Source organism: Desulfobulbus oralis (assembly GCF_002952055.1).
Taxonomy (GTDB): Bacteria; Desulfobacterota; Desulfobulbia; order Desulfobulbales; family Desulfobulbaceae; genus Desulfobulbus; species Desulfobulbus oralis.
The window spans coordinates 1,872,018-2,102,703 of the sequence record NZ_CP021255.1; the positions used below are offsets into that span (position 1 = coordinate 1,872,018).

The 230,686-nt window shown below is 59.7% G+C and carries 198 protein-coding genes, 3 tRNA genes, 6 pseudogenes, 1 CRISPR repeat array and 1 riboswitch (2 of these 209 only partly in view); of the genes and pseudogenes, 86 read left to right on the top strand and 121 right to left on the bottom strand.

The genetic code is table 11. The features are described 5' to 3' along the window. Both CAY53_RS08295 and sppA read right to left on the bottom strand, forming a co-directional pair. A protein-coding gene (locus CAY53_RS08295) for an IMP cyclohydrolase (RefSeq protein ID WP_104936713.1) crosses the window boundary here: on the bottom strand, positions 1–52 show its 5' portion. Its footprint begins 1,211 nt before the window's first position; the window shows 52 of its 1,263 coding nt (coding positions 1–52); it begins with the start codon at positions 50–52; the stop codon falls past the left edge of the window. A gap of 28 nt (positions 53–80) precedes the next feature. After that, positions 81–1,940, bottom strand: a complete 1,860-nt coding sequence (gene sppA, locus CAY53_RS08300; protein ID WP_181040233.1) for a signal peptide peptidase SppA — start codon at positions 1,938–1,940, stop codon at positions 81–83. Positions 1,941–2,143: 203 nt separating this feature from the next. On the opposite strand from sppA, the gene CAY53_RS08305 reads away from it, so the two are divergent. The 8 genes from CAY53_RS08305 to CAY53_RS08340 all read left to right on the top strand — a co-directional run bounded on the left by CAY53_RS08305 (position 2,144) and on the right by CAY53_RS08340 (position 9,205). Beyond that, positions 2,144–2,491 carry a hypothetical protein gene (locus tag CAY53_RS08305; protein WP_104936715.1) on the top strand — a complete coding sequence of 116 codons (348 nt, stop codon included), beginning with the start codon at positions 2,144–2,146 and terminating at the stop codon, positions 2,489–2,491. Positions 2,492–2,493: 2 nt separating this feature from the next. Beyond that, the gene (locus tag CAY53_RS08310; RefSeq protein ID WP_104936716.1) at positions 2,494–2,862 is read left to right on the top strand and encodes a hypothetical protein; all 369 of its coding nucleotides are present in this window, start codon (positions 2,494–2,496) and stop codon (positions 2,860–2,862) included. Positions 2,863–2,865: 3 nt separating this feature from the next. After that, positions 2,866–3,963: an S-methyl-5-thioribose-1-phosphate isomerase gene (gene mtnA / locus CAY53_RS08315; RefSeq protein WP_104936717.1), complete on the top strand. Its 1,098-nt coding sequence runs from the start codon at positions 2,866–2,868 to the stop codon at positions 3,961–3,963. A gap of 112 nt (positions 3,964–4,075) precedes the next feature. Continuing rightward, positions 4,076–4,921, top strand: a complete 846-nt coding sequence (locus CAY53_RS08320) for an MBL fold metallo-hydrolase (protein WP_104936718.1) — start codon at positions 4,076–4,078, stop codon at positions 4,919–4,921. A gap of 6 nt (positions 4,922–4,927) precedes the next feature. After that, positions 4,928–5,584 carry a class II aldolase/adducin family protein gene (locus tag CAY53_RS08325; protein WP_017865617.1) on the top strand — a complete coding sequence of 219 codons (657 nt, stop codon included), beginning with the start codon at positions 4,928–4,930 and terminating at the stop codon, positions 5,582–5,584. Positions 5,585–5,664: 80 nt separating this feature from the next. After that, complete coding sequence (locus CAY53_RS08330; RefSeq protein ID WP_104936719.1) at positions 5,665–7,119, top strand: NAD-dependent succinate-semialdehyde dehydrogenase; 1,455 nt, start codon at positions 5,665–5,667, stop codon at positions 7,117–7,119. A 217-nt stretch (positions 7,120–7,336) separates the two neighbouring features. Beyond that, on the top strand, positions 7,337–8,245 hold the full coding sequence (locus tag CAY53_RS08335; protein WP_104936720.1) for a sulfite exporter TauE/SafE family protein: 909 nt from the start codon (positions 7,337–7,339) through the stop codon (positions 8,243–8,245). Positions 8,246–8,305: 60 nt separating this feature from the next. Then, positions 8,306–9,205: a sulfite exporter TauE/SafE family protein gene (locus tag CAY53_RS08340; protein WP_104936721.1), complete on the top strand. Its 900-nt coding sequence runs from the start codon at positions 8,306–8,308 to the stop codon at positions 9,203–9,205. A 262-nt stretch (positions 9,206–9,467) separates the two neighbouring features. Here the strand turns inward: CAY53_RS08340 and CAY53_RS08345 are convergent. From CAY53_RS08345 to selA, 4 genes are all read right to left on the bottom strand, one after another. Continuing rightward, positions 9,468–9,543, bottom strand: a tRNA-Arg gene (locus CAY53_RS08345). 6 nt (positions 9,544–9,549) lie between these two features. After that, positions 9,550–10,632: a type IV pilus twitching motility protein PilT gene (locus tag CAY53_RS08350; protein WP_104936722.1), complete on the bottom strand. Its 1,083-nt coding sequence runs from the start codon at positions 10,630–10,632 to the stop codon at positions 9,550–9,552. A 21-nt stretch (positions 10,633–10,653) separates the two neighbouring features. Beyond that, positions 10,654–12,807 carry a tetratricopeptide repeat protein gene (locus CAY53_RS08355; RefSeq protein ID WP_104936723.1) on the bottom strand — a complete coding sequence of 718 codons (2,154 nt, stop codon included), beginning with the start codon at positions 12,805–12,807 and terminating at the stop codon, positions 10,654–10,656. After that, positions 12,804–14,222: an L-seryl-tRNA(Sec) selenium transferase gene (gene selA, locus CAY53_RS08360; protein WP_104936724.1), complete on the bottom strand. Its 1,419-nt coding sequence runs from the start codon at positions 14,220–14,222 to the stop codon at positions 12,804–12,806. The genes CAY53_RS08355 and selA overlap by 4 nt, the downstream gene beginning before the upstream one ends. 200 nt (positions 14,223–14,422) lie before the next feature. Here selA and CAY53_RS08365 point away from each other — a divergent pair, with 200 nt between their 5' ends. From CAY53_RS08365 to CAY53_RS08450, 19 genes are all read left to right on the top strand, one after another. After that, a complete protein-coding gene (locus tag CAY53_RS08365) occupies positions 14,423–15,160 on the top strand; it encodes a lysozyme inhibitor LprI family protein (RefSeq protein ID WP_104936725.1) in 738 nt (245 codons plus the stop codon). Between the two features lie 271 nt (positions 15,161–15,431). After that, positions 15,432–16,820 (top strand): tetratricopeptide repeat protein, encoded by a 1,389-nt coding sequence (locus CAY53_RS08370; RefSeq protein ID WP_181040234.1) that lies wholly within the window; start codon positions 15,432–15,434, stop codon positions 16,818–16,820. Positions 16,821–17,106: 286 nt separating this feature from the next. Continuing rightward, complete coding sequence (grpE, locus tag CAY53_RS08375) at positions 17,107–17,733, top strand: nucleotide exchange factor GrpE (RefSeq protein WP_104937502.1); 627 nt, start codon at positions 17,107–17,109, stop codon at positions 17,731–17,733. 58 nt (positions 17,734–17,791) lie between these two features. After that, entirely contained in the window at positions 17,792–19,717 is a 1,926-nt protein-coding gene (gene dnaK / locus CAY53_RS08380; protein ID WP_104936727.1) for a molecular chaperone DnaK, read from the top strand. A 77-nt stretch (positions 19,718–19,794) separates the two neighbouring features. Further along, positions 19,795–20,763 (top strand): tryptophan--tRNA ligase, encoded by a 969-nt coding sequence (trpS, locus tag CAY53_RS08385; RefSeq protein WP_104936728.1) that lies wholly within the window; start codon positions 19,795–19,797, stop codon positions 20,761–20,763. A gap of 164 nt (positions 20,764–20,927) precedes the next feature. Continuing rightward, positions 20,928–21,326 carry a hypothetical protein gene (locus CAY53_RS08390; RefSeq protein WP_104937503.1) on the top strand — a complete coding sequence of 133 codons (399 nt, stop codon included), beginning with the start codon at positions 20,928–20,930 and terminating at the stop codon, positions 21,324–21,326. A 204-nt stretch (positions 21,327–21,530) separates the two neighbouring features. Beyond that, positions 21,531–22,334 (top strand): enoyl-ACP reductase FabI, encoded by an 804-nt coding sequence (locus CAY53_RS08395; RefSeq protein WP_104936729.1) that lies wholly within the window; start codon positions 21,531–21,533, stop codon positions 22,332–22,334. 73 nt (positions 22,335–22,407) lie between these two features. Further along, positions 22,408–22,716 (top strand): YkvA family protein, encoded by a 309-nt coding sequence (locus CAY53_RS08400; RefSeq protein WP_219842646.1) that lies wholly within the window; start codon positions 22,408–22,410, stop codon positions 22,714–22,716. Continuing rightward, entirely contained in the window at positions 22,716–23,747 is a 1,032-nt protein-coding gene (locus tag CAY53_RS08405; protein ID WP_104936730.1) for a 3-oxoacyl-ACP synthase III, read from the top strand. The genes CAY53_RS08400 and CAY53_RS08405 overlap by 1 nt, the downstream gene beginning before the upstream one ends. Beyond that, positions 23,741–24,640, top strand: coding sequence for an alpha/beta fold hydrolase (locus tag CAY53_RS08410; protein WP_181040235.1), 900 nt, complete (start codon positions 23,741–23,743; stop codon positions 24,638–24,640). Before CAY53_RS08405 ends, CAY53_RS08410 begins: the two co-directional genes overlap by 7 nt. Then, positions 24,637–26,343 carry a fatty acid CoA ligase family protein gene (locus CAY53_RS08415; protein WP_104936731.1) on the top strand — a complete coding sequence of 569 codons (1,707 nt, stop codon included), beginning with the start codon at positions 24,637–24,639 and terminating at the stop codon, positions 26,341–26,343. Before CAY53_RS08410 ends, CAY53_RS08415 begins: the two co-directional genes overlap by 4 nt. Then, on the top strand, positions 26,306–27,427 hold the full coding sequence (locus CAY53_RS08420) for an NAD-dependent epimerase/dehydratase family protein (protein ID WP_245874786.1): 1,122 nt from the start codon (positions 26,306–26,308) through the stop codon (positions 27,425–27,427). The genes CAY53_RS08415 and CAY53_RS08420 overlap by 38 nt, the downstream gene beginning before the upstream one ends. A gap of 14 nt (positions 27,428–27,441) precedes the next feature. Next, entirely contained in the window at positions 27,442–28,515 is a 1,074-nt protein-coding gene (mnmA, locus tag CAY53_RS08425; RefSeq protein ID WP_104936732.1) for a tRNA 2-thiouridine(34) synthase MnmA, read from the top strand. A gap of 197 nt (positions 28,516–28,712) precedes the next feature. After that, a complete protein-coding gene (locus tag CAY53_RS08430; RefSeq protein ID WP_104936733.1) occupies positions 28,713–32,294 on the top strand; it encodes a DEAD/DEAH box helicase in 3,582 nt (1,193 codons plus the stop codon). 2 nt (positions 32,295–32,296) lie between these two features. Then, the gene (locus tag CAY53_RS08435) at positions 32,297–33,697 is read left to right on the top strand and encodes a sacsin N-terminal ATP-binding-like domain-containing protein (protein WP_104936734.1); all 1,401 of its coding nucleotides are present in this window, start codon (positions 32,297–32,299) and stop codon (positions 33,695–33,697) included. Between the two features lie 12 nt (positions 33,698–33,709). Beyond that, positions 33,710–34,870, top strand: coding sequence for a hypothetical protein (locus CAY53_RS12695; RefSeq protein WP_146106462.1), 1,161 nt, complete (start codon positions 33,710–33,712; stop codon positions 34,868–34,870). Continuing rightward, a complete protein-coding gene (locus tag CAY53_RS08440) occupies positions 34,858–35,457 on the top strand; it encodes a hypothetical protein (protein ID WP_181040236.1) in 600 nt (199 codons plus the stop codon). Before CAY53_RS12695 ends, CAY53_RS08440 begins: the two co-directional genes overlap by 13 nt. 712 nt (positions 35,458–36,169) lie before the next feature. After that, on the top strand, positions 36,170–36,511 hold the full coding sequence (locus CAY53_RS08445) for a helix-turn-helix domain-containing protein (protein WP_104935551.1): 342 nt from the start codon (positions 36,170–36,172) through the stop codon (positions 36,509–36,511). 14 nt (positions 36,512–36,525) lie between these two features. Then, a complete protein-coding gene (locus tag CAY53_RS08450; protein WP_104935552.1) occupies positions 36,526–37,113 on the top strand; it encodes an IS630 family transposase in 588 nt (195 codons plus the stop codon). Positions 37,114–37,296: 183 nt separating this feature from the next. Here the strand turns inward: CAY53_RS08450 and CAY53_RS08455 are convergent, their stop codons facing one another. From CAY53_RS08455 to CAY53_RS08500, 10 genes and pseudogenes are all read right to left on the bottom strand, one after another. Then, a complete protein-coding gene (locus CAY53_RS08455; protein WP_104936736.1) occupies positions 37,297–38,490 on the bottom strand; it encodes an oxygen-binding di-iron domain-containing protein in 1,194 nt (397 codons plus the stop codon). Between the two features lie 17 nt (positions 38,491–38,507). After that, positions 38,508–39,164, bottom strand: a complete 657-nt coding sequence (locus CAY53_RS08460; protein ID WP_104936737.1) for a cupin domain-containing protein — start codon at positions 39,162–39,164, stop codon at positions 38,508–38,510. 112 nt (positions 39,165–39,276) lie between these two features. Continuing rightward, positions 39,277–40,209, bottom strand: a complete 933-nt coding sequence (locus tag CAY53_RS08465; protein WP_104936738.1) for a glycosyltransferase family 2 protein — start codon at positions 40,207–40,209, stop codon at positions 39,277–39,279. Positions 40,210–40,230: 21 nt separating this feature from the next. Next, positions 40,231–41,058, bottom strand: coding sequence for a substrate-binding periplasmic protein (locus CAY53_RS08470; protein ID WP_104936739.1), 828 nt, complete (start codon positions 41,056–41,058; stop codon positions 40,231–40,233). A gap of 12 nt (positions 41,059–41,070) precedes the next feature. Beyond that, positions 41,071–41,706 (bottom strand): PqiC family protein, encoded by a 636-nt coding sequence (locus tag CAY53_RS08475; protein WP_104936740.1) that lies wholly within the window; start codon positions 41,704–41,706, stop codon positions 41,071–41,073. Next, positions 41,703–42,707, bottom strand: a complete 1,005-nt coding sequence (locus CAY53_RS08480) for an MlaD family protein (RefSeq protein WP_104936741.1) — start codon at positions 42,705–42,707, stop codon at positions 41,703–41,705. The genes CAY53_RS08475 and CAY53_RS08480 overlap by 4 nt, the downstream gene beginning before the upstream one ends. Further along, the gene (locus CAY53_RS08485; RefSeq protein ID WP_104936742.1) at positions 42,704–43,474 is read right to left on the bottom strand and encodes an ABC transporter ATP-binding protein; all 771 of its coding nucleotides are present in this window, start codon (positions 43,472–43,474) and stop codon (positions 42,704–42,706) included. Before CAY53_RS08485 ends, CAY53_RS08480 begins: the two co-directional genes overlap by 4 nt. A 3-nt stretch (positions 43,475–43,477) precedes the next feature. Further along, the gene (locus tag CAY53_RS08490; RefSeq protein ID WP_104936743.1) at positions 43,478–44,596 is read right to left on the bottom strand and encodes an MlaE family ABC transporter permease; all 1,119 of its coding nucleotides are present in this window, start codon (positions 44,594–44,596) and stop codon (positions 43,478–43,480) included. Between the two features lie 162 nt (positions 44,597–44,758). Continuing rightward, positions 44,759–44,939: pseudogene (locus CAY53_RS13950) on the bottom strand (ClbS/DfsB family four-helix bundle protein); the annotation flags it as partial. Positions 44,940–45,050: 111 nt separating this feature from the next. Then, positions 45,051–45,209, bottom strand: coding sequence for a rubredoxin (locus tag CAY53_RS08500; protein ID WP_104936744.1), 159 nt, complete (start codon positions 45,207–45,209; stop codon positions 45,051–45,053). A gap of 291 nt (positions 45,210–45,500) precedes the next feature. Here CAY53_RS08500 and rplU point away from each other — a divergent pair, with 291 nt between their 5' ends. From rplU to CAY53_RS08535, 7 genes are all read left to right on the top strand, one after another. After that, a complete protein-coding gene (gene rplU, locus CAY53_RS08505) occupies positions 45,501–45,812 on the top strand; it encodes a 50S ribosomal protein L21 (protein WP_104937507.1) in 312 nt (103 codons plus the stop codon). A gap of 26 nt (positions 45,813–45,838) precedes the next feature. Continuing rightward, a complete protein-coding gene (rpmA, locus tag CAY53_RS08510; protein WP_104936745.1) occupies positions 45,839–46,099 on the top strand; it encodes a 50S ribosomal protein L27 in 261 nt (86 codons plus the stop codon). Between the two features lie 127 nt (positions 46,100–46,226). Continuing rightward, entirely contained in the window at positions 46,227–47,255 is a 1,029-nt protein-coding gene (gene obgE, locus CAY53_RS08515) for a GTPase ObgE (protein WP_104936746.1), read from the top strand. Beyond that, complete coding sequence (gene proB / locus CAY53_RS08520; protein ID WP_104936747.1) at positions 47,255–48,433, top strand: glutamate 5-kinase; 1,179 nt, start codon at positions 47,255–47,257, stop codon at positions 48,431–48,433. The genes obgE and proB overlap by 1 nt, the downstream gene beginning before the upstream one ends. An 18-nt stretch (positions 48,434–48,451) precedes the next feature. After that, positions 48,452–49,711, top strand: coding sequence for a glutamate-5-semialdehyde dehydrogenase (locus CAY53_RS08525; RefSeq protein ID WP_104936748.1), 1,260 nt, complete (start codon positions 48,452–48,454; stop codon positions 49,709–49,711). 12 nt (positions 49,712–49,723) lie between these two features. Further along, entirely contained in the window at positions 49,724–50,368 is a 645-nt protein-coding gene (gene nadD, locus CAY53_RS08530; protein ID WP_104936749.1) for a nicotinate (nicotinamide) nucleotide adenylyltransferase, read from the top strand. Between the two features lies 1 nt (position 50,369). After that, positions 50,370–53,681, top strand: coding sequence for a UvrD-helicase domain-containing protein (locus CAY53_RS08535; protein ID WP_104936750.1), 3,312 nt, complete (start codon positions 50,370–50,372; stop codon positions 53,679–53,681). Between the two features lie 70 nt (positions 53,682–53,751). Here CAY53_RS08535 and CAY53_RS08540 read toward each other — a convergent pair whose 3' ends face one another. The 3 genes from CAY53_RS08540 to CAY53_RS08550 form a co-directional block, all read right to left on the bottom strand. Then, complete coding sequence (locus tag CAY53_RS08540; RefSeq protein ID WP_104936751.1) at positions 53,752–54,939, bottom strand: J domain-containing protein; 1,188 nt, start codon at positions 54,937–54,939, stop codon at positions 53,752–53,754. Positions 54,940–55,219: 280 nt separating this feature from the next. Continuing rightward, positions 55,220–56,461 carry a J domain-containing protein gene (locus CAY53_RS08545; protein ID WP_104936752.1) on the bottom strand — a complete coding sequence of 414 codons (1,242 nt, stop codon included), beginning with the start codon at positions 56,459–56,461 and terminating at the stop codon, positions 55,220–55,222. Positions 56,462–56,809: 348 nt separating this feature from the next. After that, a tRNA-Pro gene (locus CAY53_RS08550) sits at positions 56,810–56,887 on the bottom strand. Between the two features lie 113 nt (positions 56,888–57,000). Between CAY53_RS08550 and CAY53_RS08555 the strand changes: the two genes are divergently transcribed. From CAY53_RS08555 to CAY53_RS08565, 3 genes are read left to right on the top strand one after another with little or no spacing between them, the layout of a single operon-like run. Continuing rightward, positions 57,001–57,765, top strand: coding sequence for an RsmE family RNA methyltransferase (locus tag CAY53_RS08555; protein WP_104936753.1), 765 nt, complete (start codon positions 57,001–57,003; stop codon positions 57,763–57,765). Then, the gene (gene dtd / locus CAY53_RS08560) at positions 57,765–58,211 is read left to right on the top strand and encodes a D-aminoacyl-tRNA deacylase (protein WP_104936754.1); all 447 of its coding nucleotides are present in this window, start codon (positions 57,765–57,767) and stop codon (positions 58,209–58,211) included. The genes CAY53_RS08555 and dtd overlap by 1 nt, the downstream gene beginning before the upstream one ends. 4 nt (positions 58,212–58,215) lie before the next feature. Beyond that, positions 58,216–61,146: an insulinase family protein gene (locus tag CAY53_RS08565; protein ID WP_104936755.1), complete on the top strand. Its 2,931-nt coding sequence runs from the start codon at positions 58,216–58,218 to the stop codon at positions 61,144–61,146. A gap of 390 nt (positions 61,147–61,536) precedes the next feature. Here CAY53_RS08565 and CAY53_RS08575 read toward each other — a convergent pair whose 3' ends face one another. From CAY53_RS08575 to CAY53_RS08635, 13 genes are all read right to left on the bottom strand, one after another. After that, the gene (locus CAY53_RS08575) at positions 61,537–61,896 is read right to left on the bottom strand and encodes a PepSY domain-containing protein (protein ID WP_181040237.1); all 360 of its coding nucleotides are present in this window, start codon (positions 61,894–61,896) and stop codon (positions 61,537–61,539) included. A gap of 202 nt (positions 61,897–62,098) precedes the next feature. After that, the gene (creC, locus tag CAY53_RS08580) at positions 62,099–63,526 is read right to left on the bottom strand and encodes a two-component system sensor histidine kinase CreC (protein WP_104936758.1); all 1,428 of its coding nucleotides are present in this window, start codon (positions 63,524–63,526) and stop codon (positions 62,099–62,101) included. Then, positions 63,523–64,203 (bottom strand): two-component system response regulator CreB, encoded by a 681-nt coding sequence (gene creB, locus CAY53_RS08585; RefSeq protein ID WP_104936759.1) that lies wholly within the window; start codon positions 64,201–64,203, stop codon positions 63,523–63,525. The genes creC and creB overlap by 4 nt, the downstream gene beginning before the upstream one ends. 91 nt (positions 64,204–64,294) lie before the next feature. Further along, complete coding sequence (gene xrtK, locus CAY53_RS08590; protein WP_104936760.1) at positions 64,295–65,155, bottom strand: exosortase K; 861 nt, start codon at positions 65,153–65,155, stop codon at positions 64,295–64,297. Continuing rightward, positions 65,148–67,112, bottom strand: a complete 1,965-nt coding sequence (locus tag CAY53_RS08595; RefSeq protein ID WP_104936761.1) for a VIT and vWA domain-containing protein — start codon at positions 67,110–67,112, stop codon at positions 65,148–65,150. The genes xrtK and CAY53_RS08595 overlap by 8 nt, the downstream gene beginning before the upstream one ends. Before the next feature lie 270 nt (positions 67,113–67,382). After that, the gene (cbiR, locus tag CAY53_RS08600) at positions 67,383–68,225 is read right to left on the bottom strand and encodes a cobamide remodeling phosphodiesterase CbiR (RefSeq protein ID WP_104936762.1); all 843 of its coding nucleotides are present in this window, start codon (positions 68,223–68,225) and stop codon (positions 67,383–67,385) included. Between the two features lie 180 nt (positions 68,226–68,405). After that, complete coding sequence (locus CAY53_RS08605) at positions 68,406–68,849, bottom strand: (2Fe-2S) ferredoxin domain-containing protein (RefSeq protein WP_104936763.1); 444 nt, start codon at positions 68,847–68,849, stop codon at positions 68,406–68,408. Continuing rightward, complete coding sequence (gene cobF / locus CAY53_RS08610; protein WP_104937508.1) at positions 68,846–69,601, bottom strand: precorrin-6A synthase (deacetylating); 756 nt, start codon at positions 69,599–69,601, stop codon at positions 68,846–68,848. The genes CAY53_RS08605 and cobF overlap by 4 nt, the downstream gene beginning before the upstream one ends. Before the next feature lie 80 nt (positions 69,602–69,681). Continuing rightward, the gene (locus CAY53_RS08615; protein WP_104936764.1) at positions 69,682–70,350 is read right to left on the bottom strand and encodes an anaerobic ribonucleoside-triphosphate reductase activating protein; all 669 of its coding nucleotides are present in this window, start codon (positions 70,348–70,350) and stop codon (positions 69,682–69,684) included. 3 nt (positions 70,351–70,353) lie between these two features. Further along, entirely contained in the window at positions 70,354–70,530 is a 177-nt protein-coding gene (gene nrdD, locus CAY53_RS12705; protein WP_017865804.1) for an anaerobic ribonucleoside-triphosphate reductase, read from the bottom strand. Beyond that, entirely contained in the window at positions 70,527–72,575 is a 2,049-nt protein-coding gene (locus CAY53_RS08620) for a ribonucleoside triphosphate reductase (protein WP_104936765.1), read from the bottom strand. The genes nrdD and CAY53_RS08620 overlap by 4 nt, the downstream gene beginning before the upstream one ends. A 152-nt stretch (positions 72,576–72,727) precedes the next feature. After that, positions 72,728–72,922: riboswitch (cobalamin riboswitch) on the bottom strand. A 276-nt stretch (positions 72,923–73,198) separates the two neighbouring features. Then, positions 73,199–73,894 carry a CBS domain-containing protein gene (locus CAY53_RS08630; protein WP_104936767.1) on the bottom strand — a complete coding sequence of 232 codons (696 nt, stop codon included), beginning with the start codon at positions 73,892–73,894 and terminating at the stop codon, positions 73,199–73,201. A gap of 30 nt (positions 73,895–73,924) precedes the next feature. Continuing rightward, positions 73,925–75,265 carry an SLC13 family permease gene (locus CAY53_RS08635; protein WP_104937509.1) on the bottom strand — a complete coding sequence of 447 codons (1,341 nt, stop codon included), beginning with the start codon at positions 75,263–75,265 and terminating at the stop codon, positions 73,925–73,927. Positions 75,266–75,645: 380 nt separating this feature from the next. Between CAY53_RS08635 and CAY53_RS08640 the strand changes: the two genes are divergently transcribed. Then, positions 75,646–76,035, top strand: a complete 390-nt coding sequence (locus CAY53_RS08640; RefSeq protein ID WP_104936768.1) for a NifB/NifX family molybdenum-iron cluster-binding protein — start codon at positions 75,646–75,648, stop codon at positions 76,033–76,035. A 145-nt stretch (positions 76,036–76,180) separates the two neighbouring features. Then, on the top strand, positions 76,181–78,751 hold the full coding sequence (locus CAY53_RS08645; protein WP_104936769.1) for a heavy metal translocating P-type ATPase: 2,571 nt from the start codon (positions 76,181–76,183) through the stop codon (positions 78,749–78,751). 266 nt (positions 78,752–79,017) lie between these two features. Here CAY53_RS08645 and CAY53_RS08650 read toward each other — a convergent pair whose 3' ends face one another. The 16 genes from CAY53_RS08650 to cas6 form a co-directional block, all read right to left on the bottom strand. Further along, positions 79,018–79,329 carry a hypothetical protein gene (locus CAY53_RS08650; protein WP_104936770.1) on the bottom strand — a complete coding sequence of 104 codons (312 nt, stop codon included), beginning with the start codon at positions 79,327–79,329 and terminating at the stop codon, positions 79,018–79,020. 357 nt (positions 79,330–79,686) lie between these two features. Beyond that, positions 79,687–91,746: a CRISPR direct-repeat array (repeat unit 35 nt; unit sequence GTCGTAATCCCTTATCAAGTCAGGTCATATCAAAC). 473 nt (positions 91,747–92,219) lie between these two features. Beyond that, complete coding sequence (locus CAY53_RS08655) at positions 92,220–93,362, bottom strand: Card1-like endonuclease domain-containing protein (RefSeq protein ID WP_104936771.1); 1,143 nt, start codon at positions 93,360–93,362, stop codon at positions 92,220–92,222. Beyond that, the gene (locus CAY53_RS08660) at positions 93,359–93,949 is read right to left on the bottom strand and encodes an NUDIX domain-containing protein (protein WP_017865499.1); all 591 of its coding nucleotides are present in this window, start codon (positions 93,947–93,949) and stop codon (positions 93,359–93,361) included. Before CAY53_RS08660 ends, CAY53_RS08655 begins: the two co-directional genes overlap by 4 nt. Next, a complete protein-coding gene (locus tag CAY53_RS08665) occupies positions 93,946–94,980 on the bottom strand; it encodes an adenosine deaminase family protein (protein ID WP_181040238.1) in 1,035 nt (344 codons plus the stop codon). Before CAY53_RS08665 ends, CAY53_RS08660 begins: the two co-directional genes overlap by 4 nt. Next, positions 94,959–96,011: a CRISPR-associated ring nuclease gene (locus CAY53_RS08670; protein ID WP_104936773.1), complete on the bottom strand. Its 1,053-nt coding sequence runs from the start codon at positions 96,009–96,011 to the stop codon at positions 94,959–94,961. The genes CAY53_RS08665 and CAY53_RS08670 overlap by 22 nt, the downstream gene beginning before the upstream one ends. Continuing rightward, positions 96,011–96,406 (bottom strand): CRISPR-associated protein Csx20, encoded by a 396-nt coding sequence (gene csx20 / locus CAY53_RS08675; protein WP_104936774.1) that lies wholly within the window; start codon positions 96,404–96,406, stop codon positions 96,011–96,013. Before csx20 ends, CAY53_RS08670 begins: the two co-directional genes overlap by 1 nt. A 31-nt stretch (positions 96,407–96,437) precedes the next feature. Continuing rightward, positions 96,438–97,157, bottom strand: a complete 720-nt coding sequence (locus CAY53_RS08680; protein WP_104936775.1) for a nucleotidyl transferase AbiEii/AbiGii toxin family protein — start codon at positions 97,155–97,157, stop codon at positions 96,438–96,440. Then, positions 97,154–97,477 carry a hypothetical protein gene (locus CAY53_RS08685; protein WP_245874788.1) on the bottom strand — a complete coding sequence of 108 codons (324 nt, stop codon included), beginning with the start codon at positions 97,475–97,477 and terminating at the stop codon, positions 97,154–97,156. The genes CAY53_RS08680 and CAY53_RS08685 overlap by 4 nt, the downstream gene beginning before the upstream one ends. 98 nt (positions 97,478–97,575) lie before the next feature. After that, positions 97,576–99,138 carry a type III-B CRISPR module RAMP protein Cmr6 gene (cmr6, locus tag CAY53_RS08690; RefSeq protein ID WP_104936776.1) on the bottom strand — a complete coding sequence of 521 codons (1,563 nt, stop codon included), beginning with the start codon at positions 99,136–99,138 and terminating at the stop codon, positions 97,576–97,578. Between the two features lie 3 nt (positions 99,139–99,141). After that, positions 99,142–99,576: a type III-B CRISPR module-associated protein Cmr5 gene (gene cmr5, locus CAY53_RS08695; RefSeq protein WP_181040239.1), complete on the bottom strand. Its 435-nt coding sequence runs from the start codon at positions 99,574–99,576 to the stop codon at positions 99,142–99,144. A gap of 11 nt (positions 99,577–99,587) precedes the next feature. Further along, the gene (gene cmr4, locus CAY53_RS08700; RefSeq protein ID WP_104936778.1) at positions 99,588–100,460 is read right to left on the bottom strand and encodes a type III-B CRISPR module RAMP protein Cmr4; all 873 of its coding nucleotides are present in this window, start codon (positions 100,458–100,460) and stop codon (positions 99,588–99,590) included. After that, the gene (locus tag CAY53_RS08705; RefSeq protein ID WP_104936779.1) at positions 100,450–101,469 is read right to left on the bottom strand and encodes a type III-B CRISPR module-associated Cmr3 family protein; all 1,020 of its coding nucleotides are present in this window, start codon (positions 101,467–101,469) and stop codon (positions 100,450–100,452) included. Before CAY53_RS08705 ends, cmr4 begins: the two co-directional genes overlap by 11 nt. Next, entirely contained in the window at positions 101,466–104,300 is a 2,835-nt protein-coding gene (cas10, locus tag CAY53_RS08710) for a type III-B CRISPR-associated protein Cas10/Cmr2 (protein ID WP_104936780.1), read from the bottom strand. The genes CAY53_RS08705 and cas10 overlap by 4 nt, the downstream gene beginning before the upstream one ends. Further along, the gene (gene cmr1, locus CAY53_RS08715) at positions 104,297–105,334 is read right to left on the bottom strand and encodes a type III-B CRISPR module RAMP protein Cmr1 (RefSeq protein ID WP_104936781.1); all 1,038 of its coding nucleotides are present in this window, start codon (positions 105,332–105,334) and stop codon (positions 104,297–104,299) included. Before cmr1 ends, cas10 begins: the two co-directional genes overlap by 4 nt. 93 nt (positions 105,335–105,427) lie before the next feature. Further along, positions 105,428–106,549 carry a CRISPR-associated ring nuclease Csm6 gene (gene csm6, locus CAY53_RS08720; RefSeq protein ID WP_104936782.1) on the bottom strand — a complete coding sequence of 374 codons (1,122 nt, stop codon included), beginning with the start codon at positions 106,547–106,549 and terminating at the stop codon, positions 105,428–105,430. Further along, positions 106,546–107,484 carry a CRISPR system precrRNA processing endoribonuclease RAMP protein Cas6 gene (gene cas6 / locus CAY53_RS08725; protein ID WP_104936783.1) on the bottom strand — a complete coding sequence of 313 codons (939 nt, stop codon included), beginning with the start codon at positions 107,482–107,484 and terminating at the stop codon, positions 106,546–106,548. The genes csm6 and cas6 overlap by 4 nt, the downstream gene beginning before the upstream one ends. 379 nt (positions 107,485–107,863) lie before the next feature. Here cas6 and CAY53_RS08730 point away from each other — a divergent pair, with 379 nt between their 5' ends. Further along, positions 107,864–108,865 (top strand): sirohydrochlorin cobaltochelatase, encoded by a 1,002-nt coding sequence (locus CAY53_RS08730; RefSeq protein ID WP_104936784.1) that lies wholly within the window; start codon positions 107,864–107,866, stop codon positions 108,863–108,865. A gap of 211 nt (positions 108,866–109,076) precedes the next feature. Here CAY53_RS08730 and CAY53_RS12940 read toward each other — a convergent pair whose 3' ends face one another. Then, complete coding sequence (locus tag CAY53_RS12940; RefSeq protein WP_181040240.1) at positions 109,077–109,247, bottom strand: hypothetical protein; 171 nt, start codon at positions 109,245–109,247, stop codon at positions 109,077–109,079. Positions 109,248–109,413: 166 nt separating this feature from the next. Here CAY53_RS12940 and CAY53_RS08735 point away from each other — a divergent pair, with 166 nt between their 5' ends. After that, complete coding sequence (locus CAY53_RS08735) at positions 109,414–110,265, top strand: class I SAM-dependent methyltransferase (RefSeq protein ID WP_181040241.1); 852 nt, start codon at positions 109,414–109,416, stop codon at positions 110,263–110,265. 197 nt (positions 110,266–110,462) lie between these two features. Here CAY53_RS08735 and CAY53_RS08740 read toward each other — a convergent pair. The 14 genes and pseudogenes from CAY53_RS08740 to thiM all read right to left on the bottom strand — a co-directional run. Beyond that, a pseudogene (locus tag CAY53_RS08740) lies at positions 110,463–110,742 on the bottom strand (acyltransferase); the annotation flags it as partial. A 120-nt stretch (positions 110,743–110,862) separates the two neighbouring features. After that, positions 110,863–110,970: pseudogene (locus tag CAY53_RS12710) on the bottom strand (alpha/beta hydrolase); the annotation flags it as partial. 115 nt (positions 110,971–111,085) lie between these two features. Then, positions 111,086–111,541: a cyclophilin-like fold protein gene (locus CAY53_RS08745; RefSeq protein WP_219842650.1), complete on the bottom strand. Its 456-nt coding sequence runs from the start codon at positions 111,539–111,541 to the stop codon at positions 111,086–111,088. A 45-nt stretch (positions 111,542–111,586) separates the two neighbouring features. After that, on the bottom strand, positions 111,587–112,666 hold the full coding sequence (locus CAY53_RS08750; RefSeq protein WP_425430780.1) for an alpha/beta hydrolase: 1,080 nt from the start codon (positions 112,664–112,666) through the stop codon (positions 111,587–111,589). A gap of 128 nt (positions 112,667–112,794) precedes the next feature. Further along, entirely contained in the window at positions 112,795–113,280 is a 486-nt protein-coding gene (locus tag CAY53_RS08755) for a flavodoxin (protein WP_219842651.1), read from the bottom strand. A 270-nt stretch (positions 113,281–113,550) separates the two neighbouring features. Then, positions 113,551–113,985, bottom strand: coding sequence for a type II toxin-antitoxin system HicB family antitoxin (locus CAY53_RS08760; protein WP_104936787.1), 435 nt, complete (start codon positions 113,983–113,985; stop codon positions 113,551–113,553). Between the two features lie 34 nt (positions 113,986–114,019). After that, positions 114,020–114,202: a type II toxin-antitoxin system HicA family toxin gene (locus tag CAY53_RS08765; protein WP_104936788.1), complete on the bottom strand. Its 183-nt coding sequence runs from the start codon at positions 114,200–114,202 to the stop codon at positions 114,020–114,022. A gap of 192 nt (positions 114,203–114,394) precedes the next feature. Continuing rightward, positions 114,395–114,481 (bottom strand) — tRNA-Leu (locus tag CAY53_RS08770). A 99-nt stretch (positions 114,482–114,580) separates the two neighbouring features. Continuing rightward, positions 114,581–116,299 (bottom strand): glutamine--tRNA ligase/YqeY domain fusion protein, encoded by a 1,719-nt coding sequence (locus CAY53_RS08775; protein WP_104936789.1) that lies wholly within the window; start codon positions 116,297–116,299, stop codon positions 114,581–114,583. A gap of 6 nt (positions 116,300–116,305) precedes the next feature. Then, a complete protein-coding gene (gene gltX / locus CAY53_RS08780; protein ID WP_104936790.1) occupies positions 116,306–117,793 on the bottom strand; it encodes a glutamate--tRNA ligase in 1,488 nt (495 codons plus the stop codon). Positions 117,794–118,333: 540 nt separating this feature from the next. Beyond that, entirely contained in the window at positions 118,334–118,837 is a 504-nt protein-coding gene (locus tag CAY53_RS08790) for a metal-dependent transcriptional regulator (RefSeq protein ID WP_104936792.1), read from the bottom strand. Between the two features lie 87 nt (positions 118,838–118,924). Next, entirely contained in the window at positions 118,925–119,656 is a 732-nt protein-coding gene (locus CAY53_RS08795) for a metallophosphoesterase family protein (protein WP_104936793.1), read from the bottom strand. Positions 119,657–119,850: 194 nt separating this feature from the next. Next, entirely contained in the window at positions 119,851–120,159 is a 309-nt protein-coding gene (locus CAY53_RS08800) for a thiamine-binding protein (RefSeq protein ID WP_104936794.1), read from the bottom strand. A 10-nt stretch (positions 120,160–120,169) separates the two neighbouring features. Beyond that, positions 120,170–121,003, bottom strand: a complete 834-nt coding sequence (gene thiM, locus CAY53_RS08805; protein ID WP_104936795.1) for a hydroxyethylthiazole kinase — start codon at positions 121,001–121,003, stop codon at positions 120,170–120,172. Between the two features lie 528 nt (positions 121,004–121,531). Here thiM and CAY53_RS13770 point away from each other — a divergent pair. The 8 genes from CAY53_RS13770 to CAY53_RS08845 all read left to right on the top strand — a co-directional run bounded on the left by CAY53_RS13770 (position 121,532) and on the right by CAY53_RS08845 (position 128,480). After that, positions 121,532–122,230 carry a MotA/TolQ/ExbB proton channel family protein gene (locus CAY53_RS13770; protein WP_017865692.1) on the top strand — a complete coding sequence of 233 codons (699 nt, stop codon included), beginning with the start codon at positions 121,532–121,534 and terminating at the stop codon, positions 122,228–122,230. Next, positions 122,227–122,667: a protein TolR gene (gene tolR, locus CAY53_RS08815; protein WP_017865691.1), complete on the top strand. Its 441-nt coding sequence runs from the start codon at positions 122,227–122,229 to the stop codon at positions 122,665–122,667. The genes CAY53_RS13770 and tolR overlap by 4 nt, the downstream gene beginning before the upstream one ends. A gap of 370 nt (positions 122,668–123,037) precedes the next feature. After that, positions 123,038–123,427, top strand: a complete 390-nt coding sequence (locus tag CAY53_RS12715) for an energy transducer TonB (RefSeq protein WP_146106467.1) — start codon at positions 123,038–123,040, stop codon at positions 123,425–123,427. Positions 123,428–123,495: 68 nt separating this feature from the next. Next, a complete protein-coding gene (locus CAY53_RS08825) occupies positions 123,496–125,139 on the top strand; it encodes a (2,3-dihydroxybenzoyl)adenylate synthase (protein WP_245874790.1) in 1,644 nt (547 codons plus the stop codon). Between the two features lie 8 nt (positions 125,140–125,147). Further along, complete coding sequence (locus tag CAY53_RS08830; RefSeq protein ID WP_245874917.1) at positions 125,148–125,771, top strand: NAD(P)-dependent oxidoreductase; 624 nt, start codon at positions 125,148–125,150, stop codon at positions 125,769–125,771. Between the two features lie 615 nt (positions 125,772–126,386). Continuing rightward, entirely contained in the window at positions 126,387–127,016 is a 630-nt protein-coding gene (locus CAY53_RS08835; RefSeq protein ID WP_181040243.1) for a 4'-phosphopantetheinyl transferase family protein, read from the top strand. 213 nt (positions 127,017–127,229) lie between these two features. Continuing rightward, positions 127,230–127,682: a dUTP diphosphatase gene (gene dut, locus CAY53_RS08840; protein WP_181040244.1), complete on the top strand. Its 453-nt coding sequence runs from the start codon at positions 127,230–127,232 to the stop codon at positions 127,680–127,682. Positions 127,683–127,694: 12 nt separating this feature from the next. Beyond that, positions 127,695–128,480, top strand: a complete 786-nt coding sequence (locus CAY53_RS08845; RefSeq protein ID WP_104936800.1) for an MBL fold metallo-hydrolase — start codon at positions 127,695–127,697, stop codon at positions 128,478–128,480. On the opposite strand, the gene xerD is transcribed toward CAY53_RS08845, so the two are convergent. The 10 genes from xerD to CAY53_RS08895 form a co-directional block, all read right to left on the bottom strand. Then, a complete protein-coding gene (gene xerD / locus CAY53_RS08850; protein ID WP_104936801.1) occupies positions 128,477–129,361 on the bottom strand; it encodes a site-specific tyrosine recombinase XerD in 885 nt (294 codons plus the stop codon). The genes CAY53_RS08845 and xerD overlap by 4 nt on opposite strands. A gap of 58 nt (positions 129,362–129,419) precedes the next feature. Further along, complete coding sequence (rpsU, locus tag CAY53_RS08855; RefSeq protein ID WP_342752470.1) at positions 129,420–129,611, bottom strand: 30S ribosomal protein S21; 192 nt, start codon at positions 129,609–129,611, stop codon at positions 129,420–129,422. Positions 129,612–129,743: 132 nt separating this feature from the next. Next, the gene (locus CAY53_RS08860; protein WP_146106468.1) at positions 129,744–130,205 is read right to left on the bottom strand and encodes a hypothetical protein; all 462 of its coding nucleotides are present in this window, start codon (positions 130,203–130,205) and stop codon (positions 129,744–129,746) included. Continuing rightward, positions 130,195–130,974: a tRNA 2-thiocytidine biosynthesis TtcA family protein gene (locus CAY53_RS08865; RefSeq protein WP_245874791.1), complete on the bottom strand. Its 780-nt coding sequence runs from the start codon at positions 130,972–130,974 to the stop codon at positions 130,195–130,197. Before CAY53_RS08865 ends, CAY53_RS08860 begins: the two co-directional genes overlap by 11 nt. 11 nt (positions 130,975–130,985) lie before the next feature. Beyond that, entirely contained in the window at positions 130,986–131,618 is a 633-nt protein-coding gene (locus CAY53_RS08870) for a hypothetical protein (RefSeq protein ID WP_104936804.1), read from the bottom strand. Positions 131,619–131,669: 51 nt separating this feature from the next. Beyond that, positions 131,670–132,269 (bottom strand): imidazoleglycerol-phosphate dehydratase HisB, encoded by a 600-nt coding sequence (gene hisB, locus CAY53_RS08875; RefSeq protein ID WP_104936805.1) that lies wholly within the window; start codon positions 132,267–132,269, stop codon positions 131,670–131,672. 19 nt (positions 132,270–132,288) lie between these two features. Beyond that, a complete protein-coding gene (gene pgsA, locus CAY53_RS08880; protein ID WP_104936806.1) occupies positions 132,289–132,858 on the bottom strand; it encodes a CDP-diacylglycerol--glycerol-3-phosphate 3-phosphatidyltransferase in 570 nt (189 codons plus the stop codon). Beyond that, on the bottom strand, positions 132,855–133,832 hold the full coding sequence (locus CAY53_RS08885; RefSeq protein WP_017865676.1) for a transglycosylase SLT domain-containing protein: 978 nt from the start codon (positions 133,830–133,832) through the stop codon (positions 132,855–132,857). The genes pgsA and CAY53_RS08885 overlap by 4 nt, the downstream gene beginning before the upstream one ends. A gap of 11 nt (positions 133,833–133,843) precedes the next feature. Further along, complete coding sequence (fsa, locus tag CAY53_RS08890; RefSeq protein ID WP_104936807.1) at positions 133,844–134,488, bottom strand: fructose-6-phosphate aldolase; 645 nt, start codon at positions 134,486–134,488, stop codon at positions 133,844–133,846. Next, entirely contained in the window at positions 134,485–134,877 is a 393-nt protein-coding gene (locus tag CAY53_RS08895; protein WP_146106469.1) for a hypothetical protein, read from the bottom strand. Before CAY53_RS08895 ends, fsa begins: the two co-directional genes overlap by 4 nt. A gap of 389 nt (positions 134,878–135,266) precedes the next feature. Here CAY53_RS08895 and CAY53_RS08900 point away from each other — a divergent pair, with 389 nt between their 5' ends. The 8 genes from CAY53_RS08900 to CAY53_RS08935 all read left to right on the top strand — a co-directional run bounded on the left by CAY53_RS08900 (position 135,267) and on the right by CAY53_RS08935 (position 143,894). Next, positions 135,267–135,848, top strand: coding sequence for a 4Fe-4S dicluster domain-containing protein (locus tag CAY53_RS08900; RefSeq protein ID WP_104936808.1), 582 nt, complete (start codon positions 135,267–135,269; stop codon positions 135,846–135,848). Beyond that, on the top strand, positions 135,845–136,759 hold the full coding sequence (locus tag CAY53_RS08905) for a CoB--CoM heterodisulfide reductase iron-sulfur subunit B family protein (RefSeq protein WP_104936809.1): 915 nt from the start codon (positions 135,845–135,847) through the stop codon (positions 136,757–136,759). The genes CAY53_RS08900 and CAY53_RS08905 overlap by 4 nt, the downstream gene beginning before the upstream one ends. Beyond that, positions 136,756–138,717 carry a CoB--CoM heterodisulfide reductase iron-sulfur subunit A family protein gene (locus tag CAY53_RS08910; protein WP_104936810.1) on the top strand — a complete coding sequence of 654 codons (1,962 nt, stop codon included), beginning with the start codon at positions 136,756–136,758 and terminating at the stop codon, positions 138,715–138,717. Before CAY53_RS08905 ends, CAY53_RS08910 begins: the two co-directional genes overlap by 4 nt. After that, positions 138,705–140,153: a hydrogenase iron-sulfur subunit gene (locus CAY53_RS13955; RefSeq protein WP_104936811.1), complete on the top strand. Its 1,449-nt coding sequence runs from the start codon at positions 138,705–138,707 to the stop codon at positions 140,151–140,153. Before CAY53_RS08910 ends, CAY53_RS13955 begins: the two co-directional genes overlap by 13 nt. After that, the gene (locus CAY53_RS08920; RefSeq protein ID WP_104936812.1) at positions 140,150–141,223 is read left to right on the top strand and encodes a 4Fe-4S dicluster domain-containing protein; all 1,074 of its coding nucleotides are present in this window, start codon (positions 140,150–140,152) and stop codon (positions 141,221–141,223) included. Before CAY53_RS13955 ends, CAY53_RS08920 begins: the two co-directional genes overlap by 4 nt. 39 nt (positions 141,224–141,262) lie before the next feature. Beyond that, positions 141,263–142,123, top strand: coding sequence for an FAD/NAD(P)-binding protein (locus tag CAY53_RS08925; protein ID WP_104937515.1), 861 nt, complete (start codon positions 141,263–141,265; stop codon positions 142,121–142,123). 407 nt (positions 142,124–142,530) lie between these two features. Beyond that, a complete protein-coding gene (locus CAY53_RS08930) occupies positions 142,531–142,911 on the top strand; it encodes a DUF423 domain-containing protein (protein ID WP_181040245.1) in 381 nt (126 codons plus the stop codon). 50 nt (positions 142,912–142,961) lie between these two features. Beyond that, on the top strand, positions 142,962–143,894 hold the full coding sequence (locus CAY53_RS08935; RefSeq protein ID WP_104936814.1) for an HpcH/HpaI aldolase/citrate lyase family protein: 933 nt from the start codon (positions 142,962–142,964) through the stop codon (positions 143,892–143,894). Between the two features lie 332 nt (positions 143,895–144,226). Here CAY53_RS08935 and CAY53_RS08940 read toward each other — a convergent pair whose 3' ends face one another. From CAY53_RS08940 to lnt, 4 genes are all read right to left on the bottom strand, one after another. Continuing rightward, positions 144,227–146,905 carry a valine--tRNA ligase gene (locus tag CAY53_RS08940; protein WP_104936815.1) on the bottom strand — a complete coding sequence of 893 codons (2,679 nt, stop codon included), beginning with the start codon at positions 146,903–146,905 and terminating at the stop codon, positions 144,227–144,229. A gap of 51 nt (positions 146,906–146,956) precedes the next feature. Beyond that, positions 146,957–148,033: a deoxyguanosinetriphosphate triphosphohydrolase gene (locus CAY53_RS08945; protein ID WP_104936816.1), complete on the bottom strand. Its 1,077-nt coding sequence runs from the start codon at positions 148,031–148,033 to the stop codon at positions 146,957–146,959. 9 nt (positions 148,034–148,042) lie between these two features. Continuing rightward, positions 148,043–149,153 (bottom strand): peptide chain release factor 2 gene (gene prfB, locus CAY53_RS08950; RefSeq protein WP_104936817.1). Its coding sequence is split into 2 segments (ribosomal slippage): positions 148,043–149,071 and positions 149,073–149,153, totalling 1,110 coding nucleotides; the frame shifts between segments, so codons are not numbered across the junction. Positions 149,154–149,244: 91 nt separating this feature from the next. After that, a complete protein-coding gene (gene lnt / locus CAY53_RS08955; RefSeq protein WP_181040246.1) occupies positions 149,245–150,942 on the bottom strand; it encodes an apolipoprotein N-acyltransferase in 1,698 nt (565 codons plus the stop codon). 328 nt (positions 150,943–151,270) lie between these two features. On the opposite strand from lnt, the gene CAY53_RS08965 reads away from it, so the two are divergent. The 5 genes from CAY53_RS08965 to CAY53_RS08985 all read left to right on the top strand — a co-directional run bounded on the left by CAY53_RS08965 (position 151,271) and on the right by CAY53_RS08985 (position 153,641). Next, entirely contained in the window at positions 151,271–151,558 is a 288-nt protein-coding gene (locus CAY53_RS08965; RefSeq protein ID WP_104936820.1) for a hypothetical protein, read from the top strand. 34 nt (positions 151,559–151,592) lie between these two features. After that, positions 151,593–152,408, top strand: a complete 816-nt coding sequence (locus CAY53_RS08970) for a ZIP family metal transporter (RefSeq protein ID WP_104936821.1) — start codon at positions 151,593–151,595, stop codon at positions 152,406–152,408. Between the two features lie 357 nt (positions 152,409–152,765). After that, a complete protein-coding gene (locus tag CAY53_RS08975; protein ID WP_104936822.1) occupies positions 152,766–153,059 on the top strand; it encodes an ElaB/YgaM/YqjD family protein in 294 nt (97 codons plus the stop codon). Between the two features lies 1 nt (position 153,060). Then, positions 153,061–153,450, top strand: a complete 390-nt coding sequence (locus CAY53_RS08980; protein ID WP_181040247.1) for a phage holin family protein — start codon at positions 153,061–153,063, stop codon at positions 153,448–153,450. Further along, complete coding sequence (locus CAY53_RS08985; protein ID WP_104936824.1) at positions 153,429–153,641, top strand: hypothetical protein; 213 nt, start codon at positions 153,429–153,431, stop codon at positions 153,639–153,641. The genes CAY53_RS08980 and CAY53_RS08985 overlap by 22 nt, the downstream gene beginning before the upstream one ends. 156 nt (positions 153,642–153,797) lie before the next feature. On the opposite strand, the gene CAY53_RS08990 is transcribed toward CAY53_RS08985, so the two are convergent. From CAY53_RS08990 to rlmN, 6 genes are all read right to left on the bottom strand, one after another. Beyond that, positions 153,798–154,703, bottom strand: a complete 906-nt coding sequence (locus tag CAY53_RS08990; RefSeq protein WP_104936825.1) for a hemolysin family protein — start codon at positions 154,701–154,703, stop codon at positions 153,798–153,800. A 322-nt stretch (positions 154,704–155,025) separates the two neighbouring features. Next, complete coding sequence (locus tag CAY53_RS08995; protein WP_104936826.1) at positions 155,026–155,349, bottom strand: TfoX/Sxy family protein; 324 nt, start codon at positions 155,347–155,349, stop codon at positions 155,026–155,028. Between the two features lie 65 nt (positions 155,350–155,414). After that, complete coding sequence (locus CAY53_RS09000; RefSeq protein ID WP_104936827.1) at positions 155,415–156,791, bottom strand: class I SAM-dependent RNA methyltransferase; 1,377 nt, start codon at positions 156,789–156,791, stop codon at positions 155,415–155,417. A gap of 2 nt (positions 156,792–156,793) precedes the next feature. Next, complete coding sequence (locus CAY53_RS12945; protein WP_181040248.1) at positions 156,794–156,955, bottom strand: hypothetical protein; 162 nt, start codon at positions 156,953–156,955, stop codon at positions 156,794–156,796. Next, positions 156,952–157,341 carry a cobalamin-dependent protein gene (locus tag CAY53_RS09005; protein ID WP_181040249.1) on the bottom strand — a complete coding sequence of 130 codons (390 nt, stop codon included), beginning with the start codon at positions 157,339–157,341 and terminating at the stop codon, positions 156,952–156,954. Before CAY53_RS09005 ends, CAY53_RS12945 begins: the two co-directional genes overlap by 4 nt. After that, positions 157,338–158,387 (bottom strand): dual-specificity RNA methyltransferase RlmN, encoded by a 1,050-nt coding sequence (gene rlmN, locus CAY53_RS09010; protein ID WP_104936829.1) that lies wholly within the window; start codon positions 158,385–158,387, stop codon positions 157,338–157,340. Before rlmN ends, CAY53_RS09005 begins: the two co-directional genes overlap by 4 nt. 104 nt (positions 158,388–158,491) lie before the next feature. Here rlmN and trmFO point away from each other — a divergent pair, with 104 nt between their 5' ends. After that, positions 158,492–159,829 (top strand): methylenetetrahydrofolate--tRNA-(uracil(54)-C(5))-methyltransferase (FADH(2)-oxidizing) TrmFO, encoded by a 1,338-nt coding sequence (trmFO, locus tag CAY53_RS09015; protein WP_181040250.1) that lies wholly within the window; start codon positions 158,492–158,494, stop codon positions 159,827–159,829. A 147-nt stretch (positions 159,830–159,976) separates the two neighbouring features. Here trmFO and CAY53_RS12720 read toward each other — a convergent pair whose 3' ends face one another. From CAY53_RS12720 to CAY53_RS09065, 9 genes and pseudogenes are all read right to left on the bottom strand, one after another. Then, positions 159,977–160,846: a hypothetical protein gene (locus CAY53_RS12720; RefSeq protein WP_146106471.1), complete on the bottom strand. Its 870-nt coding sequence runs from the start codon at positions 160,844–160,846 to the stop codon at positions 159,977–159,979. A gap of 60 nt (positions 160,847–160,906) precedes the next feature. Beyond that, a pseudogene (locus tag CAY53_RS09020) lies at positions 160,907–161,892 on the bottom strand (IS30 family transposase). A 450-nt stretch (positions 161,893–162,342) separates the two neighbouring features. After that, positions 162,343–162,855, bottom strand: a complete 513-nt coding sequence (locus CAY53_RS12725) for a hypothetical protein (protein ID WP_146106472.1) — start codon at positions 162,853–162,855, stop codon at positions 162,343–162,345. A gap of 214 nt (positions 162,856–163,069) precedes the next feature. Continuing rightward, positions 163,070–164,209 carry a substrate-binding domain-containing protein gene (locus tag CAY53_RS09040; RefSeq protein WP_181040251.1) on the bottom strand — a complete coding sequence of 380 codons (1,140 nt, stop codon included), beginning with the start codon at positions 164,207–164,209 and terminating at the stop codon, positions 163,070–163,072. A gap of 20 nt (positions 164,210–164,229) precedes the next feature. Further along, positions 164,230–165,210: an ABC transporter permease gene (locus CAY53_RS09045; protein WP_219842656.1), complete on the bottom strand. Its 981-nt coding sequence runs from the start codon at positions 165,208–165,210 to the stop codon at positions 164,230–164,232. Continuing rightward, positions 165,207–166,715, bottom strand: coding sequence for a sugar ABC transporter ATP-binding protein (locus CAY53_RS09050; RefSeq protein WP_104937518.1), 1,509 nt, complete (start codon positions 166,713–166,715; stop codon positions 165,207–165,209). Before CAY53_RS09050 ends, CAY53_RS09045 begins: the two co-directional genes overlap by 4 nt. Positions 166,716–166,802: 87 nt before the next feature. Beyond that, positions 166,803–167,711, bottom strand: a complete 909-nt coding sequence (locus CAY53_RS09055) for a carbohydrate kinase family protein (RefSeq protein WP_104936835.1) — start codon at positions 167,709–167,711, stop codon at positions 166,803–166,805. A 156-nt stretch (positions 167,712–167,867) separates the two neighbouring features. Further along, a pseudogene (locus tag CAY53_RS09060) lies at positions 167,868–168,168 on the bottom strand (transposase); the annotation flags it as partial. A gap of 545 nt (positions 168,169–168,713) precedes the next feature. Next, on the bottom strand, positions 168,714–169,685 hold the full coding sequence (locus CAY53_RS09065) for a hypothetical protein (RefSeq protein ID WP_104936836.1): 972 nt from the start codon (positions 169,683–169,685) through the stop codon (positions 168,714–168,716). 473 nt (positions 169,686–170,158) lie between these two features. Here CAY53_RS09065 and CAY53_RS09070 point away from each other — a divergent pair, with 473 nt between their 5' ends. From CAY53_RS09070 to CAY53_RS09090, 5 genes are all read left to right on the top strand, one after another. Next, positions 170,159–171,979 carry a M48 family metallopeptidase gene (locus CAY53_RS09070; RefSeq protein ID WP_104936837.1) on the top strand — a complete coding sequence of 607 codons (1,821 nt, stop codon included), beginning with the start codon at positions 170,159–170,161 and terminating at the stop codon, positions 171,977–171,979. Between the two features lie 18 nt (positions 171,980–171,997). Beyond that, entirely contained in the window at positions 171,998–172,750 is a 753-nt protein-coding gene (surE, locus tag CAY53_RS09075) for a 5'/3'-nucleotidase SurE (RefSeq protein ID WP_104936838.1), read from the top strand. Next, positions 172,751–174,127, top strand: a complete 1,377-nt coding sequence (gene rsmB, locus CAY53_RS09080; protein ID WP_104936839.1) for a 16S rRNA (cytosine(967)-C(5))-methyltransferase RsmB — start codon at positions 172,751–172,753, stop codon at positions 174,125–174,127. A gap of 61 nt (positions 174,128–174,188) precedes the next feature. Next, positions 174,189–174,788 (top strand): DUF6657 family protein, encoded by a 600-nt coding sequence (locus CAY53_RS09085; protein ID WP_104936840.1) that lies wholly within the window; start codon positions 174,189–174,191, stop codon positions 174,786–174,788. A gap of 1 nt (position 174,789) precedes the next feature. Then, on the top strand, positions 174,790–175,908 hold the full coding sequence (locus tag CAY53_RS09090; protein WP_104936841.1) for a M24 family metallopeptidase: 1,119 nt from the start codon (positions 174,790–174,792) through the stop codon (positions 175,906–175,908). Here CAY53_RS09090 and CAY53_RS09095 read toward each other — a convergent pair whose 3' ends face one another. Continuing rightward, the gene (locus tag CAY53_RS09095) at positions 175,909–176,415 is read right to left on the bottom strand and encodes a shikimate kinase (RefSeq protein ID WP_017866069.1); all 507 of its coding nucleotides are present in this window, start codon (positions 176,413–176,415) and stop codon (positions 175,909–175,911) included. It abuts the gene before it with no gap. Between the two features lie 38 nt (positions 176,416–176,453). After that, positions 176,454–176,639: a hypothetical protein gene (locus CAY53_RS09100; protein ID WP_104936842.1), complete on the bottom strand. Its 186-nt coding sequence runs from the start codon at positions 176,637–176,639 to the stop codon at positions 176,454–176,456. 196 nt (positions 176,640–176,835) lie between these two features. Here CAY53_RS09100 and CAY53_RS09105 point away from each other — a divergent pair, with 196 nt between their 5' ends. The 7 genes from CAY53_RS09105 to CAY53_RS09135 all read left to right on the top strand — a co-directional run bounded on the left by CAY53_RS09105 (position 176,836) and on the right by CAY53_RS09135 (position 184,675). Beyond that, a complete protein-coding gene (locus CAY53_RS09105; RefSeq protein ID WP_017866067.1) occupies positions 176,836–177,387 on the top strand; it encodes a YqgE/AlgH family protein in 552 nt (183 codons plus the stop codon). Positions 177,388–177,415: 28 nt separating this feature from the next. After that, a complete protein-coding gene (locus CAY53_RS09110) occupies positions 177,416–177,847 on the top strand; it encodes a YkgJ family cysteine cluster protein (protein ID WP_104936843.1) in 432 nt (143 codons plus the stop codon). Between the two features lie 14 nt (positions 177,848–177,861). After that, complete coding sequence (locus CAY53_RS09115) at positions 177,862–178,329, top strand: 23S rRNA (pseudouridine(1915)-N(3))-methyltransferase RlmH (RefSeq protein WP_104936844.1); 468 nt, start codon at positions 177,862–177,864, stop codon at positions 178,327–178,329. 239 nt (positions 178,330–178,568) lie between these two features. Then, the gene (locus CAY53_RS09120; protein WP_181040252.1) at positions 178,569–179,864 is read left to right on the top strand and encodes an AI-2E family transporter; all 1,296 of its coding nucleotides are present in this window, start codon (positions 178,569–178,571) and stop codon (positions 179,862–179,864) included. Positions 179,865–179,894: 30 nt separating this feature from the next. Next, a complete protein-coding gene (locus CAY53_RS09125; protein ID WP_104936846.1) occupies positions 179,895–181,727 on the top strand; it encodes a DNA topoisomerase IV subunit B in 1,833 nt (610 codons plus the stop codon). 127 nt (positions 181,728–181,854) lie between these two features. After that, a complete protein-coding gene (locus CAY53_RS09130) occupies positions 181,855–183,906 on the top strand; it encodes a DNA topoisomerase IV subunit A (protein WP_104936847.1) in 2,052 nt (683 codons plus the stop codon). A 115-nt stretch (positions 183,907–184,021) separates the two neighbouring features. Then, positions 184,022–184,675 carry a response regulator gene (locus CAY53_RS09135; protein WP_146106474.1) on the top strand — a complete coding sequence of 218 codons (654 nt, stop codon included), beginning with the start codon at positions 184,022–184,024 and terminating at the stop codon, positions 184,673–184,675. Positions 184,676–184,687: 12 nt separating this feature from the next. Here CAY53_RS09135 and CAY53_RS09140 read toward each other — a convergent pair whose 3' ends face one another. The 5 genes from CAY53_RS09140 to CAY53_RS09160 all read right to left on the bottom strand — a co-directional run bounded on the left by CAY53_RS09140 (position 184,688) and on the right by CAY53_RS09160 (position 192,300). Next, a complete protein-coding gene (locus CAY53_RS09140) occupies positions 184,688–185,905 on the bottom strand; it encodes a cyclic di-GMP phosphodiesterase (protein ID WP_181040253.1) in 1,218 nt (405 codons plus the stop codon). A 180-nt stretch (positions 185,906–186,085) separates the two neighbouring features. Continuing rightward, positions 186,086–187,486, bottom strand: a complete 1,401-nt coding sequence (locus tag CAY53_RS09145; RefSeq protein WP_104936850.1) for an NADH-quinone oxidoreductase subunit N — start codon at positions 187,484–187,486, stop codon at positions 186,086–186,088. Positions 187,487–187,500: 14 nt separating this feature from the next. Beyond that, positions 187,501–189,009 (bottom strand): complex I subunit 4 family protein, encoded by a 1,509-nt coding sequence (locus CAY53_RS09150; RefSeq protein ID WP_104936851.1) that lies wholly within the window; start codon positions 189,007–189,009, stop codon positions 187,501–187,503. Between the two features lie 2 nt (positions 189,010–189,011). Next, on the bottom strand, positions 189,012–190,784 hold the full coding sequence (locus CAY53_RS09155; protein ID WP_104936852.1) for a proton-conducting transporter transmembrane domain-containing protein: 1,773 nt from the start codon (positions 190,782–190,784) through the stop codon (positions 189,012–189,014). Between the two features lie 25 nt (positions 190,785–190,809). Beyond that, a complete protein-coding gene (locus CAY53_RS09160; protein WP_104936853.1) occupies positions 190,810–192,300 on the bottom strand; it encodes a proton-conducting transporter transmembrane domain-containing protein in 1,491 nt (496 codons plus the stop codon). A gap of 485 nt (positions 192,301–192,785) precedes the next feature. Here CAY53_RS09160 and CAY53_RS09165 point away from each other — a divergent pair, with 485 nt between their 5' ends. Then, positions 192,786–193,598, top strand: coding sequence for a hypothetical protein (locus CAY53_RS09165; protein ID WP_104936854.1), 813 nt, complete (start codon positions 192,786–192,788; stop codon positions 193,596–193,598). Between the two features lie 157 nt (positions 193,599–193,755). On the opposite strand, the gene glmS is transcribed toward CAY53_RS09165, so the two are convergent. Further along, complete coding sequence (gene glmS / locus CAY53_RS09170) at positions 193,756–195,591, bottom strand: glutamine--fructose-6-phosphate transaminase (isomerizing) (RefSeq protein ID WP_104936855.1); 1,836 nt, start codon at positions 195,589–195,591, stop codon at positions 193,756–193,758. Between the two features lie 325 nt (positions 195,592–195,916). Between glmS and pyrE the strand changes: the two genes are divergently transcribed. The 3 genes from pyrE to CAY53_RS09180 are packed head-to-tail and all read left to right on the top strand — an operon-like array spanning position 195,917 to position 197,128. Continuing rightward, positions 195,917–196,480, top strand: coding sequence for an orotate phosphoribosyltransferase (pyrE, locus tag CAY53_RS09175; RefSeq protein WP_104936856.1), 564 nt, complete (start codon positions 195,917–195,919; stop codon positions 196,478–196,480). After that, positions 196,477–196,647 (top strand): dual CXXC motif small (seleno)protein, encoded by a 171-nt coding sequence (locus tag CAY53_RS12955; protein WP_181040254.1) that lies wholly within the window; start codon positions 196,477–196,479, stop codon positions 196,645–196,647. The genes pyrE and CAY53_RS12955 overlap by 4 nt, the downstream gene beginning before the upstream one ends. Next, on the top strand, positions 196,640–197,128 hold the full coding sequence (locus CAY53_RS09180; RefSeq protein ID WP_104936857.1) for a PilZ domain-containing protein: 489 nt from the start codon (positions 196,640–196,642) through the stop codon (positions 197,126–197,128). Before CAY53_RS12955 ends, CAY53_RS09180 begins: the two co-directional genes overlap by 8 nt. On the opposite strand, the gene hflX is transcribed toward CAY53_RS09180, so the two are convergent. The 7 genes from hflX to CAY53_RS09215 form a co-directional block, all read right to left on the bottom strand. Beyond that, on the bottom strand, positions 197,113–198,780 hold the full coding sequence (gene hflX, locus CAY53_RS09185; protein ID WP_104936858.1) for a GTPase HflX: 1,668 nt from the start codon (positions 198,778–198,780) through the stop codon (positions 197,113–197,115). The genes CAY53_RS09180 and hflX overlap by 16 nt on opposite strands. 73 nt (positions 198,781–198,853) lie before the next feature. After that, entirely contained in the window at positions 198,854–200,236 is a 1,383-nt protein-coding gene (gene asnS / locus CAY53_RS09190; RefSeq protein WP_104936859.1) for an asparagine--tRNA ligase, read from the bottom strand. A gap of 135 nt (positions 200,237–200,371) precedes the next feature. Beyond that, positions 200,372–201,232, bottom strand: a complete 861-nt coding sequence (locus tag CAY53_RS09195; RefSeq protein ID WP_104936860.1) for an LpxI family protein — start codon at positions 201,230–201,232, stop codon at positions 200,372–200,374. Continuing rightward, positions 201,225–202,022, bottom strand: coding sequence for an acyl-ACP--UDP-N-acetylglucosamine O-acyltransferase (lpxA, locus tag CAY53_RS09200; protein WP_104936861.1), 798 nt, complete (start codon positions 202,020–202,022; stop codon positions 201,225–201,227). Before lpxA ends, CAY53_RS09195 begins: the two co-directional genes overlap by 8 nt. A gap of 9 nt (positions 202,023–202,031) precedes the next feature. Beyond that, entirely contained in the window at positions 202,032–202,499 is a 468-nt protein-coding gene (gene fabZ / locus CAY53_RS09205) for a 3-hydroxyacyl-ACP dehydratase FabZ (RefSeq protein WP_245874792.1), read from the bottom strand. Between the two features lie 14 nt (positions 202,500–202,513). Then, positions 202,514–203,569, bottom strand: a complete 1,056-nt coding sequence (gene lpxD / locus CAY53_RS09210) for a UDP-3-O-(3-hydroxymyristoyl)glucosamine N-acyltransferase (RefSeq protein ID WP_104936862.1) — start codon at positions 203,567–203,569, stop codon at positions 202,514–202,516. Between the two features lie 102 nt (positions 203,570–203,671). After that, on the bottom strand, positions 203,672–204,841 hold the full coding sequence (locus CAY53_RS09215) for an exo-beta-N-acetylmuramidase NamZ family protein (protein WP_104936863.1): 1,170 nt from the start codon (positions 204,839–204,841) through the stop codon (positions 203,672–203,674). A 328-nt stretch (positions 204,842–205,169) separates the two neighbouring features. Here CAY53_RS09215 and CAY53_RS09220 point away from each other — a divergent pair, with 328 nt between their 5' ends. Further along, entirely contained in the window at positions 205,170–205,928 is a 759-nt protein-coding gene (locus CAY53_RS09220) for an outer membrane protein (protein ID WP_104936864.1), read from the top strand. Between the two features lie 314 nt (positions 205,929–206,242). On the opposite strand, the gene miaB is transcribed toward CAY53_RS09220, so the two are convergent. The 9 genes from miaB to leuA form a co-directional block, all read right to left on the bottom strand. Next, entirely contained in the window at positions 206,243–207,604 is a 1,362-nt protein-coding gene (miaB, locus tag CAY53_RS09225) for a tRNA (N6-isopentenyl adenosine(37)-C2)-methylthiotransferase MiaB (RefSeq protein ID WP_104936865.1), read from the bottom strand. A gap of 105 nt (positions 207,605–207,709) precedes the next feature. Next, positions 207,710–209,158, bottom strand: coding sequence for an adenylosuccinate lyase (gene purB, locus CAY53_RS09230; protein WP_104936866.1), 1,449 nt, complete (start codon positions 209,156–209,158; stop codon positions 207,710–207,712). Between the two features lie 57 nt (positions 209,159–209,215). After that, complete coding sequence (recJ, locus tag CAY53_RS09235) at positions 209,216–210,994, bottom strand: single-stranded-DNA-specific exonuclease RecJ (RefSeq protein ID WP_104936867.1); 1,779 nt, start codon at positions 210,992–210,994, stop codon at positions 209,216–209,218. A gap of 4 nt (positions 210,995–210,998) precedes the next feature. Then, a complete protein-coding gene (gene miaA / locus CAY53_RS09240) occupies positions 210,999–211,934 on the bottom strand; it encodes a tRNA (adenosine(37)-N6)-dimethylallyltransferase MiaA (protein ID WP_104936868.1) in 936 nt (311 codons plus the stop codon). After that, complete coding sequence (locus tag CAY53_RS09245) at positions 211,931–212,356, bottom strand: ComEA family DNA-binding protein (RefSeq protein WP_104936869.1); 426 nt, start codon at positions 212,354–212,356, stop codon at positions 211,931–211,933. The genes miaA and CAY53_RS09245 overlap by 4 nt, the downstream gene beginning before the upstream one ends. Further along, positions 212,319–213,935, bottom strand: coding sequence for a citramalate synthase (gene cimA / locus CAY53_RS09250; RefSeq protein ID WP_104936870.1), 1,617 nt, complete (start codon positions 213,933–213,935; stop codon positions 212,319–212,321). The genes CAY53_RS09245 and cimA overlap by 38 nt, the downstream gene beginning before the upstream one ends. 3 nt (positions 213,936–213,938) lie before the next feature. Further along, positions 213,939–215,180: an aspartate kinase gene (locus tag CAY53_RS09255; RefSeq protein ID WP_104936871.1), complete on the bottom strand. Its 1,242-nt coding sequence runs from the start codon at positions 215,178–215,180 to the stop codon at positions 213,939–213,941. 485 nt (positions 215,181–215,665) lie between these two features. Beyond that, positions 215,666–216,142, bottom strand: coding sequence for a CreA family protein (locus CAY53_RS09260; RefSeq protein ID WP_104937520.1), 477 nt, complete (start codon positions 216,140–216,142; stop codon positions 215,666–215,668). 9 nt (positions 216,143–216,151) lie between these two features. Next, entirely contained in the window at positions 216,152–217,861 is a 1,710-nt protein-coding gene (gene leuA, locus CAY53_RS09265; protein ID WP_104937521.1) for a 2-isopropylmalate synthase, read from the bottom strand. 423 nt (positions 217,862–218,284) lie between these two features. On the opposite strand from leuA, the gene CAY53_RS09270 reads away from it, so the two are divergent. Genes CAY53_RS09270 through CAY53_RS09280 form a run of 3 tightly spaced genes read left to right on the top strand, consistent with a single transcriptional unit; the run spans position 218,285 to position 221,978 of the window. Continuing rightward, on the top strand, positions 218,285–220,033 hold the full coding sequence (locus CAY53_RS09270) for a hydantoinase/oxoprolinase family protein (RefSeq protein ID WP_245874794.1): 1,749 nt from the start codon (positions 218,285–218,287) through the stop codon (positions 220,031–220,033). After that, a complete protein-coding gene (locus CAY53_RS09275) occupies positions 220,030–221,337 on the top strand; it encodes a histone deacetylase family protein (protein WP_104936872.1) in 1,308 nt (435 codons plus the stop codon). Before CAY53_RS09270 ends, CAY53_RS09275 begins: the two co-directional genes overlap by 4 nt. A gap of 11 nt (positions 221,338–221,348) precedes the next feature. Next, complete coding sequence (locus CAY53_RS09280) at positions 221,349–221,978, top strand: arylesterase (protein ID WP_219842658.1); 630 nt, start codon at positions 221,349–221,351, stop codon at positions 221,976–221,978. Between the two features lie 12 nt (positions 221,979–221,990). On the opposite strand, the pseudogene CAY53_RS13960 reads toward CAY53_RS09280, so the two are convergent. Beyond that, positions 221,991–222,101: pseudogene (locus CAY53_RS13960) on the bottom strand (hypothetical protein); the annotation flags it as partial. A 233-nt stretch (positions 222,102–222,334) separates the two neighbouring features. Next, positions 222,335–223,198 (bottom strand): YitT family protein, encoded by an 864-nt coding sequence (locus CAY53_RS09290; protein ID WP_104936873.1) that lies wholly within the window; start codon positions 223,196–223,198, stop codon positions 222,335–222,337. Between the two features lie 385 nt (positions 223,199–223,583). Between CAY53_RS09290 and CAY53_RS09295 the strand changes: the two genes are divergently transcribed. Both CAY53_RS09295 and CAY53_RS09305 read left to right on the top strand, forming a co-directional pair. Beyond that, positions 223,584–223,994 carry a VOC family protein gene (locus CAY53_RS09295; protein ID WP_104936874.1) on the top strand — a complete coding sequence of 137 codons (411 nt, stop codon included), beginning with the start codon at positions 223,584–223,586 and terminating at the stop codon, positions 223,992–223,994. A 524-nt stretch (positions 223,995–224,518) separates the two neighbouring features. Continuing rightward, positions 224,519–226,243, top strand: a complete 1,725-nt coding sequence (locus CAY53_RS09305) for a catalase (RefSeq protein WP_104936876.1) — start codon at positions 224,519–224,521, stop codon at positions 226,241–226,243. 638 nt (positions 226,244–226,881) lie between these two features. Here CAY53_RS09305 and CAY53_RS09310 read toward each other — a convergent pair. The 3 genes from CAY53_RS09310 to CAY53_RS13785 form a co-directional block, all read right to left on the bottom strand. Beyond that, positions 226,882–227,631 (bottom strand): hypothetical protein, encoded by a 750-nt coding sequence (locus CAY53_RS09310; protein WP_104936877.1) that lies wholly within the window; start codon positions 227,629–227,631, stop codon positions 226,882–226,884. Further along, complete coding sequence (locus CAY53_RS09315) at positions 227,631–228,908, bottom strand: sulfite exporter TauE/SafE family protein (RefSeq protein ID WP_104937524.1); 1,278 nt, start codon at positions 228,906–228,908, stop codon at positions 227,631–227,633. The genes CAY53_RS09310 and CAY53_RS09315 overlap by 1 nt, the downstream gene beginning before the upstream one ends. A gap of 156 nt (positions 228,909–229,064) precedes the next feature. After that, the gene (locus tag CAY53_RS13785) at positions 229,065–229,199 is read right to left on the bottom strand and encodes a hypothetical protein (RefSeq protein WP_281261024.1); all 135 of its coding nucleotides are present in this window, start codon (positions 229,197–229,199) and stop codon (positions 229,065–229,067) included. Between the two features lie 257 nt (positions 229,200–229,456). On the opposite strand from CAY53_RS13785, the gene CAY53_RS09320 reads away from it, so the two are divergent. Then, on the top strand, positions 229,457–230,686 hold the 5' portion of the coding sequence (locus CAY53_RS09320) for a sensor histidine kinase (RefSeq protein ID WP_104936878.1). The gene runs 21 nt beyond the window's last position; the window shows 1,230 of its 1,251 coding nt (coding positions 1–1,230); it begins with the start codon at positions 229,457–229,459; the stop codon falls past the right edge of the window.

A 230,686-nucleotide genomic window follows, 5' to 3' on the forward strand; every position in this document is an offset into this window, starting at 1 on the left:
GTGGAAAGGCATCGCCCAAAAGGGCGGCATACATTTTTTTCAGATCGCTCATGGCGTTTTCCTGAGGAAAAAGGGCAGATTCAGCGCAAAAGACTGGTGGTTTCGCCCACAAGGCTGTGGGCATACACGTGGTTGACATCGTGGGTCTGCAGCAGAAAGCCGTAGCGCGTCTGCAATTCGGAGAGCGCCTGTTCCGCGGCCGGCAGTTGCCGGGGCCGGAAACGGGCCTGCACGCCGGCTCCGATCTGGGCCAGCTCTTCCAGGAAGGGCATGCCTGCCGGCTTCAGCCAGACCGCGCTTTCCTTCGGCACCTTGGCGAGTTCGGCCGCCCTGGCCACGGCTGCGTCGAGATTGCCCAGGCTGTCCACCAGCCCCAGTTCCCTGGCGGTGGCGCCGTCCCAGACCCGACCCTCGGCGATGCGCGCCACCTCGTCCACCGGCTTTTTGCGGCCTTCGGCCACAATGGCCAGGAAGCGGCGATAGCCATAGTCCACGCTGGACTGTATGGCCGCCGCATCGGCCGCGGATATGCCGGTTACGATGTTTGCAGGCAGGCCCGGACTGCCGACCGCCACGCCGTCCCCGTGCACGCCCAGCCGGGCCAGACTGCTTTCCAGGGTGGGTATTGCGCCGAAGATGCCGATGGAACCGGTCAGCGTCGAGGGTGCGGCCACAATGCAATCCGCATTGGCCGAGAGCCAGTACCCGCCGGAGGCGGCCACTTCCCCCATGGAAACCACCACGATTTTGCCGGACTTCTTCAACTCCAGCACGCCCTGCCGGATGAGTTCCGAAGCGCCTGCACTGCCGCCGCCGCTGGAGAGACGCAGCACCACCGCCTTGAGATTCTGGTTCTTTCGGGCCTTGTCGAACTGGGCCAGCAGCGTGTCTGCCCCGATCTGGCCAACCCCGCCCTTGCCGTCCGTGATGTTGCCTCTGGCCGTAATGATGCCGATGCGCGCAGGCTGCTCCGTGGCGCTGTAAGACCGCTCCACGGTTTCCAGATAGCGGTCGAAGGAGAGCGCGTTGAAGTCCTGCTTGCCGCTTTGGGCCGGACCAACCAGTTGTCGCAGGGCCAGTCGCATTTCGGGCCGGGTCTTGAGCGCGTCCACGAGCCGCATGTTCAGTGCAGCCCGGGCCTGGTCGCCGCCGCTGGCGGCCAGGATGGCGTGCCGGTCCAGAATCTGCGCGCGCAGGGCATCGGCGTCCAGGCCACGGGCCTTGGCGATGTCGTTGCTGTACAGCAGCCAGAGCCGCTGCATCCAGGCCGTTCTGGCCTCCCGGTCCTCGGCCGACATGTCGTTGCGCACAAGGGGTTCGATCGCACTTTTGTACGTGCCCACCCGGAAGACATGCATCCTGACGCCCAATTTATCCAGGGCGTCCTTGAAGTAGAGGCCAAGGGAGGCGAAGCCGTGCACATCTGCCGTGCCGACCGGGTTGAGCCAGATCTCGTTGGCCCGGCTGGCCAGATAGTATTGAAACTGGTTGAAGCCGTTGCCCGCGGCAATGATCTTCTTGCCCGCCTTTTTCGCCCGATCCAGGGCACCTGCCACGGCCGAAAGCTGATCCAGGCTGGCCGCGCCGAGTTTGTCCAGGTTCAGAACCAGATACCTGATACGGCCATCCTTTGCCGCTGCATCGATGCCGTCGATGAGGTCCTGCAGAAAGACCTCCTCTTCCAGCGAGACGCCGGCCAATTTGCCGAAGTGGCGGGAGATGGGGCTGATGACCGAGCGCTCTTCCACCACATCGCCTTCGGGCGCGATGACGAGGGCGCAGCCGTCCGGGACCTTCACTTCGGGCCTGTAGAACAGACCGATCAGAAAGCACCCGAGGAAGAGCAGGAAAACCAGATTGGTCAGGACGGTGAGACCGGTTTTCAGAAAGCGCCAGAACAGGCGGAAGGGCCAAAAGAGCAGGGTGAAAAGGCGTTTCATAGGGGCATTGCAATCAGGGAAAGAGGGGTTGTGGACAAACAAGGCGGTCAGGATACCACAGCAGGCCGGCTGGGGAAAGTCCGGAAATGCGGCGGCCTGCGGCCCCGGGCTACAAATTGTCTTGCCGCTGCCGGGCCGCATGGGTACATTTCGCAGGCTTGATTCGTGCACCCTGTGCACCGTTTTTGCCCTTGGAGGACATCATGGCTTTTGTTTCAGGCCGTCCCGCCGCCCTGCTGTTGCCGGCACTTGCGGCCTTGCTGCTGACTGCGGGCTGCTCCCCGAAAAAATACGGCGCCGTGCAGTTCCACTCCGAACCGGAAGAGGCCGAAGTGCTGAATCTGCGGGATGACGCGCTGTTGGGGCTGACGCCGGTTCTGGTCGTCTGGGAGAGCGACAACGGCGAGCCCCAGTACGTTACCGTGCAGATGAGAAAGGCTGGCTATCTGGAGGAAATTGCGTCCTTCTGGTTGAACACCCGCTATGAAAGCCGGGAGTCGGCCCAGGAGGATCCCCAGCCCGTTACCATCATTTTAAAGGCCAGGAAATAACGATGTCGAAATATCTTGTGCTGTTGCTGAGCTGTGGCGCCTTCCTGCTGGGGGCCTGCAGCAGCGTCACGCCCATCAGGTTCAAGGTGCATTCCGAGCCCGAGGGCGCATATGTGCTGTACCAGGTGACTGGTTCAGCCCTGCCCTGCGCCGACAGGTGGATTTACCTCGGCAACACGCCGCTGCAGGGCATCTACCAGTTCGACACGGAAAAACTCCGCGCCAGCGACCGCATTGCGCTGCGTGTGATGCAGCAGGGCTACATGGACCAGAGCAGGGAGTGGACCGGCCGGGCCTTTTACGACGAGGCCAGGAGCAAGGGGCTCATCTTCTGGGTGCCGGAGATGGTGCCCGCAGGAACGGGCAGGTAGGCCATGCTGGTGGACGGCAAGGCCTGGCGCAGCATCTGGCCGCTTGCAGACGGCACGGCGGTTGCCGTTATTGACCAGACGAAACTGCCCTTTGCCTTCGTGGTGGCCCGGTTGGAGACCCTGGCCGATGCGGCGCGGGCCATTGCGGAGATGCTCGTGCGGGGTGCGCCCCTTATCGGAGCCACCGCGGCCTACGGCTTCTGGCTGGGTATGCGGGAGGCTGCGGACGACATGCACCTGGCAAGGGTTGCGGACACGCTCGTCGCCTGCCGGCCCACGGCCGTGAATCTGCGCTGGGCCGTGGAGCGGATGCAGGCCCGCCTTGCCCCCCTGGCTCCGGCGGAACGGCCGGCCGCAGCCTTTGCCGAGGTGGGCCGGATCTGTGAGGAAGATGTGGCCGCCAACGCGGCCATCGGCCGCCACGGCCTGGCGCTGATCAAGGCCATCTGGCAGAAAAAGGGCCGGAAAGCGCCGGTCAACATCCTCACCCACTGCAATGCGGGCTGGCTGGCCACGGTGGACTGGGGCACGGCCCTGGCGCCCGTCTATGCCGCCGCAGAGGCCGGCATTCCCCTGCACGTGTGGGTGGACGAGACCCGGCCCCGCAATCAGGGCGCCTCGCTCACCGCCTGGGAGCTGGCCAAGGCGGGCATTGCCCACCATCTGCTGGCGGACAACGCAGGCGGTCATCTCATGCAGCACGGTCAGGTCGATCTCTGCATTGTGGGCAGTGATCGGACCACGGCGAGCGGCGACGTGTGCAATAAAATCGGCACCTACCTGAAGGCCCTGGCCGCCCGGGCCAACGGCGTGCCTTTCTACGCGGCCCTGCCCGGTTCCACGGTGGACTGGAGGTTGAGCGACGGGATCAGGGAGATTCCCATTGAAGAGCGGGCAGGGGCGGAGCTCCTGAGCGTGCAGGGCAGGACGGAGGACGGCCGGGTGCTCAGGGTACGGATTGCCCCGGACGAAACGCCGGCCTGCAATCCTGCCTTTGATGTGACCCCGGCAGGCCTCGTGACCGGCCTTATTACCGAGCGCGGCCTCTGCCCGGCCAGCAGGGCCGGACTGGCAGCGCTGTTCCCTGAAAGGGCAGGATAGGGAAGGCAACAAATCACTTGGAACGGCAGATTCACGTGCCAAGGCATTCAGGAGAAAACACTCCATCAACTTGCAGCTTGATTCACAGGGTAAACCTTTTTCAGGAGGCCATATGGGAGAGGGATCCAACGCGTGGAGTTTTCCGGAAAACAATAACCGCATGACAGCTTTTCAGCGAAGCGGCGGCGATTCGAGCAAAGAAGGTCAGGTCTCTCTTGAGTATTTCGCCCACTCTTCTTTCCGCATTACCAGTCCTGGTGGCATGACTATCGTCATCGATCCTTGGCGGAATGACCCCTCCGGGGCGTGGGGACAGTGGTTTCCGGAAGAATATCCAGAGATATACGCGGACATTGTCCTTTCCACCCACGCCCATTTCGACCATGACGCCGTGCACCGCGTCCACGCAGCCGTCACCCTGGAGCGTCCCGTTGGGATCTTCAGCGTAGGCGACGTGAAGATCGAGGGCCTCGGAGACAAACATATGTTCCATGCCAAGGGATCGTACCGCTGGACGGATGTTTTTGCCGAGTCCGGCATACCCACGCCTCCCGGAAATCCGATGCATCTGGACAACAGCATCATCGTGGTCGAAACAGGCGGGATGCGCATCGCGCACTGGGGCGACAACCGTCCAGAACCCGATGAGTACGTCATGGGCCGCCTCAGAGGTATCGATGTCCTGATCCTGCCCATTGACGGCTCGGAGCACATTCTCACGGCGGAAGATATCGCAGGGCTCATAGACAGGCTGGAGCCGAAAGTGGTCATCCCCATGCATTACCGCATACAGGGCGCGGTGACGGTACTCAGCACGCTGCAAACTCCGGATGCTTGGCTGGACATGATGCCGGCCGTCATCCGGCATACCGAAGCCAGATGGACGTTTCACAGAGCGGACATAGCGCGGTATCGCAGACAGGCATTCTCTTTCGGCAACCAGTACGTCAGAAAATAGAAAAGTATGAATGCCGCCGAAAGCCGTGGGGCGCTGTTGGAGACGGCCCGGGCCATGAACGCGGGCGGCCTGAATCAGGGGTCTTCCGGCAATGTCAGCCTGCGGCTGCAGGATGCCATGCTGATCACGCCCTCGGCCCTGCCGTATCATCGCTGTACGCCGGAAGATATGGTCGAACTCGCCTGGGACGGCAACTGTTCGGGCCCGCGCCGCCCCTCTTCCGAATGGCGGATGCACCGGGACATCTATCTGGCCTATCCGCAGGCGCAATGCATTCTCCATGCCCATGCGCCCTGGTGCAGCACCCTGGCCTGCCTGGAGCGGGGCATTCCGGCCCAGCACTACATGGTGGCCCTGGCCGGCGGTCCGATTCGCTGCACGCCGTATCAGCCCTTTGGCACGCAGGCGCTTTCGGATGCGGCCGTGGCCGGGCTTGCAGGTCGGAGCGCCGTGCTGTTGGGGCATCACGGCCTCGTCTGCTATGCGGACACGCTGGACCAGACGCTGGCTTTGGCCTGCGAGGTGGAGTTTCTGGCCCGCGTCTATGGCCAGAGCCTGCAGATCACGGCTGAGCCGCCGCTGCTGCCGGAGGCGAGCGTGACAGCGCTGCTGGCGCGTTTTGCAGACTACAAACGGCTGGGCCGGTCCGGGCGGGAAGGCTGAGCGGGGCGCGGCCCCGGCAGGACAGCGGCCGGAGCGGCGTGAAAGCGCGTTCCCGATTTTTTTACACAGGAAGGTTCGCCATGAATCTGCAGTTTCCCGAATTGATGAGAACCCAGCCCTATGTTGACGGACGCTGGGTGCAGTGCGGCAGGAGCTTTGCCGTGAACAATCCGGCGGATGGCGGCAAGGTGGCTGATGTGGGCGATGCCGATGTGCCCCTGGCCGAATCCGCCCTGGAAGCGGCTGCAGCCGCCTTTCCGGCCTGGCGCGACCGCACGGCTGCCGAACGCTGCCGCCTGCTGCACCGCTGGTGCGAGCTGATCGTCGAGCACCAGGAGGATCTGGCCCTGATCATTACCACGGAACAGGGCAAGCCTCTGGCCGAGGCCAGGGCGGAGCTGGCCAATGCCTGGGCCTTTGTCGAGTGGTTTGCCGAAGAGGGCAAGCGGGTGTACGGCGAGACCATTCCCGCACCCGGCACAGACAGGCGCATCGTGGTCATCAGGCAGCCGGTGGGCGTGGTGGCGGCCCTGACCCCGTGGAATTTCCCGAGTTCCATGATTACGAGAAAGGCCGCGCCCGCTCTGGCCGTGGGTTGCACCTTTGTGCTGCGGCCGGCTTCGGCCACGCCGCTTTCCGCGCTGGCGCTCGCCAAACTGGCCGACATGGCCGGCATTCCGGCAGGGGTCTTCAACGTGGTGCCCAGCAGCGCCTCCCAGGCCATTGGCCGGCTCTTCACCGAGAGCCCCAGGGTCGCCAAGTTTTCCTTCACCGGCTCCACCGCAGTGGGCAGGGAACTCATGGCCCGGTGCGCCTCCACGGTCAAGCGTGTCTCGCTGGAGCTGGGCGGCAACGCGCCCTTTCTGGTCTTTGACGACGCCGATCTGGATGCCGCGGTGGCTGGCGCCATGGCAAGCAAATACCGCAATGCCGGCCAGACCTGCATCTGCGCCAACCGTTTTTTTGTGCAGCGGAGCGTGCAGGACGCCTTTGCGGACAGGCTCGCGGCAGCCGTCAAGGCGCTGAAAGTCGGCCCCGGCACGGCGGCGGGCGTGGACATCGGGCCGCTGATCAGCACAGAGGCGCTGCAGGATGTGGATGCTCTGGTGCGGCAGTCGGTGGCCGCCGGCGCCACACTGGTGTGCGGCGGCAGGCCCCATGCCCTGGGCGGCACCTTCTACGAACCGACCATCCTGAAGGGGGTGAGCAATGACATGCCGATTGCGGTCAACGAAATTTTCGGCCCGGTTTCACCGCTCATCGTGTTCGATACCGAAGCCGAGGCTGTCCAACTGGCGAACGACACGCCCTATGGCCTGGCCTCGTACTGCTATGCCCGCGACATTGGCCGGATCTGGCGGGTGGCCGAAGGGCTGGAATACGGCATGGTGGGCATCAACGAGGCCGTGCTGACCAATGCCTCCGCCCCCTTTGGCGGGGTGAAGCAGTCCGGTCTGGGCCGGGAAGGCTCCCGTTACGGCCTGGACGAGTATCTGGAAATCAAATATCTGTGCCTGGGCGGCATGCAGCAATAGGCAGACTCAGGCGGCAGCCGGCGCATTCCTGTTGCATGAGCGCCGCTGACGGCCTGTTGAACGCTTCAGCGCTCATCTGACCCCGGCAGTTGCCCGGGGCAGGGGGCGCCTGCCAGGCTTCTGGGCGGCAGCGGACGTGGCGGCCGGCTCTCTCTTTTCCTGGCCCCGGCGCGGCGGCACAGCCAGCCCCCGGCCCGCCACCAACCGGAACAGCACTATGTATTTTCCCACCGCAGGCATTGCATGCAACCCGCTTGTGCCCTTTCTCGTCTCTTTGGGCATTTCCTTTTTTACCAGCATGGGCGGCATCACGGGCGCGCTGCTGCTTCTGCCCTTTCAGATGAGTGTGCTGGGCTATGTCAACCCCAGTGTGAGCGCCACCAACCAGTTTTTCAATGTCCTGGCCTGTCCTTCCGGGGTCTGGACCTACTGGCGCGAGGGCCGGATGGTCTGGCCGCTTGCGGCGGCGATTGTGGCGGGCACTCTGCCCGGCGTGTTTCTGGGGGCGGTGGTGCGGGTCTGGCTTTTGCCCGATCCCGGCCATTTCAGGGTATTTGTCGCTCTGGTCCTGCTCTCTATGGGCGGCAGGCTGGCCAGGGACGCATGGCGAAGCCGGCCGGCCCTGCCCAGCCGGACAGCAGGCCAGCGGCAGCGCCCTGGGTCCGGCTCCCCCTTTGTCTGCCAGGTGCTGCGCCGGAGCAGCCGGGAAATCGTCCTCTCGTTTCAGCATCGGACCTACACCGTCACCGCGCGCAGGTTGTGGCTGCTGAGCCTGAGCGTAGGCCTCGTTGGCGGCGTTTACGGCATTGGGGGCGGCGGCATCATTGCCACCTTTCTCATCTCCTTGTTTGGCCTGCCCATTTACGTGGCGGCCGGCGCGACGCTCTTTGCCACAGCCCTCACTTCGCTGGCCGCGGTGGGTTTTTATGCCCTGCTGGCGCCCCTCTCCCCAGACCTGGCCGTGACGCCGGACTGGAAGCTGGGCCTGTTGATGGGCCTGGGCGGCATGTGCGGCATGTACTTCGGGTCGCGCTGCCAGAAATTCGTCCCCCAGGCGGCGCTCAAGACCATGCTGGCCCTGATCATGCTCCTGACCGCCCTGCGCTATCTGGCCCGGGCGCTGTAAAAAAACGGGTCATTGTGCGACGGTTTCTTTCCAGAGCGAAATGCATATACAGGTGAGCCCATGTACTTTCCCACCGCAGGCATTGCATGCCACCCGCTTGTGCCCTTTGCCGTGGCCGCAGGCCTTTCCTTCTTCACCAGCATGGGCGGCATCAGCGGCGCCTTTTTGCTGCTGCCCTTCCAGATGAGTGTGCTGGGCTACGTCAACCCCAGCGTGAGCGCCACCAACCAGTTCTACAACCTTATCGCCACGCCGTCCGGCATCTGGCGCTACCGGCGGGAGGGCCGGCTGGTCTGGCCGCTCGCGGGCACGATCGCAGCCGGCACCCTGCCCGGCGTTCTGGTCGGCGCCTTCGTGCGCATCTATCTCCTGCCCGATCCCGGACATTTCAAAATCTTTGCCGGACTGGTGCTGCTCTACATCGGTCTGCGCCTGGCCGTGAGCGTCTGGCAGGAGCGCGCTGCGCTGGGGCGGCGGAGCGGCAGAAGAACCGCAGACACTTGGGTGGGCGGCTGCCAGACCCTTGTCTGGAACGGCCGGGAAATCCGGCTGCGCTTTCAGGAGCGGGATTTTGCCCTCTCCACACGCAGCCTTTTGCTGCTCAGCCTGATTGTAGGCCTGGTGGGCGGCATTTACGGGATTGGCGGCGGGGCCATCATGTCGCCCTTTCTGGTGTCGCTGTTCGGGCTGCCGGTATACGTGGTGGCCGGCGCCACCCTGTGCGCCACCGCCCTGACCTCCTTTGCCGGCGTGGCCTGCTACTGGATGCTCGCCCCCTTCCATGCGGGCATCGCCGTGGCCCCCGACTGGCGGCTGGGGCTCCTGATCGGCCTGGGCGGCATGTGCGGCATGTACGCGGGCGCGCGCTGCCAGAAATTCGTGCCGGCCGCTGTCATCAAGGTCATGCTGGTCCTGGTGCTCTGCTTTACGGCCCTGCGCTATCTGCTGCAGGCGCTGTAAACCCGGCACGGCGCAGGGCACCGCACCTGAGGTCTCCCGAAGGGTCACGGGCCGCCTCGTTGCGGCCAGGCCCAGGGGCGCTGCCTGATCCGCTCTCTATCGCCTCAGATCCCTGAAAAAAACATCCCCCGATTTCCGGCACATGCCCGGGGCCAGGGTATTGCTCTTGCTGGCAATGGGGTGGACGGGGTGGCCATGGGGCCAGGTGAGCAGCATCCGAAAAAAAGGGGGGCAGACCCTGTGGTCTGCCCCCTGTCTTGCATGGCGCGCCCGGAGGGAATCGAACCCCCAATAGCCGGATTCGAAGTCCGGTGCCTTATCCGTTGGGCAACGGGCGCAAGGGTTCAGATTTCCGTGAAATCGGCCGGCTGGCGGCGCAGGTACTTCAGGAAGCGCGGTTTGTCGTTGCAGTTCGTGTACGCGTCCTCGGCGCTGATCTGATGTCTGCTTAACAGTTCCTCGATGGCGTCGTCCAGAGTCTGCATGCCGTACTTTTTACCGGTCTGCATGGCGGAGAGAATCTGGTAGGTTTTGGATTCGCGGATCAGGTTGCGCACGGCCGGGGTGCAGATGAGGATTTCCAGCGCCGCCACGCGACCCTTGACATCGACCCGCTTGAAGAGTGTTTGCGAGACCACGGCCTTGAGCGCGTCGGAAAGGGTGGAGCGCACCTGCCCCTGCTGGTCGGCCGGAAAGATTTCGATGACGCGGTCAACCGTCTTCATGGCGTTCATGGTGTGCAGGGTGCTGAACACCAGATGACCGGTCATGCTGGCCTCCATGGCCAGTGAAATGGTCTCCAGGTCACGCATTTCGCCGACCAGAATGATGTCCGGGTCTTCACGGAGGGCGCCGCGCAGGGCGGCGGTGAAACTTTTGGTGTGGGTGCCGAGTTCGCGGTGATTGATGATGCAGCTCTGACTCTTGTGCACAAACTCGATGGGGTCTTCAATCGTGATGATATGGTGTTTGCGCGTGCGGTTGCACTCGTCGATAATGGCGGCCAGGGTCGTTGATTTGCCCGAACCCGTTGGTCCGGTGACCAGGACCAGACCTTTCGGCAGTTGGGCCAGCCGGGCGATGACCTTGGGCAGGCCCAGTTGTTCGCAGTTGAGAATGGTACTGGGAATTTCGCGGAATACGGCGCCGATACCGTTTTTCTGCTGAAAGAAGTTGCAACGGTAGCGGGCCAGACCTGGGATTTCATAACCAAAGTCCATGTCCCCGGATTCTTCGAAGATTTTGATTTTGTCTTCAGGGCAGACTTCGTACAGCAAATTCTTGAGGCCGTCGTTGTCCAGCACACGGAATTTGACACGCTCCATTTCGCCACGGATGCGCAGCACAGGCTGTTGCCCGGCCATCATGTGCAAGTCGGAAGCGCCCTCATCGTTCATGAGTTTGAAAAAAGCGTCAATCTGAGCCATACCTTGTCTTCTCCTGAAGATCTATTGTCCCGTTTTCCTGGAGCCTGCCCTTTTGGCCGGCGCGGATTTCCTGCCGGACTTCGTGCTGGGCAGACCGGCCAGCGCGCGGGCAATGCTTTCCCTGAATTCCCAGGTGATTGTATGCAATTTTCTAATCCGGTTCAACCAGTAGCGTGCCTGGCTGGGATTCTTTTTTTGCACGTTGATCTGCGCGGCCAGCCACATGCCCCGGGCATTGGCCGGATCGAGCCGCAGACACTGCCTCGCGGCGCGGGTGGCGGCATCCAGGCTGCCACAGTCCAGATAGCAGTCGCCCAGAATATGCCAGAGCTCGGCATCGTCCCATTTGAGACGCACCGCCTGCTGGCAGAAGTGCAGACCCAGCTCCGGGCCTTCGCCGTGCAGGCGATAGAGTGCGCCCAGATGGGCCAGGGCAATGGCATCCTGCGGCGCCAGTTTCATGGCCTGCTCAAAGGCCCTGATGGCCTTGCCGTTTTGCCCCGCGCCCTTGAGGGCCAGCCCGAGCTGGCGGTGGTACAGGGCATCGTCATCGCCGCTGTCCGCCCTTAGCTTGTCCCAGTCCTCCAGCACTTCCAGGGCCAGATCCTCACGTTGCCGCTCCAGATACAGTTGCACCAGCGACTTGAGGAGTTCCCGGGGCAGGGGCTCGCTGGCCGGGAAGACGGTCCGGGCCAGTTCCAGCTTGGCCAGCGCCTCGGCGTTTTTCCCCTTACGCAGGAGAATATAACCCAGATTCGCCAGGGCCATGTGGTTGTTGGCGTCCAGTGCCAGCAGCCGGCGAAAGCACTCCGCTGCCTGCGTTTCCTGCCCATAGGCCCCAAGCGTCACCCCCAGGCTGTTCAGGAGGTTGACATCGTCCGCTTTCAGCCTGAGGCCCCGCCGGTACTCCTGAATGGCCTGATGGTAGTCGCCTTCCTCGAAAAAGGAATCGCCGCTGACATTCAGGGTCAGATGGTCGAAAAGGACGAGCTGACCCGGCCCCAGCAGAGAGGCGTGCAGCAGGGCCTTGAAACAGTTGGCCGGGGTCGCCCTTTTGGGGTAGTCGAGGCAGGGATAGCCCGCGATGCCGACGGCAATGGGGACATCGGGGAGTTCTTCGTGCAGGGCGGTCCGGATCTGCTCCGCCCTGTCCGCCACCTCCGCCGGCGCCATGCCCGGGAAGAAGCAGACCAGGGTCCGCTCGTCGTCCATCCAGAGCACCGGAATATTCTTTTTGAGTTCCACCTGCGAAACCCAGACGTAGCTTGGCCCCTCCGGTGCGATGGCCAGACGGAAGATGGCAATGGCAAAGCTGCGCTGCCCCTGCCACTTGCGCTGCAGGTGGTGGAACACTTCATTGTCAGCCAGACGAAAACGGCGGGTGCGGCGCTCGATCGGGCCGGAACCGCAGATCAGGCCAAAGGGCCCCTGCCTGTCCGCACTCGTGAGGCACTCCTGAAAACCGCCCAGGCCGCTTTCCGCGATAATGCTCCTGGCCCGTGCCGCATCCAGGTACACGATCTGCACACGACGAAGCCCCTCCTGCCTGAGCCGCCGCTGCAGCAGACGCGCGCCCCGGCGGGCGGAACCCGGGCCGCTTTCGTTCTCCTCCCCTTTTTTCAGCACCCCGAACAGGCCGTAGCCGCAGGAGAAAAGCGCCCCGTCCGCATGCTGCCGCAGCAGGCGGGCGCATTCCTCACAGCTCTGCAGGCTCTCACTGAGATTCCTGCGCATGCCGCCCATTTGCACGAGAAAGAACATGGCACCGTTTGCCAAAGTGCAGTTCAGGGCATGCAGATTATAGAGCCCGGTCTGGGCATCAACAAAGGCCGGCCTGAGGTGCGTGAGGATGTGCACCACGGAGGCGGCCTGTGCCAGCAGCCAGTCGTCCTTGAGCATCTTCACCAGCTTTTTATCCGCTGTCTGCAGCCGGAGCGTGGCGAGCGGCTCCTCCCTGCCCTCCGCTTGCAGGGGCAGGAGCAGACAGAAATGACTGTCATCCGCCTCCTGCGGCGGGGCGTCTGCGGGCAGGAAATCGAGTTCGAGGCTGGGCGGGAACAGAAAGGCAATGGCCTTGAGAAAGGGACGGGCCAGAAGCTGGAAATCTTCGGGCCGTAAAAGCTCCGGAATGTCCGGATCGGGCAGGACGGCGACCTTGTTCGTGTGGGTGATCATGGCAGTGCCAGGGCGTGTTGCAGACTGTGTGCAAGCAGAGGTTCTTCTTCCTGCGCAATGGTGCGCATATCCAGATAAAGGGCATCATGCTCCATGCGGCCGATAACAGGCACCGGCGTCCGGCGCAGACGCAGTTCCAGCTCCTGGGCGCTCATGCTTTTGGGGCGAAGCGCAAGGCCCCAACTGGGCAGATGCTGTGCAGGCAGGGAGCCGCCCCCGGCCTGCGCCTGCATGGCGCAAAGTTCCAGTTGACAGGCCGCGCTCAGGGCCGCTGGCGCGGCGTCCAGAAAATGCTGCGCCCGCTTTCTGACCGAAGCCTCCGGCTCGGCCAGCATCCTGAGCGTCGGGATTTCGGCCAGGGCGCTTTGTTCATCCAGGTAGAGCCGGAGCACGGCTTCCAGCGCGGCCAGGGTCAGTTTGTCGATGCGAAGCGCCCTGGTGAGCGGATTCCGGCGGATCTGTTCAATGAGGGCGACCCGGCCCACAAGGATGCCGGCCTGCGGCCCCCCCAAAAGCTTGTCGCCGCTGAAACAGGCCAGGTCAAGGCCGGCGGCCAGCGCCTCCTGCACGCTTGGTTCGGGTTGCAGGCCGAGACGGCTTAAATCCACCAGACAGCCCGAACCCAGGTCCTCCAGCACCGGAATGCCGTGTTTGTGACCCAGAGCCACCAGATCGGGCAGCGGCACTTCGCTCGTGAAGCCCAGGATGCGGTAATTGCTGGTATGCACCTTGAGCAGCAGCGCGGTATCCGGGCCGATGGCCGCTTCGTAGTCGGCGGCATGGGTTCGGTTGGTGGTGCCCACTTCCACCAGCCGGGCGCCGCTTTTGGCCATGACATCCGGAATGCGGAAGGACCCGCCGATTTCCACCAGTTGTCCGCGGGACACCACGACTTCCCGGTTTCTGGCCAGCGTGTCCAGGGCCAGCAGCACGGCCGCCGCATTGTTGTTGACCACCAGGGCCGCTTCGGCGCCGGTGATTTCTTGCAGAATGCCGGCCACATGGCTGTAGCGCAGGCCGCGCCTGCCGGTCTCCAGATCCAGCTCCAGATTGGCATAGCCGGCCGCCAGCCGGGCCAGCTCCTCCGCAATGGCCGGCGCAAGCGGCGAGCGGCCCATATTGGTGTGGATGATGACCCCCGTGCCGTTGATCACCCGCCTGAGGCTCGGCCGGTGATAGGTCCGCACAAAAACCTGCAGCTCGGAGAGTACCTGTTCCCGGCTGAGAATATCCGTTCTGCCGGCCTGCACCTGTTCCCGGAGCCCATCCAGAAAAAGCCGGCTGGCATGCGCGAGCCGGGCTGGCGGGATCGCGCCGGTATCGGGGCTGCCTGCCAGAAATTGCAGGCAGAGCCGGACACTGGGCAGAAGGCGCAGGAGCCCCTGCTCCCCTGCCTTTGTTTCCGTATGATTCAAAGCAATCCTGCCATGATGTTTTCAAAAGAAGTTCATGATTGGTATGCCGTAAAAAAACAAGAAATGCAAGTCGTGGCCCAATGGTCTGTGCTCCAAAGCACAAAATTTTCCCCCTCAAGCCGGCGCAATCTGGTAAAAGAAACGGGTTGACGCATACAAGGGGGTCCAGAACCCCTGAAATCGAATGACCGGAGGCCACCATGCAGCAGATTTTCCACCTTACATGCCCTGTTCTGACGGCACTGGCGCTTCTTTTGCCCGCCGCCTCGGCCCTCGCCCTGTCGGACAGTGATGCCCAGACCTTTTACAGCAGTTCTTCGGAATACCGGAAGGCGTATGATGCCATGAATGCGGCCTGGGATGCGGTGAAGCAGAAAGGCACGCCCGCCCAGATGGCCGCCCTGCGCGATTCGCAGCGCTACTGGCTGGGCAAGGTGCGGGACAGCGCGGTTGGCAACATCATGGCGCAGCATCTCGACCCGGCGCAGAAGTATGCCCTGGTGACCAAGGTGCGGGTGTTCAAGATGGAGGCCTTCGCGCAGCAGGCGGCGAACGGGAGCAAGCCGGTCGCCGTTTCCGGCACGGTCTCCCGCATGAACGACCTCGACGGTGACGGCTGGGGCATCTGCAGCCCGGTCAGCGTGAAGGGCGCCAGCCAGTCGAGCTGTCTCTACGTGGCCCACCTTTCCGATTTGTCTGCAGACTCGCCCCTGCGCGCGACTCTGGAAAGTGCGGCGAATGATGGCCGGAAAATCGAGATAAGGGGCCGGTTGCTCTCCCCTGACGGCTTTGATCCGGCAAGCGTCAGCATCCCGGACCAGCCGGCCAAGGCGGATGCAGCCGGACAGAGCGAAGGAGCCGGCGATGGCGTGCAGAGCGGAGACGCCGCGCCAACTCGGGCAGTTCCCGGCAAAACAGCCCGGGAAGCGGGCAAATGAGCATCAGCAGAAAGAAAAGGCGGGTGTCGTGAGGGGCTGCCTTTTTGCGGCAGTGCAGGCTGTGCGGCCCGGGATCACCGAACCTTTACCGTGCCCTGAATCCAGGGCGGCTTACCCTTGGGCCACCAATTGGGAGCCGTTCCGGCCGCTTTGAGGGCCGCCCCGGCAAAAACCGGGAAGATCCGCGGCCAGCGCCAAAAGCCCTGCCGTGCACTGCTGTTCAAAGCGCTCATTCTCCAAAGTTTCGACTCAGCCTTTAAGGAGCATGGTCATGCATAGGCGCCTGTTCATAGATGGCTGGCGGCATGCTGTAGCGCTGCCCATAGTGCGCGGGATAAAGGCGGGCGCCATTGCGCTGACCCTGTTTTTTGCTTTGTCGGTATCAGCCTCTGCGGCCGCTGATGTGGCTGCCCTGCGGCAGAAGGCGGAACAGGGGGATGCGACGGCGCAGTATGGCCTATGCATGGCATATTTCAAAGGCAAGGGCCTTGCCCAGGATGACAGGCAGGCCTTTGAATGGTGCCACAAGGCGGCGAAACAGGGCCACGCCAGGGCACAGGCCGCACTGGGTATGTATTACGAAGACGGCATTGGAATCGCCCAAGACAAGGCTAAGGCGGCGCACTGGTATCAGAAGGCGGCAGAGCAGGGTTCTCGCTTTGCACAGCACTGTTTGGGAGTGCTTTATTACAATGGCGAGGGGATTGAACAGGACAAGCAAAAGGCCGTGTACTGGTTTCAAAAGGCGGCGGAGCAGGGACATGCTGCCGCGCAGGGTGCGCTAGGCGTGTGTTACGAACAAGGCATTGGAATCGCCCAGGACGAGGCCAGGGCGGCGTACTGGTATCGGAAGGCGGCAGAGCAGGGTTTTGCCACAGCGCAGCTCTGTCTGGGGCAGCTCTATTACTACGGCGAAGACCTTGAACAGGACAAGCAAAAGGCCGTGTACTGGTTCCAGAAGGCAGCGGAACAGGGCCATGCCAAGGCTCAGTACAATATTGGATTTATGTACCACAATGGCGAGGCTGTCCCCAAGGATGATGTCCGCGCGCTGGAGTGGTTTCAAAAGGCAGCCGGGCAAGGACTGGCCGAAGCCCAGTACACACTGGGCGGCATGTATTACTATGGTCTGGGTGTGGCTCGAGATTATGCTCAGGCAGCACAGTGGGCAGGCAAGGCTGCAGCGCAGGATTTTGTGGAGGCCCAACAGGTAATGGGGATGATGTACTGTTACGGCCGGGGTGTAGACAAGGACTATGCCCAGGCGGCGCAGTGGTGGCGCAAGGCGGCGGAGCAGGGAGATGTAACTGCCCAGCGTGGCTTGGGAGCCCTGTATGCTCTTGGTCAGGGCGTTGAGCGCGATTACGGGCAGGCTGCCAGTTGGTGGGGCAAGGCAGCGGGGCAGGGCGAGGCCAAAGCCCAGTATGCTTTGGGCATGCTGTACGCGCTGGGCAAGGGGGTAGCGCAAGACAGCCGGCTTGCGGCAGAATGGCTTGGCAAGTCGGCGGCCCAGGGAGATGAAGATGCCGCAAAGGCCCTGCAGCTTCTGCAACAAGAGGGCATCGAGGCGCTTGTCGAAAAGTACAACACGGTAACAGTCACCCTGTTTGAAGGGGATATCATATTTGACAAGGGGATCAGGATTATAACGCCCAAATAGCCCTCGTGCGATTTGCTGTTGTCTTTCCCCGGCAATGAAAGATTTTCCGTATATGAGAAAGAAATGGTTGTGAGCGGGGCAGCGGGAAGCTGGCCCCGCGGCCGTTTTTGTTTCCTGTCAAGGATTCTCAGCGCCTGCAGTCCTGTTTTTTCCGGCCCGTCCGGAAGCCGTGTTTTCCCCGGCCGGCCTGTTGACACCGCAAAACGGCGTCCTTATCATTGCCGCAGATTTGAGCGATCTGCGGGGTTTTGCAAACGGCCGCAGGCATTTTTTTGCAGGTCATCCCATGACGAGAAGACACAGAAGCAAGAGGGTGAAGGTGGAGAATGAAAAACAGCGGCAGAGTGCGGCTCCCGATACCGCTCCGGTAGAGGAGGAGCGGGTGGCAGGCGCTGCAACGGAGGACGCCGCCCAGCCGGAAGACAGTCTGGAAACCGGGGCCGAAGCGCCAGCCAGCCAGGAAGAGGCGCTCGCAGAGGAACTGGCCACGGTAAAGGAACAGCTCATGCGCCTGGCTGCCGAATTCGACAACTACAAGAAGCGTATGAAAAACGAGCAGGACAAGCTTGTCAAATATGCGGGCGAGAACATCCTGCGCGACATGCTGCCCACTGTGGACAATCTGGAACGGGCGCTGGAGCAGGGCAAAAAGGAAGATCAGCTCAGGGGCCTGATGGAAGGTGTGGAGTTGACCCACAAGAGTCTTTTGGCAGCCCTCAAACGCTATGGCGTGGAGCCGGTCGAGTGCCTGGGCCAGCCCTTCAACCCGGAAGAGCAGGATGCCCTGAGCATGACCGCCGACAGTGAGGTCCCGGCCAACCATGTGCTGACCGAGTACGCGAAGGGTTACCGCTTCAAGGATCGTATGCTGCGCCATGCGCAGGTGGTGGTTTCGAGCGGCCCGGCGGCCTGAACGGAACAACGTTTTGTAACGATACATTCATATTACTGACAACAAGGAGAGAACGAGCATGGGCAAGATTATTGGCATTGATTTGGGAACCACCAACTCCTGCGTGGCCATTATGGAGGGCGGCGAGCCCAAGGTGATCGAGAACAGTGAAGGCAACCGCACCACCCCTTCGATCGTGGCCTTTACCGACAGCGGCGAGCGGCTGGTTGGCCAGGTGGCCAAACGTCAGGCCGTGACCAACCCGTCCCGCACCCTGTTTGCCATCAAACGTCTGATCGGCCGCAAGTTCACCGACCCGGAGGTGCGCAAGTCCGTTGAAGTCAGCCCCTTTGAGATTGTGGAAGGGCCGAACGGCGATGCGGTGGTCCGGGTGGAGGGCAAGACCTATTCGGCGGCCGAAATCTCGGCCATGATTCTGGGCAAGATGAAGCAGACCGCCGAGGAGTATCTGGGCGACACGGTCACCGAGGCGGTTGTCACCGTGCCGGCCTACTTCAACGACGCCCAGCGTCAGGCCACCAAGGATGCCGGCAAGATCGCCGGTTTGAACGTGCAGCGCATCATCAACGAGCCGACCGCCGCTTCCCTGGCCTATGGTCTGGACAAGAAGGGCGAGGAGAAAATCGCGGTCTTTGACCTGGGCGGCGGCACCTTTGATATTTCCATTCTGGAGATCGGCGACGGCGTGTTCGAGGTCAAGTCCACGAACGGCGATACCTTCCTGGGCGGCGAAGACTTCGACATGCGTATCGTCAACTGGCTGGCCGACGAGTTCAAGCGCGAGAACGGCATTGACCTCCGAAACGACAAGATGGCCCTGCAGCGTCTGAAGGAAGAGGCGGAAAAGGCCAAGAAGGAACTGTCCACGGCCAAGGAGACGGACATCAATCTGCCCTTCATCACCGCCGACGCGAGCGGCCCCAAGCACCTGAACCTGAAGCTGAACCGCGCCAAGCTGGAAGATCTGGTCGATGACCTGATCGACCGCTGCGAAGGCCCCTGCCGTACCGCGCTGCAGGACGCCGGCCTGTCCGCTGCCGATATCAACGAGGTCATTCTGGTGGGCGGCATGACCCGCATGCCCAAGGTGCAGGACAAGGTCAAGGCCATTTTCGGCAAGGAGCCGCATCGCGGCGTCAACCCGGACGAGGTCGTGGCCATGGGTGCGGCCATTCAGGGCGGCGTGCTGAAGGGCGATGTGAAGGACGTGCTGCTGCTGGATGTGACCCCGCTGTCTCTGGGCATTGAGACCCTGGGCGGGGTCATGACCAGGCTGATAGACAAGAACACCACGGTGCCGACCAAGAAGAGTCAGGTCTTTTCCACCGCGGCCGACAATCAGCCGGCTGTCTCCATCCATGTGCTCCAGGGCGAGCGGGAGATGGCAGGGGACAACAAGAGCATCGGCCGTTTCGATCTGGCCGACATTCCGCCGGCCCCCCGCGGCGTGCCGCAGATCGAGGTGACCTTTGATCTGGATGCGAACGGCATCCTGTCGGTCTCGGCCAAGGATCTGGGTACGGGCAAGGAGCAGTCCATCAGGATTACCGCTTCCTCTGGCTTGTCGGAAGCCGAGATCGAGCGCATGAAGAAGGACGCCGAGCTGCACGCCGACGAGGACCGGAAGAAGAAGGAGCTGATCGACGCCAGGAACAACGCCGACTCCATGATTCATATGACCACAAAGAGCCTGCAGGAGCTGGGCGACAAGGTCGATGCCGCCACCAAGGCCAATGTGGAGGGCGAGATCGAGAAGCTGAAGAAGGCCATGGCGGGCGAGGACACCGCGGCCATCAAGAGCGCGACCGAGGCCCTGACCCAGGCTTCCCACAAGCTGGCCGAGATGATGTATGCCCAGGCCTCGCAACAGCAGCAGGGCGGGGCTGGCGGCGCGGGCGCTTCGCAGCGGCAGGATGGCGCCGCTGCCAAGAAGGGCAAGGATGACGACGATGTCGTTGACGCCGACTTTGAAGAAGTGAAGTAAGCCGTTGGGATGATATGTGCTCGGGGAGTGTGGAGCAATCCACGCTCCCCTTTTTGTCTTTTCAAAAGGGGACTTGCATGCAACGTATTCTTTCCGGCATCCAGCCGTCGGGTCAGCTCCATATTGGCAATTATTTCGGGATGATGGAGCCGATGCTGAGGCACATGGCTTCGTCCGAACTCTACGTTTTCATCGCCAACCTGCACGCCATGACCTCGGTGCAGGACAAGGAGCGGCTCGCCCAGGGCACGCTGGAGGCTGCGGCCAATTTTCTCGCTTTGGGGCTTGATCCCGAACGCTGCATCTTTTGGGTGCAATCGGATGTGCCCGAAGTCTGCGAACTGGCCTGGTTGCTCTCCGTGGTCACACCGATGGGGCTGCTGGAGCGCTGCCACTCCTACAAGGACAAGGTGGCCAAAAAAATCCCGGCCAGCCACGGCCTTTTTGCCTACCCGGTTTTGATGGCAGCGGACATTTTGCTGTATCAACCCCATTTGGTGCCAGTGGGCAGGGATCAGAAACAGCACATCGAGGTGGCCCGTGACATCGCCGGATCCTTTAACAGCACCTTTGGCGAAACCTTCATGCTGCCGGATGGCGAAATCAACGCAAGCACGGCCATTGTGCCTGGCCTGGACGGCCAGAAGATGTCCAAGTCCTATGACAACACCATCCCGATTTTCGCGGATGAAAAGACGCTCCGGAAACGGGTGATGCTCATCCAGACCGACGCTACTCCGGTGGCAGAACCCAAGAATCCGGACACCTGCAATCTGTACGCGCTCCTGAAACTCTTTGCCGCGCCGGAACGCCTGCAGGAGATTCACGACCTGTATATGCATGGCGGCGCGGCCTATGGTTATCTGAAACAGGAACTCTTCGAGCTGATCAACGCCCGCTTTGCCCCGGCGCGAGAGCGGAAAAAGGAGCTGTTGGCCAACCCGGAGCATATCCGGGACCTGCTGCGGCAGGGTGCGGAAAAGGCGCGGGAAAAAGGGGCCCGGACGCTGGCCCTGGCCCGCGAGCGCGTGGGCCAGGGGTATTGAAGGCGATATCCGCCCGTTCGGGAACGGTTGGAGAAAACACTTCGGATCAAAGCCGTTGTTTGCATCCTGGCCCCGCAAAGACGCATGCGCTGCACAGATGCCGGATGAAAAAACGGGAGCGGGCCGCCCGCTCTCAACATCAACCCATGCAGGAGGAGCACATCATGAAGGAATTGGACGATTTTCTGGCTTCCTGGGAGGCTACGGCCGAAGGCAACCGGGCCGCCTTTCTGGCTCTGAAGGAACATCTGGAAGGCCTGGGCGCGGTCCTGAATTTTGTGCCCCGGCCTGGGATCACCTATTCGCTCAGGGCCAGCAACCCAGCCCAGAAAAAGCGCGAGCTTTTTGTGATGGTGGACGTGATTGAAGATACGCCTCGCTGGCTTTCCGTCTGTTTCTATCAGGATCTGGTGAGCGATCCGGATGGCCGGGGCGACAGTGTGCCCGGGGGGCTCCTGGGGGAAGACGCCATATGCTTTGATATGGAGCAGGCTGATGATGGGCAGCTTCTCTATCTCAAGCGGCGTTTGGATGAGGCCTGGATGCAGGCGCAGAAAGCCTGAAATCCGGAAAAGGGCAGGGCGGGATGCTGGGAGTTGGCAGCGTCAGGCGCCAACAATCCAGCAGGAGCCCGCCATGTCCCTGGAGCCCAATTTTCTGCACTTCGGATCCGGGGCACGCCTGCGGCAACCGGCAGTGCCGCGCAGCAGGGACAACCCGTGGCCTGGGGGCCGCCCGTCCATTCAGCGAACCCACAAACAACGATTATGGATTTTCTCGAACTTTCCGGCAAATATGTGGTGGTCTTCGGCCTGGCCAACAAAAAATCCGTGGCCTGCGCCATTGCCCAGGTACTGACTCTGGCCGGAGCACGGCTGATTCAGGTGGTGCGCAGCGAAGAGCGGGCGGCAACAGCCCGCAGGCTCTTCCCCGAAAGCCTGGTCTTCTGCTGCGATGTGGCGGAGGAGGCCAACATCCTGCGCGTGCGGGACGAAATTGCGGCGGTCCTGAACGGCAGCCGCATTGACGGCCTGGCGCATGCCATCGCCTTTGCCAACTACGCGGGCGGCATCAGGCCCTTTCACGCCACGGCCAAGGCCGACTTTCTGCAGGCCATGGATATTTCCTGCTTCTCGTTCATCTCTATTGCCAACCACTTCAGGGACCTGCTGGCGCCGACGGCTTCCGTGCTCACCATCTCCATTTCCACCACCCGCATGGCTGCGGAGAACTACGGCTACATGGCCCCCATCAAGGCCGCCCTGGAATCCTCGCTCTGCTTTCTGGCCAAGAGCTTTTCCGGCTTTTCGGAGGTCCGCTTCAACGCGGTCTGCCCGGGGCTCCTCAAAACCTCGGCCTCTGCCGGCATTCCCGGCTATATCGACAGCTATCTCTTTGCCGAAAAGGCCACCCTGCGCAAGCGGGCCCTCAGTACCATGGAGGCGGCCAATGCAGCGGCCTTTCTCCTCTCCCCCCGCTCCTCCGGCATCACCGGCCAGTGTTTGGTGGTGGACGCCGGCATGGGAATGAATTACTTTGACCGGGAAATCGTAAACGGCGCGAACCGCTGAAGGCCGGGTGACAAACCAGCGTCAGCTCTCCGGCATGCGGTTGTGTGTGCCCCCTTGTGCGCGAGGAACAATCATGAAGGCGACAAAACCGGCCGACTTTCTGCTCCGTTTCTGGGCGATGCTCAGGCACAGCAAACGGATTTTTCTGGCCAGAAGCACACCGCTCCCGGTCAAGCTGGTACTGGCCCTGGGGCTTTTATACTGCATCTCGCCCTGGGATCTCCTTCCTGAATGGCTGCCGGTCCTCGGCGTGATGGATGATCTGGCCCTGGCGGCGCTCCTGATCGGCTGGGCCAATACCTTCAGCCTGCCTGACGACGATGGGGAAGAGCCCAAGGCCAGCGCCCAGGGCCGTCCGGACACCGACAGGCGGTCTTGCTGATGCACTACCAGAAGGTCTGTCTGCACAGCTTTGGTCTGGCCCTGCCGCCCAGGGTGCTGAGTTCGGAGGAGATCGAAGCCGAACTGGCGCCGCTCTACAGCCGCCTGAAACTCCCGGCCGGCCGGCTGGAGCTGATGACCGGCATCAGGACCCGGCGCTTCTGGCCGGAGGGCACGCGGCCCAGCGAGGCGGCCTCTCTGGCGGGCGAAGAGGCGCTGGTTCGCTCCGGCCTTGACCGCGCGGCTATCGGCGCTCTGATCTTCAGCTCAGTCAGCCGCGACATGATGGAGCCGGCCACGGCCTCCTTTGTGCACCGCCGCCTGGGCCTGCCCGCTGCCTGCCAGATTTTCGACCTCTCGAACGCCTGCCTGGGCTTCCTGAACGGCATGATGCTGGTGGCCAACATGCTGGAGCTGGGCCAGATACAGGCCGGGCTGGTGGTGGCGGGGGAGACCGCCGAAGATCTGCTGGCCTCCACCCTGCGCCGCATGCTTGGCGACCCGAGCCTCAGCCGCAGGAGCATCAAGCCGCTCTTCGCCTCGCTCACCATCGGTTCCGGGGCCGTGGCGCTGGTCATGACGCGAAAGGATTTTGCCGACAGCGGCCACCGACTCTGCGGCGGCGCCTACCGGGCCAACAGCGGTTGGAACCACCTCTGCCAGGGCGGCAGTTCGGAACAGGGCACCCTCATGTCCACGGATTCCGAGGAGCTGCTGGTGCACGGCATAGAAACCGCAGCCGCCTGCTGGCGGCAGTTTTCCGCGGAGCTGGGCTGGACAGCGGACAGCATCCAGCGCTTTTTCTGCCATCAGGTGGGCCGGGCCCATGCGGCGCGGCTCTTTGCCGCCCTGCAGCTTGACCCGGCCAGAAATTTCGAGACCCTGCCCATCCTGGGCAATGTCGGCTCGGTGTCCGCACCGCTCACCATGGCCTGCGGCATCGAGGCCGGCCAACTGCTGCCCGGCCAGCGGGCCGCCCTGTTGGGCATCGGCTCGGGCATCAACTCGCTCATGCTGGGAGTGGAATGGTGAATCCCGATCCACAGCTTGCCGAATTTCCCTACCAGCCCCATTTCGCCGACATCGGCGCGCATCGCCTCGCCTATCTGGATGAAGGACCGGAGGAGGATAGGGCGGCGCCGGTTCTGGTCATGCTCCACGGCAACCCGAGCTGGTCCTACCTGTTCCGGAATCTGGTCGCGCGCCTGCGCGGGCGCTTTCGTTGCATCGTGCCGGATCATCTGGGCTGCGGGTTTTCCGACAAACCGCAGGCAGCCTCCTACCGGCTCGCCATGCACATCGACAATCTGGAGGCACTGCTGGCTGCTCTGGGCATCGGGCGCTGCGGCCTCGTCGTCCACGACTGGGGCGGGGCCATCGGCATGGGCTGGGCGGTGCGGCATCCCGGGCGGGTGGCCGCGATGGTGGTCTGCAACACCGCGGCCTTCCGCTCCGGGCAGATACCGCGCCGTATTGCCCTCTGCCGCCTGCCACTCCTGGGTCCCCTGGCCGTGCGCGGCCTGAATGCCTTTGTTCAGGCGGCCACCCTCATGGCGGTGCGCCGGCGGATGCGGCCGGAAATTGCCGCCGGCTTTGCCGCGCCCTACGATTCCTGGGCCAGGCGGGTGGCGATTCTGCGCTTTGTGCAGGATATTCCCATGCAGCCCGCCCATCCCAGCTGGGCCACCCTTGTGGCCATCGAAGCGGCGCTGCCCACGCTTGCCGACAAGCCGCTCCTGCTCGCCTGGGGCGGCCGCGATTTCTGCTTTGGCCGGGATTTCTACGAGGAGTGGCGCCGCCGCTTTCCCCATGCCGAGGCCCACTGGTTTCCAGAAGCCGGGCACTATCTCTTTGAAGACGCGGGGGCGGAGATTTTTCCGCTCATCGACGATTTTTGTTCCCGCAACTTGAGGAAACAGGCATGAAGAGCGCAGGGTGCAATATTGCAGAGGTTCTGGTCCAGGCGGCCCAGGCGAAACCCGAGGCCGTGGCGCTGGTCGCCCGAGAGGGCCGCTTTGGCCGCAGGTGGCGGCGCTGCACCTTCGCCCGATTGGCGGCCCGCAGCCAGGACTTCGCGGGGCGGCTGGACGCCTGCGGTATCCGCCGGGGCCAGCGGGTCATGCTCATGCTCATGCCCTCCATCGACTTCGTGGCCCTGACCTTTGCCCTCTTCCGCCTGGGCGCGATCATCATTCTGATCGATCCCGGCATGGGCTGGCGGAATCTCCTGCGCTGCATCAAAAGCGTCGAGCCCGAGGCGCTCGTGGGCATCCGCCGCGCCATCTGCTTCAGCCGCCTCTTTCCCCGAACCTTTGCCGCGCTCAGGCTCCGCATCACGGTTTCCGGCCGGGTGCCGGGCAGCCACAGCCTGGAGAGCGCAGACGAACATGCAAAAGCCGCCGCGCCGCCGGTCTTTGCCGCCAAAGCGGATGATCTGGCGGCCATCATCTTCACCACCGGATCGACCGGGCCGCCCAAGGGCGTGCACTACACCCACGGCATCTTCCACACTCAGCTTCAGCTCATCCACGACTATTTCGGCATTGGCGCCAGCGATACCGACCAGCCGGGCTTCACCCTCTTCGGCCTGTTCTCGACCGCGCTGGGCGCCCGGGCGGTGCTGCCCGACATGGACCCGACCCGGCCCGCACAGGTCAATCCCAAAAAATTCACGGCCAGCATTCTTGCCGAACAGGTGAACTATTCCTTTGGCTCGCCGGCCATCTGGCGGGTGGTCAGCCGCTACTGCCTGCGGCAGGGTATCAAACTGCCGCTGCACACCGTGCTCATGGCCGGGGCCCCGGTTTCCGGCGAACTGCTGGCCGACATGCAGCGGATTCTGCCGGAGGATGCCCGCATCTTCACCCCCTACGGCGCGACCGAGACCCTGCCCACGGCCTGCATCGAGGCCCGGGAAGTGGTGAACGAAACCTGGGCCGAAACCCGGAAAGGCCGCGGCTACTGCGTGGGCCGGGCGGTGCCGGGCATGAGCCTGCGCATCATGCGGCCAGGCGACGGCGGGCTGGCCAGCCTTGCCGAGGCCGAACTCCTGCCGCCGGGTGAAATCGGTGAAATCGTGGTGCACGGCCCGGTGGTGACCCCGGCCTATGACCACAGGCCGGAAGAGACCCGGCTCGCCAAGATTGCAGATCCGGACGGCACCCTCTGGCACCGCATGGGCGACATGGGCTATCTGGACGAACAGGGCCGGCTCTGGTTCTGCGGCCGCAAGGCCCACCGGGTGCTCACGGCGCATGGCCCCATGTATTCGGTCTGCTGCGAGGCCATCTTCAACGAACATCCGGCGGTCCGGCGCTCGGCGCTCGTGGGCCTGGGGCGGCCCGGTGCGCAGGAACCGGTCATCATTGTGGAACTGCAGGACCAGGGCCATGTGCCGGTCGGGCTGTGCGAACAGCTCCTGCAACTGGCCCGGGCCAACCCGCTGACCAGGGAGATCCACCAGGTGCTGCTGCATCCCGGCTTTCCGGTGGACATCCGCCACAATGCCAAAATCTTCAGGGAAAAGCTGGCGCTCTGGGCTGCGCAGCGGGTTTCGGAGGCAGGTCTTTCCGGAAAGCGGAGTGATCCGCATGGACGGCAGAGCGGCCAGAACCGGGCAGGGCTTTGACCGCCAGGGGAGGGATCAGGTGCACAGGCAGGAGCAGGACATGGACTGGCAGACCAGCTTTCCGGCACTGGCCAGGGAGAACATTCTGGTGACCGGGGGCGGCGGTTTTATCGGCGCGGCCCTGGTGCGGGCCCTGCTGCGGATAGGGGCAAAGGTCACCGTGCTGGGCCGCCATGCCTATCCGGAGCTGGCAGCCCTGGGCGCGAGCTGCCTGCAGGCGGACATTCGGGACGCGGCAGCGCTGCAAAAGGCCGCGGGAGGCGTTGGCTGCGTCTTCCACGTGGCGGCCAGGGCCGGCATCTGGGGACCCAGGGCCGAATACATGGCCATCAACCTGCAGGGCAGCAAGAACGTGCTTGCCGCCTGCCGGCGGGAGGGCGTGCCGGTGCTGGTGCATACCTCGACCCCGTCTGTGGTCTTTGACCGGAAGGACCTTGCCGGAGCGGACGAAGAGCAAGCCTATGCCACCCAGCCGCTCTGCGCCTATGCGGCCAGCAAGATTCCCGCGGAACAGGCGGTACTTGCGGCCAACGGGGCAAGCCTGAAGACTGCGGCCATCCGGCCCCATCTGGTCTGGGGCCCGGGCGACCGCAACCTCATTCCGCGGCTGGCGGCGCGGGCCCGGGCCGGGAAGCTGGCCGTGGTCGGCAGGGGCAGCAATATGGTGGACATCACCTATATCGACAACGCGGTGTACGCGCATCTGCTGGCGGGCCAGAACCTGCTCACCAGCGCCACGGCAGCGGGCCAGGCCTTTTTCATCGGTCAGGAGAAGCCGGTCAATCTGTGGCAGTGGATCAACGCGCTCCTCCTTCGCCTGCGCATACCGCAGGTGACGCGCCGGGTGCCGCTGCCGCTGGCCTACGGCGTGGGCGCTGTGCTGGAGCTGGCGTACACGCTGGCCAAAAGCCCGCAGGAGCCCGGCATGACCCGCTTCCTGGCCCTGCAGTTGGCCAGGTCGCACTGGTTTTCCCACGCCCGGGCCGAGCGTTTGCTGGGCTATCGCCCCCTGGTCGACACCGCCACCGGGGTGGAGCGTCTGCTCGCCTGGATGAGCGGAGAAGGCCTCGTCCCGCCCCGCTGATTTTTCTGTTTTTTATGGCTGCAAACGCGCCGAAACAGGTGGCCCTGGCCTTGAGTGGCGGCATGGATTCCGCCATGGCGGCCCGGCTGCTTCTGGATGCAGGCTGCCGCGTTACAGCCTTCCACATGCTGCTGCCGCTCGTGAACGCCAAAAGCGCCGCGAGTCAGGCCATCCGCATGGCCGAATCCCTTGGCATTCCGCTCCGCCTGCTCGACCTGCGCCGGGACTTTCAGGCGCGCATCATACGCAGCTTCACCGCGGCCTACCGCTCGGGACTGACCCCCAATCCCTGCATGCTCTGCAACCGGGAAATCAAGTTTGGTCTTTTGGCCGCAGCCATGCGGGCCGCAGGCGCCGACTATATCGCCACTGGCCACTATGCCCGTGTCCGGCAAGGGGTGGGGGGGCCTGTGCTCAGCCGCGGTCTGGATGTACGGAAAGATCAGAGCTATTTTCTGGCGCGGCTTTCGGACCGACAACTGGCCCGGGCGCTCCTGCCGCTGGGCGACGGACTGAAGCACGAGTTGCGGGCCCGGGGCCAGGCGCTGGGCCTGCCGTTGCCGGCAGGCGAGAGCCAGGATGTGTGCTTTCTGCACGGGGGGCTTGGGGCCTTTCTGGCGGCGCAGGGTTTTCGGGAGCAGCCCGGCGACATGGTGGATGCCTCCGGCCGGATTCTGGGCCGGCATTCGGGCGTGTGGCGCTACACCGTGGGCCAGCGCCGGGGCCTGAATCTGCCGGACGCCACGCCCTGGTATGTGCAGGCGATCGATGCGGCGCACAACCGGCTGATTCTGGGCAAGGAGGAGGAGCTCCGGCAGGCGGACTGCACGGTGCGCGCTCTGCACTGGCTCTCCGGACAGGAGCCGGAAATGCCCTGGCGCGGGCTGGTGCAGATTCGTTCCCGGCATCAGGCTGCCCCGGCCGAACTGCGCCCTGCAGACCACAACAGGGCAAGCCTCCACTTCGAGCAGCCGCAACGGGCCGTCACACCGGGACAGTTCGCCGTGTTTTACGAGGAAGACCGGGTTTTGGGCAGCGCGATCATCTGTGCGCGCAGGGCGGGGAAGAGCCAGGATAGCAAAGAATAGCTGCCTGCCGGCCACGAAGGGGCGGTCCGAAAGCCCAGGAACGCTCGAGGAAAAAGCGCAGTCTGACAAGGGCCCATCGCCTTGATGAACGGGCCCAGCTTGTGGTGCTGCTGATGGAACATGGCATCGGCGTTTATTGATCTACGCCTGGTTTTTTTGAAATTGATGAGGAATTCGTGGCAGGAGGAGAATCAAAAATGCATGAAAAAACCTTGGTGCACGGTGCGGTTGCGAAGCATCTTGGCGACGTAGCCGGGCAGCTTGCCGTATTTCTAGAAAGAGTTTTACCGCCGCTGTTTGACGACTGGTGGAACAAAGCGGTCGTAAACACCCTGTCGTTTCAGCAAAAGAGACGGTTGGAGCAACGCAACATCACGTCATTGGGTGATCTTGATCTTGCTGGACTTCTTCGGGTGCTGGACCAGAATTGGTATCAGATTTCCAACAGCCTCGATCTGACATCCGAAGCCCGGCACTTTGTCAAGGAAATGCAGACGGTCCGTAACCGTTGGGCACATCCTGACGCGAAAGGCCTCCCCATCGATGATATTTACCGAGACATGGACACCCTCCAACGGTTCGCGGTTGTCATCGGTGCGGACGAAAAGCTGATTCAAGATTTGCGCGCAACCAAAGCGTCCCTTCTCGCGGAGGAGTCTCAGCCACAACCTGACCCAGGCGCAGAGACGCCCTCCGCGCCTCCGGAAAGAAAAAATGATGCGGCTGAATTCGAACCGGGACAAATCGTCTTCATCAAATCAAATCCATCAAGCTGTGGTGCTGTGGTTGCTGTGCTGCCCGGCAGGCCTGAGAACCGATTCAAGGTTTTCATAGACGGGACAACCCAAACATTTTACGCGTCGCAATTACAAGCCAAAGACCAGCGTGAGGAAAAGGAAAACACCTTATCCTGCGACCAATTCCATGCCTATCTCACCGCGCTTCAGATAAGGTATCCGGGGCTCTCCACCCTCTACTCACTCAATGCCGCCCGTATCGACTTCATCCCCTATCAATTCAGGCCGGTGTTGCGGTTTATTCGGTCGGATCGTCCGCGCTTGCTCATTGCCGACGGCGTTGGTGTAGGTAAGACCATTGAAGCTGGTCTCATTCTGCGCGAGCTTCAGGCGCGCCGTGAGATACGTTCCGTGCTCATTGTTTGCCCACGTCCGCTGGTTACCGAGAAAAAGTGGCAGAAAGAAATGAAACGCTTCGAGGAGCGTTTTACCCATCTTGATGGCCCTACCTTGCGATATTGCATTAACGAGATGGATCTGGATGGTGTCTGGCCGGATCAACACCAGAAAAGCATCGTACCGTATTCCCTATTCGATGAATCGCTTCTGTATGGCTCGGCTCCCAAGGGAAAGGGGAAGCGAAAAAAAGGCCTGTTAGACCTTGATCCACCACCCCGTTTTGATCTGGTTATTGTCGATGAGGCTCACCACATCCGAAACCAGGATACATTCAGCCACAAGGCCGTGAAGTTTTTCTGCGATCACGCGGAAGCCGTAGTTTTCTTGACGGCCACTCCGATTCAGCTCGGTAGCGACGATCTCTTTGTTCTTTTGAATACGCTCCGCCCTGATCTCGTCATTGACCAAGAGAGCTTCTCGCACATGGCTGAGCCGAACCCGTTCATCAATCGGGCGGTGTCGGCGATGCGGTCTCAAGTCCCGGAGTGGCAAAACCTTGCTGTTGGAGCTCTCGATCAAGCGGCATCTACGCCCTGGGGTCAGGCCATACTGAGGCACAATCCGGATTTTACTCGGATGCGCACCGAGCTTTTGGAGAAAGAGGTTACACACGAGGAACGCATACGAATGATCTCCGACACGGAAGGGATGCACACCTTCGCTGGAATCATCAACAGAACCCGCCGCCGCGACATTGGGAATTTTACGGTCAGGAAGCCCGAGACGGTTGCCGTGCCGTTCACTCCGGCTCAGCAGCATTTGCACGACGAACTTTTGAGGATTCAGGCTGAAATATTCAGCCGGATTCACAATGGGGTCAACGTGAAGTTCATGATGACTACCATCAGACGACAGGCGGCCAGTTGCCTCTTTGCTCTTGCTCCTTTTCTAGAGGAGATCCTCAGTCGCCATCTCGATGAGCTGTCCTGGGAAGAAGCGGATGACACCGGCGTCCCCGGGGACGAGGCCATCATTCCCATTCAAAGTCAAATCGAAAGTCTACTGAAAGCAGCTCGTACCCTGGAGGCGAGCGACCCCAAACTCGACGCGTTACGCAACATCATCCGCGGCAAGCAAAGCCTCCCAAACAACAAGGTCATGCTGTTCAGCAGCTTCAGGCATACCCTGGGCTACCTCTTTGACCATCTTGTCAAGGACGGTTTTCGCGTCGGGTTGATCCATGGCGGGACGCCGGACGAGGATCGTGTGTCCCTTCGCGCCCGTTTTAAGAAACCGAAGGAAGACGCGGACTGTCTCGACCTGTTGCTGTTTTCCGAAATCGGCTGCGAGGGTCTCGACTACCAGTTTTGCGACTGCATCGTGAATTACGATCTTCCCTGGAATCCCATGCGGGTGGAACAGCGTATCGGCCGTATCGACAGAAACGGGCAAAAGAGCGAGAGCGTCGCCATCGTCAACTTGATCACACCGGGGACCGTGGATGCGGATATCTACGAGCGGTGTCTGATACGCATCGGTGTCTTCAATAACACCCTTGGAGGGAGCGAGGACATACTCGGTGAAATCACTCGTGAGATCAGAAACATCGCGGAAAACTACGAGTTGAGTGAGGAGGAGCGTAAGGAAAAACTCCAGCAGTTGGCCGACAATAAAATCCGGTTTATCCAGGAGCAGGAGGAACTGGAACAAAAACAAGCGGAACTGTTTGGCATTCGTCTCCCGCAAGAGCAGATGAATCATGAACTTGCCGATGCGGCGAGCTTTTGGTTGTCACCGGCTTCACTCTGCAGGCTGGTGACTCTTTACCTGCAGCGCGTGTGCGGTAAAGACCAGGAGTTTATTCTGGGTGAAAAGCCGCTCAAGACCCTCCGGCTGGCCCAGGAATCCCGTGTTCACCTTTTAAGGGATTTTCAGCAGCTTCCCAGGCAGAACTCTTCCGTTTACCGCGAATGGGAGAATTGGCTCAAGGGTGGGAGCCAGCATTTGACGATCACCTTCGAGTCTGATTGCGCCATGCAACATCCCGAGGCCGCCTTCATCATGCCCCTCCATCCATTGGTCAAACAGGCAGCGCAGTCATTAGATGCCAAGCAACGGGTCATCACCAATCTGACAGTCGTGTCGAACGAGGTACCCATTGGGCGCTACGAATTCGCCATTTACCAGTGGCGCTTCCATGGCATCAGGGAGGACCTGGTGCTTAAGCCTGTCGCCTCGAACGCCATGGTGACCGAGCATCTTGCTCGTTTTTTGGAGAGCGCGGCGGATTCTCCTGACGCTTTGCCAGACAGTCTTGGCGCTTCAGTCTGGGATGACCTGGACGCCCAGCACTACAGCTTGTGGAACGACGCGAGAAACAGACACCGGCAAAAGGCCCAGGAACAGGCTGAATATCGGCGCGAGAGTCTATCCACCAGTCACCGGGCGCGAATCGCTCTTCTGAAAGAACAGCTCGGCCAGGCGAACAACGAGAAGATACAAAAGATGCGTCGATCACAAATCGAAGCCGCAGAGGCGGATTACGCAAGACGAATCCAGGAATTGGACATCGCGCTGGAGAGGGCGGACATCATTGCCGATCCTGTTGCGTATGGTGTGATTCATGTTTTCAGGAGGGCTTAATAATGCCGAACAGCATTGAGGAACTCGCACAGACACGTCAACGGTGGATTGATGCCAGTAAAGAGAATCACTTTGAAGAAGGGATAAAACGACTTCTCACAGAGCTATATCCGGATAACGCTCATTTTATTTATGAGCTTTTACAAAATGCCGAAGATACACATGCCAGTAAGGTACGTTTTACCCTGTCGAATGAAAAAATTGTGTTTGAGCATAATGGAAGACGCTTATTTGACTATAACGATGTAGAGTCGATCACCAATATTGGCGCAAACAATAAACGTGACGATTTGACAAACATTGGTAAATTCGGTGTTGGATTTAAGGCTGTCTTTGCCTATACAAACACACCGGAAATTCACTCGGGAGATTTTCATTTTCGCATTCGAGACCTCGTGGTTCCAGTAGTAAGTGGTGTGAGAAAAATACGATTAGACGAAAGGATAACACGTTTCATATTTCCATTTGACCATTCAGCAAAGCAACCTCGCCAGGCCGTAGAAGAGATTAAGCGCGGATTTGAGGCGTTAAATGACAACACACTGTTGTTCCTTAAGCACATTCACCTCATTGAGTACTTCCTTCCGGATGGTACTTTGGGGTATTTAAAAAGAATTTCCCATAGGAATGGGCGTATAGATATTACTCATGCCTCTCATCATAAGGGAAGAAAAACAGTTTCTCACTGGTTGCGATATCATAAAGACGTAGTAGTTGTTGATGATTTTGGAGATCCCCAGAAGTGTCGAATTGCCATCGCCTACAGTCTCCAGAAAGGAGACTGGAAGAAAAATAACGCTGAGTGGGAGATTGTTCCTCTGGATCGCGGTCAGGTATCGATCTATTTCCCGGCCGAAAAAGAAACTTCTGGCCTGAAGTTCCATATTCATGCACCATTCGCGTCGACTGTGGCTCGCGACAGCGTCCGGAATTGTGAAGCAAACTGTCAACTACGCAATTGCATTGCCGAACTTGTCGTAGATTCGCTTACCGATATCCGCGACAGCGGGATGCTGACCATGGACTTTCTGGCTGTATTGCCTAATCGGATTGATAATCTCTTACCGTTTTATGAGCCAATCCGAGAGGCGATCGTATGTGCATTCAAAGAGCGTGAGCTTACACCAACGCGAAGTGGAAAGCATGCTCCAGCGGATAGGCTTTACAGAGGTCCAGCAAAAATCGCCGAAGCCCTGAACGATGAGGATTTGTCGCTGTTAACGAATTTTGAGCCACCGCTGTGGGCGGCTAATCCGCCTCAGCAGAACCAACGAGAGGATCGATTTCTCGATAGCCTTGAAATCGACACATTTGGGTGGAACGAACTTATAGAGAAAATTTCCCCGCCTCATTCTATTCTTTATAATGACCAACAGAAACAGGAGAATAGAGCGCATCAGTAACTTATTGAAGAGTTGATCGAAGAAAAGAAAGATGCCTGGCTTATGCGTTTTTATGCTCTGATGGGTGAGGCGTGTGAAGTGGTCAACAAGTTTTACCCAGATAATCATGCAAAATACTTAACGCACCTTCGTATCGTCAGAGTCGAGAGTGAGCAATCGAATGAACATGTATTGCCGAAGAAGGCATTTTTCTCTCCTGAACAGGGAATTATCCCACCCCAGAATGTCTATTTTGTGAAGCCAACCGTCTATAGTGCCGGACGATCTGAATCACAAAAAGAATATGCCACTAAATTTCTTGAATATATTGGAGTGCGTCTATTCAACACAAGATCAATAATTGAGTTAAGATTGGTAGATTACGACAACATGAACGATTGTAATATCAAATCTCACTGTAGAGATATAGTAGAATTTATAAAATATTGGAAAGAAACTGCAGATGTTAAACTTTTCATGGATCACTGTTTTCTACTTGGAGAATCGATAAGTGGTGATCAGTCTTTGTATATGCCAAAAGGACTTTGCATGGATTTGCCATTTGAGAGTACAGGTCTTAAAGAGTTAATGAGTGTTCACCAAAAATATGCCATGTGGTCTGGTTACAAAGAAAAATTAAATAAATCAAAATTTACAGAATTTACCGAGTTTTTACGAAATATTGGGGTCATGTACAGATTAGAAGTTTCTCCATCATGCATATTATATAATAAATTATTTAATGATCTTGAGATACGTGACAGCAGAAGAACAAAGAATTGTATTTATGATGATTATTCAATTGAAAATCTGGAAAGTTATTTACAAATTCAATCAATATCAGTAAGTAAATTAATCTGGGAAGCATTGATTCGAGCAGGTAAACAAATGTCAAAAGCTCAGTACAGACCCAATATGAAATATCAAATAAGAGAGTTTGATTCGCAGTTAGTTTGTCTTCTGAAGGATTACGCCTGGATTCCTGATAAGTCCGGCGCATTTCATAAGGCGTATGATATGACAAAAGATGATTTGCATGCGGATTTTCCGTATGACGATCACAATGGATTATTAACCGCAATCGGTTTTGGAGAGCGAGCAAAAAAACTTAGTGAGGAATATGTATCAAAAAACCATGAAGCAAAAAAATGGGCTTTGAATCTGCTGATGAGGCACAAGAAATGGCCAAATTAGCGCAAGTTATACGAGAACGGGGGCTACCGCTAGATAGAGTGCTGGAACAGTTTCGACCGACTTCAGAGCAAAAACAACCATCATTTCCCTTGAGACCTGTCCCCAACCCGGAACGACGTAAAGAGCGTCTTGACGAGCAACTAACCGACGCGCCAGACAAGGAATACGAGAAACGCCAAAGAAGTGTTCGAACCACCAACGGTGCCATTGACCCGATTACATGGCTCCGAAACCAGTACACGAACGAGGCGGGCCAAATGGTCTGCCAGATATGCAAAGAGGAGATGCCTTTCCGGAAACGCGATGGAAACTACTACTTCGAGAAAAAGGAAGTCCTCTCCAAAAGGTATCTGCCGAAAGAGCATGAAGCTCAGTACCTCGCCCTGTGCCCCGTATGCGCCGCCAAGTATGATGAATTCGTAAAAACTGATGATGAGGCAATGGCTAAGCTGAGGGAAAAGATTACCAGTTCGGAGGATTGCGGGGTTCCGATATTGCTAGGGAACGAGCAAACCAGCATCCGTTTCGTAGAGACACATTATCACGATCTCAAAGCCATCATAGCGGCGTGTAAGCGGCACAGATAATCCAATTCTTATTTTGAAGGATGAATTCACAACTTGAAGTGCAGCAGTGAAGGCAAAGTTAAAAACTTCAGCGGGTTCTGGTAGTTAAACATTTGTGAGGCCGGTTATTCTCCCGTTCTGCTGCTTTTCTGAGCAGTTCTTGCGTGATTTTGTGCCAAGCTGATGCCCCTTGGGAAGTACTGTTGCAAAAGGCCATTACCGTTCTCGTTGGTGCCGCGCTGCATCCAGCGGTAGATGATATTCCACCGATGCGCAGCATGGTTTGATCCTCTGGATAGTCCACTCGCACATATCCCAGATATCCCGCAATCTATTCGGGCGACCAGTCGCGGCAGCGCTTCCCATCAATCCAGGCGGCCAGACCGGAGCGGCTCACGCAGCGGCCATGGTGCGGCGTCTTTTGTCTTTTTCGAGCCCGGCAGGCAGCAGTCCGGGCACAGTAACCGGATCTGGAGCTGCTGCGACGCAGCTTGCTGGAAATGGTGCTGTGATGGCGGGGCAGGGCAGGCAGCAATTTCCCGGCAACTCACGCCTATGGATACAAATACTTCGATGCCGATGGGCTCTGCCAGGGCCAGATGGCTGCGTGACATGGCGGGCTCCTGCTGGCTGCTTGGTGTTTGACGCTGCCAGGCCTCCCAGAATCCCGCCCTGTCCTTCTAGAGCATTTTAACAATGACTTTTACCATATTATTTCAACGGCACAGAGCTTATGAAAATAGCCGGTAAAGATTTTCGCCAGCGTGCGGTGGCAGTGTATCAGTCAGGGGAGTTCACGCGGGAAGAAGTGGCCAAAATGTTTGGCTACACCACGACCACCATTGGTAACTGGATGCGGACCTTCAAAAAGGAAGGCCGGATCACGTCGTTGCCGCGAGGCCACAGAGCGCCGGCGTTCACAGCCGGGGAGCAACAGCAGTTACGGGAGCTTGTGCGGAAACAGCCCGATATGACCCTTGAAGAAATCAGGACGCATTTTGGCAAAAACTGTTCTCTGCCCACGGTGTCCAATACGCTGGCCAGACTGGGGCTCACGTTTAAAAAAAGACGTTAAAGGCCAGTGAACAGGTGGAACGGGCAGACATTGTCCAGGCCCGTGAAGAGTGGCGCAGGGTGCAGGATGAAACGCCGTGCGAGCATCTGGTGTTTCTGGACGAAAGCGGCGCAAAAACGAATATGACGCGCCTGTACGGTCGTGCGCCTCTGGGCGAGCGGTGCTTCGACCATGCGCCGGATGGTCGCTGGAAAACGGTGACCATGCTGTCCTCCATTCGCCTTGATGGCACCACGGAATGTCTGGTGTTTGCTGGCGCGTTGGACAGGCGCACCTTTGAAGCATACGTAAAGGAGAGTCTTGCGCCTGCGCTGAAAGAGGGTGATGTGGTTGTGATGGACAATTTGCGTGCGCATAAATCTCCGACAGCGCAGCAGGCGATTGCAGCGCGCGGAGCACGAGTGCTTTTCCTGCCTGCGTACAGCCCGGATTTGAACCCGATAGAAAAGATGTGGAGCAAGGTGAAACAGCTTTTGCGAGGCTTCAAAGCATGGAACACAGACGAGCTTTTTACCGCCATTGGCCAGGCCCTGGACAAGGTCACCGCAAGCGATGCCAAAGGCTGGTTCGCTTCATGTGGGTATAGTAATTTTCAAAGTTAAAACGCTCTAACTCTTCATGCCCCTACCAAGTGGTGCGTTTGGAATGAGAATCTACCGGCCGCGTAAATGTTTACACTACCAGACTCCCGCTGAGCTTTTTAACCAGGCCCTCACCGGTGCATTTGCAATTTGAATTCACCGGCGCATGGGCAATGAGAAGCTACCGCCATTCGTGCGCAGCATTCATTTGCTGCCGATCAGGCTGGTAACAAGTGCAGGAATGCCGGCAAGATCCTGCTCCTCTGGCTTCCATATAGGATGAATATTTTCGTCGATGACCTCAAAGCCCGCATCCTTCAGCTTCCCCTGCAGAATTTTTACAGATTCTCCGCTCCATCCGTAGCAGCCAAAGGCTGCGGCCCTCTTATTCTTGAATTTCAACTGCTTGAGAAATTCCAGCCATCCTGCCACACTGGAAAGGATACTATTGCTCACTGTCGGAGAACCCACGGCTATCGCGCGGGATTTGAAGACCTCGGTCATGATTTCATTTTTATCGGCCTTGGCGATATTGAAGACCTTGACGACTGTCCCAGGGCTTTGCCTGTTGATTTCTTCCGCTATCTTATGCGCAATCTTTGTTGTGCCCTCCCACATGGTATCATAGGCAATCGTGACCTGATCTTCTTGATAAGCCTCTGCCCATTTCCCGTATTTTTCCACAATTTGCATCGGATTCTCGCGCCAGATAGCGCCATGGGACGGGGCAATCAGGTCAATTGGCAGATTAAATCCGGATATTTCTGTCAGCTTTTTGGTCAGAATCTGGGCAAATGGATTGAGAATGTTGGCAAAATACTTCATGGCCTCTTTTTCAAGCAGGCACTGGTCTGCCCTGTCATTGAACAGCTCTTCCACCGCGTAATGCTGGCCAAAAGCATCATTGGAAAATAAAATATTGTCTCCGGTCATATAGGTTGCCATGGAATCTGGCCAGTGCAACATTCGCATTTCCACAAAGACAAGCTTCTTGCCATTGCCAATCTCCACACTGTCTCCAGTCTTGACCACATGGAACTGCCATCCGCGCTTGCCATACTGCCCTTCTATGCTTTTGACGGCATTGGCGGTACAGTAGATCGGCTTCTCGGGAATCTCTGCCATCAGTGCGGTAAGGGAACCGGAGTGATCACATTCACCGTGATTGGCCACAACAAAGTCAATGCTTTGCAGGTCAATCTCCTTTTTCAGGTTCTCGACAAAATCGAAGCGGTGCGGCGTCCATACCGTATCTACCAGAACCTTCTTCTCTTCCTCGATCAGATAGGCATTCTGACTGGAACCATTCATGATGGAATAGTCATCGCCGTGGAAGCTTTCCAGCTCCCAGTCTATATATCCGACCCAGCTGACATTGCCCTTGACATGTTTTTTCATAATCTGTCCTTTCCTTTTTATTCCAGAGTCAGCAACAGGGCCATCTTAAAGCGCTTCTGCGCCTTCACAAAGTGGGCGCCACCCTTGGCAAAATGGAAATTCTCTCCGGCACGGATCGTATGCTCCGTGCCCTCATAACCAATAGTACCTTCTCCCTCCAATGCAAAGATCAATGCCTCACCGGGAGCGGCATGCTCTGCAAGCCCGGTTCCGGCATCGAAACTCATGATGACAAATTTCATCTTGCTGTTGCTGAGCACGTCCATGTTCACGATCTTGCCCTGCTGATAAGGAACAAGTTCCCGAAGCTGAAAGATTTCTCCTGCCTTCACTGCTTTGTTCATGGTTTCAGGTCTCCTGATGCTGATTTCTGCATAAACTGTGTCTTCTGCCGAACGCATGCCAACTGGCATTCCGGTTGGGGTAATGAGAGAGTCCATATGACCAAGCTGCCAGATCTTGCCATCAGCCGCATATACCTCCACGTTGCCGCTGGATATGAAAATCAGTTTATGATAGGGAAAAATCTCCGCGCTGATATCAGTCCCTGCAGCAAGGGAGAAATAGGAAATATAGCCATCGTCGGTCTGTGCAATCTCTTTCGAGACCGTGCATCCAGGAACAGGCGCATTCTCTTCTGCAATAGAAAACACAACTCCGGCTTTTTCCCGCATGCTACACCTCTTCGTTGTTTCGCTTGCTTATTTGACCGGCCCTATAGGCCGGAGTATGTGGACAATGCCTGCTCTGCACAAGGGATCGCTGCTGTTTCACAGATTTAGACTGTCAGGCTTTTTCCTTGATGATGTAGATCTGCCGCTTCTTGGTTTCAAGGTATATTTTGGATATGTATAAACCAATAATGCCAACGCAAAGTAAAACCGTACCGTTGAGGAAGACCATGATGCTGACCATGGAGGGCCAGCCGGCAACGGCATCGCCAAAAATAAGAGCACGAAAAATAATAAAGAGCAGGACAAAAAAACTCAGGAAGCACATGAGAATGCCCAGGCACGAAGTAATGTAGAGCGGCAGGGTCGAATAGGCGAGAATGCCCTCTACCGAATACTTGAACAGCTTGAAAAAGGACCACTTGGAAAGGCCCGCGCTTCTGGTGATATTGTCATAGGAAATCCATTTGGTCCTGAAGCCAACCCAACTGAAGATGCCCTTTGAAAATCTGTTGTATTCTCTGTCACCAATGATGGCATTGACGACCTTCCTATTCATGAGACGATAGTCACGCGCACCATCGACAAACTGGGTAGATGAGATACGATTGATGATTCTGTAGAATGCCCTGGAAAAAAAGGACCTGAGCAAGGGTTCTCCCTTGCGTGTACAGCGGCGGGTTGCAACACAATCGTATTCTCCTTCTGGATTTTTGCCGGTAATGATCTCTATCATCTCGGGCAGCAACGAAGGCGGATCCTGCAGGTCAACATCCATGGTGGCTACATAGTCGCCACTTGCCATTTCCAATCCTGCGAGCAGTGCGGCTTCCTTGCCGAAGTTACGGGAAAAGGAAATGTAGTGTACCCGGGCATCGCGCTGGTGCAGATCCTTCAGGATATCCAGCGTGGCATCCTGGGATCCATCATTGATAAAAATAAATTCGATCTCTGCGTTGATCTTATGTTCTATTTTTAATACTTCACTATAAAAGATGCCGACTGTGCATTCTTCATTATAGCATGGTACAATCAATGATATGATCATTGTATTCCGTCGGTGGAGATACTATTTCGCTTGCAGTAATTTCGTTTCATTGTAAAAAGGTAAAATTCTTGATATGAGTTTTGCGAGGCTGCCTCTATCTTCCTGTTCCTGCAAATAGGCATTCAGCAGCATGTGCAGATCCTTGTCTTCCGGACGAAGCGCCCAAACGATGGTGTCCCGGGTCAAAAATTCGCCGCCTGGCATCAGGCCCTCTTCTATATGCAGCGCGGCGTGGTAAAAGGCCGATGGCATATCCAACAGCAGTACATCGATACGTTTCTGGACCAGTGCCCCTATCCCTGCCTGGGTGCTGGCAAAAATCTGGTGTGTGCCCATGGGCCGGATGGATTTGGCGTATCTGGGGCCGCTGCCGCCCAGAACGGTGCCGATGTGTACCCCTTCGGCCCTGAGCCCTTCCTGACCGGACAGTTGCCGTTCCTGTCCCAGCCGGGCAAGCGCAATCAGGCCGGCCTGCAGATAGCCCCGGGTGGCGGCCAACTGCTGCTCCCTGACCTCGGCCGCTGTCAGCGCCGCCATTGCCACATCCACCTGATTGTCTCTGAGCGCTGCCAGGAGTTTGTTGCGCGGCAGGGTGACATAGCGCACATTCCGCCTGGCATAGCTCCTGATGCCGGCTGCCAGATGGGGATCCAGTCCGTGCATCCTGCCGTCTTCCCGCCAAGAAAGCGGTGGCGCATCGGTGGCCAGACCGATGCGGATGGGATCAGGCAGGGCCTCCTCATCAAGCTGCCCAAAAAAAGGCAGGTGGAAACGGGGCAGGCGCGTGCATCCGCTTGCAAGCGCCAGGACAAGGAGGGATAGCAGTATGAGCAGCAATCGTCTGGTCATGGCATGGTCTGACTAAAAATTCCGGGCAGCCGGCTGTTTGTCGGATGCGGCCGTTTTGGGCAAAGTGGTCAGCGTTGCCGCAAGCTTGCGGCTGAATGCGTCCAGAGCCTGCGAGGCCGCAGCCACATAGGCCCTGGCGCCCTGACCGTCCAGCCGTACGCTTTGGCTGAAGGTCTCGCGGCTGAGGATTCGCCGCTCATTGGGACTACTGATCGTGCTGACCGCCCGCAGGGTGAAGGTACTGTCATCGCCGCTGAAGCGGATGATTTCCGTTTCCACCTGGTAGAGCGGCCTGCTGTAGCGTGGCCCCGGGTACAGTGCCACGTTGGGTGAGTGCAGGAGCGTTTGCAGATCTGCAACCAGTTTGGCGCCCATCTGCTCGTCCAGCGGGCCGGCCCAGAGCCGACCCACCAGCATCTGCGGCCCGTCCGTCCCCTGTTCCATCACGATGCCCCGGCTCTGCAACTGTGGCGGCAGGCGCACCGGCATAATCATAATCATGCCTGAAAGTTCCGCCCCTGGGGCCGTGTCGGTTCCGGTCAGCGGCTCCAGGGCATACAGGGTGTCAGGGGCCGCTTTGCCGAGGCAGCCGGTCAGGGCCAGGGAGAGCAGGCAGGCAAAAAGGAAAGGCAAAGGCTGTCGCATCATTTGTCCTTGCCCTGGCCAAAGAGCAGGGCATTGGGGTTCCGACGCAGGTAGTCGCTCAGTTCGCGGACAGAGCCGGCCGCCTGTTCCACTTCATGCATGGTGCTATACAACTGGTACTGCAGGTCGGAGTCGCTGGCGGTCAGGCGTTCCAGGTTGCTCAGGGTGCGGTTCAGTTTGTCGGTGCTGGTCTGCATATTGGCCAGCATCTTTTGCAGGTCATTGCCGGCTGGTTTCAGTTGCCTGCGGGTGTCCGCAATGAGGCTGTTCGCCTCCTTCATGGTTGAGGAAAAATTCTCCGCGCCCTGGCCGACGTCCGCCAGAAGCTGCGGCAACTGCCGGTTCAGGGTGCTCAGGACGGCCTCGAGCTGATTGATCGAGTTCATCAGCCGCTGCATGGCACCGCCTGCCTTGCCGGAACTCACGACCTCGTTGATGGAGTCCAGCGACTTGGCCACCTTGCCCAGAATCTCTTCGAGCGGCAGCTTGTCCAGAGTTTCCGTGATTTTGTCCAGCCCGGAGGAGATGGTTGGAATTTCAAGGAATTCCTTGGGTGCGCCGCCGTGCAGGGATGGCTCCAGGGCTGGTTTCAGCGAGAGTTCCACGTACTGTTTGCCGGTGAGCAGGCTGCTTGGCTGCATCTGGGCCTTGAGGCCGCGCTCGATCAGCTTGACGAGGCTGTTGCGCATGCCCTCGGCGTCGAAGTCTTCGCCGGTCCGGGCTTTGATGTCCTGGCGCAGATCCATGTACACCGGGATCACCACGGCGTTGTTCTTTTCATCGTAGTCCAGCTGGATGCTGCTGACCCGGCCGATGGCCACGCCACGGAATGCCACGGGCGCGCCCACATCCAGCCCGTGCAGGGAACCGGAAAAGTAGGCGACGCAACGCACGCTGTCGTCCTTGAAGTTGAATCCGCCCAGGACCATGATGGCGGTCACGCTCACCGCCAGCCCGACGAGGACAAAGGCACCGATGAATGTGGGATTGGCTTTCTTGCTCAAATGCTTTGCAGCTCCCGGTTGCCGGTTCCTCTGGAGAGAAAGTTGACCACGGTTTCGTTGTCGCTTTCCCTGAGCAGACGTTTGGGGTCGCCTGTTGCGAGCATGGTTTTGCTCCCGGCGTCCAGAAAAACCGAATTGTTGGCAATGGCGTAAATGGAGGCCAGCTCGTGGGTGACCAGCACCACGGTCGCGCCCATGCTTTCCTTCAGTTCCAGGATCAGGTCGTCCAGATTGCGGGCACTGACCGGATCCAGCCCGGCCGAGGGCTCGTCGAAAAAGAGCAGCTCCGGGTCCAGGGCGATGGCCCGGGCCAGACCGGCACGTTTTTTCATGCCGCCCGAAATCTGCGATGGATAAAATGCCTCGAAACCGGCCAGCCCCACCAGAGACAGCTTGAAAGACGCCAGCTCGCCTATGGTTTTTTTGTCCAGCCTGGTGTAGGCCCTGAGGGGCACCGCCACGTTTTCCGCCAGCGTCATGGAGCTCCACAGCGCACCGGACTGGTACAGAATGCCGCATTTGCGGTTGATGCGGTCGCGCCCGCTGGCATCCATCTTCCAGAAATCCTGCGTCCCGTAGAGAACCTGGCCCCTGGCCGGGGCCTTCAAGCCGATCAGGTGGCGCAAAAGGGTGGACTTGCCGCAGCCGCTGCCCCCCATAATGACAAATATATCGCCTTTCTGCACCGTAAAATTCAGATCTCTTTGCAGCACGAAGGAGCCATAGGCCATGGTCAGATCGCGGATGGTGATAGCTGCGTCTGCCATGGCTTACAACACGTTGAAGATGATGGTGAGAATGGAGTCGGAGACAACGATGAAGACGATGGAGGTGACCACCGCCGAGGTGGTGGCTTCGCCCACGGCCATGGCGCTGCGACCGCATGCCATGCCGCGCAGGCAGCCGGCAAAACCGATCAGGATGCCAAAGACCGCGCTTTTGGCGAGACCCTGCATACAGTGGGAGAGTCTGACGGAGTGCATGGCCTGATGCATGAATTCACTGGGTGAGAGGCCCAGAACGGTCTGGCCGATGAACACGCCGCCCAGGATGCCCATGAGATCGGCATAGACGCAGAGCAGCGGCATCATCACGGCCAGGGCAAAGAGCCTGGGCAGCACCAGAAAGGCAATGGGCGAAATGCCCATGGTACGCAGGGCGTCGATCTCCTCGTTGGTCTGCATGGTGCCGAGCTGGGCGGCATAGGCCGCGCCGATGCGGCCGGCAATAATGATGCCGCTCATGAGGGCGCCCATCTCCATGACCATGCCCAAAGCGACCAGATTGGCGATATAGATTTCCGCGCCGAAGAGCTGGAGCTGCACCGCGCCGACAAAGGAAAGAATGACCCCAACCAGGACCGCGATCAGGCTCACGATGGGCAGCGATTCCACTCCGCAGACCTGAACGAAGTACAGAAAATCCTGCATCCTGAAGGCCGATTTGCCGGTGCAGAGCCGCGGCAGCTCCAGGACGATCTCGCCCGTGAAGGTCGCCAGATCGCGGGTGGCCTGCCAGACGCCAATCGCCTTTTCGCCAAGGAGGTAGAGCAGGGAAGCCCTGTCGCTCTGATGCCCTGCAGCTTTGCCCTGGCTCTGGGCGGCAAGCTCGAGGAGCCGGAGCGCGCCTGCCGGCAGCGCTTCGTTTTGCAGGCGAAGCGATCGTTTGTCTGCGGCTGCGGCCAGCTCCCGCAAAAAGAGCAGCAGGCGAGTGTCCCAGACCCCCAGGGCTGCGCCGTTTACGGTCACCCCTGCGGTGGCCGCAGCAATCATCCGAAGCGCCTGATCAGGCGCGGGCGCGGCGCTGGCCAGTGTCCAATCGCCCTTCAGATCGATACGGACACTGCCGGGTGTAGGCTGGCTGATGGTGTAGGCCGGAACCTGGAGCATGGGAGATTTCGGGACGGAAGCTGGGTGCTGGGCTTTTTATCGCCTGGTGGCCGCATATCAATACATTGCCACCAGCACAGATTCATTGCAATTATTTTTTACAGTTCTTTTTGTGTGCTTTCAATTTTTTCATGGTCCAAGCATCTTCTGGTGTTTTTTTCAGAAATCCACATTCATATCTCCATATGTTTCCCAGGTATAAGGTTTTAAAATAAATAATTTCTTGAACTCCCTTTAAATTTGAGCAGACCCAATTAAGCAGAAGCTGATGCCATTCATAGAGATGTATTAAAACGTCTCGAATATTTTTATACCGTATCCAATGGGCCTCTTGCTTCTTCTGTGAAATCAAAGGGTGTCGACTACTCATTCATTTCACGTTGTGCAGGGAGAAGTAAAAAAACTGCCTTTCGCCGCCTTGAGCGACAGCGAAAGGCACTGGTTTTACAAGAGGTCAGTCGGCCGGATAGAAGTACTCCTTTTCGGCTCCGCAACGCGGACAGACCCAGTCCTCCGGCAGATCGGAAAAGGGGGTTCCCGGCGGGATGTTGTGTTCGGGATCGCCTTCGGCAGGGTCATACACGTAACCGCAGGGGCATTCCATTTTCTGCATGGGCTATCTCCTTTGTTTAAGGTGGGTGAACAATACCCTGCCCTCTGGGGCAGGATGCCGTAAACGGCGGCGCCATAGCTGCCGACAACGCGTATGATATTCATTCCTAGTGACATGCACAAGAAAAAGCTGCAGTTCCGCCAAAAGGCCCCGGATTCACGAATCGGAAGGGTCGTGTACTGCTTTCCTGCAGAGTTTGCAGTAATTATCCCTTGACAGAGACCCTGTCAATAAGGTCTATTTACCCTTCGCATGTTTTCTCGCAGAACGCTTATGCACGAGGAGGTGCCCATGTATGCGATTATCCGCACCGGCGGCAAACAATATCAGGTGGCAGCCGGCGACCGGCTCAAGGTGGAAAAACTGGAAGGCGAGGTCGGCTCCACGGTTGAACTTCAGGATGTCCTTCTGGTGGTCAACGGCGACAATGTTTCTGTCGGCCGTCCTCTGGTCGAAGGCGCGAAGGTGAGCGCCACCATTGTGGAGCAGGGCCGGCAGAAAAAAATCATTGTCTTCAAGAAAAAGCGCCGTAAGGGCTATCAGGTGAAGCGCGGCCACCGGCAATTCTATACTGCGCTCAATATCGACACCATCACCGCATAGTCGGCGGTTGACAGGGAGGGAAGAAAATGGCACACAAGAAGGCAGGTGGCAGTTCGAGGAATGGCCGCGACAGCGCGGGCCAGCGACGCGGCGTCAAGCGCTTTGGCGGGCAGACAGTAAGCGCCGGTACCATCCTGGTACGGCAACTGGGCACCCGTATTCATCCTGGCGCCAATGTGGGCTGCGGTCGGGATTACACGCTTTTTGCCAAAATCGATGGTGTGGTGCAGTATGAAACTTTTGGTCAGGGGCGCAAGCGGGCGGCTGTGTATCCTGTCGCAGAGTAGCACGGCGACCTTGCCCCGGCCGGAAGCCGGCTGGCGGCAATTGGTTCGGCAATGAGATTGCTCTACCGGCACCGACAACAGGTGGTGCCGGTTTTTTGTATTCTATTAAAAAGCTCCCGGGGCAGGCATGGGCTTTGCGGATGAGGCCAAATTTTATGCGGGCGCGGGGCGGGGCGGCAATGGCTGCATCAGTTTCCGCCGCGAGAAGTTTGTGCCCAAAGGCGGCCCCAACGGCGGCGATGGCGGCAGGGGCGGCGATGTCTGGCTGGTGGCCGATCCCGGCCTGCAATCCCTGATCGAGTTCCGCAGCCGCATCCATTTCAAGGCAGAAAACGGCCAGAGCGGGCAGGGCAGCGACAGGAACGGCCGCGGCGGCAGGGACTGTCTGGTGCCGGTGCCCCTGGGTTCGGTGGTGCGGGACGCGGATACCGGCGAAGAACTCGTCGACCTGACACAGCCCGGCCAGCGCTTTCTGGCGGCCAGAGGCGGTGCCGGCGGTCTGGGCAACCGGCACTTTGCCACCGCCACCGACCGGGCACCCAGACGGGCCACTCCGGGCCAGGACGGCGAGGCCCGCTGGCTGAGCATCGAGCTGAAGATGCTGGCCGACGTGGGTCTGATCGGTCTGCCCAATGCCGGCAAGTCCACCTTGCTCTCCCGTCTCTCCGCCGCAAGGCCCAAAATCGCCGACTATCCCTTTACCACCCTGGAACCGCAGTTGGGCGTTCTGACCTTCCCGGAGGATCCGGACATCCGCCCCTGCATCCTGGCCGATATCCCCGGGCTGATCGAGGGCGCGCACGAGGGCGTTGGCCTGGGGCACCAGTTCCTGCGCCACATCGAACGCACGAGCATGCTGGTGCAGCTCGTTGACGCCAGCACCGAAGGCGAGCGGCCCTTTGAAGATTACCGGGTCGTCCTGGCCGAACTGGCCGCCTACAGCGCCGAACTGGCGGAGCGGCCCAGGCTGCTGGCGCTGAACAAGCTGGATCTGGTCGCGCCCGGGCGCCAGGCCGAACTGGCGGAGCGCTTTGCCGCTCTGCTTGGCCCGGAGGCCCCGGTTTTCCCCATTTCCGCCCGGGAAGGCGCGGGCCTGCAGGCGCTCCGTGATTGCCTTGGCCGTATGCTTGCCTGCAGGACGGAGGAAAGGCCGTGATGGACCAGCTCTCTCTGGAAGACGGGCTTTTTGAGCGTCAGACCCTCTACGATCAGGCCCGCCGGGTGGTGGTCAAAGTGGGCAGCGCGGTGGTGACCAACGATGAGGGCATCAACAGAACCATCATTGCCCAACTGGCGCAGCAGCTCAGCCTCCTGAAGGCGACCGGGCGGGAGATCATTCTGGTCTCTTCCGGCGCCATCGCCACGGGCCGCCGGCATTTGCACCAGGTCAGAATGCCGCATGAGCCGCTCAAGATGAAGCAGGCCTTCGCCGCCACCGGTCAGGGGCTCTTGATGCAGGCCTACGAACAGGCCTTTTCGGCGCACGGGCAGCCGGTTGCCCAGATCCTGCTCACCCATGCCGATCTTTCCAGCCGCGAGCGCTACCTCAACGCGCGCAACACCATCTTCACCCTCTTCGAGTTCGGGGTCATCCCGATTCTGAACGAAAACGACACGGTTTCCGTAGAGGAGCTGCGCTTTTCCGACAACGACACCCTGGCCGCGCTCATCACCAACATGATCGGTGCGGACATGCTCATCATTCTGAGCGACGTGAGCGGGCTCTACACAGGCAATCCCGCGACAGATCCGGAGGCGCGGCCCGTGTACACCGTGACGCGCATCGACCACAGAATCGAGGCCATGGCAGGCCAGACGACCAGCAGCGTGGGCACCGGCGGCATGGCGGCCAAGATCCGGGCGGCCAAGATGGTGGCGGCCTGCGGGGGTTCCTCCTTCATCGGGCCGGGCAGGCGGGCGGATATTCTGCAGGCCCTCTTTTCCGGCGAGCCGGTGGGCACCTTTTTTCTGCCGGACAACAGCCGGGCCATCAACAGCCGCAAACACTGGATCGCCTACGTGCTGAAGCCCCAGGGCGAGCTGGTGGTGGATGCGGGCGCGGTGCGGGCCCTGGTGGAAAAGGGCAGGAGCCTTCTGCCGTCGGGCATTGTGGCAGTGCGGGGTCACTTCGGGCCGGGCGCGCCGGTGCACTGTGTGGACAGGGAAGGGGCGCTCATCGCGGCCGGTCTGGCCAACTATTCGGCAGCGGACATTCTGAGTATCCGGGGTAGAAAGAGTGCGGAAATCGCTGCCATTCTGGGGCACAAGGATCACGACGAGGTCATTCACCGCGACAATCTGGTGCTCTTTGGCGGCAGCAGTGCGGACGATTAACAGCAACAGGAAAGGGCCATGACAGAGATTGCAGGCCGGATGAGGGCCATGGCGCGGCAGGCGAAGTCCGCGGCCACGGTTTTGCGCGCCCTGGAGAGCGGGACGAAAAACGCCGTTCTTCGGGAGCTGGCCGCGCTTTTGCGGGAAAAGCAGGCGCAGATTCAGCAGGAAAATGCGCTCGACCTGGAGGCCGGGGCCCGGAAGGGCCTGAGCCAGGCCATGCTGGCCCGGCTGGAGCTGAGCGACAGGGTCATGGCCGAGATGGTGCAGGGCCTGCACGAGGTGGCGGATATGGCCGATCCGCTTGGGGAGATCGGCGATATGCAGCGGCGGCCCTCCGGCATTCTGGTGGGCCGGATGCGCGTTCCCCTGGGCGTGATCCTGATGATTTACGAATCCAGGCCCAATGTCACCATCGACTCCGCGGCCCTTTGTCTGAAATCCGGCAACGCGGTGATTCTGCGCGGCGGTTCCGAGGCCCTGCGCTCCAATCTGGCTCTGGCCGCGGTGTCTCACGAGGCGCTTTCCCGGCACCAGCTCGATCCGGATCTGGTGCAGGTCGTGCCCACGACGGAGCGCAGTGCCATCGATGCGCTTCTGGAGCAGGAGGACTGCATTGATCTGGTCATCCCGCGGGGCGGCGAGGGCCTGCTCCGGGCGGTCACGGCCAAGTCCCGCATTCCGGTGCTGAAACACTACAGGGGGGTGTGTCACGCCTTTGTGGACGAAAGCGCGGACATCGACGCCGCACTGCGGGTCGTGGTGAGCGCCAAGGTGCAGCGGCCCAGCGCCTGCAACGCCCTGGAAGGCCTGCTGGTGCACCGGAATATTGCCCAGGAATTTTTGCCCGGAGCGGCGGAGGCCCTGCATCGGGAGCAGGTGCGGCTCCTGGGCTGCGAGCGGAGCCAGACGCTGTCCCCGCATATCGAGGCCGCGGCGGAGACGGACTGGGGCCGGGAATTTCTCGACCTCGCCATGACCGTGCGCGTGGTGCAGGATATGGACGAGGCCCTGGCCTGGATCGAGCGTTACGGCTCCAGGCACACGGAAAGCATCCTGACCGGGTCTTATGCGAATGCCAGGCGTTTCCTGCGGGAGGTCGATGCCTCGGCGGTCATGGTCAATGCCTCCACGCGCTTCAATGACGGCGGCCAGTTCGGCCTGGGCCTGGAGATCGGCATTTCCACCTCGAAGCTGCACGCCTACGGTCCCATGGGCCTGAACGAACTCACCACCCGGAAGTTCGTGGTTTTGGGCAACGGCGAAATCCGCGCCTGATGCGGCCCTGAAGTGGCGGGCATCGGTATCTACGGCGGCACCTTCGACCCGGTGCACCAGACGCACCTGGCTCTGGCCCGTCTGGTGCGCGACCGTTTTCGCCTGGGCGAAGTGCTGATTGTGCTGGCCCCCGAGCCGCCCCACAAGTGCGGCGCCTTTGCCCCCTTTGCCGAGCGCGCGGCCATGCTGGAGCTCGCGCTCGCCAGCGAGCCGGACTGCGCCCGCATCCGCTGCTCCCGGATCGAAGCAGATCTGCCCCGGCCTTCCTACACGATTCACACCGTGGAGGCGATCATGCGCCGCCACGCCGACGCGCATTGTTATCTGGTCATAGGCCTGGATTCTCTGGCCGCGCTGCCGGAGTGGCACCGGGCCGAAGAGCTGATGGCCCTGGTGGACATGATTGCCGTCAATCGGGGCGCCGCACTGCCTGGGGAAATCCAGGGCCTTGTTGCCCGCCTCCGGCCCGCCTGTCGGCCGCTTCGGGAAAACCTCTGGATCAACACGGCGGGCAGGGCGCTGCACCTCGTGCCGGATTTTCACATGCCCCATTCCTCCACCGCCATCCGGGCCGCCCTGGCGGCAGGAGCAGAACCGGACGGCCTGCCGCCTGCGGTGCTGGCCCATATCCGCAGGCGCCACCTCTATTCGAGCTGACATGCGCTGTATCGCCGATCTCCACATTCATTCCCTCTTTTCCCGCGCCACCAGCAAAAGCAGCCACCTGCGCGGCCTGGCGGCCTGGGCCGCGGTCAAGGGCATTGACCTGGTGGCGACAGGCGATTTCACCCACCCCGGCTGGTTCGCCCATCTCTACGAAGAGCTGATGCCCGCCGAACCCGGCCTGTTCCGTCTGAAGCCCGACCCGCTCTACGATTATGCCGCGCTGTTGCCCGAGGGGCTCTGCCCCGAGCGCCACCCGGAGGAAATCCGCTTCATGCTGGGCACCGAGATCAGTTGCATCTACAAGCGGGCAGGGCGGGTGCGCAAGGTGCACAACCTGATTTACGCGCCGGACATGCAGGCCGTGCGCCGCATCAATGCCAAGCTGGGCGATCTGGGCAACATCAGCTCCGACGGCCGGCCCATCCTGGGTCTGGATTCCCACGACCTGCTGGAAATCGTGCTGGAGCAGAGTGCGGACGCCTTTCTAATCCCTGCCCATATCTGGACACCCTGGTTTTCCCTCTTCGGCTCCCGGTCCGGTTTTGACCGCATTGAAGACTGCTTTGCCGACCTGACCCCGCACATCTTTGCCCTGGAAACCGGCCTGTCCTCCGACCCGGACATGAACCGGCTGCTTTCCGCGCTGGACCCCTACACCCTGGTTTCCAATTCCGACTGCCATTCGCCGGCCCGGCTGGGCCGGGAGGCCAATATCTTCGACATTGATCTGGACTATTTCGCCCTGCGCGAGGCCATCAGGACGCCCCGCGACGCAGAGGGCCGGCAGCGGATGGTTGCCACAGTGGAATTTTTTCCGGAAGAGGGCAAGTACCACGCCGATGGTCACAGGAAATGCGGCGTGTGCCTGGAGCCGCAGAAAACCAAAGAGCTGGGCGGGCTCTGTCCGGTCTGCGGCAGAGCCCTGACCGTGGGCGTGCTGCACCGGGTATTGGAGCTGGCCGATCGCAGCGTCCCCCGGTACCCGGAGGGCAGCCCGGCAGTGCGACGGCTGGTGCCTTTGCCGGAACTCGTGGCCGAGTTGCTGGGGCTGGGCCCGGCCAGCGCCAGGGTCTGCTCGGCCTGGGTCCGCCTGGTCAATACCTTTGGCTCCGAGTTCCGTCTGCTTCTGGACACGCCTCTGGGGGACATGAAAGACTTTGGCCTGCTGGCCGAGGCGGTGTCCCGGGTACGGAGGGATGCAGTGGAGCGTCAGCCCGGCTATGACGGCGAATTCGGCCGGATGCGCGTTTTTGCGGAGGGCGAGCGCGAGCGGCTGGGCGGTCAGCAGAGCCTCTTTCCGGCGGAATCGGCGCCGCGCAAGATACGGAAAAAGCGCTCTTTGCTGTTATCTGCGCCGGCAGCGGGCGCGCTGGCTCCGGCCGATGCCGGGCCCCAGCCACGCAGGCTGAACGAAGCCCAGCAGGCCGCAGTGATGAGCAGCGCGCCGGTGATTCTGGTGCAGGCTGGGCCGGGCACGGGCAAGACCCATACGCTCGCGAGCCGGGTGGCCCGGCTGCTGGAGGATGGTCATACCGTTTGCACGGTCATCACCTTTACCAACAAGGCGGCGGACGAACTGAAATGCCGCCTGCAGCCGGAGCGCCGGGATACCTGCCGCATCAGCACCTTTCACGGCTACTGCCTTGGGCTGCTGCGCCTGGAACGGCCCGGGCTGGCCGTGGCCGGGCCCGAGGAGCGGGGCGGCATGCTGGCCGGCCTGTTCCCCGAAATGAACGGCCGGGAGCGGGCACAGGCGGACGAGCGTATCGGTCGTTTCCTTTTGGCGGACGAAGCGTCGGCGCCCCCTGAAGTGCAGCGTTATCTGGAGGCGCTCGCGGCCCATAGGCTCGTCGATCTGGACGATGTCTGCCGGCAGGCGCTGGCGCTTTTCCGCAAGGGCGGCCGCTTCGCGGACAGGCTCCGTAAACTGACCGGCATGCTCTTTGTCGATGAGTTTCAGGACGTGAACGCAGTGCAGTACGCGCTGGTGGCCGAAGTGGCGAAGACCAACCCGGTCTTCTGCATCGGCGATCCGGATCAGTCCATTTACGGCTTTCGCGGGGCCAGCCCACGCTGGTTTTACCGGCTCATGGAGGATTTTGCGGCGGAACGCCATGTGCTGAGCCAGAATTACCGCAGCGGCGCCGCGATCGTCCAGGCCGCCGCGGCCGTGATTCGCCACAATCCGCATGAACTCTCCCTTGCCGCGCCGGAGTCTCTGGCGGAAAACGAGGCGAAGATCCATCTGCAGTCCTGCCAGGGCGCCCTGGACGAGGCCCGCTTCATTGCCGACCAGATCGAGGCCCAGACCGGCGGGCTGTCCCACCGGGGGGTGGAGCGCATGGAGGGCGAGGCGGCAGCGGGAGTCTCCCTTGGCGATATTGCCGTGCTGTACCGCAACCTGCGGCTGGCTTCGGCGGTGGAAAAGGTCTTTGCCGAGCGGGGCATTCCTTTTCGGCAGGTGGAACTCAGCGCCTGGTACATGCAGGGCGCGTGCCGGCTGCTCTCGAGCTGGCTGATGCTGGCAGCCTCCGGAGATGGGGTGGACCAGATGCTCTTTCTGCTGGGGCAGGAGGCGGGCCTGGGGGCCGTGCGGCTGGGGCAGGCGCAGGCGCTGCTGCGAGGCTCCCGGGAGGCAGGCCTGCCGGGTTTGCTTGATGCGCTTGCAGGCATGAGGACGGCACCGGCCGGCTTTCTGCATCTGGCACAGGAGGTGGCGGCACTGGCCGAAGGCGATCGGCCGCTTCCCGAGCTGGTGGATACGCTGATCGGGTTTTTGGCCGCGCATTACGGCAAGGCTTTTGCCCCGGAGGATGCCCGGGTTCTGCGCCTGCGGGAAAACGCGGTCAGCTTTCCGGATTTGCCCGCCTTTGCGGCGAACCTGGAGCGCTACCGGGATTCCGTGCTCTACGATCCAAAGGCCCAGGCCGTGACGCTTTCCACCCTGCATGCGGCCAAGGGGCTGGAGTTTGACGTGGTCTTTCTCTGCGCTTGCGAGCAGGGCATACTGCCGGGCGCGCCGCGGGAGACGCTGGACGAGGCAGGTCTGCAGGCGCATCTCGAGGAGGAGCGCCGCCTCTTCTATGTGGGCATGACCCGCGCCAGGCGGACACTCTACTGCACCTGGTGCGCGCTCCGTCACGGCTTTGGCCAGACTGGTCCGGAGCCTGGGCCCTCGCCCTTTCTCTTCGAGTTCAGCCCGGAGCTGCTCAGTCCGGCCCCGCTCATCCGGCCGGCGGCCCGAAAGAAACGGGCCAGGCTCAGGCAGCTGGCCCTCTTTGCCGACAGGAAGCCGGACGAGTGAGGATCTGAGGCGGAAAGATACCCGGGCGCTATCTGCCCGGCAGACAGGCAAGCCGCTTGGGCCAGCTTCGCTATGCACCGCGGACTTTGCGCAGCAGGGCATAGGCCACGTTGATTTCCTTTGTCTTTTCTTCGGCAATATGCCGGAACTCCGCGCCCAGGTGGGCGACCTTGTCCGGGTGGTACTGCAGTACCAGGCGGCGGTAGGCCTTTTTTATCGACGCCGCACTGGCTCCTGGTTCCAGGCCCAGAATCTCCAGAGCCTCCGCTTCTGCGGGCGGCAGTTCCGGCTTTTGGCTGTCCTGCCCCTGCCAGTCCGACCCGGGCTGACTGCTTTGGCTCCTCTGCTGGCTCCCGCTTTTTTGCCTTGGCTCCTCTCTGTCGTCGGGCGGAGGCCTCTGCCCCCGGTATTTGGCCCGGATGTTGCGCAGGTCGGCGGCAAAAACGCCCAGCCTTGCGGCAATGGCATGGGCCTGCTCCAGCTCGCCCTTCAAGGGCGGCGTTTTCGTATAGACCAGCGCATAGACCAGTTCCAAAAGAATCAGGTATGCGGTGTAGGAAAAGCCCTCGCCGAATTCCTCCACCAATTTTTCCAGATCGGCCGGGTAATCCATGGCCTGCTTGGCGAGCTGCTTCACGCGGACCATCCGGTTCTCGTCATAGCCCAGCTTGTGCCGGAAAAATTGCAGAATGACCGAAAATTCGGCTCTGGTGAAATGGCCGTCCACCATGGCTGCCTGCACGAGAATGCGGATCAGCAATTCCTGAAAACGCGCCGGATTTTCCGGGCATTCGTGCCGCCGGGGGCGGGCTGCCGAAGCCTGTTCCTGCCCATATGCGGCAGATCCTGCCCGCTGCCTGTCTGCCGGATCCTCCTGCATCGATCGTTCAAAGGCCGGCAGCGCAAGGCGCGTGGCCACGAAATAGGCAGCCAGACCTGCTGAGGCAAGGGCCAGCAGCAGGAGGAGCGCGATCGGCAGATGAAAAGGATGGGCTATGATTCCGTGCTCTATGCTGACATCCGATATGCTGCGCAGAGCGCTGCCCACGCCGCAGGCCAGAACCGAAAGGGCCAGTCTGCCCCCTGTGCCCAGCCTGGCGCTGTACTCCCCCGGGTATGGACACAGAAGAAAAACCGCTGTCGGGCACAGTCCCATCAGCACATAGGCCAGCGCGGGCGATGTGCGCTCCAGTTGGAGGAACAGAAAAAAGAGGGCAAGACCGACAATGCCGCTGAGCATGCAGAGAATATGTTTCATGACGTGCTTTGCTTTCCGGGGCTGCCCTGTTTCGGAGAACTGGGTGATGGGCGCAGGCCCAGGCCCTGGTATGGCCGGTGTGATGTATGCGCCCGGGCCGCCTGTCTGTGCCGGGTTTCGCGGCGGCGCCTACCGGAACACATAGCGTTCCGGGCGGGAAAAGGGCAACGTTTTGTTTCCCGGCAGGTTTTTTTGAGCCCGCGTGTGCGGGCCGATGGAACAAAGGCGGCTGCCGGGCCTCTTGCCCGGAGGCAGGGGACAGGCGGACAGGCCGGAAGGATCAGAATGGTTCCTCCCCGAATTCATTATATTTTTCAGTAAAATAGGCGTAGGCCGCATTGATGGCCTTTGTCTTCTGCTCAGCCAGGGCGACAAACTCCGGCCCCAGATAGGCCAGACGGTCCGGATGATACTCCATGACCCGCTCGTGCCAGGCCCGCCTGATCACGGCGAGATTGGCTCCGGGCCTGACCCGGAGGAGGTCGCAGCAGGCCGCCTCTTCGAGCGGGACCTGGGGCGGCGCGGCATTTTTCCGCCGGGTACTGCCCCAGGCTTCGCGCTGTTCCCCGGCGCCTGCGCGGTGCGGGCCCCTGGCCTGATTGCGGGCCTTTTCTTCCCGTGTTTGCGCCTCCTGCCGGGCCTGGGCCGCTTGTTGCCGCTGCGCATCGGCAAGCTGTCGGTACTTTTCCTCCAGGCGCTTCAGATCTTCCGAAAAGATGCGGAGCTGGCCGGCAAGATCGCGCGAGGCCTGCAGTTCCCTGGCCAGCGGGCGTCCGCCCAGGCTGATGAGCTGGAACACGCGCTCCAGCAGCATGTGGCGGGTCGCATAGTTAAAATCCTGGTGGAATGCCCTGGCCAGCACGTTCAGGCTCCTTTCCGGCTGCCCGCTGCGCTCCCAGGCATCCTTGGCCATCTGGCGGAGCTGCTGTATCCGCTCCTTGCTGCAGAGCATGTTGGCCAGAAAAAATTCCAGAATGGTCCGCAGTTTTGTTCTGGTGAAATGGCCGTCCAACAGCCCGATCTGCACCATGATATTGACATAGAGCCAGGCAAAGCGGTCCTGCCCGGCCCCAGCCGCAGGTCTGTTGCTGGCCGGAGTGCTTTGGGCGGCAAGGCCCCATTGGGCCTCGATGCCGCCCAGATCGGCGGGAAGGATGCCGAGCTGGCCGGCAAGCCTCCGGGCCCGGGCCACTTCGGCAGGCCCGGGCTGGCCGCCGCTGTGGATGAGGCGATAGACCGTTTTGGTGAGCAGCAGGCAGGAGCTGTAGGCCAGGCGAGTGCATGGCGGCTGCTCCAGCCGGCTGCGGAATTCGGCGGCCAGCGCGAAGAGTTCGGCCTCGCGGATGAGGGACTGCACCGCGGCCAGTTGTTTCGCCTCGCAGCGCATGTGGCGCTGAAAAAGGGCGAGGATGCCCTGCCGCCGCGATTCGGGGAGGCAGCCGCCAGTCTGGGCGGCCTTGACCATGATGCCGATCAGCAGTTCTTCCACGCGGCTGGCCTGAAGCTGGTTCGGAATGTTCATGCTGCCGGAATATCCTGTTGCGCGGTGCAACATGGCGGGCCGCCGCCTCGATCGATCCCAGGCGCTGTCAGCGCTGCCCGGTTATTTCGCGGCATGATGCAGCATGCGGTGCCCCCCGGGGCAGGACGTTTCAGAACTTGATACAGGATTCAGCGTGATACTGTCGGCGGAACGGCAGCTTGCCGGGGCTGGGCGGGAAGGCGGGTTGCCGGCCTGGAAAGAGGTCTTGAAGTATCGGTGTGAGGGGCCTGCCAAGGCCCGGGCTTGCCCGAAGGCCACTTTTTTGCATACCGCCCGTTTTCGCTGCTTTGAAGAAGGGGAACATCTCGAATGCAGTTCCCAAGGTCCTGGTCGGGGCGAGAGGATTCGAACCTCCGACCTCCTGCTCCCAAGGCAGGCGCGCTAACCAGGCTGCGCTACGCCCCGACGACTGTCTCTTGACGGACGCTTGCCTGCATGGCAAGCTGGGCCGCTGTTTATCCTGTCCTTTCGTTTTCGTCAACATATTCCGGCTGGCCTGAAGCGGCCAAAGGAGCTGTATGCGGCGTTTTTATTTTCCTGCCCTTGCCGCGCCCGATGCGGGCCCTTCCGACCAGAGTCCCCTGGTGCTGACTGGCCCGGAGGCCCGGCATCTGGCCCTGGTGCTGCGGCTGAAAGCCGGCGATACGGTTGAGTTTTTCGATGGCCTGGGTCAGGTTGTGCAGGCCCGCCTGCAGAGCGTGACCCCGCAGCAGGTGCGGGCGGTGCCTGTGGCCGCACATGCCGGGCGCGCGGATTCCTGTCCAGACCTCGTGCTGGCGCAGGCGCTTCTGAAGGGCAGGAAAATGGATCTGGTGGTGCAGAAGGCCAACGAACTGGGGGTGCAGCGGCTGCTGCCGCTGGTGACGCAGTTCTGCGAAAAACGGGAGGGCGGGGCGGCGGCATTCGCACGCTGGCAGCGCATCGTGATAGAATCCTGCAAGCAGTGCAGGCGGGCCCTGCCCATGCAGATCGGGGCGCCGGCGCCTTTGGCCGGAGCCGATTTTTCCTGGGCCAAAACGCGGCTCGTGGCCTGGGAAGGCGAGCACGAGGCGGGTCTGCCCTTTGCGCCTTTGGAACCGGCCGCCGGGCCGCTCTGTCTGCTTGTCGGGCCGGAAGGCGGCCTGCACCAGGACGAAGTGGCCCATCTGCAGAGCCAGGGTTTTCGGGCTTTTTCCCTGGGGGCTTTGGTGCTGCGGGCCGAAACCGCGGCCATCTCTGGCCTGAGCGTGCTGCGCTGGCTCTCCGGCGGACTGGGCAACTTTGCCGATGGGCGGTGGCCGTAATGCGGGCGGTGGTGCAGAGGGTGAGCCATGCGGCTGTCCGTGTCGCGGGCCGGGAGACCGGGGCCATTGGGTCCGGACTGCTGGTGTTTTTGGGCGTGCAGCAGAGCGACAGCGCAGCGGATGCGGCCTGGCTGCTGGACAAAATCCTCAACTTGCGTATTTTTGAGGATCCTGCCGGTCTGATGAACCGTTCCTTGCTGGATACGGCCGGTGCTCTTTTGGTGGTGTCGCAGTTCACGGTGCTGAGCGATTGCCGCAGGGGCCGCAGACCCTCCTGGCATGAGGCCGCGCCGCCGGAGCAGGCAAGGGCGCTTTACGAACATTTTCTTGTGCTGGCCCGCAGCCGTGTGCCCACCGAATGCGGCCAGTTTCAAAGCACGATGCAGGTGAGTCTGGTCAATGATGGCCCGGTCACCATCCTGTTGGATTCCCATAAACTTTTCTGATGCCATGAGTGATGTTGATTGGCGCGAAGGCGCTCTTTGCAGCGGCTTCCGGCTGGAACGCCGGGAGCGGCTGGATGAAATTGATTCCGAAGTTTTTCTTTTGACCCACGAGGTTCTGGGCTGCAGGGCCCTGGCCATCAAAAACGAGGACCCGAACAAGACCTTCTGTATTTCCTTCCGTACCGTGCCGCAGGATTCCACCGGCGTGGCCCACATTATCGAGCATTCGGTGCTCATGGGCTCGAAAAAATATCCGGTGCGCGATGTGTTCGGCGAAATCCACAAGGGCGGCCTGCTGACCTTTCTGAATGCCATGACCGGCGCGGACAGCACCTACTACCCCTTTGCCACCCGCAACCTGCACGAGTATTTCAGCATCATGGACGTGTACTGCGACGTGGTGCTGCATCCGCTGCTGGCGCGCAGCACCTTTGCCCAGGAGGGCTGGCACCTGCATCTGGAGGATGAGGCCGGGGCGCTCCAGTTTCGCGGCGTGGTCTTCAATGAAATGAAGGGCGCTTTTGCCGATCCGCTCCGGGCGCTGGTGCACGACGTGTTCAAGGGCCTTTTGCCCGGCTCCACCTATGCCCACGAGTCCGGCGGCGATCCGGCCCGCATTCCGGACCTGAGCTACGAGGCCTTTTGCCGCTTCCACGCGGCACACTATCACCCCTCCAACTGCACGCTCTTTTTTTACGGCAACGCCGCCCTGGAGCGCGAGCTGGCCTGTGTGCAGGAGCACTATCTGGCAGCCTATGACCGGGCGGGTCAAAGGGCCCTGTGCCTCGAGGGCGAGCCGCCGAAAGCGCCTCTTGTCATGCGCGACACCTATCCGCTGGGCACGGACGACACGAAGGGCAAAACCTTTCTCGCCACAGCCTCGGTCGTGGGTCGGGCCGGCGAGCGGGAGGAGAATCTGGCCTTCGAGATTCTGGCCAACATTCTCTTCAATTCGGATGCCTCGCCACTCAAGAACGCGATTGTGGGCAGCGGGCTGGGCAAGGATTTCGGCGGCCTGTACATGGCCGACGCGGGCCAGTCCACCCTGATGCTGGCCTATCTGATCGGCTCGGACGCGGACAGGGCGGAGGCCTTTTTCGCCCGCTATCACGAGGCGCTGGCGGGCATTGCGGACAGGGGCCTGGGGCACGATCTGGTGCTCTCCGAACTCAACTCCTTCGAGTTCCGGATCCGGGAGGAGATGAACAAGCCGCAGCGCGGGCTGCATCTCATTTTGCGGGCTCAGGAGGCCATGAAACAGGGGCTCTCGCCTTTCGACGTGCTGGGGGTGAATACGCTTCTGGCGGCCGTGCGGGAAAAGGCGCTTTCGGGCCGTTTTCTGGAAGAACTGCTGCGTACGCGTCTTCTGGACAATCCGGCCACCATGCATCTGGTGCTCGCCCCGGACCCGGAGGGCATGGCCGCTGCCGGCAGGGCCGAGCAGGCGCGACTGGACAGGATCGGCGCTTCCCTTGATCAGAGGGGCCGGCAGGCTCTGGTGCAGGAGACCAGGGCGCTGGCGCGGCTGCAGGCCACCGTGCCGACAGCCGCGGAACTGGCCCATCTGCCCAGGCTCACGCTTGCCGATTTGGAACGGCGGCCCGCACTGCACGTGGTGCGGGAAGCGGAACTGCTGGGCCGACCGCTTCTGGTGAGTGAGCTGGACAGCAGCGGCGTCGTGTATTTCGATCTGGGCTTTGACTGCCGGGGGCTTCATTTCGAGGACCTGCTCTACCTGGATCTCTTTGGCGTCATCGTGACCGAGCTGGGCACCGGCAGCAAGGACTACCGCCAGTTCGCAACCGAGCGGAATCTCTATACCGGCGGCTTTGACCACTCCTTTCAGGCCTATGTCCAGGCCGGCCGGCCGAACGAGGTGCGCCCCATCCTGTGGCTGCACGTGAAGGCCCTGGCCGCTTTCCTGCCTAGGGCCGTGGGGCTTTTGGCGGAAGTGCTTGCCGGGGTGGATTTTTCCGACCACCGCCGCATAGAAGAGATCGTGCACCGGGAATTTGCCTGGGCCGAGCAGAACGCCCAGAGCGAGGGCTATGGTCTGGCCGCGCAGCGGGCCTTTGCCCAACTGGGCCGCTCCGGCCGGTATGGCGACGCGGTGCAGGGCATGAGCGCATACCTGCAGTTGAAGAGGCTGGCGGCAGACTACGCGACTCTGGAAGGCGAATTTCTGGCCGCGCTGGCGCGCATCAAGGCAGCGCTCTTCCGGCGGCCCGGTCTGATCTGCAGCATCACCGCCCAGGCTGCCGATATCGCCCGCTTTGTCGCACAGGGGCCGGAGATGCTGGCTTCGCTGGCTCTGGAGGCGGCGCCCGCCGTGCTGCCGGAATTTCCGCAGTTTCCGGCTGCCGAGGCTTTCTGCGTGTCATCGGAGATCGTCTTCAACATTCAGGCATGCCGGCTCTTTCCGGATCCGCTCAGGTACGAGGGCTCGTTCGAGGTGCTGAAGACCTGGCTCTCCCGGGACTATCTGTGGAACACGGTGCGCCAGGAGGGTGGGGCCTATGGCTGCTTCGTGCAGTTCAGTCATGTGAGCGGCAACTGCGGCCTGGTGAGTTACCGCGATCCGCAGGTCGCCAAAACCTATCGGGTCTACGCGGAGTTGCCCAAAGTCATCGAGGGCCTGACACTGTCCCGGCCGGCGTTGGAACAGTTGATTATCGGCGCCTACGCGAGCGTCAACCCGCATCAGGGTCCGGCAGGGCAGGGCGCTGCGGCCCGAAACCGCTATCTTTCCGGCGTGACCGCGGAATTTCTGGGCGCGCGCATCGACAGCATTCTGGGGACTGATCTGGCCGGACTCAGGGCCTATGCCACCCTCTTTGCAGAGGCTTTGCAGGGCGGGGCTTTCCGGGTCAGCATCGGCAATGCGGATAAAATCAGGCAGGCGGGCGAGCTGTTTGCCCGCACCACCGCCCTGTAAAAGGGCAGCTCATGCCAATTGCATATCACATGGGTCATCTGCCCATCCTACAGGAGATGGGCAGATGGCAGGCAAGCACGGGGACAAGTGGCGGCTTTTTCAGCGGGCTGACAGCCATCCGGCCCTGCCAGAACGCACCCGCATCGAAGTATTGGCAGCCATGGGCCGAGTTGCCGGAAAACTGCAGCCTGTCCCGGCCGGCAACTCAGCGCTGGAAAAGGAGATGGGCGACAAAACAGATCGTTTGCCGCGTCGTACGGCAGCCCCTCTGAGCTGCAACAATCATCTGCAGGACTCGGGGCGCTCCGCCCTTCGTAGGAGCGCCCCGCAGGGTCCACGATTTATGGGACAGTGCCCATGCCCACGCGGCACGGACAGCGATCACCCGGGCTAGCGCTCCGCCCGTTCACGCTTCGTGGCCAGTATCCGGCCGTCTCCGGCGTCCACCGTCACCTTGGTGGTGATCGTTTTGTCAGCGCCAACTATCTTGACTTCGTAGACCAGAAACCTGTCTTCATCATCGAGTTCCACACTCAGCACCGTGCCCGGCGCGCTGTTCAGGGCCGCGGCCATGGCCTGCTCGATGGAAATCTTGGCCATGGCCGGATATTCCGTTTCGAGCTGCCTGTCGACGCGGATGCTGCCGTTGATGGGCTGGTGTCGCCCGGAATCGGCCAGAGCAGGCCCGACGCCGGCCAGAGTCAGCACCAGGGTGCTGGCGGCAAGGCCTGCGATCAATGTTTTTTTCATGCTGGTACCTCCATGTGTTTGCCAGCGGTTGGGGCAGAGGCTTCGCCAGGAGCAGGCGTCCCTGTCTCTACCGGTTGAGCGCAGTATAAGCATCGGCCGCATAAAGAAAAGGCGAGTGCAGACGAATTATCCCGCATGCTTTGCAAGCGTGGCCGGGAGCGCCAGCCCGCGCCGCTTTTGGCCCGGGCCTGTCTGCCTCTTCTCAGGCCAGCGGCAGAACGAGGCTGGCCCGCAGGCCCGGCGCCGTATTTTCCAGGCGCACCGAGCCCCCGTGCAGTTGCGCCACCTCGCGCACGAAGTTGAGCCCGAGGCCCGTGCTTTTCTTGCCCGTGTCGGGCCGCCGCAGGGAAAAGAATTTGTCGAAGACCTTGTCCGCATAGGCTGCCTCGATGCCCGGGCCTTCATCCGCCACATCCAGGATCAGCCACGTGTCCCCGCGCCGGGCCCTGATGCAGAGAGAGCCGCGGTCTGGGCTGAAGTCGATGGCGTTCTGCACCAGATTGGCCAGGGCCTGATGGAGGAGAAAGGGATCGCCCGGCACGCCGCCCGCACCATCGAAATCGGCACGCACCGTCAGGTTCCGGCGGAGAAGCAGCGGGGCCTTGGCCTCCAGCACGCCGCGCAGCAGGGTCTCAACGGGCACGGTCTCGCGGGTCCCCAGCTCCCGCCGGTTTTCCAGGGCGGCCAGCTCCAGCATCCGCTCCACCAGTTCCTGAATGCGGGCGGCTTCGGTGCGGATATTGGCCAGAAAGGCGGCACGGCGTTCGGCGGGCATGTCCTCGTTCAGCAGCTCGGCCGCGCCCAGTATGGCCGACAGCGGGCTTTTGATCTCGTGGGTCAGGGTTTGCACGTAGTGCTCCGCATACTTCTTGCCCTCCAGGGCCTCGCGCATGCTCTCCAGGGCAAGGCCCATGTCGCGCAGCTCGGTGCCCCCCAGGGATGGCAGCACGGCCCGGCCGCCGGCGCGCACCTCTTCGGCGTAGCGGGTCAGGCGTGCCACGGGCCGGGTCAGCCACTGCGCCACCAGGAAGGACAGCCCCAGGGCCACGGCCGCGGCAGAGAACCAGATGCGCAGCATGGCCGGACGTTCCTGCTCCAGAAGAGCGTTCACGTTGGTGGTGGGCTTGACCACGGTGAGCACGCCGGCCAGCCGGCCATGGACCATAACCGGCGCGGCCACGTGCAGTATGGAGGTTTCGGGTCGCTGCGGATCGGGATGGGTGGTGCGTGCCCCATAGCCGCCCTTCAGGGTTTGGGCCACATCCCGCCAGCGGGAATAGTCCGCCCCGGCCCTGTCGGGCCGTGCCGAATCGAAGACGATGCGCCCGGCCGCGTCGGTCAGATACACCTGCATGTCCACACTGGTCTTGGTGAAGTCGTAGATGCGGGCGGAAAAGGTGCGCTCGTGCACTGCGGTGAAGGCGGCGGCCAGTTCCCCGGTCTGGAAGCGGCCGGTCTCCATGGAGCCGCCGACGAGCGCGGCCAGGATATGGGCCTGATCCACCAGCACTTCCTCCACGTTCTCCACGAACAGCGTACGCAGCTCGCCGAAGAAACGGCTGAGCGGGTAGCTGAAGCAGAGGGCGGTCAGCAGCACGTAGGCCAGGAAGATGCGCGCGCCGAGTTTCACGGCTCCTCCCGCAGGGCATAACCGCTGCCCCGATGGGTGACGATGGCCTCCCGTTCCGGCGCGATCCGGCGCAGCTTGGCACGGATGTTTTTGATATGGGCGTCCACGGTGCGCTCCAGGCTGGTGTCCGGCGAATCCCAGATCAGCTCCATGAGCTGTTCCCTGGAAAAGACCCGGCCCGGTCGGCGCAGCAGGGTTTTCAGAATCTCGTACTCATAACGGGAAAGCTCCAGGGCCTGACCGCAGTAGCTGATTCGCCGGCGTTCCTCGTCCACGGCCCAGGTGCCGGAGACCGCGGTTTTCACCGGCAGGGACCTGCCCGCCCGGCGCAGCACGGCCCTGACCCGGGCCGAGACCTCGCGCGGGCTGAAGGGCTTGACGATGTAGTCGTCCCCGCCGAGTTCAAGCCCCACCACCCGGTCGATCTCATGGCCCCGGGCGGTGAGGAAGATGACCGGCACATCGCTTGCCCGCCGGATGGCCGAACAGACCTCGAAACCGCTCATGTCCGGCAGACCCACATCCAGAAGGATCAGGTCCGGCCTGCGCTCCATGTCCGCCAGCACGGAGCGGCCGTCGGGGTAGCGGGAGGTGGCGAAGCCTTCGGTTTCCAGGGCGTACTGGATGGCGTCGGCAATGGCCGGTTCGTCATCCACAATGAAGATATGAGCGGACATGGCAGCCTCCTGAGGCGGCAAGGGAGAGCACAGTGTATCCGATTTGACAGGGCTTGGACAGCATGACCACGAACAGCGGACCAGGCCCGGATCAAGATCTGTGCCTGTGCATCCGGCAGCGGCGGATCCGGATGCCTTTTCCCGCCCATACAGCCTTCCGCCCCTGACGCACAGCCAGCGCCAGGGCGGCCAGCGCCAGCAGGCCGGCGCTCACCAGGGCGGCATGGAGCAAAAAACGCGAACCGTAGCGGAGGGCCGCACCGTTGCACAGGGGCAAAAGCACGGTCATGCCCAGGTAGGAGCCGCAGGCAATGGTCAAAACGGGAACCCCCTGGCCTGGCCGGGCCAGCAGGCCCTTCGCCGCGGCGCAGAGTGCCATCAGGGCGCCCAGATACAGGCAGATGCCGAAGAGTTCATGGGCCAGGGCCGGGGTGAAGCGGTCGGAGTAGATGGCAGCCTCATACAAAAACACGGAGCCGGCCACGCGCAGGGCGTTGACCAGAAGCGCCGTGGTGCAGGCCAGGGGCGCAAGGGCCGCCCAGACGAGCACCGTCCGCCATCCGGGTGCAAGCAGGCGGCCCGCGCCCGTGAACACCAGATGCAGCGCCACAAAGCACAGAATCAGAAAATTCACGCCCGCACAGGCCGGAGCGATGCAGATGCCCCGGGCCTGATGCACGAAGCCCGCTCCAGGCGCCCAGGTGAATTCCAGGCCGCAGAGCAGACCGGCCAGCCGGGCCAGGGGCGCGAGGATCCAGAACAGCTCATCGGCTCCGGCCCGGCTGTAGTACAGTTTCAGGGCCCAGGCCAGACCCAGGGCGGTCAGGTGCAGGGCGGCGGCAAAGAGCGGCGCGCCCGGCGCCTGCCTGCCTGGCCCGGGAACCGAAGGGCGGTCCCCGGCTCCCGGGTGGCAGGATGAAGTGGCAGCTGCCGAACAGCGGGGTTCAGCCATTGCGCCTCCTGCGGACAAGGCGCGCGGCCAGCAGACCCGGCAGCAGGCCGGCCAGCAGCGCCGTCAGGCCCGGCTCCGGCACGGAGCGGTAGCCGCCGCCCACCGCCAGGTTGGAAACGCCCTGGGGCAGCGGCAGGGGTTGGTCCACATCCCTGGCTTCGCCCCGGTTTCTGACCTCCTCCAGCACCGCAACAAAGGAGGTATAGGGCGTGAGCAGCCCGTAACGCAGGCCAAGCTGGGTGATCGGCGCCTTGTCCTCCGGCGTGTCCCGGTCCAGCAAGCGGGCCACCCGGCCGCCGGCCCAGAGACGGGCCAGGGACTCGTGCCTGGCCTGGGGCCGGAAGTCCCCCACCTCCAGCACCTTTTCATAGGGCCCGGCCACTGCCTTGCCGCTCACGTGGATGCGGCCTTCGGGCCTGCCCCGCCACTTGCCGCTCACCACCAGGGGCCGGCCGGCAAAGAGATCGGCCACGGCCTGGGGCTCCAGGTCGTACATGTCGAAGCCCTCGGCCGTGATCCGCACGCCGGAGAGGAGCGGGGCCTGCACGTACTGCCGGAAGCGGGCGGCCGCATCCGCAGCCTCATCCGCCCTGGTCACCACAAAGGGTTCGCCCTGTCCGGCCCGGGCCAGACTCTCCACGAGATGCCGGTTCACGCTGGAGCCAATGCCGAAGGTGAACACGTTGCTCTGCCCCAACTGTGCCGTCACCACCTCGCAGGCCTCCTTTTCCGCGCCAATGAAGCCGTCCGTGACAAGGACAAGCGTACGGGCCCTGTCCTGATCGCGGGGCAGGGCCAGGGCGCTGCGCAGGGCCTCGGGCAGTTCCGTGCCGCCACCCCCTCTTTCGGCGTCCAGAAAAGCCAGGGCTTGCTCCGTATTGGCGCCGGTGGCAGGCAGGGAGGCCGGAGCCAGAACCCGCGCGGCGCCGGAGAAAAGCACCAGATTGAAGCAGTCCGTTTCCCGCAGGCCGCCTATCAGGTCGTGCATCAGGGTTTTGGCCGTGTCCAGGGGAAAGCCGTACATGGAGCCGGACACGTCCACCACGAAAATATACTCCCGCGGCAGGATCTCCGTCATGGCCGGCCGGGTCGGGGGCTCGGTCATGAGCAGAAAGAAATTCTCCTCCGGGCCCTCGTAGAGCAACAGACCGCTTTCCACCTGTTTTCCGGCCAGGCGGTAGTGGAAGATGAAATCCCGGTTGCCGCCAAAGTCTTCCGGCCTGGCCAGGGCCGCGGTCAGGAGCGTCTGATCCTGCCATTTGATATCCAGCTCATGGGTGGCGCTGCCCGCCTCCTGTACGGGCATGCCGGCCGACAGCTCCACCTTGACGGCAAACGAACCGGGATACGGCGTCTTTTCGGGGAGATAGGGGCTGGTGATCCAGGTGGCCTGTGCAGCGCCCCCGCCTTGGCCGGCGTATCTGGGGCCGACCACCGTGGGATAGACGAAGCTGTAGGTGCCCTCTTCCGGCACCAGAATCTCCGAATAGACCAGCTCGATGCGCACCGTATCCCCGGGCATGACGTTGGCCAGATTCATGGTGAACACGTTGGGCCGCTCCTCCTCCAAAAGGGAGGCGCTTTTGCCCTGGGCCCTGGCCTGGTCGAACTCCTGACGGGCCTCCTCCCGTTTTTGGATGCGGGCCGCCACCACCCGTTCGCCCACGGTCATGGTCATGCTCTGCACCGCGGCCCTGGTGGAGGCGGGAAACACGTAGCGCAGGTTCAGCGGCGTCTGGCCCGTGTTGGCATACTCCTGGGTCACGCTCACGGTCGCAAGCACGCCGTTTATCACCGCAGCAACGCGCGTATCCCTGAGCGGCAGGGCGCCCGGAGCCGCGTCCTGGTTCAGCACCACGAAATAGGGGGATTGGGAGCCGCCCGTCTGTTCGGCCAGAGCCGGGGCAGAGGGCAGGACAAGAACCCACAACACCAAGAGCACATAGAAAGAGTACATCGTTTTCCTCCTTTGGTTGATGAGACAGTGATGGGGCCTGACGGTTCCCAATCTAGACCAGGGAGGTGAAGAATCGATGAACGCCGCAAGAATTTGTCGTGAAAAAAGGCGGAAACAGCAAGAAACGGTGGCTCGGGGGTAGATGAGCGGCGCTGGAAAAAAGGCTGGCCCTGCCTTCCTGCCGTTCCCGGCGCAGGCACTTGCGGGCTTGGAAGCCCCGCTTGCCACGGCCCTGGACTCAGGCAGCCCGGGGCGATCTCCGGGGCGCTTTCACCGGCGCGCCACGCTACCTGTTGCCGTATAGCGTTCCCAGGAACGCACAAGCGCCGTATGGGAGTGGATGAAGTTGTCCAGGCCGAAGAGTTCGAGGGTCAGGACGCCGGCAAAGCCGGCCTGCCAGAGCGGGTGCATCAGGGCGTCCAGGCGGGCAGGCGGCACAAAGGCCAGGGAGCTGTGATCGCGGCGGCCGGGCGCCACGCCGTGCAGGTGGATGACACGGAGGCGGGGCAGCCAGTCTGCCAGCAGGGCCGCCGGATCGCCGCCATCCTTCCAGACGTGGCCTGCGTCGAGGCAGCGGGAGCAGGCGCTGGCTGCCACCCATTCGTCCCAGAAGCTGGGCGGAAAGCTCTCCAGATTTTCGACAGCCACCTGCTCTGGCCGCGACGCCAGAGCCAGGATCCGGGCCAGGGCCTCACTCGTCCAGAGGCGCTTTTCTTCGCTGAGCATGCCGACACAGGCCCTGCCCAGGCGCAGCGTGCCGCGCAGGCTCGGAAAATCGAGATGCAGGACAAAGCTGTGCGGCCGCAGGACAGCGGCCCGCTCCATGGCCATGGCCGCCTTGTTCACCATGGCGGCAGCCGCCTTTCGGGTATCGCAGTCGGCGTCGGTGGGCAGATGCAGGTGCAGGCTGGTCCCCTCCCCACGGGCGATCCTGCCGATTTCCGCGATTTCCCGGGCGCTGGGCAGCAGCTCGCCGCAGCGCCCCGTCTCCATCAAGAGCAGGGCCACGTCGTCGCAATGGGCCGCCGCCCAGCGCAGGCCCGTCACATAGTCTGCCGGCAGGACAAAGGAGGTGGCGCCAAGCCGAAGACCTGGAAGGGCATATTTTGTCATCGACCGGGTCCCGTTCGCAGGGCAGCCTGCCGGCAGGGGCCCCGGCCGGGCAGGCGGCTCGCCAGGGCATGAGACAAAAGTTCCTGGGCCGCCTCCGGCCAGACCCTGGCCGTGTCCCTCTTTTCGGAGCCCATCCTCAGCCTGCCCCGGGCACGGCTCCGCGCCAGAGCGGCCGTGCCGCTAGGCACCGTAGACCTGTTCGGCCACGCGGCAGCTCATCAGGCTCTCCGGCAGACGGCCTGCACGCAGGGCGGCGAGCAGCGCACGCCACTCTTCGTCGCTCCATTTGTGCACCCCCTTCCAGGCGGAAAAACTGGCCTCCTGGTTGTAGTGCCTTGCCCGGCCGTTCTGGTACACGCTGGCAAAGCCCCGAAAGCGGCAGGCACCCTGACAGTGGGTTCTGGTGACTTTAATCCTCTCGGGCCCCTGGTGGCAGCCCTCTTCTTTGATCAGGGCCCGCAGTCTCTCGGCCGGATCCTCTTTATGGCAGCCGTGACAGCGCTCGCCGTCGCAGATGAAGATCTGGGCGGCGGCAAACATGATCGGCCTGTCAGGATCAGGGACTTCCGGCTTGCAGGCCGTTCCCGGAACCACCGTCGAACCCATGGCGTTTGTCCTGCTCATCTGTTTCCTCCAGTGTTGCCGGCACCGTTACGCCGCAGCAGATAGGTGTCCATGATCCATCCCTTTTCGGCCCTTTTCGCGCTGCGGATACGCTCGATATCGGCCCGAACCTCATGCAGCTTACCGGAAACGAGCACCTCGTCTTCGGTGCCCAGGTAGGCACCCCAGTATATATAAACATCGCCGGATATGGCGCGCAAATCCATCTTGGTGTCGAGCAGGACGACCACGCTGTCGGCGCCTTCTGGAAAGCCACCCGCTATCTGGCGACCGGTGGTGATCTGAATGGTTTCGCCAATCCGGTTCAGCGCGATCCGGTGCCGCGCCGCCAGTGCCTGCATGCTGCTGATACCGGGAACGGCCTCGTAATCGAAGGCAAGCGTGCCCTCGGCAAGAAGGCCCGCCAGGATGGCGAGCGTGCCGTCGTACAGCGCGGGGTCTCCCCAGACAAGAAAAGCTCCGCATTCGCCGTCCTGCAGGCTGTCGGCGATCAAGGAGCGGTACAGCAGAGCGCGTTTTTCCCGCCAGGAGCGGATATCCGGCGTATAGGCCGGGTCGGAGAGCACCCGCGCCGGATCAGCAAACTCTACCCAGCGGTATGTCGAACTCTCAATGAAGCGTTCGCAGATTTCCCTGCGAATACGGAGCAGATCGCCCTTCTCCGTCCCCTTGTTGACAAGGAAAAAAACATCGACCCGGTTGAGGGCATTGATGGCCTGCACGGTGAGGTAGTCGGGATGACCGGCGCCCATGCCGATAACAAGAACTTTCTTTTTGGGACAGGATGCAGCAGCCAAGGTTCCTCCCGGGTACGGTGTTTATCCCGCGTGACTCACAGGGGCGGGGCTTCCCGGAATTTTTGCCTGCCATCTGTTTCTGCAAGCCGCGTTTCCACGAAGGCCTTTGCTCCGCTTGCCGGCCCAGGCCGGGACTGCGGCTGCAGCACCAAAGTCCCGCCCCAGCCTGCCACCAGCTTCTGCATGGCCTCGATCCGCCCCCCCTCCTGCAGAAAGGGATCGAGGGTGGTGCGGAACTGGTGGGCCACCTTGCTCCGCCGCAGCAGGGCGGCGCTCTCCTCGGCCGCAGCCCCGCTCCCGGCGATGCCGGTGATCCTTTCGTACTCGGCAAAGGGGGCCTTCAGATCCATGCCCACCCAGTCGAGCAGGGGTAGGCATTCCCTAAGGCGCTCCGGATAGGGCCCAGCCGTGTGCAGGCCGACCTTGAAGCCCATGGCCCGCACGCGCCGCATGGCTTCGGGAAGCGCTGCCTGCAGGGTCGCTTCGCCGCCGCTGAACACCAGGGCGTCGAGCAGCCCCTGACGGCGTTCCAGAAGGGCAAGCACATCCTGCCAGGGAAGGGCTGACCCGCCCTTTTGCGGCAGCAGGTGCCGGTTGTGGCAGTAGTGGCAGCGCCAGGGGCAGCCCTGACAGAAGAGCACCGCCGCCAGACAGCCGGGGTAGTCGATGGTGGTAAAGGGCAAAAGCCCCCCGATCAACAGCATCGCTCAGTCGATTTTTTCCGGTTCGCGGAAAAATTTCCGCTCCGCGTGCTCGGCCTTCTTGCCGGTATTGAATGAGCCGACCGGCCGGTGGTAGCCCATCACCCGGGTCCAGACCTCGCAGGGCTGGCGTTTTTCCTGGGGGATTTCGATTGCCGTTGCCGTATCCTGCTGCGTGTTCATGCCATGCTCCTTTCTTGTGCGAGTTGCTGCGCCAGTTCCTGGTCACATTTGGGGCAGAAGGGATGTTCGCCGCTCAGGTAACCGTGCCTGGGGCAGATGGAAAAGGTTGGGGTGACGGTGAGGTAGGGTAGCCGGAAGCGCTCCAGGGAGCGGCGCACCAGGGTCCTGCAGGCGCAGGCCGAGGAGACCTGCTCGCCCAGGTAGAGGTGCAGCACCGTGCCGCCGGTATATTTGCTCTGCAGTTGTTCCTGACGGCTTAGCGCCTCGAAGGGGTCGTCGGTAAAGCCGACCGGCAACTGCGAGGAGTTGGTGTAGTAGGGGGCCTCGGGCGTGCCGGCCTGGAGTATCCCGGGGTAGCGCTTTTTGTCCTCACGCGCGAAACGGTAGGTGGTGCCTTCGGCGGGGGTGGCCTCCAGGTTGTACATGTGCCCGGTCTCTTCCTGGAAGCCCAGCATCCTCTCACGCAGGTGATCGAGCAGTTGCAGCGCCAGCGCGTGGCCTGCCGGCGTGCTGATGTCCTCCTGGTCGCCGGTGAAGTTGCGGATCATTTCATTGACGCCGTTGATGCCAATGGTCGAGAAATGGTTGCGCAGGGTGCCGAGATAGCGCCTGGTGTAGGGAAAAAGACCGTTGTCCATACGGCGCTGGATCACCTTGCGCTTGATTTCCAGGCTGTTCCTGCCCAGTTCCAGCAAGTGGTCGAGGCGCTGGTACAGCCCGGCCCCGTCCCCCTGGTGTTCATAGCCCAGCCGGGCGCAGTTGATGGTCACCACGCCTATGGACCCGGTCTGTTCGGCCGAACCGAAGAGGCCATTGCCCCGCTTGAGCAGTTCCCTAAGGTCGAGCTGCAGACGGCAGCACATGGAGCGCACCATGTTGGGACTGAGTTCCGAGTTGATGAAGTTCTGGAAATAGGGCAGGCCGTATTTTGCGGTCATGGCGAAGAGGCGCTCGGCATTTTCGCTTTCCCAGGGGAAGTCGGGGGTGATGTTATAGGTCGGGATCGGGAAGGTGAAGACCCGTCCCCTGGCATCGCCCGTGGTCATGACCTCGATATAGGCCCGGTTGATCAGGTCCATTTCCTCCTGCAGCTCGCCGTAGCTGAAGGGCATCTCCCTGCCGCCGATCACCGGGATCTGGGGCTTCAGGTCATCCGGGCAGGTCCAGTCGAAGGTCAGATTGGTGAAGGGGGTTTGCGTGCCCCAGCGCGAGGGCACGTTCAGGTTGAAGATCAGCTCCTGGATGTTCTGCCGGACCTCCTCGAAAGAGAGCCTGTCCTTGCGCACGAAGGGCGCCATATAGGTGTCGAAGGAGCTGAAGGCCTGAGCCCCGGCCCACTCGTTCTGCAGGGTGCCGAGAAAGTTGACGATCTGCCCGACCGCGCTCGACATGTGTTTGGGTGGAGAGGCCTCGATCTTGCCGGGCACGCCGTTGAAGCCTTCGCTCAGGAGCATGCGCAGAGACCAGCCGGCGCAGTAGCCGGAAAGCATATCCAGATCGTGGAGATGCAGACTGCCGTCGCGGTGGGCTGCGCCGATTTCCGGGGGATAGACGTGGTTGAGCCAGTAGTTGGCCGTCACCTTGCCGGAGACGTTGAGAATCAGGCCGCCCAGGGAGTAGCCCTGATTGGCATTGGCATTGACCCGCCAGTCGGACTGGTCGAGGTACTCGTTGATCGAGGCGGAGACATCCACCACGGTTTTCCTGTCCTGCCGCAGCTTGCTGCGCTGCTCACGGTAGACCGCGTAGGCGCGCATCGTGGCGAAATGGTTGGCGGCAATCAGGGTCTGCTCGACAATGTCCTGGATCTGCTCGACATGCGGGCTGGCGCCGGTGAAGCGGTGCCGCAGCACCTTGAGCACCTGCCAGGTCAGGAGCCAGGCCTCCTCGGCATCGAATTCACCGGTGGCACGGCCGGCCCTGAGCAGGGCCTTCTGGATCTTGCCTTCGTCAAAAGGGACGACCGCACCGGTCCGGCGGATGACCTGGTCGGGAACGGGCGGCTGCGTGTCCCCCGCGGAAAAGACGGCTGAAAATGGCTGCATGGCAGGGCTCCTTTTGTAGGGATGCGGGCAAAAGGAGCGAGGTGGCAGCACAGAGTGCGGATGCAGAAAAAAAGCAGGCGCCAGCAGGGCAGGCGAATGTTTTTTGCACTCTGTTTGCTGAGTCCCACACCCCCAGTTCCCGAGGGGTTGGTCTGCGACGTCAGGCAGCGGCAGGTCTTCTGGCTCGCGAATCGTCCTCCGGGCAGTCTTCCCGATCGCATGATCAGTGACGTGGCAGCCCTTTGTCCTCGCTCACAGCGGCGGGTCCGCGGGGGCATAGCCTGATGGCCGGCCTCACCCCTCTTCCCTTTCAGGCCCTTGCGGGCACCGTGCCTAGATGCGGTAGATCTCCATATATAGTGGAGACTAGATACCACGGTACTATATATCGCGTCAATGCCTTTTTATCTGGCAGGAAACACCCCTGACCGGATGATGAACAAGGGGCCATGCGCGCCAAAGGTGCAGAAAAACTGAGGCTCTCCGCGTGCGTGCAGCTCTCCGCTGCCGGCAGAGGTCATGGCGAAAAGCGGAAAGCAAAAAGCCCCGGCCAGATCTTCCAGCCAGGGCATAATAAAGACGGCATGGCCGGTTGACATCGCTCCGGCCATGCCAGCGCTTCGCTATTTGGCGAAGTCAGGCTGGTCGCGCAGATAGACCTCGCCCCCGCGGTTCCAATAGCGCACGCAGGGCAGCTCTCGCAGGCTTTCCAGGGCCCTGCTTTCCTCCGCCTCGTCGTCCGACCAGAAGCAGATCAGGACTTCGCGCGTTTTGTCGTCCTCCGACAGGGTCGATTGCACGGTGGCAATGCGCACGCCGGTATCCCGAATCTGGCCGATGATCTCCCGCAGGCTGCCCCGCCGGTTTTCGATCTCGCACACCATTTCCACACCCCGCGGCATGCCGCCGCCCGAAATGGTGGCCAGCGCCTGAAACACATCCCATTGGGTCAAAAGACCGACCATTTTTCTGTCTTCGTTCACCACAGGCAGAAAATGCACGTGTTTGTCCACCATCACCCGGGCGGCACGGGGCACAGTGCCGTGATACCTGATGGTAACCGGATCTTTGCGCATGAGTTCCGCCGCCTGGATCTTTTCCAGAGCGTCCAGGGCATCCACAATGTCCCGGCTGATGCTGCCCCTGGGCAGGCGGGCCTGCACATCCTTGTTGGTCACAATGCCCACCACATGGCCTTCGCCGTCAAGCACGGGCATGGTGGTAATCGTGTGGTCCCTGAACAGCCGGCGACAGTGCAACAGCGAAGTCTCCGGAGTGACCGAAATAACATCCCTGATCATCCAGTCAAGTATGAGCATGAAAATCTCCTTGTTTGTTCGGAATCGGCATCATGGATGGAAGGGCCAGATCAGCGGGATGAGCAGCCAGCACATCAACAGGCTGATGATTTGCAGTGGCCAGCCGGCCTTGGCGTAGTCCGTGAAACTGTACCTGCCCGGCCCGAAGACGATGGTGTTGGACGGCGTCGCGATCGGGGTCAGGAAGCAGGTGGAGGCGCAGGCGCAGATGCCCATGGCAATGGGCAGGGGCGAAACGCCGGTGGCCGTGGCGATCGGGATGGCCAGAGGCGCCATCAGGGCCGCGGTGGCGGTATTGGACATGAAGTTGGTGATGATGGCGGTGAGGCCGCAGCAGGCGAGCTGCAGCATCCAAGGATTGTCTACATGGCTCACGACCGTATGGGCCACCATGGCCGCCGCCCCGGACTTGGACATGGCGCTGGACATGGAAAGCATGCCGGCGAACAGAAAGATGGTGTTCCAGTCAACCGCCCGGTACGCCTCCTTCATGGTGAGGCAGCCGGTGCAGACCACCAGGGCAGCGCCCAGCATGGCGGCAGTGTTCAGGGGCATCAATTCGCTGGCCATCATGACCACGACAAAGGCGAAAATCAAAATGGCGATCCACATCTTGTTGGTGCGGCGTGCCACGTCATCGGCCTCCGACGCATCCTCAATCTCCCTGTTTTTGGGCAAAAGCTTGTAGCCAATAAGCGGAAACCAGATCCAGCCCGCGATCAGCAGGGGAATGCCGATCCGGCCATATTCAAAAAAACCGAACTGGCGCAGGAGCAGATCCGGGTTGGTCTTTATGGCCTCGCCCAGCATGGCGTTGATGATGCCGTTCGGCGGAGTGCCCACGAGCGTGACCGTACCGCCCAGGGAGGAGGCAAAGGCCACGGGCATGAGAATCCGGGCCGGAGCCACCCTGGCCTTGACGCACATGGCCATGATCATGGGCATGGCCACGACCGTGGTGCCGGTATCGGAAAGGACGGTGGACAGGGAGCCGACCGCCACCATGGAAAAGAGCAGCAGCAAGCGTGGCTTGCCCTTGGAAAGCCGCATGGCCAGTGCCCCGATCTTGTCGGCAAAGCCGGTGACAAAGGTGGCCTCGCCCACGATAAACATGGCCATGAAGAGAATGACCGTTGGGTTGCCCCAGTGACTGAAGGCGGTTTTGTTGTCCAGAACGCCGCAGAGCGAGAGGGCGACGGGCACCAGAATGGCCGTGCAGGCCAGGGGCACGACCTCGGTAAAAAACATGATGGCCGCCACCACCAGAATGCCCAGGGTTATATAGGCGTTGCTGGGGTCTTCCGGCAGCTGGATGGTCTTGGCCACCTCGGCACTGGCCCAGGCGTCCTGTGCAAGAAAAAGCGCCAGCATCGCCAGAAGCACTGCGGTCAGACTGCGTCGCGGTTTTTTCACTTCGTCCTCCTTGATGTATGGTGAAGGGGAACCGGGACATGGCCCCGGCCCTGTGGAGTCTGGGACGAAAAGCAGGCCCAACGGAAATGGCGCAAAACAGCACAGAGGCGCGGGCAGCGGCTGTTAGCGCCTGCAAAACAGCGTGCTGACTGTAACAGCGCGGCCCGGCGTCCGCAAGCGGCAAATACCGGCCCCAATTCCATGCCACGCACTTTCCTCAAAGGCAATTTTTTTTGACACCCGTGTCTCCCGGCCTTATGGTGGTGGACAAAACAGCGATCCGCCCCGGGTGTGCAGCTCCGGGCGGCAAGATTCACCTTCATCGAGAGGATTTTGGTATGGCAACGGTACGGCTGGCGGTTCCATCGGAAGGCAATGGCGGCCTGGACGGCGTGCGCTCCGGGCATTTCGGCCATTGCGCGGTGTTCACCTGCGTAGACATCGAAGACGGCAAAATTGGCTCCGTACGCATTGTGCAGAACGGCGAGCATGCGGAAGGCGGCTGCATGGTGCCTGTGCAGAAGCTGGCCCAGGAAGGGGTGAATGCCATTGTGGTAGGCGGCATCGGCATGCGCCCCCTCATGGGCTTCCAGCAGGCGGGCATTGCTGTGTACTACGATGCCGATCAGCCACAGGTGAGGCCCGTGGTGGAGGCCTTCGCGGCAGGCAGTCTGCCCCTCATCTCCGAGCAGCAGACCTGCAAGGGCAGCGGCCATTGCCACCACTGAAAAGGGCTGCATCCGACAGGGCCCGGCGGGACGCTCGTCTCGCCGGGCTTTTTTTTGATGCCGCTTGCGCGAGCGGCATCCGTGCTTACCTGTATGGGCATTCTTCGTTCAATCTAAATTTTGTTGCGCAACCCAGGAAATTCCCATGCAAAAGCTACGCTTTGACATCACCGGCATGAGCTGCGCGGCCTGCTCGGCACGGGTGGAAAAAGCGGTCTCCGGACTGAAGGGCGTGAGCGAGGCCAGTGTCAATCTGCTCAAGAACAGCATGATCGCCACCTTTGACGAGACGCTACTCTCTGCGGACGACATCATCAGCGCCGTGGACAGGGCCGGCTACGGTGCGAACCTGCACCTGCAGCATGAGGCCGCCGCCCCAAATGCCGCCACAGTGCCCGACCCGACTGCCAGAGAGCTGGCCCAGATGCAGACCCGGCTTTTTGTCTCCATCCTCTTTGCCCTGCCCCTTTTCGTGCTGGCCATGGGGCCGATGCTGCAGCTCTTTCAGGTGCCCCCGCGGTATGTGGCGGTCCATGCCCTGACCCAGCTCATGCTGGCTCTGCCGGTCATTTTCGTCAACTTCAGGTTCTACCGAAACGGCATCAGGGCCCTGTGCTCACTGGCGCCCAACATGGACTCTCTGATTGCCGTGGGTTCCGGGGCGGCTGCGCTCTTCAGCCTCGCCATGCTCTACCGCATCGCCCTGGCCCTGGGCATGGGCGATCTGACAGCGGCCAGTGAGGCTGCCGGCTCCCTTTACTTCGACTCGGCAGCCATGATTCTGACCCTGATTACCCTGGGCAAATTCTTTGAGGCCAGGGCCAAGGGCCGCACCTCGGAGGCCATTGCCAGGCTGATCGGCCTGGCCCCGGAAACCGCCACCCTGAGCCAGGACGGCAGGGAGAAGGTCGTTCCCCTCTCCGAGGTGCGGGTGGGCGATGTGCTCGTGGTGCGGGCCGGAGAGCGGATTCCGGTGGATGGGGAGATCCTGAGCGGCAGCGCCGCCATAGACCAGAGCGCGCTCACGGGCGAGAGCATGCCGGTGGAAAAGCAGGCGGGCGACCGGGTGACCGGCGCCACCATCAACACCTCGGGCCACCTCGTCATACGCGCGCTGCGCGTGGGCGATGACACCACCCTGGCCCAGATTGTCCGGCTGGTGGACGAGGCTACGGCCACCAAGGCGCCCATTGGCCGACTGGCGGACAAGATCAGCGGCATCTTCGTGCCCGTGGTCATCGGCATCGCCATCCTGGCAACCGCGATCTGGCTGGCTCTGGGCTTTGGCCCGGCCTTTGCCCTGGCCATCGGCATCGCGGTGCTGGTCATTTCCTGCCCCTGCGCGCTGGGACTGGCCACGCCCACCGCCATCATGGCCGGCACGGGCCGGGGCGCGGCGAGCGGCATTCTGTTCAAGTCCGCAGAAGCCATTGAAACCGCGCATCTGGTGGACACCGTGGTCCTGGACAAAACCGGTACGGTCACCAGCGGCCGGCCGGCCCTGACCGACCTGATACCTGCCGCAGGTCTTGACAAGACGGAACTGCTCAGACTTGCGGCCTCTTTGGAAAAGCTCTCCAGCCATCCCCTGGGCAGGGCTATTGTCACCGCGGCGGAAGAACGCGGACTTGCGCTTTCTAAGGTAGAGCAATTCAGGCAGGAGCCGGGGGCGGGCATTGCCGGCCTTTGCGAGGGCCGGGAACTCTTTGCCGGCAATGCCAATGCTCTGAAGAAACAGGGCGTGGCGCTGGATGCCGCCCTGCAGGCACAGGCCGAAGCCATGGCGCAAAAGGGCAAGACCGTGCTGTACCTTGTGCAGGACAGGGCAGTGCTGGGCCTCCTGGCTGTGGCGGACCTCATCCGGGAGAGCAGCCGGGAAGCGGTGGCCGAGCTGCAGGCCATGGGGCTCAGGGTCATCATGCTGACCGGTGACCATGCGGCAAGCGCCAGGGCGGTGCAGATGGCGGCCGGCATCCCGGAGCTGCGGGCCGAGCTTTTGCCGCAGGACAAGGAAAGGGAGATCCGCGCGCTTAAGGCCCAGGGCCACAGGGTGGCCATGGTGGGCGACGGCATCAACGACGCGCCGGCCCTGGCCCGGGCAGACCTGGGCATTGCCATTGGCGCCGGCACGGATGTTGCCATCGAATCCGCCGACGTGGTGCTGATGAAAAGCGACCTCATGGACGTGGCCGCAGCCATTCAGCTTGGCCGGGCCGTGATCCGCACCATCCGGCAGAACCTGTTCTGGGCCTTCTTTTACAACAGTCTGGGCATTCCGGTGGCGGCCGGCGTCTTTTACAGCCTCTGGCACCTCACGCTGAGCCCCATGATTGCGGCAGCCGCCATGAGCCTGAGTTCACTGGGGGTGGTCACGAATGCCCTGAGACTCCGCTATTTCGCGCCGAAACGGCACGCTGTCGCAAGCGCCGCTTCGGCGTCTCTTGCTGTGGACACCGCTGCCAGCGAGGCGGCCGGCGTTCCCCCATCAAATCAAAGGAGTGAGATTATGACCAAATGTATGCGAATTGACGGCATGAGCTGTGGCCATTGCAGCGCCAGGGTGGAGAAGGCCCTGCGCGAGCTTGCAGGCGTCAAAGACGTAAAAGTGGATCTGGAGGCCAAGACCGCCACGATCCAGGCAGACGAGGGCATAGCCGAAGAGGCGCTCAGCAGGGCCGTGACCGAGAGCGGCTACACCGTGCTGGGCATCGACTGAACAGGCCTCTAGTCACAGGTTCGTGCCCGGTTTCGTCCACCACAGAAGATCTGTGTGGGTGCGCAGTTGATCTGGTAAGCCGGACACCGGCCTGTCAAGCCGGAGGTCGCGACTTCGAGCCTCGTCGGCCCCGCCGGCTACCAGTGCAAAGCCCCCTTGGAACGGCAGTTCCGAGGGGGCTTTGCCATGTTGTCGCCTTTGCTCGTACAGGGAGGCGTGATTGCGCGCAGTGTCACTGGGGCAAGGCCCGGATTTTCAACGGGCTGTCAGCAAGCCCCGTCCAAATAGTCATCTGTTTGTTCGTTCGCTTCCCATTCGGCGTTCAGAGCGCTGTTATCGCCATGAGGGCTTTCATCGAAAGTGCTGTTCTTTCCTGCATCATCAGATGAAGCAATCGCCATACCGCAAAAGAAGGCAGCGGAAAGCTCTTCCTTCTTGCTTTGTTTCATATCGATATTTTTTTCAGACTCTTGGTGTTTCTGCATAAATTTAACTATATTGTTCAGAAATGATACTGTACTATAGAAAAAAATAACAATTAGCAAAAGTATACCTGTAATAATGAAAAAGGCAATCATAAGGACCTCCTGAATTATGATTTACACATCCTTGAAAAAGCAGGGCTGTATAGTACAGCTTAACACGCAGGCAAGTATATGACAATGATTTATTTATGAGATACAAACTGCTTGTATTATTCAGGAAAATTTACCTCTTCTACAAAGTAGAATTACTCGTCCCTGCAGCCTGAGCTAATCATTGCTCTCAAATAAAGCTTTTATATCATTCACTTCAGAAGAAATATTCTGATTTTGCACAATGTGAGTTTTAACACAGCTTCATTCAGCGCATAAAACTCTTTGCACCGCTGAATTTATAATTATTGCACAAAGATATTTTTCTATCTTACTTTTGCTTAATCAGTCCAGCGTATAATCCTAATCCCTTATCAAGTCAGGTCATATCAAACCAATAATTGATGGTCACAAGGTAGTATTTGAGGATAATCAGGTCGTAATCCCTTATCAAGTCAGGTCATATCAAACCCACCGTCAACAAGGTCCAAGCCGTCACGCCTACGGGCATGTCGTAATCCCTTATCAAGTCAGGTCATATCAAACGACGGCCGGTTTTTGAAACAGTTATTGTTATACCGTCGTAATCCCTTATCAAGTCAGGTCATATCAAACTGCCCACCCAGCCAGCGGGTAGCTGGCGCTCCAGGTCGTCGTAATCCCTTATCAAGTCAGGTCATATCAAACAGAATGCTGACGATAAAATTTAAAACTTGTTTTGGTCGGTCGTAATCCCTTATCAAGTCAGGTCATATCAAACAAGAGTAAAGAGCAACAATGACCGCCCCAACAACGCTCGTCGTAATCCCTTATCAAGTCAGGTCATATCAAACCCTGGCAAGGCGGAATATATCCGCTCGTCCATTCGTCGTGTCGTAATCCCTTATCAAGTCAGGTCATATCAAACCGGTGTGGTTCTTGCGACATGGAGGAAGTATATATCCCTGGGTCGTAATCCCTTATCAAGTCAGGTCATATCAAACTGATCGCATCAAAGCTAACCAAGCAGAGACTCACACAATGGTCGTAATCCCTTATCAAGGCAGGTCATATCAAACACCCTTCCCACAGGAGATTTTATCGTGTACCAGTTAAAAATGGTCGTAATCCCTTATCAAGTCAGGTCATATCAAACTAAAGATAATACTGAAGGTTAGGAATAAGACATGAGCGTCGTAATCCCTTATCAAGTCAGGTCATATCAAACGCGAACGAGCCCAAGACGGATGGTTCCGGGAAGTCCCGGTCGTAATCCCTTATCAAGTCAGGTCATATCAAACCCCTCCAGACCGGAAAAGTCCGCCCCGGCATTTTGGTCGTAATCCCTTATCAAGTCAGGTCATATCAAACATTATGTCTCGTTATTTCAATTCCAGCGACCTGAACAGTCGTAATCCCTTATCAAGTCAGGTCATATCAAACCACGGACGTTTTTGTTTCCTTGGGCTTATTGCCCAAGGGTCGTAATCCCTTATCAAGTCAGGTCATATCAAACAAGGATGCTCCGGTAATAGTACTGGAACATTCGGGGGTCGTAATCCCTTATCAAGTCAGGTCATATCAAACGCATAACAAAATTGAAACATGGTTGATGCTCGACTGGAGTCGTAATCCCTTATCAAGTCAGGTCATATCAAACTAGTTGACACCAGTAACCAGACCATGGAGGGTAACATGGGTCGTAATCCCTTATCAAGTCAGGTCATATCAAACTTACGAGGAGCTGCAGGCCGGGCGGCGGATTATTGCCGCCCGTCGTAATCCCTTATCAAGTCAGGTCATATCAAACTCCGGCTGTTGAGCTGGGACAACGAGGATGGCGCACGTCGTAATCCCTTATCAAGTCAGGTCATATCAAACGTGGATAGCGACGCGGCGCTCCTGCACGCGGTGTTCGTCGTAATCCCTTATCAAGTCAGGTCATATCAAACCCATACATCGTGACCAAAAGCGGCTACGTCGGGGGAACGTCGTAATCCCTTATCAAGTCAGGTCATATCAAACATGCCCTGTTCTGCCTGAAGAACAGGCTGAGCAACGAGTTGAGTCGTAATCCCTTATCAAGTCAGGTCATATCAAACGCTTGATGCCTTCTTGACCGATGCCAAGCGACCCTACCCCGTCGTAATCCCTTATCAAGTCAGGTCATATCAAACTATCCGCCAGAGCTCCTGGGATCCCCCCTCCGTCTGGTCGTAATCCCTTATCAAGTCAGGTCATATCAAACGCCAGTTTGGGCTGGAAAATTTAACAGCGGCCTGTGGGTCGTAATCCCTTATCAAGTCAGGTCATATCAAACTTGAGCGGCGGGACGGCTTTGGGCATCCGGTGTGGGATCGTCGTAATCCCTTATCAAGTCAGGTCATATCAAACCCAGCCCCCGGGTTTTGCAGGTGCGTCCCTTGATGGGTCGTAATCCCTTATCAAGTCAGGTCATATCAAACGACACCGGCAAATTCCGGCTGCAGATTGCGGCCGGGATTGGTCGTAATCCCTTATCAAGTCAGGTCATATCAAACCCGGGGAATTCCCACAAAGAACAGGAGATGCTATGGATACGTCGTAATCCCTTATCAAGTCAGGTCATATCAAACCTGGCTGACCTTTCCCTTATTGGGCAAGTCGCCGATAAGGGTCGTAATCCCTTATCAAGTCAGGTCATATCAAACAAGCTGCTAGAATTTTTTCACTAAACAGCTAGCAGCTTGGTCGTAATCCCTTATCAAGTCAGGTCATATCAAACGTTCTACGATCCTGCAAGGGACAAATGTCTGTTCTTCGAGGTCGTAATCCCTTATCAAGTCAGGTCATATCAAACGCGTAGCCAGGCCGCGGCTCGATCGAGCCCTTTCCTTCCTCGTCGTAATCCCTTATCAAGTCAGGTCATATCAAACGTCAGGAATTTTTGAAGAGTATCGAAGCAGTTAAGGTGTCGTAATCCCTTATCAAGTCAGGTCATATCAAACGGTCTCCGATGCCACGGACAATCGTTTCCCGGCATGGGGTCGTAATCCCTTATCAAGTCAGGTCATATCAAACGGACAAAAAGACTCACGAGAAGTCGATGCAGCTTAAGAGTCGTAATCCCTTATCAAGTCAGGTCATATCAAACCTGACATATACGATGGCTTATATGGTTGGGTGTAACTTTGGTCGTAATCCCTTATCAAGTCAGGTCATATCAAACGGAAGACCCAAATTCCTCCCTCCGTTTCGAAAAATGGGTCGTAATCCCTTATCAAGTCAGGTCATATCAAACAAGGCCCCAATCCTTGGGGCAAGGGGGAATTATGTTTGCGTCGTAATCCCTTATCAAGTCAGGTCATATCAAACGAAGGGACTGACGCTGGATTACAGCGTCAGTCTTTTCTGGTCGTAATCCCTTATCAAGTCAGGTCATATCAAACCCGACGAGCACCTTCCGCCAGCAAACCGCCGGCGTCGTAATCCCTTATCAAGTCAGGTCATATCAAACTGAGCTCGGAGGAGATCGATCGCAACATGCGCCGGTTTAAGGTCGTAATCCCTTATCAAGTCAGGTCATATCAAACCGGACTGACCCAGCGTGTAACCGCACGTGCCGGCGTCACCGTCGTAATCCCTTATCAAGTCAGGTCATATCAAACATTCCGACGTATTACAGTAGGGGCTGTTCCCCCCGAGGCGTCGTAATCCCTTATCAAGTCAGGTCATATCAAACGGCGAAGGCCAACGCCTACGGGCGTTGTGCGACCTGTCGTAATCCCTTATCAAGTCAGGTCATATCAAACTTCTGATAACGCCCGGGAATTCCCGGGCGAAGGCCAACGTCGTAATCCCTTATCAAGTCAGGTCATATCAAACCCTGGAATCTGCACTCCAAACTGGCAAGGTGCACCCTGGGTCGTAATCCCTTATCAAGTCAGGTCATATCAAACAAGTCTTGTGCTGGCATGAAATGACTTTAGATTATTCTGTCGTAATCCCTTATCAAGTCAGGTCATATCAAACCCACTTGTGCGGAGGCGTCATGGTTTCACTACAGCAAGCGTCGTAATCCCTTATCAAGTCAGGTCATATCAAACTTTGAGGAAAAGTTCCCCATTGTGGGAACTGTTCAGGGTCGTAATCCCTTATCAAGTCAGGTCATATCAAACCACAATCGGAGCGATGGCCCATGAGGGCCATCGCTTGTCCAAGTCGTAATCCCTTATCAAGTCAGGTCATATCAAACTCTGGTGAGCGGGAATTCCTCCGTAAACTTTCCGACCTGTGTCGTAATCCCTTATCAAGTCAGGTCATATCAAACGCCCCATGAGATAAAGGATTGCGACGGCCGTAACTCACGGGTCGTAATCCCTTATCAAGTCAGGTCATATCAAACCAGAAAAAGCCATTTTTGACATACCAGCAAAGCCAGGAACGTCGTAATCCCTTATCAAGTCAGGTCATATCAAACTTCTATAATTTTTCTGGGAATTCCCGTTGTGGGAATTCCCGGTCGTAATCCCTTATCAAGTCAGGTCATATCAAACTTGCGGGACAAGTCGCGGGAGCGAAGTTTTTCGAACTGTCGTAATCCCTTATCAAGTCAGGTCATATCAAACAAAGTGGAATTTGAAAAAGCAGTAGCCCACTTGAAGGGGTCGTAATCCTTTATCAAGTCAGGTCATATCAAACGCCGGCTAGGTGTAGCACGGGTACAGGATTACGGTCGTAATCCCTTATCAAGTCAGGTCATATCAAACATACCAGCAAAGAGAAGTACTTTGCTGGCATGAAATGACGTCGTAATCCCTTATCAAGTCAGGTCATATCAAACAAGGAATTACGACATGAAAACTGCACAAAAAATTCTGGGTCGTAATCCCTTATCAAGTCAGGTCATATCAAACATGAAAACTGCACAAAAAATTCTGGCCAAGCGCAATGCGGTCGTAATCCCTTATCAAGTCAGGTCATATCAAACGAATAAACCTGAAAAGCAAGTTAGGGAACCATGTTTCGGTTCGTCGTAATCCCTTATCAAGTCAGGTCATATCAAACTGGTATAATGCTGGTTGAAATGCTGGATTAATGCTATGTCGTAATCCCTTATCAAGTCAGGTCATATCAAACATAAGGGTGCTTCGGAAATAGTACTGAACACCCGGGAGTCGTAATCCCTTATCAAGTCAGGTCATATCAAACAGTATATATTCCTGTCGCAAGGGAACGTGAGTCTGAGTCGTAATCCCTTATCAAGTCAGGTCATATCAAACATAGTTCGAGGGCGAACTAAATGCAACATGTCGTGTAAGTCGTAATCCCTTATCAAGTCAGGTCATATCAAACGCCGCGAAAAAGAACGAGGGCTCCGGGAATTCCCCGGAGCGTCGTAATCCCTTATCAAGTCAGGTCATATCAAACTTTTCGAAGCTTTTCCTCACACCGTCGGTTGCCCCGGTCGTAATCCCTTATCAAGTCAGGTCATATCAAACAATAATACTATTGCGCTCACAGTCACTTCCCGCTCCGTCGTGTCGTAATCCCTTATCAAGTCAGGTCATATCAAACCAAAATTGCGAAAAGAACAAGAGAAGGAACAAGGGCTTGTGTCGTAATCCCTTATCAAGTCAGGTCATATCAAACCAGTATCCTACCTAAAAGGATTACTGCCAAATTTGGAAACTCGTCGTAATCCCTTATCAAGTCAGGTCATATCAAACCCCGCTGGCAGGAGGTCTGATATGTCGGATAAGGGACTTATGTCGTAATCCCTTATCAAGTCAGGTCATATCAAACATTTAGAATTATTGACAAAAACAGCTACTAGCGAAAAGTAAGTCGTAATCCCTTATCAAGTCAGGTCATATCAAACTGCCGCTTGCTCGAGCAAGCAGCATATCGCGTAATTGGGTCGTAATCCCTTATCAAGTCAGGTCATATCAAACCATTTTATAATTGGCTGCGAAACATTACATTGTACCATCTTGTCGTAATCCCTTATCAAGTCAGGTCATATCAAACCGAGCAAGCGTGCCGCTTGCTCGAGCAAGCAGCATAGTCGTAATCCCTTATCAAGTCAGGTCATATCAAACAATCCAAACTGCCAGATACAAATTGCTAGGATAATTTGTCGTAATCCCTTATCAAGTCAGGTCATATCAAACCCAGCTACTAGGATTAACTAGTAGCTGGATACTTGCACGTCGTAATCCCTTATCAAGTCAGGTCATATCAAACTTTTTTGAGCTTTTTCCGGATGCGATTGCGCATCCGGAGTCGTAATCCCTTATCAAGTCAGGTCATATCAAACCCTGCCAGAGTCTTGACCAAGCGCGCATACTTATGCATGCGTCGTAATCCCTTATCAAGTCAGGTCATATCAAACCTTTACGCAAATTTGCGCTCAAAAGGAAAAATTTGGGAGTTCGTCGTAATCCCTTATCAAGTCAGGTCATATCAAACGCTCCTGTTCCTTTTGATTTTTCCGGGAATTCCCGTCGTCGTAATCCCTTATCAAGTCAGGTCATATCAAACAGTACTCTCTGAGCAATCTCAGTAGAAGTAGCGCGTCGTAATCCCTTATCAAGTCAGGTCATATCAAACACTCCAGCAATGCATGTTAATGGACGAGCTTGTCCTATTTGTCGTAATCCCTTATCAAGTCAGGTCATATCAAACTAATTGATTTAATTAAAAATTTAGCTGAAAGTTTAAGTCGTAATCCCTTATCAAGTCAGGTCATATCAAACCGGCCAGTGGTCTGCTGGAAAGGGCTCACACTAGACTATAGCGTCGTAATCCCTTATCAAGTCAGGTCATATCAAACCCCGAAAGGCCGCAAAAAAGAACGAGCCCAAAACCGACGATGTCGTAATCCCTTATCAAGTCAGGTCATATCAAACCAAACCCGGGAAGTCCCGGAATCCGTCGAAACGGGAGCGCGGTCGTAATCCCTTATCAAGTCAGGTCATATCAAACACGGTAGCTGGCGCTCCACAGCCAGCTACCGCTGGCAGGGGTCGTAATCCCTTATCAAGTCAGGTCATATCAAACTTTTTTGATGCCTTTCCTGACTGCGTCGGGGCACCCGACGCGTCGTAATCCCTTATCAAGTCAGGTCATATCAAACCAGCATAGGCGCTGCCCACCCGGCCAGCGGGTAGCTGTCGTAATCCCTTATCAAGTCAGGTCATATCAAACGGACTTACCACTGGCCGTGAGACGGCCAGTGGTCTGCTGGAAGTCGTAATCCCTTATCAAGTCAGGTCATATCAAACCCAGCAGTTTACCGATAAAATGTCGCGTAAGTACTTGATTTTGTCGTAATCCCTTATCAAGTCAGGTCATATCAAACCGACGGAAAGAGCAGCAAACCGCTCTTTCCTGCCCGCGTCGTAATCCCTTATCAAGTCAGGTCATATCAAACGCTGATCGACAAGCAGCTCAAACGCCGGATGCTGGCGTCGTAATCCCTTATCAAGTCAGGTCATATCAAACTGCGAGCTGGGCGGCGATTTGGCTGCGTGGATCGACGTCGTAATCCCTTATCAAGTCAGGTCATATCAAACGCGGCACTCCTGTTGCCAGGATCGCTCCGGACACCGTGTCGTAATCCCTTATCAAGTCAGGTCATATCAAACACTCTCCTCACAGGTTGGCAGCCTGTGGGGAGAGATCGTGTCGTAATCCCTTATCAAGTCAGGTCATATCAAACAAAAAATCTTTGCAAGCCGGAATGCCCAGCTTGCCACCAGAAAGTCGTAATCCCTTATCAAGTCAGGTCATATCAAACATTATCCTTTTTCTGGTTACTGGTACCAAATATCAGTAAGTCGTAATCCCTTATCAAGTCAGGTCATATCAAACCGCAGCCAGAGTATGCCTTTGCCTACTCTGGAAGAAGGTCGTAATCCCTTATCAAGTCAGGTCATATCAAACTCCCAAGGGAAATCAGGGATCGCGACGGGAAAAACTCCAAGTCGTAATCCCTTATCAAGTCAGGTCATATCAAACTATGCGGGATGTTGGATATCCCATGTGACCACTCTGGGAGTCGTAATCCCTTATCAAGTCAGGTCATATCAAACGAGGCCCTTTTAAGGGCCGATGCGGCCGAGGCCAGGCTTCGTCGTAATCCCTTATCAAGTCAGGTCATATCAAACCAGCGTGACGGATACCTTTGTTTCCCTTGGGTTACTCCCGTCGTAATCCCTTATCAAGTCAGGTCATATCAAACTGATGAACGGGAATTTTTGAGGCGCCTTTCTGACTTGGTCGTAATCCCTTATCAAGTCAGGTCATATCAAACCCCGCACGAAAGGCGGCGGAAAAGGCGAACCCAAAAGAGTCGTAATCCCTTATCAAGTCAGGTCATATCAAACGCGTTTTGCCGGGCGAGCAAGACCTTGCACCAGAACTCCGGGTCGTAATCCCTTATCAAGTCAGGTCATATCAAACCGAGCTTCGCGCTCAAGCAGCGGAGGCCCGCTTGGGTCGTAATCCCTTATCAAGTCAGGTCATATCAAACTTCTGGGAATTCCCGCTCTAACGAGCGGGAATTCCTCCGTCGTAATCCCTTATCAAGTCAGGTCATATCAAACTTTGAGTGACCTTAACTTGGCCGGCCAAATTGCCGGCACAAGTCGTAATCCCTTATCAAGTCAGGTCATATCAAACGGGAATTCCTCCGGCGTTTGAGTGACCTTAACTTGGGTCGTAATCCCTTATCAAGTCAGGTCATATCAAACGGTCTTTCAATGCCGCACGAAAGGCGGCGGAAAAGGCGGTCGTAATCCCTTATCAAGTCAGGTCATATCAAACCGCGCTGGCCACGGGCAAGGTACGGCCCGGCGTTTTGCCGGGTCGTAATCCCTTATCAAGTCAGGTCATATCAAACGTTGTACTTATACAGGAGAATCCAGTGAACTTGTTGTAGTCGTAATCCCTTATCAAGTCAGGTCATATCAAACTTCTGGGAATTCCCGCTCTAACGAGCGGGAATTCCTCCGGTCGTAATCCCTTATCAAGTCAGGTCATATCAAACCAACTGGTTGCGGAAATCATCAAATTGAGGTCTCAAGCGTCGTAATCCCTTATCAAGTCAGGTCATATCAAACCAGACCAAACGCGAGCGCGAAGCCGAGCTTCGCGCTCAGTCGTAATCCCTTATCAAGTCAGGTCATATCAAACCCCGGCGTTTTGCCGGGCGAGCAAGACCTTGCACCAGAACTGTCGTAATCCCTTATCAAGTCAGGTCATATCAAACAAAAAGTGACTCAAATTTTCATTCAGGAAGGTCTACTTCCGTCGTAATCCCTTATCAAGTCAGGTCATATCAAACAGGCCCATCAGCCTACCTCCAACGCGGCTCGTACTGCGTCGTAATCCCTTATCAAGTCAGGTCATATCAAACCAGATTGGTTCTGCCCAAACTGTAGAGTCCAGAGAAAATCTGCGTCGTAATCCCTTATCAAGTCAGGTCATATCAAACAAAAGAGCCGAAACTGCAGAACGTAATCTCGATACCCGTCGTAATCCCTTATCAAGTCAGGTCATATCAAACGTTTTCAATATGTCCGTACTGCCAGATACAAATTGTCGTAATCCCTTATCAAGTCAGGTCATATCAAACAGCGTTCCGCTTCCGCAATCAGCTTGTCGCAACTATAATGTCGTAATCCCTTATCAAGTCAGGTCATATCAAACCTGTTTCTTGTGACTCTCAAAATTCCCGCAATTTCTCCGACGTCGTAATCCCTTATCAAGTCAGGTCATATCAAACATTTCCGCTACTTCAGGAAAAATGCTTCATTCTCCAAGGGGTCGTAATCCCTTATCAAGTCAGGTCATATCAAACACAAATTCCCCAATTTCTTCCTTTAAAAATCAAGAAATTTCGTCGTAATCCCTTATCAAGTCAGGTCATATCAAACTTTGAGCGCGCAAGCTACCCAGGCTGGATACTTGGTCGTAATCCCTTATCAAGTCAGGTCATATCAAACTTCTTTTCCTCCAAGCCCAAGGCGCGGGCTTGGAGGAAGTGTCGTAATCCCTTATCAAGTCAGGTCATATCAAACCGGCTTCCAGTTACGGAATCTGCTGGCTGCGGCAGTTAGTCGTAATCCCTTATCAAGTCAGGTCATATCAAACCGCTTCGCGCACAAGAGGAAGCGTTCATATTTCGCAACCGTCGTAATCCCTTATCAAGTCAGGTCATATCAAACCTTAATCTTGTACCTACTGTAGTACTGGCAGTACGGAGTCGTAATCCCTTATCAAGTCAGGTCATATCAAACGTACGATAGCCCATGATGGCTATCGTACATCTGATCTTTTCCTGTCGTAATCCCTTATCAAGTCAGGTCATATCAAACCCGGAAAGCCACCTCCCAGCTTTGGGAGCTTGCCTGTTAGGGTCGTAATCCCTTATCAAGTCAGGTCATATCAAACCCCAGAAGCTCGAGCAAGCGTTCGGCTTGCTCGAGCAAGCGGGTCGTAATCCCTTATCAAGTCAGGTCATATCAAACCTGGCGCTCCACAGCCAGCTACCCGCTGGCAGGAGGTATGTCGTAATCCCTTATCAAGTCAGGTCATATCAAACGAGCTTGCCTGTTAGGCAAGCTCCCAGCTTCCAGCGTCGTAATCCCTTATCAAGTCAGGTCATATCAAACCGGCAGGCCTGCAGGAAGTTTGCGCCTTCTTCCTGGGCCTGTCGTAATCCCTTATCAAGTCAGGTCATATCAAACAAGTTGAGCAAGAGCGTTCTGCACAATACACCCAAGAGGTGTCGTAATCCCTTATCAAGTCAGGTCATATCAAACAATCCTATCCGAACTGCATTGGTAATACTGATGCAGTCAGTCGTAATCCCTTATCAAGTCAGGTCATATCAAACGGCAGGCGTTGGATGTAAACAGGTACGTCGCACCGGACGTCGTAATCCCTTATCAAGTCAGGTCATATCAAACACGAAACCCGTCGGAAGCATATGAGAAACATTTCTACGTCGTAATCCCTTATCAAGTCAGGTCATATCAAACCTGAACAAGCAGACCAAAGATGCCGAGAACAAGGTCTTCGGTCGTAATCCCTTATCAAGTCAGGTCATATCAAACCATGCGAAAGGTTGACCCCAACGTGCAGCGGGTCTCCGATGCGTCGTAATCCCTTATCAAGTCAGGTCATATCAAACTAGTTTACGTACTGTAATAAACGGGCAACTGATGGTCGTAATCCCTTATCAAGTCAGGTCATATCAAACGCAACCAATCAAGGATCCGTATAAGGCAACGCCCAATATCGTCGTAATCCCTTATCAAGTCAGGTCATATCAAACCTGATCGAGCGCAGGCACTATTCACCTCTGGAGTTCGGAAGGTCGTAATCCCTTATCAAGTCAGGTCATATCAAACCCGACGACTTTATCAGAGCAAACGATGTAACAGCCATCGAGGGTCGTAATCCCTTATCAAGTCAGGTCATATCAAACCAGGCTTACAACGAGGGATTATGGTTTCATCAACAACACCAGTCGTAATCCCTTATCAAGTCAGGTCATATCAAACCACAGCCTATGTACCCAATGGGCGAAGACTGATTCTTGGTCGTAATCCCTTATCAAGTCAGGTCATATCAAACAGTTCAGAAGCATCTACTGTCAGGCTTTTCCCATCCCGTCGTAATCCCTTATCAAGTCAGGTCATATCAAACACGGAGAAAGAAAGAACAAATCGAAAGCGCCTTGCACGAGTCGTAATCCCTTATCAAGTCAGGTCATATCAAACATACCAAGCCGGACAAACCATTGACGGCTTACGAAACAGTCGTAATCCCTTATCAAGTCAGGTCATATCAAACGTACCTTTCATCTGAATAATTGGACAGGGATCAAACTTTGGTCGTAATCCCTTATCAAGTCAGGTCATATCAAACTACCATGAACGAGACTCTGATTGACCTGACCGAAATTGGTCGGTCGTAATCCCTTATCAAGTCAGGTCATATCAAACTCTGCCAGGTGACCAGGACATTGCCCCTGCGCTCCAGGTCGTAATCCCTTATCAAGTCAGGTCATATCAAACCAAACGATGGCAAGGCTGGAAAGCCTTGCCACTCCCCACGTGTCGTAATCCCTTATCAAGTCAGGTCATATCAAACAATTCCCGTGATTTTCAGGACGCCGCGTATTTGCGGCGTCGTCGTAATCCCTTATCAAGTCAGGTCATATCAAACTGCGCTCTCAAGCGATGGCTTTGCCATCGCTTGAGAAAGAGTCGTAATCCCTTATCAAGTCAGGTCATATCAAACGCCATCGCTTGAGAAAGAGTTTGGGGATACCATGAAAGAGCGTCGTAATCCCTTATCAAGTCAGGTCATATCAAACACATGAGCAACAATCTGAAACGCAAGGCACAGCGCCGTCGTAATCCCTTATCAAGTCAGGTCATATCAAACTGTCACCTCCAAATGTTCTGTGTTTTCAGGGTGTTGGGTGATGGTTTCCGGGAAGCTCCGACGCAGAAAACCTGGCAGAAGGGCAGATGGAGGGACTGAACAGAGGCCTCTACCCAAACAGCCTGATTTTACTGGATTTTTTTGCACGCGGGAAGCTCCAGCGCTCAAAAAAGTAAAATCACGAAAAATCAGCATGTTATTCACTCCAAAGACAGGAGCCATGAGCTTCCCGGCCAATTCATTCGGCTGACGCGGTCTCGAGGTCAGTGCTCCCCGTACTGCCCATGCCATTGCTCCAGCACGCAAGGCTGCCATGCAGCCTGCAGCGAGACTGCGCTTTGCCCTGCCGACATTGTATCCAGGTCGTGTCCGGCATTCCAGAAAGAAAGGACAACGTTCCTCGCCTCTTCCCCTTTTCGCCAGGGTAGCCTGGGTAGGGCGGCCAGACAATGCCAGCAAGGTTGTCGGAATCTTTACCTGCCAATGCCCCATTCCTGTTGCAGGCGCTCCTGCAGATGCAAAATGTTGTTCCCGCTGACCACAGGAATTTTCAGGTTTTGCGCCCGCCGGAAATCAGCATCTTTCAGCGGATGTACTGACACGAGCAGAGGGCGGGCAAAGAGGCCGCCTACATTTGCCTTCATGGAATCCAGTTCATGCAGCGCATCTTTGCCCGCATTTTTCAGGATATCCAGGCTACTGGTTTTGCAGGAAATGATGTGCAGTCGATTATTGCAGGAGAAGACAACATCCAGTTCATTCTCTGTCTTTTTCTTTTTCGAAGCAGCCCTTTGTATCTGCCACTCAAAATTGACGTTCAGGAGACAGTCCAGACCGTTGATGCTCAAGCCTTTTATCAGATTGAACACGTACTCTTCCAACCAGCCACCGTTCAGGTAGAAGCGGGCGGCTTCGCTCTGCAGACACAGCGTGTCTGCGCCTGAAGGCACGGCAATGCCCTCCTGCACCAGCAGATCAAAGAGCTCTGTGCCGGGGCCGGGCAGGTTGTTTACGTACAGAAAAACAGGAGGCTCCTTTTTATCGTACTCGTTCAGTTGTCTGTTGCATGCGCGCAGCATATCTGGATTGTTAAGAAAAAGGCGACAAAGTTTTTCGGTTGCCGCCTTGCGCCTGCGGGCCGTATCTATCTTGCTGCGTGTACCTGCTTCATTAAAACGTTTGCCGTAGCAGGCCAGACAGAGTTTTACATCCAGCAGATTCTGCCTGACTGGCATGGCGGTCGGCTGGTCACCCAATTCCAGCAATTGCTCATGCTCGGTGTCCATGTAGATGACGCGTTTGCCACTAAAATAGAACTGCTGGTAGGCAGCCAGGGCGGTAATCTTGGTGCCGCCGGTGACGTTCAAGGTGAGCTCGTCTGCCTGGGATTGCTGCACCACGGCATCGCAGGCGGCGAGCGCGCCTGCAAAATCATAAGCCGGGATTTCGTAGACGCTGATTTGGATGGCCCGGGCTCGAAAGATATTTTTCAGTCGCTCCGCCTGCTCCTGCATTTCAGGTGTCACGAGCAGTGCCACCTTTTCGGGTCTCTCCAACAGTACGGGCAGGACATTGGGGACCGGCTGGCCTGATACCAGGCAAACATGCATTTTCATACAGAGCCTCCTTGTTTGGCCAGGTGTATGGCCAGTTCTGACCAGAGTTCAAAGTGTTCCAGAGGCAGTTGCTCCATACGCTGCCACTCTGGGTTTGCAATTTCCCTGGAAAAAGACAATTTCTGGCACACATCCAGGTGGACTTTGAAGACAATACCGAGATGGCAGCGGCCCACCGCGCTTTCATCCTCATTGATCATGCCCAGAACCGTGATTTGCGATGGCCTGAACGAAAGACCAATTTCTTCCCGCATCTCGCGCCGCAGGCCGGACAGCAGCCGGTCATACAGGGTGGGGCCCTGATCCCTGTCGTTGACATGCCCGCCAATCCCTGCCGATAATTTGCCGATGAGCCGCAGTTCCGAACCGTGGCGCTGATAGGTACAAATCCGGCCATTCTGATCAAAAATCAGGGCATAGGGAATAAGCTGCTTGCAACTGAAATCCGCTTCCGCCTGGCTGCGGTCCACATAGGTATAGCTCAGCCGGTTCAATACCGCCACGTCAATGGGCCAGTATTGCCGGGACAGGTCAAAGGATTGCCGCAACCGGGTCAGTTCTACGGACAGGACTTTTTCGTTCTTCACAGCTTCTCTTCCCTGATCAGCTTGCCCAGCCGCTCTTCAACCCGTCGTATGAGTGCCTTCTTTTGCTTATACGGGTAAAAGGCCGTACGAAAAGCGTTGCAGAGCAGTTGCAGAATCTCCCATTTGGACAGGCCGCCTTTGGTGAGGCGTGCGGCCTTGTGCAGCTCATTGGTGGCACTGGTGCGGGAAATGCCGGGATCGTCGGTGTTGACACTGACCAGCAGCTCTGCATCGAGGTATTTCTTGAGCGGATATTCCTGCAGGCCGGTATCCGGGAGATAGTTGTCCTGAAAGCCCACAATCTGGGCATTGCTGGAGGGACACATTTCAATGCCAATGCCTCGTTCCAGAAACTTGTTCATTAAGTCGGGCCGATCCCGCAGGGTCAGGCCATGACCTATACGTTCGGCGTTGAGGTGATAGACTGCCTGCCAGATACTCTCGCAGGGCATGATCTCACCCGCATGAATGGTGATGTTGTAGCAGTCTTGCATGATTTCCAGAAATTCCCGGCGCATGTCTTCTGAGGAAGCGGCATCTTCGTCGCCTGCCAGATCAAAGCCGCGAAAATACTTCTGGAAGCGTGCGTCCTGTTGGCATGCCTGCACCAGGGAGACGCTTTCCCGGATTTTTCTGAACATCTCCTCTTTGCCGCCATGCCGCGTGGCAATGAGCAAGAGCGAAGTTTCAAGCTCCGAACACCCTTCCAGCTCCGCCAGAATGTTTGCCAGAACCTGCTGGGCCGGAAAGGCGTGATTTGCATAATTGAGGGGCGAGCAGCGCAGTTCAAGATAGAGTACGTTTTCCTGCTTGCAGCGGCGCAGAAAGCAGTGCAGGGTTTTGCGCAAGGCCTTTTCTTGGCAGAGCAGGGCCGAGCCCTGCAAGTCGCCCAGGCCTTCATAAGCGGAAAGGCCGATTTTTCTGAATCGGTGCTCGTCCTGATAATCACCAAAAACACTGGCGGACAGCGCGTCCGCGTTGGGATAGGTCAGCAAAAGGGCCGGGGCAATCAGACTTGCTGGGACGTGCAACTCGTCCGCCTGGTGCTTGCGCCACCCTTCCAGCCTCCGGACGGCGGAACCTGGAATGGGGACAGGGTGGCGCGCCAACGGGCAAAGTCCGGGTTGGTGCGCGCGGCCTGCTCCAGATCCTCTGCATAGCATTCGGCGACGGCAATCATGTCTTCCGGGTCCAGCACCCCGCCAAGATGACAGTGCAAATCCGCCTTGGGCAGATGCTTGAGCCATTCGAGTTCTTCATCCTGCCGCTTCGGGTCGATGCCGATTTTTTCATCCCTGAGCGCCTTTATTTTGTCTAGCGGCAGGGTATACAGGATGTGGAAATTGGCGCGGCTTTCCTCCTCTTTTAAATAGTAGGTGGTGAAGAAGTGCTGGGATTGTTTTTTCTGCTCCTGAATCTGGTCCAGGAAGCTGGTTTGTGGCGGACATGGGAGGAATGCGGCGCTGTCAAATTCCGGAACCTGATCCCGCAGGTTCTGCAGGGCGGGATTTGCAGCGACCGCGCCCAGCAAGACCGGCAGGGCTTCCGCCTTGCTGTCTCCCAGAATGTGGAGCAGCATGTCGCAACCAAAGCACCAGGCCGCGTCCTGCATGTCCGCGCTCATGGTCTTGCGGCCACAGGCCAGGGACAGGTACAGTTTGCCGCCATTGGCGCGCCGTTTCGCCGCGGCCACGACCCGCAGCGCCAGGTCGTGGAAGGCCCTGGCATCGTCATTGCTTTTGATGTCCGGCACGTCCTGCAGAAGAAACAATCGGCACTGCACGCCATAAGCACCGCACTGTTGTTTGATGCAGGCAAAATTTTCTTCTGTGGAATTGATGATTCTGGTGTGACCGTCAGCCATTGATATTTCCTGATGAGGCTGATCCGTGGCCACGAGCCACAGTTCATCGACGCGGCTCAGGCCCTGCCGTGCTGCCGTGATTTGCGGCAGCGACCTGCTTGCCGCATAGAAATCCGCTGTTGGTGCATAGTTGAAAACGCCCACGGTCTCCGTGATGATGTCGGGCTGGGCGCCCAATGCGGAGACAAGAATATGCATCACAGGGCCTCATACAGCCGGAAGCGGACATGACGGAACTGGTGGGTGAGCTGCACCTTGTCGCCGTTGCGCGTTTCCACAGCCTCGCGGCGGGTGGTGGAGTAGACAGGCCTCATGCCAAGGGCCAGAGCCTTTTGCACCGTCAGGTGGGTCGCACCAAAATCCCCCTGGACCAGCACATAGTCGCCCTGAGATCCGGCCTCGCGCAGCCAGTCAAAAAGCGGGGCAAGCAGTGGCGCAAGCCTTTCCGCATCTGGCGGCAACTGCCCCCAGATCGCAAGCAGGTGTGCTGGCGGTGCAATGAAATCGTTCACGCCGAAGGCAGCTTTCGCGTCTTCCCGCTGCGCGGCTGTCAGACTGTGATTGAAGATGACGAGCATCTGGGGCCGGATCAAGAGCGTACCCCCCTTATGTGGTGCAGGATAGTCATGCTTTTTGCCCCTCCGGGCCCTTCGGTTCAGGCAAAGGCTCTTCCTCATCGGCAAACGAAGCCGCGGCAAGCCGTACCGGTGGCAATGCCTGTACGGCCACCGCCGCGCGTTGCAGTTGTCGCTTTTCCGCATCGGTCAGGCTGGGCAGGTCGCCATCCTCAAAAAAAGTCAGGGCGCGCAGACTTTCAGCCGGCTGAAAGCCGGGTGCAAACAGCAGTTCCGCTGCCGCCAGAGCGGCAGCAAGATCGCCACCCGCGTTCAGCATGGCGCAGATATCCCTGTAGTCTTTTGCCTCGGCACGCTGGAGAATGACCTTGACCTTGTTTGCCAGTAAATCCTGCAGGGAGGCGACCAGCAGCACGCCGTCATCCGTATAGTCAGGCCCGCCGACGCGGCCAAAAGAGATATTGCCGAAGAAGGAAAATTTGACATTCTCGTCCGCATCATCACGCACAAGCACTGTCCAGGTGTCCCGGTCTTCCTGGATGGTTTCACCCTGCCTGACAAGGGGCAGTCGACGCGACAATGCCTCTCTGCGCAGTGGTTTTGCCGAAAAAAAGTCAAAATCAACCGACTGCCTGTGTCCCAGTCTCAGAGCGATGGCCGTTCCTCCGTACAGAATGAAGCCCAGATCAGGCAGCGGGCGCAGAGCGGGCCACAGCCGACGCTGCGCGACAGGCAATATTTCCAGATGCGGCGTAAACGTGGCGTTCATAAAAAACTTCTCTTTGGCATGGGCGGAATGGAACGCCCGGGATACAGGCGGCAATGCCAGTAGCTCCACGCCCGGGGCGTAAACCATCCGGCTTCCGCGTGGAGGAGAACGTCGCGCAGAAGGTCATCGCCAAGGTTTGCAGCCATGTTCTGCATGTCGCGAAAGGAACCCAGGCTCATCACCTGGGCCGCGACGCGGTGGGGCGATTGCAAGGCTTCTTCGGGGCTCTGCCACCAGATATATTTTCGCGCGTACTGTGCCAGTACGGCCTGAACCGCTGCGGATCGATACCCTGGATGACAGTTCTCCGAGCTCTCCATGAAGCGAATCTCCTGCTTCCCCCAGAATCAGCGGTATTGGCGCGCTGGAGCAGGGAGAAGGCTGTGATTGCAGATGACGAGCAGGTTGCCCGGTCTGTTCATGTGCCTTGTTCCTTTAATTCCCTGAGCCGCTTTTGCAGGGCCTGCCAGTGCTTCGGTTTGTCTCCCTTGGCTTTTTTGTCATGGCAGCCCCATTTTTTGAACTGTTCCTGCAAGGCCTGGGCTTCGGACAGGGTCAGGGCGGCAATATCCAGTTTGGCGCTGATATATTCACCAAAATTTTTGAGGTACCGGATGCGCTTTTCCAGTTCGGGTGCCGGCGGTACCGGGTCTATTTCATCGGGGCCGCCCGGATTTGACCATAGGATGCCTGTAGGCTTAAGCCACTCGCGGCAACGGTCATCGCGCTCTTTTGTCCATTTTTTCGGGAAGTTACTGCGCACTCGCTCGAAAACCGCTTTGACCGCTTCGGCAACACCTTCTTCCTGCCGCCAGTCTTCTGCTTCTTTGCTGTCCAGAATGCGCTGGCAGATCTTGCCCCAGTCGTCGATTGCGTCCAAGGTGTGCAGCCAATTCTCGCAGAGCCGTTTGCGGGCGGCTTGTAGTGCCCCAGTGATACCGGGTTTGTTTTTCCAGCCAGCGGCTTCTTGTTCGTTCTGTAACAAATTGAGGGTCGCCCAGTCCTGCGCGTGCTCCAGTTTGCGCAACCACGGCCCCCATTCGGTGAAATCTGCGGTCGTTTTCATTGCCGTTGCCGTCAAGTGGCCATAGCCCACACTGGTCTTGCCGCCGAAGCCAAGTCGCGTGCAGGCAATTTCAAACAAAGCCTGAACCTTCTTTTCATCCTGCTCATCAAATGGCGAAAATACGCCGGCATCCGGCTCGTCTGCCGCCCGTTCCGGCAGGGGCAGGGCCAGGCAGCGGAAGACGAACTGCACGCCCGAATTCACCGCCAGAAACTTGACAGGAATCGGGCTTTCGGTTTCCAGCGGCCCCTGTTCCTGTTCACCCGCATAGTACTTGCCGAAGTGCGGGTTCATGATGTCGGTCTTGAACAGCCTGCCGTCCTGGGGCAGGGCGGCGGGGAAGGCGTCCAGAAAGGCAATCTGCCCCCGCACGCTGTCTTTTTTGCCGGTATCGGTGTCGCCGAAGTAGCGCCGGAAGAGCGGATGAGTATCGGGGATCTCCCATTGCCCGGTTGATTGACCGTTTTTGTCCCGTTGTTCCTTTACGCTATCGGGCTCGGTTTGCTCGATATGCAGGCCGCAGGCCAGCCGCAGCACACCCTTGATAGCGCTGGCCGGAATGCAGGGCAGGCCGGTATTGCGGTCCAGGATGAAGCCGGTCTCCGTGGGATGGCCGGAACCCAGGCCGGAGACAAAGGGGCTACTCAGGGTGGCGGTCAACTCCCAGACCATGCCGCCCTGAAGCGCGGTGGTTTTGAGAATGTCAGTCTGGCGTTCGTGGATGCGGTTCAGCACATCAGCATTTGATGCCAAACGTTTATTGATTGCTACGCCCAGAATCTCAATGGTATTGTCCGATTTTTTCACCGATTGCCCAATTTCATTCCACGCGGTCATGCGAGAAAAATAGAGCGACGCATTGCCTCTGCCGCCGTGCTCAAAGAGCGTTTTCTGTGTGTCGGGAATGGGAAACATAGACTACTCCTCAGGGGTTTCAGATTTTTCCTCTTTGACAAACGCACGCACGTAGCGCTTCAACCACTGCAGCATGGCCAAGGACTCCTTCTGGGCGCGCAGGTAGGTCGTCTGGTCAATTATGGACAGTTTGCGCAGAAAGGAAAAGCGGTCCGTTTCCGTTAGACCCATGGCCTTCTGCTGGTTGAGCCAGCGTTGAATGATGTCAAAGGCATCTCTGTATTTGAGCTTATCCTTTTTTTTCTCCTCCGAATCTCTCGCATCCGGCTCCTTGTGTTTGGAAAGCAGAAAAGCCAGAGTTTGTCCCAGGCCGTTTGTCAGAATCATGGTCGGCACGCCCACAACAAAATTGGCCACCTTTTCATCAACCGGTATTTGAAAAACTTCTTTCACCTGATTCAGGGCAAATTCCGAACGCTGTTGTTCTTTGGTCTGCATGGCCGCCTCCCTTAGAGCCATTCCAGCGCGAAAATGCCGCGCCCCAGGGTTTCATCGCCGCCGATCTGGAGATGGCCTGTCACGACTTCCTTTTCAATATAGCCGCGAATGGCCTCCTGTTTCAGGCTGGACTTCTCGTCTCTGGAATCACCCCAGAAAATGACCGTATACATCAGGGTGTCGGCGGGCAGTTCCTCCTGATAACGCAGGGAACCGTCCTGTGTGGTTCCGCTTTTCTGGTCGATTTTTATCTGCGCCATGACCTGGGTGCAGTTGTTGACGCCGTAATCAAACACCATATCCGAGACCACGAGCAGGCGTTCCGCCCGGGCAAAGAGCTGCGCGCCCTTGCCTGCGCCTAGAGAAAAGCTTCCCTTTGCCTGCACCTCCATGTCTTCCAGCAGCACAGAGGCATCAGCATTTTGCCCTGTTATCCATCTGGCCGCTGCATCGCCCAGATTGGCCAGCGGCTGCAGGTCGATTTCCTGCTCGCCGATCAGTGCCAGATCCCGGTTCAGCCGCTTGAGCAGCGCCGGGCAGGTGATCCAGACAAAGGGCGCAATGTTTGAGCGCATGGGAAAGGCCAGAATTTTCGCGTCGCCAATGGACAGGGAGCCGGCATGGTCACCATTCTGGGTGTCCGCACCAAAGACCAGCTCGGTGATTTGCCCGAATGTTTCTTCCTGTGGCTTCTCTTTGATGCTGCCCTTGAAGTGGTCGAAATGGGCGCGGAGCGCGCCTTTCACGCCGGAGGCCTGAATGAGCGGCCACCTGGTGTGGCGTTCGCGCTGGATGGGCAGGTCAACCACGCCGGTTGAGGAACCGCTGCCCGCATGGCAGGGCGTGACCGCGTACAGGGCAAGGATGGAGGCGTTATCTTTCATGGTGTTCTCCTTGAGGTAAAGGAATGCAGCAGGGATTGATCCTTTTGGTGAATACGGAGCCGGCGGGCAGCCAGGCCGTGGTGGCTTTGTGAAAACCCCTAGCCAGATCCCAACCGGCCAGGGTGACCGGTTTGGACGCGGCAAAGACATGGGGCAGAATTTCCACTGTCAGTTCCAGCGGAGCGAGCGCCAGATACAGCGCTGCTTCGCCCTGGGGCAATGCGGGAGCGGCAGCGGTGGCATAGCCGCAGATACGTTGTTCGCCACCCAGAAAAAACCGGCCTTTTTTCTGCAGTCCGGGATCGCTGTCCAATCCGATGAGCAGCGTCACTTCCGGCCGCAGGCGAATGTGTGCAGCCGTATAAATCTTCCCTTCCTGCACCTTGCGTTTGCTGTCAATGGCAATGCCGGTGCGTGATTCGGTGTCGTACAGTTCGCTTTTGGCGAGCAGATCGCCTGCCGCGAATGTGACAGGCGATCTGCGCAGACAGTCCAGCCGAATCCAGTAAGGGGTCAGCGGTTTGGCGTCTTTGGCGCGCACCATGGGCAAGGCCGTGCCTGCCGACGAATGCGGCAGCAGGGACGAAGCCTTCTTGGGCGGCAAGGCGGCCTGGAGCAGGGTGCGGCCCAGCGGGGAAAAGGGCCTGGCCGCGCAGGGCGTGTTCCTGTTGGCGTGCCCATCCATGTTTTCCGCCTTGTCCACAAACCAACTGGCAGGGCAGGGCGCGTAGAGTGTGCCTTCGCGCCGCATGAGAACGGCGGTGATGTGGAAGGGCGCGGGCTGGCTGCAATGGCCAATGCGCTCCAGAATTTCCTGTGGACACCGTCCTGCCTTGTAGTCGGCAAAGGCAATGCCCCTTTGCCGAAGTACGGCGGTACGCACGGCTCCCTGAAGCACGGAGACCGGCGGCGGAAACAGCGCTTCCCCGCTGGGCTGTCCGGCTTCCAAAGGCTCCGCGCCGCGCAGGAATAACGTGTCGGTCGGGGTGAGTTCATAACAGATTTTCATGCCGCCCTCCTTGCTGCGAGAAAATGGGCGATGATCGCGGCTTCCGGGTTGTACCAGTTTTCCTCTGTGGAAACGCCCTGCACCATCAGTCCGGCCAGGCGCCGGGCCACAAGCTGCGTTTTGTCTTTGGCAAGCAGCTTGCCGGAGTGCCCCACCTCGTAGGCAATCAGGCGGACAATCAGGTCCTGGTTTGCCGCCAGCACGGCTGCATTGGCGGCCAGCGGCGCGATCGCCTGCCGCAGCTCATCCAGGCGGTACAAAAGGCTGCTGCCCAGTAAAGCGCCGCCCACATCATCCATCACCGCCCGCAGCGATTGCAGCAGGGTTTCGCTCTCGCCATACGGGTTGGCTGCGTCCCACTGCATCCACAAATCGCGGTCGCCGCCGGAGCGCTTTTTCAGGCGGATGGCCAGGGCATTACGGTCGGCCCGATCTTTGGCAATGCCTTCCAGCACCTGGTGGGCGTCGCGCAGCACCTCCCGCAGAGGCTCCTTGTGATGGGCAATGACAATGGCCGCGGAAATGGAGATTTTTTCCGCCCGGCCCAGATGCAGGCCCACTTTGCCACTTGTCGGCACTGTGCCGGAAATTTCCTCCGCCCCGTTTTCCGTGTAGCAGACAAAGGCCATGTTGTAGGCCTGGCGGATAGCGTCCGCCGCAGCAAGCGCTCCCTCAAGCGGCATGATGGCGCAGACGTCGTCGCCGCCCGCATAGATGAGCTTGCCCCCCTTGTCCTGAATCACCGGGGCCACGCCATAGCGGGCGAAGCTGTTGAGGCCGTCTGAGATGGCCGCATGCAGGGCCGGATTGAGCAGGCGCAGTTTTGTCAACAGCGGCTTGCCGTCCACCGTGGCGCGAAGCGGCGAATTAGGCTGAAAGCCGGGCCGCCCAAAGCGTTCCCGCAAGTCGGGATGCAGCACGTCGTTCCAGGTGGCGGAAAGCGTCTGGCCGTTGATGAGATCGCCCATCCTGTCGCCGTCCATGAGCAGGAGAGCGTAGTATTTATCGCGGTCGGTAAATTTGACGCCTCTGTTCTCGCCTTCATCAATAATGACACGCATGGCCTGTGACTGTTCGTCATCGGCGTTTTCGACTTCGGTTTGGTGCAGTGCGTCCACCAGACGCGGATATTCGTTTCGCGTGATGGTGATTTTGCCAGTCAGCTCCTGCAGGTAGTGGTGGGCAGCCATTTCGGTGGTTGACGGGAAGCTGTCCGCGCTGCGGAACACCGTAGCCAGAATCTCCTCCTGGTTGCCGCTCCAGTTCATTACTCTGGGCAGAAATCGCTTGATGGCGCAGAGCGCGCAGAGCCGCTCGTTTTTGCCTACCTGGGCAAAACTGTTTTCACCATTTTCCGTTTCGCGCACACGACCCCAAAATTGCTTGACCGCCTTGCTGTATTCGCTGGCGCTGCTTTCGCCTGCCTGCGCAAAGTCGTGCAGCACTTCATGTTCGCCGCAGAGCGGGCATTTTTCCCCCTGTTGCGGTGCGCGGAGACGGGTCGGCTTCAGCTTGGCGGCGGCCAGCAGGCTTTGCACCAGCGTATGCGTTGCCCCGTACAGACGGGCGGTTGCCTCGCCGCTTTGGCTGTAGACACCGGCAAAGGAAGCAATGGTCTTGCGTTCCTCCTGCCATTTTTGCGGGTCAAGCAGTACCGCAAGAGCCTCCTTGTCCGCATCGGCCAGACCGGCCAGGCGGCAGGCTGCGTGGCTGAACTGCCAGTAGTCGGCAATCTGATGCTCGAACAGCGCCTGCAGGGTTTTGCCCGCGCCATGCCGTTTGACCAGAAAATCCCTGACCAGCCGGGCCACGCGCAGCCATTCCCCCTGCACGCTTTCCGCAATTTCCTGGCAGATTGCGCCTGCCTTTTCCGCCGGAGCCAGAAAAACAAATTTGTTCGGAAACGAGGCGATGGACGCGCCCTCATTCTGTTGTTTTGTCAGCGCGGGGTCTGCTTCCTCAAGAAAGCGCGCCAGATGAAATTCCCTGCCAATCCATGTTTCCACCAGCGACTGGTCATGCAAAGACGGATAGACAATGTGGTCGGGGCCAAGGGTCTCCGCCACGTGACGGATGCCGGTGAAGGCCAGGTAGGAAAGCAGAACCGAGCCCACCCAGTGATCGCGCAGCTTGCGTGCCCTGCCGATAAAGGTCTGTACCGGCGTGATGGCAAAAACCGCGAGTGCCACATTGTGCCCGGCATCTTCCGCCATGCAGGAGCCGATGGCCGAGGTCAGGCCCAGATGGTGCCATAGACAATGGTCAGGCATGCGGGAATCGGCTGGAAGCACATCCCAGGCAGCGCCCAGAGCGCCGACATTTTTCTGGCGCAGCCGTTTTTTCAGGGCAAAGAACAGATAGAAATACAGGGCGCGAGCCCATTCCTCCGGAGTGTTCCTTTTGTCAAAAAATCCGCTTAAAGGCCGCTGGTCTTCGGGTAAAGCCTGCAGTTCCTCTATGGTTTTGCCAAGCCCCAGGTCTGCGGTCAAAAGCTGGCAAAGCCCCTGATGCACGGCGTCAATGCCCGGCATCGTGTCCCAAGCAAAGGCCAGCTTGCCGTCTTTCACCAGGGGATGGGTGAGAATCGGCTTTTCCCGAAAATTGACTGCCCCGTTCTGTTCGTCCGCACTGTACTTGGGCAAGGCCGCTCTGGTCAGACCGGCGGCAATCATGTCGGCATTCTGGTAACTGTCCTTATCCGGGACGGAAACATCCAAAAGTCGTGCAATCTCCGCCGCCCGCGCTTCATGGCCGCGAATATCCAGCATCTTGTGCGCCGGGTCGTGCAGCCACAGGGAAAGTTTGTGCTGCCAGTAGTTGCTTGCAGTCATCTCGTGCCTCCACAGCGCCGCAAATCCGTATTCTTGTCAAGCCGTTGGTGAATTGCCTGCCAGACCTCTGTTTCCTGCCCCAAGCGCTGCGGCTCCCATTGTTTGGGCAGTCTGTGCGGCAGGTGGAGAATGCGGCCCACCAGATGGTTCTCTTCGTTACGCTTGACCATCAGCCGGAGCTGGGAGGGCATCCGGCCTGTGCCGCCGCCCCAGTTGGGGATATTGTGGTGTGTCACTGGATAGCCCAGAATATGGCGTTTCTGCAGACCGTTTGGTGCGATATTGATGCTGGTGCGCAGGTTCATGTAGATTGTTGCCAATTCCTGCATGGCGGTCTTCCAAGTCTTGGGTGCCGGATTCACTTCCCAGCAGAGCAGACCTCTTTGATCTCTCCCCAGATGAGCCGGATATGCCCGTGCCTGTCCACCGTTCACCAGCGGTTGCCAGTCCTGTGCGGGCAGGGTCGCCGCTGCCTGTCGCCGGAAATTCTGGCCGGACAGCACGATAGAACCCCAGCCATTACGACAGCGCGAACCCAAAGTGCCAAAGGCGTCGATATAGGCCAGTACCAGCAACAGTTCCGGAACGCAATTTTTCGGCAGACACAGCGTGAGTTCAGCCTTGCTGCCTGACGCGATGTAGGTTTTGACGCCGTGGGTGGAAACTGGCCCATAGCCCAGATAAAGAGCATTGGAGACCGGATTTGTTACTTCCGGATGTTTGGTTTTTCCCAGGCTGTCCAGCTTTTCGCTGACGATGTTGATACCGGTGTCCTGCAAATCCAGCCGCACCCTGCTGGCGCTGGCTTTGCTTTCGTCCAGCACCGAACCGAACAAATCTCCTTCGGCCTTCAGCATTTCTTTATGATTTGGGTACTGGCTGCCCACCGCCACCCGCCACCACTGGCGGAGCAGATTCTTGAAGGGCGCGGCCCTGAGTTCGGCGTTCTGGTCGGCGCCGCCCAGAAAGGTTGGGGTCAGAAATTCGACGCTCACCTGCAGGGTCTCTGTGTCGTGAAATCTGGTGATGAGCACGTGTTCACCTCCGGCTTGTATTGGTCATGTTTATTCCTGATGCGGATTGTACGGAATGCGGGGCCTTTTATCCAGCCCGGCAAGCTTGCCGTTTCATTTTTTCTTAAACTGCACTTGCCTCTTTTCGATCCTGAGGCCATAGCGCGTGTTGGGCCTTCTGCCCCAGGGCTGGATGGCCAGTAGCTCGCCGGCCGGGCCAAAGGCCGTGCGCAGGGCCTGGTTGACGCGGGACCTGTAGGAATGGAAATTGTCTGCGTTCAAACTGCTGATGCCGGTGGTGCTCATGCCGTCCTTCCTTCCGCCCGCTATGTGTTCGTAGAGTTTGGCGATGCGGTTTTGACGGTTCAGGATTTCCCCGGTTTCCAGAAACCAGGGCGGGCACTCCCCGGAGTCGGTCGGCACGGGCGCGGCGCCCTGCAGGCGGATTTCCGCGAAAAAAGCCAGGAGCGCTAGCCAGACCGGCTTCAGATCCACCTGCAATGAGCCATAGGCCACGGTTTTCGCGGCCAGCGAAATGGTGAAACCCCGATCTTCCTCCCGCACCAGCGAAGCCATGAGCGCGCCCGGCGTATCCGGCCCGGCGAGCAGATGGCCGGGCAGATGCCTGCGCAGGGAAAGAAAGGGCAGGGAGACGAGCTGCACCCTGGCGTCATCCGTGTTCATCCAGAAACTGCGGCCCTGCCGGTCGCGCAGCTCCAGACGCCGCGCCTCCCTGGGCGGAAACCAGAAATCCCGGTGGCCTTCGAATTCCGGCGAAACCAGCACGTGGTAGATGCGATCCTGCGGCCGGCCGTACATCTGCGCGGCAAAGGAGAGACAGGAGCTCATGGTCTTGCGGCCGCCGGCCACCAGAAAGTACACCGCCGTGTCGCCCTGGGTCAGTTCACGGGCCAGCCGCAGGCAGAGCACGAGCAGGGCCTCGTTGTCATCCTGATCCACAATATCGGGCAGTTCCCGGCCCCGGGCATCGAGCGGAATGTGCATGTTGTCTCGCGAAAAGTCCACCTGCCTGGCATCCAGGCCGTATTCCTTGCAGAAGCGGTAAAACTGGCCCCGGCCGCTGTCCAGCAGTCCGGCCTGGAGCAGATCCTTGCCGTCCCGGGTGGTGACGACATGGATGGCGTCCACGTCGCGGCCGTCGCAGTGCAGGCAGTAGAGGGCTTCGGTGATGATCTGTGGACTCATGCCGGAAACGGCCAGCAAAATGCGTTTCATGCCGGCTCCACAATCCGGATTCTGCCCAGGCCGAAGACGGTCTGTTTGCCCAGGTTGACGGCCTCGGCATAGCGGAGCAGGGGCAGAAAGACCGAGATGTGCCCCCGAAAGCGCAGTCTGCCCACCATGCCGCCCAGCAGCATTTCCCGCTTCTGCCGGTTGGAGTAGCGTTTGATTTCCTGCCAGCGGGTGTCGGCCTGTACGCTTTCGACAGCGCCAGCCTGCACGACCAGGGCGTGGTAGTCCAGGGCCGGTCTGCCGCTGCCGTAGTGCTCTTCCAGGGCCGAAACCCGCCGCAGGGCGGCCCGGACGAGCAGGGAGAAGGGCAGGGCGCTTTGCAGGCTGTTTTGGTCTTTCAGCCGGAGCGGGGTCAAAAGCCCAAGGCCCAGCTCCCCTGCCGGGCCGGGGGCGCCTGCTGCCAGGTGCAGGCAGGGCGGATTGTCCGGCGGCCGCAGCATCCTGTCTTCCTCCGTGTAGAGCACCTGGGCGGGCTGTTCCCCCATGGTCACCCGGCGCAGGGCAAAACGGCCGGCCCCCTCCGTTGTGCCGCTGCCGATGCCCTTTTGGCCCATGGCCTCGACCGCACAGACGACATGGGGCAGAAACTGCGTGGCCGGGCCGAGGAGGACGAGGTTGAAGCTCAGGCTGTCGCCTTCCCGGTACTGCAGTTGATCCGTGGCCGGCGGGTTGAGCACATAGGGGTGGGGTCGGGCGGAGAGGCGCGAAGCGTCCAGCTTTTCCGTCGCGAAGATCAGGCTGTAGGCACAGTTGCCGGCCAGCAGGCAGGAGGCGCAGTCCTGCCTTTTCAGGGCGCAGGCCACGCTTTTCAAGGCATGGCCGAAAGCGCCGCGCAGGGTCGAACCCTTAAAGGCGGGCAGGCGGGCAGGGCTGATAAAACGGCAGTCGAAGTCGAGGGCGAGCAGCGGGAGCGTCATGGCGGATTTTGGTCGCGAAGGGGGAACGGGCAGTGAAACGCAGACTGGCCGCCAGTGGCGGTCTCGCAGTCCTTCTCTGTCTTGATTATAGCGAAGCCCGGACCCTTGTCCAGGCCGGCAAGCTTGCCGGCAACCATGCTTCCTGTGGCGCCCTGTTCGTTTGCGGACTCCTGCTATGAACCAGCCAGGTGCTGTCGGCGGATTATTCGCACATCGACCGCATTGCCTCTGGGTGGGTAACAGCCTGACCGAAAAGTAGAGAACAGGGCAGGGAAGATTTGATGTTTATAAAGTCAACATTGTTGGCTAGTATGGCTGTTGCTGGATACTCCAGTATTTTGCGGGATAACCGCGTAACTTTTCCTGTAAGGAGGTCTGTATGAACAACTGGAAGCAATTCGTTACCACCTCTCTGGCCTGCGGTGCGCTGCTGTCCTTTGGAGCGGGGCATGCACTGGCCGACTACAGCCTGAATCCGGAAGTCAAAACCGCCACGCCCGCGCTCAAGATGGCAGCGCAGATAGGCATTTTGAAGAGTGAAAACCCGGAGCTCCAGAAGCTGGCGAACAAGGACGCCATTGTGGTCATGAGTTTCGGCACCACCTTCAAGGAGAGCCGCGAGAAGAACATAGAGGCCACGGTCAAGGCCATTCAGGCCGCCCACCCGGGCGTCAAGGTCGTGACCGCGTTTACCTCCCATATCATCATTGACCGCATCCAGAAGAACGAGGGCATGAAAGTGCCCACGCCCGAGGAAGCCCTGGCTGACCTGAAAAAGGAGGGCTACACCCGTATCGCGCTCTGTTCCCTGGATGTCATTCCAGGCATGGAGTACGCCTACGACCTGGGCGTGTTCCAGTTGCACAGGAACGATTTTAAAAAGATGACCCTGGGCACCCCGCTCATGTACTGGCAGGGCCAGGAGGATCAAGCGGACGACGTGACCGAAGTGATGAAGGCCTTTGCGATCCAGTTCCCGAAACCGAAGATGCAAAAGAACGAGGGCGTCTTCCTGATGGCGCACGGCACGCCGCATCCGGCCAATGCCTACTATGCGGTCATGCAGGACCGGCTTGAGGAGCTGGGCTGGCACAATGTTTTCATCTACAGTGTGGAAGGCTGGCCTTCTCTGGAAGACGTGATCAAAAAAGCCAGGGCCAGGGGGATCAAGACGGTGACCCTCATGCCCTTCATGATGGTGGCTGGTGATCATGCGACCAACGATATGGCAGGGGACGAGGATGATTCGCATAAAAACATCCTTAAGAAGAATGGGTTCACTGTCCATACCTACATGCATGGCCTCGGTGAAAACAAGGCGGTCCGTGAGCTTTTCGTCAAACGCGCGAACGATGCCTGGGATGCCCTGGAAGCCGAGTAGTAGGGACGGGGCCCAGACTGGTCCTGTCGGCCTGAAGCCGGGGGCGAACACAGCTTTGCCCCCGGCGGGATAGCTTTCGTGTTCGCGGTGCCCGTTGCCGTAAGCCCTGGGGCAGAGCGACCAGTCTGCCCTTTTCCCTCCTGCCGCATGCTGGTTCGGACTTCGTTCAGATCGGGGCCGGCGCAAGCCGGCCTTGCAGAACGGGCCTTGTCTAACCCAGGCGCATGGTCGCGCCGCATCGCACGCAGTCTCTCCGCTCCCTGCCCTGCAGGGCGACTCTTCTCTGGCCACGCTGGCCCATTCGCCGGCATTCGGCCGGAAAACGGTTTTTCATGGGCGCTGCCGCTTCTGTTCCCTTGACGGCCAGTCTGAGGTGGCCCATGCCTCTGTGGTAAGCTGGATCATTTTGTGGCTGGAAATGACAGCGACAGGCCCGGGCAAAGGCTATGTTGCGGCGTTTTCGGGGGAGGGAGAAAGGGGCTTAAAATTGCCGATTATTTGCCATGCATTTCCTCCCCTCAAAGCCACTACCCATGCGGGGGAGAAAGATGCTGAAAATTGCCGATTACCTGTCAGAGGGTACTGCCCGGACGCTGCTGATGCCACTCTGCTGCTGCGGCACGGCCAGCCGCCTGAACCCGGAGGGGGGAATCTACGATGCCCGCGCGGCTGAAGTGCTGCGTCAGGTTGACTATGATTTCACGAGGCTGAGACGGGCGGGCATAGAGTACACCATGCTTTGCTGTCTGCTGCGGGAATGGCATCTGGACAAGCTGGTCAGGGCCTTTGTGGCCGGGCACCCGGAGGGCACGATTGTCAACCTGGGCTGCGGCCTCAGCACCGCGGCCTTTCGCCAGCAGCTCGGGGCTTGCCGCTGGTATGACCTGGATGTGCCGGAAGTCATTCGCGTCAGGCAAATGCTGCTGCCGCCGGAGGGGGGACAGCAACTTGTGGCCTGTTCGCTGCTGGATCCGGCCTGGATGGAGGCAGTGACATTTGTGCCGGAGGCTGGCGCGCTTTTTCTGGCAGCCGGGGTTTTTTATTATTTTTCCGAGGCCCAGTTGCGGCCCCTGGTGCTGGGCATGGCCCGGCATTTTCCTGGCGGCCGGCTCTGGTTCGATGCCGTTTCCCGGCGGGGTCTCAAAATAGCGAACCTCTTTGTCCGGCTGGCCGGTTTCCGGCAGGCAAGCATGCGTTTCGCTGTTGACGATCCGGCTGAACTGGCCCGCTGGTCGCCGCTGCTGCGGGTACAGGGCAGTTCCTACTATGTCGATGCGCCGCGGCAGCGTCTGGGCCTTGTGACCCGCCTGCACGTGGATATTGGCGAACGTCTGGGCATGGTGAAAAACATGACCGTCGATTTTGCCGGCAGGCAGGGCATCTCCGCCCCGGCGGCGTAGGCGCTGCTGCCGGCCGTAACGGGCACTTGCGCCTACAGGCCGTGCGTACTGATGTTGCCTGCCAGGGTAACGGGATGCGAACCCGGGCCTGTGGGTTTGGGGTGAATCGCAGGCTTTCCGGAGTCTGGGCCGCCGCCTGCACACCGCAGCGGAGCAGGCCCAACAGTATTGCCGCTATCTTTTCCAGAGCCGCCACCTCAGCGTGTTTTCAGGATCCTGGCCGGGATGCCGCCGACAAGGGTTTCAGGCGGCATGTCTTCGCGCACCGCCGCGCCGGCCGCCACAACGGTGTTTTCCCCCCACGCTCACGCCGAGCAGAATGGTCGCCCCGCGCCGCTCTGCCGGATCGAGCGGGTGATTGACGCTGATGATGGTGGCGTGCGGACCGATCAACACCCGCTCCTCCAGACTGATGCCGCCAAGGTTGGTGAACATCGCCCCGCTGTTGATGAACACCTGCGTGCCGATGGGCAGGTTCATGAATAGCTCCGGCGGCTGACTGCCGAGGTGCTTTGCAAGGGCGTCATGAAAAAGAGCCGGCATGCACAGGGGTGGAAATACCATTGATGCAGGCCGCCCGAAAGCGGCCTGAAGTCCTTATTGCAGATTGGCCCTGAAGAACTGTTCGAATTTGTCAAAGGGAATCTTGCCTGCGGTGTTGTCGTACAAGTCGGTGTGGTTCGCGCCTTTGACGATAAACAGTTGCACAGTTGAGCCGGTAGCTGGCGCATGGGCGGGCTTCATCCCACTATCGGCATTTATGTGGCGGGTTAAAACTCGCCCTGCGGCAGATGATTTTTGCTTTTGGTGTCAGGCGTTCTCAGCGCTCAAGTTTGACCGACACATTCCCCGTGCCAACGGTGGCTTTCAAGTTTGCCGCGTTATCGATTTTGCCAAGGTGGGTGTAGCGGTAAGGCGTAGCGAAACTTTCGTAGAAGATGACCAGGCTGTTGCCCCGCCAGAGCAGGATGTCGCCCGTTTCGATGCGCCCGACGGCTTCGTCGTTGGCAGGCAGAGCCTGCGGCAGCGGGCCGACTTTTTCGTTGCGGTTGTAGTCGCGCAATTCAACAGTCAGCGGCAGTTGTTGTTGCAAGGCTTCGGCCGCCGGGGTATCGGCAAGAGTGGTTGCGAAGAGTCGTCCGTTTATCGTGATCTTCATCTTGGCTCCTTGGGTTTGCTGGGGGAGCGAAGCGGCAGGTGGTGGGCTTGCCTGACTGGTTTCGGGGATACCGCCGAGGCAGGCCAGCAGGGCAGCGGCGAGTAGCAAGGTTTTCATGGCGGCTCTCTGTTAAAAAGCCGCCCAAGCGGGCGGCCTTTGTTTTTATTTCAGATGCTTCTTGAAGAACTGCTCGAATTTGTCGAAGGGAATCTTGCCCGTGGTGTTGTCGTACAAGTCGGTGTGGTTCGCACCTGGTACGATGTACAGCTCTTTATCCTGGCTGCCTAACGATTGATAGGCGTCCTCGCTGAAATAGCGTGAGTGTGCTTTTTCACCGTGTACGACTAAAGCGGGAGCACGCAATTCGCTTGCACGTTGCAGTATCGGCATATTGATGAATGCCAGCGGCACAGTGGTTGCCCATGAACCTTGCGGACTGGAATTGACCGCGCGGGGATGGAAGCCGCGTTTGGTGCGGTAGAAATTGGCATATTCGGCGATGAATTTCGGCGTGTCGGCGGTGATGTCTTTTGCCGGGTCAAGGTTGTTGGCGGGCGAAAGAGTGGCGTAGCCGTTTTGCGCGGCTTCCCAGCGGCCGTTGTTCAATTGCACTTTCGTTTGGTAGCGCGCGGCAGCGTCCGTTTGTGGCTGGGCGCGGTCGTAGCCGCCCTGGGCGTTCTGCTTCATGTTGATTTCGTAGCCGTTGGCCATCACGCGGGTCATGTCGTACATCGTGCTGGTGGCGACGGCCTTGATGCGCGTGTCGGATACCGCCGCGTTCAGTGCCATGCCGCCCAAGCCGCAGATGCCCAAAATGCCTATTTGTTCGCGGTTCACGAAATTTTGCAGACCAAGATAGTCCACAGCAGCGCTGTAATCTTCGGTATTGATTTCGGGCGAGGCCATATTGCGTGGCTCGCCGCCAGATTCGCCAACGTAGGATGGGTCAAAGGCCAGGGTAACGAAGCCACGTTCTGCCAGCGTTTGCGCATACAGTCCACTGGACTGTTCCTTTACTGCACCAAAAGCACCAGCGACGGCAATCGCGGGCAGCTTCGCGCCGTCTTTGATGCTCTTCGGCACATAGAGATCACCGGCAAGGGTGATGCCGTAGCGGTTTTTGAACGTCACCTTGTGGTGCTCGACCTTGCTGGACTGCGGGAAGATCTTGTCCCATTTGCTTTCCAGTTGCAGGGCTTGCGCGCCTTTCATGGGGGTGATGGTTACGGCGGCGTGGGTCATGGTGTGTGCTCCTAATAAGGTTGTGCCAAGAACAATGGCGGCGGTTAGGGTTCCGAACGTGCGGGACAGCATGGCTTGTTTCATGGCAGGTTTTCTCCTTTATGCATGGTTTGCGTCGAGAACATTTCTCACCTCCTGTTCAGGTCGTTTGCGCTCAGCCAGGCGTCGATTCTTCGCCCCGCATCAGCCGCGTCTCTTCCATAGACCTCGAGACTGCTCAGCACCGTGGCTCCGGTTCCCAGCTTCCGCACATCCCCCGTGATACGACCGAGCCCGCCACCGCCATGGGTACAGAAGGCGGCGATCGTTTTTCCGGAAAAGTCGTTGGAGGCCAAGAAGGCGGCGACCGGAGGAGCCAGCGTGTTGAACCAGTTCGGCGTGCCGAGCAGAATGGTGTCGTACGAGGCAATGTCCTTGCAATGTTCCGCGAGTTCCGGCCAGCGCCCTTCGCGAACCTCCTTTTTGGCCCGCGCCACGCAGCTCTCATAGTCGCTGGGGTAGGCTTCAGCGGCCTTGATTTCAAACAGGGTGCCGCCGGTGGCCTTTTGGAGCTGTTCGGCCACCTGGCGGGTATGTCCCTGATAGGAAAAGTAGACGATCAGTGTGCGGTTCATGGGCGTATCCTCCTGTGACGCTTTCGTTTCCGATGCAGGGAATCCTCATTGCCGTGTCCATGGCGTCAATTTTTGTGCCAGGAAAAAATAGCGGCCCAGGTGCGGGCCGTGGCAGATGCCCGTATGCAGGCGACCAACTAAAATACAGGAGGCGTTTATGGCGTTCCTGATTCAACACCCGCCAAAGGGCCGTTTGTTTCATGATGAGGATGACTCGGAGGATTGACAAAACCGCGTCCGGAGAACCGGACGCGGTTTTTTATTGGCAGGTTATTCCGCAGGTACGGCAGATGGATATTTCTCCGCCAGATAATAGTCCACCGCACGGGTGATAAATTTGGAACGGTCGAGGCCCTTGACCCCCTTGACCAGCAAGTCAATGGCATCAACTTTGTCTCCTGGCATCATAATATCGATGCGTTTTTTGGGGCGATACGCGGCCATTGCCTTTTCCGTGGGCATGATGGGGAAGACGCGTTCCCCTTCTTTTGCTTGGGCAAACACTTCATCATAGGTGGATGGTTCGCCATAGTCCTTGCCTTTGCGCCCACATACAAGAATAGCCGAGAGTGCGTCCGCAGCCATGTCTAAAGCCTCGTCCAAACTATGCCCCTGTGTCAACGCACCAGGGACATCGGGAAAACTCACCCACCAGGGAATATCCTTGGTCTGCCCACGATGAAAAATTGCGTAATACCTCTGCATATTTCTAATCGGGGCCTTGCGGCCCTCCGCCTCCTTACTGTGCAGCCAATTTGGCTTGTTTGATCAGCGCCCTAGCCAGGTCTTCGTCAATCTCCTTGTGTCGGGGGATGACGAGCATCTGGCCTTTTTTGTCCCGCCAGATGTCGTGGTTGCCACCGTGGCGACCCTCTTCTGCTCCCAAGGCCTCTAGCCGTTCGATGAGGTCTTTTTTCTTCATGCCGCCTCCTTTGTCAGCGTTAACCTCATGGCTACATAATATCCGTAATGTGTAAAAAAAATGCAAATTATTTTTACGGATTACACAAAAAATAAAAATGACAAATTATAATTTACATTGGATCACAGCCGTACATGCAACATGGTAACCAAAAAGGGGTTACGGTCTATGACCGTAACCCCTTGAATTTACTGGTGCCGGAGGTCGGAATCGAACCGACATGGGGTCGCCCCCGCTGGATTTTGAGTCCAGTGCGTCTACCAGTTTCACCACTCCGGCGCAGGGCTGAACATATAGCAGAGGGCAGGACGCTGCGCAACGCTTTTTTCCCGGCCAGGGCTGGACGCCAGGCGATATGAGGTCGCTTGCCTGGTCCCGTTATTTTTGCGAAGGGGAGGGCGCCGCATTGATCTTTTGCCAACTGTCCTTGAGGGACACGATACGGTTGAAGACCAGTCTGTCCGGCCGGCTGTCCGGGTCCAGACAGAAGTAACCCTGCCGTTCGAACTGGAAGCGGTCTGCCGGCTGTGCCTTTGCCAGGCCCGGCTCCAGCATACAGCGGGACAGCAGGGTCAACGACTCCGGGTTCAGAAAGTCCGTGAAGGGGCGTTCCCTGTCGCCATCCGGTTCTGCCTTGATGAAGAGCCGGTCGTAGAGCCGAAGCTCCGCCGGCACCGCCTGCGCCGCCGCCACCCAGTGGATGGTGCCCTTGACCTTGCGGCCGTCCGGCGCATTGCCGCCCCTGCTTGCCGGATCATAGGTGCAGCGCAACTCCACAATCCTGCCGTTTTCATCTTTAACCGCCTCGGTGCAGGTTATCAGATAGGCGTAGCGCAGCCGTACCTCATGGCCAATGCTGAGCCGGAAGAATTTTTTGGGTGCATGCTCCATGAAATCGTCCCGCTCTATGTACAGCTCACGGCCAAAGGGCAGGGGGCGGGCGCCCAGATCCGGGTTCTGTGGGTGATTCTGGGCCAGCACCTCCTCCAGTTGTCCCTCCGGATAGTTGGTGATGACCACCTTCAGGGGATCGAGCACGCCGAATACCCTGAGGGCACGCTGGTTCAGGTCCTCCCGCACGGCGTTTTCCAGGACGCCCATGTCGATCTGCGAGTCCCGCTTGCCGATACCGATAAAGGCGCAGAAATTCCGGATGGCTTCCGGTGTGTAACCCCGGCGGCGCAGACCGGAAAGGGTCGGCATTCGGGGATCGTCCCAGCCGGAAACCCGGCCTTCGTTCACCATCTGCAGGAGTTTGCGTTTGCTTGTGATGGTGTAGCCCAGATCGAGTCGCGCGAATTCGTACTGCCGCGGATGATGCGGCGTTTGCAGGGTGTCCAGCACCCAGTCGTAGAGGACACGGTTGTTTTCGAATTCCAGGGTGCAGAGCGAATGGGTGACGCCTTCCAGCATGTCGGAGAGGCAGTGGGCAAAATCGTACATCGGATAGATGTGCCAGGCGTCGCCCGCGCGATGGTGCGACTTGTGCAGAATGCGATAGATGACCGGATCGCGCAGCACGATGTAGGGCGAGGCCATGTCGATTTTCGCCCGCAGGACGCAGGAACCCTCGGGAAATTCGCCCTGCTTCATCCGCTCGAAGAGCGACAGATTTTCCGCCACGCTGCGGTCGCGGTACGGGCTGTTCCGGCCCGGCTCGGTGAGCGTGCCGCGATACTCGCGGATCTGTTCGCCGTTCAGGTCGCACACATAGGCCCTGCCCATTCTGATGAGCTGGACCGCATATTCGTAAATGGCCAGAAAGTAGTCGGAAGCAAAGCGCACCGCGCCGTCCCAGTGGAAGCCCAGCCACTCCACGTCCCGCTTGATGGCTTCCACGTATTCGCTGGATTCCCTGCCCGGGTTGGTGTCGTCCAGGCGCAGGCGGCATTTGCCGTGAAACTCCTGGGCCACGCCGAAATTCAGGCAGATGGACTTGGCATGGCCAATGTGCAGGTAGCCGTTGGGCTCCGGCGGAAAACGGGTGACGATCGACGGATGTTTGCCGCTCTCCAGGTCGTCTCTGATGATCTGGCGGATGAAATCAAGGGGTTTGGCTTCGGTTTCGGGTTGACCCGGCTGCTCAGCTCTTGTCATGGCGCTTCAGTCAAAAAATTGGTCCACATGGGCCAGACGGCGGCAGATGCGGCTCTGACCCAGCGTGTGCAGCAGATCCGGCATGGCGGGCCCGGCTGCCTGGCCGGTGAGCAGGGTGCGCATCGCGTTCATGATCGTGCCCGGCTTTACGCCCTGTTCCTCCTCCATCGCCCGACACAGCTGCTCCGCAGCCTCGCCGCTGAACCTGGCCAGGGCGGCCAGGCGGCCGGACAGCTCGGGCAGCCAATTTTTCAGTCGCGGCTCCTTGAGCACGCGCTTTTGCAGAGTCTTTTCGTCAATGGCAAAGTCATCGGCAAAATAGGCGCGTCCCAGGCTGGCAAAGTCGTTTAAGGTGTGGAAACGGTCACGAGTCAAAACCAGGGTGTCCAGATACCACTGCCGCCTTGCGCCGCCTGCCGCGAAATCCTCCTGCCAGATGCCGGCCTTTTCCAGCACCGGCTGCACCAGCCTGGCCAGCTCTTCCGGGTCCAGCGTGCGCAGGTAGTGCTCGTTCATGGCAATGAGCTTGGGATCGGTGAAGAACTTGGCGTCGCCCGGCTGGTAGTTGAAGACCGCGTTGGCCCGGTTGATGCGGTCCAGAGAGAAAGCGGCAAGCATCTCCTCCCGGGTGAAATACTCCTGACCTGTGCCCGGATTCCAGCCCAGAAGGGCCAGGAAATTGCAGAGCGCCCAGGGCAGAAAGCCGCGTTCCTCATAGAACTGCACGGCCACGATTTCGCCGTGCTTGCGCTTGGAGATTTTCTGTTTCTGCACGTCCAGGGTCAGGGGAATATGGGCAAAGACCGGCAGCGGCGCGCCCAGGGCCTCGTACAGCAAAACCTGGCGCGTGGTGTTGGTCATATGATCCTGGCCGCGGATGATGTGGGTGATGCGGTCGCGGATGTCGTCCACCACGTTGCAGAGCAGGTAGAGCGGCTGACCGTTGGAGCGCACGATGACAAAATCCTCGATGTCTGCGTAGGCGCGCTCGATGCGGCCCAGTACCTGGTCGTCGTAAAACAGGTTGCCGCTGCGTTCCGGCACCCGGAAGCGGATGACACAGGGCCGGCCATCGGCTTCCAGGCGGGCGATCTCTTCGGGCGACAGATGACGGCAATGGCCGTCATAGCCGGGGTTGCGTTTTTCGGCAAGCGCCCGCTGGCGCTTGGCCTCCAGCTCCTCTTTCGTGCAGAAGCATTTGTAGGCCAGACCCCGCTCCAGCAGGCGCCGGGCAGCGGCCATGTGTTCCCTGGTGAAGTCGGTCTGGAAATAGGGTCCTTCGTCCCAGTCCAGATTCAGCCACCGCAGGCCGCTGATGATGCCGTCGATGGCAGCTTGGGTGCTGCGTTCTTCATCGGTGTCTTCGATGCGCAGCACCAGCTTGCCGCCATGCTGGCGGGCAAAGAGCCAGTTGTAGAGGGCGGTGCGGGCGCCGCCGATGTGCAGATATCCGGTGGGACTGGGGGGAAAGCGAACGCGGACTTCTTCGGCCATGACGACTCCCTGGCGCTGATTGTTGGGGCAAGCACAAGTTGTCCTTTATACCTGTTTGCCGGGGCTTCTTCAAGAGAGGGGCAGAGCAAGCGTACCATTTTTTGCAGATGCTCCATGCGGCCGGGACAGGCGGGGCCAAGTCCGCCCTGTGGCTCCAGCGCAGCGGCTCGTGCGGCCGGAGTGAGGAAAAGCCCATGAAGCGCCATGTCCCGGCTGGCGAGCCTTACCCGCGGCATGCCAGCTTTCTACAGGGCGGATGGCCGTGCCAGGCAAAGGTCATGAACGCATGGGACAGATGGGGCGCAGAACAGGGACAGCGGGAACGGGCAGGCGCATGGCCGGTGGGCAGGGCCGGGTGCGGAGAGAGCGAAAAAATGCCCGGACATGCCGAATTCGGGCTTCGGAGAGGGCAGGGCCAAAGAGAGGACTGTCAGGCAATGCGCTCTGGTGTTGCAGGGCAAGCAGTAGCAATTCAGAAAAGCCAGGCTCGAATCGTTCTTGTTCCGGGCTGAGACCGCCTGCCAGAGCCTGTTCCGGGTTTTATTCCTTTTTGTCGGCAGAGGCCAACAGCGAGCAGTACGGACAATCTTTGGTTTTGTTGCTGCAGTTCTGAGCTACAAACTGGGAGAAATCCGTCCCTGCCGCGGCCGTGCCCCCGGGACAGCGTTCCACATAGTCCGCGTATTTGCGGAAACGTTCCATCACGGTCTTGGAAACTGTGTGCTCCATCTTGCAGGCAGTACGGTCCGCCTCTTCGGCATCCACGCCCAGCACCTTTTCCAGGAAAGAGCGGAGCGCCGTGTGGCGGCCGAAAATTTCCTTGGCCATGGCGGTGCCGGTCTCGGTCAGCGTGATGAGGTCATAGGGCGTGTAGTTGACCAGACCCAGGGCCGAAAGATTACGCAGCGCGCTGGTGACGGAAGAAGCCCGCACACCCAGGGCCATGGCAATATCCTTGGCGCGCGCAGCATGCTTTTTCCGTTCAATCAGGTAGATCCGCTCCAGATAATCTTCCAGGGCGGCACTGAGCTCTATGTCGGCCATGTCGTGCTCTCGGTTGAAATGGCCTGCGGGCAGCAGGGTAGCGCAGATAAAATTTTTGAATCATTATAGGCTGTTTCCGTTTTTCTGTCAATTCAGCTTCCGGCCTAGGCGGTACATCTCGCTGTAAATGGGCGGCAGACCCTGTCTGGCCAGCTCCCTGACAACAGCTTCCACATCGTAGGCCACGCGGTGATGCTCCACCGCGATCCGGCCATCTTCCAGGCTCAGCACCGCATAGGCGGCGCGGGGGTCGCCGTCAAACATGCGGCCGGCAGAGCCGGGGTTGATGAAGTGCACATTGCCCAGATATTTGTGGTAGGGCGTATGGGAGTGGCCGGTGATCACGATGTCCTGGCCGCAGCCCTGGGCGATTTCCAGAAAGCGGCTCTCCGGCGTGTCGGCAAAAAGGAATTCTTCGTGATCTTCCGGGCTGCCATGATAGAGACCGATACGCCAACCCGCCACAACGAGCCGGGCTGTCGGCTCCAGGGCCAGCAGCGTTTGCCTGGCTTCCGGGGCAAGTTGGACAAAGGTGCTTTCGTACATGCGGCGTTTGTCCGGATTTTTCGGGCTCTTCAGCTCCTGCCCCCGAAGCAGCCGAATCACTCCGTCATCCGTGTTGCCGCGGACGGAGATGCTGTGCTGCGCCTCGAGCCAGGCCAGACATTCGTTCGGGAAGGGTGCATAGACCGTAGAGTCGCCGCAGTTGCAGATCTGGTCAAATTGGTCGAGGGGCCGGCCTTTTTGCCGGAGCTGTTCCGTGATGGCCTCAAGCGCCGGGAAATTGCCGTGGATGTCGGCAAGCAGCAGAATTTTCATGGGCAACGGAACCGGTCTGCACCGAAATGCAGCGCCCTCTCTCTGTTAGGGAGGGCCCAAAGGTCTGCGCAGCGGCGGATCATGAAGCGCCGGCCGGCGCAGGGTCATCACAAAAGCGGTATATCCAGGACTGCACGACCCCCGGGGTGCAAGGCGTCTGTCCAGGAACCTACCCCCTTGGGATTGCGAGCGAATCAGGCGCTCTTTTTTTCCAGAATGCGCTCCACAATGGCTACCTTTTTGTCCATCATGCCCTCGTGGCCGGGGCGGATATCCGCCTTGAAGACGACCTCGGTGCGGACGCCTCGTGCAGCCAGGGAGAAGGTGGCCTCCCGGACGACTTTCATGACTTCGTCCCAGTCGCCCTCGATTTCCGTGAACATCGAGTTGGTCCGGTTCGGCAGGCCCGAGGCGCGGATGATCCGCACGCACTCGGCAACCTCTTTGGAAAGTTCTTCGCCAGTCCCGTAGGGGCTGATCGCCACAGCAACCAGAGTGTTCATGTTCGGGGCCTCATGTATCCAGTTTGAAAGGCCAGCCGGCAATTTCTTCCGGAGTGGCCAGGTAAAGTTCGTCGATGAACTGCTGCCTGAAGCTGCCCGGTCCTGGCGCGTCTTTTTCTGCCCTTTCACCGGCCAGATTGTAAAGGGCCACAGATGCCGCTGCCGCGATGAAGGGCTCGGCGCAGCAGGCATAGACGGCCATAACGCCGCCCAGCGAGCAGCCGGCGCCGGTGATCTTGGTCATGAAGGGGGAGCCGCCGGCTGACAGGAACACGGTCTCGCCGTCCGTCACCAGATCCTCCTTTCCGGAAACAGCCACCGCCCCGCCGGTCCAGCGGGCCAGAGACATGGCTGCCTGCCGCGCCTCCGCAACGCTCTGGGTGGTGTCCACACCGCATACCGCAGTCTCCGCCGTGCCGGCATCCAGCTCCCAGAGCCGGGCGAGCGCGATCAGCTCCGAGGCATTGCCGCGGATGATGCCGGGCTTCTCCTGCCGGAAACTGCGGAGCAGTTTTTCCCTGAGCCCGCCGACGCCGATGCCCACCGGATCCAGCACCCAGCTCTTGTGCTGCCCGGCCAGACATCGCACGGTGCGCGGCATGGAGGCCTCGTAGAGCGGCAGGATGGTGCCCATGTTGAGGTACATGGCCCCAGCAGCCTCAGCCATGGCTTCGCCTTCATCCGCCAGATACACCATGGCCGCCGAGCCCCCGATAGCCAGTTGTGCATTGGCCACAAACTCCATGGTGACCGCATTCGTGATGGACGGCGCCAGGGGATGCTCCTGCCGGACGCGCTCAGCCGCCTGTTTTATCCGCTCCCTTGTTTCCGCTGCATTTCGCATGGGCTGTTCTCCCCTGTTGAGTCATACCTTGAAATGCCACCGCTTTTGCTGCAATGGACGATCCCTTATACCACGGCTCCAAAGTCATGACCATTGCCGGATGCGCAGCATTGCGCTTTTTGCTCTGCCCGCAGGCGGCAGGGCACGAGTGGCGTGGCGCAGGATGGCAGCTATGCCCGGCTGCTTACCGGGCAGGAGGAACCCATGCGTAATACATGCGTGATGGCATCTCCGGGAGCAGGAACAGGTTTTGACGTTCTGGAAAGATAAAAAAAAATGCCTCAAATAACAGAAACAGGCCAAAAAAGCAGTTAGAAGACTACGAAAACTGCATGTTGCGATGCGCCAAGCGACTTGTGTCATCCCAGGACGGCGAGAAAAGAATGCAGGCAAAAGCGACGGTGCTTTTGCTGCGGCCTGGACCTTGACGACACTGCCCCCGAATCCGGGCTCCGGCAGGCTCTTGGCTGTGTACAGTGCGTGCCATACCCTTTGGCACAATTTACAGGTTTTGGACGGAATGCGAACATGGATGCCATGATTAATGCCATTGCCGAGGCCACCCTTGTTTCAAAGTGTGTGCTGTGTCTGCTGCTCATGATGTCGGTATTGAGCTGGGCCTTTATGGCCGGCAAGTGGCTGGCTCTGCGTGCAGCCCGGAAGCGCGCCGGTGATGGTCTGGCCGCCTTTGACGAAGCTCGCTCGCTTCGAATCGCCCTGGACAAGCTGGAAGACGATATGCGCTCGCCGCTTTTTGGCGTCACCCGCCGGGCGGTGCGGGAATTCAACCGCATCAATGGTACAGGTGATGCGGAAAGACTTCTGAACGACAACGTCCGGCGAGCTCTGCATTTTGGTATTGCCGAAGAGATGGGGCGACTGCGTTCTTCCTTGGCCCTGCTGGCGACCACGGCCAATACCGCTCCCTTTATTGGCCTTTTTGGCACGGTCTGGGGCATCATGCATTCCTTTCAGGCCATTGCCCAGATGAAAAACGTGTCTTTGGCTACCGTGGCGCCGGGCATCGCCGAGGCGCTCATCGCCACGGCCGTGGGCCTGCTCGTCGCCATTCCGGCAACCTTTGGCTACAACATTTTTTGCGCGAAACTGGCTGCGATTGAAGGCCAGTGCATCAATTTTGCGGGTCAGCTCCTCAATCGGATGCAGCACGAGAGCAGTACACACGCCCGGGATGGGCTGACCTTTGCCGGGGAGGCGCAGGCGTGAACGGCAAGGGTGGCAACTCGGATTTTGTATCAGAAATCAACGTGACGCCGCTGGTGGACGTCATGCTGGTGCTGCTGGTGATTTTCATGGTCACCGCGCCTATGATGGTTCAGGGTCTGGAGGTGCAGCTCCCCAAGGTCGAGGAGAGTGAGACACTGCCCACGGATAACGATCCGGTGGTGCTGAGCATCAAGGAAAACGGCGCCTTCTTTCTGGACACCCACGAGATTGCAGCGGACAGCCTGCGATCTGTACTGACCAGCACGGTGCGGCAGCCTGGGAAGCAGTTGCTGGTACGTGCCGACGCCGGGGTCAACTACGGGAAGGTCATGCAGGCGATGGGTCTGATTCGTGCGGCCGGTATCACGGATGTAGGCCTGGTGACCCTGTCCGCAGACAGTTCCGCTACTGCTGCTCCGGCCATGCCCTTGCCCTGAGTCCGCAAAGCTGCACAGGTGCAACGTGACCTCCCTGCTTCGCTCCCAGTTTCTGTTGCTGTTTTCCCTAACCATACATGGTGCCGCTGCAGGAGCGGTCCTCTGGTTTTCCGATCAGAAGTCGGTGCCGCCGCCAGAGGAAATTTATCATGTGCAGCTGGCGGAACTGGCGCCGCCGCCAGTCCCGAAGCCCCCTCCGCCCGTGCCGCAGCCTCGGCCGGAAACGGTGGAACCGCCAAAGTCGCCACCACAGCATGTGGAACAGCCCAGAGTCCAAAAGAGTGAAGCCAAGAAGATAAATACCAAAAAGCAGAAAAAGCCGGAGCCCAAAGCGCCGCCGCCACGACCGCAGGAAAGGCCAGCTGCTGAAATGGCAGAGCCGGCCCTGCCTGCCCCCGGTCCGACGAGTCAGCATTATGCGGCTTCGCCGCCCGCGCCGGCCCAGGATGCCAGCGTTTTGGGCAACACGGTCTATCAGGTGGACAAGGTGGATCAGCGGCCTGCCATCGCGCGCCGGATTGCGCCCCAGTATCCGGCAAGGGCACGGCGTATGGCGGTGGAAGGCAAGGTGGTGGTACAACTGGTGGTAGACAGGGAAGGACAGCCGGGCAACATTGCGATTTTCTCCGCCGAGCCGCCGGGTTATTTCGAAGAGGCGGCCTTGAGCGCGGCCAGGCAGATGCGTTTTGTTCCGGGCAAGATCAAGGGGCAGCCGGTCAGGACCCAGGTTATGCTGCCCTTCAATTTTCGTTTGCAGTAGAGAATGTTGCATGTGTGTTTTTTATTCTACTCGACATTAACCCAAACATTCAATAAGTGAGATTTGTAATGGAACAGCAATGCCTGAATCAACAAGTGGAGAACACTGCTTTGCAGTATCGGAAAAATGACTACTGGCTGCCACTAAATCTGGGGCAGCGTCTAGGTGGATGGGCTGAGTGTTTTGGTGAACGCACCGCTCTGATCTGTGGCACCGATCGTCTTTCTTATAGAGAGTTAAATCAGAGGGTAGATGCTATGGCCGTAGGTCTGTATAAACTGGGGCTGCGCCGCAGTGACCGCGTGCTCGTGCAGCTGCCGAACAGCACAGGCTTTGTAGTTACTATCTTTGCCCTGTTCCGACTGGGTGTGATTCCCGTGATGATGCTGATGGCGAATCGGGACCATGATATTGATGCCTTTTGTAGCCTGGCTGAGCCCAAGGCCTTTTTTACTACCGAGACCTTCTTGGGATTTTCGTACCGTAAGCAGGCAGAGCAGGCGCAAATACGTCATGCCTGTCTGAAACACGTGGTAGTGGATGGCACTGTAGCGGATGCTCAAGGCAATTTTGTGGCTGTGGCGGATAATACCTTGTCCTTGTTGGAGCTGAAACATGAAGAACCCGAGCCTAAGGATACAGCGGTGCTCCTGCTATCGGGTGGCACGACTGGTACCTCGAAATTGATTCCTCGCACCCATGCAGATTACGCCTACAATGCCATCGCTTCCGCAGACCTATGTGGCTTTAGCCAAGAGACCGTCTATTTGGTGGCGCTGGCAGCGGCCCATAATTTTCCCTTGGCGTGCCCGGGTATCATTGGTACGTTGTCCACTGGTGGTCAAGTAGTGCTGGCGCACAGTCCGGCCCCGGAGGAATGCCTGCCACTGATAGAAAAGGAACGGGTGACTCATACTGCGCTGGTGCCGCCCATGGTCAACCTCTGGTTGAGTGCCTGCACTTGGGAGAAGCATGACCTCTCATCACTTCGTCTGCTTCAGGTGGGAGGATCTGCGCTGGATGCCGAACTGGCTGCCCGCATTCGTCCTATATTGGGATGCCAGTTACAGCAGGTCTTTGGTACGGCGGAAGGGCTTTTGTGTTATACTCGTTTGGATGATCCTGAAGAGGTTATTTTGCACACTCAGGGGCGCCCACTTTCGCCGGACGACGATGTGCGGCTGGTAGATGAAGAAGGCCGGGATGTGCCTACAGGGGCGATCGGAGAGCTTTGGGTTCGAGGACCGTACACGATTCACGGATATTATCGGGCAGAGGAGCAGAATAAACGAGCCTTTACTGCCGAAGGCTATTATCGCTCGGGGGATCTTGTCCGGCGCAGAGCGGATGGCAATTTTGTGGTTGCCGGCCGGATGAAAGACGTCATCAACCGGGCGGGTGAAAAAATAGCGGCTCCTGAAATTGAAGCCGTGTTAAAAACACACGCCAATATTGAAGACGCGGTGCTGGTACCGGTTCCGGATGAGTACCTGGGTGAACGCAGTTGTGCTTTTGTCATCAAGGGCGCTGCTCCACTAGATTTACCGATGCTGCGAGTCTTTCTCGCGGAAAAGGGGCTTGCACGCCATAAGATGCCAGACCAGCTGGAATTGGTGGAGGCTTGGCCCCTGACAGGCGCAGGCAAAATCAATAAACGGCTTTTGTCTGCTTTGGCCGCTCAGTCAGAAACCGCAATGGAGCGCGTACCTTGAATTTGCTTGTGATTGGAGCCAGCCGGGGCATAGGCGCTCAGGTTGTTTCCCAGGCATTGTCTGCCGGACATCAGTTGACAGCCATGGCCCGACACACAGAGGGTATGTCGGCGACGGCGTGTCTGCGTTTGGTGCAGGCCGATGTGCGGGATGGGACTGCGGTCTTGGCTGCCATGGACGGGCAGGACGCCGTTGTCATGACCGTAGCCTGCAGGTCGAGCTTGAGACCGGTTTCGCTTTTTTCCGAAGGTACCCGCCAGGTGCTACGCGCCATGCAGGCACACGGTGTTAGACAGCTGGTCTGCGTGACCGGTATTGGCGCGGGGGACAGCTATCACCACGGCGGCTTTGTCTACGACCGGCTCGTTTTGCCTCTGCTGCTCAGGACCATGTATGCAGACAAAAATCGCCAGGAGGCACTGCTTCGTGCTGCGGATTGCGACTGGGTCATTGTCAGGCCGGGTTTTTTGACCAATGGGCCCTTAACCTGCCGCTATGCCGTTCATACCGATCTTACCGGCGTGCAGGCTGGCCGTATTTCCCGGGCCGATGTGGCCCATTTTATTCTGACTCAGCTTGAAACCATGCGCTACCGTCATATGACGCCTTTGATCACAGGCTGCAAGGGCTGATCCAGGCTCGGGCCTCATGAATCGGGAGAGCATATGACGAAAGCCGCGAGGCACAGAGCTGAAAAGAAAGTATGTGCCCAGCGGTCATAACGCATGGCTATGCTCCGCCAGTCTTCCGGTGGCCGTACCAAGAAAAAGGAAGACCTTCGCCATGCCAGTTCCGGTTCAGTACCGTGACGCTCTTGCCGGCAGCAGAGGGCGCGATGACTGAAAGGAGGACTCCATGGATTTTTCCGCATCCGGACATCCGATCTTGAGTCCTTGGTCGAGCAACTTTATGACGCACTCGCTCCCCTGCTGGAAACCCCCTTTGCCCTGTTTGGCGGTGAGGATGATCCGGAAACCGGGTCAGAGGATCTGGACGCTTGGCAACAGCATTGCAAGGGCACCTTTTGTTGCCACAGTTTCCTGGTGGCCATTTCTTCATCAGAAGCGCCCAGAAGCAGCTTTTGTCACGATTGATCCAGGAGTTGGCTGGCAGTGTATGAGCCGGGCCCTCTTTGGCCGAAAACCCAGAGCGACCACTGCCGCCTATATGTGCATACGCTCTCCGGGCCGCAGGAGCTTGGGCGGATACCGCCCTGCCTGCGTGCTCATGAGTGCCGGGTTTTCATCGTGCCGCTTGCTGCAATGGCAGCCAGCCTTCTGGAGCTGCGGGCAGTGCTTTCTTCCGAAGAACGCAGGCGAGCGGATGACTTCCATTTTGCCCGGGACGCTGCCATGTTTGCGGTGATCCACGGTGTGCTCCGTCACCTTTTGGCCCGCTTGCTGGCCACTGCGCCGGAGGCAGTGGGCTTCACGGTGCAGCCCGGGGGGAAACCGGCACTGGCGCCAGGTTTTTCCGATTCCCTGCGTTTCAATATCTCCCATTCCCGCTCATACGCTGCGGTGGCGCTTGCCCGCAATTTTGAGCTTGGGGTGGATATTGAAGATGTCCGGCCCATGGATGATATGCAGGAGCTGGCGAGGGACTGCCTGCACCCGTGGGAGGCGCGGTGCATCGAGGCGGCAGTGGGGCCGGACGCTGCCCTGCGGCAGTTCTACGCCATCTGGACGCAGAAGGAGGCGGTTTTGAAGGCCCTGGGCGAGGGTCTGCGCATTCCTCTGCACAGCTTCAGGGTGCCAGGAGAAGCCGAAGGCTGGGCAAAAGTTCCCGACTCTGTCCACCTGAACGGCCCCCTGTATGTGTCGACCCTGCAAAACAGGGACTGGATGGGGGCTGTGGCCCTGGCCCGGCCGGTATAAGAGTCCTTGTAAAAATAACGCTGCCCCGCCTTTTGCTCCAGGGACAGCTCCGCCCGCTCCCTCTTGCCGGCCGCCTGGGCTGCAGCAGGACCTCGTGCAGAACCATGCCTCATTTTCCCGGTCATTTTCAGCGAAGTCTTTTCTCCGGTTGCCTTTCTGTGCAGCTTGTATCAAAGTCCTGGAGGCAAGGCGTTTTTTATTCCTGGAGAGCATATGCAGGACTGTGAACTGGAGTTTTTGTGGCTGAACGGGACACCCAAAGATTTGCCGCTCCCGGCCTACGCAAGCGCAGCCGCGGCGGGCATGGATGTGGCTGCGGCGCTGGATGCCCCCCTGACCCTTGCGCCTGGCGCGATTGCCCTGGTGCCCACCGGCTTTGCCGTGGCCATTCCGGAGGGCTGCGAGCTGCAGGTGCGGCCCCGCTCCGGGCTTGCTGTCAGGCATGGGGTGACGGTGGTGAACGCGCCAGGCACCATTGATGCCGATTATCGTGGTGAAGTCAGGGTCGGACTGATCAACCTGGGGCCGGCGGCCTACACCATCCGGCGCGGCGATCGCATCGCCCAACTGGTCTTGGCGCCAGTGCTGCGGGCGACGGTGAAGGTAGTGACCCAGCTTGCGGGGACGGTCCGGGGCAGCGGCGGCTTTGGCCATACCGGCAGATAACGGGAAAACGGCGTGCGTTGCATCGTTTTGGGCAGCGGCAGCAGGGGCAATGCAACCCTGATAGAGGCCGGATCCACCCGGGTGCTGGTGGATAACGGCTTTTCGGCAAAGGAACTCCTTGCCCGGCTGCAACGGGTGGCCATCGAGCCGGAGAGTATTACCGCGCTGCTGCTGACCCATGAGCACAACGATCACGTGGCTGGTGCGGGCGCACTGGCGAGAAGACTCAGGCTGCCGGTTTATGGCAATGTGCCCACCCTGCGCGCCGCGGAGGCCAAGCTGGGCAAGGTCCCGGAGCTGCACGAATTCAACACCGGAGACAGCTTTGCCGTGGAGGGCGTCGAAATTCACGCCTTCAGCGTCTCCCATGACACGGCCGATCCCGTGGGCTTTACGGTGAGCGATGGCCGGCAGTGCATTGGTTACTGCACTGATACCGGCACGGTGACGCGGCTCCTGCGCCACACGCTCTCCGCCTGTCAGGGCCTGGTGCTGGAGGCCAACCACGATGTGGACATGCTGCGGGACGGGCCCTATCCGCTGGCCCTGCAGCAGCGGGTGCTCTCCAGTCAGGGGCATCTCTCCAACGAGCGCGCGCTCCAGCTTGTCGCCGAGCTGGCCCAGGAGGGACTGCGCAAGCTCGTTTTGGCGCATTTGAGTGAAATCAACAACGCGCCGGAGCTTGTGCAGCGGGAAATAGCGCGCTGGAGCGCCGTGCTGGCCGGGCTCGAGATCCGGCTCGCCAGCCAGCATCGGCCCGCGCCGGTTCTGGATTTGGATGCCGGGGAAGGCGGCTAGCCGCGCGGATGGTATTTTTTGTGCACTTCCTTGAGCCGGCTGGTGTCGATATGGGTGTAGATCTGCGTGGTGCTGATGTCGCTGTGACCCAGCATCATCTGCACCGAGCGCAGGTCGGCCCCGCCGCCGAGCAGGTGGGTGGCAAAGGAATGGCGCAGGGTATGCGGGCTGATCTGTTTGCGGATGCCGGCGCTGAGAGCCGCTTTCTGGATAATTTGCCAGAAGCGGATGCGGGTCATGGCTTTACCACGGCTGGTGACAAAAAGGTCCGGGGAGGGACGGCCCTGCAGCAGGAGCGGTCGGCTTTTCCGGAGATATTCCTGGATGACACAGGCCGTTTGTTCTGCAAAGGGAATGACCCGTTCCTTGTTGCCTTTGCCCAGAACACGCAGGTGACCATTTGCAAGGCTGCAGGCTGCGAGCGGCAGCCCCACCAGTTCGGAGACCCGAAGACCGGTGGCATAGAGCAGGTGCAGCATGGCGTGGTTGCGCAGGCCAATGGGGCTGTCCGTGCGAAAACAGTGCAAAAGCGTCTCCACTTCCGCCACAGTGAGCGCTTTGGGGAGCTGGAGACCTGTCTTGGGCGCATCCACCAGATTGAGGGGGTTTATCGGCAAATCGCCCCTGATCACCAGAAAATTGCCGTAGGCGCGCAGCGCCGCCAGACGGCGGGCCAGGGAGCGCGCCGTGATGCCGCGTTGTCTGCAGGCTTCCAGATAGTCGTGGATTTGCGCCTGGACGCACTCGGGCCTGTCTGCAAGCTGTCCGGTGCCGAGACTGGTAAAAACGTCCTGCAAATCCGAACGATAGGCTGCCACGGTGTTGGCCGAAAGTCTGCGCACGGTGGTGAGGTAATCCAGAAAAGGCTGTAAACTGGACATGCTCTGGCAGCGGGAAAACGTCAATAAAAAAACCGGCGGGAGACCGCCGGTTTTGTGTTCAAACGCGATTTTTGATCCGGTTGAACTTGCGAAGTTTTCGAAGCGCCTCGGCTGCTTTACGGCGCTTTCTGATGCTGGGTTTTTCGTAAAACTCGCGCCGTTTCAGCTCACGCTTGATACCGTCAATCTGCAACTTTTTTTTCAACTGACGGATTGCGTATTCGAGGTCACCTCGCACTTCCACTTCAATCATGAAATCACATCCTTTCCGGTTGAATGCACAAAATGAAAAACCATTAACTGCGCCACTATACCATGTTGCTTCTTTCTGTCAATTCCAAAGCGCGGCAACAGCCTGCGGCCTTTTTTTGAAAAAACCGCCTCAGGACTGAAGCAGGACCTGCCCCATCCAGGTCAGTGTGAGGCTCATGAGCAGGTAAAACGCGCAGGCGGCCAGGGTGAGGGGCAGAATCCTTTTCCACGATCTGTGGCCATATCCCTGGGGAAAATGCCTGCGCACATAGCGTATCTGCGTGCCTGCGGACAGGAACAGCCAGCCGGTCATGTACAGGAGCATGAGCGTCGCGGTGCAGGAGTCCAGCACCCGGGTATCGGTCTGTATCAGGGCAAGGCCCGGATTGAGCAGCAGAATCACGCAACCCGCCATACACCACCAGAAGGACGACCTGGCGTGCCCCACCTCGTGGAGTGCCCGCCAGTTCAGCATCTGCACTGCTGCGCCGAAGACCGGAGTGAAAAGGAAGCTCAGCGCCACGGTCGCAAGCGGGCTCCACAGAAGGGGGAGGGGACTGGCGGGCTGCTGCCGGGTTTGTTTAATCTGCAAGGCGGACATCTGTGACGACGGGTCTGGCCCCCAGGAGATAGTCGGCCCGGACATTGCCCAGGGCGGCGAAGATCTGGCCTTTGGCGCCGGGAACACGGCGGTAGATTTCAAGCGCCAGATTGTGCATGGTCTCACGCCGGGTACGACCGGCAAGCGGGCAGGATGAAGCCACCGGCTGCAGCCGGTTCATGGCGGCCAGGGCGGCAATGTCCGCCTTCTCCACATAGGCGAGGGGGCGGATCAGGGTGAGCTGTCCCCGAAAGAGCCGCTGTTTGGGCCCCATGGTACTGATATTGCCCGCGCAGGTGAGATTCAGGAGAAAGGTTTCGATGACATCATCCTGGTGGTGCCCCAGGGCCACCTTGTTGCAACCCAGGTGACGCGCCGCGCGGAACAGGCTGTTGCGTCGGTTCCTGGCACAGGCAAAGCAAGTGCCCGCTGCATGCTCCCGGCTCCCGTTCGCGGCAGAATCCGGCCCCGGCCGCAAAGCTGCCAGCAGCTCGAGGCCCAGGCCGTTTTTGGCCAGCTCTTCTGTAATCGCCAGGGCGGATGGGCCCGGGTTTTCGGGTGTGCCGTCCATGCATACATGCGCCGGCAGCAGTTCGTAGCGGATCGGAGCCTTTTTCTGCCAAACGTGGAGCAGCAGCGCCAGCACCAGGGAGTCCACGCCCCCGGAAACGGCGACCAGGATCCGGTCGCCGTCTGCCAGCATGGCATAGTCATGCATGGCCTGCCCCACCAGTCGGTTGATCCGGGGCGGAACCTGCATGAGCGCTCTGCTCATTTGCCCAGATAGCGGCACTCTGTGAGAATGCTTTGCAGCCCTTCGCGGGTCAGTTCCTCGGCTGTGCGCCAGGTGATGCCGCGTTTGCCGGCCTTGCCGATGGCAAACAGGTTTTCCATGAGCGATTCCTGCTGTTCGTCAAAGCGGCCATGGCACAGTACGGCGCCGGAATTGACGTCGTAGAGCCGGTAGTCCACGGTCACCGCGGCTGGCTGCTGCACGCCGTAGGGCCCGCCGTCCCGTTCCACGTAGCGGCTGAGCGAGGTTTCCAAAAGCGCCGTGCAGCCCACGCTCCGCGCCGCTTCCCGCGAGGCGTCCAACTTCACGATTTCCCCCGGCAACTGGATACCCTGCACCTGTTCGCTGGCGATAAAGCGGATTTTTCCGCCCTGGCCCAGGATGTCGCGCAGAATGCCATCGGTCACCGCGATGCCCGTGTCGAGACGCCTGTCCCTCGCCCCGCTCATGACCGCTGCCTGTACCGGCAGCACGCCGATGCAGGTCGGCGCGGGCGCAGGGGATTTTTTGGCATCGGCCGTGCCCTGATGCCCGCCTGTGGCGGAACAGGCGGAACTCAGAGCCAGGGCAGCCAGCAGCGCAGTGGAGATGAGTATGTTTTTTGTGGTCACAGAAAGCCCCCTATCATGAGTGAATGAAGTAGCGTAAGCCGCGCCGCAACATTACAGCACGCCCTTTGAGGAAAGCTGACCCTTGAGCCCGGCAAGCGGCGTGACCGCGGCTCTCAGCGCCCGGCCCAGCGCCTTGAAAACGGCTTCCACGATGTGGTGGCTGTTTTCGCCGTGGAGCAGCTCCACGTGCAGGGTGCAACCTGCATGTAGGGCAAAGGCACGCAGAAATTCCTTGATCAGGCATGCGTCAAAGTCGCCGATTTTTTCCTGCGGCAGCTCCACATCGTAGTGCAGAAAGGGCCGGTTGGAGAGATCCAGGCAAACGCGCGCCAGCGTTTCGTCCATGGGCACATAGGCATGGCCATAGCGGGCTATACCGGCCTTGTCGCCCAGAGCCTGGGCAAAGGCCTGTCCCAGGCAGATCCCCATATCTTCCACCGTGTGATGGCCGTCAACCTGGAGATCGCCCTGCGCCTGCAGACTGAGGTCGAAAAAACCATGCACTGCCAGCAGGCTGAGCATGTGCTCCATGAAGCCCAGCCCGCAGGCCACGTCGGCCCGCCCACTGCCGTCAAGGAGCAGGTCGAGATGGATTCTGGTTTCCAGGGTGTGCCGCTCGATGCTGGCCTTTCGTCCCTTTGATTGCGCCATGGATAAGGTCCGGGGAAGTTCAGCGTTCTTCCACAAAGATGCTGCGGAGTTTGTAAAAATAATCCAGGCCGGACCAGACAGTCAGCACGAGGGCGACATACATGATGCAGCGGCCGATGGAGTAGATGGGCAGGAACGAGAGCAGGTGTTCGGGAAAGATGAGGAAGCCCAGGCCAATGTACTGCGAGGTGGACTTCAGCTTGCCCAGAAAACTGGCTGCCACCACCGTGCCCGTGGATGCGGCCACGCCACGCAGGCCCGTGATGACAAATTCGCGCACAATGATCACCAGCACCAGCCAGGCCGGAATACGGCCCAGGGGGATGAGCATCAGCATTGCCGTGGCAACCAGCACCTTGTCGGCCAGGGGATCCATCAGTTTGCCCAGAATCGTGACGCTTTCCCAGCGCCGTGCCAGGTAACCGTCCACCCAGTCGGAGCATGCGGCCAGAATGAAAACCAGAAGGGCCAGCAGGGCCGTGCCGGTGGTCTGCGGCCTCATCAGGAGAAACATCAGCACCGCGGTGAGCAGAAAGCGGCCGCCAGTGATGAGGTTGGGGATGGTCAAAACTTTCCTATGCGTTTTCACTGTACGGTCACCAGTTGTTTTACCTTGATGGAACTCGTCTTGTCGGGTGTGGCGCTTTTCTGCGCATTCTGGGCCATGACCGCGGCGGCGGCCGGCGGCCGGGCGTCTGCGGCCGTGCCCTCGGCGCCGCTGCGGTAGGCTCGGTAGTGCCGCAGCACCTTGGCCACATAACCCCGGGTTTCCGGGATATTGGGCACGGCCCAGATGGGCGCGACCCGGTTGGGGCCCGCATTGTAGGCCGCAAGGCACAGCTCCAGATTCCCGCCGAACTGGTTCAGCATCTGGCGCAGATAGCGGGCGCCGCCAAAGATGTTCTGCCGGGCGTCGAAGGGATTGCGCACGTTGAGATCCCGTGCCGTGTCCGGCATGAGCTGCATCAGCCCCTGGGCACCTTTGGGGGACAGTGCATAGGGATTGAAGTTGGATTCGGCCTTGATGACCGCCTTGATGAGCATGGGATCCAGCCGGTGGACGCGTGCCGCATGCTGGATATGCTCGTTGATGTCCCGGGGCGTGGCCGGATAGCTGTACCGGTAGCTGAAACCGTAGTTGTACATGGGGCTGGCCGCGCTCTGGCCCCCGTCGAAGAAGAACAGGTCATACATCTGCCTGGCGAGTTTGGTGCGTGGCCGGGTTGTGGCCGGGGCGGAGGCACTTGGGGCGGAGGAACTGCGGCTCGCAATGGTCCGCAGCAGCCGCTCCTCGTTGGACACCCGGGTGAAGGACGTGCTTTCGAGACGGCTCGGGGCCAGCGGCTGGGTCTGCTGGCCAAAGAGACTGCCGCGGCCGGTGGCGGTGCGGGCGCTTCGGCGCTGGCTCACCGGTTTTGCGGTCAGCCTGTAGCGCCCGTCGCCCGGCGCGTTGGTGTAGTGATATACGCCCTTGGCGTCGATATAGGCATACATTTCGGCCTGGGCTGCCAGGGGCAGCAGCAGGACAAGACACAGACCAGCCGAAACCAGGGAGTAACGCATAGTGCCTCCGCCTACTTCTGCCGTTTTTCCCAGTCGGCCAGGAACTGCTGGATACCGCGATCGGTCAGCGGGTGCTTGGCGAGCTGGGCGATAACCTTGTAGGGAATGGTGGCGATGTCCGCGCCAATGCGGGCCGCATCCAGCACGTGCATGGGGTGCCGCACCGAGGCAACGATGATCTCCGTGGTAAAGCCGTAGTTCCGGTAGATGGTCATGATGTCGGAGATCAGCTCCATGCCGCTCTGGCCGATGTCGTCCAGACGGCCCACAAAGGGGCTGACAAAGGTCGCGCCCGCCTTGGCGGCCAGAAGCGCCTGGGCCGCCGAAAACACCAGGGTGACATTGGTCTTGATGCCTTCGGCAGAGAGCAGTCTGACTGCCTTCAAGCCTTCCTCCAGCATGGGGATCTTGATCACGATATTATCCGCGATCCTGACCAGTTCCCGGGCTTCTCCGACCATGCCCTCGGCTTCGAGGCCGATCACCTCGGCGCTGACCGGGCCCTCGATCAGGCTGCAGATTTCTTTCAGAATGTCAGGAAAAGGACGGGCTTCTTTCGAGACCAGAGAGGGATTGGTGGTGACGCCATCGACCATGCCCAATGCGAGCGCTTTTTTGATCTCGTCCACATTGGCGGTATCAATGAAGAATTTCATGCTTGCTCCTTTTCCGGTTGTAAAAAAATGCGACGGCAGCTTTCGCTGCAAAAGTAGCGGATGCCCTCAGGCCGGTTCAGGGTCAGGGCCTGTTTGCGGGGTACGAGCCGGTGACAGACCGGGTCTTCCTCCAGAACGTCCTCAATCGCTTTGGTTTTTGCATCCGGCTGAAGCGCAGCCTGTCCCTGGCCGAGATGTTTGCGCAGGCGCAGACCGGCATAAGCCGTCATTGCACCGAGGACCAGCAGGCGTGGCAGGAACATAGGCAAATCTCCGTGGCAGATTCTGGAGCGAAACATACAAAAAATTTGCCTTATTATATAGCCGGGCAAAAGGCTTTGTCTAACCATTTCGGCAGTGGCCAAAAGAAAAGGCTGACAGACGTCCATGAAGGCCGGGCGGCAGGGGCCATGGCCAGGCAGGGGAGGGGGCTTCCGAGCGCCTTGAACAAGGCGGGGCGGTCGCTCTGAAGTCAACGAAAAGCCGGGTCAGGGCCGCGCTGCCGTGGTGGCGCCTGCGGACGCGCCCGTCGATCGAAGGCCGCGTCCGCGGGGCCCGTGGTCATTTTTAAGGGTGTGATGCCCCTGAACATCTGCCGGGATGAACAGCACAAGAGGAGGCTTTGTCCCATCCGGCCGGTGCTGCTCTTTTATGTGCCACGCCCTGGCATTTTATGAATTCGCCGCTAGCATTTTGTTTTTATCTACGCTACGTTGAATTCCCCTCTCTCGTCATCTTTTTGGTAATCCCTCATCATCCTCAAACCAAAGGGTTCCTCATGAACGACGCTCTGAACCTGAGTCGAATGCGTGATCCCTCCTTCACAGAGGAAGTGGAGGCACGTAGCGGACAAAATTTGTCGACCTGCTACCAGTGCGGCAATTGCACTGCCGGATGTCCTGCAGGTTTGGCCTATGACCTGCCGGTGAACCAGATTATGCGAGGCGTGCAGTTAGGGCTGAAGGATGAAGTGCTGAACTCGCGTTCCATCTGGATGTGCCTTTCCTGTTCCACCTGCAGCCTCAGATGCCCCAACGAAATCGAAGTTGCGGGCGTCATGGAAACCCTGCGCCACATGGCCCGTGAAGAGGGCCGCGTCACCGTCCCCAAGATGGAAAAATTCTGGTGGTCCTTCCTCGACACCGTACGCGCCTTCGGCCGTACCTATGAAGTGGGGACCATGGCGCTGTACATGATGCGCAGCCTGCGCGTCACAACAGATGTCGACCTTGTCCCCAGCGCGCTTGCCAAAGGCAAGCTGGGCCTCAGACCCCACAAGATCCCGGGCGGCGCCGAAGCGGTTACCCGCATCTTCAGGCGCTACAGAGAGCGTGCCCAACGCGAGGGGGTGCGGCCATGAATTTTGCCTACTATCCCGGATGCTCGGCCATGGGCTCGTCCCAAGACTATGAACGATCCACCCAGGCCGTGTGCCGTGCGCTGGATATGAACCTGGTGGCCATCCCGGACTGGAACTGCTGCGGTTCAACCCCTGCCCATGCCGTGAACATTGAACTTTCCGCAGCGCTCTGCGTGCGCAATCTCGACATTGCCGCCCGCGAGCAGGCGGAGATTCTGCTCACTCCCTGCCCAAGCTGCCTGTCCAATCTGAAAATGGCGGCCAAACGTATGGAAAATCCGGAGTTCCGCAGTCGGGTCAACGAGTTGCTGGACAGCCCGGCTTCCGAGCAATGGCCACCGGTCACCTCGGTCATGCAGGGCATTGCCCGGCACTTCGACATGTCGGCCATCAAAAGCCGCGTCCGTACCAGCCTGAAGGGCCTCAAGCTGGCCGCCTACTACGGCTGCCTGATGAGCCGGCCGGCAGACCTCATGCAGTTCGAGGATCCGGAAAACCCGATGCTCATGGAGAACATGCTCTCCGCCTGCGGCGCGGAGCTGGTGGATTTTCCTCTGAAAACGACCTGCTGCGGCGCGGCCTTCGGTATTACCGAACGCCCGCTGACCGCCAGAAACTCGGGCCGTATCCTGGAACTGGCCGCGACGCTCGGAGTGGACGCCATTGTGGTGGCCTGCCCCCTCTGCCAGATGAACCTCGACCTGCGCCAGAAGCAGGCCGGCCGGGCCGGGGAAACCAGCTACAACATCCCGGTACTCTACTTCACCCAGTTGCTGGGTCTGGCCTTTGACCTGCCCAGGAAGGAACTGGCCCTGAACAAACTGACCGTCAGCGCCGACAGGCTGCTCGAAAAGCTGGCCGGGCTGCGCCGCAAGGATGAAAGCACAAGCACCGAAGGAGGCAGACAATGAGAATAGGCGTCTTTATCTGCCACTGCGGCAGCAACATCGCCGGAACAGTTGACTGCGCCAGGGTGGCGGAAATCGCCCGCAGCTACCCGGACGTCGTGTATGCGACCGACCCGATGTACACCTGCGCCGAACCGGGTCAGGCGGCCATCGAGGCGGCCATTCACGAGCACAGGCTCGACGGCGTGGTCGTGGCATCCTGTTCGCCCCGCATGCACGAGACCACCTTCCGCCGTACCGTGGAACGGGCGGGGCTGAACCGCTACATGTTTGAAATGGCCAACATCCGCGAGCACGTCTCCTGGATTGGCAAGGACAGGGAGGCCAATACCAACAAGTCTGCCGAACTGGTGCGTCTGGCGGTGGAGAAGCTCCGCAACGACAGGCCCTTGGTGGCCAAACAGTTCGACGTCAACAAGCGGGTGCTGGTCATCGGCGGCGGCGTGGCCGGCATCCAGGCGGCCCTTGACTGCGCGGAGGGCGGCATTCCGGTGGTGCTGGTGGAACGGGAAGCCACCATCGGCGGCAAGATGGCCAAGCTGGACAAGACCTTCCCTACCATCGACTGTTCGGCCTGCGTTCTGGGCCCCAAGATGGTGGACGTGGCCCAGCATCCGAACATCACCCTCTACGCCTACTCCGAGGTGGAGGAGGTGTCCGGCTTTGTGGGCAACTTCACGGTCAGAATCCGGAAAAAGGCGACCCACGTGGACTGGAGCCTCTGCACGGGCTGCGGCGCCTGCACCGAGAAATGCCCCAGCAAAAAGACGCCCGACACCTTCAACGAATACACCGGCGACACCACTGCCATCACCATTGCCTTTCCACAGGCCATTCCGAAAAAGGCGGTGATCAATCCGGAATACTGCCGCCAGCTCACCAGGGGCAAATGCGGCGTCTGCGCCAAGGTCTGTCCGACGGGCGCGATCAAGTACGACATGGAGGACGAGGTCGTCACCGAAGAGGTGGGCAGCATCGTGGCGGCCACCGGCTATGACCTCATGGACTGGACCGTGTACCAGGAGTACGGCGGCGGCGCCTATCCGGATGTCATCACCTCCCTGCAGTACGAGCGCCTGCTTTCGGCCTCGGGTCCCACGGGCGGTCACATCAAGCGGCCCTCCGACGGGCGCGAGCCCAAAAACGTGGTCTTCATCCAGTGCGTGGGTTCACGGGACAGATCCATCGGCCGGCCCTACTGCTCCGGCTTTTGCTGCATGTATACGGCCAAGCAGGCCATTCTGACCAAGGATCATATTCCGGATTCCCACTCCGTTGTCTTCTATATGGACATCCGCGCGCCGGGCAAGCTGTACGACGAGTTCACCCGCCGGGCCATGGAGGAGTATGGCACGGAATACATCCGCGGTCGCGTTTCCAGGATCTATCCGGATGGCAAAGGCCAGCTCGTGGTCATGGGTGTGGACACCCTCATGGGCAGGGCGGTGGAAGTCAGGGCCGATCTCGTGGTCCTTGCCGTGGGCATCGAGGCCAGCAGGGGCGCTGCCCAGTTGGCGGAAAAGCTGCGCATCTCCTATGATCACTTTGGTTTCTTCGTGGAAAGCCACGTCAAGCTGAAGCCCGTGGAAACCAATACCGCCGGCGTGTTCCTAGCCGGCGTTTGCCAGGGGGCAAAGGACATCCCGGCCTCGGTGGCGCAGGGTTCGGCGGCTGCGGCCAAGGTGCTGGCCCTCTTCTCCAGGGACAAGCTGGAAAACGATCCCCAGATCGCCTCGGTGGATATCCGGCGCTGCGTGGCCTGCGGCAAGTGCATCCGCTGCTGTCCTTTCGGCGCCATCGAGGAAGTGGCATTCCGGGGCGAGACCAAGGCCCAAGTCATTGAAACCGTATGCCAGGGCTGCGGTATCTGTACCTCGACCTGTCCCCAGGGCGCCATCCAGCTTTCCCATGCAACCGACAACCAGATTCTTGCGGAGGTAAACGCCTTATGCCAGTATTAGAGGGCAAGGAATTGAGAATAGTGGGCTTTCTCTGCAACTGGTGCTCCTATGGCGGCGCCGATACCGCAGGTGTGGCCCGGGCAACCCAGCCAACCGATCTGCGCATCATCCGCGTGCCCTGCTCGGGCCGCATTGATCCGCTCTTCATTGTCAAGGCGCTGCTGAACGGCGCGGACGGCGTTCTGGTCTCCGGTTGTCATCCCCGCGACTGTCACTACTCGGCCGGCAACTTCTACGCCCGCCGGCGCCTGGAAGTGCTGAAGCACTTTCTGCCCGTTCTGGGCATTGACGAGCGCCGCTTCGAATACACCTGGGTTTCGGCCTCCGAAGGCCAGCGCTGGCAGCAGGTGGTCACGGTTTTCACCGAACGCATCCACAAGCTGGGCCCTGCGCCGCGCTTCGAGAACGCCGAACCGCTGATGAAGGTGGCGGACATGGCGCTCTCTTCCCTGCGCCCCCTGGGCACCGGCCAGAAAGCGGCCTTGAGCGAACTCAAGGAGGCCATCAGGGTCAAGCTGCCCGAACTGGACTGCGTGATCGGCTGGCAGGAGGGCTACGACGCGGCCCACACGGTGCCCATCTTCATGAGGACGCCCGAGGATGTGGACAGGCTCGTGTGGGGGCCCTTCAACGTGAATAACCCGGCGACCTATCTGCCTGATTTCAAGGGCAAGAAGGTGGGCATTGTGGTCAAGGGCTGCGATTCGCGCTCTGTGGTCGAGCTGCTGCAGGAAAAGCTGGTCAAACGCGAGGACATCACCATCTTTGCCCTGCCCTGCGAGGGCACGCTGGACATGGACCGGGTGAATCAGGAGCTGGGGCGCTATACCACGATCGACCAGGTGGTTTACGACGAGGCTGGTGTGACCATCACAGCGGATGGTCAGGAGCACCGCTTCTGCATGGCCGACTATGCCCAGGGCAAATGTTACGGCTGTACGACCCCCACGGCGGTGCTGTTCGACACCCTGAAGGGTGAGCCCACCAGGGTGGAACCCGGGCCCTACACCCCGCCCGAACTCGCGATGCTGGACGCCATGACGCTTGATGAACGCATGGCCTTCTGGAACACCCAGATGGCTCGCTGCCTGCGCTGCTACGCCTGCCGCAACGCCTGCCCCATGTGCGTCTGCCGCGACTACTGCATTTCCGACAGCCGGGAGCCGCACTGGATGAGCCAGGAGGACAGCCCCAAGGAAAAGCTTTTCTACCAGACCATCCACGCCCTGCATCTGGCCGGGCGCTGCACCGGTTGCGGCGAATGCCAGCGCGCCTGCCCGGTCGGCATCCCGATCCTGGCGCTGCGCCAGCAGATCAGCCGTGCGGTGGCCCAGTTGTTCGACGGCTATCAGTCCGGACTCGATCCCGAGGTCGTGCCGCCGCTTCTGGGATATGAGGTGGAAGAGAAGAACATTCAAGAGAGGGAGTGGCAATGAGCACGATCCGCTTTGTAAGCGCCGACGGCCTGCCTGCGTTTCTGGCCTATCTCTCGAAGGATGGCCGGCGCGTGTTGGCTCCGGTGGAAAAACCCGCCGACAAAAAGTCAGTGGTTTTTGAACCCTGGCAGGAGGGCCAAGCCTTTACCCTGGCCAAGGCCACCGTGCCTGCAAAGACAGCGGTGCTGCCGCAGTGCGAAACCCTGGTGACCTACAAAAAAATCAAGGATCCGCAAGATCCCGGCAAGGTCAATCTGACGCTGGACGATAGCCCTGAGGCGCAGCCCACCGTGATCTTCGCCTGCCGGCCCTGCGACGCCAAAGGGTATGCGGTGCTGGACCGGCCCTATCTGCACGGTCCCTACGCGGATCCCTACTACCAGGCGCGGCGTGAGCAACTGACCGTCATCACCCTGACCTGTCCCAGGGGCTGCAACACCTGTTTCTGCCACTTTGTGGGCGGCGGACCGGCCTCTCCGACCGGTTCCGACGTGCTGATGACCGAGATCGAGGACGGTTTCGTGCTGCAGGCGCTGAGTGCCAGGGGGGAAGCCATTCTGGCCGAATCCGGGCTGGCTGACGGTTCGGATCGCATGGGCAAGGTCAAAGCCGCCCGCAAGGCGGCCAACGACGGCCTTGTGCCCTCGCCCAACTGGCAGGTGGAGGAGGTCAGGCGGAAAGTGGCGGAGCGCTTCACGGATCTGGAGTTCTGGCAACGGCAGACCGAGCGCTGCATTTCCTGCGGCGCCTGCACCTACTTCTGCCCCACCTGCTACTGCTTCACCATTACCGATGAGGGCGAGGCGGTGAGCGAGCGGGGCGGACGCCGGCTCCGGAGCTGGGACAACTGCATGTCCTCGCTCTTTACCCGCGAGGCCAGCGGCCACAATCCGCGCGTGGCCAAGGCGGCCCGCATGCGCAACCGCGTGTCGCACAAGTATTCGACCTATCCTGAAACCTGGGGTTTCTTCTCCTGCAGCGGTTGCGGCCGCTGCATCAGCAACTGCCCCACCGGCATGGATATCCGCGCCATGGTGGCGGCAGCCGTCAACTACGGTAAAAACGAGTAGGAGGGAGCCGTGATAGAAGCAAAAAACAACAAAGGCAAAATGCTGCGCGAACTCGCGCCCCGACCGCTGATGCCCGGCAATCCCTACAAACCCATGGCGGCCACAGTCAGGGAAGTCATCCAGGAGACCGGCAACATCAAGACCCTGCGGGTCGTGCTGGACGAGCCCGAAGCGATGCAGAACTTCCACTACGAGCCGGGTCAGGTGGGCCAGCTTTCCGTGTTCGGCGCGGGCGAGTCCACCTTTGTCATCAACTCGCCGCCTTCCCAGAGGGAATATCTGCAGTTCTCCGTGATGCAGGCCGGCGAAGTCACTTCGGCCATCCATCGCCTGTCTGTGGGCGACAGGGTGGGCGTGCGTGCGCCTCTGGGCAATTTTTTCCCCTACACTGACTGGAAGGGCAAGAACATCTTCTTTGTCGGCGGCGGCATCGGTATGGCGCCCATCCGCACCATCATGCTGCACCTTCTGGAGCACCGGGCCGACTACGGCAGGATCAGCCTGCTTTACGGCGCGAAATCGCCCAGGGACATGGCCTACAGCTATGAAACCGAGGACTGGCTGAAGCGTGAGGATCTGGACTGCACCCTGTGCATCGACAACCCCTATGAGGGCTGGCCGCACAGGGTGGGCCTGATTCCAAACGTGCTGAAGGAGCTGAACCCCAGCCCGGACAACTGCGTGGCGGTACTCTGCGGGCCGCCCATCATGATCAGGTTCACGGTGCAGGCGCTGGAGGGCCTGAACTTTGCGCCGGAAAATATCGTGACCACGCTGGAGAAGCGGATGAAGTGCGGCATCGGCATCTGCGGCCGCTGCAATATCGGCAGTCATTACGTGTGCATCGACGGCCCGGTCTTTACCTGGAAACAGCTTCAGGACTTGCCGCCCGAGATGTAAGCCGGGGCAGCACCGCATGGAAAAGGGGCGGCTTCTGGCAGGGGTCGCCCCTTTTCCATGTTGGCGGGTAGGGAGCGTTTTAAATTTGTCCTTTGCTCACAGTTCGGGAGAACAATGCTGCCCTCTCCTCGCAACGGCTGTTGGCAAATGCGCTGAAGCCGCCTGCGAGGAGCTGGGTGTGAGGGGTGGCCCAGGCTCGCAGAGCAGAGCGTACAAATGCACCACTGGGTAGGGGCATGAAGAGGTAAAAGGGCAGGGCGCTATTGCTCCCTCATTGACGCCAGCCACGTTCTGGCCCGCTGAACACAAGCACGCCGAAAGAGATGCGGCCACGGCCAAAACCGGCTATGGTGCGGCTGACAATTGCTGGCGCAAGCCAAGTCCCCATTCACAACCCAGGATTCTTTATGATGCGATTCTTTTTGGCCAGTGGCGCGCTCTTCGCCCTGGTGGGCGTGGTCAGCCGTGCCCTCTCCGCCCACACCCTTATAGACCGGCTCACCGCCTCGGGCAAACTGGACCAGTTCAACCTGGCCTCGGACTATATCCTCATCCACGGCCTGGCCCTGATCGCGGTGGCGCTCCTGCTCCAGGCCGCGCCCTGCCGGCCCGCGACTCTCGCCGGGTGTTGCTTTTTCGTGGGCGGCCTGCTCTTTCCGGTCACGGTGTTCATGAAATGCTTTGCGCCGATGGGCACAAGCGGCATACTCACGCCCATTGGCGGCGGCATACTCATGCTGGGCTGGCTTTTGCTTGCCTGCGCCGCGCTGGTGGCAAGGTTTGCCTAAAAGGATAAATAACTATCAGACCAGTTTCCACAAACAGCAAGGAGATGCCCATGAAACCCCGCCGTTCCAATCTCTCGGTTCCGGGCCATGTCGCCAAAATGCACGCCAAGGCAGCGGACAGCGCCGCCGACGTGGTCATGCTGGATCTGGAAGACAGCGTGCCCTTTGAGGCCAAGGAGGCTGCGCGCCAACAGGTCATCGACTCGCTGTTGCACCTGGACTGGGCGAAGAAGACGGTCACCGTACGCATCAACGGTTTGGACACGGCCTTTGCCTACCGCGATCTGATAGCGGTGGTGGAGCAGGCTGGCCATGTGCTGGATGCCATCGTCATTCCCAAGGTGAACCACGAGGGCGATATCCATTTCGCCGAGCGTCTGCTGGGGGGCATTGCCCTGCACAAAGGCGGCCCGGACAACATCGGCATCGAGGCCTCCATCGAGACGGCAGAGGGGCTGTTGCGCGCCAGTGCCATAGCGCAGGCCAGCGCGCGCGTGCAGACGCTGGTCTTCGGCATTGCCGACTACCAGACCTCCATCGGCGCGCGTCTGGTCTCCATTTCCGGTCATGGCGAAAAGGAAGAGGCGCTCTACCCGGGCCACCGCTGGCATTTTGCCATCAGCAGGATGGTAATGCATGCCAAGGCTGCCGGCAGGATGGCCATTGACGCACCCTACGGCAATTTCAGGGATCCGGACGGCCTGCGGCGTTCAGCGGTCATGGCCTGTGCTCTGGGCTGCGACGGCAAATGGGCCATTCACCCGGAGCAGATTGCGATCATCAACGAGGTCTTCACCCCGTCCCAGGAAGATATCGCGCTGGCGGCCAAGGTGATCGAGGCCAGCAATGCGGCCAGGAGCGCCGGCCGGGGCGCGGTTGCGGTGGAGGGCCGGATGGTGGATCAGGCCACGGTGCGGCTGGCGACCCGGCTTTGGGAACAGGCCAGGCACCTGGGGCTGGCTTGCCCGTCCATCACAGAGTGATCTGTTGACTGGGACGCGGACATTGGCACCCCTCCCACAGCAACTTCGTATAGATGTTTTCAGGTATCGCCGAACGAGGTTCTCCACAGGGAGGCGGCCATCAGGCCTGGCCGGAGCGGGGGCCAGCCGCACCTATGTGGTAAGATCAGATAGTCAGGCGCGGGGGGCCTGCTTACCGGAATGAGGGCAGGGCGCAACACGCCAGGCTCCTTGCCATCCGCTGCGCCACGTGTCCCGGCCCGCTGTATCCGTCACGGCGCGGGCCGGGAAGACCGGCTGTTACCGTACCGCTTCGGGTGGCCTTCTCAATGTGGAGACGGCCCTGCCGCCCCTCATTGCAGGGCCCGCATGCGGTTGATGGATTCACTGTTTTTTTGCAGCCGGGCGCTCAGTTCCACAGCCTTCTCCCGCTCCCTGGCAACCACCGCCTCCGGCGCTTTTGCGGTGAAGTTCGGATTGTCCAGCTTGCCCTGTATGCGGCTCAGCTCCGCTTCCAGTTTGGCCCTTTCCCGCGCAAGCTTTTCCAGTTCGCTTGCCACATCCAGAAGATCCCGGAGCGGCACCACCAGTTCCACGTCCCCTACCAGCGCGTGGCCGGCGTCGTTCGGCACAGCGCCTGCCGCCACAATGGCCAGTTCCTCGGCCTTGGCCATGGTCATGATATCCGCCCGGTATCGCTCCAGAAGCTGCCGGCGCTCCGCATTGGGGCAGATGAGCGTGGCTTTTATCTGCGCGCCCGGATGCAGTTCCGCAGTGGTACGGATGCTGCGCAGGCCGGAAATCACGTCCATGAGCAGGCTCATCGCGCCATTGCCCGCGTCGTCGTTCCAGGAGGGCACGGCTTCCGGGAAGGGCGCCAGCATGAGATAGCCGCGCCTGCCCGGCAGATGGCTCCAGATCTCCTCGGTCACAAAGGGGATGATCGGGTGCAGCAGTTTCAGGGTGGCCTCGAACACACTCAGGAGCGTGCGCCTCGCCTCATGCGCCTCATCGCTGTCCGTTTTGAACAGGTCTTTCTTGATCCACTCCAGATACCAGTCGCAGAGGTGGTGCCATACGAACTGGTAGCAGAGCGAGGCCGCGTCGTTGAAGTTGTAGCTGTCCAGTGCCCGCCGCACCTCGCCTACGGTGGCGTTCAACCGGTGCAGCATCCAGCGGTGCACGAGCCCTTCGGGCCGCTCTCCCGGCTGGAAGGCCTGCAGGTCCGGCTCCTGATGCAGGTGCATGACCGCAAAGCGGGCCGCATTCCACAGCTTGTTGATGAAGCGGCGGTAGCCCTCGATGCGTTCCGTATCCATCCGGATCTCCCGGCCCTGGGCGGCAAAGGCGGTGAGCGTAAAGCGCAGGGCGTCGGCGCCGTACTGGGCGATCATGTCCATGGGGTCGATGACATTGCCCGTGGACTTGGACATCTTCTTGCCGAACCTGTCGCGCACCAGGGCATGGAGATAGACGTCGCGGAAGGGCACCTCGTTCATGATGTGCAGGCCCATCATCATCATGCGCGCCACCCAGAAGAAGAGAATGTCGAAGCCGGTACTCAGCACGGAAGTCGGGTAGAACATGGCCAGCTCCCTGGTTTTTTCCGGCCAGCCCATGGTGGTGAAGGGCCAGAGCGCGGAGCTGAACCAGGTGTCCAAGACGTCCTCTTCCTGTTTGATGTTGCCGCCGCCGCAGTGGGCGCAGACGCTGGGCTCTGCCGTGCTCACCGTGATTTTGCCGCAGTCCGCGCAGTTCCAGGCCGGGATGCGGTGGCCCCACCAGATCTGCCGTGAGATGCACCAGTCACGGATGTTGGCCATCCAGCTGTAGAAGGTCTTGTCCCAGATGTCCGGATGGATTTTGATCCGCCCCGACTTCACGGCCTCGACCGCCTTGTCCGCCAGCGGCCGCACCGACACGAACCACTGGTCGGAGATGTAGGGCTCGACCACCGTGTGGCAGCGGTAGCAGCAGCCGACCGCATGGCGGTAGGGCTCTTCCCTGACCAGAAAACCCTGTTCCTTCAGATCGGCCACGATGCGCCTGCGGCAGGCAAAACGGTCCAGCCCCTGATAGGAGCCGGCCTGTTCATTCATGATGCCGTTGTCGTCAAACACGACCACCTGCTCCAGATTGTGGCGCTGGCCCAGTTCGTAGTCGTTGCGGTCATGGGCGGGGGTGACCTTGAGGGCGCCGGTGCCGAATTCCCGCTCCACATAGCTGTCCCTGATCAGGGGGATCGTCCGGCCGGAAAGCGGCAGGAGGAATGCCGTGCCCGCGGGCAGGTGCCGGTAGCGCTCGTCCTCCGGGTGCACGGCCACGGCGGTGTCGCCCAGCATGGTTTCCGGTCGGGTGGTGGCGATAATCACGCCCCGGCCGCCATCGGCCAGCGGATAGTGCACGTGGTAGAGCATGCCGTCCTGATCCTCGTGCTCCACCTCGTCGTCGGCCAGGGCGGTGTGGCAGCGCGGGCACCAGTTGACGATATAGGGGCCCTTGTAGATGAGACCCTCCTGATAGAGGCGCACGAAGACCTCGCGCACGGCCCGGGAGAGGCCCTCGTCCATGGTGAAACGCTCGCGGTCCCAGTCGCAGGACAGGCCCAGATGCCTGAGCTGATTGAAGATGGCCCCGCCTTTTTCGGCCCGCCACTGCCAGACGCGCTCGACAAAGGCTTCCCGGCCCAGCTTGTGGCGGCTGCTGCCTTCCCTGGCGAGCTGGCGTTCCACCACGTTCTGGGTGGCAATGCCCGCGTGGTCGGTGCCCGGCACCCAGAGGGTGTTGTCGCCCAGCATCCGGTGGTAGCGCACCAGGATATCCTGCAGGGTATTGTTCAGGGCATGGCCGATGTGCAGCACCCCGGTCACGTTCGGCGGGGGAATGACAATGGAAAAGGCCGGCTTGCCGGCATCCATGCGGGCGCTGAAGGTCTTGTCTGCAAGCCAGCGGGCAAGCCAGCGCTGCTCCAGCTCGGCAAACTCGTAGGTTTTGCCGAGCTCCCTGGTCTCGGAATGTTCAGATGCGTTCATGGTTCGACTTGTGAGGCTGAAGAGGAAAGGAAAGGGCCTGACCGGCCGCGTTTACAGGACACTCCAGGGCCTCGGCATGAAAAGCTGGGTGTAGAGAGCGATGGCGTAACGGTCGGTCATGCCGGCGATGAAGTCGCAGACCTGTCGGTGACGCCGGCGTTCCTCGAGGGCGTTTGCCGGCGGCGGCAGTTTCGGGCAGGCCGCGGACAGATCGCCGGTCGGCCGCTCGTGTTCCTGAAAGTAGGCGTACAGTTCCCGGATGACGCGCTGCGCCTTCTCGAATTCCCGGTGCACCCGGTAGTTGCGGTACACGTTGTCGTAGAGAAACTGCCGGAGTTCGGTGATGGTCTCGTTCATGCCCTCGCTCAGGTGCAGATGGCCGTCATCGGCGGCCCTGGTCCGGCTCACCAGGTCTTTCACCATGGCGTTGATGCGCTCGGAGGAGCGGTTGCCCAGGATCTTTCGCAGGTGGGGGGGCAGAGCCAGGGGCGAGAGCATGCCGGCCCGGATGGCGTCGTCCATGTCGTGATTCACATAGGCCATGATGTCCGCCACCCGCACGAGCTGGCCTTCCAGGGTGGCGGCCAGGGCGCTGTGATCGCCTTCCGGCAGGATGGGGCCGTAACCTTTGGAGTGTTTGATGATGCCGTTGCGCACTTCCCAGGTGAGATTGAGCCCATCACCCCCGTTTTCCAGAAAATCCACCACGCGCAGACTCTGCACGAAATGGCGGAAGCCGCCCGGATGGAGCTGGTTCAGGGTGAATTCGCCCGCATGGCCAAAGGGGGTGTGCCCCAGATCATGACCCAGGGCGATGGCCTCGGTCAGGTATTCGTTCAGCCTGAGGCACACGGCCATGGTGCGGGCGATCTGCGAAACCTCCAGCACATGGGTCAGCCGGGTGCGGTAGTGGTCGCCGGCCGGCGCCAGAAAGACCTGGGTCTTGTGCTTCAGCCGGCGGAAGGTCTTGGAGTGGATGATACGGTCCCGGTCGCGCTGGAAATCGGTGCGGAGTTCACAGCGGTCTGGCTCGGGCCGCAGCCGGCCCCTCGAGCTGGCGCTCCGGCAGGCATGGGCTGAGAGTGTCAGCGCTTCCTGTTCCTCCTGCAGGGCGCGCACCGTTTTCATCACAGGCTCCTACTTGCTTTTCCAGAGCAGCCAGGCCCGGATGAACCTGTCCAGCCGGCCGTCCAGTACGGCCTCCACGTTGCCCTCCTCCAGACCGGTCCGGTGGTCCTTGATGAGCCGGTAGGGCTGCAGGACGTAGGAGCGGATCTGGCTGCCCCAGGCGATGTCCTTCTTGTCGCCCTGCAGGTTCTCCTGCGCCTTCATCTTTTCTTCCTGCTCCAGCTCGTAGAGCCGGGCCATGAGCATTTTCATGGCCATGTTCTTGTTGCTGTGCTGGGAGCGTTCGTTCTGGCACTGCACCACGATGCCGGTCGGAAAATGGGTGATGCGGATGGCCGAATCCGTCTTGTTGACGTGCTGGCCGCCGGATCCACTGGCCCGGAAGGTATCGATGCGAATGTCCTTTTCGTCGATTTCGATGTTGACGTTGTCGTCCAGCTCCGGCATGACCATCACCGAGGAAAAGGAGGTGTGCCGCCTGCCGCTGGCGTCAAAGGGCGAGATGCGCACCAGCCGGTGGATGCCGAGTTCCGAGCGCAAAAGCCCGTAGGCGTTCTTGCCCTTGATGAGCATGGCCACACTCTTGGTGCCGGCCTCTTCGCCGGGCAGGAGGTCCAGGATGTCGCTTTTGAAGGCGTGGGTTTCGGCCCAGCGCAGATACATGCGCATGAGCATCCCGGTCCAGTCCATGGCTTCGGTGCCGCCCGCACCGGCATGGATGGTGAGGATGGCGTTCCTGGCGTCGTGTTCGCCCGTGAACATGCAGTCCAGCTCCACCATGTCCACCCGTTCCCTGAGGCCGTCCAGACTCGATACCAGCTCCTGGAAACTGGCCTCGTCCTGTTCCTCGACGGCCATGTCGAGGAGCAGTTCCGCGTCTTCCAGGTCACCGTAGTTTTTGTCCCACGCGCCGACCATGTCCTGCAACTGGCCCAGTTGCTGCTGCACGGCCGCGGCCTTGTCCTGATCGTCCCAGAAGCCGGGGCTGAGGCTCTGGAGTTCCAGCAGTTTTATCTGTTCCCGCCTGCCATCCAGGTCAAAGATGCTCCTTAAGGGCCTGCATGCGGCCCTTGAGGTTTGCAATGAGCTGTCTGGTTTCTGTCGCGTCCGTCATGTCCATATGGCGCCTCGCCTGGATGTTGTGAATCTTTTTGCGCTTTGTCCCTGGTCGCAAACACAGGCGGGCATATAAACAGAAGCGGCAGGGAACGTCAAGGTCTGCCTGTCCGGGCCGGCATGCAGAACTGCCTGCGGGCAGCGCGCTGGCCCAGCCGCCGGAGGAGAACCGGCAGGAGCAGCGGCAGGATGAGCAGAGCGCAGCAGAGGCCAAAGGCATGACCCACCTTGGTGAACACGCTGACCGAGTGCATGAGCGGCAGGCTGTCTGCAACCGCCATTTCGGTAAAGAGCCCGGTTTCGCCGGTGATGCGCCCCAGGGGATCAATAAGGCCGCTGATGCCGGTATTGGCGGCGCGTACAAGCGATCTTCTGTTTTCCACAGCCCTGAGCACAGCCATGGCCAGCGACTGCACCGGCGCGGAGCTGCGGCCGTACCAGGCGTCGTTGGTGAGGTTGGCGAGGCAGTTCGCCCCCTGAGCCGTGCTGTTTCTGGCGATTTTCGGGAACACCGATTCGTAGCAGACGAGTACGCCGGGCCGCAGTTCACGGCCGTCCGGGGTCGGAGCCGCGAGCGGGCCCGAGTGTCTGCCCGGAGTGAAGTCGCCGATGGTTTCGGCCAGAGGTTTCAGAAAGAAGAGGAGCCGCTTCAGGGGGATATATTCGCCAAAGGGCACAAGGTGCTGCTTGGCGTAAGTGCCTGCCACCCGGGCATTGGGGCCAATCAGCAGCGCGCCGTTGAAATACTGCACCACCCGACCTTCCAGGGTCTCTGTCACCCGGTAGAAAGGCGCGCCGGTCAGGAGCATGGGGCCGCGGGCGGCAAAGCCGGCCACCCGGCTGGCCAGCGGGTCGTCCTGGGGATAAAAGGGCAGGGCGCTTTCCGGCCAGATCAGGAGATCCAGATCATTGTCTTTGGCCAGCCCCGCCGACAGACCGAGATAACGGGTTACGGTCTCCTCCTTGAAGGCAGGGTTCCACTTCAGATCCTGTTCGATATTGGCCTGCACCAAGCCGATGCTGGCCCGCTGGGCTGCTTCGATTTCCGCCCTGGTTTCCTTTTGCCGCATGCCGCTGTATCCAGCCAGCACGACGAGCAGACAGAGCGCCGAAGCCGTGGGGGCGCAGAGGGCCTTCAGACCCGAGCGGCGCAGGACCACAGGCAGAAGCGCCAGGAGCGAATTCACGAGCACCAGGGTAAAGGTCAGCAGATGATGGCCCCCCAGATCGGCCGGTGTCAGCAGGAGTGGTACGCGAAAAAGCCCGTAGCCCAAGTCCATCCAGGGAAAGCCGGTGAAGAGCTGGCCTCTCAGGGCATCCAGTCCTGTCCAGACGACAGGCGGAGCCCACAGGGCCAGCATGGCGGCCCGAGCCGGCCGAAAGTCGGCCCAAAGCCGGTGCAGGGCCAGCAGCAAACGGCAGAACAGGGCGTTGTAGAGGGCCATGTAGACGGCCAGGAGCAGGAGCACGATCCAGCTCAGCCAGGATGGCAGACCGCCGTACCTGCCAAGCACGATGGTGACCCAGGAAAGCTGACCCAGCCAGGCGGCCAGACCGAAGACAAAACCCGCCCAGCCCGCCCGCCTGGGCGCAATCTGTATTGCCATGAAAAGCGGCCAGAGGCAGAAGGGCAAAAGCCACCAGTGACCACGCCAGCTTTCCAGTCCCGGCATGGCCACGTTGACCAGAAGCGCTGCAAGGAGGGCTGCCGCAAGCGCTGCCGCCTGCCTGCCGGGGCTGTTGGCCTCGGCTTCCTGTGGAGACCTTGCGGTCAAAGGCGTTTTTTCTTTCATCACAAAGTGCCCGGGAGAGTGGGAGTATGTTTATGCATGCTGCGCTTCCTCCTGCAAAAAAGCAAACAGTTTGTCGATGTATCCGTCCCGGTCGTCAGTCATGAACAGTACATGCCTGTCCTCGAGCGCGGATTGCGTGTCACCCCATTTCCAATCTCTACGTGCATTCGGTAGGCCCAATCCACGACAATCCGAGATTCGCGTCTCCCACATGCGCTGCATGGATTGCCCCCTGGCGTTCCCCGGGCTATAATGCGGCCCTGGTCGTGCGGCACTGTCCCGTATTCATTGCCACCATCTTGCTCCCCAACAGCAGGAGAGCAGCGCTTTGGACCTGTCCCCGTTCCACCTCTGGCGGCATCTGGGCTGGCCGTTGACGCGGCTGTTTCTCTCCCCAGGTCTGGGCCTGATGGTGACCCTGTTCACCCAGTCGCTCAAGTGGACGAAAAAGATCGCCGCCGCCCAGCCGCTTGCCCGCCAGCCACTCCTGGCCGCGGCCCACTTTGCCATCTGCGGCTTTTCGGGCATGGCGGCCAACACCATGTTGATCAAAGGATACAACAACAAAACCATGGACCGCAAGGAACGGATCCTGGCCAAGTTGTTCACCAGATAGAGGTTTCGGACCTTCCACGCTCGAGGAGAAAGCTATGGTGGATTTTCTGCTCCAACTCAATCCGGTGCTCCAGACCCTGCTGGCCACCTGTTTCACCTGGGGGATGACCGCGGCAGGCGCGGCCCTGGTCTTTGTACAGCGGGAAATCAGGGCAAAATACCTGGACGCCATGCTGGGTTTTGCCGCAGGCGTGATGATTGCCGCCAGCTTCTGGTCGCTTTTGGCGCCAGGGATCGAAATGGCGGAGCAGTTGGGGCAGAAACCCTGGCTGACGGCGGCCATCGGTTTCATGGCCGGCGGCCTCTTCATGCGGCTGATCGACTATATCCTGCCCCACCTGCACCTGGGCATGGACATGACGCAGCGCGAAGGGATGCAGACCTCCTGGCAGCGGAGCACCCTGCTCGTTCTGGCCATCACCCTGCACAACATCCCCGAAGGACTGGCAGTGGGCGTGGCCTTTGGGGCCGCGGCCGCAGAGCTGCCTTCGGCCACCCTGGGAGGGGCCATTGCCCTGGCCATTGGTATCGGCCTGCAAAACTTTCCGGAAGGCACCGCGGTCTCCATGCCCCTGCGGCGCGAGGGCCTGAGCCGGAAAACCGGTTTTCTCTACGGGCAGCTCTCGGGCGCGGTGGAGCCCCTGGCCGGAGTCCTGGGCGCCCTGTTCATCATGGGGATGCAGGGCATTCTCCCCTTTGCCCTCTGCTTTGCCGCCGGCGCCATGATCTTTGTGGTGGTGGAGGAACTCATCCCCGAATCCCAGCGCAATCCCGACAACATCGACCTGGTCACCGTGGCGACGCTGGTCGGCTTCACCACCATGATGATCCTGGATGTCGCCCTGGGCTAGCCGGAACAGCCGCTCCCCAGGCAGGCACAGGCCCAAGAGCATCCCGAAGATGGCCGGATGTTCCCGCAGGGCGAAGGTGATGGAAAGCGTGTCGAACAGGTGCAGCCAGCAGAGACAGTACTGCCAGCCGCTTTGGCAATGGGCGCAACAGAGCGTTCTTCCGGGGCAGGGCAGCCCAAAGCCTCATGAAGGCGCTCTTTGCTGTAGAGCCGCACAAAGTCGGCGATTCCTGCCCGCAGTTCGTGGCTGGGCCTATGGGCTGCAAGGCACTCTGCACGATCCGCAGAGCCCAGGCAGACTTGGCCATGCCACCGCATCTGCTGCCATCACTACCTTCCCCCCAACCTGGAGGACATCATGATCAAAAAACAGAGCAAAGCCGAAATCAGTGAGGAGATGCAGCGCATCATCGAGCGTGCCCAGGAATTGATCGATGCCACCGCCGATGAGGTGGACGACAAAGTCAAATCCGCCCGCAATGCCCTGATCCGCGGGCTGGACAATGCCCGGAACGAGTCCGGCCGTTTCTATGAACGCGCTGTGGACAGGGCCTCAGAGGTCGACGAATATATTCGCGACAGGCCCTACTATGCCATGGCCGGCGTTTTTATCACCGGCCTGTTCATGGGCTGGCTCATGTCGAGAAGATAGCATGCTGCGCATCTCCAGGCAGTTCAGCGCACTGGGCGATGCCGCCACCAAAATCGGCGAGATCGGCACGGGTTTTCTTGAAGACCGGCTCGAGCTGCTGGCCCTGGAAGTGCAGGAGCTCAAAATCCGACTGGCTCAGATTCTGGTACTGGCCTGTGTCGGCTCGGTCTGCACCCTTGCCGGTCTGGTGGCGCTGTGCTGCGTGCTCATCCGCGTCCTGCCGCCCGAGTGGCGGCTCTACGCCCACCTGGCCTGTGCCGCCATGGGCATACTGGCGGGTCTGCTGGCCCTGGCGCTCCTGCGCCGTGCCGTGCGGACAGCACCCATGCCCTTCAGCGCCACGGTCGAGGAACTCAAAAAGGATGTGGCATGTTTTTCGACAAGGAACTGAGACGGCTGCAGGAAGAAAAAAACCTCATACACCTGCGTTGCGAGCTGCGCCGCCGCCTGGCGCCCATCGAGATGCGCAGTATCCGCACGAGCGCCTTCCGCTCCCTGGGCATAGTGAGCGGCGGCATTGCCGCAGGCGGCATCGTGCTGGATCTGCTCCAGGAACTGCGGCGCCTTCGCAGAAGACGGTAGCTGCGGCCCTGCCCGCCGTGGAACGATCAGCCCGCCGCGACCCCTCTGCCGGAGCGTTCGCCGCCGCGACCCCGGGCCCGAACAGGCGACAGGGTCAAAATCAGCTCCCCTTTGAGCCGTGTCCGGAGCCGCCCTTTGTTTCCGTCGCATGGGGCGTCACGCCTCCTTGCTGATGCGCAGCGATTTGGCACGCCTGGCGTCCGCACTCAAAACCTTGAAGGCAAGCGCCCCTTCCTGCAGGCTCGCACCGGTTTCCGGCACTCTGCCCAGCCGGTGGACAACAAAGCCGCCGATGGATTCGTAGGGGCCTTCGGGCAGTTCCAGGCCGAAATGCTGCTCCACGTCTTCCACGTCCACCTTGGCATCCACAATGACGGTACGCTCGTCCACCACCTTGAGACCGCTGTCCTCGGTGTCGTACTCGTCGTCGATTTCGCCCACTATTTCTTCGAGCACATCCTCAAGGGTGATCAGGCCCCGTACATCGCCGAACTCGTCGGTGACCATGGCCATGTGGGTCTTGTTGCTCTGGAATTCCCGCAACAGCTCGGTGATGGGCTTGGATTCGGCCACAAAGGAGACCGGTTTCAGGAGTGCATCGATGGTCTTGCCGGTACCCTTGCCGCACACGCAGGACTGGAGCAGATCCTTGGCATGCACCACGCCCAGCACATGATCCAGTGTGTCCTTGTAGATGGGAATCCTCGTGTAGCCTTCTTTGACGATGAGCTGCATCAGTTCCTGCACGGGTATGCCGCTTTCGGCGGCCACGATCTCCGCCGAAGGCGTCATGATTTCCGAAGCCCGGGTCTCACGAAAATCGAATATCGAGGTGATGAGCTGTTCTTCGTGGGCGCTGATCAGGCCCTGCTCCTCGCCCTCTTCCAGAAGATCCTGGATTTCCTGCTCCAGCCCCTTGGTGGTTTCCGGGCCGCTGCGCCGGAACATGCCGCAGAATCTGGCGAGCAGAGACTTGTTGCCGGCCTCGTCTTCCGCGGGAGGCTCCGGGGGCGTCGCAGGCCGTTCGGTCTGGGCGGCAGGCGGGGGTTCGTCCCTCTCCATGTGTGGATGCTCCATAAAAAGCGTTGTGTTTGGGTAGGATACAAGACGGGCCGCCCGGGTCAGGCCAGGCGGCGCCAGAGAAAATACGTCACCATTATGGAAACGGGGCCTGGAAAAATCAAGGCTGAATGCCCGAAATGACCGCTTCCCGGACCAGCCGCCCGCTTTTTGTGCCTTTCGCCGGCCTGAGTGCCGCTGACGATCAGGGGAATAACAGGCGTTGCTATCGCCTTTGGGCCGCTGCGACATGTCCGGACAGCAGGCGCAGGCTGCCCAAGCGGAATGCCATGCACGGCTCCGGCAGCCACTGCCTTGGCCCCGGTTACAGGCGGCTCTTCTTTTGCTTCGGGGCAGGCAGGGCGGCGTACATGGCCATGAACAAGCGGCTCAGGAAGTCCGGCTCATCGATTTCCTGCACCAGGAGCATGGCTTTTGCTCCCCGATAGGGCACTGCATAGGGCGCTTCCGGCATAAGCGCAAGCGCCGGCGCAACAGGCTTGACCAGCAGCCTGTTGTCGTAGATGCCGCCGACGATCCTGCCCCGGTAGTAAAGGATGTACTCGCCCATCATTTTCCGATACGCTATCCCATCCAGATCCGACAGTTGCTCCAGCACGAAGTCCAAATACTCTCTGGTCGAAGGCATACTGTTCCTTGCTTGTGTTCTTGGTTGTTATGGCGATCCCGTCCCGGCAGGCCCCATGCCGCTTTTCACAGGGATAACAGGGCCAGGCTTTCGATATGGTGGGTCTGGGGAAACATGTCCATGACCGTGAGCTGTTCGAGCCGGCAGCCGGCGGTGCACATGATTTGCAGATCGCGGGCATGGGTGGCCGGGTCGCAGGAGATGGAGACAATGCGTTTTGGCAGGAGTTTGGGCACATGCGCTGCCGCCCTGCCGAGACCCTGGCGCGGAGGGTCGAGCAGGACAAGGTCGAAGCGCCGGCCTTCACGCACAAGCCGGTCCAGAGCACGGCCGGCATCGGCCATGATAAAACTGGCCTTCCGCGCATCCAGGCCGTTGGCCACTGCGTTTCGTCTGGCCCAGTGAATGCCTGCGGGGCTGCTTTCGACGCCCAGCACCTCGGCGCCGTTCAAAGCCAGCGGAATGCTGAAGTTGCCGGCTCCGCAGAAGAGGTCCAGGGCCCGTTTGGGTTGTGCGGCCGCTGTCAGCGCCAGGGCCACCAGATTTGCATTGTGCCGGGTATTCGCCTGAAAAAAGGAGCCAGCCTGCCAGTGCAGAGCATAAGCCAGTCCGGCCAAGGGGAGGCAGGGGCTGTGCTGGCGGCCGGCCTCGCCGGACAGGGCGTCCCGGGAGGCTGGTTCCAGGCGGAAAGGCTGGCAGAGCGTGGGCAGGGCGTCTGCCGTGCTGAAAGGGAAAAGGAACTGTCCCTGCGCCGTGCACAGGCAATCCACGAATCGGGCCCGGGCAGCGGAGCGCGCAAGCCGCTCCCGCAGGGCGGGCATGAGCGCCTTTTTTGTGGCCAGCACCAGAAAAACGCGCCCTGTCTGCGGGCACTCGTCCAGCTCCACCTCTGTCACAACCTGCGCCAGCAGGCGGATGAAATCCGGATCGGCCGCGATTTTCGCCAGGGCCGCGTTGATGCCCTCAGAGGCCAGGAGGCAGCGGTTCACAGGCACCAAGGTGTTGCTCTGTCTGCGATAAAAGCCCAGTCCCTGCCTGTTCAGATGCAGGCGCAGCCTGAAGCGGTAGCCATAGGGCAGAGGCGAAGCCAGAACGCCGGTCTCTGCCGGCGGGGTCACGCCGGCGCGCTGCAGGCTTTCTCGTACGATCCCGGTCTTCAGCCGCAACTGCGCCGCATAGGCGACGTGCTGCAAATCGCAACCGCCGCAGTCTGGGTAGTGGGGGCAGGCCGGCCTGACCCGCTCGGCCGCTGCCGCCACGATTTCCTGCACCACAGCCTCGGCATGGCCGCGCGCTTCCTGCTGCACCGCAATGCGCACCCTTTCTCCCGGCAAAGCGCCGGCCACCAGCACGACCTTGCCGCTGCCCAGCCGGCCCAGGCCCCTGCCGCCGTGCACCAGCTTTTCTATGTGCACCAGCGGGTTTTCCTGTGGAACCGCCATGGCTACCGTTCTTCCCGCTGCGCCCCGCGCTCCCAGAACTCCCGCACCGTCAGGGGGCCTTTGGGACGGTGGAGCACAAGGAAAAACTGCCACAGCTCCCAGAACCAGACGCGGCGGCCAATGCGCGAGTACCAGGCCAGTGCGGTGATGAGCGCGAGGGTCACGCCTCGCCCTCGCCGCGCACGATGTAGTCGTATTGCGGCTGGCTGCGCAGAATGTCCGCCCAGTGGAAGGTCGGGAACACGCCGCCCAGCACGATGCTCGTCTCCGGACAGCGCGGGCGGACCAGCCGGGTCAATTCGTCCAGAATGGGCTGGGCCGGGGTGGACCCGGAATGGCCCGGCAGGAGCGCATCCGGCCGGGCTGCGGCGATTTCGTCCGCCAGCGCATAGACTGGCGTGTTGTCATGGTCGCCGTCAATGAGCCGCACGCTGTGTCCGGCGTCCAGAAGTGGCCCGCCAACGGCCAGAAGGCCCAGAGGCGGCAGATGCTCGCCCGCGAGCCGGCTGCCAATGGCCGGGTGGGCGATGTTGACCAACAGAATGTTCACTGCGGCACAGCCATTTTCCCGGCCAACTGGCCGCAGGCCGCGCTGATGTCCGCGCCCCGGCTGTGGCGGATGAACACGGTGAAGCCCTTGTCCCGCAGAATTTTCTGGAAGGCCAGCATCCGCTCCGGGCCAGGGCTTTGGAACCCGCTGCCCTCCGCCGGATTCACGGCCAGGAGATTGACCTTGCAGCGCACTTCCCTGAGCAGTTTGGCGAGCCGGCGCGCGTCCTCGTCGGAATCGTTCACGCCGGAGAGCAGCGTATATTCAAACATGACCCGCTTGCGCCGTTCCTGGCGGTAGCGTTTGGCCGCGTCGATCAGCACTGCAAGCGGATAGCGCCGGTTCACCGGCATGAGTCTGGCCCGGGTTTCGTCGTCTGCCGCGTGCAGGGAAATGGCCAGATTCACGTCGGTTTTTTCGCCCAGCTCCAGCATTTGCGGCACCAGGCCGCAGGTGGAGACCGTGATGCGGCGCCTGGAAAAGTCCAGGCCGCGCTGTTCGGTGAAGAGGGAGATCGCGTCCAGAAGCACCGCAAAATTGGCGAGCGGCTCGCCCATGCCCATGAAGACCAGATTGGTCAGCGGCGGGCGCTCCTCCGCAAGCATCCAGTCCCGCACCGCGCAGACCTGGCCCACGATTTCCGCCACCCTCAGGTTGCGCTTCAGGCCCATCCTGCCGGTCAGACAAAAGACGCAGCCCATGGCGCAGCCAACCTGGCTGGAGATGCAGAGCGTGTTTCGGTCTTCCTCCGGAATGAGCACGGATTCGATGATGGCGCCGTCGTCCAGCACAAAGCCGAACTTGACCGCGCCGTCTGCCGAGCGCTCCACCGCGGCCGGCACCAGGCGGCTCACGCGCGCCCTTGTCGCCAGCACGGCGCGGAATTCTCTGGCCAGATCGGTCATGTCGGCAAAGTCGATCCGGCTCGGCCTGTAGAGCCAGGGCAGAAGCTGGCGGCCCCGAAAGGCCGGCTGGCCCAGGCTCTTGACAAAGTGGATGAGGGCTTCCTGCGGCAGGTCGCGGAGGTCAACAAGGCTGTCGTTCATGGTTTATCGTTGCATCTTGCGCTGAAATGGAACACTTTGGGCCCTTTGCGGCGCGCATGATACGGTCTGCTCCGGCGCGCCGCAACCGCTTTCAGGGGGAAGACATGCAAACGGTGACGATAGTGGGCGCGGGTCTGGCCGGGTGTGAGGCAGCCTGGCAACTTGCCCGGCGCGGCGTGGCGGTGCAGCTTTTCGAGATGAAGCCCCATCGTTTCAGTCCGGCACATACAAGCGAAAATCTGGCGGAACTCGTCTGCTCCAACTCCCTGCGCGCCAGCCGGGTGGATTCGGCGGTTGGGCTCTTGAAGGAGGAAATGCGGCGCCTGGGTTCTCTGTTCATGGCGGCGGCCGATGCCACCGCCGTGCCGGCGGGGGCGGCGCTGGCCGTGGACCGGAAGCGTTTTTCCGCGTACATGACCGAAAAGATCGCAACGCATCCGTGCATCAGGCTCGTGCGGGAGGAGTGCACCAGCCTGGCATCGGCCGATCCGGCGCATCCGCTCATTCTGGCGGCCGGGCCGCTGGCCACCGATGAACTCACGAGCGCTCTGGCCCGGCTCAGCGGCACGGAACATCTGGCCTTTTATGACGCCATTGCGCCCATAGTGAGTGCCGCGTCTTTGGACATGGAGCTGCTGTACCGGAAATCCCGCTGGGACGATACGGGCCCCGGTGATTATCTGAACAGCCCCATGAACCGTGAGCAGTACGAGAGCTTTCTGGCCGCGCTGCTCTCCGCCGACAGGGTGGCGGCCCGGCCGTTCGAGGAAGCGCGCTACTTTGAGGGCTGTCTGCCGTTGGAAGTCATGGCGGAGCGCGGGCCGGACACCCTGCGCTTTGGCCCGCTCAAGCCGGTTGGGCTGGCGCATCCGGTGACTGGCGAACGCTTTTATGCGGTGGCCCAGCTACGGGCCGAAAACGCCCGGGCCAGCGCTTACAATCTGGTGGGCTTCCAGACCAGACTGACCTATCCTGAGCAGCAACGGGTTTTTCGCCTGCTGCCAGGGTTGGAACGGGCCGAGTTTCAACGCCTGGGTTCCATCCATCGTAATACCTTCCTCTGCGCGCCTGCGGTGCTGGGGAAGGATCTCGCGCTCAAAGCCGCGCCGGGCGTGCTGGTGGCGGGCCAGCTTGCCGGGGTGGAAGGCTATGTGGAATCCGCGGCCTGCGGGCTTTTGGCCGGCGTTTTTGCGGCCCAGAAGGTGCGGGGCCTGCCGTATTCGCCGCCACCGGCGGCCACGGCCCATGCCGCGCTGCTCAGGCATTTGACGGAAAGCGATCCCAGGCAGTTTCAGCCGACAAACATCATCTTCGCACTTTTTCCAGAACTGGAAACGGAAGGCAAACGAAAGCCGGCAAAAAAAGAGCGGGCCGCCCTGCGGGCAGGCGCCGCTCTAGCCGCGCTGGACACCTGGCAGGAGAAACTGACTGCGGCATCCTGAGGCGCTGCCGCTGCAACACCTGAAGACCACAGGAAGAATCACGATCGAGGCTGGGAAAGGCCGGTCATTCCGCCCAAAAGCGGCCGCAAAGGGCAGGGTGTAAAGTATGGCACCTTTAGCAAAGAACCATAAAAGATTATATGGAAATTATATTTTTTCATACATTTTCAATAAAAAGACATTCATGGAAACAATAATAAAAATATATATAATTATTTGTAAAAATTGTGATAATATTTCAATATTTCTTTTTGTTTTTATCATATTATTAGGACAGAACAATCCTCTCCAAGGATCAATTACAGCAATTACTTTATAGTTATGCCTGCTGACCAGATATAAATATCCATGTAAGGTCTGGTGATCTTTTCTGATTTGTATATCATCTAACTCAATATAATTATGATCAGTATTTTTATTATTTAAATCAGGGTATCCGTTTTCCTTAAAATATAATTTAAGAAAAACAAAAAGATCATCTGCATAATCAAAGTATACTGGAAAATTACTTTCTCTAGAATTATATTTAGAAGTGTTACTTAATTCTGTAAATTTATCATATCTATCTGTATACCACTTATAGTAGGTAGCGAGAATATGTTTGAACTCATCTTTAGCTTTTTTAGGCAGGTTATGCGTATGAAAATTGTTAATCTGGATATATATATCTTCATATGATTTAAATTTCTTTATAGTAAAGTATTTCTCATATTGTGCTAGATTTATTCTATTTCTAAAATAGAGATATTTTCCTGAAACTCTCAGAAAAAACAAAAACGATAAAGTGCTTATTGCGCATAATAGAAAAAATCGTATTCCTGGATGGCTGGAAACTTCAAAAAAAATCCTAAAAGCAGATATGGCAACAAACGCTGAAATTATTGTTAAAATATATGAGATTAAACAGCTATATATAAAGACTAATCTTATTTCCAGGTCTATTCTGTTAATTTTATTATTTATGTATATAAACACACATGTTAAAATCGTTAAATAAAACCAATCTGTTAAACCCATATCATCATTCTGCGTTTATTTTTTAATCTTGAAATCCGGTTTTTGCATTGGTTGGTGAATTCAAATTGCAAATGCACCGGTGAGGGCCTGGTTAAAAAGCTCAGCGGGAGTCTGGTAGTGTAAACATTTACGCGGCCGGTTGTTCAGTTGTTCTGCGGCGTCCGAAATCATCTTTTCCGTGATCTTGTGAAAGCTGATGCCCCTGGGAAAGTACTGCCGCAAATGCCCGCCCTCGTTTTCGTTCGTCCCACGTTGCCACGGGGCATGTGGTTTACAAAAATACGTGCGCAGGCCAGTGGCTGCCTCCAGCGCCCTGAAGCCTGCCATTTCCGAACCATTATCAAGCGTCAAGGTCTGCCTCAGCTTTGACGGCACAGCACGCAGGCAGGAAATGAGCCCCGCATTGAAGGACGCGGCTGTCTTGTCTTGTACCCTGGCCAGCAGCAGAAAGCGGCTCTTGCGTTCGGTACAGGTGAGCAGCGCTGCTTTGCCTTTGGAGGCACAGACAAGGTCGGCTTCCCAGTCACCAAAGCGGGTTCTGAGCTCCACAATCCGCGGCCGCTGGCTGATATCAATACGTCCGGGGAACAGGCGCCGTCCCTGGCCATACCTGGCTTGCCGCCTTCGCCTTTTGTGGGCACGGCGTAAATGGCGGTAGCTGGTATCGCCGAATTGTGCTGCTGCATAAACCCAGCGGTAGATAGTCTCTGTACTGATACGCATTTTTTGATCCTCTGGATACTCCAGACGGATGCGGCCCGCGATCTGCTCGGGAGACCAGTTTGCACGCAACTTTTCATCGACCCAGGTGATCAGTTCGGGCCGATTCATACAGCGGTAATGCCTTGCTCTCTTTCGCCTTTTGTGGGCACGCCGCTCTGCGCACGATAACCTTTTTTTGCAGAGCCTGCGTTGCGGCGCAGCTCCCGGGAAACAGTGCTGTGACTCCTGCCCAGGCGTCTGGCCATTTCCCGGCAACTCAGGCCCATGGACACAAATATTTCGATGCTGACGCGTTCTTCCAGAGTAAGATGGGTATGGGACATGGCGGGCTCCTTCTGGCTGAGTGGTTGTTGGTGCTGCCAACTCTACCAGAATCCCGCCTTGTCCTTTAACTCTTCATGCCCCTACCAAGTGGTGCGTTTGGAATGAGAATCTACCGTTTCAGTGGCAAAGTGCTCTCCCAGGGTGCGCAAAGCACCTCCCATTCCGGGCAATGGCCTGATACACAGACTGTACCCCTTGCCCAAAGGTCCATACCAGCCCCTTGAAAGCTCTCCAGGTAAGGCATAGGGATGCATAGAGAATCAAACTTTGCCGAGGGGAGGCGTCCATAAGTCTTGGCCGGAGGAAGGAGCATGAGAACAGTATGTGGCTTTCGTATGATCAGCTACCCAAGAGCAATGGGGATGCATTCAACTTGCAAGTGCAGCAGTGGGGCAAGGTTCAAAATTTCAGCCGGACTCTGGTAGCTTAAACATTTATTTGCGAGGCGATTATGCAGCCGATGAGCTGCCTTCAGGAGAGCTTCCCGTGCTTTGGCGCAAGCTGCTGCCCCTTGGGAAGCACTGTCGCAAGAGGCCTCCCTCGTTCTCGTTGCTGCCGCACTGCCAGGGCGCATGCGGCCCGCACAAGTACGCGCGCAGATAGCTCCAGCGGGGATGGTCTCCCAGTGTTTGCGCATGGCCTGCATCCTCTGGATAGTCCAGGCGCAGACGGCCCGCACTCTGTTCGGGCGGCCAGTCGCTGTGGAGCTGCTCATCGACCCGGGCCACCAGATCGGAGCGGCTCATGCAGCGGTCATGGCGCGGCATCTTTCCTCTTTTTCGGGCCCGGTGATCAGCAGTCCGGGCATGACAGCCGGATTTGGCGCTGCCCTGGCGCAGCGTGCTGGAAATGGTGCTGTGGTGGCGGGCCAGGGCAGGCGGCAAGTGTTCGGCAACTCGTCCCATGGCTACAAATGCTTCGATGCCGATGCCTTCAGCCAGGCTCTGATGGACGCAGGACATGGCGGGCTCGTTTTGGCTGCCTGATGCCTGGCGCTGCCAACTCGACCAGAATCCCGCCCTGTCCTTTTAAGCTTTTCTCATTCTAACCGAGCGATGCCTTGGCAACGAGCATCGACCCGGCCTGCACCATGGTGGCAAACGCCGCAGCTCAAAGAAAAAATGTCCGCGTTTGCTCCGGGAGAGGTCCTGCCGACAGCGCCTGCCCGGTTCTGCCTCAGTCGTACAGCAGGATGGCGATGTCCTCGGCCTCGATATTGTCCTTGTTGTACCAACGAGAGCCCGTATCCACATCGGCGACGGGCTGCTTGTTGGTGGCGGCCACCGCCAGTTTAACCGCCTGATATCCCATCTGGTAGGAATCCTGGGCGACCGAGCCGAAGAACTGGCCGTTTTTGATCGCGTCTTTCTGCGACTTGCCGGCATCGAAGCCCACTACCAGCACATCCCTGTACTTGCCCCTTGTCCGGTCGAGGTCGGTGGCGTCATTGGTGGCGCTGATGACACCGTTGACCGCATCCTGGTTGGCGGCAAACAGGGCGACGAGGTTGTCCGTCATAAAGATCGATTTCGCTGCGGACTGGATGTCGGCCTGACTCGTAGTCGGCGGTACAGTCACCACTATCTTGACCTTGACAGGGGCTGTGGCCGGCACATGCCATTTCTGCTGTCCGGAAATCGACACTGCACCCTGGAGGCCATTGAGCCGCTCCAACTCGTCTTTGAGGGTGTTGACAAAACCGGTAATGCGGTTGGAGATTGAGCCGGAGGTGGCATCCTGCGCCAGCGCGCCGATGACCACAGGCTTTTGCTCCGTTGCCTGCAAGACTTTTTCCTGGAAGCTGGGGGCGGCCGCCAGCTTCTTGGCCACGTTGCCGCCGGCAGCCTCGTTGTCCGTGGTCGCCGTGGCCAGAACCGCACCCGTGGGATCGCCGGGGACGCCGGAGTCAAAGCCGATAACCGGAATGCCAGCGGCTTTGGCCTTGCCGAGCGCCTCTTCCAGGGATTTGGGATCGCAGGCGGCCAGCACGATCGCATCCGGCTTCTGGTTGATGGCCGCGGCAACCTGTTCGACCTGCTGGCTCACATTGCTCTCCGCGTCAGGCCCATTGGTGGTGAGGCGCACACCCAGATCGGCGGCCGCCTTCTCCGCGCCCTTGAAGGCCGCCTGATAGAACTGGTTCTGGTAGCTTTTGGATATGACGATAATGGCTTTCTCGCCCTGGGCCGCCGGCACCGGGGTCGCCGCGGCAGCCTTGGTGTCTTTTTCCTGTTCGGCTGGCGGCTGCCTGTCTTCGCCGCAGGCGGCGACCCCGATCAGGACAAAGAGCGCAAAGACGGCAAACAGTTGTTTCATGATACACCTCATGGGTAGGGTTACACTTTCTTTGCCCGCCGTGTCCTGATGACATCCATCAGAACCGCCAGCAAAACGACGACACCGATCAGGACCTGCTGCCACTGCACCGGCAGTTGCATGGACAAAAGGCCTGTTTTGAGCACACAGATGACAAAGACGCCCAGAATCGTCCCCCAGAGGGAACCGATACCACCGGCCAGGGAGGTGCCGCCGATGACGCAGGCGGCGATGGCGTACATCTCCTGCCCGTTGCCGGTCTGGGGCGTGATGCTGCTGTAGGTCGCGGAGTAGATGACCGCGGCCAGTCCGCAGAAAAACCCGTTGACCACATACACCAGCATCTTCCAGTTGGCGGTCTTGATGCCGGAGAGCTCCACCGCCTCCTCGTTGCTGCCCATGGCATAGGCGTAGCGGCCCAGGATGGTCTTGTTGAGCAGGATCCAGGCCAGGACAAAAAACAGCACCAGCCAGAGTGCGCCCACCGGGAAACCGTGGGCCTTGTAGACCGCCATCTTGAACCAGCCATCCGGAGAGGAAAGGCTGGGGTAGGTTTGGGTCTGCACCTTGGCGATCACCGCGCAGAAGCCAAGGGAAATGAACTGGGTGCCCAGGGTGGCAATAAAGGGAGGCAGGCCCAGCTTGCCGATGAGAATGCCGTTGAAGAGGCCAAAGAGCGTTGCGGTCAGTACCGCCATGCCCAGGGCGAGAGCGATGGGAAAGCCCCAGACGTTGTAGGCGACGCCGCCCACCAGGGCCGAGCCCACCATGACCGTGCCGGTGGAGAGGTCGATGCCGCCGGTGATGATGACAAAGGTCATGCCGATGGCAAGGAAGCCCAGATAGTAGGAGGAATCGAGGATACTGACAAAGGTATCCATGGTGGCGAAATGGGTGCCGAAGCGGCTGAAGAAGAGGTAGAGAATGACGAGGGCGGAGATCGCCAGCACCTTCTGCAAACCTTCTCCCATGACATAGGCCTTGATCGATTGGCTGGTCATTGCGGTACCTCCTCCTTACGCTTTGTGGCAAACATCATTATACGTTCCTGGTCGGCGTCCTGGATGTCCAGATCGGCGGTGATCCTGCCTTCGCACATGACGATGATTCTGTCGCTCATCTTGAGAATTTCGGTCAGATCCGAGGAGACCATGATGATGGCCTTGCCTTCCTGCACCAGTTCGTCCATGAGCTGGTAGATCTCGGCGCGCGCCCCCACGTCGATGCCCCTGGTCGGTTCGTCGAAGATCAGAATATCCACGTCCCGAAACAGCCACTTGCCCACCACCACCTTCTGCTGGTTGCCGCCCGAGAGATTTTTCACCATCTGCTGGATGCTCGGCGTCTTGATGCGCAGTGCGCGCACGTATTCATTGGTGTGCCGCTCACAGTCCCTGCCCCGGATGAGGCCGTGGTCGCTCACCTTGTCGTAGGAGGCGAGCATGGTGTTGGTGTTCACGGACAGACCCAGCACAAGGCCGTAGCGTTTCCTGTCTTCGGAGAGATAGCCTACGCCATGCTCCACCCCGTCGTGGGGGTGTTTCATGGTGCAGTCCCGGCCCTTGATTCGTATCGTGCCGGCACGGCAACGATCGGCGCCGCAGAGCAGGCGCATGACCTCGGTTCTGCCGGCACCGACCAGCCCGGCGAATCCGAGGATCTCGCCTTTTTTCAACTGAAAGCTCACATCGTGGACGCCGGTGGCCCGTAGCCCCTGCGCCTCCAGGATCACCGGGGCCTGCGCATCGACATTGCTCTTTTGTTTTGGTTGCTCGATGATCTCCCGGCCCACCATCAGCCTGATGATATCGTCCACCGTGCAGGCGCCGATATCGAGGGTGTCGATGTAGGCCCCGTCCCGCATCACCGTGACCCGGTCGGCAATACGCATGATCTCGCCGAGCCGGTGGGAGATGAAGACGATGGAGACGCCTTTGTCCTTGAGCTGCTGGATCTTCTTGAAGAGCTCCTCCACCTCCCCCTGGGACAGGGCGGCAGTGGGTTCGTCGAGGATGAGCACCTTGGTGCTGTCAAACGACATGGCGCGTGCGATTTCCACCATCTGCGCCTTGCCGATGGTCAGGGTGGAGAGCTTGTCCGTCGGCCGCACGCCGATATCGAATTCACGGATCAGGGCCTCCGTTTTCCGGTTGATCGTGCGGTCGGAGCAGAAAAATCCTTTGGATTCCCGGCCGATAAAGAGGTTTTGCGCCACGGTGAGCTCGTTCATTATGTTCAGTTCCTGATGCACGACGAAAACCCCTGCGGCCTGCGCATCTTTTATGCTGTTGAAGTGGACTTTTTTCCCGTCGAAGTAGTAATCGCCGTCGTATTCGGTATAGATGCCGGTCATGATTTTGACCAGAGTCGATTTGCCCGCCCCGTTTTCTCCTATGAGCGCGTGCACCTCCCCCTTGCGCAGGGAAAATTCGCAGTCGTTGAGCGCATGCACTCCCGGGAATCTTTTGTCGATATGCTCCATTTGCAGCATGATGCTCTCGTCCATGATCCCTTCCCTCATCGTGTTCTGTGGAGCGCGCCGGGAACCGATGGCCGCAGCTCCTGTCCTGTTGGCGCGGCGCCTGTGGCTTTGTCAGCCAAGGCGGCGAAAATGCGCAAAGGCCTGCTGCCGGTAAAAGGATGCGTCTGCCGGAATCGCACCGGCGATGCCGCATATTGCCGCGGAAAATGCCGCGGCACGGGTATTGATGGTGGCAATGTCCCAACCCTTCAACAGGCCGATGACTGCGGCGGCGGAAAAGGCGTCGCCCGCCCCCACCGTATCGGCCAGGGTGATGCTGTGCGCCGGGGCGTGAGCCTCTTCTCCCTGGCGCGTGAAGAGGTGGCTGCCGTGCTCTCCCCTGGTGACCATGATCAGGCGCATGGCGGGGAAATTGTCAAACAGCCCGGCAATGCAGTTTTGCTCGCTCGCTTCGGGGTAGAAACGGGCCCCGATCCAGCCGAGCTCCGCATCGTTGATCTTCAGCACCTGGGCGTAGCGCAGTGTGCCTTCGACAATTTCCCTGCGGTCGCAGCCCGCACGCAGGTTGACATCGTAGAATATGCGGGTTTTCCGAGGAAGTCTGGCCAGCAGCCTTTGCACCTGGGCCCGCGCAGCATCGCTGCGTTGCAGCAGGCTGCCCAGATAGACGAGCTCGGGTGGCTGTGCATCCGGAAACGGCATGTCATCCAAATGCAGGTGGTCGTAGGCGCTGTTTTCAGGGAAGTTGTATGAGGCAACGCCTTGGCTGTCCAGGGAGACGATCGCCTGACCGGTGGCATGGAGCGGGTCGACCTGGATGAAGGAAAGATCGAAATTGTAGCGGCCCAGGATGTCGAGGATCTCCTGCCCGTCGCTATCGGCGCCCACGCGGGAGACCAGGGTCACCGGGTAGCCGAAGCGCTGCAGGTGACAGGCAAAGTTGAAGGGTGCGCCGCCAAAACGCCTGGAGTTGGAGGCGGGGAAGACATCGAAAAGAGATTCGCCAAGAACAAGTACCATCAAAGCGTCCGGAAAATGCGTTGATCCGTAATGGTACGCGCCATGTCAGGCGCTGGTGGACGGTCACACAGGAGTGCTTGCGTACCGCAGTTTTAATATGCTCTTTTGGAAGTAAAATTGCATCAAGATTTTACCGGGGCAGGGCTTGGAGCCTGTTCACGATCTTTTCGGCAATAGAGCCGGAAATGCGAGATGAACGAACTGCAAGCTGGTATTGAAAGCCGCTCGCAGTTCTTCCACAGACGCTGCGGTTCTTCTCCAGCCAGGCAAAGCCCTGCTCGACGATCCAGCGCTTGGGCACGACCTTGAAGGCGTGCAACTCGCTGCGCCTGGCCATCTGTACGCTGACATGTTCTCCAAGAATGTCCCTGACCGCCCGCGCAAAGGGCTGGCCTGCGTAGCCGCTGTCACATGGCAGATTTTGTACTCGCTTGAGGCTGGCTTTGCAGCGCGCTAACAGCCCGTTGAAAAAGTCGCAGCAATGCGCATTGCGAGAAGAAACCTCGTAAGGTAGAAGAGCAAGTCACTGCTTCTTCGTCACTTAAAATTTGCAATTTCTGGAACCTGAATATAGTTTTTCAAAAGACTGATTGGTACATAAATTTTTCTTTTCAATGCATGAGATTCTGCTGACTGCAAATCCTATCTTTTACTTTTTCATCTTCATCAAAATGCCAAGGTTTATCAGCAAATACGTTGTTTACCTTTACATCAAAGTTTGTCTATCGCATCTTTAGAATCATGAATCTTCAACCAGGTATAAATGAAACCATGGCTATCCAGGAGCGAGTATCATTATTGATGATAACATAATATTCTGGTTTGGCTTCTGATTTAACATGAGTCATGGATTTGCCTCCTGTTAAAATAACTACTATGATTTATAGTCGAATACTATTTCCGCATATATGAGCGACGTATATCAATGCCGATAACCAGTTTCCTGGTGGAGAAAATTTCCGGTCGAAAACCATACCAGCCCTCGTGCGGTTCTTTGTCAAATCAAAAGGAATATCCATAAAAACCTTTATATTCACCATGGTTGCTATCTTGAATGGTGTCGCCAACTCTTTCTTTATATTTTGAACTACTCCATGAGTTGTTATAGTCTATGGTCTGGATTATATTGTTTCCTGCAAATATCTTAATTGTTCCTACACAGCTACGATCAATAAATTTAAAATACTCCTGCCATTTTTTTAATCCTTCATCATCGTTTTTGTCTATTCCTGTAAAAGTCGTTTTGTCTATCCCTAAAATGCATCCATAATTGCCTTCTATCTCCACATAGTAATTTACCTGAACTGCTTCCGCCTCATGGTTCAGATCATCTCTCTTATTGGCTGGTCTGTTGGTTTTGACCCCGTCTTTGGCAGATGAAAATCGCCGCTGCATCTTTTCGGAAAAGGATTCCGCTTTCCGGGAAAGACAGAAGGTATAACTGCAGGCTTTGTTGGCTCTGATACGCGGATAGAAATTAAACTGCTCACTACCAAAGCCAGGAGACAAGGAGAAATCCACCTGAAAGGTGTACACCGGGCCATAACCCTCGCCCACCGGGGCTGGGGCGAAGCCGACAAAATCCTCATAGCGAATGGTTTTGAAAGGGTCACCATTAACAACGATTTCAATCTCTCCACCCAGATTGTTCCGCAATTCCTGCTCAAAAGCGGGAAGCGGGGCGCCTTTGGGGTCAAAAACCAGTTGTAAAAAGTAGATACCATCTCGCTCTATATCAAAGCCGATCAGACCCAGTGTGGCTGGAACCGTGGCCCTTTTTTTCAACTGCGCAATTTCTTCAGCTCGTTCCTGCGCCTGCATCAATTGCTCCTCTTGCTCCTCTGGAGTCTGCAAAGCCGCTGTTTTTCCTTCTCCAGACCCTGAGCAGGAGCCGGCGCCGCAGGCACTCAGGCCCCATACCAGCAAGACCATTCCCAGTAGAATAACCCATAAGCGCATGGCATGCTTCCTCATGCTTCTGCTTTGCCAGAGATTCGTTGCAGGAGAAATATCATTCCGGCTGGAGTTCGTATTCACGCCAGGCCAGAGGCGCCTGCTCCAGCCCACAGCCCCTGAGCACTGTACCATTTCAGGAGACTTTCGCAATCCGCCACTTCTCCGGATCAGAGATCATGAACCTGCTCCCTGTGCCCGCCGTCTTCCGAACCCACGGTTCCTGCAGTCAGAACCGTAGCCGGGGCTATCGTCCGCCCATTCCGCTGGACGCTTTGCTGAGGCCCCAGAGCATCGGAGCTGAAGCGCCGCATAGCCGCCTCTTCCTGTATCCCCTTTTGCTGCCGCGCTATGCGGTGACTGCGAGGCAATGCAGCCCTCTGCACCTGTTCCCGCCGTTTTTTTGCTGTGCGTCCGGGCCGAAGCGGCTATAGTGCCCGCCTGCGCCGCAGTGGCACAGCACATTTCGATTTTTCTGCCTGAATTCGTTTTTCATGCTTTCTGTCCAGCTCTTTTTTTTTCTCGGCGTGATCTTCCTGCTGGCTGGCACCTCTGCCCCCGAGACGCCAGGTTTGAGCGCTTCCTCGAGCCTCGCCTTTGGCGCTCTGATCTGCCTTGTGCATCTCCTGGCTTCGCGGCGGGCCTTTGCGTCGGCCCATTCGCCCGGTGCCTGGTTTCGGGCCGAGCGCCAGGCCTTTGCCCTGGCCTTTGCCAGCTTTGTCGCGCTGCTCTACGGTCTTGACCTGAAATACTGGTTGCAGCCGCTGACTTTTTTCGACAAAACCGAAGGCTTGGCCGATCTGGCCGGACTTGCGCTGTTTTTCGCACTTCTCTCCCTTTCCTGGCTGGCCGGAAGGTCACGCTTTCAGGTCTTTTTCGGCGGAGCTCTCAGCCCGCCTGCCTTTGTCTGGCAGCAGACCAGGCAAAATCTGCCGCTGGTTTTGCCCTGGATTCTGATCGCGGTGGCAGTCGATGTGCTGCGGCTCCTGTTGCCGGAGGCGCTCCTGAGCCTGGTGCCCGCGCCCTGGGACGAATTTCTGGTCTTTGCGCTCTTTCTGGCCTTTTTACTGATCCTGCTGCCGCCGCTCATTCTCAGACTCTGGGCTTGCCGGCCCATTCCGGAAGGCCCCTTCCGCATGCGGATTGCCGCCTTTTGCGCGGCCCAGAACTTTCGTGCCGGGCTTTACTTCTGGCCCCTTATGGGTGGACAGGCCCTGACGGCCGCCATCCTGGGGCTGCTGCCGCGGCTGCGCTATCTCCTCTTTACCCCGGCGCTGGCCGAAACTTTGGGCGAAGCGGAGCTGCAAAGCGTGATTGCCCATGAAATCGGGCACGTATATCACCATCATCTCCTCTGGTACGCGGCGATCTTCTGCGGCTTCAGCCTGACTCTGGCCGTCCTGGCTCCGCTGGCGCAGTCCTGGATCATGGCTTCGACCCTGTTCCCCCTCATGATGCGATACCTGCCGCTTTCGCCGGAAACACTGGCAGACGCCATCACCGCCGTGCCGCTGCTGGCTCTGGTGCTGTTGTATTTTCGTTTTGTGTTCGGCTTTTTCCTGCGCAACTTCGAGCGGCAGGCCGACAGCCACGTGTTCAGGGCCCTGGGCACTGCCGGCCCGCTCGTCAGCGCCTTTTTCGTCATCGCCCGGGCCTGCGGCGGCCGGCGGGAACGCCACAACTGGCACCACTTTTCCCTGGACGAACGGGTGGCCTGGCTGAACCGCTGCGAGAGCGAACCCGCCCTGGTGGGCGCCCAGCACCGCAGGATACGCCGGGCCCTGGCGCTGTATTTCCTGATTTTGGCCTGCCTGTGCGGCCTCGGCCTCCTGGCTGACCGGGAAAGCCTTGCCGCCAGGGCAGAAAATCAATACACTGAGACCGTGTTGCAGGCGGCGGTGCAGCGAAGCCCGGAGGGATGCGAGCCGCTCCTGGACCTGGCCGATTTTTATGCCGAAACCGGACGGGAGTCTGCAGCCCTCTCCGGCTACGAGGCCGCGCTGTCCCGGCCTGAGGGGCAGTGCGGCAAGGCCCTCAGGGTCCGGCTCTGGAACAATCTGGCCTGGCTGCTGCTGAGCGCCGAAACCCCGGGGCTGCGCAACCGGGAGCGGGCGCTGTCCCTGGCCGACCGTGCGGCCGCCCTGGCGCAGAACGCGCCCGTTTTGGACACCTTGGCCACCGCGCTCTGGGCCAACGAACGACCGGATCTGGCCCTGCACATTCTGGACCGGGCCGCCCGGCTCGACCCGCAGCACGTGCAACATTACGATGCACAGCGGAAACGCTTTCGCGGCAGATGGCTGGCGAACCCCTAACCCAAAGGATACAACACTATGGCTTCACCGCTTATTCTCGTGACCAATGACGACGGCGTGTATGCGCCGGGCATCCGCGCCCTGCTCGATGCCATGCAGAGCCTGGGCAACGCCTTTGTGGTCGCGCCGGAACGCGACAACTCCGCTGTCAGTCACGCCCTCACCATGGACCGGCCGCTGCGGGTGCTTGAGCTGGAGAAGAACATCTATACCCTGGACGGCACGCCGACCGACTGCGTGGCCCTGGCGGTCAACAAGATTCTGCCCGACCGGCCTGACCTGATCGTCTCCGGCATCAATCCGGGCCAGAATCTGGGCGATGACATCAGCTATTCCGGTACCGTGTCGGCAGCCATAGAAGGCACCATGTACGGCATTCCATCACTCGCCTTTTCGCTCACCGGCCCGCCGCCCTACAGCTTCGAGGTAGCCGCGGGCGTGGCCTGGAAACTGGCCTCCATGGCGCTCATCTGGCGGCAACCGGCGGGCACGCTGCTGAACATCAACATTCCGCCCATTGCCGCGGCGGACATCAAGGGCATCCGCTTTACCCGGCAGGGCACCCGGCGCTACAAAGATGCCATTCAGGAGACCTACGACCCCTGGGGCCGCAAGCACTACTGGATCGGCGGCGGTACGGTGCAGTGGTCGGAAGGCGAGGGCACCGACGACCGGGCGGTACATGAGGGCTATGTCTCGGTCACGCCCATCCAGCTCGACCTGACGAATGTTGAAGGTCTGGCCTATCTGGAAAGGGAATGGATGATGTAAATGGCCAACCCTGCCCAGGAAAATGCCCGCACCGCGGCGGTGGACACGCTCACCCGGTGGGCCTTGCAGCCTGCGCCCATCGACCGGCTTTTCGACAGCCGGGCCGGGCGGCTGGCACCGGCTGACCGCAGGCTGGCCCGGGCGATCGTCTACGGCGTGCTCCGGCACCAGGAAGTCCTGGATGCGGCCCTGACCGAATTTTCGACTCACCCCCTGGCCAAAATGACACCCCAGCTCCGCATGACGCTGCGGGTGGGCCTCTTCCAGCTTGCCTTCCTCTCCCGTATCCCTGCCTCGGCTGCGGTGAACAGCACGGTCAACACCGCGAAGCGCGGCAGGCATCCGCCCTGGCTGGTGGGTTTTGTGAACGGGGTTTTGCGGCGGGCCGCGGCGGAGCGGGAACAACTGGGCCGCTTTTTTGTGGATGAGAACGGCCGGCCGCGCTGCAATCACCCGGAATGGCTGTGCACGCGCTGGCAGGCGCAGTTCGGCGAGGCGGCCATGCGCTCCATCTGCGCGCTCAACAATCAGGAGCCGCCGCTCAGCCTGCGCGTCAACACCTGCAAGATCGGCCGGGCCGATTTTCTGGCCCTGCTGAAGAAGAGCGGCATCCGGGCCAGTCCCGGCCGCTATTCACCAGTTGCCCTGGTGGTTGAGGGCTATCCCGGTCCGCTGCAGACCCTGTCCGGCTACGAGGCCGGTTTCTTTCAGGTGCAGGACGAGGGGGCGCAGTTGATTGCCCCGCTTTTGTCCGGTTTTTCCACTCCGGTGCGGGTGCTGGACGCCTGTGCGGGGCTGGGCGGCAAGACCGGGCATCTGGCGGAGCTGCTGCCTGCGGGCAGCCGGATTGTGGCCCTGGAGCCGGACCGCTTCCGCTTCCGCACCCTGCTGGAAAATCTCAGCCGGCTGGGCCATGCCACTGGCCCCGGCCGCAGGGTCGAGCCGCTGGCCGGCCGCCTGGAGGGCTTTGCCAGGGCACAGGGCCGGGATCAGGGCGAAAAATTCGACGCCATCCTGGTGGACGCACCCTGCTCAGGGACCGGCGTGATCCGCCGCCAGCCGGACATTCGCTGGATCAGGCGTCCGGAGGATCTGCCCCGCTACGCCTCCGGGCAGATCGAACTGTTGCGGCAGGCCGTTCCCCTGCTCCGGCCGGGGGGGCTTCTGGTCTATGCCACCTGCTCTCTGGAGCCGGAAGAAAACATGCAGGTGATCAGCCGTTTTCTCGCCGAACATTCGGCCTTTACCCCCGAACCGGCCAGCCTGCGGCTGCCGGAAACGGCCCGCAAGCTGGTCCGCGCAGGGGGCGCTTTCGCCTCCCGGCCCACGGACGGCTGCGACGGTTTTTTTGCCTGCTGCCTGCGGCGTGCCTTGTAGTCCGGCCCTGGATGGCTATATTGGCTCCCGCACTTTTTCTTTTTATCTTTGGAGAGTTCGTATGTCTGAAATCAAATCCACCATGGAATTGGTGCTGGAACGCGCCGCCCGCCTGGGCAGGGCCACGGATGAGGAAATGCACGTGGATGCCCTTCTGCACAGGGGCCGGCAACTGGGTGCGGAGTTTCTGGATCATGCAGAGGAGAAGCCAGAGTCGCTGGCCGGGCACTTGACCAAGGCGCCGGAAGCCGAACGCGGCACACTCAGGCGCGGGATGCTGGCCACCATGCTGCACAACCTCTTTCTGCCCCGGGACGAGAGCGGCAAAAAGCGGGTGGAGCGCGCCCTGGCCGGCCTTTTGGCCCTGCACGGCGGAGCCCGGCAGGCGGCTGCCCTGTGCGCCCAGTTGGCGCAGTTGGCCAGCCGTTATGAAGAACACCGGAAGCAGATTCAGGAGCAGTTGAAGGAACAGCTCAGGATGCAGTTGCAGCAGAGCCTGGCGCAGGAGCGGGGCATCAAGGTCGACGCCTCGAAGATCGACCCCGCGCTGGACCCGCGTTTTGCCCAGGAATGGGGCCGTATCGAGGCTGAACTGAACAGCCAGTACGGTCAGGCCCTCGAACAGTGTCGTTCGCAACTCTTTGCTCTCTCCGGAGTCTGAGATGGCAGGCAGGCAGGCTGCGATCGCGCACGCGGCCCTGAAACGCGTGCAGGCAGAGCTGGGCGAACGTCAACTGGATGCGCTGCTGGTGGCGCAGCCGGAAAACCGGCGCTATCTGAGCGGCTACAGCGCAGAGGACAACGGCATCCAGGAAAGTGCCGGTTTTCTCCTGATTCCTGAAAGCGGCCGGCCCCGGCTGCTCACCGACTCCCGCTTTACCCTGCAGGCAGAGGCCGAAGCGCCGGAATACGGGATATACATGTACCGCCGCGGACTCGTGGAGGCGCTGGAGGAGTTGCTGCCAGAGATGGGTATACGGCAACTGGGCTTTGAGGCGGACTATTGCCTCTATGCGCTCTGGCTGCGCCTGCAGGCGCTGGCGAAGCGGCTGAAGCTGCGGCTCACGGCCACAAGTGGTCTGGTCGAGAGCCTGCGCGTGGTGAAAACTCCGGAAGAACTGGAGCTTGTGCGGGCTGCCAGCGCACTGAACGATCGGGTCTTCCAGACGGCCTTTGCCCAGGTGCAAACCGGCATGAGCGAGCGCGAGCTGGCCCGCCTGATCGAAGGCACTATGCTGGATCTGGGCGCGGAGCGGCCCAGTTTCGACACCATCGTGGCCTTTGGCGAAAACGCGGCCAAGCCCCATGCCGTGCCGGGCGGGCGGCGGCTCGTGGCCGGCGAAACCGTCCTGATCGACATGGGCCTGGTGCTGGACGGCTACTGTTCGGACATGTCCCGTACCTTTGTGCTGGGTGAGCCGGATGCGCAGTATCTCGAGCGCCACAGACTGGTGCGCGCGGCCCAGAAGGCCGGCATGGCCGCCATTCGTGCGGGGGTGAGCGGCAGCGAGGTCGATCGCGCGGCGCGGCAGGTGCTGGCAGCGGGGGGCTATGGCGAAGCCTTTGGGCATGGCCTGGGCCACGGCGTGGGTCTGGCCGTGCACGAGGCCCCGCGGCTCTCGCCTTCGGGCCGGGAAACACTCGAGGCCGGCATGGTGGTGACGGTTGAACCGGGGCTCTATCTGGCGGATTGGGGCGGCATCCGGCTGGAGAACATGGTGATCGTGACGGAGGCGGGCTGTGAACTGCTGAACAGGGACAGCACCTGGCTCGATCTGTAGTCAGTCCAGTCTGGCCGCGATGTCTTCGGCAATCTCGTCCTGACTGCGCTGGTCACAGGGGATGGTGAGGTCGGCGTAGCGCTGGTAGAGCGGCTGACGCTCGGCAAACAGTTCCTGAAAGCTCTGGTTCGGCGCCTTGGCAATGCCGCGCGAATCGAAGTTGTGGATGCGCCGCAGCAGCTCCGGAAAGCTTGCCTGCAGGAAGACGATGTGGGACACGGCCTGCAGATGCCGCATGGCGCGGTCGCTGTAGGCCGCGCTGCCGCCGGTTGCAATCACGTGCCGGCTCACGTCCAACTGGCAGATCTCTTCTTCCTCTATCCGGCGCAGCCCCAGATGGCCATACTGCTCCAAAAGCCGTTGCAGGGGGCACTGACGGCGCAACTGAATCAGCACGTCGGTATCGAGAAAGGCCAGGGACAGATTTTTCGCCAGAATGACGCCAATGGTGCTTTTGCCGGCGCCTGGCATGCCGATCAGCGTAATATTGCCTTTTTTGCTGTGCATACGAAGAAGCGCCGCTTTTGGACGGCGCTCCGTGTTTACTACTGCCCGCCGAAGTGTTTCAAAAAGAATTCACTGTCCGCGGGTGAAAGGTCAAAGCGCATGAGCGCCTCGTTCACGACCTTGTTCCGGTCTTTGCCGGGATTCGCCTGCATGATTTCCGAAACATAGGTAATGGCGTTTTTCAGTTTGTCCGAACGGTTGTTGAGGGGAGATTCTCCAGCCATGATGGTCCTCGCGTCGCTGGGATGAATGGATAAGGCTTGTTGCCTGCACTGTCGCCCTTCCTATAACCGATTGCAGCGCGGCCTACAAGCAGGATCCATGTCGCCCCGGCAGAGCGATCGCTTCATTGCCCGAATTCCGGCTTGACCGGCGCGCCCCCCGCGCTATATAGCCTTAATACAATCCCGTATATTGCCTATGGACAGCCTGAGCGGACACTTTCTCATCGCCACCCCCCACATGCCCGATCCCCGTTTTCGGGGGCAGGTCATTTATCTGTGCGCCCACAACGAGACCGGGATCATGGGGCTGGTCGTGAACAATCCCAGTCCGGAAATAACCCTGCACGACATTCTTCTGGGGGCGAACCTGCCCATTACCGAAGGCCCGGCAGCGCCGGTCTATCTGGGCGGTCCGGTGGAGCCGGAAGCCGGTTTCCTGCTCTTTACGGCCGAAGTCCCCAGCCGTTTCGCCATGCAGATCCAGCCCGGCGTTTTCGTTTCCCGGGATTCCCGGATCCTGGATGACATCGCAAAGGGCGAAGGCCCCGGCGAATTCCTGTTCCTTCTGGGTTATGCGGGTTGGGGACCGGGCCAGTTGGAGCGGGAATTGCAAGACAACAGTTGGCTGGTGGCGCAGGGCGATGCGGATCTCATCTTTCGCACGCCGGCCAGCCAGCGCTGGAAACGGGCGGCCGGATTCGTGGGCATCGATATGAGCCAGCTGGGCGATATCGTCGGCAATGCCTGATTTTTCCCTTTCCCAGAAATGACCTGTTATGGAAGCCCTGTCCCGAATCCCTGTTGTCGCCGATATTTTTCAGTGTACCTGCTGCGGTTTTTGCTGCCACGGCGAGACCACGGTTTCCCTGAACGAGGCCGACCAGAAGCGTATGGCGACCCTGATGGCTCTGCCCCGGGAAGAGGTCCTGCACCGCTTCTGGCGCGTGAACGGTCGCGAGGTGCAGATGCAGGTGCGGGATGGTCACTGCATTTTTTATGACGGAAAAAAGGGGTGTACCGTGCACGCAGGCCGTCCCTGGCGCTGCCGGCAATGGCCGCTGCATCCGAGCATCCTGACTGACGAAGCCAATTTTCTCACCATCACGGCGTCCTGTCCCGGGCTGAAAAAGGAGCTGGGCTATGAAAGCTTCTGCCGCATCTTCAAAACCCTGATTGCCAACGGCACGCTCATGGCCGGAGGCTTTTAAAGGAGGAGAGGCGAATGAAACTCGTGATTCCCTTTTTGGGCAAAACCAAATCCGCCTGGATTGAGGCCGGCATCCAGGACTATGCCGCCCGGCTGGGCCGCTACGCCCAGCTCGAGATGCCGGTTCTGAAAGACCCCTACGTGCATGGCGCTCCGGAGGAACGCACCAAGGAGCTGCAGGCCCAGGCGCTGCTTGCCGCCGCCAGGGGCGCGCAGTTGCTGGTGGCCCTGGATGCGGGGGGCATGAGCCTGAACTCGGTCGAGCTGGCCGATCTCTGGACCCGCTGGGAAGAGCAGGGCAGGACCAGCGTGGCCCTGCTGATCGGCGGTCACCTGGGTCTGGCGCAGAGCCTCCTGGATAGGGCCAGCTATCCGCTTGCCCTGTCCAGCCTGACCTTCACCCACGAGATGAGCCGCCTGATTCTGCTTGAACAGCTCTACCGCGTCTGCACCATCCGGGCGGGTCATCCCTACCATCTGTAACAAAGCACGCGTTTGTCAAAATTCCTGATTGGACAGCCGGGCGCTGGGCGCTTTTGAAGATGGCGGCCTGTGGTTCCGGCGGCGGTTCCGGAGTATCTGGAGCGCTTGGGGATCTTTGCCCGCTCGCGGCCCGCTCGACAAGAGGGGCGCATTTTTGTACAATGCGCCGCGTCAGTTCGGAAAGACCGCAATCTTTGCGGTCTTTTTTCCTGCTTTCCGGCCATGGTTTTCAGGATTGTATGCATAGTTCCCAAGTCCCGTCCGATAACCCGCTGTCCTTCTGGAACCGCCTTTTGCCCCATGCGGCCAATCTCCTGGCCTGGGGCCTGCTCATCGGGCTGATTTACCTGTTGCGCTCGTTTTTTCTTTTGATTTTCCTGACCTTTGTCTTTGCCTACCTGCAAACCAGGGTGGGCCGGCGGGTGGAGGGCCTCCTGCCCAACCGCATCGTGCGGGTCGTGGTGGTGGCCCTGGCCTTTATCAGCGTGCTGACCGCGGCCGGCATCTTTCTGGTGCCCAAGGTCAAGACCCAGACCCAGATCTTCGTGAGCCAGTTCGGCCTGTACCTGAACCGTGTGGATGAGGAGCTGGAGCGCCTGTCGGAAAAATATCCGGTGCTGGAGGAGATCCTGCCGGTTTTGGCCGAGGCCGCCCCGCCTGCCGCGGAGCCTGCGGAAGCGGGACCCGCAGTGCAGGGTCCGCCGCAGCATGGCCAGCCGCAGCGCAAGGGCCTGCGCAATTCGCCCACCGCCGTTCTGTTGCAGCAACTGCTGGGCCTGGGGGATCTGGGCGGCAGCCAGAACCTCAATCAGATCATCGACACCCTGAGTAATGTGGGCGGCAAGGTGCTGACCTTCACCGCCAATTTCCTCCTGTCCCTGCTCTTTTCCTTTCTGATTGTGCTGGACATGCCGGTTCTGGGTCGGCATGTGCGTGGCCTGGCCGACACGCGGCTCAGGTTTATCTATCTGGCCGTGGCCGACAATATCCGCGAGTTTTCGCTGGTTCTGGGCCGGGCCCTGGAGGCCCAGCTCATCATCGCCCTGGTGAACAGCGCGCTGACCGCCATTGGCGTCATGGCCCTGGGCCTGGGCTCGAATGTGGCCTTCCTCTCGGTCTTTGTCTTTTGCTTCAGCTTCTTCCCGGTGGTGGGCGTGTTCATCAGCTCCATACCGATCTGTCTGGTGGCGCTGCAGTCCCAGGGCCTGCACACCATGCTTTTGGCCATTGCGCTGATCACCCTGATTCACCTGATCGAGGGCTATGTTCTGAACCCGCGCGTGTACAGCAGCTACATGCGCATCAATTCGGTCATCATTCTGATTATCCTGACTCTGGCGGGCAAGCTGTTCGGTTTCTGGGGTCTGCTCCTGGGCGTGCCGGTCTGCACCTATATCTTTGGCTATGCCATCCGGCCCAATCATCCGCTGGTTTTCCCGGACCTGGACGGCAAAGGTGCCCAGAACGCGCCGCCGGCCAGTGCGGGGGACAGCACCTCTGGACAGGGGGACGGACCTGCCCAGCCGATGGCCTGAGACCGTTTTCAAGTACCGGGAAATATCCGCATGAATCCACAGGAATACGACGAATCCAAGATAAAAACCCTCAGTTCGCTGGAGCATATCAGAAAGCGGCCGGGCATGTACATCGGCAGGCTGGGTGACGGCTCCAACCCGGATGACGGCATCTATATTCTGCTGAAAGAGGTGCTGGACAACGCGGTCGATGAATACATCATGGGCTTTGGCAAGCGCATCGAGGTGGCGATTGACGGGGCCGGAAAGTGCACGGTGCGGGACTATGGCCGCGGCATTCCCCTGGGCAAGGTCATCGAATGCGTGTCGGTCATCAATACCGGCGCCAAGTACAATACCGAGGTCTTTCAGTTTTCCGTGGGCCTGAACGGCGTGGGCACCAAGGCGGTGAACGCGCTCTCTGCCCGCTTTGCCGTGACCGCCTTCCGTGACGGCCACTTCCGGCGGGCCGAATTCGAGCGGGGCGAGCTGGTGCACGACGAAGCAGGCGAAAGCGGAGAAAAGGACGGCACGCTCGTGAGCTTTCTGCCGGATGCCGGGATCTTCCCGGACTTTGCCTTTGACCCGCATATCGTGGAGGAGCGGCTCTGGCGTTATGCCTATCTGAACTCGGGCCTGACCCTTGTCTGGAACGGCCGGCACTATCTTTCCAAACAGGGACTCCTGGACCTGCTCGGCCGGGAGCTGCAGGAAGAGGCGCTGTATCCGCCGCTGCACCTGACCAGCAATACCCTGGAATTTGCCTTTACCCACAACGATGACTACGGAGAAACCTATTTTTCCTTTGTCAACGGCACCTACACCAGCGAGGGCGGTACCCATCTGTCTGCCTTTCGCGAGGGCATACTGAAGGGTATCAACGAATTCACCGGCAAGAAGTTCAATGGCCCGGATGTACGTGACGGCATCATCGGTATTCTGGCGGTCAAGGTGCAGGAGCCAGTGTTCGAGTCGCAGACCAAGAACAAACTCGGCAACACCGATATCCGTGCCCCCATTGTGCAGGCCGTGAAGGATGCGGTGGTGACGCATCTCTACAAGTTTCCCGATGTGGCCGCAGTGCTGGTGGACAAGGTCCAGCGCAACGAAAAGGTCCGCCGGGAACTGCAGTCCGTCCGCCGGGATGCCAAGGCAAGGGCCAAAAAGATCGTGCTCAACATTCCCCAGTTGAAGGACTGCAAATACCACCCGGCCGCCGGCAAGCCCTCCAAGGCGGGCCGGGAGAACATGATTTTCATTACCGAGGGCCAGTCAGCCGCCGGCTCCATTGTCAGCTCCCGCGACCCGATGGTACAGGCGGTCTTCAGTCTGAAGGGCAAGCCGCTCAATGTGCTTGGGCAGCGGCTGGACGTTTTGTACAAGAACGAGGAGATGTATGCGCTCATGCAATCTCTGGATGTCGAGGAGAGTGTCGAGAATCTGCGCTTTGACAGGATCATTGTGGCGACCGATGCCGATGTGGACGGCCTGCACATCAGAAATCTGATGTTGACCTTTTTCCTGCAGTACTTTGAACAACTGGTGCTGCAGGGCAAGCTCTATATTCTCGAAACCCCGATTTTTCGTGTGCGCAACAAGGAAAAAACCCTGTACTGCTATTCCGAGGCGGAAATGATCTCGGCAGTGCAGAGCCTGAATGCCAGGGGCCGGGGAGACAAAGGCATTGAAACCACGCGCTTCAAGGGCCTGGGCGAGATTTCCCCGCCGGAATTCAAGCGCTTTATCGGCAAGGACATGCGCATCAAAGCGGTGCAGCTCGACTCCTTGAGTGAAGTGGGCCGGGTGCTGAAGTTCTACATGGGCAAGAACACGCCCGAACGCAAGCAGTACATCATGGAACATCTGGTGGCAGACCCGGTATGAGGTCTGTTGCGGAAGAACGGCAGGGAAGGGTGCGTATACTCATTGCTTTCAATTCAGGCAACAGGGACTCCTAGATCGGGCAATCGATCATGCTTCTTGTCCCTTTTTTCTGTTATCCCACTCTATTATGAACGGCAACACGGAACAGACAGGTCAGGACGACACTGCTGCGGGTCCAAGCGGCATCGGCGAGGTGCGCGGCATGCTGCATCGCCTCTTTGACACGAATTTTCTGGACTACACCTCCTACGTTATCCGCGACCGGGCCATTCCGGATGTGGACGACGGCCTGAAACCGGTGCAGCGCCGCATTCTGCAGACGCTTTTCAACATGGACGACGGCCGTTTCCACAAGGTGGCCAATGTGGTCGGCGAAACCATGAAGCTGCATCCGCACGGCGACCAGAGCATCTTCGACGCCCTGGTCAATCTGGCAAACAAGGGTTTTCTCATTGACCGGCAGGGCAACTTCGGCAACATCTTCACGGGTGATCAGGCCTCGGCCGCGCGCTACATCGAATGCCGGCTGAGCCCGCTGGCCAAAGAAACGCTTTTTGACAAGGACATTACCGAGTTTACCGAGTCCTATGACGGCCGGATGCAGGAGCCCCTGCGCCTGCCGGCCAGGATTCCGCTGCTGCTGATGATGGGCGCCGAGGGGATTGCGGTCGGCATGGCCACCAGAATCATGCCGCACAACTTCTGCGAACTCCTGGAGGCCCAGATCGCCTGCCTGAAGGGCGAGGATTTCACGCTCTACCCGGATTTTCCGCGAGGCGGCATCGTGGATGTGAGCGAATACGACCACGGCAACGGCCGCCTGCGCTGCCGGGTCAGACTCAAACAGCCGGACGACAAGACCATTGTCATCACCGAACTGCCCTACAACATCACCACCCAGGGCCTGATCGAGTCTATCGAAAAGGCGGCCAGGGCGGGCAAACTCAAAATCGCTGCCATCAACGACTACACGGCCGAGCGCGTGGAGGTGGAAATCAAGCTGGCGCGTGGCGTGTATGCGGAGGAAACCATCGACGCGCTCTACGCCTTTACCGACTGCGAGATGAGCATTTCGCCGAACATGGTGGTGATAGCGCAGAACCTGCCCTGCCAGATGCGGGTGGAAGATGTCCTGCGCCGCAACACCCAGCTCCTGCAGAAAAACCTGGAGGCTGAGCTGAAAATCAGGCTGGACCGGCTGCGCGACAAGTGGCATGCCCGCAGGCTGGAGCAGATCTTTATTGAGGAACGGCTCTACAAAAAAATAGAGGAGATCACCAAGGCTGGCGAAATCGCCGCCACCATCGGCAACTCGCTCCTGCCCTTTGCCGGCGAATTGCAGAGACCGGTGACCGACAGGGACATCGAGCAGTTGCTGGAAATCAGAATTCGCCGCATCTCCCGCTATGACATCAACCGCCAGCAAAAGGAGCTGCGCGACATAGAGCGGGAGATTGCGGGGGTGACGAAGAGCCTGGCCAACATGGTGGGCTACACCATCCATTTTCTCGAGGAGCTGCTCGCCGCTCACAGGGACGAATTCCCGCGCATGAGCGAGTTGAAGGTCTTTGACGAAATCAGTGCGCGGAGTGCGGCGCTGGCCAATCTGAGCGTCTGCTATCACCGGGAAAGCGGTTTTGTCGGCCACCGCATCAAGGCGGAACTGGCCGGCAACATGGAATTTCAGTGCCCGGCCTCCGAGTATGACCGGCTCCTGTTGATCTTCAAGGACGGGCTTTACAAGGTGATCAGCGTGCCGGACAAGTTTTTCGTGGGCTCAAATCTGGCCTGGATGGGCCTGGTGCAGCCCGATCAGGTTTTCAACCTCCTGTACCGGAACGGCACGGACAGCCTGGTCTATGCCAAACGTTTTCATACGCCCAAGTTCATCCTGAACCGGGAATACCGGCTCTTTGAAGAGCACAGGCGCTCCCAGATTCTGTTTTTGCAGACCGGAGAGAGCGGCGTGCGGGTGCGGGTGAGTTACATGCCCTCGGCACGCGCCAGATACAATGCCCAGGATCTGGAGATGGACGCCATCCTCATCAAGAATGCGGCGGCTATTGGCAGGCGCATCAGCACAAGAAAGGTGCGCCGTGTGACGCCGCTTGACGGTACGGTGACAGAGGCAGCGGAAGCCGAGCCGCGGGTTTTGCCCGGCCTGGAAGGCGGCAACTGACGTTGCGGCAACATTTTCGGGAGAGAGACGCGTCAGTATGTTGCCCGGGACTGCGGGCAGAAGCGGCGGCGTACGCCGGGCGCGCAATCGCAAAATTTCAAAAGAGGATCAACGTATGCTGGGACCAGACTCTCTAGACGCCATACATGAAGAAGAAGCCAGAAGCTTGCACGGGCAGCATGCGGAAAATCTTTTTCCCGATTTTTTCGAGTCAAAAGCTGCCAGGCAGGCAGTGGTGCTGAAGCCCAAGACCGTGGCCCCGCCCCAGCCGCCTGGCGACAGCTGGATGGACGAGGACGAGTCGGACAGGCGCGACGATGTCAATGCCCATTTCGCGCTGCTCCTGTTGCAGAAGCAAAATACGCGGGCGCAGGTCGAGCCGATTCTGCAGGATATGGGCTATCTCACGGTGGTGGCGCATACGGCGGAAGAGGCGATGGCCCGCCTGCGCGTGGAACCGTATCAGCTCGTCTTTTGCGACACCGAGGCCGCTTCCCGGGAATTGCACGAGTACATGTGCTGCACCCTGAGGCCTTTACGGCGTCGGCTCATCTACTATGTGCTGATCGGTGCGGAGCTGCGCACCTGCTACGACATGGAAGCACTGGCCCTGAGCGCCAATGCGGTGGTGAACGAGCGGGACCTGCCCTACCTTGAAGTCATTCTGAAGCGGGGCTTTCTGGATTACGAGAAGCTGTTCGGCCCGATGCTGGAGGTCCTGGGCGAGTACGACTGGCCGATTCTGCAGCGGCAACTGTCAGAGCGATGAGCTGCGCCGCGCCTATACGGCAAAGAGCTTGCGCAGAAGCTGCCCTTCGTGGGTGCAGCCAAAGAGCGTGCTGGCGTTGCTGTAGCAGGCGATCTCCCCACCCGTTTTGGACAGATCCACCCTGATCGGCCGGGGCAGCCGTTCCCGCTTGGTCTCGTCGTAGAGCACCTTGACCACCGGGCGTTTGACATCTTCCGTCGATTCCATCACCACCCCGCTGCGACCGTCGGCCAGCACGACGCAGGTGCCGACCGGGTACATGCCGATGCAGCGGATGAAATCGTAGGCCAGTTCCCGGTTGAAATGGGTGCCGCCGCCTTCGTAAATCATCCTCAGACCCATGACCGTTTCCAGACCGGGCTTGTAGCAGCGTTCGGAGACCAGGGCATCAAACACGTCGCACACACTGGTAAGCTGGACAGGAAAGCTGATCTGCTCCCGCCGGAGGCCGTGGGGGTAGCCGGTGCCGTCGTAGCGCTCGTGGTGGTGGAGCGCCACGTCCACACAATGCTGCGGGATGCCCTGCACCTGATGCAGCAGCTCGCTCGAATATTCCGCATGCCTTTTCATGATCTGGACTTCTTCCGCGGTCAGCTTGCCCGGCTTGTTGAGGACCGAGAGCGGGATGATGGCCTTGCCGATGTCGTGGAAGAGGGCGCCCACGGCCAGATCCAGACTCTGGCTCTCACTCATGTCGTAATACTGGCACATGGCCAGCACGTAGGTGCAGACGCTGACCGAGTGCTGCAGCGTGTAGGTGTCCTTCTCCCGGATGCGGCCCAGCAGGATGAGGGCGTCGCTGTTTCTGTGGATGGAGTCGTACATGCGTTCGGCAATGTCGTAAAACTGTCCGGCTTCGGGCACATCGCCGCGCATGACATCCTGGTAGGCGTGTTCCACTGCCCGCATGGCTTCCCGACTGACCTCAAGCGCGACGTTCCGCTCGATTTTCAGGGGCACGCTCGGCCGGATCCGGGGCCGGGGATTGTTTGGGCCTGCCGGCGAGGTCACCTTGCGCTTTTTGTTCTTGGGCAGGGTTTCCGGGTCAAGACCCAGGGAGGTATCGATGTCAACCTGGCCGACGCCCCAGGACTTGAGAATTTTGATCGTGCTCTCGCGGGAAATGGGACCGGGTTCTATGTAGATGGATCCCTTGTGAGCAATGGGCGTGTTGAAATCAGTCACATAAACGCCAACGCGAAGATCGTCGACAGAAACCTTTTTAATCATGCTGATACTCAGGTGTATTGCTGTTGCCGGAAACGGATGTCTTGCCTTCATGGCCAAAGCTGCCACAGCCTCCTTTATAAGGCATCCTTCCTGTCAGGACAAGATTTGTGTACAGGCCTGGTGCAACGAGCGGCGGTTCCGGCGGAATCATGGAGATATTTATGCCTGATATACAAGGCCTTACGGGCTGCCCAGGTGTGCGGCGATCAGGCTCAGACATTTGGAGGGCAGGACGCCTGCCAAAAGCAGGACCAGCACCGCCGACAGACCGAGGGCCAGCGTGCCCATGGATGGCATGGGGCAGGCTGGCCGGCCTTTCGCGGGGGCGCAGGCGGCCCCGAGTACCCGGAGACTGACGGCCAGGGCCAGCACATTGCTGCAGACGGCCAGCAGGGCAATGCCTGTATGGCCTGCATTCATGATCTCGATGAAAATCTGCAGCCGGGCCACAAAACCGGCAAAGGGCGGCAGGCCGCTCATGCTGAACAGGCCGGCTGCCAGCATGAGGACCAGAAGCGGCTGCTCCCGGGACAGGCCGCGCAGATCGGAGAGACAGGGACTGCTGCTCCCTTGCCGCATGACGCACTGGAGCGGCAGGGCGCAGCAGAGCAGCGCCGGCAGCCAGGCGGCAGTGGCGAAGAGCGCCAGGGCAGGGTTTTGCCCCTGCAGGCACAAGAGTATCAGGCCTGCCTGGGCAACGGCGTTAAAGGCCAGAAGACGCCTGACTTCCTGCTGCACCAGGGCGCAGAGGTTGCCCACAACCAGCGAGCACAGGGCGAGCACAGCCAACGGCACTGTCATGAAGCGCTCTGCGTCTGGCGGCAGCCAGCTCGTGAGCCGGAACAGGACAGCCACAGCCGCAATGCCAGGCAGGGTGAGCAGCAGGAAGGCCGTGGCACCGGCCGCATGCCTGCAGGTGTCCGGCAGCCAGGCATGAAAGGGCACCGGGGCCAGCAGAAAGGAAAAGCCGGCCAGGACCAGCGCCAGGGCTCCGCCCGCCAGCGGCCGGGAGGAGCTGTGCTGCATGGCCAACGCTGTTGCGGTCAGACCAGGCATGCCGGTCAGCATCAGAAGAACGGCCATGCCCAGAAGCAGGAGGCCCGCTGCCAGGAGACCTGCGTACAGGCATGGGGAGCCGCTTCCTGAGCGGATACCTTGTCTCTCCCCCCGCATGGAAACAAGCAGGGTCAGGCTCAGGACGGCGCAGAAGAAGGCGGCGCAGAGCATGAGCAGATTGGTGGCGCTGGTCAAAAGCATCAAAGCCAGTATCTGGACAAAGAGCAGGGCCCGGAAGGCCGGCTGCAGACGGGGATTGATGCCGGACTGGTTTGGATCGGCAATGAGCAGCCCCAGGAAAGCCAGCGCCAGCAGCAGTTTGCAGGCCTGACTCAGAGGGCTTGAGGCGAGCCCGGGGCCGACCGCGCCCGTGTCAGACAGGCCCAGCCCCGTGCAGAGCAGCAGCACTGCGCCGGCCATCAGCGTGCAGCCCCCGGACAGGCGGGGCCGGGATCGCAGCACGGTGCCGCTGACGGCAAAAAACAGCGCGTACAGGGCAGCCGCCAGTTCAGGCAGAATGAGCATATTCGGAAGAGTCCTCAGGGAAAAAGGCTGTGCCGCTGGCCTGCCTGCCAGTCCTGCATATGTTGCAGCAGTTCGGACAGGTCTGGCTGCAGGGCGGCGAGAAAGCCCTGGGGCGCCAGGCCCAGCCAAAGCATCATGAGCAGAACCGGGGCGAGCGGCAGGAGTTCCCGGAGGCTCAGATCCGCTGTCCTGCCGGAGCCGGACGGGCGGGGGGCGCACAGCGCCAGCGCCGGCAGACGCAGCAGGGCGATTGCCGCCAGGATGAGGCCTGCTGCGGCCAACAGTTGCAGGGCCAGCCTGTCTGTCCCGGTTCCGCTCAGGATCAGCAGGGCGCCGGCAAAGCCGCTGGTGCAGGGCAGGGCGCAGGCGGCCAGCGCCAGCAGGCCAAAGCAGGCTGCCAGTCTGGGCATGCGGGCCAGGGAGGCGGCCGCCTGTTCGAGGTCCGGCTGTAGGCCACGCCTGGCCAGCAGGCCCAGGCAGAGGCACAGACCCGTGCACAGCAGGCTGAGGTGGATCAGATGCAGTACCGAGCCTTGCAGACTTTGCGCGGCCCCGGAAAAAACACCCAGCGTGATCAGCGCGATGTTGCAGATCAGGACATGGGCGAGCAGGCGGTGCAGGTTTTTCTGGCAGAGAGCGGCCCAGCCGCCGTAAAGCGCGCCGATTGCGCTCAGGTAAAGCATGTTCGGCGCCAGTCGCAGAAAGGCGTCGGGGCACAGGGGTATGCAAAACCTCAGCAGGCCGCAGAGGCTCAGGCCGGGCAGGAGGGCTGTCAGAATCAGGGTCGCGGCAGGCGGTGCTCCGCTCAGGACGGAGGGCAGCCAGGTGTGGCAGGGGAAGAGCGGGATTCGGACCATGAGCGCCAGCAAAAAGGCCAGCAGGATGTGCAGCTGCCGGTTCGGATCGCAGGCCTGCCACATCATGGCCGGCAGGAAGAAGGTGCCGTTTTCCAGGTACAGGCCAATGCCAAGCACCAGAAGCGGGGCGGATGCGGCCATGGCCAGGAGGCAGAATCTGGCTGCGGCGCGCCGGGACGTTTCGCTGCCTGCAGGGGCCAGCAGCAGGTACAGCGGCATGAGCATGGCCACCCAGAACAGGAAAAAGAGGACGAAATCAAGGGCAATGACCAGGCCCACCATGGCGCTTTCCAGCATCAGCAGGCAGGGCAGGGCAGGGCCCGGGTGCAGGGCCGGCGTATGCCACAGGGCAAGCATGGCAAAGGGCATGAGGCCTGTGATCAGCAGCAGGAGGAAGGCGGCCGGGCCGTCAAGACCCACGGCATAGTTGATGTGCAACTGTGGGATCCAGGAATGCAACTGCATGAACTGGAAGGTCTTGCTGCCGCTGACAAAGCCGTGCAGCACCGGCAGGGTGGCGAGCGTGTTGCCCAGGGTGACGGCCAGGGCCAGCAGGCGGGCAGGGCGCTCCCGGCCGATGAGGGGCAGCAGGAGCGCCCCGGCAAGCGGCAGCAGGAGCAGCAGGCTGAGCCAGGGGAAGCCGTTATTGATGACAAGATGCTGCATGGTCAGCCGTAAAATGCATACAGGCCAAGGCCGATCAGCAGGGCCACGGCCGCCAGCATTTGCAGCAACAGGTACCGCACCCGGCTGCCTGGCAGACAGTCGAGTGCGCGGCCCAGACCCAGGACAGGAACAGCGCAGCGCTCCATCAGCATGTCGAGACAGCGGTCACAGAACTCGGGAAAACGGAGCACATGCTTCAGGGATCGCGTTGCAAGGGCCGCGGCGCTGCGGCGCCAGGCGGCACTTGAGCGAGCCGGATGCTGCGCCTCCCGGTGCAGCTCCAGGACGTGGGGCCGGAAAAAGGCGGGCGCTGACCGGGCTTTTCCGGACCTGAACAGCGCTTGACACAGGATAAAGAGCAGGACGCCCAGGCAGAGCCGCTCCACCGCACGCAGCAGAGGCCAGGCGCTGAAGGGTGCCTCCTGCGTATGCATCATGCCTGTCATGCCTGCCATGGGATACAGGCCCGTGACCATGCCAAACAGCAGACTCAGGAGGGCGGCAAGACAGGCGGCCACGAGCAGGTGCCCGGGCGGATCGCTGGCCTTGATTGCGGCTGCCTTCGGGCAGGGTGCGCAGAACAGGTGCCAGAATATCCTGAGGCTGCAGGCAGGCAGGATGCAGGCTGCCATGAAATGCAGCAGCCAGCCAGCCGCTTCGTGGCGGGCGCGGAAGGCTGCGATAATGGCCGTTTGGCCGGCATAGTCCGCAAAGCCGGGCATTGCGGCAAAGGAGAGGCAGGCTGCCAGCATCAGGCCGCAGGTGATGGGCATGCGGCTGCCCAGTCTTCCCAGTTCGTGCAGATGGCCCCTGCCGGTGCCCAGAACAACGGCCCCGACGCCCATGAACATAAGAGCGGCGGACAGCACGAGGCCAACGGAGAGGAGCATGGCGCCGGCCAGGGCATCGGGGGTGCCCAGACCGAGAGCCGCCACCACCAGACCGTTTTGCGCCAGAGTGGCCCAGGCTGCCAGCCGGCGGAGTTCATCGGCCATTGCCGCCCGGACCAGGCCATAGAGTGTCGTGGCCAGACCCAGCACAGGCAGCGCTTCGTGGCCTGCACAGGTCTGGGCCAATGCGTAGGTGGCGCTCGTGATGGTGACCACACCCGGCAACAGTGCCCCGCCGGGCGATGTCTGGCTGCAGAGGTCAGGCAGCCAGGCGTGAAAGGGCAGCACGGCGGCACTCATCAAAAATCCCGACAGCATCAGCCACTGCGCTGCAGGCGGGGCTGCGGCCAGTGAGCCGAAGGCAGGGTCGCCGCCGCTCTGCAGCAGGAGCGCCAGACCGCTGACAAGCAGGAGCATGCCAACAGCCTGCAGGCACAGGAAGCGGTATCCGGCCGCGCGGCCGCCTGCATGGCCATCCAGCCAGACCAGGACGACAGGCATCAGCGTCATCAGTTCCCAGAAGACCAGAAATCTGAGCCAGGACTGGCTGCACAACACGCCCAGAGCACTGGCCACATACAAAAAGGAGGCCATGTGCCTGCCGTTCTCCCGGACATGCAGGTTGACAAGGGTCGCCAGCAGGGCCAGCAGCGCCAGTGCGGGGCACAAGACGAGGGCCGGGGCGTTGAGCTGGATTGGAACGAGCTGCGCGTCTTTCAGGGAAACATCAAGCATGGTGCCGCCGTTCATGCAGCAAAGTATGGTGTCTGCAAGCGCTGCCAGTGGCGCCAGCAGCAGACAGGCGCTGCGCGGGCGGCTGCGGAGGAGGGGCAGCAGCAGCGCGGCTCCTAAAAGGACAGGGGCAGGATGCAGGCTGGTGATCATGGGGTCTTGTGGGCAGGCATTGTCTTCATCGAAGCGCCGTGCCTGCGCCGGAAAGGCAGAAGGGTATCAGGTCCAGACCAAGTGTCAGCGCCCCGGCAGCCATGAGGGGCAGCAGTCGGACTGCCGGGGCGTTTCGGCCCTGGCCGGCCACCTTGCCAGCAGGTGGCTGGCAGAAGCCTGCATGCACAAAGGGCGCAAAGGCCAGCAGGTGCAGGATGGCAACCGCAGCCAGCACGAAGATCATTTCGGCGTGCCGGGCGGCGAATGCGCCGTTGACCATCAGCCAGAGGCTGCCAAAGCCGGCCAGGGGCGCAATCCCGCCCAGGGAAAGAACGGCGAGGATGAAGAGGGTAAAGATGATGGGCGCCTGTCTGCCTGCACCGGCAAACGCCGACAGGTCTGTCTGCCTGTTTCTGTACAGCAGCATGCCGGCTGCGAACCAGGCTGTCAGCTTGGCGGCGCTGTGACTGGCAAAGAGGAACATGCCGCCTGAGATAGCGGCCGGAGATGCCATGCCTGCCGCCATGATGATGCAGGCGAGAGAGCTGATGGTGGAACAGGTCAGGCGCTCCGGAAGTTGGCTCCGCAGCAGTGCGCAGACTGCGGCCACCACAGCAATACCACCAAAGAACCAGGCCGTTGCCAGATCCAGATGGAGACGCTGCAGGGTGCCCAGGCCGAAGATGGAGAGCAGGACGCGAACCGTGGCAAAGGCTCCTGCATTGCCCACGGCAAGGGTCTGGATCAATACCGTGACCGGCAAGCGGGCCGCCAGGTCGCCGCTCGTCCAGCCATGGGGGAGCATAAAACCGGTGGCAACAAAACCAAGCATGCACAAAACGTAGAGCAGCAGCATAAGGGCGTCCGGCGCCTTGTTCTCCAGAATGCCGTGGCTGACATCGTCGCTGAAGTGCAGGGTGCCGGTATGGCTGTAGATGAGCAGCAGCAGGGGCAGAAGCGACAGCAATGCGGAAAAGAGCAGCCCTGAAGGGTACAGGCGGCCCGCGCCGGCTGACCCGGTCTCCCGCTTGCCGGCCATGAGGAGGCAGGAGAACAGGAGAAGCAGGCAGAAGCACAGACAGAGCGTGAGCAGATTACCCGCAAAGACGACCGCGCTGGCCGCGGTGATGATCAGGGCCTGGCAGCTCCTGTCTCCTCCCTGCCGCTCGGGTTGTGCTGCCAAAAAGAACTGTGCGTACAGGGCCAGCAGCAGCCAGCCGCCAGGCAGCGCCAAAGCCGGAATGAGCGAGAGACCGTCCGCCCTGAATTCCAGGGCGAGCCCCGGCAGCAGGTGCAAAACCGGATAGGTCAAAGCAAGGCCCTGTTGGATGGCTGGAAGGCAGTACAGACTTGCAGCGAGCTGCAGCATGGCCACAGCACAGATGATCCCGCAATGGAGGCGGCAGTGACGGCGCAGGACGAAAATGACCGCAGTGCCGGCCGCAGGGACAAGGACAGCCAGCAGCGGCGCAATACTTGTAACGGGAATGGGTGTGGCGAATGCGATTTCAGGCATGGCGCCTCAGCCGGGACATATGGTCAAGCGGAGCCGGCCCCATGCTGGGTACGAGTTCTGGCCGCTCATCAGGACGACTGGCTATGCCGGGTGGTGCAGACATGGGTCTCTCAAGGTGGCTGCTGGTTGGCAGTGTGGCAGGTAAAGCACGGAGTGCTGTGGACTTACCGGCGCGACGGATGGAGCATACAAAATCCCCCTGTAAGCGGCAAGGGGCAAAAAAGGCGCTGGGCGCACTTCCCGTGGCGATGTTTTCATCTGACAGCGTATGCACACCGCCCTTGCTGTAGGACATCTGCTCTCGTTTCGTGCAGAATGCGGACGAGAACCACCGCAGTGCTCTGCTCTGAAACTGCAGAGCGGTCCGGGGCAGGTCTTTTCGGAGCAGGGCAGCGTGGCCTTCCGGCCGGAGGCAGGCGCTTGCCAACGTAGAAGCAGCGGGGGAATCTGGCGGAGCAAAAAACAGGCAAGTCTGCATCCCGGAGATGTTTGTGAAAAATCATGAAGTTGCCAGGCTGGCAGAGCCCGAGAAAAAGCGGGGCAGAAAATGGCTGATAGTATTTTGGGCAGCCATTTTCTGGATATCTACGCTTTTTGTTATAGGGCACCCTTTTTTGTTTGGGCTACAGTATACAATTTATATTCTCCCTGCATATATTATTTTATTTAACTGTTTGCGGGACTACAAGATACCAGTATTGCCATATCAGGAACGTATTGTATTTTATTATAAAAAATCATTTATATATAAGTTGCTTTATGTAAATCATGCATACGAAAAAGGCAGCGATGAGGAGTTGACATTTCGCCAATGCAGAGGAATGGTCTATGTAAATTTATTTTTTGCTCTTGTGGCTTTTATGCCTATTTTTTTCGACCCGATAAAAAATGAAAGAAAGACATTTTATACGGAAGGAAGAATAGTTGATATCAAAAGAATACCAATTCTATCATTTTGCAAAAATTCAATACTAACATTTAGAAAAGAAAATGGAGAAGAAGTAAAAATATATGCTTATATCGATGATATAAGTAATAAGTTGATTAACTTTAACACCATTTATACTTTTGAGATATATTTTGCCAAAAGAAGTCCGGTATACATGTGCAGAAAATATGATTATTTGTATACGCTGCGGAAAGATAACGAAATAATACTTGGCAAGGCAAAGAGCCCTGAACATAGTAAAAAAACTGCTATACTTGCATCTCGTATAGGAGTTTTTTTTATATTTGTGTCGTGTATGTTCTTGATTTGGCTTTGTTATAGTTATCGAGAAAGAAACAGGATACAATAAATTGAGAGGCCGCCATCTGGACTGAAGAAGTTGTAATCAGTATGGTCAAATGATTTCCGGACATAACATCGCAACAGTTTCTGGCAAGACAGCGCCACGCTCTGTTTTGCCCTTTCCGCCAGGCATGGCCTTGAGCAATATCCTGCTTCATCCTTTGCTATTCCACAGTCACACTTTTGGCCAGATTCCTCGGCTGGTCCACGTCGCAGCCCCGGCGGGCCGCGATTTCGTAGGCCAGCAGTTGGGCGGGTATCGTGCAGAGCAAAGGCAGCAGGTTTTCATCCGCCTTTGGCAGCAGAATCAAATCCGGAGTCAGCTCGGCCAGCTGCGTGTCGCCTTCGGTGCCGATCATGATGAGGCGGCCCTGCCGCGCCTTGATCTCCTGCACATTGCTCATCAACTTCGGATAGCTGCTGTCCTGCGGCGCCAGGGCCACCACCGGCATATCCGGGTCGATCAGGGCAATGGGGCCGTGCTTCAATTCGCCGGCTGCATAGCCTTCGGCATGAATATAGGAAATTTCCTTGAGCTTGAGCGCTCCTTCAAGGGCGATCGGATAGTTGAGTCCGCGGCCGACAAAGAGAAAATCCCGCGCCTCGTAGTAGGATTCAATGATTCGCTGCACGCTTCGCCGCACCGGGTCGATGATGCGGTTCAGGGTTTCGGCCAGCCCAATCAGCTCCAGCCCCAGTCGTTTCTGCCCGGAAAGCGGGAGCGTGCCCCGGAGCTGGCTCATGTAGAGGGCAAAGAGCAGGAGGGCAGTCATCTGGGACATGAAGGCCTTGGTGGAGGCCACACCAATCTCGGGCCCGGCATGGGTATACAGCACCCCGTCGGCCTCGCGGGTCATGGTTGAACCGACCACATTGCAGATGGCCAGAACCGGAGAACCCAGGCTGGCAGCCTGTCGCAGGCCGGCCAGGGTATCGGCGGTTTCTCCGGACTGGGAAATGACCACGGTCAGTACCCGTTCATTCAGCAGCAGACGGCGGTAGCGGAATTCCGAGGCAATGTCCACCTCCACCGGAATACCGACCCACTTTTCCAGCCAGTACCTGGCGAGCAGTGCCGCATGCCAGGAGGTGCCGCAGGCCACCAGCGCAATGCGTTCCAGCTTTTTCAGGCTTTCGTCCGCAATGCCCAGCTCAAGCTGGACGGCGCCGGTATCCGGGATGACCCGGCCGCTGAGAGTATTGCGCAGGGTCAGCGGCTGCTCAAAGATTTCCTTCAGCATGAAGTGGCGGAAACCGCCCTTTTCCGCCATGGCCGCGGTCCAGTCTATGCTGACCGGCTTCTTCGCGACCTCCTGGCCATCCGCGATCTGCAGCGCCTGAAAGCTGCCCCGGCGCAGCACGGCCAGCTCGCCGTCGTCCAGAAAAACCACCTCCCGGGTATAGGGCAGCAGCGCGGGCACATCGCTGGCCAGATATCCGGAATCCCCGTCCACGCCCAACACGAGTGGGCTCTGGTTGCGGGCAGCCACTAGGAGATCCGGCGCTCTGGCCCACAGCACGGCCAGAGCATAGGAGCCCTCCACCTGGGCCAGTGCTGCCCGCACCGCTGCCACCAGATCGGTCTCCAGGTGCTCTTCAATCAGGTGGGCCAGCACTTCGGTGTCGGTTTCAGACCGGAGCCTGTGGCCCCGGGCCAGAAGTCCGGACTTCAGCGCGTTGAAATTTTCGATAATGCCGTTGTGCACCACCACGAGTTCGCCCGTGCAGTCACAGTGGGGATGCGCATTGACTTCGGTCGGTGCGCCATGGGTCGCCCAGCGGGTATGGCCGAGCCCTATCGTGCTGTTGGCGCCGATGCAATGGTCCACCGCCGCCTCAAGCCGGCTCAGCTTGCCCTGGGCCCTCTGCCGGATCAGGGCGCCATCCTGGTAGTACACCAGGCCAGCAGAATCGTAGCCCCGGTATTCGAGCTTCCGGAGTCCTGCCAGCAGGATTGGCACCACCTTTCTCGTCCCCACATAGCCCACTATGCCGCACATGGTCTGTCCCCCTCTGGATCAAATGGCTCGTCTTTGTCAGCACCCACCGCGGAAAAGTTTACATTATAGCCGCTTTCCCGTTTTGCTTCATGGCATTTTTTCATGCCCTGGCAGCGCCTGTCCGAGCGAGCGGTGGCATCCCATCACGGCGGTATTTCCGTTTTCTGCGGTGTGGCGCCTGTCCGCGCGAGTGGTGGAATTCCACCCGCTCTGCCATTGGGCGTATTATTGTGTAAAGAATTGTATTTACAAAGATGAAGGAGGCGGTATATCTTAGAAACCAAAACTCATACCCGATACGAAAGAGGAACGCGCTGGATACACCATGGATGATCGTGCCCGTTTAAAAAAGCTGCTCTTGGAGAAATCCTACCGGGCGGGTGTTTTTGCCCTTACATCCGGAAAAACATCAGATTTTTACATAGATGGAAAGCAAACCACATTGGACGCCGAGGGCGCCTACCTCTGCGGCCGGCTCCTGTACCGGTGCATCAGAGAACATCCCGAGCCGCTTGCCGCCGTGGGGGGCATGACCCTGGGGGCAGATCCGCTTGTCACCGCGGTTTCCTTGGTCAGCTATCTGGAGCATGCGCCCATACCAGCCTTTATCGTCCGCAAGGAGGCCAAGGGACACGGCACCGGCAATTTCATCGAGGGAAAAACCAATATCCGGCCGGGGGCCCTGGTGGCCGTGGTGGAAGACGTGGTGACAACCGGCGGCACGCTCCTCAAAGTCATCGACCGGGTGGAAGCCGAGGGCTTCAGGGTCGGTCTGGCCGCTGCCATCGTCGATCGTGAGGAGGGCGGGGCCGAGGCCCTGGAAGCCCGGGGCTATCTCCTCAAGAGCATTTTCACCAGAAGCCAGCTTCTGGCCGGAGAGGGGCCATGAAATGTAAGCAATGTCAGAGTCCTCTGCAGGTGCTGCGGCGTTGTCGCCAGATTCGGCTGCAGTGTCCCAGGTGTCAGAAAGAGTACCGCATCCAGGAACTCGCATCCGAGCTGGATTCGGCCATGGAAAAGGAGCTGGAGAAATTTTCCTGCATCATTTATGACTGAAGTGAAAAAAATTCCGGTCAAAGTATATGTACGGGAAGACGGCCGGGCCCGCCTGATCTGTCCTGTCTGCGGTTTTCACCGTGAGCTGGATGCTTCCAAGTTCCGCGGCAAGGCGGCGCATCCGCTGAACGCCCGCTGCCATTGCCGGAATATCCTGAGCATAGACTTTGACTTTCGTAGCTGCAAGCGTAAGGAAGTGCAGTTGGATGGCTATTTTTCCTCCCTTGATCCGGACCTCGACGCATCCGGCTCCATGACGGTTTTCAATATTTCGCCCGAGGGCATTGGCTTCGGTATTTCCGGGGATCAGATGCCCATGGTGGGGCAGCGCCTGGAGCTCCGCTTTACCCTGGATAACCGGCAAAACACCCAGGTGAAAAAAAACGCTGTGGTCAAGTCGGTCAGCAACGACATGGTGGGTTGCCAATTTGATGAAGACGACGCGCCCAACGGCGCCTTTGGCTTTTATTTGAGGACCTGAGCCGACGCAAAAAACTGTCTGTCAGACTGGCTGCGGAGCAGTTTTTCCGCCCGACCGAGCAGGGGACGCAGGCTGGCGCTGTCCATGGCGCTGATGCCGATGTCCCCGTGCAAAGCGCCCTCTTGCAGAGCCTTTTCCTTTTCCGCCTCCCCCAAAAGATCCATCTTGTTCAGCACCCGGATAGAGGGGATGCTGTCCAATTCCAGCCTGGTCAACAGATCGGCCACCACTTCGGCCTGCTGCCGCCACTCCGGATTGGCCCGATCGATCACGTGCAGGATCAGATCCGCCTCCCGCAGTTCCTCCAGGGTCGAGGCAAAGGCCTTGAGCAGTTCGGCCGGAAGATTGCGGATAAAGCCCACGGTGTCGGTAATGATGACTTCCATGTCTTCCGGGAAGCGCAGGCGTCTGCTGCTGGGGTCAAGGGTGGCAAAGAGCAGATCTTCGGCCAGGATGTCGCTGTGGGTGAGCGTGTTCAGGAGCGTGGATTTACCCGCATTGGTGTAGCCGACCAGGGAAATCACCGGCACCTCGCGCTTTCGGCGGCGGCCCCGGCGACGGTAGCGTTCCTGGCCCACATTTTTCAGCTCACGGGCGAGTCTGGCGATGCGGTCATTGATGCGGCGCTTGTCGATCTCCAGTCTGGTTTCTCCCGGACCGCGGGCGCCAATGCCACCCGTGAGCCGCGAGAGGGCATCATCGCGGGTGCCGAGCCGGGGCAGCATGTATTTCAGTTGCGCCATTTCTATCTGCAACTTGCCTTCCCTCGATCTGGCCCGGCGGGCGAAGATGTCCAGAATGAGCTGGGTGCGGTCAATGACTCTCAGGTCGCTGTGATCGGTGATGGAGCGCATCTGCGAGGGCGTGAGTTCCTGGTCGAAGATGAGCAGATTTGCGGCCAGGCGCACACTGGCCAGCATAATTTCCAGGAGTTTGCCCTGCCCCATGAGGAAGCGGGGATGCAGTTGCCGCCGCCGCTGCAGGACCCTGTCCAGCACCACTACCCCGGCGCTTCTGGCCAGTTCGGCCAGTTCGTTCAGGCTGGCCTCGGCCTCCTGGCGCGGCGCGGTGCTGACAGAGACCAGAATGGCCCGGTCCTTGCCCGCATCCACGGCCGCAAGCGGCGTGGTACGGGCAAATTCGTCTTCCAGGGCCTCGATAAGCGCCAGGCAGGATCCACTCTGATTGGCCGGATGGACGGGCGGCAGCTCGGCCCAGTCACGGCCCGCCCGGTTTTGCGGTATGAGGTGGGCGGTGAACAGGCGGTCCGGAAGCCCGTCCCGCAGGCTCAAAACGGAAAAGAGATCCAGCCTGAGGCAGGCCAGATCCATCACGTCCTCATCCGTGATGCCGGTCTGCCCCAGCGTGGTGCGCACGCAGCGCAGGCCCCGGAGGCGCTTGCCGCTGCCCAGACCAGCCAGTGCCGGGAAGGTGATGCGGCCAAAGTCGCCCACCATGAGGCAGGCAATCTGGCCGGAGCGGTGAATCAGCAGGCCAAGCTGGCGATTCAGGGCAAAGGAGAGTGCCGCCAACTGGCGCGCGGTTTCGCGGTCAATAATGTCGCCCTGCGCGATCCGCCGCTCCGCCAGTCGTTCCAGTGCCCGCTGCTGCGCCGGTTTGAGCCCAGTGGTATTGCCGCTGATAGAGGTCATGTATGTTGGCCTGCGCTGATTGCAGAGAGTGAGTGCCGCTTCCGTGCAGCCGTTTTTCCCGGTCTGGCCGCCTTCAGCACGGTGCCGAGCCCGGCGTTCTGGGGAAGGGGATGCACTCGCGGATATTGGCCGAGCCGGTGCAGAAGAGCACCAGCCGCTCGAAGCCCAGGCCAAAGCCGCTGTGGGGCGCACTGCCAAAGCGGCGCAGATCCAGGTACCAGCCATACTGGGCCGGGTCCATGCCAGCCGTTCGCATCCGTGCCTCCAGCACCTCCAGCCGCTCTTCCCGCTGGCTGCCGCCTGCCAGCTCGCCGATGCCCGGCACCAGCAGATCCATGGCCGCCACCGTTTGCTCTCCCTCGTCCAGCCGCATGTAAAAGGGCTTCAAAGAGGCCGGATAGTTGGTGACAAAGAGCGGCCCCACCACCAGTTCCTCCGCCAGATACCGCTCGTGCTCGGCCTGCAGGTCCATGCCCCAGCTCACCGGCACTGCAAAGGGATGAGGCGAGGACTGCAAACGCTCGATGGCCTCTGTGTAGGTCAGGCGCTGAAAGGGTGTGGTGGTAAAGCGTCTGAGCTTGTCCAGCAGGCCCGGCTCAAGCCGCTGGTCAAACAGCGCCAGGTCTTCTGCATTCTTTTGCAAAAGCTCCCCCACCACAAAGCGGAGCAGGGCCTCGGCAAGGCGCATGTCACCCTCCAGGTCGCAGAACGCCACTTCCGGCTCCAGCATCCAGAACTCGGCCAGATGCCGGGTGGTATTGGAATTCTCGGCCCGGAAGGTGGGGCCAAAGGTGTACACCCGGCTGTGGGACATGGCATAAACCTCTGCCTGCAACTGGCCGCTGACCGTCAGTCCGGCGTGGCGGCCAAAGAAATCCCGGCTGTAATCCGCAGTACCCGAAAGCGTTGTGACCGTGAACATCTCGCCCGCACCCTCGCAGTCCGAGGTGGTGATGAGAGGCGTGTGCACCTGAATGAAGCCCTGGGCCTGCAAAAACTGGTGGATGGCCGAACTGAGCGTGTTGCGGACCCGGGCCACTGCACCGAGCGCATTGGTGCGGGACCTGAGATGCGTGATGCTGCGCAGAAATTCGAAGCTGTGGCGTTTCTTTTGCAGGGGATAGCTGGCATCCGCCGTGCCCAGCACCGTGATCTCATCGGCCCTGAGCTCCAACCGCTGGCCCCTGGCGGGCGAAGGCATGAGGCGCCCCCGCACGGCAAGGGCCGCACCGGTCGTGATCTGCTTGTGCAGGCTTTCCCAGCCGGGCAGATTGTGCTCGGCGATAATCTGAAGACCTTGCAGGCAGGAACCGTCGTTCAGCTCCAGGAAGGAAAAGCTCGGGGCATCGCGGCGGGTCCGGAGCCAGCCGGAAACCCTGAGATTTTGTTCCTTGGCGGGTAAATTGAGGATGTCGACAAGACGGGGCGGCAGGATGGCGGAGCCAGGGGCGTTCATAGTGAAAAGATGGGGAAAGTTTGAAGTGCTGGATTTTTCTGGAACCAGGATGGCAGGGGGACAGATACGCGGCATTGTCACCGATGCCTGCGAGGAATCGTCAGTGGCAGCCTTGCCGCTGGCCTGAGCCTTTCCTCAGATACAGCCAGCGCACTGTGCGGGCAGTTCGTCATCCTCGCAGCGCAGGCCCACAACCACAATACCGGCTTTGTTGGCCGCCACCACCATGGCGGCCTGGTCAAAGAGCAGGGATTGCCCGGCCTCGACGGCCAGCACCGCGGCGTGGACTTCGGCCATGGTGGCAATGGTGCCCAGTCCTGTTGCCGGCAGGTCGAAGCGGAAATCCTGACCTGGCTTGCGCAGCTTGACCACCACCGCGCCGCTGCCCGCAAGCTGCCCGCCCCTGCGGATGGCCGCATCCGTTCCTTCGATGGCCTCGACCGCCAGGACGCTCCGCTCGCGCACCACCACGGTCTGGCCAATGTCGAGTCGGCCCACGCTGCGGGCCAGCCGCCAGCCGAAGCGGATGTCTTCCCACTGCCCGGCGTTCGGTTTTTTCTTTGTGAGCAGGCCTTCCGGAAACAGCAGGTGCTCCAGAAAACGGGTGGAGGCGATGATCTCGATGCCTTCATCGGCGAGCGCGCCGGCAATGGCGCGGAGAATGGAGTCGTCCAGGCGGATGTCAATCTTGTTCCACAGGGCCAGGGCCTTCCAGTCCGGCATGATGTCGCGGAAGATACGCGTCTTGGTGATGGTGCCGGCAAAGGCCGCCTCGCTTACCCGATGCTCATGAAAATGCCGGATGATTTTGCCGAGTTGCCCCAGCTTGACCCAGATGAGCTCGTCCGCGAAGTCTTCCAGCCTGGGATCGGTTTCACTCGTATGGGCCACGGCTGCGACCCGGAAGCCCCGTTTTTTGGCGGCCTCGGCAAAGAGCAGCGGAAACTGGCCGCCGCCCGCGATCAGGCCGATGACCGGACTTGCGGGCTCAGTCATCGGTGGTGCGTTTGGCCACGCCGCGCTTGCTGGTCTTGAAAAATTCCACCATGTACTGCACTTCCGGGCAATCGGCCATCTCGGTTTCCAGCTTGTGCAGGGCATCCTTGAGCAGCAGTTGGGGCGAGCGGAAGAGGATACGGAAGGCCTCGTCCAGTTGGGCTATGAGTCCCCTGCTCATGCCGGCACGCCTGAGGCCGATCTTGTTGATGCCGGAAATGCGCATCTGGTTGCGGATGCCCTCCATGAGCACATAGGGTGGCACATCCAGTCCGATGCCCGACATGCCCCCCACAAAGGTGTATGCGCCCACGCGGCAGAACTGGTGGACAGCCACCAGGCCGCCCAGATTGGTATGATCGCCCAGCTCCACATGGCCTGCGAGTGTAGCCAGATTCGCCATGATGACGTGATCGCCCAGTTCGCAGTCGTGGGCGATGTGACAGTAGGACATGATCATGCAGTGGTTGCCGATCCGGGTTCTGCCCTTGCCCGTGGCGGTGCCCCGGTGGATGGACACGTATTCCCGGATCTGGTTGCCATTGCCGATAATGACCTCGGTGGGCTCGCCCTTGTAGTGCAGATCCTGTGGGGGCATGCCGATGGAGGAAAAGGAACCGATGAGGTTGTCCCGGCCGATGGTGGTGCGGCCGCTGAGCACCGCGTGGCTGCCAATGCGGGTATTGGCGCCGATGCGTACCGGGCCTTTGACAACGACGTAGGGCTCAATCTGCACCGAGCTGTCCACTTCGGCCCTGGGATCGATGATTGCGGTGGCATGAATGCTCATGTCTTTGTCTCAAAGATAGCTGGCCATGAGTTCGGCCTCGGTGACCAGTTGTCCGTCCACAAAGGCCTGACCAGCCATTTTGATGATTTTGCCCTTTTGCCTGAGCATTGTCAGCCGGTAGATGAGCTGGTCGCCGGGATAGACAATCCTGCGGAAGCGCACCTTGTCCATGCCGGCGAAATAGGCTACCTTGCCCTTGAGCTCCGGGTGGGACAGGCAGGCCAGAAGCACTCCGGCCTGGGCCATGCCTTCCAGAATCAGCACACCAGGCATGACCGGTTCGCCGGGGAAATGCCCCAGAAAATGGAGTTCGTTCATGCTCACGTTTTTCAAGGCCGTAATGCTCTGCCCCGCCTCGAAGTCGGTGACCCGATCCACCAGGAGAAAGGGATAACGGTGGGGCAGGAGATCCATAATGGCCTTGGCATCCAGCGGCATCTGCACGCTGACCGCGTTTTGTTCCTCGCTTGCTTTCATAGCGCTTTCCTGCGTTACGCTTTTTCGTCCGGGGTCTTTCTCAGGGCATCCATTTCCTTGCGCAGGCCCCGGAGCTCTTTCAGTATTTTGGGCAGGCGGCTGAACACGCCCGCAGCCTTGATCCAGGTGCGGGCCGGGATGGCCGGCGAGCCACCCACCACTGCGCCGTTTGCGAGATTGTCGTGAATGCCGCTCTTGGCCGCCGCCATGACCCCGTCGCCCAGATGCAGATGGCCAGCCACTCCGGCCTGGGCGCCCAGCACCACGTGGTGACCCAGGGTGGTGCTGCCGGCAATGCCCACCTGGGCCACCAGAATGGCGCCTTCGCCGATGACCACGTTGTGGCCCACCATGACGAGGTTGTCGATCTTCACGCCCTGCTTTATCCAGGTAGTGCCGAAGGCGGCCCGGTCAACACAGGTATTGGCGCCGATGTCCACATCGTCGTCAATGCGCACCGTACCGACCTGCGGCCTTTTGTAGTGCCTGCCCTGGCTGTCGGTGGCAAAACCGAAGCCGTCGCTGCCGATAATGACGCCCGCGTGCAGAATCACGCGTCTGCCAATGCTGCAGCCGCGGGCCACCACCACGTGGGCGTGCAGAACCGTGTCGTCGCCGATGTTCACGTCGTCTTCCAGCACCACCCCCGCGTCCAGCCGCACGTGCTCGCCCAGCCGCACATTGTTGCCCAGCACCACCTGCGGGCCAATGCTGACCTGCTCCGGGATGCTGCAGTTTTCACCGATAACCGCAGTCGGGTGAATGCCTGTGGCCATAAAAGGGCGCGCCAGCAGCCAGGCGTGAATGCGGGCCACGGCGACTGCGGTTTCGGAGGCGATAAGGCAGGGCTTGCCGGCAAGGGCACAGTCCGGGGGCACAATGACGGCGCTGGCTCGGGAAGTTTCGGCCTGGGAGATCTGTTTTTTCTCCAGGATATAGGTGAGTTCCCCAGCTTCGGCGAACTCGAGGCCGTTCAATGCGCCGATTCGGATATCGGCATCGCCCTGAACACGGGCGCCAACCAGTTCTGCCAATTGTCCAAGAGAAAAGGAAGGGTTGTTTTCCGGCATGAGAACGTAAGGTTACAGGGGATGGGAAAAGAACGGCCTTTGTCGTGGCCTCCGGCAAACTCCTGACCGTATCCGGAGTTCGGTAGCATACCCGTCCACGATTCAATCGTAAAGCAAAACAGCGGAGCGTTCGTTCAGAAAGCGTGCGAGGTCGGGTGCCCAGGCACGCTCCAGTTCCATAACCGGAACCCCCTGTTCCAGACCAGCGCGTATGCTTTGGTCTCCAATCATCAGGTCCATGGGGAGCCGCTCGAATTCATATTCATAGGGCGGTTTTTTGTAGGCAAATTGCCCGGGATAGAGCTGCATCAGCGCCTGCAACAGGGCCAGGGTGCTGCGGTAGGGGCGAAAGCTTTCGGCATCGGTCACATGCAGATGAAAGCCCGTACAGGTTTGCCCAGCCCATTTGCCCGAAGTCGGCTCGAAGGCCAGCGGCCGGAACAGACAACCGGGCAGTGGCGTGGCGGCGATTTTGTCCAGCACGGCCCGGTGTTCCACAAAGGGGGCGCCGAAGAGTTCGAAGGGCAGGGTGGTGCCACGGCCTTCGGAAATATTGGTGCCTTCCCACAAAACCTGGCCAGGATAGACCTGGGCGCTGGCAAAGCCTGGCATATTGGGCGAAGGGAAGACCCAGGGCAGTCCGGTTGCCGGGAACAGGTCGCGACGGCGCCAGCCTTGCATGGGCACGACTTCGAGATGGGCGCCGATACCCATTGTTCGGTTGCAGAACCTGGCCAGCTCGCCCATGGTCAGGCCGTGGCGCATGGGAATGGCCGTGCGGCCCACGAAAGATGTGCAATCCGCTTGCAGAAGATTGCCTTCGACAAGGACCCCGCCAATGGGGTTGGGCCGGTCGAGGATGATAACCTGGGTGCCGGTTTCGGCGGCGCGTTCCAGACAGTGCACCACAGTCCAAATAAATGTGTAGATGCGGGTCCCCACATCCGGAAGATCAACCAGCAGCACGTCGATGTCGGCGAACCACTGGGCTTTTGGCTTCCGGGTCTCGCCGTAGAGCGAATAGACCCTGAGCCCGGTGGCCCTGTCGATGGCGTGTCCGGACTCGATCATGTTGTCCTGCTTTTCACAGAAGAAACCGTGCTGGGGCGAAAAGAGGCAGCGGAGCTGACCGGGAAAGGCGCTCATGATGCGGTCGCGCGCGTGGACAAAATGCCGGTCCGTCGAGGACTGATTGGCGAGCAGACCCAGTCGTTTGCCGAGGAGGGCGGCTGGCCGGTCGTGACACAGGGCTTCAATTCCCAAAAAAAACATGGCGTTTTGAATCGATGTTGTGGAGATGATGTCTGGACGGGTGCCGTTCTCCGTTTAATATTTTGCACGCGAACACGGCATCTTTAGGAACAAAGGAGGTGTGTGATAAAAATTCTCTGTTTTTTCAGATGATAACACGCTGTTCAAAAATTTGAATCTTTTTATGAAAAGACCTTGCCAAGCTTTCGAGGTGCAGTTATAGTACGGGGCAATGGAACGAGGCAGCCAGAGGGCTGCCGTTCCAGCTGAGGCAAAGGGCGATCTGGTCATCGTCTGATGTCCAGAGTGGGCCGCAAGCCCCAATAATTTTTCTTTTAGGAGGCAAGTGATGAAAAAAGTATTGAGCATTGTTGCTGTTTCCGCCTTTGTTTTGACCACTGGTGTTGCGTTTGCCGGTGGGCCGGGCAAACGTGGTGCCGACGCCACCCCTGCTGGTTGCGCTGAAGAGTGCCAGCAGCAGATCGACGAGCTGCAGGCTGGTCAGGCTCAGCAGAACGAGCAACTGGCTGCCCAGGCTCAGGAAATTGAGGCGCTGAAGAACAAGGAAGATGTGTACAATCCCTGGTATGTCCGTGGCGCATTCAAATTCGGCTGGGGTTCCCAGAAGGATTATTTGAGCCGTGACATGGACAACGAGGTCGGCTTTGGCGGTCAGGCCGCCGTTGGTAAGGCCTTTGGTACCGACTTCGGTGATTTCCGCCTCGAGTTCGAGTACGCCTATCAGAAGGCTGATCTGGATGAGACGGATGGCGATGTCTCCTTCCAGACCTTCATGGTCAACGGCTACTATGACATCCCGGTTACCGATATCTTTGGCCTGTATCTGACCGTGGGCGCTGGTTACGGCAACTACAGCCTGAATGCCGGCATTGTTGAAACGCCGAATGGTCATGTCAACTATGTTAACCACACCAACGATACCTTTGCGTACAAAGGCGGTGCTGGTATGACCTTCAACTTCACCGATTCTCTGGCTCTGGATCTGGGTTACGAGTATTTGGGCAGCTCTGATGCCACGATCAACAACGGCGAATATACCGATATTCGCAGCCACAATATCGTGACCTCTCTCCGCTTCATGTTCTAATCCCCGACTTTCAGGGATTGCAAAGGCCTTCCGGTGTACACTGGAAGGCCTTTTTTTTTGTGTTCAGCCGCAAGCCTGCCCCGGGAAGCCGGCTGTCATCCCAGTTAGAGATCACCGCGGCATCTATCCATACTGATGGCACTTCTGAGCTTTTTCTGTCTTTCCCGTGCCGCTGCAAATGAAGGGCAATACACCCTTTGGCACATGTAGTGGCCAAAGCATCGATGTGGAATTCAAGCCAAAATCGAACAGCACCACCACCTCTTGGCGACTGCCGGGTTTTTCCGTAGGTGATCACATTCGGCCAGAGTCCATCAAAACCAGGTGCCAGTCAGGGAATGCGGCCCGGCCCGGTCAATGCGCACCTGGACGAGTGCGCCCGGAGCAGGCAGGGCCTGTCCGGATGCGGCCGTAAAATGGACAATCCGGTTCCCGGGCGTACGCCCCTGACCGTTTTCACCTGCAGATTCGACCAGCACCTCTACAGTCCGGCCGGGCAGGGCCCTGTTGTATTCAAACGTGATTTCATTTTGTTTTTCCTGCAATTGGGCCAGGCGTTCAGCCTTGGCGTCCTCCGGAATTTTGTCCGGGAACTGGCTGGCACGCGCCTGGGGTCGGTCGGAATATTTGAAGGAAAAGGAGCTGGCAAAGCGCACCGTTTCCAGAAGCCGCAGTGTAGCCGCAAAATCCGCTTCGGTCTCGCCGGGGAACCCCACGATGAAGTCAGTGGCCAGCGTGATATCTGGCTTGAGACGGCGCAGTTCCAAAACCTTGCCCAGATAGGCTTCTGCAGTGTAGCCCCGGTTCATGCGGGCCAGCACCGCATTCGAGCCGGACTGTACCGGCAGATGAACATGCGGACAAAGCACGGGGAGTTCGGCAAAACAGCGCATCAGGTCCAGGTCCAGGTCTTTTGGGTGCGAGGTGGTAAAACGCAGGCGCTTCAGTCCCGGCACCTGGGCCACGGCCCGGAGCAAATCCGGAAAACGCCGGGGCCCGGCTGCCACCTGATTGGTCTTGCCGTAGGAATTCACGTTTTGCCCCAAAAGAGTGATTTCCCTGGTGCCCTGGTCAACCAGGAGCCGTACCTCCTCCAGAATGTCCGCAAAAGGGCGGCTGATTTCCCGACCACGCGTGTAGGGCACCACGCAGTAGCTGCAGAAGTTATTGCAGCCCTGCATAATGTTGACAAAGCGCTGGACTGGCGCTCCAGACGCAGCATCTGCACGGGAGGGGCTGTTCAGAAGATGCTGGAAGGGCGGAATGACAAAATCCTTGCTCAGGTCCAGCGCCACCACGTGCTTTTCGCCATGTTCCAGCCGGGCCAACAGCTCCGGCAGCCGGAAAAACTGCTGGGTTCCGATCACCAGATTCACCACCGGCATCCGCTCAATGAGGCGTTCGCCTTCCTGCTGGGCCACGCAACCGGCCACGCCAAGCCAGCGCGGCCGGCCGTATTTGGCCTGTACATCACGCAGATGACCGAGCAGGCTGTACACTTTCTGCTCAGCCTTGTCGCGAATGCTGCAGGTGTTGACCAGGACCAGATCGGCGGCTTCCGGCACAGAAACCAGCCGGCAGTCGCATCTGCCCAGAAGTTGCGCCATGATTTCCGAGTCGCGCTCGTTCATCTGGCAGCCAAAGGTGCGGATAAAGACGGTTTTTGCTGCAGTCATAGGGTAGGGGAGAGCCCTGGCTTCCGGTTCGGGCTCTGTCAGAGGGCAAAGGGACACCAGACCCGCCTGCGCAGGGAGCAGCGGGCCTTGCCATTCGCGGCAGACTTACACCTCCAGGGTCACATCCCTGTGCTCGAACTCGCCGGCGTGGGTCTGCAGGACCGGTGCGACGATCTCATCCAGGAACTCGTGGGTCTGCGCCTCGGCCCGGCCGGTAAAGCTTATGTAGTCTGTCAGGAGTTTCTTCAGTTCAGCCGTGGTAAAGGGCACGCGTTCGTCTTCGCCCAAACGCTGCAGCAGATCGTTGTCTCTGCCGTTCTGCTTGACCTCGCGCGCTGCGGCCACCGAGTGTTCGCGAATGAGTTCATGCATGGTCTGCCGGCTTTCGCCACGTGCCACGCAGGCCATGAGGATTTTCTCGGTCGCCATGAAGGGCAGCTCTTCCTGCAGGTGGCGCTCGATCTGCTTGGGATAGACCACCATGTGGTCGCTGATGTTGATGTAGAGTCGAAGCACTGCGTCGGCCAGCAAAAAGGCCTGGGCAATATCCATGCGCCGGATGGCCGAATCATCCAGGGTGCGCTCGAACCACTGGCTGCCGGCCGTGGCCGCAAAGTTGACGGGCAGATTCATCAGCTTGCGGGCAAGACCGCAGGTACGCTCGGCTCGCATGGGGTTACGCTTGTAGGCCATGGCGGAGCTGCCGACCTGCTTGCTCTCAAAGGGTTCTTCCTGCACCTTGAGGTTGGCCAGAAGCCGCAGATCCACCGCAAACTTATGCGCCGAGACACCGATTCCGGCCAGGGTTTCCGCGGTTTTCATGTCCCACTTGCGCGGATAGGTCTGGCCGGTGACGGCAAAACTCTGCTCAAAGCCCAGCTTGACGGCGACCCGGCGGTCCAGCTCGCGCACCTTCTCATGGTCGCCGGCAAAGAGCTCAAGAAAGGTCGCCTGGGTGCCGACCGTGCCCTTGACGCCGCGCGCCTTGAGCTGATGCTGCCAGTGTTCTATGGCATCCAGATCCATCAGCAGATCCTGAATATACAGGGTCGTGCGCTTGCCTACGGTCACCGGTTGGGCCGCCTGGTAATGGGTGTAGCCCAGTGTCGGCAAGCCAGCGTATTTTCGGGCAAAGGCTGCAAGATTCGCTATAGCCCTGAGCAGCGCCGCACGGATCAGTTGCATGGCCTCACGCTGGACCATCAAATCCGTGTTGCAGACCACGAACTGAGAGGTTGCCCCCAGGTGGATAATGGGCTCGGCAAGCGGACACTGCTGACCATAGGCAAAGACATGCGCCATGACATCATGGCGAATTTCCTTTTCCTTGGTCTCGGCGACCTCGAAGTTGATGTCGTCCGCATGCGCTTTCATCTGGGCGACCATTTCGGCGCTCACTGCCGTGAGGCCCATTTCGTGCTGGGCCTCGGCCAAGGCTATCCAGCATTGGCGCCAGTGGGTGAATTTGTAGCGTTCGGAAAAAAGGCGCTGCATTTCCCGGCTGGTGTAGCGGGAAACCAAAGGTTCCTGATAAATGTCCCGGTTGCGTTCCATGTTATACTTGATGTCGCATAATGTATATTATGATAAACAAATGATGGCGTATCCAGCTCATTGCCCTGATTCGTGCAAGAGTTCAATGACCTGCATTTGCGGATGCTCCCGGCCACGCACATAACGCTGCTTCAGCTTGAAGATCAGAGCTGCTTCGTTGCCGGGGAACTCTGCGTACTGTCTGGCCAGATTGAAGCCAACGCCGGATACGGTGCGGCCGCAGGTTTCTATCTGAAAAACCAGATGCTCGTGATTGCCGACCGTGCGGACCTGACTGAGCGGTCCGGCCGGCATCAGGAAAAGCGGCTCCGGATTGCCTTCACCGCAGGGCTCCATGAGCAACATGGTTTGCAGAAAATCATCCTCGAAAAAAGAACCTGTTTCGACCTGGTAGTCAACCGGCGTATCTCTTGCCTGGTTTGCGGCAGGCCTGGCCATCTGCTGCAGCACACTTTTATGAAAAAGATTCGAAAATTCGTCAAGCTGCGCCAGCGCGACGGTCAGCCCGGCCGCCATGGGATGACCGCCGAACTGCTCGATCACTTCCTGACAGTCGGTCAGGGTTTCATGGAGATTGACGCCCATGACCGAACGGCCCGAACCTTTGAGGATTTTTCCTTGTTGCTCCGCACCACTCGCCTGATGGTCATCGGTAAACAGAATGACCGGCAGCCCAAAACGATCCACCATCCGCGACGCGAGAATGCCCAGAATACCCGGATGGCAGTCCGGATTATAGATGGCGAGCGCCGCCCTGCCCTTCTGGACCTGCTCCTCGCAGGCCCGGGCGATGGCCGGCATGATGGCCTGTTCCAGTTCCTTGCGCCTGGTATTCAGTGCTTCCATGTCATGAACCAGACGCCTGGCCTCCCGCGCATCCTGGGCCAGAAACAGTTGAACGCCAAGTTCCGGCTGGCCGAGCCGGCCGCAGGCGTTGATGCGCGGCGCCAGCCGGAAAGCCACATCTTCGGCGGTGATGGCGGCGGTCATCACCCGGGCGCTGGCCGCCAGCGCTGCCACCCCGTCCCGCTGACGGGCGGCCAGTACCTCCAGTCCAGCCCTGACCAGTGTGCGGTTGAGTCCCACCAGGGGCACCACATCGGCGATCGTGCCCAGAGCCACGAGATCAAGGCAATGTTTCAGGTTCGGCATATGCTCACGGCTGAGCATATGCCTTTCCACCAGGGCCCGCCTCAGGGCGTGGACAAAGAGAAAGGCCACGCCTACACCCGCCAGATGCGGAAACGGGAAACCGCAACCCGACAGCTTTGGATTGATGATGGCTGTGGCATCCGGCAGTTCGGGGCCGGGCAGGTGGTGGTCGGTGATAATGACACTCGCACAGCCAAAGCGCTCTTTGGCCAGCCGCACCTCTGCCATCGAGGATATGCCGCAGTCCACGGTAATCAGCACCGGCTTTTCCTGCGGCTGCACACCGCGCAGCAGTTTCGCCAGCGACTTTTCGGAAAGCCCGTACTGCTCTTCCGTGCGCCTGGGGATATACCAGAAGGAGCGGATGCCAGCCGCAGCGAAAAAGCCCTGCAACAGGCTCGTGGCGGTAATGCCGTCCACATCATAGTCGCCGTGAATATACACGGGCCGCTGTTCTGCCCTGGCCTGCACCAGCACCTGTACGGCCTCGGCCATGCCAGCCATGCTGAAGGGATCGGGCAAGCTGTCCAGCCGGGGGTACAGAAAGGCTCTCAGCTCTGCCTCCCCGGTCAGGCCGCGTCGGTACAAAATTTCCACGAGCACAGGGGAAAGCTGCAGGCGCCGGGCCAGCAGCGCGGCAGCAGCCTTGTCTTCGGCTGTCAGCGGAACATACGAATAACCCATACAATCAGGAAGATAAGGGATTCTCGTGTACAAAACGCGCGACCAGTCGGAAAATGGCTTCGCCTTCGTCCCGGTCAAACCAGTGCATGGCCGCCTCGCTGCGAAACCAGGTGAGCTGCCGCTTGGCGTAGCGACGGGTGTCGGTCACAAGCGCCGCGCAGGCCGTCTCCAGCGGCCATTCGCCCTCAATGTGCCGGATCATGTGGCGGTAGCCCAGGGCCTGCATGGACGGCAGACTGGCATCGTAACCCATGGCCAGAAGATTTTCCACCTCGGCGCGAAAGGGCGGCTGCATCATTTTTTCGGTGCGCAGCCGAATGCGCTCGTAGAGCCGGCTGCGTTCGCAGCGCAAGCCCAAAAGGAGCTGCGGCGTTCCGGCCAGCCGCTCATCCTGTTCTTGTCGTCGCAAATATTCCGACCAGGGCCGGCCACTCGCCTGAAACACCTCGAGCCCGCGCAGGATCCGCTGGGTGTCGTTTGGGTGAATGCGGGCGGCACTTTCCGGATCACAGTCGGCCAGTTCCCGGAATAAAGCCGCCCTGCCCTCTTCCGCCAGCCTGAGCCGGAGGCCATCCCGGATCGCGGCCGGAATCGGGACGGCTGCAAAGAGCCCGTGATTCAGGGCCTTCAAATACAGTCCCGTGCCGCCGGTGATCAAGGGCATTTTGCCGCGCCGCCGCATATCTGCCATGGCGGCCCGGGCATCGGTCACAAAGCGGGCTGCATTGTACTGCTCGTCCGGGTCCGCAATATCGATCAGGTGGTGCCGCACCCGCACCCGCTCGGCGGCTGTGGCCTTGGCCGTGCCGATATCCATGTGGCGGTACACCTGCATGGAGTCCATGGAGATGATTTCACAGCCAAAGCTTTCGGCCAGTTCCAGGGAAAGCGCGGTTTTGCCGACAGCGGTCGGGCCGACCAGAACGAGCACTGGACTCATTGGGTACAGATATGGGGTTTCAGGGCGGCGAGGGTCTGGCTGCCGATGCCCGCAACCTGGAGCAAGGCTTCCGGACTCGCAAAAGGACCGTTTGCCTCCCGCGCCGCCACGATACGGCCGGCCAGCACAGGCCCGATGCCGGGCAGCAGGGCAAGCTCCTGGGTGCTTGCGAGGTTGATGTCCAGGGGCTGGTTGTAAAAGGCTGCATAGGCAGGCGGCGCAGCGCAGACCTGCAAGCCGCCGGCTGGTACAATCTGCGGCTGAAGGAGATCGTTTCGGACATCCTTTCCGGGGAGCAGATCGGACCCAAGTATGAGCAGAACGAAGAGGATCAGCCAGAATCCGCGCTGCCGCCAGTTGCGGATGATCGGCCCTTCCTCTGCCTCAGGCGGCTGATCGCGGCAGCATGCCCTGCTGTTCATCCTTCATGAGCTTGAAGTTGATACTGTCCACCAGGGCCTGCCAGCTCGCCTCGATGACATTGCAGGACACCCCCACCGTCCCCCAGGAGCGGCCGGTTTCGTCGCTGCTCTCGATCAGAACCCGCACCCTGGCGCCGGTGCCGTTCTGGCCGTTCAGCACCCGAACCTTGTAGTCCACCAGTTTCATGTTCTGCAGGCTGGGGTAAAAACGGGTCAGGGCCTTGCGCAGGGCCAGGTCCATCGCGTTGACCGGGCCATCGCCCATGGCTGCGGTATGGGCTTCGGTATCGCCCACGGTCAGGCGGATGGTGGCCTCGGTGAGCGGTTCCTTGTTCATGCTGTACTTGCGATCGGAGACGCTGAAGGCTTCCAGATTGAAGAACTTGCGGCGCAGCCCCAGGGCCCGCCGCATCAAAAGCTCGAAACTCGCCTCTGCGGCTTCATACTGATAGCCTTGGGTTTCCATGTTTTTCAGGTCCGCAACAATGGAGGCCATGAGCGGATCCTCCGGCTGCAACTGCAGGCCAAAGCGCTCGGCTTTCAGCAGGATATTGGCGCGGCCCGACTGATCGGAGATCAGGATCCGGCGTTCGTTGCCCACCCGTTCGGGGTCGATATGCTCGTAGGTCAGCGGGTTGCGCTGCACCGCACTCACATGAATGCCGCCCTTGTGGGCAAAGGCCGAGTCGCCCACATAGGGCTGGTAGCGATTGTGGGGCAGATTCGCCAGCTCGTTGATGAGCCGGGTTGTGACATAGAGCTGGTGCAGCCGGGAGCCGGCATTGCAATGCAGCCCGAGCTTCAGCTCCAGAGCCGGAATGATGGAGGTCAGGTTGGCGTTGCCACAGCGTTCACCGTAACCGTTGATGGTGCCCTGCACCATCAGGGCGCCGGCCTGCACGGCCATGATCGAGTTGGCAACCGCGCATTCGGCGTCGTTGTGGGCATGAATGCCCAAAGCGACCTGCCGCCCCTGCTCCGCAAAGTGCCGCTGCACCTGATGGATTATGTCCACCAGCTCGTTTGGCAGGGTGCCGCCGTTGGTTTCACAGAGGCAGATCAGCTCGGCGCCCCCCTGTACGGCCCGGTCAATGCTGGCCAGGGCGTAGTCCCGGTTGGCCTTGAAACCGTCGAAGAAGTGTTCGGCGTCGTAGAAGAGATGCTCGACCCGCTGGCGCAGAAAGGCCAGGGAATCCTGAATAATTTCGAGGTTTTGTTCTAAAGTGATGCGCAGCGCCTCGGTCACGTGGATGTCCCAGCTTTTCCCGAAGATGGTCACTGCCGGCGTTTTGGCGGCCAGAAGGGCCAGCAGGTTGGCGTCCTTTTCCGGCGGATTGCTGACATGCCGCGTCGAGCCAAAGGCCGCAAGCTTTGCGTGGCGCAGGGTCATGTCCTGCATGCGCACGAAGAACTCGGTGGAGAGCGGGTTGGCGCCGGGCCAGCCGCCTTCGATGTAATCGATACCGAAGCTGTCCAGCTCCCGGCAGATCTTTATCTTGTCTTCCAGCGAAATGTTGAAATTTTCCGCCTGGGTGCCATCACGCAGGGTGGTGTCATAGATAATGATGCTCTCGGCCATGCCTCAGTCCACTTCCTCTTGGGGCAGATTTTCCTTGTCCAGGGCAAAGGCGTCGTGCAGCGCGCGCACGGCCAGTTCCGTGTATTTTTCCGCGATGACCACCGAGACCTTGATCTCCGAGGTGGAGACCATCATCATGTTGATGCCCTCCCTGGACATGATCTGGAACATGGTGGAGGCAATGCCCGCATGGTTGCGCATGCCCAGTCCCACAATGGAGATCTTGGCGATTTCCTGGTCGCCGGTCACGGTCTGGGCCTGGATTTCTCTGGCCACCTTGTGCAGGATCTCCATGGCGCGCTCATAGTCGGCCTTGGGCACCGTGAAGGTCATGTCGGTCAGGCCGCCCTCATGGGCGTTCTGGATGATCATGTCCACCAGAATGCCGGCATCGGAAATCGGCAAAAACACCTTGGCCGCGATGCCCGGCTGGTCCGGTACCTTTTTCACCGTGATGCGTGCTTCTTTTTTGCTGTAGGTAATGCCTGAAACCAGCATGGATTCCATAATTTTCTCCTCGTCCACCACCCAGGTGCCGATGGTATTGCCAAAGGTTGAGCGAACATGCACCGGCACCTTGAAGCGCTTGGCCATGCTCACCGCACGGATATCCAGCACCTTGGCGCCCAGGCTCGCCAGCTCGAGCATCTCCTCGTAGCTGATGTAGTCGATTTTGCGAGCCTTGTCGTAAATGCCCGGGTCGGTGGTAAAAACACCCGCCACGTCGGTAAAGATCTCGCAGGCATCGGCGTGCAGGGCCGCGGCCAGCGCCACTGCCGTGGTATCCGAGCCGCCACGGCCCAGGGTTGTAATGTCTCCGTTATCGCTCACGCCCTGAAAGCCCGCGACCGTCACAATTTTGCCCTGGTCGAGATACCTGTTGATGCGGTCCGCGTCAATGGAGTCGATGCGGGCTCTTGTGTGCATCTGGTCGGTATGGATGGCCACCTGATCGCCCAGAAGCGACACGGCGTCATAGCCGGCGCCTTTCACGGCCATGGCAAAGAGGGCGATGCTGACCTGCTCCCCGGTGGAGACCAGCATATCCAGTTCCCTGGGGTCGGGGATGTGCTGCATCTGCCGGGCCAGCCCGATAAGCCGGTCCGTTTCGCCGGCCATGGCGGAAAGCACCACGATCATGCGGTGGCCCGCCTGCCGCTCTTTGAGCACACGCTCTGCAACCGCCCTGATCTTTTCGATGGAGCCTACCGACGTGCCGCCGAATTTCTGTACAATGAGGGCCATAGTATGTTTTTGATCCCGGTGACAGCCATACCCTTTGCGGCATGACCAGAAAAAGCGAGCGAGCAAAATCCGCCGGCGCAGCAACAACAGTCAAATGCCACACAATAGAAGGAAAATGTGAATTTGCAAACTGATTTCTGCAAGCCGGGTGCAGCCAGCCGGCAAGGCCGTTGCAGCAAAGCCGGGACAGGGCTGCAACAGGCCGCCTTCCGGGGCCATCAGGCAGCGGCCTCTTACCTGAGACTAGCCCCGTCTGTGCCCGGTAAAGCCATGCCAGCGCGGGCAATGGAGGTCCATTTCCTGCCTGCGCCGGCCAAGCGGCCGGCACAGGGCCCACCGGCAAAAGGAGGCCGCTGGTGCCGGGACCGCTTTCACCCCCTCCTAGGCCGGCAACGCGGAAGAAAGCCTGAAACAACAAACCGGCCACCAGCGCAATCTGCCTCCGGCAAAGCACAAAAACCCAGCATGCGAGCCCCCTCCCCTGCTCAGGGCTTTGCTCCGGGGATCTGGAGCGGAATGGCGGAAATGGAGTTTTTGGGAAAACCTTCGATGATTTTGATGCTGTAACTCATATACACGAGCGTGTTGCGCTTTTTGTCGTAATAGCGCCGCACCTGCAATTTTTTGAACAGGAGCGAGGTGGATTTTCTGAATACCGAGGTCCCGTCTTCCTTGCCAGAAGCCACATCAGCGGGCAGGACAATAGGGCCGGTCTGATGACAGGAGATGGAGGCGTCGGCCGAGTCTTCCGCCATGCCGAGCGAACCCTTGACGCCGCCGGTTTTGGCACGGCTGATGTAGCAGGTCGCGCCCGGAATGTCCGGATCGTCAAAGGCTTCGATAACGATCTTGTCATTCGCACCCAGCATTTTGAAGGTGGTGCGCGCCTCGCCGATTTCCTCGGCCGCAGCCGTAGTGGCCACCAATGCGCCGGCCGCCAGTCCCAACAGCAATGTACCCATCCTCTTCATTTATGCCTCCTCCCCGGCTTCCGCCGCCCTGGAACGATTGATGGCACTGAGCAGTGCCTTGATTGATGCTACGATAATGTCCGAATGCACAGCCGCCCCCCAATAGCTGCTGCCATCTCCAGCAGTGATTTCTATATAGCTCACCGCTTTGGAAGAACTGCCCCGGGTTAGCGCATGCTCGTGGTAGGAATGCAGGGTGAAGTCCAGGTGCAGGTTTTCGTGAAGCGCCGAGCAGAAGGCATCCAGCGGGCCGTTGCCCTCGGCCTGAATGCGGCGCTCTTTGCCGCCCCAGGCCAGAACCGCCGCAATCTCCGCAAGGGAATCCTTTTCACTGTGGTCGATGTGGCGCTTCAGCACCTCAAAGGCTTTGAGGCAATAGCCGGTTGCGGCATTTCTGACGCTCAGATAGTTTTGCTCGAAGATACTGTAGAGCATCGCGGGGCTCAGTTCCAGGCCGCTCGCATCGGTTGCGGCCTGGACAATGCGGCCAAATTCAGGATGCATGTCTTTGGGCAGCCTGAAGCCGAATTCGCGCTCCATGATGTAGGCCGCACCGCCCTTGCCGGACTGGCTGTTGATGCGGATGATGGACTCGTAGGTGCGGCCCAGATCCTGAGGATCAACAGGCAGATACGGCACTGCCCACAGGCCGCTTTCACTGTGCTCGTGGGCAGTCATGCCCTTGTTGATGGCATCCTGGTGCGAGCCGGAGAAGGCCGTGTAAACCAGCTCGCCCGCATAGGGATGGCGCGGCGGCACCTGCAGCCGGGTACAGCGCTCGTACACCTCGATCACGTGGTTGATGTCGGAAAAGTCCAGCCCTGGATCAACGCCCTGGGTGGCCATGTTGAGCGCCAGGGTCAGGATATCCACATTGCCGGTGCGCTCGCCATTGCCGAACAGCGTGCCCTCAACCCGGTCGGCCCCGGCCATGAGGGCCAGTTCGGTGGCAGCCACAGCCTCGCCACGGTCGTTGTGGGCATGCAGGCTCATGATGACCCGGCCCCGATCTTTCAGGTGGCGGCAGAACCACTCGATGCGGTCGGCATACACATTCGGCGTGGACATCTCCACGGTGGCCGGCAGATTGATGATGACCGGATTTTCCTGCGTAGGCTGCCACACGTCCAGCACCGCCTCGCAGATTTCCAGCGCATAGTCCAGCTCGGTGCCGGTGAAGCTTTCCGGCGAGTACTCGTAGTGCACCTGCACGTCGCTGTCCCTGGCCTGCTGTTGCACGAGCCTGGCGCCGTACACCGCCAGGTCGATGATTTCCTTTTTACCCTTTCTGAACACCACCTCGCGCTGCAGAGTCGAAGTGGAATTGTAGAGATGCACGACTGCCGCCCTGGCGCCGGCAATGGAGTCGAAGGTGCGGCGAATCAGGTGCTCCCTGGCCTGGGTGAGCACCTGGGGCATCACGCCTTCGGGAATCCGCCGCTCTTCTATCAGGAGGCGCAGAAAATCGTACTCCACCTTGGCGGCAGCGGGAAAGCCAACCTCGATTTCCTTAAAACCAATGTCCAGCAGCAACTGGAACATCTCCAGCTTCTCGTCGAGATTCATGGGCTGGATGAGCGCCTGATTGCCGTCGCGCAGGTCTACGCTGCACCAGGCGGGCGCGGTGGTGATGGTCCTGCCGGGCCAGGCGCGGTCCGGCAGGTCAACCGTGGGATAGGGCCGGTACTTTCTGATTTTTTCCGCTCGCATGTCAAACTCCCTGAAAAAGCCGGCCAGAACCGGCCATGCCAATAAAAAAAGCCACGGTCTTTCCGGGAACCGTGGCTTCTGGGTCAAAACGCAGTACTGTCAATCAGAACACAGCTCCCCTTTCCGCCACAGTCAGGCTGCGCAGTCGGTCGAGAAGGAGGAGCAGGGAAAGCGTATGCATGATTCTTGCCTTTTATGCAGTTGGATGGCCAGATAATCACGCAAGCGGCCGGCTTTGTCAAGATGAAAGACAAAGGCCATGGCGGCGTGAGGCGGGCGGCAATTCCAGACAGCCTTTGTCCCGCGTGCAGGGCTGGCCTGGACACAAGGAGCTCAAGGTGTTGCCGGTCTGATGATGCGGCGGGACAGCAGCCCGCTTTCGTGGTATGGTGCAGTAGACCGGGCAAGGTTTCGGAGGGGTCCATGGCGGGAACGACAGATCGGCGCAAAGGCGGTGCCAGGCAATCCCTGTGCATTGGCATCGACATTGGCGGCACCCACAGCGACGGGGTGCTGGCAGCCGGCACGCGGATCCTGGCTGCCTCCAAGGTGGGCACCTGTCATGAGGACCTGCTGGTTTCCATCCGGGCGCTGCTGGCACGACTGCTGGAAGGTCGGAACGCAGCCGAGGTGGCTGCCGTCAAGCTCAGCACCACCTTGACCACCAATGCCATTGTCACGGGCCGGATTGCGGCGGTCGCCCTTCTGGTGAGCGGCGGGCCGGGCATTGCCGCCGAACATTATCGTATCGGCCCGCAGTTTCACCAGATCCGGGGCAGCCTGAACCATGTGGGTCTGGAAACCGCGGCGCTGGACAGGGATGAACTTGCGGCAGCGCTTGCCGAATGCCGGCAGGCAGGCATCCGCCACTATGCGGTGGTGAGCAAATTTTCACCCAGAAACCCGGTTCACGAAGTGCAGATGGCAGCGGCTGTGCAGGCCTATGGAGCCGGGCATGTCCTGAGCTGCGGCCACCAGCTCTCCGGCAGCCTGAACTTCGGCCGTCGCATCGGCACCGCCTATTTCAATGCCGCTGTCAGCGACATTGCCCGGAATTTTGCCGGGGCCCTGGGGCAGAGCCTGAAGGACTTCGGTCTGGAGCAGGCCGGCGTGCATATCCTCAAGGCCGACGGCGGCACCCTGCCGCTTGCCCGCGCACTGGACATGCCGGTGCAGTCCATACTGTCCGGCCCGGCCGCCTCGGTCATGGGCGCATTGGCCACCCTGCCCCAGCATGAGGATGTGGCCCTTTTGGACATTGGCGGCACCACGACAGATCTGGCGCTCCTGGCAGATGGCCAGCCGCTTTTGGAGCGTGAGGGCATTGCCCTTGCCGGCCGGCCCACACTGGTGCGGGCCCTGCGCGTGCAATCCATCGGGCTGGGCGGCGACTCGGCCATTCACGTGGAAAAGGGCCGGGTCAGTTGCGGCCCGGAGCGCTCTGGCCCCTGCATGGCGACCGGCGGCCGGGAGCCTGCGGTCATGGATGCCTGCAACCTGCTGGGCCGGGCCCGGTATGGCGATGTGGCCGCCTCCAAAGCCGGTCTCCTCCGGCTGGCCGCCTCGTGCGGCATGCCGGCTGAAACCCTGGCCCAAGCCGCCCTGGACTGTGCCGCCCAGACCATCCACAGGGCGCTTTTGGCGCTCATCGAAGAGGTCAACAGCAAGCCGCTCTACACTATCCAAGAAATCCTGACCGAGCGCCGCATCGCCCCCAAAAAGCTGGTGCTCATCGGCGGGCCGGCAGCAGTCTTCCGCCCCCTGCTGGAGGAACAAACCGGTCTGCCGGTGCTGTGTCCGCAACTGGCCGGCATCACCAATGCCATTGGGGCGGCGCTCTGCCGGCCCACCGGCATTCTGGAACTGCACGCGAACACGGCCCGACGCACCCTGCTGGCCACGGCTGCCGGCGTGGTCCGCCATATCGACCGGAATTTCACCCTGCAGGATGCCGTCGCCGAGGCCAAAAGGCTCTTGCAGGCCAGCATGGAGGAGAGCGGTATGGCTCTTGAGCCTGACGACATGCAGCTCGTGCAGGCCGATGCCTTCAACATGGTGGAAGACTGTTACACCAGCGGCCAGAACATGCGGGTGCGCGTGCAGGTCAAACCCGCGGTGCTGGGCCAGGCCGAAGTCCCGGCAACGTGTCGGGAAAACGAGGTGCGCCCATGATGCAGGCAGCCCACACGCTTGGTATTGTTTTTTTTCCGGCCTATGACTGGGCCATTTCGCCCACTCACCCCGAGCGGGAAGAACGCCTGCTCTACACCCAGGATCAGTTTCGGGAAGAGGGGCTTTTCGACATTGCCGGCATCAGCGAGCACCGGCCCCTGCGCGCCACGGACCAGGACATCCTGCGCACCCATTTCTGCTTCCCGAATCTTGCCGCGGTGTGCAGCGAATCTCACCGCATTTCGGCCGGCGGCGCCATGCGCGCAGCCCAGTTGGTTCTGGAGCGGCAGAGCGAACGGGCCTTCGCTCTGGTGCGGCCGCCCGGCCATCACGCCATGAAAGTGGTGCACGCCAACCGTGGCTTCTGCAACATCAACAACGAGGCCGTGATGCTGGCCTGGCTGCGCCGGCATTACGGCCTGAAGCGCATTGCCATTGTAGACACCGACTGCCACCACGGTGACGGCACCCAGGACATCTTCTGGCATGACCCGGACACACTGTTCATCTCCCTGCATCAGGACGGCCGTACCCTGTATCCGGGCAGCGGCTTCCCCCACGAGGATGGCGGCCCGAAGGCCCGGGGGCGCACCATCAACATTCCCCTGCCGCCGCTGACCGGCGACACCGGCTATCTGCAGGTCATTGAACAGGCGGTGCTGCCTATTCTGGAGGATTTCAAGCCGGAGCTGCTCATCAATTCGGCGGGCCAGGACAACCACTATTCCGATCCCATTACCAACATGAATTTTTCCGCCCAGGGTTATGCGCGGCTGACTGCGCTCCTGAAACCGGACATTGCGGTGCTGGAAGGCGGTTATGCCATCAAGAGCGCGCTGCCCTACGTGAATCTGGGCATTGCCCTGGCCATGGCGGGTTGCGATTATTCGGCGGTGCGCGAGCCGGATTATCTGCCCGGTCGCTATGAGGAAAGTAGGAATCTGATGCTGGCCATCGACTATCTCTGCGAGCTGGCCAAAAAGACCTACTTCAGTCCTGAGCCACAGGATTGCATCAGAGAACAGGGCTTTTTTATCAGAGAACGGCGCATCTACTACGACACGGACGATGTGAGCGAAGTGCAGAGGGAAGAGCTGAGGGACTGCAGCAACTGTCCAGGCTGCCGCATAATACGCAGCGCGAGCAGCCGCAGTGGCCCCTGCCTTGGCGTGGAGATTCCCGAAAACGCCTGCCACAGGTGCGAGAGCGAGGCCCTGGCCCTGTTTCAGCGGAAAAACGATGGCTTTGGCTCTGCACAGTTGATGGACCACAAAAATCAGGTGTACACATACCGCCAGCAATGAAGGTCCTGACAATGAACAAAAAACTGCCGATGTCGTGCATTGCCGCGCTGTTGGCCGGCTTTTTTCTGCTCCTCTGCCTTGCCTGCTCCAGACAGCCGTCTCTGCCGCCTTTGGCTGCGGATACCGTGATTCTGGCTTTTGGCGACAGTCTCACCTTTGGCACCGGTGCGCAGCCCGGGCAGAGTTACCCGGCCGTACTGGCCAGGCTGGTGGAACGCCGGGTGGTGAATGCCGGCATTCCGGGCGAAATCAGCGCTCAGGGTCTGCAGCGGCTGCCCGGCGTGCTGGATGAAGTTCAGCCGGCGCTGCTCCTGCTCTGCCACGGCGGCAACGATATGCTGCGCCACCTGAGTCATGAAGAGCTGCGCAGCAATCTGCGGGCCATGGTGGGTCTGGCGCAGAGCCGGGGTATTGCGGTTATGCTGATAGCCGTACCGGAGCCGAGCTTTGCGGTCAAAGCGCCGCCACTCTATGCCGAACTGGCCAAAGAACTGGGGCTGCCTTTGGAGGCAAAAATTCTGGCCAGGATCGAGCGCCAAAGGTCGCTAAAATCCGACCAGATCCACCCCAATGCCGACGGCTACTACCACATGGCCGAAGCCATCGCCCAGGCGCTGCGAAAGCACGGAGCCATCAAGTAAGATGTAAGAACGTCAAGGGTTGTTTACAAAATTCTGGCTGAAAAAATATAGGCAGAGCTTTTCTCCCGGAGTCAAATTTCCCAGTGCTTTGTGAGGTTTGACCCAGTTGTAGTAATTGACGAAACGAGCTGGTGATTTTCTGCGAAGCTCCGGAGACTCGAATTGGTGAGCTGAACCTGCTCATCCTGGCCATTTGGCCATCTGACAGCACTGACAAGGCAGATTGTGCCACGATTGTCTGCTTGAGATGGAACAAAGAACACGCACTGCCATAATGGTCCCTTTGCATGCCCTTCGGAAAATCAACCTCTATTCAGCGGGACTGCCAGGATTGCCGGACTGGAATCGGCCAGTCTTCAGTACTTCTTGGGCAGCGCAATGTTGCGGCCAAAGACACTGAAGGTGTTCTCGACTACGAGCACGGCATTGGCATCGATGGACAGGACGAGCTGCTCCAGGGATCGCAGCCGGAGATTGTCGGTAATGGAGTACACGATGTCCACAGGCTCACCACTGTAGCCGCCCCGCGCCGGGATGACCGTGGCGTAGAACTTGTTGGACTCCATGAGCTGGCCGACAACCTCCCTGGTCCTGCGGGTGATGATGAATACGGACTTACGCTGGTTGAACAGGGACAGGACATATTCGGTGACCATCGAACTGATGAACAGCATGACCAGAGAGGCCACGATAGTATCCGGGCTGAAGCGGGAGAGGGCCAGCAGCATCACCACCGAGTTGGCGATGAAGTAAAAGACCCCGAAACGCAGGCCATACTTGCGATTGAGGATGACGGCCAGAACATCGAGCCCGCCGCCCCCACCATAGGAACGCAGGATGATGCCGCTGCCCGCACCCATGGTGGCCCCGGCGGCAATGGCGGCATACATGCCGTCCTTGATACCCAGATCCAGTTCCACATAGGAGGTCATGAACGCGATGGCGCCCATGGTCAGCAGGTTGAGGCAGAAAAAGCGGCGGCTCACGCCCTTCCAGGCCGCGATGAACAGGGGAACATTGAAGAGGAGGTACCACTTGGAAAGGGACAGCACGGGCAGGGCGTTGTTGGCCACCACCGACAGACCGTACAGCGCACCGGGCACAAAGTCGTTGTGCACGGCAATCCCCTTGTAGCCGATGATGAAGACGAAGGCGCCAAACATCAGCAGAAATGTATTCCAGACAAGAGAATCCGTGATTCTTTTAATATGGTGCCTCATGCCAAACTTCCTTCCACGCTGAAAATTCCATCCACCTCTATGGGCATAGAGGTGCATCATACCGGCCCATACCGGGGCATGCAAGGCCAATGGCGTGGGCGGCACGAATGGCCTGTGCCCGGATGCCGGAAGGGGTGCGCAGCTCTTGCATCGCCCGGGGATTGATCCCCTTTCCCCCATGAGTCTGCAAGAACTCGTTGCAATGCCCCGGCACGCCGTGTATGGATGCCCCATCTCCCCCGCGGGCGGGACGGTACTGTGGCGGCTATATATGGATGTACATACCAGCCCGGGCAGAATCAGGCGATGTTGCCGCCCGTCGGTTTCTGCAAGGCCCCATGCCCGAGCGCCTGCGCAGACCCGGTATGAACAAAGAGATGCAGTCGTGGACCAGCACATCAACTACATCACCCTGGGGGTGACCGATCTGGCGGCCTCACGCCGTTTCTATCAGGAGGTTTTCGGCTGGCGGGAAACAGCGGCGAGCAACGAGCATATCGCCTTTTTCCAGGCGGGCAGCGCCCTGCTGCTGGCGCTATATCCAAAAGACGCCCTGGCCCATGACGCCAAGGTAGCGGACGCATGCGGCAGCGGCTTTCCGCGCTTCACCCTGGCGCACAATGTCGGCAGCCCGGCCGAGGTGGATGCCCTGTTCGCCGCACTGGCCGAAAAAAAGGCGCGCATCCTCAAGCCACCGCAGGCGGTTTTCTGGGGTGGATACAGTGGCTATGTCGCCGATCCTGACGGCTTTTTGTGGGAAATTGCCCACAACCCCTTTCTGGAAAAACTGCGCTGAGCACTTTACGCAGGCCGATTTCAGTCCTGGCCTGCCAATGCCGGTGCTGTGTACTCTCAGGCTGCCGGCACCCTGGGCCTGGATGCCGAAAATATGCCCCACCCGGCCGCGAATACGGGAGTGTCCGCTGACCTGGCTGTTCTTCCTGCTCCAGCGGGCATCGACATCCTTCTGTCGTCTTTTCGCCTCGCTCCGACCTGTCGCTTCTGCACCGGCTTTGAGCTGCTCATTCCCCTTGCGGCTGATGCGTTGCACGGCACATTGACAATACCTCCATCAATGATCTGCCCCTTTGCCGCACGAAATCCGGCCTTATTCAGAAATCGCTCAAAGCGGGCAAACAACTCTTCCACGACCTTGGTCTCTATCAGATTTCCCGGAAAAGCCTTATACGAAATTACCATTTTAACTTGCTGCGGGAAAACCCCAAGTTTATATAAGAACTTGGCAAGCGCGGTTGCATTTGCCCATGCAGGGTATGCAGTTTGCTGTCCATTCTTTTCAACACGCACCACGGAGGCCCTATGCAGAAAGAAAAAACAACAAAATGCCCCATGGAAAAAAACGGTCTGGGTGACCCCCTGCCCAGCAAAAACGCCTGCGTGGGAGACCATCCCCACATCACCTCGGCGGCCGGTGCACCGGTTGAAAGCAATCAGGATGCCATGACCGTCGGGGCACGTGGCCCCATGCTGCTCCAGGATGTCTGGTTTCTGGAAAAGCTGGCCCATTTCGACCGCGAGGTCATTCCGGAACGGCGTATGCACGCCAAGGGCTCCGGTGCCTACGGTGTCTTCACCGTAACCCACGACATCAGCAGGTATAGCAAGGCCAAGATCTTTGCCGAAATCGGCAAGAAAACCGAGATGTTCGCCCGTTTCTCCACTGTGGCTGGTGAACGGGGTGCAGCCGATGCCGAACGGGATATTCGCGGTTTTGCCCTGAAATTCTACACCGAGGAAGGCAACTGGGACATGGTGGGCAACAACACCCCGGTATTCTTCTTCCGCGACCCCCTCAAATTTCCGGATCTGAACCACGCGGTCAAACGCGATCCCCGCACCAACATGCGCAGTCCCAACAACAACTGGGACTTCTGGAGCTCCCTGCCCGAGGCTCTGCATCAGGTCACCATCATCATGAGCGATCGGGGTATCCCCTCTTCCTACCGTTTCATGCACGGTTTCAGTAGCCATGCCTACAGCATGATCAATGCCGACAACAGGCGGGTTTGGGTCAAGTTCCACTTCCGCTCACAGCAGGGCATCTTGAATCTGACCGACCAGGAAGCGGCCGTGGTGGTGGGCAATGACCGGGAAAGCCACCAGCGCGACCTCTACACCGCCATTGAAAAAGGCCAGTTTCCCAAGTGGAAGATGTACATCCAGGTGATGAGCGAAGAGCAGGCCAAGGCCATGCCCTACAACCCCTTTGACCTGACCAAGGTGTGGTACAAACACGAGTTTCCACTCATCGAGGTAGGTGAGTTCGAACTCAACCGCAACCCGGACAACTACTTTGCCGAGGTGGAGCAGGCCGCCTTCAACCCGGCCAACGTGGTCCCCGGCATCAGCTTTTCACCAGACCGCATGCTTCAGGGCCGCCTGTTCTCTTACAGCGATGCCCAGCGCTACCGCCTGGGGGTCAATCACCACCAGATTCCGGTCAATGCACCACGCGGGGTGAAACATCCGCACAGCTACCATCGCGACGGCCTGATGCGGGTGGATGGCAATCGGGGCAGCGAAAACCACTACGAACCCAACAGCTACGGCAACTGGAAAGACCATATCGACCAGCTGCAACCTTCCCAGCGAGCCGATGGTGATATCTACCGCTACGATTTCCGCGAAGACGACCATGATTACTACAGTCAGCCCGGCAAACTCTTCCGGGCCATGAGCCCGGATCAGCAGCAGGTGCTCTTTGAAAACACCGCCCGCAACATGGGTGATGCCACCCTGCAGATCAAGCACCGCTGGATCAATCACTGCTATCAGGCAGATCCGGCCTATGGCGAGGGTGTGGCCAAAGCCCTGCAGATCGATCTCAAGGAGGTGGATCTCAAGTTGCCGCAACGGACCACGCGCGAGGCCAACTACAACGCAAACCACAAGCACCCGGGGCTTGATGTCCCCTCGCAGGATATCGGCAAGAAGCCCTCGGAAAAGGCGGACAACATGGGCATTGACACCAATGTCGATCCCAAAACCCTGATCGAACCGATGGACGATCCGTTTTTGCTGTAAACGCCTCACGTCATCGGTGAAAGAGAATAAGCGGGCCTGTCAAATGGCAGGCCCGCTTATTTCAACAGAATGGAAAAGCTGAATTATTCTTTTTTCGAAACAGAGATACTAAATAAATATATATTTATATTAAAGTACAGAGTATACAAGTTAATATTGTTAGAGTATTTTTTACTTTATCCAATTCAATAGTATCTATATCAGATACACAAATATTTTCTGTTTCTGTAATATTATAAGACATAACATTATTTATATTGATTAATCCTTTCCTTGTAAACTTATTTGCAGACCAGAAGATATACTTTTTCTCATAAAGATAAAATTGGAGTAACGATTCATTTTTGAAAAATTGATTTCTTCAATGAAAAACCAGCAATCATGAATAAGATCTATTATGTTATTAATATTGTTAAAATTATCTATGCATATAATTTTATTCATTTCTCTCTATTGAAACAACTGCATAAGCTGCTGAGTAAACGTTTACATTGCCGGATTTCTGCAGGTATTTTATACACCTCCTGAGGCAAACCTGCAAATTGAATGCACCCTACCCTACTTTGGTCCGCTACAAAAAAAGGCCGGCTCCGCAACTGTGGCAGCCGGCCTTTTCCTGCTCTCTTGCGAGGCTGCTTTCAGTGGCTGAGCTTGACGCCCATGGCCTCGAACATATACAGAATGCCGAAGCCGTACCAACAGGTGTAAAGCACGTAAAAGCCCAAAGCCAGAATCAGCGGAAACAGATATTTGGTGCGGGATTTTGCCTCGATCTGATAGTAGTTGTAGGCTGGTTCCAGGGCCTTGCTGGCCACACTGGCCGTGATGTTGGACTGCTCCAGCTTGCCGGCCTTCTTGAAGTCGGCGGCCAGAGCGTTCACTGTATTGTACCAGGCATAGATAGCCGCCCGTTCGTTCATGCCGGCGTACTTGCCGGAAATATCCGGTCCTTTGTTCTGATACATCAGCTCGGCGTCGTCCACCGCCGCTCCCAACAGCGAGCCCAAATCGCCTTTGACGGCCAGCTTGTTCCCGTTGGCTGTGGCCTGAAAGCCATTTGCGCTCAGCACCTGGGCGGCCTGTTGCGCCAGATCTGCAGCCGGCGCCAGCACCCTGGCCTTGTCCTTGGCATCCCTGTAATCCTTGAAGGTCAGCGTGGCGTCAAGCGCTGTATCTTTAAGCTGGGCTGTCTTGCCCCGCTCATCCTCGATGAAATTCGAGGAGTATTTGGAAAGAGAGTTGAAAAAATTGTCCATGAAGCTCAGGCCGTCGGTCTTGGTTCCGGGTTTCAGATCCGGATAGAGCGGCATGAAAATCAAAACCAGGACAATCACAAAGGTCGAGAGCAGCGCAATGGCTCTCATACGATACTGGGAAGCGGTCAACATCAGCGGGCCTCCTCGCCTTTAAGCTGTTTGAAATTGGAGAAAAAGCAGAAGAACACCCAAACGGCAAAGGCAATGATGATCGCGAAGAAAATCACAGTGCCGATCAGGTCGATAAGCTCGGCCACATTCGAGGACATGTTGAGGATGCTCATGCTGGCGAGCTTGGCCGGCAGGGCGCAGAGCCGGTTGACGAAGCCGGCGCTGACGGTCAGGGCGAAGAAGCCGCGGATGGTCATGCCCGGCACCACCTTGGTCACCAGGGAGCCGATCTGGATACCGATCAGGGAGCCCAACAGCATGCCCATGGCCAGGGTGTAGAACACGAAGCCGTAGATGCCGTACTGGAAGATGGAGTTGTAACCGGCGGTGAACATGATCTGAAAAATATCGGTGCCCACCGTGGTGGCCGAGGAAACGCCCAGGCCATAGACAAACATCGGGAAGGTCAGAAAGCCGCCGCCCACGCCCATGATGCCGGCAGCCACGCCCACGATGAAGCCGCTGAACACCAGGAAGATCCAGGAGATGCGGCGGCCGCCGGGGGTCACGTTTTCGTCGAAGGTGATCATGGGCGGCAGGTTCAGGGACTGCAGCTTCTTGCCCATGGGCGGAATCTCTTCGGCATAGTGCTTGGCGCCCTCTTCCTTCACGGCAGTCTTGTTTCTGGCCTTGAGCCAGTCGGACAGTGCGAAGAAGGCCAGAAAGCCCAGAATGATGACATAGACGCAGGTGATGAAGGTATCGCTCAGAACCGGATTCCTGGCGTAGATCGCCCGGTTCAGGGTGCCGCCGGTGTAGGAGCCTGCAAGCGCGCCGATCAGGAAGGTAACGGCCAGTTTCACGGACACATGCCCCATCTTGCTGTGCAGGACCGAGCCCATGATGCCCTTGGCAAAGATGTGAAACAGGTCGGTGCCGACAGCCAGAATACCCTTCACGCCCGCGCTCATCAGGGCCGGGGCGATGATGAAGCCGCCGCCCGCGCCGATGCAGCCGCTGATCAGACCGGCACAGAGGCCAACCAGAATGGAAGCGCCGAAAATGAGATGGGTGTAGTGGGATGGCCCAAACGCGGTCTTGCCGCCCAGAAAGGTGGGGAGCTGGCCTTCAGCCGCAAAAAGCCAGGTGCAGCCGACCAGTACGGGCACGAGCAAAAGCCCCAGCACCATGAGCCGCTTGCGGCTTTTCAGAATGTTCGTGGACATCGCCAGCTCCCAGCGCGCCTGATACTGCGCCCCGGTCACCATGACCCCGTACAGATACCGGAAAAAATGCATGATACGCTCCTTTTGTATGGCTGTTGATTCAAACCGTGCCGCCACCGGCCCGGTCATGAGCTGTTGTTGTTTTGCCCTGCTGAAGTCGCCTGTGGGCGCAGGCTGCAGCCCTGCAAGCGCTTCCGGAATCGGATATTGGGGCCAGAAGATGACCTGTCAGATCGCGGGAGGGACACGAAACACAGGGGCCGGGCTCCGGCCTGCGCTCAGGAATTCCTGCTCCTGCACCAGATTTTTTGCGGCAGAGACGTGCATGGCGCCATCCAGAATGACTTCTGTTGTTCTTAGCATGAGCCGTGCCAGAGAGGGAAAATTCTGAGTTTATACAAAAAATATAATAAAAACAATAAATTATTCTTTAAAGCCGCCATGGATTGCATCAGAGGCTCCTGTCATGGCACGCTCTGGTAACAGTTTCTAAGCTCTTTTTGGTGACAAGCGGGCAGGAAAAGGGCAAAATGTCACCAAAAGGAAACAGCCAGGGGCCGCGACCTCTTTTACAGCAACGGGAGCGCATAGCACGGGCCGATTCTTTTCCCACAAAAACCATGGACCAACGAACCATCGCCATACTGGAAAAGCAGCGGCAGGATCTGGTGGTGCGCGTGCTGAAAAAGCACGAGGAGGCCGAAGCCGGCCGGCTCCTGACCGAGCGCATTCTTGAGGGGATCAGCGAGTTTTTTCTGATGTTTGACCAGGACTTCAGACTCGTGCAGGCCAACCGGGACTTTGCGCTTGCAGCGACAGCCGGCGGGCCGGATGCAAAGCCCGGCTCCGATCCGGAGGCCGCCGCCAGGCCCGACCCCGCCCGGCTGGACCAGCTCTTTCCTCCAGAAGACGGGCAGTTGATTCGCGCACGGCTTCTGGCCAGAGACCCCCGCAGGCTGGAAACCCGGCTGCTGCTGGCCGGCGGGCCGGTGCCGGTGCGGCTCAGGCCGCAGGTGCACGAGACGCCCGGCGGCCGGGTGCTCTACCTGCTCCTCTGCAGCGATCTGAGCGAACTCCGCCAGCTCATGGCCCGACTTGCGGAGGGCCAGCGCCAGCTCATGCACTCCAGCCGCCTGGCGAGCCTGGGCGAGATGACCGCGGGAATCGGCCACGAGTTGACCCAGCCGCTGAACACCATTCTCCTGTTGGCCCGCAATGCCCTCAAAGTGCTGGACACGCCCCTGTCTCCGCGGCCGGGCCTGGTGCGGGAAAATCTGGAACTCATCGTTGACCGGGCGGAAAAGGCCGGGGATATCATTAACACCATGCGGAGCTTCGGCCGCAAGGTGGAAGGCGAACTGGCGGCTGTGGATGTGGCAGCGCTCCTCAAAAAAATCGTGCAGTTCCTCTCCGGCCAACTGCGCATCCACGGGGTGGATCTGCAGCTCAGGCTTGCCGATGCGCCGCTGCTGGTCTGGGCCATAGAGGTGCGGCTGGAGCAGGTCTTTCTCAACCTGATGCAGAACGCCATTCAGGCCATGGGCGGAACCGAGCGTCCGCGACTCGAGCTCTCGACCCGGCTGGAGGAGCGTCTGGACGTGCGCAGCATGCGCTATGAAACCTGCGTGGTGGTGAGCGTGGCGGACAATGGCTGCGGCATGGACGCGGAGACGCAGACAAAAATCTTCGCCCCCTTCTTCACCACCCGCACGGGCAGTGGCGGCATGGGACTGGGGCTCTCCCTGGTGGACCGGATTGTACGGGAATTTTCCGGATTTATCGACGTGGACAGCCAGCCGGGCTGCGGCGCCCGCTTTTCGGTGTGGCTGCCCCTCTATCAGCCTGAGGAG

Excerpts from the sequence above, each read along its gene's own strand:
- cmr6 (WP_104936776.1), bottom strand. The coding sequence starts at position 99,138 with ATGTTTCCCATTCCCGACACACAGAAAACGCTCTTTGAGCACGGCGGC.
- CAY53_RS09155 (WP_104936852.1), bottom strand. The coding sequence starts at position 190,784 with ATGATCACCAGCCTGCATCCTGCCCCTGTCCTTTTAGGAGCCGCGCTG.
- nrdD (WP_017865804.1), bottom strand. The coding sequence starts at position 70,530 with ATGAACACGCAGCAGGATACGGCAACGGCAATCGAAATCCCCCAGGAA.
- cas10 (WP_104936780.1), bottom strand. The coding sequence starts at position 104,300 with ATGACTGCAAGCAACTACTGGCAGCACAAACTTTCCCTGTGGCTGCAC.
- CAY53_RS09055 (WP_104936835.1), bottom strand. The coding sequence starts at position 167,711 with ATGGTACTTGTTCTTGGCGAATCTCTTTTCGATGTCTTCCCCGCCTCC.
- CAY53_RS08400 (WP_219842646.1), top strand. The coding sequence starts at position 22,408 with ATGAAGGCGACAAAACCGGCCGACTTTCTGCTCCGTTTCTGGGCGATG.
- CAY53_RS08630 (WP_104936767.1), bottom strand. The coding sequence starts at position 73,894 with ATGCTCATACTTGACTGGATGATCAGGGATGTTATTTCGGTCACTCCG.
- CAY53_RS08465 (WP_104936738.1), bottom strand. The coding sequence starts at position 40,209 with ATGATCATATCATTGATTGTACCATGCTATAATGAAGAATGCACAGTC.
- CAY53_RS12715 (WP_146106467.1), top strand. The coding sequence starts at position 123,038 with ATGGCAGAGCCGGCCCTGCCTGCCCCCGGTCCGACGAGTCAGCATTAT.
- CAY53_RS08945 (WP_104936816.1), bottom strand. The coding sequence starts at position 148,033 with ATGAAAACGGTGCGCGCCCTGCAGGAGGAACAGGAAGCGCTGACACTC.
- CAY53_RS09120 (WP_181040252.1), top strand. The coding sequence starts at position 178,569 with ATGCATAGTTCCCAAGTCCCGTCCGATAACCCGCTGTCCTTCTGGAAC.
- glmS (WP_104936855.1), bottom strand. The coding sequence starts at position 195,591 with ATGTGCGGCATAGTGGGCTATGTGGGGACGAGAAAGGTGGTGCCAATC.
- CAY53_RS09050 (WP_104937518.1), bottom strand. The coding sequence starts at position 166,715 with ATGGACGAGAGCATCATGCTGCAAATGGAGCATATCGACAAAAGATTC.
- cbiR (WP_104936762.1), bottom strand. The coding sequence starts at position 68,225 with ATGACAAAATATGCCCTTCCAGGTCTTCGGCTTGGCGCCACCTCCTTT.
- CAY53_RS08940 (WP_104936815.1), bottom strand. The coding sequence starts at position 146,905 with ATGAACGCATCTGAACATTCCGAGACCAGGGAGCTCGGCAAAACCTAC.
- CAY53_RS08320 (WP_104936718.1), top strand. The coding sequence starts at position 4,076 with ATGGGAGAGGGATCCAACGCGTGGAGTTTTCCGGAAAACAATAACCGC.
- creB (WP_104936759.1), bottom strand. The coding sequence starts at position 64,203 with ATGTCCGCTCATATCTTCATTGTGGATGACGAACCGGCCATTGCCGAC.
- CAY53_RS09195 (WP_104936860.1), bottom strand. The coding sequence starts at position 201,232 with ATGACTGAGCCCGCAAGTCCGGTCATCGGCCTGATCGCGGGCGGCGGC.
- CAY53_RS09125 (WP_104936846.1), top strand. The coding sequence starts at position 179,895 with ATGAATCCACAGGAATACGACGAATCCAAGATAAAAACCCTCAGTTCG.
- CAY53_RS08605 (WP_104936763.1), bottom strand. The coding sequence starts at position 68,849 with ATGAGCAGGACAAACGCCATGGGTTCGACGGTGGTTCCGGGAACGGCC.
- CAY53_RS08730 (WP_104936784.1), top strand. The coding sequence starts at position 107,864 with ATGAACAACTGGAAGCAATTCGTTACCACCTCTCTGGCCTGCGGTGCG.
- xrtK (WP_104936760.1), bottom strand. The coding sequence starts at position 65,155 with ATGGCTGAACCCCGCTGTTCGGCAGCTGCCACTTCATCCTGCCACCCG.
- CAY53_RS09255 (WP_104936871.1), bottom strand. The coding sequence starts at position 215,180 with ATGGCCCTCATTGTACAGAAATTCGGCGGCACGTCGGTAGGCTCCATC.
- CAY53_RS08765 (WP_104936788.1), bottom strand. The coding sequence starts at position 114,202 with ATGAAGAAAAAAGACCTCATCGAACGGCTAGAGGCCTTGGGAGCAGAA.
- CAY53_RS08470 (WP_104936739.1), bottom strand. The coding sequence starts at position 41,058 with ATGACCAGACGATTGCTGCTCATACTGCTATCCCTCCTTGTCCTGGCG.
- CAY53_RS08800 (WP_104936794.1), bottom strand. The coding sequence starts at position 120,159 with ATGAACACTCTGGTTGCTGTGGCGATCAGCCCCTACGGGACTGGCGAA.
- rsmB (WP_104936839.1), top strand. The coding sequence starts at position 172,751 with ATGGCCAACCCTGCCCAGGAAAATGCCCGCACCGCGGCGGTGGACACG.
- CAY53_RS08340 (WP_104936721.1), top strand. The coding sequence starts at position 8,306 with ATGTACTTTCCCACCGCAGGCATTGCATGCCACCCGCTTGTGCCCTTT.
- miaA (WP_104936868.1), bottom strand. The coding sequence starts at position 211,934 with ATGAGTCCAGTGCTCGTTCTGGTCGGCCCGACCGCTGTCGGCAAAACC.
- CAY53_RS09095 (WP_017866069.1), bottom strand. The coding sequence starts at position 176,415 with ATGCACAGCAAAAAAGGCAATATTACGCTGATCGGCATGCCAGGCGCC.
- CAY53_RS09160 (WP_104936853.1), bottom strand. The coding sequence starts at position 192,300 with ATGCCTGAAATCGCATTCGCCACACCCATTCCCGTTACAAGTATTGCG.
- CAY53_RS08790 (WP_104936792.1), bottom strand. The coding sequence starts at position 118,837 with ATGGCCGACATAGAGCTCAGTGCCGCCCTGGAAGATTATCTGGAGCGG.
- CAY53_RS09280 (WP_219842658.1), top strand. The coding sequence starts at position 221,349 with ATGAACAAAAAACTGCCGATGTCGTGCATTGCCGCGCTGTTGGCCGGC.
- CAY53_RS08735 (WP_181040241.1), top strand. The coding sequence starts at position 109,414 with ATGCTGAAAATTGCCGATTACCTGTCAGAGGGTACTGCCCGGACGCTG.
- CAY53_RS12940 (WP_181040240.1), bottom strand. The coding sequence starts at position 109,247 with ATGGGCCACCTCAGACTGGCCGTCAAGGGAACAGAAGCGGCAGCGCCC.
- CAY53_RS08460 (WP_104936737.1), bottom strand. The coding sequence starts at position 39,164 with ATGCGGGAAAAAGCCGGAGTTGTGTTTTCTATTGCAGAAGAGAATGCG.
- xerD (WP_104936801.1), bottom strand. The coding sequence starts at position 129,361 with ATGTCCAGTTTACAGCCTTTTCTGGATTACCTCACCACCGTGCGCAGA.
- CAY53_RS08885 (WP_017865676.1), bottom strand. The coding sequence starts at position 133,832 with ATGCGTTACTCCCTGGTTTCGGCTGGTCTGTGTCTTGTCCTGCTGCTG.
- CAY53_RS08415 (WP_104936731.1), top strand. The coding sequence starts at position 24,637 with ATGAAGAGCGCAGGGTGCAATATTGCAGAGGTTCTGGTCCAGGCGGCC.
- CAY53_RS09065 (WP_104936836.1), bottom strand. The coding sequence starts at position 169,685 with ATGAGGAAGCATGCCATGCGCTTATGGGTTATTCTACTGGGAATGGTC.
- CAY53_RS09290 (WP_104936873.1), bottom strand. The coding sequence starts at position 223,198 with ATGAGGCACCATATTAAAAGAATCACGGATTCTCTTGTCTGGAATACA.
- cobF (WP_104937508.1), bottom strand. The coding sequence starts at position 69,601 with ATGGGCGCCGGTCATCCCGACTACCTCACCGTGCAGGCCATCAATGCC.
- CAY53_RS08595 (WP_104936761.1), bottom strand. The coding sequence starts at position 67,112 with ATGTACTCTTTCTATGTGCTCTTGGTGTTGTGGGTTCTTGTCCTGCCC.
- CAY53_RS09245 (WP_104936869.1), bottom strand. The coding sequence starts at position 212,356 with ATGAACAGCAGGGCATGCTGCCGCGATCAGCCGCCTGAGGCAGAGGAA.
- CAY53_RS08390 (WP_104937503.1), top strand. The coding sequence starts at position 20,928 with ATGAAGGAATTGGACGATTTTCTGGCTTCCTGGGAGGCTACGGCCGAA.
- CAY53_RS09040 (WP_181040251.1), bottom strand. The coding sequence starts at position 164,209 with ATGAAACAACTGTTTGCCGTCTTTGCGCTCTTTGTCCTGATCGGGGTC.
- surE (WP_104936838.1), top strand. The coding sequence starts at position 171,998 with ATGGCTTCACCGCTTATTCTCGTGACCAATGACGACGGCGTGTATGCG.
- CAY53_RS09085 (WP_104936840.1), top strand. The coding sequence starts at position 174,189 with ATGTCTGAAATCAAATCCACCATGGAATTGGTGCTGGAACGCGCCGCC.
- CAY53_RS13785 (WP_281261024.1), bottom strand. The coding sequence starts at position 229,199 with ATGCTAAGAACAACAGAAGTCATTCTGGATGGCGCCATGCACGTCTCT.
- CAY53_RS09145 (WP_104936850.1), bottom strand. The coding sequence starts at position 187,486 with ATGCTCATTCTGCCTGAACTGGCGGCTGCCCTGTACGCGCTGTTTTTT.
- cmr5 (WP_181040239.1), bottom strand. The coding sequence starts at position 99,576 with ATGCAGACCAAAGAACAACAGCGTTCGGAATTTGCCCTGAATCAGGTG.
- CAY53_RS12725 (WP_146106472.1), bottom strand. The coding sequence starts at position 162,855 with ATGTCCTGCGTCCATCAGAGCCTGGCTGAAGGCATCGGCATCGAAGCA.
- CAY53_RS08975 (WP_104936822.1), top strand. The coding sequence starts at position 152,766 with ATGATCAAAAAACAGAGCAAAGCCGAAATCAGTGAGGAGATGCAGCGC.
- CAY53_RS09275 (WP_104936872.1), top strand. The coding sequence starts at position 220,030 with ATGATGCAGGCAGCCCACACGCTTGGTATTGTTTTTTTTCCGGCCTAT.
- CAY53_RS08935 (WP_104936814.1), top strand. The coding sequence starts at position 142,962 with ATGAAACCCCGCCGTTCCAATCTCTCGGTTCCGGGCCATGTCGCCAAA.
- CAY53_RS08795 (WP_104936793.1), bottom strand. The coding sequence starts at position 119,656 with ATGAAAATTCTGCTGCTTGCCGACATCCACGGCAATTTCCCGGCGCTT.
- CAY53_RS08635 (WP_104937509.1), bottom strand. The coding sequence starts at position 75,265 with ATGCTGGCGCTTTTTCTTGCACAGGACGCCTGGGCCAGTGCCGAGGTG.
- fsa (WP_104936807.1), bottom strand. The coding sequence starts at position 134,488 with ATGAAATTCTTCATTGATACCGCCAATGTGGACGAGATCAAAAAAGCG.
- CAY53_RS08865 (WP_245874791.1), bottom strand. The coding sequence starts at position 130,974 with ATGCAGGTTCCGCCCCGGATCAACCGACTGGTGGGGCAGGCCATGCAT.
- trmFO (WP_181040250.1), top strand. The coding sequence starts at position 158,492 with ATGCAAACGGTGACGATAGTGGGCGCGGGTCTGGCCGGGTGTGAGGCA.
- CAY53_RS08990 (WP_104936825.1), bottom strand. The coding sequence starts at position 154,703 with ATGGAGAGGGACGAACCCCCGCCTGCCGCCCAGACCGAACGGCCTGCG.
- CAY53_RS08905 (WP_104936809.1), top strand. The coding sequence starts at position 135,845 with ATGAATTTTGCCTACTATCCCGGATGCTCGGCCATGGGCTCGTCCCAA.
- CAY53_RS08535 (WP_104936750.1), top strand. The coding sequence starts at position 50,370 with ATGCGCTGTATCGCCGATCTCCACATTCATTCCCTCTTTTCCCGCGCC.
- CAY53_RS08750 (WP_425430780.1), bottom strand. The coding sequence starts at position 112,666 with ATGACCCACGCCGCCGTAACCATCACCCCCATGAAAGGCGCGCAAGCC.
- dut (WP_181040244.1), top strand. The coding sequence starts at position 127,230 with ATGCAGGACTGTGAACTGGAGTTTTTGTGGCTGAACGGGACACCCAAA.
- CAY53_RS08310 (WP_104936716.1), top strand. The coding sequence starts at position 2,494 with ATGTCGAAATATCTTGTGCTGTTGCTGAGCTGTGGCGCCTTCCTGCTG.
- grpE (WP_104937502.1), top strand. The coding sequence starts at position 17,107 with ATGACGAGAAGACACAGAAGCAAGAGGGTGAAGGTGGAGAATGAAAAA.
- csm6 (WP_104936782.1), bottom strand. The coding sequence starts at position 106,549 with ATGAAACGCATTTTGCTGGCCGTTTCCGGCATGAGTCCACAGATCATC.
- CAY53_RS08545 (WP_104936752.1), bottom strand. The coding sequence starts at position 56,461 with ATGAACATTCCGAACCAGCTTCAGGCCAGCCGCGTGGAAGAACTGCTG.
- CAY53_RS08525 (WP_104936748.1), top strand. The coding sequence starts at position 48,452 with ATGACAGAGATTGCAGGCCGGATGAGGGCCATGGCGCGGCAGGCGAAG.
- CAY53_RS08565 (WP_104936755.1), top strand. The coding sequence starts at position 58,216 with ATGAGTGATGTTGATTGGCGCGAAGGCGCTCTTTGCAGCGGCTTCCGG.
- CAY53_RS08555 (WP_104936753.1), top strand. The coding sequence starts at position 57,001 with ATGCGGCGTTTTTATTTTCCTGCCCTTGCCGCGCCCGATGCGGGCCCT.
- CAY53_RS08895 (WP_146106469.1), bottom strand. The coding sequence starts at position 134,877 with ATGGACGTCTGTCAGCCTTTTCTTTTGGCCACTGCCGAAATGGTTAGA.
- CAY53_RS08995 (WP_104936826.1), bottom strand. The coding sequence starts at position 155,349 with ATGCCTTCGACCAGAGAGTATTTGGACTTCGTGCTGGAGCAACTGTCG.
- CAY53_RS08350 (WP_104936722.1), bottom strand. The coding sequence starts at position 10,632 with ATGGCTCAGATTGACGCTTTTTTCAAACTCATGAACGATGAGGGCGCT.
- CAY53_RS08655 (WP_104936771.1), bottom strand. The coding sequence starts at position 93,362 with ATGAAAATGCATGTTTGCCTGGTATCAGGCCAGCCGGTCCCCAATGTC.
- CAY53_RS08500 (WP_104936744.1), bottom strand. The coding sequence starts at position 45,209 with ATGCAGAAAATGGAATGCCCCTGCGGTTACGTGTATGACCCTGCCGAA.
- hisB (WP_104936805.1), bottom strand. The coding sequence starts at position 132,269 with ATGGCGCAATCAAAGGGACGAAAGGCCAGCATCGAGCGGCACACCCTG.
- CAY53_RS08670 (WP_104936773.1), bottom strand. The coding sequence starts at position 96,011 with ATGCATATTCTTGTCTCCGCATTGGGCGCCCAGCCCGACATCATCACG.
- fabZ (WP_245874792.1), bottom strand. The coding sequence starts at position 202,499 with ATGAAAGCAAGCGAGGAACAAAACGCGGTCAGCGTGCAGATGCCGCTG.
- CAY53_RS08325 (WP_017865617.1), top strand. The coding sequence starts at position 4,928 with ATGAATGCCGCCGAAAGCCGTGGGGCGCTGTTGGAGACGGCCCGGGCC.
- CAY53_RS12955 (WP_181040254.1), top strand. The coding sequence starts at position 196,477 with ATGAAATGTAAGCAATGTCAGAGTCCTCTGCAGGTGCTGCGGCGTTGT.
- CAY53_RS09140 (WP_181040253.1), bottom strand. The coding sequence starts at position 185,905 with ATGATTAAAAAGGTTTCTGTCGACGATCTTCGCGTTGGCGTTTATGTG.
- CAY53_RS08985 (WP_104936824.1), top strand. The coding sequence starts at position 153,429 with ATGTTTTTCGACAAGGAACTGAGACGGCTGCAGGAAGAAAAAAACCTC.
- CAY53_RS09305 (WP_104936876.1), top strand. The coding sequence starts at position 224,519 with ATGCAGAAAGAAAAAACAACAAAATGCCCCATGGAAAAAAACGGTCTG.
- sppA (WP_181040233.1), bottom strand. The coding sequence starts at position 1,940 with ATGAAACGCCTTTTCACCCTGCTCTTTTGGCCCTTCCGCCTGTTCTGG.
- CAY53_RS12720 (WP_146106471.1), bottom strand. The coding sequence starts at position 160,846 with ATGGGTTTAACAGATTGGTTTTATTTAACGATTTTAACATGTGTGTTT.
- CAY53_RS08650 (WP_104936770.1), bottom strand. The coding sequence starts at position 79,329 with ATGATTGCCTTTTTCATTATTACAGGTATACTTTTGCTAATTGTTATT.
- CAY53_RS08405 (WP_104936730.1), top strand. The coding sequence starts at position 22,716 with ATGCACTACCAGAAGGTCTGTCTGCACAGCTTTGGTCTGGCCCTGCCG.
- cimA (WP_104936870.1), bottom strand. The coding sequence starts at position 213,935 with ATGGCCGAGAGCATCATTATCTATGACACCACCCTGCGTGATGGCACC.
- CAY53_RS08745 (WP_219842650.1), bottom strand. The coding sequence starts at position 111,541 with ATGAAAACCTTGCTACTCGCCGCTGCCCTGCTGGCCTGCCTCGGCGGT.
- CAY53_RS09220 (WP_104936864.1), top strand. The coding sequence starts at position 205,170 with ATGAAAAAAGTATTGAGCATTGTTGCTGTTTCCGCCTTTGTTTTGACC.
- cmr4 (WP_104936778.1), bottom strand. The coding sequence starts at position 100,460 with ATGAAAGATAACGCCTCCATCCTTGCCCTGTACGCGGTCACGCCCTGC.
- CAY53_RS09115 (WP_104936844.1), top strand. The coding sequence starts at position 177,862 with ATGAAACTCGTGATTCCCTTTTTGGGCAAAACCAAATCCGCCTGGATT.
- CAY53_RS08305 (WP_104936715.1), top strand. The coding sequence starts at position 2,144 with ATGGCTTTTGTTTCAGGCCGTCCCGCCGCCCTGCTGTTGCCGGCACTT.
- CAY53_RS08475 (WP_104936740.1), bottom strand. The coding sequence starts at position 41,706 with ATGATGCGACAGCCTTTGCCTTTCCTTTTTGCCTGCCTGCTCTCCCTG.
- CAY53_RS08755 (WP_219842651.1), bottom strand. The coding sequence starts at position 113,280 with ATGAACCGCACACTGATCGTCTACTTTTCCTATCAGGGACATACCCGC.
- CAY53_RS08705 (WP_104936779.1), bottom strand. The coding sequence starts at position 101,469 with ATGAAAATCTGTTATGAACTCACCCCGACCGACACGTTATTCCTGCGC.
- pyrE (WP_104936856.1), top strand. The coding sequence starts at position 195,917 with ATGGATGATCGTGCCCGTTTAAAAAAGCTGCTCTTGGAGAAATCCTAC.
- CAY53_RS09100 (WP_104936842.1), bottom strand. The coding sequence starts at position 176,639 with ATGGCTGGAGAATCTCCCCTCAACAACCGTTCGGACAAACTGAAAAAC.
- hflX (WP_104936858.1), bottom strand. The coding sequence starts at position 198,780 with ATGACCTCTATCAGCGGCAATACCACTGGGCTCAAACCGGCGCAGCAG.
- CAY53_RS09270 (WP_245874794.1), top strand. The coding sequence starts at position 218,285 with ATGGCGGGAACGACAGATCGGCGCAAAGGCGGTGCCAGGCAATCCCTG.
- CAY53_RS08925 (WP_104937515.1), top strand. The coding sequence starts at position 141,263 with ATGCTGCGCGAACTCGCGCCCCGACCGCTGATGCCCGGCAATCCCTAC.
- CAY53_RS08620 (WP_104936765.1), bottom strand. The coding sequence starts at position 72,575 with ATGCAGCCATTTTCAGCCGTCTTTTCCGCGGGGGACACGCAGCCGCCC.
- CAY53_RS08430 (WP_104936733.1), top strand. The coding sequence starts at position 28,713 with ATGCATGAAAAAACCTTGGTGCACGGTGCGGTTGCGAAGCATCTTGGC.
- CAY53_RS08355 (WP_104936723.1), bottom strand. The coding sequence starts at position 12,807 with ATGATCACCCACACGAACAAGGTCGCCGTCCTGCCCGATCCGGACATT.
- CAY53_RS09150 (WP_104936851.1), bottom strand. The coding sequence starts at position 189,009 with ATGCAGCATCTTGTCATCAATAACGGCTTCCCCTGGCTCAGCCTGCTG.
- CAY53_RS08395 (WP_104936729.1), top strand. The coding sequence starts at position 21,531 with ATGGATTTTCTCGAACTTTCCGGCAAATATGTGGTGGTCTTCGGCCTG.
- CAY53_RS09070 (WP_104936837.1), top strand. The coding sequence starts at position 170,159 with ATGCTTTCTGTCCAGCTCTTTTTTTTTCTCGGCGTGATCTTCCTGCTG.
- CAY53_RS08980 (WP_181040247.1), top strand. The coding sequence starts at position 153,061 with ATGCTGCGCATCTCCAGGCAGTTCAGCGCACTGGGCGATGCCGCCACC.
- CAY53_RS09105 (WP_017866067.1), top strand. The coding sequence starts at position 176,836 with ATGGACAGCCTGAGCGGACACTTTCTCATCGCCACCCCCCACATGCCC.
- obgE (WP_104936746.1), top strand. The coding sequence starts at position 46,227 with ATGGGCTTTGCGGATGAGGCCAAATTTTATGCGGGCGCGGGGCGGGGC.
- CAY53_RS08540 (WP_104936751.1), bottom strand. The coding sequence starts at position 54,939 with ATGAAACATATTCTCTGCATGCTCAGCGGCATTGTCGGTCTTGCCCTC.
- CAY53_RS08370 (WP_181040234.1), top strand. The coding sequence starts at position 15,432 with ATGCATAGGCGCCTGTTCATAGATGGCTGGCGGCATGCTGTAGCGCTG.
- CAY53_RS08640 (WP_104936768.1), top strand. The coding sequence starts at position 75,646 with ATGGCAACGGTACGGCTGGCGGTTCCATCGGAAGGCAATGGCGGCCTG.
- CAY53_RS08575 (WP_181040237.1), bottom strand. The coding sequence starts at position 61,896 with ATGAAAAAAACATTGATCGCAGGCCTTGCCGCCAGCACCCTGGTGCTG.
- cas6 (WP_104936783.1), bottom strand. The coding sequence starts at position 107,484 with ATGACGCTCCCGCTGCTCGCCCTCGACTTCGACTGCCGTTTTATCAGC.
- CAY53_RS08825 (WP_245874790.1), top strand. The coding sequence starts at position 123,496 with ATGGAACAGCAATGCCTGAATCAACAAGTGGAGAACACTGCTTTGCAG.
- CAY53_RS09165 (WP_104936854.1), top strand. The coding sequence starts at position 192,786 with ATGTTTGTGAAAAATCATGAAGTTGCCAGGCTGGCAGAGCCCGAGAAA.
- lpxA (WP_104936861.1), bottom strand. The coding sequence starts at position 202,022 with ATGAGCATTCATGCCACCGCAATCATCGATCCCAGGGCCGAAGTGGAC.
- CAY53_RS09310 (WP_104936877.1), bottom strand. The coding sequence starts at position 227,631 with ATGTTGACCGCTTCCCAGTATCGTATGAGAGCCATTGCGCTGCTCTCG.
- rlmN (WP_104936829.1), bottom strand. The coding sequence starts at position 158,387 with ATGAACGACAGCCTTGTTGACCTCCGCGACCTGCCGCAGGAAGCCCTC.
- CAY53_RS09180 (WP_104936857.1), top strand. The coding sequence starts at position 196,640 with ATGACTGAAGTGAAAAAAATTCCGGTCAAAGTATATGTACGGGAAGAC.
- CAY53_RS09045 (WP_219842656.1), bottom strand. The coding sequence starts at position 165,210 with ATGACCAGCCAATCGATCAAGGCCTATGTCATGGGAGAAGGTTTGCAG.
- CAY53_RS08910 (WP_104936810.1), top strand. The coding sequence starts at position 136,756 with ATGAGAATAGGCGTCTTTATCTGCCACTGCGGCAGCAACATCGCCGGA.
- CAY53_RS08970 (WP_104936821.1), top strand. The coding sequence starts at position 151,593 with ATGGTGGATTTTCTGCTCCAACTCAATCCGGTGCTCCAGACCCTGCTG.
- rpmA (WP_104936745.1), top strand. The coding sequence starts at position 45,839 with ATGGCACACAAGAAGGCAGGTGGCAGTTCGAGGAATGGCCGCGACAGC.
- CAY53_RS08490 (WP_104936743.1), bottom strand. The coding sequence starts at position 44,596 with ATGCTCCAGGTTCCGGCCTACACCATCAGCCAGCCTACACCCGGCAGT.
- CAY53_RS08645 (WP_104936769.1), top strand. The coding sequence starts at position 76,181 with ATGCAAAAGCTACGCTTTGACATCACCGGCATGAGCTGCGCGGCCTGC.
- dnaK (WP_104936727.1), top strand. The coding sequence starts at position 17,792 with ATGGGCAAGATTATTGGCATTGATTTGGGAACCACCAACTCCTGCGTG.
- CAY53_RS08335 (WP_104936720.1), top strand. The coding sequence starts at position 7,337 with ATGTATTTTCCCACCGCAGGCATTGCATGCAACCCGCTTGTGCCCTTT.
- CAY53_RS08435 (WP_104936734.1), top strand. The coding sequence starts at position 32,297 with ATGCCGAACAGCATTGAGGAACTCGCACAGACACGTCAACGGTGGATT.
- CAY53_RS09315 (WP_104937524.1), bottom strand. The coding sequence starts at position 228,908 with ATGCATTTTTTCCGGTATCTGTACGGGGTCATGGTGACCGGGGCGCAG.
- CAY53_RS08685 (WP_245874788.1), bottom strand. The coding sequence starts at position 97,477 with ATGGAGAGCTCGGAGAACTGTCATCCAGGGTATCGATCCGCAGCGGTT.
- CAY53_RS09260 (WP_104937520.1), bottom strand. The coding sequence starts at position 216,142 with ATGGGTACATTGCTGTTGGGACTGGCGGCCGGCGCATTGGTGGCCACT.
- CAY53_RS08365 (WP_104936725.1), top strand. The coding sequence starts at position 14,423 with ATGCAGCAGATTTTCCACCTTACATGCCCTGTTCTGACGGCACTGGCG.
- purB (WP_104936866.1), bottom strand. The coding sequence starts at position 209,158 with ATGGAACGCAACCGGGACATTTATCAGGAACCTTTGGTTTCCCGCTAC.
- CAY53_RS09130 (WP_104936847.1), top strand. The coding sequence starts at position 181,855 with ATGAACGGCAACACGGAACAGACAGGTCAGGACGACACTGCTGCGGGT.
- CAY53_RS08485 (WP_104936742.1), bottom strand. The coding sequence starts at position 43,474 with ATGGCAGACGCAGCTATCACCATCCGCGATCTGACCATGGCCTATGGC.
- CAY53_RS08440 (WP_181040236.1), top strand. The coding sequence starts at position 34,858 with ATGGCCAAATTAGCGCAAGTTATACGAGAACGGGGGCTACCGCTAGAT.
- CAY53_RS08420 (WP_245874786.1), top strand. The coding sequence starts at position 26,306 with ATGGACGGCAGAGCGGCCAGAACCGGGCAGGGCTTTGACCGCCAGGGG.
- CAY53_RS08680 (WP_104936775.1), bottom strand. The coding sequence starts at position 97,157 with ATGAACGCCACGTTTACGCCGCATCTGGAAATATTGCCTGTCGCGCAG.
- CAY53_RS09000 (WP_104936827.1), bottom strand. The coding sequence starts at position 156,791 with ATGGCGGTTCCACAGGAAAACCCGCTGGTGCACATAGAAAAGCTGGTG.
- lnt (WP_181040246.1), bottom strand. The coding sequence starts at position 150,942 with ATGAAAGAAAAAACGCCTTTGACCGCAAGGTCTCCACAGGAAGCCGAG.
- gltX (WP_104936790.1), bottom strand. The coding sequence starts at position 117,793 with ATGGCCGAAGAAGTCCGCGTTCGCTTTCCCCCCAGTCCCACCGGATAT.
- CAY53_RS08930 (WP_181040245.1), top strand. The coding sequence starts at position 142,531 with ATGATGCGATTCTTTTTGGCCAGTGGCGCGCTCTTCGCCCTGGTGGGC.
- CAY53_RS09090 (WP_104936841.1), top strand. The coding sequence starts at position 174,790 with ATGGCAGGCAGGCAGGCTGCGATCGCGCACGCGGCCCTGAAACGCGTG.
- CAY53_RS08900 (WP_104936808.1), top strand. The coding sequence starts at position 135,267 with ATGAACGACGCTCTGAACCTGAGTCGAATGCGTGATCCCTCCTTCACA.
- CAY53_RS08330 (WP_104936719.1), top strand. The coding sequence starts at position 5,665 with ATGAATCTGCAGTTTCCCGAATTGATGAGAACCCAGCCCTATGTTGAC.
- proB (WP_104936747.1), top strand. The coding sequence starts at position 47,255 with ATGGACCAGCTCTCTCTGGAAGACGGGCTTTTTGAGCGTCAGACCCTC.
- CAY53_RS09215 (WP_104936863.1), bottom strand. The coding sequence starts at position 204,841 with ATGTTTTTTTTGGGAATTGAAGCCCTGTGTCACGACCGGCCAGCCGCC.
- asnS (WP_104936859.1), bottom strand. The coding sequence starts at position 200,236 with ATGAACGCCCCTGGCTCCGCCATCCTGCCGCCCCGTCTTGTCGACATC.
- CAY53_RS08455 (WP_104936736.1), bottom strand. The coding sequence starts at position 38,490 with ATGAAAAAACATGTCAAGGGCAATGTCAGCTGGGTCGGATATATAGAC.
- mnmA (WP_104936732.1), top strand. The coding sequence starts at position 27,442 with ATGGCTGCAAACGCGCCGAAACAGGTGGCCCTGGCCTTGAGTGGCGGC.
- mtnA (WP_104936717.1), top strand. The coding sequence starts at position 2,866 with ATGCTGGTGGACGGCAAGGCCTGGCGCAGCATCTGGCCGCTTGCAGAC.
- lpxD (WP_104936862.1), bottom strand. The coding sequence starts at position 203,569 with ATGCCGGAAAACAACCCTTCCTTTTCTCTTGGACAATTGGCAGAACTG.
- CAY53_RS08615 (WP_104936764.1), bottom strand. The coding sequence starts at position 70,350 with ATGCTGTTGATCGGGGGGCTTTTGCCCTTTACCACCATCGACTACCCC.
- CAY53_RS08445 (WP_104935551.1), top strand. The coding sequence starts at position 36,170 with ATGAAAATAGCCGGTAAAGATTTTCGCCAGCGTGCGGTGGCAGTGTAT.
- CAY53_RS09110 (WP_104936843.1), top strand. The coding sequence starts at position 177,416 with ATGGAAGCCCTGTCCCGAATCCCTGTTGTCGCCGATATTTTTCAGTGT.
- leuA (WP_104937521.1), bottom strand. The coding sequence starts at position 217,861 with ATGCGAGCGGAAAAAATCAGAAAGTACCGGCCCTATCCCACGGTTGAC.
- thiM (WP_104936795.1), bottom strand. The coding sequence starts at position 121,003 with ATGCGAAATGCAGCGGAAACAAGGGAGCGGATAAAACAGGCGGCTGAG.
- CAY53_RS08920 (WP_104936812.1), top strand. The coding sequence starts at position 140,150 with ATGAGCACGATCCGCTTTGTAAGCGCCGACGGCCTGCCTGCGTTTCTG.
- CAY53_RS13770 (WP_017865692.1), top strand. The coding sequence starts at position 121,532 with ATGGATGCCATGATTAATGCCATTGCCGAGGCCACCCTTGTTTCAAAG.
- CAY53_RS08760 (WP_104936787.1), bottom strand. The coding sequence starts at position 113,985 with ATGCAGAGGTATTACGCAATTTTTCATCGTGGGCAGACCAAGGATATT.
- recJ (WP_104936867.1), bottom strand. The coding sequence starts at position 210,994 with ATGGGTTATTCGTATGTTCCGCTGACAGCCGAAGACAAGGCTGCTGCC.
- rplU (WP_104937507.1), top strand. The coding sequence starts at position 45,501 with ATGTATGCGATTATCCGCACCGGCGGCAAACAATATCAGGTGGCAGCC.
- trpS (WP_104936728.1), top strand. The coding sequence starts at position 19,795 with ATGCAACGTATTCTTTCCGGCATCCAGCCGTCGGGTCAGCTCCATATT.
- CAY53_RS08410 (WP_181040235.1), top strand. The coding sequence starts at position 23,741 with ATGGTGAATCCCGATCCACAGCTTGCCGAATTTCCCTACCAGCCCCAT.
- dtd (WP_104936754.1), top strand. The coding sequence starts at position 57,765 with ATGCGGGCGGTGGTGCAGAGGGTGAGCCATGCGGCTGTCCGTGTCGCG.
- CAY53_RS09135 (WP_146106474.1), top strand. The coding sequence starts at position 184,022 with ATGCTGGGACCAGACTCTCTAGACGCCATACATGAAGAAGAAGCCAGA.
- CAY53_RS08775 (WP_104936789.1), bottom strand. The coding sequence starts at position 116,299 with ATGACAAGAGCTGAGCAGCCGGGTCAACCCGAAACCGAAGCCAAACCC.
- miaB (WP_104936865.1), bottom strand. The coding sequence starts at position 207,604 with ATGACTGCAGCAAAAACCGTCTTTATCCGCACCTTTGGCTGCCAGATG.
- CAY53_RS13955 (WP_104936811.1), top strand. The coding sequence starts at position 138,705 with ATGCCAGTATTAGAGGGCAAGGAATTGAGAATAGTGGGCTTTCTCTGC.